The following is a 199,569-nucleotide window of genomic DNA, read 5'->3' as shown; positions in this document are numbered from 1 at the left end:
GCGGAGATACCTCGCTGGGCAACGGGGTTCTGCTGTGTCGGATGCACCACGTGCTCATCCATCACAGTGAGTGGGAGGTGTTCATCGGCGACGATGGCCACCCGTGGTTCCAACCGCCGGCCGACCCGGCTCGACCGCACCGCCGACCGGCACCGTTGCGGTCGCACGGCAGACGGACCATGACGGTCCACCCGACCGCAGCGTGATCCCCCGCGCATACTCAGAAGACCTCAACCGCGCTCGGTCGGCCGCACGTCGACGAGTCACGCGACACTAGGTCGAGGGTGCGTCGACGACCGTCGAGATGATCCCGGTCAGGTAGCCGAGGCGGGCGACCTCCGACGGGCGGAACTCGGGGCCGCCGGTGCGGCCCAACAGCAGCGCTTTGGCGCCGTCGCCCATGGGGGCGGCCGCCAACGTCGTGTCCATGTCGCGCCAGACGTCCGGCATCCACTCGCTGTCGGACCCGAACCCGGCGGCAGCGTCGAGCGGAAGCCAGTCGGCCTGCTCCAACGGGGTCTCGGGCGCGCCCGAACTCGCGAACAGGGTGAGCACGTCGATACCGGGTTTCGCGACGACCATCGCCCACGACGCGCGGAGCACGCGCGGCGAATGGTCGACGAGCACTTGCAGCCGGTCGGGGCCGCCGGTGGCGACGACGTCGATCAATTCCAGTTCCTGATGGGTGTCGAGCACATCGGAGAACGGGCGCAACGATTCGACGCGCACGTCGTGCACGTTCTGCGCGGCGGTGATGAGGGTGTCGGGCAGCGACGTCGGAGGCAGTTCGACGACGATGTCGTCGATCGCGTAGCCGTCACCGCGTTCGATCACTTCGAGCGACCTGATGTCTGCGCCGACCGCACCCAGCTCGACGGCGAGCATGCCGAGACTGCCGGGTCGGTCGGACAGGCGCAGACGGAGTAGGAACGACACCGCCGACTACTGCTGCGGCGGGAGCGGCGCGACCGGCTGGCTCGGCACCGGCGGACCGCCCGCCAACGCACTCACCCCGACCGCGGTTCCGTACGCGCAGACCTCGACGCCACCGCCGCCCGCGTACTCGGTGGTCTCGAACCGGAACGCGAGAACGGCGTTCGCGCCGCGGCCCTGCGCCTCGGCGGCCAACCTGCTCAACGCCTCCTGGCGGCACTCGTGAAGAAGCGTAGTGATGCCGCGCAACTCGCCGCCCGCCAAAGATTTCAGACCAGCACCGATGTTCGACCCGATGTGGCGGGACCGGACCGTGAGGCCGAAGCACTCGCCGAAGACGTGCTCGATCCGGTAACCGGGAAGTTCGTTGGTGGTGACGATGATCATGCCCATCACGCTACGTCGCCCGCGCCGCCGAGGCCACCGCAGATCCGTCCGGGGCTCTCCCATATCCTGGACGGTGCCCATCCCAGGGTCCACCCCGCAGGCGAGAAAGGTACGTCGCGATGCCAACCGAATCGGAGTCCGCACCCTCACCGGCGATCAGCCGAGACGAGGTCGCGCACCTTGCCCGGCTGTCGCGTCTCGCGTTGACCGACGCTGAACTCGATCAGTATGCAGACCAGCTCGACTCGATCCTGACCCACGTCGCGCAGGTCGCCGAGGTGGCCGCCGACGACGTGCCGCCGACAGCTCACCCGGCCGACCTGCAGAATGTGCTGCGGCCCGATGTCGTCGTCCCCGGTCTCACACCGGAGCAGGCGCTGTCGGGTGCGCCCGCCGTCGAACAGGACCGTTTCGCCGTACCGCAGATCCTCGGGGAGGACTAAGTGACCGAGACCAGCACCCGCGCCGCCGGTGAGATCACCGGGCTCTCGGCAGCCGACCTGGGCGCGAAGATCGCGTCCCGCGAGCTGTCGTCAGTCGAGGTGACCCAGGCACACCTGGACCGGATCGCCGAGATCGACGACCAGCTCGGAGCGTTCCTGCACGTCGGGGCGACCGAAGCGCTCGACGCGGCCCGCGCCGCTGACGAGGCGATCGCGGCCGGGCAGGCGCCGAGCGGGTTGACCGGTGTGCCGATCGCACTCAAGGACGTCTTCACGACGACAGACGCGCCGACCACGTGTGGTTCCAAGATCCTCGAAGGGTGGGTGTCGCCGTACGACGCGACCCTGACCCGTCGGCTCCGTGAGGCCGGCCTCCCGATCCTCGGCAAGACCAACATGGACGAGTTCGCGATGGGCAGTTCCACCGAGAACTCGGCCTACCAGGTGACCCGCAACCCGTGGGACGTCGACCGGATCCCGGGCGGTTCCGGCGGTGGTAGCGCGGCCGCGCTCGCGTCGCACCAGGCTCCGCTCGCGATCGGCACCGACACCGGTGGCTCGATCCGCCAGCCCGCCGCGGTCACCGCGACCGTCGGAGTGAAGCCGACGTACGGCACCGTCTCGCGCTACGGACTCGTCGCGTGCGCGTCGTCGCTCGATCAGGGCGGCCCGTGCGGTCGCACCGTGCTCGACACCGCGCTCCTGCACGAAGTGATCGCCGGACACGATCCGCGCGATTCGACGTCGATCGACGCGCCGATACCCGACGTCGTCGCGGCGGCCCGCGAAGGCGCGAACCGCGACCTGACGGGAGTCCGGGTCGGCGTCGTCAAACAGCTGCAGGGCGACGGCTATCAGGCGGGCGTCCTCGAATCGTTCCAGCAGGCGTGTGCGACGCTCACCTCGTTGGGCGCGACGATCGTCGAGGTCGACTGCCCGAGCTTCTCGTACGCGCTCGGCGCGTACTACCTGATCCTGCCGTCCGAGGTGTCGAGCAACCTCGCGCGCTTCGACGCGATGCGGTACGGCATGCGTGTCGGCGACGACGGCACGCACAGCGCCGACGAGGTCATGGCGCTCACCCGCGCCGCCGGATTCGGTCCGGAAGTCAAGCGCCGCATCATGATCGGCACTTACGCCTTGAGTTCGGGCTACTACGACGCCTACTACGGTCAGGCGCAGAAGGTGCGCACGCTGATCGCGCGGGACTTCCAGAAGGCGTACCAGGACGTGGACGTCCTGATCTCGCCGACCACGCCGACGACCGCGTTCAAACTGGGCGAGAAGGTCGACGACCCGCTGGCCATGTACCTGTTCGACCTGTGCACCCTGCCGGTGAATCTGGCTGGAACAGCCGCGATGTCGGTGCCGTCGGGCACCGCGAGCGACGGCGGTGCGGTGCTGCCCGTCGGTCTGCAGATCATGGCGCCCGCCCTCGCCGACGACCGGTTGTACCGGGTCGGCGCCGCCTACGAGGCGGCGCGCGGACCGGTTGCCTGACAGCCGCCGGGCATCTGCGTGACGGCGAGCCCCTGTTCGGCACCGTAGTGGTGCCCGCTGCCGACCGGTCCGTCCAACGAGACGGCCAGGTCGAGCGCAGTCCCGACGAACGACACGACGGGTGTCCACGGCGGCCGAGCGGACGGCGTCGTACCGATGGTGCGGGTGCCGCCCGCGTGGTGGGGCGCCCGCCACAGCAGGGACGCCTGGAAGTCGGCGACCGGGTCGGTGGCGTTCGCGATGCTGACTCGTCGGGCGCACTCCGGTAGCGATTCGACGCTGCCCGCGGGAGCCCCGGACAAGACAGTCCCGGCGACGTCGACGCCGGTGCGGTCGGCCCACGCGCGGGCGGCGTCCGCGCCGATGGCGCCCAGACTCTGTCCGTACAGGTACACGTGCGGAGGGTTCGGCAAGGTCGCCGACTGTTCGTCGAGTGCGCGCAGTACTGCGATCGCACTCGCGCCCGCGGTGTCGGGCGAGCGGAGGTACGCCTGCCAGGACGGAACGTTCGAGTACTGCATTGCCAGGAAGCGGACCGACCCGCCGAACCGGCTCACGAAACCGTCGACGGCGCTCGCGTCGATCCACCCGGAGCCGGTCGGCACGGCGACCACCACTGCCGTCTGATCGGGCCCGTCCGATGCGGCCCACGAGTCGACGAGTGCGCGAGCACGGTCGTCGAACGTGTCGTCGGACAGCATCGAGTACGTCAACCGCGGATCGTCGGGGATGTTCGGCGCGGCGGCGTTCGCCGTCGCGGCCGGTCCCGCGACGAGGGCGGTGAGGAGAGCTCCGATCGCCAACGCCCGCGCCGGAATCAGGACGACGGCGCCCGCGGCGAGCAGCGGAGCCCCCGCGACCGCCGCCGCCCACCCGAGCCCGGGACTCGGTGCGCCGAGGTCCTCGCACACCCGCGTCTGCCACCAGAGCGCCGCCACCAGGAGTCCACCCGTGACGACGGCCGTCCCGACCAGAAGTTCGCGGCTCGCCGTGCGCCCGCGGGTGAACATCGAGACGAGCGCGCCCACACCCATGCCGAGGAGCGCGAACACCGCGCCTGCGACGGCGAGAAGCAGTGCGGGGCGCGGCAACTGGCCAGGCGCCAACGCCAGGGCCCACCCGGCGACGCCGCCGACGACCACCGCGGGATGCACGCGGGCGATCATCGCCGCGTCCCGATCGCCTCGACGACGCGAAGTGTCGTCGTCGACATCATGTCGCCGGTCGACTCGGGCGTCGGCGTTCGCCAGTCCTGCCGCCACGAGTTGGCGGTGAGACCGCCGTCGGCGACGGCGGCTGCGACATCGCACAGCGGATTGGTGCACGAGTCGTGCATCGCGTCGACGAGCATCCCGTCGAGTGCGCGCCGTGCCCACTGTGCGACGGGCCTGCCGGTCTTTTCCCCGAAACGGAGCAGGTCGTAGCCGAAGTCGTGTGCGCGACATGCCGGTTCGAATCGTTCCGGCAGCGGAACCGGGGACGAGCACGAGCCGGTCGGGTTCACCGGCCGCGAGTCCTCCAGGACCGGGCGGTACCCCATCGTGGACTCGAACCCTGCGGGCAGGTGAGCCAGGGCGTCGGCCGGCGTCGATCCGACGAGGTCGGCGACAGCGCGGTCGACGTCGCTCACCACTGGGCCCACCCGAGGAGGGGATGCGGCGACCACTGCTGCGACGCCCGCCGCGCCGATGAAGAACAGCGCCAGAATGCTGGTCGCCAAGCCGAGGCATACACGCCGGACAGCACGCCGGACGGGACTTGCAGGAGTGGAGTTCACGGTCATGACATCACCGTCGCAACCTGCGGCGCCGACCCGAATCGCCCGCGAAAGTGATTGCGGCCCCGTACGTCTCGGTGACAGACGGGGCCGTTGTCACCCCGTGGTACGGGGCGGTATCGCTCCTGTGGGGGAGGCGCAGCCGCGTGCTCCGGCCTTACTGTCAAGGCGTGAAGAGACTGTTCGGTAAGAAGCGGGCCGGTAAGAGGCGGGCCGGTAAGAGGCGGGCCGGTAGGAGTTTGGACACCGTGCGACGCATCTCCTTCGACATGGTGCCCGACCCGACACTGCGTCGATACCTGGGCAGCGTGTGGAACTGGGTCGCAATGGTGGCGGCCGTGACCATGACGGCGGTCACCTGGCCGAACCTCGCGATGTCGAACCCGATGCCCGCGTACCTGCTGCCGCTGTTCGCAGTGGCCGCGTCCGTGCCGATGGCGTTGATCTTCGCCGGGCCGGTCGCAGTCCGGACCGGGTGGGCGATGGTGGTGATCACCGCTTCGGTCGCCAGCCTCGTCCCGCACCCGGACACCGACTTCCCGATGCCGATCCCGATGTTCCTCGTCCTGATCGCGATGACGGTGGCGGCGTTGATCACCCAGCCGTTGGTGAGGTTGCCGCTGGTCGCCGCGATCACCGCGGGCTCATTCGCGATCGGCGTCGGGCCGGGCGCGAAGCTCGGGTGGATCTTCGCGCTGGTAGTCGCGACGATCGGGGTCGCGTTCATCCGCTACCGGTTGTCCTCGCAGAAACAGATCGAAGAACAGGCGATCGAGACCGAGACCGCGCAGGCCAGGGAAGCAGTCCTCGCCGAGCGGACCCGGATCGCGCGGGAACTCCACGACGTCGTCGCCCATCGCATGTCCATGGTGGTCGTCATGTCCCAGACCGCGAAGTACCGACTCGCCGCAGCCGAGGAACCCGAGACCGTGGGGCCTGCGACGGAAGCCGAGTTCACGGCGATCGCCGACGCCGCCCGGCAGTCACTCGACGAAGTCCGGCAGCTTCTCGGTGTCCTGCGGCCCGCGGACTCGCCGTCGACTCGGCCGGTGCAGGGCGTCGGTGACCTGCCCGATCTCATCACTCAGGTCCGGGCGGCGGGCGTCACCGTCGAGTACGCCGACCGAGTGGCCGAGTGGGGCGAACCGGGTGCGGCGGGCGCCGCCGTCTACCGGATCGTGCAGGAGTCGCTCACCAACGCCGCCCGGCACGCACCCGGTTCGAGCATCGTCGTCCGCATGGTCGACGGTGACGGTGCCGCCGTCGTGTCGATCGTCAACGGTCCGCCTGCCGATCCGAATCACGTGTCGCAGCCGGGGGGCGGGCACGGTCTCATCGGAATGGCCGAACGTGCATCGGCCGTCGGCGGCGGACTGACGTCGCAGTCGACGGCCGACGGTGGGTTCGCGGTCACCGCGACGATTCCGTTGCGACGTCGATAAGGTGACTCGGGTGAGTGTGACCGTGGTGATCGCGGACGATCAAGCGATGGTGCGCGCCGGGTTCGCGGCGCTGCTCGGGGCAGCGGACGGTGTCTCCGTGCTCGGCGACGCCCAGGACGGGGTCGAAGCGGTCGACGTCTGCAAACGTCTACAGCCCGACGTCGTCCTGATGGACGTGCGGATGCCGCGCCGCGACGGGCTGTGGGCCGCGCAGCAGATCATCTCGAGTGGGTCGTCGACGCGTGTCCTCATGTTGACGACGTTCGACATCGACGACTACGTGTATTCGGCGTTGCGGATCGGTGCGTCGGGTTTCATGTTGAAGGACGCGCCCGCCGACGAACTGGTGCGCGCAGTCCGGGTGGTCGCCGCCGGTGACGCGCTCCTCGCGCCGTCGGTGACCAAACGGTTGATCGCCGATGTCACCTCACGCACGGTGAAGACCGCGTCGCCCGCGGTGAACGTATTGACGCCGCGCGAACGGGAAGTCCTGGAGACGATCGCGGACGGTAAGTCGAATGCTGAGATCGCTGCCGCGCTCTTCGTGTCCGAGCAAACCGTCAAGTCACACGTCAGCAATGTGCTGACCAAGTTGGGGCTTCGCGACCGGGCGCAGGCCGTCGTCTTCGCCTACGAGAACGGACTGAAGTAGCGTCACCGCGCTGCCGGGACGGTGTACTCGTGTTGTCATAGAGTCCGACGGACAGCGAGGGAGACGACTATGGCGAGATTCGGGATTCTGACGTCCGGCGGGGACTGCCCCGGCCTCAACGCGGTGATCCGCGGAACGGTCCTGCAGGGCGAGATGGTGCACGGTCAGGAGTTCGTCGGCTACCGGGGCGGTTTCCGTGGGCTGGTCTACGGCGACGTGATGCCTCTCGAACGCAGTGTCGTCCGCGGCATCTCACAGCAGGGCGGGACGATCCTGGGGACCAGCCGATTCGGTCCGTACACCGAACCGGACGGGACGCCGGACAACATCCTCGCGCACATGCGTCGCCTGGATGTCGACGCGGTGATCGCGATCGGCGGCGACGGCACGATGGCCGCGGCCAACCGGCTGCGCGAGGACGGGGTGCCGATCGTCGGCGTGCCCAAGACGATCGACAACGATCTCGTCGCCACCGATTACACGTTCGGTTTCAACACGGCCGTCGAGATCGCGACCGAGGCGGTCGACCGACTCCGCACCACCGGCAACTCTCATCAACGTTGCATGGTGTTGGAGGTGATGGGACGCCACGCAGGCTGGATCGCGATGTATGCGGGGACGGCGGGCGGCGCCCACGCCATCTTGATCCCCGAACAGTCGGAGAGCCTCGACCAGGTCTGCGAGTGGGTGGAGAGCGTCCGCGACCGCGGCCGCTCGCCGATGGTCGTCGTCGCCGAGGGGTTCACGCTGCCCGAGATGGGCGAGGCCTACTCGGACCGGGGACTCGACGGTTTCAATCGGCCCCGGCTGGGTGGGATCGGCGAGATCCTGGCACCGCTCATCGAGGAGCGGACGGGGATCGAGACGCGCGCGACCGTCCTCGGTCACATCCAGCGCGGCGGCGTCCCGTCCGCATGGGACCGTGTGCTCGGCACCAGGTTCGGCCAGGCCGTCAGCGATCTCGTCGCCGACGAGGCGTGGGGCCAGATGGTCGCGCTGCGCGGCATGGACATTGTCCGGGTCCCGTTCGCCGACGCTGTCGGCCACACCAAGACAGTCCCGCTCGACCACTACCGAGGTGCTCGCGCGATCTTCGGGTGATGTGGTCGTCCCACGGGTCGAGAACGTCAGTCCTGCGGGATCACCAGCCACAGGATCAGGTAGAGGAGCACTTGCGGACCCGGCAGGAGGATCGACGCGACGAACGCGATCCGCACCCAGGTCGAGTCGACGCCGAAGTAGTCGGCGAGACCGCCTGCGACGCCCGCGATCTTCCGGTCGGTGCGCGATCGGTGCAGTCGGCGCGGCTGTGCGGGGACGGTGGGGTCGGAGGTGTACGGGGGCAGGCTCATGGCGGGGCTTCTCCTCGTTGTTCGGGGCGGTCGTTTCGGGGCGCTTCGTGCGCTCCCGTATGCCGTCCACGCTACGAGCGGGACCGTGATCGGGGCATCGGTGCGATCCCCGATATCGACCCCCAGATACGATGGAGCGCATGAGTGCGGCTACCGACGATCTGATGGACTTCGACGACGTCATCGAGAATTTCGACCCGGTGATGGGCATGGAGGTTCACGTCGAACTCGGCACCGAGACCAAGATGTTCTGCGGGTGCCCGACGACGTTCGGCGGTGACCCGAACGCGCAGGTGTGTCCGTCGTGCCTGGCGCTGCCCGGCGCGCTGCCGGTCGCGAACGCCACGGCCATCGAGTCCGCGGTCAAGATCGGGCTCGCGTTGAACTGTTCGATCCGCGAGTCGAGCGTGTTCGCGCGGAAGAACTACTTCTACCCGGATCAGCCGAAGAACTACCAGATCAGCCAGTACGACGAGCCGATCGCGTACGACGGGCACCTCGACGTCGTCCTGAACGACGGCACCACGTGGCGGGTGGAGATCGAGCGCGCGCATATGGAGGAAGACACCGGTAAGTCGCTGCACATCGGCGGAAGCACGGGCCGCATCCATGGCGCCAGCCACTCGCTGCTCGACTACAACCGTGCGGGCGTTCCGCTCGTGGAGATCGTGACCCGCCCGATCGAGGGCGCAGGGGAGCGTGCTCCGGAAGTGGCGCGCGCCTACGTGACCGCGCTCCGCGACCTGCTGAAGTCACTCAACGTCTCGGACGTTCGGATGGACCAGGGGTCGATGCGGTGCGATGCGAACCTGTCGCTCATGCGCAAGGACGCGGCCGAGTTCGGCACGCGTACCGAGACGAAGAACGTGAACTCGCTGCGCAGCGTCGAGACGGCGGTCCGCTTCGAGATGCAGCGTCAGGGCGCCGTCCTGACGGCGGGCGGTGAAGTGATCCAGGAGACTCGCCACTTCCAGGAGGCGGACGGGACCACGTCCGCGGGCCGCCGCAAGGAGACGGCCGAAGACTACCGCTACTTCCCGGAGCCGGATCTGCCGCCGGTGGTCGCCGACCCGGCCTGGGTCGAGTCGATCCGTGCGACGCTTCCCGAACTCCCGTGGATCCGGCGCGCTCGCATCCAGGAGGACTGGGGCGTCTCCGATGAGGTGATGCGCGACCTGGTGAACGTCGGAGCCGTCGACCTGATCATCGAGACCGCGGAAGCCGGCGTGTCCGCGTCCGCCGCCCGCAGCTGGTGGGTGTCGTTCCTCGCGCAGCAGGCCAACACTCGCGGCGTCGAGTTGGCGGAACTGTCGATCACGCCGACGCAGGTCGCCGAGGTCATCGGCCTCGTCGAAGAGGGCAAACTCACCAACAAGCTGGCTCAGCAGGTCGTCACCGCGGTGCTCGACGGGGAAGGCGAGCCCGCGCAGATCGTCGCCGACCGCGGCCTGGAAGTGGTGCGCGACGACTCCGCACTGCAGAAGGCGGTCGACGACGCGCTCGCCGCTAACCCGGACATCGCGGACAAGATCCGTGGCGGCAAAGTGCAGGCCGCAGGCAAGATCGTCGGCGACGTCATGAAGGCGACCCGCGGCCAGGCCGACCCGGCCCGTGTCAAGGAACTCGTCCTCGCCGCCTGCGGCGCCCAGTAACTCCGCGTCAGACCGCCCCGGCCACGCAAGCTCCGAGCCACCGGCGGGGACGACCGGGCATGACGGAAGAGCGGTCCGCCTAGGTGCGGTCCTCGGCTCCGCCGCCCTTCGGGGTATAGATGGCGACCCGGTCGTCGTACGACTTCGTCGACATGCCGGGCACCGTCTTGTTGATCGTAGCCAGCTGAATCGAGCCGCCGAGGGTCGTCAAACGACCGATCGCACCGTAGGCCTTCGCCAGATCCTCTTCGGAGGGTTCGCCGAGGACGGGGTTCGCACCATCCGGTTTGGTGAACACGTCGATGCGCTTCTTGGCGCCGATGGCCACCGAGATCGTGTCAGTACCGGTGGCGCAGCCGGTCAGGCCGGGCCGGTCGGCCCACGTCCACAAGGTCTTCAACGAGTTCTGGGCGACGATCGACAGCCGGTCGCCGGACTGCCCGCTGTCGGCCACGTACAGTTGGCCGCCCTCCGGATCGGGGCACAGGGCGACATTGGAGCCCAGGCCGCTCGCGACGATCTTCGGCCGCGGGTCCGGCTGGTTCGGGTTGATCTCGAATACCTTGCCCGCCAACGACGAACGGTCCTGCGTCGCACCGGGGTCCCCGGCGTCGCCGGTGGCGACCGTCAACGTGTTCGGCCCGGTGAACGTGATCGACCCCATGTTGCCGGTCGCCCCCTTGGGGATGCCCGTCAACACGGGCTTGACCGAGCCGGTCGGTGCGATGCGGACGACACGGTTATCGGACGGTGTGGTGATGAGCGCGAAGATCATCTGGTCTTCGGTCCACGTCGGCGACAACTCGAAGTCGACGAGCCCGCCGTCGCCGGAACCGTCGACGTCGACCGTCGCCACCGCCCGCTGCGGACCGTACCGCTTGGACACGATGATCTTGCCGGTGGTGCGTTCGGCGACGTACGTGGTCTTTCCCTCGGCGTCTGCGGGTCGTACACCGGACGTCTGGTTCAGACATGTCGCGATGACCGACGGATTCGGGTCGACGCACGGGCCGGTCGGCGGGTCGACGGGCTCCTCCGGCGCAGGGCTCGGCGGCGCCACCTGTTGCGCGTCGTCCGGCACCTCGCTGAACGTGCCTTGGGCGGCAGTCTTCTGCTGGTCATCGAAGCTCGCGCACCCGCCGGATGCGACAACGGTGGCGAGGAGGACGGCCGCCGTGACGGCTCGCCGCGAGAGACTGGATGGCAGCGGCATCACTCCAGACTATGCGATCGTTACCAAATCGTCGGGTGGCGCTGCGCCTAGTGCCGGTGCCGGGAGCATAACCTCGGTGATGTGAGTGGTTCCAATGACAACGATCGCGACCCGGACGGCGGCGTGCCGCGGCAACGGCCGCGCCGCCCCCGGCCCGACCGTGACGACTTCATCGAACAACACGGGGTCGAGCGTCGGCGACGCCCGGCGCCCGACCCACAGCCCGCGGAGGACGCGGCTGAGGTCACCGACGCCATAGACGCGGGGGAGCCGACGTCGCTCATCGAGCACGCGTCGTCGCCCGCCGACGACAACGACACCGCCGTCATCGAGCGCGTGGACGACGACGAGGTCGAGCGGTTCGAGGAAGCGGGGGAGGTCGAGGAAGTGAGGGAGGTCGAGGAGTCGGAGACGACACGCCTGCCGCGCAGCGCCGTCCCGGTCCGGTCGTCCGACGAGCCGGTGACCACCGAACCGTTCGAGGACTTCGACGACGAAGTCGACCGCCCGCGCGGCGAGCGGCGCACCGCCGAACATCTCACGCAGGATCCGCTCCCGTACATCGAGCCGCAGCCGACCCTGCCGATCGAGGATCCCGCACCCGAGACCGAATCCTTCAGCGGCGAATCCTTAAGCGGCGAACCCTTAAGCGGCGAACCCTTCAGCGACGACCCCGTCGACGGACCGGTCGCCGAGCCCGTCGCGCCCGCCCGCCGCGGCACGGTCGATCTCGGTCTGCTGATCTTGCGTCTCGCGCTCGGCGGGGTCTTCCTCGTCCACGGTCTGCAGAAGTTGACCGGCTGGATGAACGGTCCAGGCCCCGACGGGTTCGCTGACTATCTCGCCCACTCGTCCGACCCGAGCCTCGGCTTCGACGAGAAGGTCACCAAAGCGTTATCGCTGGTGGCGGGCGTCAGCGAGACCGCGGGCGGCGTACTGCTGATCCTCGGTCTCCTCACGCCGATCGCGGGCGCCGCCGTCCTGTCGAGCATCCTCGTCGCGATGACGTACAAGGCGACTCTCGCCGGCGGGGTGTGGTTCTTCGCGTCCGACGGCGACCACAACGGCATCGAGTTCGAGGTGATGCTGGCGGCCGCGGCCGCCGCGGTCATCCTGACCGGGCCGGGCCTCTACTCGATGGACCGCAGGTGGGGGTGGGCGCGCCGCCCCGCGTGGGGGTCGGCCGTCTGGCTGATCATCGGCATCGGCGTGGCCGTCGCTGTCTGGATCGTGTTCAACGGCGCGAACCCGCTAGTCGACGACGCGGACGGCGCCCTTGTCAGCGGATGACGTGAGTTTCGCGTAGGCGCGCAGCGCCTTGCTGACGGTTCGCTCGCGGTCGCGCGGGGCCCACGGATGTTCGGAGGCCTCCATCTTGGCGCGACGGTCGGCGAGCGTCTCGTCGTCGACGAGCATCGTGAGAGTGCGCGTCTTGACGTCGATGAGGATCTCGTCACCGTTCTCGACCAGCCCGATGTCACCGCCTGCGGCGGCTTCGGGAGAGGCGTGACCGATGACGAGGCCCGACGATCCGCCGGAGAATCGTCCGTCAGTGACGAGCCCGCACTTCTTACCCATGCCGGTGCCCTTCATGAAGGCCGTCGGGTGCAGCATCTCCTGCATGCCCGGCCCGCCCGCGGGCCCCTCATAGCGGATGACGAGGACTTCACCGGCCTGGAGTTCCTTCGACAGAATGGCGTGGACGGCGTCCTCCTGGCTCTCGACGACACGCGCCGGGCCCTGGAAGTGCCACAGCGACTCGTCGACGCCCGCCGTCTTCAGGACGGCGCCGTTCTCCGCCAGATTCCCGCGCAGCACGCACAGGCCGCCCTCGGCGGTGTAGGCGTGCGCCACATCGCGGATGCAGCCGTCCGCGGCGTCGGTGTCGAGCGAGTCCCACCGGTTCGACGTGGAGAACGGCTCGGTGGTGCGGACACCGCCGGGCGCGGCGTGGAACAGTTCGATCGCCTGGGCCGTCGTCGTGCCGCTCCGGATGTCCCAGTCGGCGAGGAACGCGTCCAGCGACGCGGAATGCACCGGGCGGACGTTCGTGTTGAGCAGGCCGCCGCGGTTCAGTTCGCCGAGGATCGCGGGGATGCCGCCGGCGCGGTGCACGTGCTCCATGTAGTAGTTCGGTGAATTCGGTGCGACCTTCGCCAGACACGGCACATTGCGCGAGACACGATCGATGTCGGCGAGATCGAAGTCGATCTCGCCTTCCTGCGCGGCAGCCAGGATGTGCAGGACGGTGTTCGTGGATCCGCCCATGGCGACATCGAGGGCCATGGCGTTCTCGAACGCCTCGCGGGTGGCGACATTGCGCGGCAGCACCGACTCGTCGTCGTCGTGGTAGTACCGCTTGGCGATGTCGACGATCAACTCGCCAGCCCTGGTGAACAGGTCGCGGCGAGCCACCTGGGTGGCCAGGGTGGAGCCGTTGCCGGGCAAGGACAGCCCGAGCGCCTCAGTGAGGCAGTTCATCGAGTTGGCAGTGAACATGCCCGAACACGAACCGCAGGTGGGGCAGGCGGCCTGCTCGACTTTGAGGAGCTCCTCGTCGTTGACGTTGCTGTCAGCGGACGCGGAGATCGCGTCGATCAGGTCGGTCCCCGGATGGACGACGCCGTTGATGACGACCGACGTGCCAGCTTCCATCGGCCCGCCGGAGACGAAGACGGTCGGGATGTTCAGCCGCATGGCCGCGTTGAGCATGCCCGGCGTGATCTTGTCGCAGTTCGAAATGCAGACCAGCGCGTCGGCGGTGTGCGCGTTCACCATGTATTCGACCGAGTCGGCGATGATCTCGCGACTCGGCAACGAGTACAGCATGCCGCCGTGGCCCATCGCGATGCCGTCGTCGACGGCGATCGTGTTGAACTCCTTCGCCACACCGCCAGCAGCCTGCACGGCCTCGGCGACGATGTCACCGACGTCTTTGAGGTGCACGTGCCCCGGGACGAACTGGGTGTACGAGTTGGCGATAGCGACGATCGGCTTACCGAAGTCGTCGTCGGTCATTCCGGTGGCACGCCACAGGGCGCGTGCGCCGGATGCTTCGCGGCCGACCGTGGTGGTGCGAGACCGAAGGGCTGGCATGATAGATCCTCGCTAAAGACGTCGATTGCTGACCCGGTCAGGGGCTGTGATCAGGTGTGCGGCAAGTTTACGCGCCTGTGGGCGACCGGAACTTCAAGGGTGTGGCAGCCACGGCTCACGGCGACCCCGGTCAGATGCCGAGGACGGTCTTCGCGATGGTGAAGTAGATGAGCAGGCCGGTCGCGTCACAGAACGTGGAGATGAACGGCGTGGAGAAAACAGCGGGATCGACCCGGACCATCTTCGCGACCAGCGGCATCATGCCGCCGACGGTCGCGGCGACGACGCAGATCGACACGATGGTCGCGCCGATGACCGTGCCGATAGCGGTGTCGTAGACGACGGATGCGACGGCGAACCCCACCACGCCGAGAGCCGCGCCCATCATCACGCCGACACGTGCCTCCTTGCCTGCGACCCGCAACACATCACGCGCGCGGACCTCGTCCATCGCGAGCGCACGGGTCACCGTCGTCGCAGCCTGCGATCCGGTGTTGCCGCCGATACCCGTCAGGAGCGGGATGAACAGGGCCAGCGCCACCTTCTGCTCCAACGTCCCCTCGAACACCTCGAGGACGTTGACGGTCAGAATCGCGGAGATGGCGAGGACGAACAGCCACACCACGCGGGCCCGCGTGATCGTGAACACCGACGATTGCAGGTACGGCGTCTTCAACATCTCGTGCGCGCCTGCGCGGGCGGCGTCCTCGTCACGGGCGGCGGCGACCACGTCGGCCGCGTCGTCGAGGGTCAGCATGCCGATCAGACGATCTTCGTTGTCGACGACGGGCATCGCGGGCAGGCTGAGGTCGACGCATCGGTGCGCCGCGAGCTCCGCGGACGTCGTCGCATGGGTGTAGACGGGGGTGCGGCGGTACTCCTCGACGGATGCCTCAGGGTCGCCGAGCAGCAGATCGCGCAGGCTCACCACGCCGTGGAGGCGGCGTTCGTGGTCGACGACGGGGATCGTGTAGATCGTCTCCGCGTCGTGGCCTCGTTCGATGACACGGGCCATGCCCTGCGCGACCGTGTCATCGCGGTACACGTGAACGAACTCGGGACTCATCCGCCTGCCCACCGAGTTCTTGCCGAAGCCGAGGACGACCGACGTGGCCTCGCGCTCGACGTCCGACAGTGTGCGGATCAGGCGCTTGGCGACGGTGGCGGGAAGTTCGTCGAGGAGTTCGGCGCGGTCGTCGGGATCGAGGTTGTCGAATGCGTCGACCACTTCGGAGGTACCGAGCGACTCGATGAGCCGCGCCTGCGTGTTCGACGACATGTCGTCGAACACGTGGACCGCATCGTCTTTCGGCAGCAGTCGGAACGCGATGGTGCCGCGTCGAGTGTCGAGACCGTCGAGGACGGACGCGGCTTCCTGCGGCGCCATAGCGGCCAGCTGGCGGGCGGCGTCGGTGAGTCGTTCCGCGTCGATGAGTTCCGCGATGTCGCGCGTGGTCACTGGCATGTGCAGATTCCGTCAGGGCTTAATCGGAGACGTCAGGGCTTAATCGGGGACGTCAGGGCTTATCGGGGGCGGAGCGGCGGGCCTCGCGCTCGGCGGCGAACGGGTCGGGGACACGTCCACCGCTCGCGAGCGAGAGCTGCGGAACGTCGTCGAAGCCGACCGCGGGCAAACGGATGTCGTCGCCGTCGACAGTCACCGCGCGCACCGAACTCCACTTCGGGAAGCGCAGACCCGCGACGTCGTCCCACGACACCGACTGTTCGCTGAACGTGCCGACGGCGACGATGCCGTCGGCGTCCACATGCGTGTGCAGACGGTTGATCCACCACACGAGCGCGACCGGTACGACGGCCAGGAAACCGAACCAGAGCGAGCCGCCCATCATGATCACCACTAGGAGGACGGAGACGAGTACGCCAGCGTAGGCGAGTCGAGAGATCTTGAAGTCGAATACCGAGTCGGTCACGGCCACCATTGTTCCATGCGTGGCGTTCGGCGTCGCCCGCGGTGGATTTGACTCTCTCGGATCAGGGGCCTACCTTGTTCCTCGTGATGGATCAGAAGCTTCTCGTAGTAATCGGTCGGCGCGTCAACGCCTGATCGGTCACTTCGTAGACCCTTCCGAAACACCCACGACGCGCCCCTCGACCAGCACACGCTGTCGAGGGTTTTTTCTTGTCAGGACCCCGGCCGCCTCGGTGGCCGGACCGGCGGGGGACCGTCAGAACTTTTTTGCTGGCACTAGAGGATGAGGAACGTGCAGTGAGTACTCCAGCAGCACATGGACCCGGGGGTCGACCGCAGTCGCCGTCGACCGAGTCGATGCGGTCGGGCGACGCGGTAGTCGCACCCGAGCGGGTCACCGGCGCACAGTCGGTGGTCCGAACTCTCGAAGAGCTCGGCGTCGACACCGTGTTCGGCATTCCCGGCGGCGCCGTCCTCCCGGTGTACGACCCCCTCCTGGACTCCGAGAAGGTCCGGCACGTCCTGGTCCGCCACGAGCAGGGAGCGGGCCACGCCGCCACCGGCTACGCGCAGGTCGCCGGTCGGGCAGGCGTCATGATGGCCACGTCCGGTCCGGGCGCGACGAACCTCGTCACTCCGCTCGCCGACGCCCAGATGGACTCGGTCCCCGTCGTCGCGATCACGGGCCAGGTCGGCCGCGCGCTCATCGGCACCGACGGCTTCCAGGAAGCCGACATCTCCGGGATCACCATGCCGGTCACCAAGCACAACTTTCTGGTGAGCTCGGCCGCAGACATCCCGCGCGTCATCGCCGAGGCCTTCTACATCGCCGAGAGCGGCCGCCCCGGCGCCGTCCTCGTCGATATCCCGAAGGACATCCTGCAGGCGCAGACGACGTTCTCGTGGCCCCCGCAGTTCGACCTGCCCGGCTACCGTCCTGTCACCCGCCCGCACGGTAAGCAGATCCGCGAAGCGGCCCGCCTCATCCAGCAGGCCAAGCAGCCCGTGCTGTACGTCGGCGGTGGCGTCATCAAGGCCGAGGCCTCGCCGGAACTGCTCGAACTCGCTGAGCTGACCGGGATCCCCGTCGTCACCACTCTGATGGCGCGCGGCGCGTTCCCCGACAGCCACGAACTGCACATGGGCATGCCCGGCATGCACGGCGCGGTCGGCGCCGTCGCGGCGCTGCAGCGTGCCGACCTGCTGATCACGCTCGGTGCCCGCTTCGACGACCGGGTGACCGGCCGTCTCGACTCGTTCGCCCCCGACGCCAAGGTGATCCACGCCGACATCGATCCGGCGGAGATCGGCAAGAACCGCGACGTCGACGTTCCGATCGTCGGCGACGTCCAGGCCGTGCTCGTCGACCTGCTGGAGGCGCTGCGCGCCGAGCTCGCGACGGGTGGCACCAAGCCGAACCTGACCGCGTGGATGGCCTACCTGGACGATCTCCGTGCGACGTACCCGCTCAGCTACGACGGCCAGTCCGACGGTTCGCTCTCACCGGAGTTCGTCATCGAGGAGCTCGGCAAGGCCGCAGGTCCGGACGCCGTCTACGTCGCGGGCGTCGGCCAGCACCAGATGTGGGCGGCCCAGTTCGTCAAATACGAGAAGCCCCGCTCCTGGCTCAACTCGGGTGGCCTGGGCACCATGGGCTACTCCGTCCCGGCCGCGATGGGCGCCAAGGCCGCCGCTCCGGACAAGGAGGTCTGGGCGATCGACGGCGACGGCTGCTTCCAGATGACCAACCAGGAGTTGGCGACGTGTGCGATCGAGGGCATCCCGATCAAGGTCGCACTCATCAACAACGGCAATCTCGGGATGGTCCGCCAGTGGCAGACCCTGTTCTACGAGGAACGCTATTCGAGCACCGATCTGTCGACGCACAGCCGAATGATCCCGGACTTCGTCAAGCTCGGCGAGGCGCTCGGTTGCGTCGCTATCCGTGTCGACAAGGAAGAGGACGTTGCGCCGGCGATCGCCAAGGCGCGCGAGATCAACGACCGCCCGGTCCTCATCGACTTCATCGTCGGCAAGGACGCCCAGGTGTGGCCGATGGTCGCAGCGGGCACCGGCAACGACGAGATCATGGCCGCCCGGGACATCCGTCCGCTGTTCGACGACGACGAAGCGGCATCCGATCCGGTCGACATCCACGAGACGATGGATAGAGAACAAGCAGGGGATAGAGAACAACCAGGGGACCGGGAACAAGCAGGCACTGAAGGGAAGGATTCGCTGTGAGTACCACCCACACGCTGAGCGTTCTGGTCGAGGACCGGCCGGGTGTGCTCGCCCGCGTCTCCGGACTCTTCTCGCGCCGCGGATTCAACATCGCGTCGCTGGCCGTCGGCCCGACCGAACTCAAAGGGATCTCGCGCATGACCATCATGGTCACTGTCGACGACTTCCCCCTGGAACAGGTGACGAAGCAGCTCAACAAGTTGATCAACGTCATCAAGATCGTCGAGCAGGAACCGACGAACTCGGTCTCCCGTGAGCTCATGATGGTCAAGGTCCGCAGCGATGCGACCAGCCGCAGCGAGGTCATCGACGTGGTCAACCTCTTCCGCTCGAAAGTGATCGACGTGTCGCCCGAGTCGGTGACGATTGAGGCGACCGGCACGTCGGAGAAGCTCGAGGCCCTCCTTCGGATGCTGGACCCGTACGGCATCCGGGAGATCGCCCAATCCGGCGGAGTGACCCTCGGTCGTGGACCCAAGAGCATGTCGGCCAACCGCTAGCGGGACAATAGATAACCGACGCCCGACGGCGTGACGCGAGCGGCCGTCTGACCGGGCTGCGACAAACACAACACTTAAACACCATTCGAAGGGAATTGCTGTGGCAATCGAACTTTTCTACGACGCTGACGCCGATCTGTCGATCATCCAGGGTCGCAAGGTCGCCGTCATCGGGTACGGCAGCCAGGGGCACGCTCACTCACTGTCGCTGCGCGACTCGGGCGTCGACGTCGCGATCGGCCTGCGCGAAGGCTCAGCCTCGCGCGCCAAGGCCGAAGAGCAGGGACTCAAGGTCATGACCGCAGCCGAGGCGTCCGCCTGGGCCGACGTCATCATGGTCCTGGCTCCGGACACCAGCCAGGCCAAGATCTTCACCGAGGACATCGAGCCGAACCTCAAGGACGGCGACGCGCTGTTCTTCGGTCACGGTCTCAACATCCACTTCGACCTGATCAAGCCGCCGGCGAGCGTGACCGTCGCGATGGTCGCGCCGAAGGGGCCGGGCCACCTGGTTCGTCGCCAGTTCGTCGACGGCAAGGGCGTGCCCTGCCTGATCGCCGTCGAGCAGGACCCGAAGGGTGAGGGACAGGCTCTGGCCCTCAGCTACGCGAGCGCCATCGGCGGCGGTCGCGCGGGAATCATCAAGACCACGTTCAAGGAAGAGACCGAGACCGACCTTTTCGGTGAGCAGGCCGTGCTCTGCGGTGGCACCGAGGAACTGGTCAAGACCGGTTTCGAGGTCATGGTCGAAGCCGGTTACGCGCCGGAGATGGCCTACTTCGAGGTCCTGCACGAGCTGAAGCTCATCGTCGACCTCATGTACGAGGGCGGCATCGCCCGCATGAACTACTCGGTGTCCGACACCGCGGAGTTCGGCGGCTACCTCTCGGGTCCGCGCGTCATCGACGCCGACACCAAGGAGCGCATGAAGGCCATCCTGACCGACATCCAGTCCGGCGAGTTCACCCGCCGTCTGGTCGCGAACGTCGAGAACGGCAACACCGAGCTCGAGGGCCTGCGCAAGCAGAACGCCGAGCACCCGATCGAGGTCACCGGCAAGAAGTTGCGTGACCTGATGAGCTGGGTCGATCGTCCGATCACCGAGACCGCATAAGGCCTCAACCCGGTACCGCCTCAGGCCCCGCCCCCGAACTACTCGGGGGCGGGGCCTGACGCATGTGCGGGCCCGGTGCGCGCACCACGGGGCCATCGACAACCGTGACAGTGGCGCATGGCATGGTAGGCGTGGAACAGCTCACATCTGACAGGAGACCATGATGCCCGGAGTCCATCACACGGTTCGCACGCAGGTGCCACGCAGTGCGGTGTTCGCGTATGTCGACGACCCGAACACCGTCCCGCAGTGGATGTTCGGCGTCACCGCATTCGATCCGGTCGGGGACCGGAGTCGGGGGCTCGGCGCCGAGTACGACGCGGTGATGAAGGTCGGGCCGAAGGTGCTGTCCGCACGCCTGGAAGTCGCGGTGTGGACCGAGAACGAGGAGCTGGTCCTGTCCTCGGTCGCGGGATTCGACGTGACGACGCGCTGGCGGTTCACCGACGGCGACGACGGATGCACGGTCGTCGACGTCGACTTCGACTACAACCTGCCGGGCGGACTCGCCGGTCGAGCGTTGGGTGCACTCATCGAACCCGTCGTCGGTCAGGCTGTTCGACAGACTGAGCAGGCGTTGCGCGACGCGTTGGAGCAACCGGTCCGCACGTAACCGACCCCGCCCCGCATCCCGACCACGAAAGAAGCATCGATGACCGAGATTCGACACCAGACCACGATGGAGGGATCGCGCGAAGCCGCGTTCGCCTTCGTCAACGACTACCGCAACGTGCCGAAGTACATGTTCGGGGTGAGTGAGTTCCGCCCGATCACCGAGCAGACCAGCGGCAAGGGCTCGCAGTTCGTGACCGTCCTCAAAGTCGGACCGAAGACACTCGAATCAACGGTCGAGTGCACCGAATGGATCGAGAACGAACTCATCACGATGACGTCGATCAAAGGGTTCGGGGCTGGCACGCAGTGGCGCTTCGCCGACGGCGACGGGCCGGGCACGGTACGCGCCGACATCGCGTTCGACTACACGCTGCCCGGCGGTGTGGCCGGACGCGTCCTCGGCGGTCTCCTCGGCCAGTTCGTGACGCCCGCCGTCAAGCACACCGACTCCGTCATCCGCAAGCATCTCGCCGAACAGGGCTGACTCTCGACTCCCGCCAGGCGGCGGGAGAGCGGAAAGCGGCGGCCTCCCCACTGGGGAGGCCGCCGCTTTTGTCGAGCTGTCGAATCGCTCTCCGCTACACGGGCTTGAAGGCTCCGTAGCCGAGGCGGTTAAGGCGCTTCATGATCGCCTTGCTGCTGGTTCCGGTCTCGGGTCCGACGCACGACAGGAAGTAGTACGCGTTCACCATGCCGACGAGCCGGTCGCCGACGACCACGGGGCTGCCCGAATCACCTTCGATGACGCACATCTGGCTGATGTGGCGGTCGCCGATCGAGGTCCAGTTGACGCCGCAGGTCTTGCCCGTCGTACGGCCGGTCTTGCACAGCACTGTCGGGAATTGCGGTGCGCGCGTGTCGATTCGACGGATCGTCACACCGTTGACGGTTCGCACGGGCTTGACCTTCGACGCATCCAATTTGATGACCGCGATGTCGATGTCCGAGCTGCTGTACGCGAACGTGCCGATCTGGCCGCGCTGCTGGTAGCGCTCGGACAGCACCCGCTGTCCCGGCTTACCGCAGTGGCCCGCCGTCACGGCGATCAACTCGCCGCGATGCGAACCCGACGTCGGGCGTCCCACGGTGGTCACCGTGCACGCCGAAGCAGTGTTCCCGCCCTTGAGGACCAGAATCCCCGAGCCTCCGCCCAGCGGGACCTTGCCCGCGGCGTCGGCGGTACCGACCCCGATGCCGATGAGCGACGCCATCGCAGCCGTTACGACTGCGATGAGAATCGTCAGCTTCTTCATATTCACTCCACTCGCGTGTTGTCCTGGGGCCCGGCGCCGTAGCGCAGACCTCCCCACCTTAGATGCGCGATCCTGGGTCAACCCAGCCCCGAACGCGATCCTGCACAGGTCGTGATGCAATCGATACGACGCTCGCAATGTACCGCCCCTGCGTGTCGGACGCCACATTCGCTGGTGGGTCGATGGGTGGACCCCGTCTGAGGGCTCTAGAATCTCTAGGCGTGTGAATCGTCGTCCGGCGCAGCCTGACGGCGTCCGTCCCCGAGAGTTCTGGAGAAACCTGTGACCGATGCCGGCCGCCCAGTCGTCCTGATCGCCGACAAACTCGCGCCTTCGACCGTGGAAGCACTCGGCGGCGACGTCGAGGTCCGCTGGGTCGACGGCCCGGACCGCCCGAAGCTCCTCGAAGCCGTCGTCGACGCTGACGCCATCCTCGTCCGTTCGGCGACCACCGTCGACGCCGAGGTCCTCGATGCGGGCAAGAGGCTGAAGATCATCGCGCGCGCGGGCGTCGGCCTTGACAACGTCGACGTTCCGGCGGCGACCGAGCGCGGCGTCATGGTCGTCAACGCTCCGACGTCGAACATCCACTCGGCGGCCGAGCACGCGATCGCGCTGCTGATGTCGACCGCCCGCCAGATCCCCGCGGCAGACGCGACACTGCGTGAACACACCTGGAAGCGTTCGTCGTTCTCGGGCGTCGAGATCTTCGACAAGACTGTCGGCGTCATCGGCCTCGGCCGCATCGGTCAGCTCGTCGCAGCCCGCCTCGCCGCGTTCGAAGCCAAGATCGTCGCCTACGACCCCTACGTGTCGGCGGCCCGCGCAGCACAGCTCGGCATCGAACTGCTGCCTCTCGACGAACTCCTCGAGCGTGCCGACCTCATCACCATCCACCTGCCCAAGACGAAGGAGACCGCAGGTCTCATCGGCGAGGAGCAGCTCAAGAAGGTCCGCAAGGACCTCATCATCGTCAATGCCGCGCGTGGCGGCCTGATCGACGAGGCCGCGCTGGCCACCGCCATCACCGAGGGCCGCGTTCGTGGCGCGGGCCTGGACGTGTACGGCTCCGAACCCTGCACCGACTCGCCGCTGTTCGAGCTGCCGCAGGTCGTCGTCACGCCGCACCTCGGCGCGTCGACCGCTGAGGCGCAGGACCGCGCGGGCACCGACGTCGCGAAAAGCGTCAAGCTCGCGCTCGCCGGCCACTTCGTTCCCGACGCCGTCAACATCACCGGCGGTCCGGTCGACGACGAGGTCGCACCGTGGCTGGAGCTGTCCCGCAAGCTCGGTCTCCTCGCGGGTGTCGTCGCGGGCGGGATGCCGACCGGCCTGACCGTCGAGGTCCGCGGCGAACTGGCGTCCAGCCCCGTCGACGTCCTCGGGCTGTCCGCCGTCCGCGGTCTGTTCTCGGCCGTCGTCGACGAGCCGGTCACCTTCGTCAACGCGCCGGCCGTCGCATCCGAGCGCGGCGTCACCCACGAGGTCGTCACCGAATCGGAGAGCCCGAACCACCGCAGTCAGGTGGATGTGAAGGCCGTGTTCCCCGACGGCAGCGTCGTCAACGTCGCGGGCACCCTGACCGGTCCGCGGTACGTCGAGAAGATCGTCAACGTCAACGGACGCAACTTCGACCTGCGCGCGCAGGGTCGCAACCTCCTCGTCAGCTACGGCGATCAGCCGGGCACTCTCGGCAAGATCGGCTCGCTGCTCGGCGACGCCGGTGTGGACATCGAGGCCGCGGCGCTCGCGCAGGACGCCGACGGCGACGGTGCGACCATGCTGCTGCGTGTCGATCGTGAGCTCAGCGACGACCTGCTCGTGTCGATCGGCGACGCAGTCTCGGCCACCCTGATCAAGCAGGTCGATCTCGGATGAGCGGTATGAAGCTCGCCGTCATCGGCGGCGACGGGATCGGTCCCGAGGTCACCGCGGAAGCGTTGAAGGTCCTGCGCAAACTGCACCCCGAGGTCGAGACCACCGAGTTCGACTTCGGTGCCCGCCGCTACCATGCCACCGGCGACCTGCTCACCGACGAGGACCTCGCGTCGCTGCGCGAGCACGACGCGATCCTCCTCGGGGCGATCGGCGATCCGTCGGTGCCGTCGGGTGTCCTCGAGCGCGGCTTCCTGCTGAAGCTGCGATTCGCACTCGATCACCATGTGAACCTGCGGCCGTCGATCCTGTTCGACGGGGTAACGACCCCGCTGGCGGGCGATCCGGCGATCGACTTCGTCGTGGTCCGCGAGGGCACCGAGGGGCCGTACACCGGCAACGGCGGCGCCATCCGCGTCGGCACCCCGAACGAGGTCGCGACCGAGGTCAGCGTCAACACGCGCTTCGGTATCGAACGCGTCGTCCGTGACGCGTTCGTCCGTGCGCAGTCGCGCGGCAAGAAGCTGACGCTGGTCCACAAGACCAACGTGCTCACGTTCGCGGGCTCGATGTGGGCCCGGACCGTCGACGAGGTCGGCGCCGAGTTCCCGGAGGTCGCCACCGACTACCTCCACGTGGATGCCGCCACCATCTTCATGGTCACCGATCCCGGCCGCTTCGACGTGATCGTCACCGACAACCTGTTCGGCGACATCATCACCGACCTCGCAGCCGCGGTCTCCGGGGGCATCGGTCTGGCCGCGTCCGGCAACATCGACGCGACCCGCACCAACCCGTCGATGTTCGAGCCGGTCCACGGCAGCGCACCGGACATCGCAGGCCAGGGGCTCGCCGATCCGACCGCCGCGATCCTGTCCGTGGCTCTGCTGCTGCGTCATCTCGGCGATGACGAGGGCGCGGTCCGCGTCGAGAAGGCGGTCGCCGCCGACGTGGCGTCGCGCGGCGAGTCGCGCGGTTCGACGTCGCAGGTCGGCGACCGGATCCTGGCCGCGGTCTAAGGTCGCGTCGTCATACCAACGCGTATGGCGTGAGGACTCGCCTCAAACGGCCTGTTCCCGCGCGATACGCGTTGGTACGACGGTCGGCAACCGCCGCTGGTGGTCGCCGCGACGAATCATCTCCGCGAGCAGCGAACCGACGACGCTCCACTGGTGGACCACCTGCGTGTAGGTGAGCCGGATCGGGTCGTAGCCGAGTGCCCGTGCGTGCAGGTCGCGGAGCCGGTCGTTCTCGAAGGCGTGCGGGGCGGCGTGATACTCGAATCCGTCGACTTCGATGAGCATCGATCGCCCGACCACGAAGTCGACTTTGCCCACCCCCGGGATGTACACCTGCGGCCGGACTTTGAGGTTCGGTGCTCGCAGGCGAAGTCGTACCATGGACTCGGTTCCCGAGTCGGCACGCCCGTCACACAGTTCGAGGCTGTGGACGACGCACTTCGGATGCGTCGCGAAGAGGACGGCGAGACCTGTCGCCGACATCAACTGCCTGTTCAACACCGAGTCGCAGATGACGACGAAGTCCTCGGACGGCAGACAACGCGCCGCGTGTAGGAGCGCGGTGGGCAGATCGTCGACCGCTTCGCATTCCGCCGGTTGTCGACCGTGCTGCCTGCACCAGTCCGGGCGCAGGCGTGAAGTCGCGTCGTTGCCCCGGATGTGGAGTCGGTCGGTCGGTGGAACCCAGACCCCGTGAATAGACCCCCGTGTCCATGAACTGATCTTCTCGTCATACCAACGCGTATGCGGCGAGAACTACGCTGAAACTGCCGAATCGGCTGTTCTACTCGTTGGTACGACGAGCCGGGTCGCGCGGGACCAGCCCGACGGCGATCAGTGGCGCTATCGCAGCGATCCCAAACGCCGCCGGATAGCCTGCCGCGTCGATGAGCCGCCCGAATCCGGCGGTGCCCGCAGCAGTCGCGACGTACTGCGCGGTGTTCTGCACGCCCAGGCTTCGGCCACTCCACGACGGCCCGGCGAACTCGGCGATCGCGGTGAACGCGAGCCCATTGTCGGCGACGGCGCTCACGGTCGCGACCACCATGACGGCGGCCGCGACCGGACTGCCGATCGCGTCGGTGAGGGCGAGGACGGCGCTCGACGCGCCGGCGACGATCGCGATCACGCGGATCGGCTTCATCCGCGAGCCGATGACGTCGGATGCGCGGCCCGCGACGATTCGGCCGATCGCGCCGAGCACCTGCGTGCTAGTCACCAGTGCTCCCGCTGCGAGGGGTGTCCACTCGTGAGCGACGATCAGCCATGCGGGGACGAACGTCCACAGCATGGACTGCGGGATCACCAACAGGACACTCACCGTGTGCACCCGTTGCAGGAAGGTGTTGCGGCGATATGGGTTGGCATCGCGGACCGACCCGGTCACCGCGGGCAGTGGTGGGTCGACGATGGCGGCGGCGACCGCGACGAGGCCGAGCACGGTCACCGCGACCGGTACCGCGAACGCGGCAGACAGCCCCCACATCTGGGCGAACACCGGCATCGTCAGCGCGCACACGCCGATGCCCAGCGGCTGTGCCATCTGACGGATTCCCATCGCGGTGCCCCGCTGGTTCGCCGGGAACCATCCGACGACGATGCGTCCGCTCGCACCGTTGGCGGCGCCGGACCCCAGCCCGCCGAGCAGCAGAGGAGCGGCGAGTGCCGCGAAACCGCCGCCGGTCGCCGCGACGACGAGAGCGCCGACGGTGCCGACCAGCGTGACCAGCAGGGAGATCAGCAGTACGCGACGTTCGCCGAAACGGTCGAGAGCAGCGCCCCACACGATGATCGTCAGGGTGAGACCGACGGTCGGGATCGCGGCCAACGTCGCCGCATCCGAGAGTGACATCCCGTGTTCGCTGTGCAGTTCCGGGATGACGTATGCGACACCCGACGTCGCGCACGTCGTCGTCATCGCTGCGACGAGGGAACTCACCAGCATCGTCCATCGCTGCGCCGATGAGACCGAGTGCGGTTCGGGCATGGGGAGCCTCCCTGTGTTCACGGTTTCGCGGCACTGTCGAAGTAGAGATTCGCGTACCAAATAGTGGGATTGTAGTTTCAGAGTATAGAACACGATATTCGGTGCGATAGTCTTCGGGACATGAAACTCGGTCGAGTCGCAAGTCCGGACGGCGTCGCATTCGTCGCCGTCGAAGGCCCCGAAGGTCAGGAGACCGCCCGCGAGATCGCGGAGCACCCGTTCGGTGACCCGACGTTCACTGGGCGTGAATGGAAGCTGGCCGACACCCGTCTCCTCGCGCCGATCCTCGCGACCAAGATCATCGCGATCGGCAAGAATTATGCAGCTCACGCCGCAGAGATGGGCGGCGAGGCTCCGGCGGACCCGGTGATCTTCGCCAAGCCGAACACATCGATCGTCGGGCCGGGCGCACCGATCGTGCGGCCGCCGTCGTCCGAGCGCGTCGACTACGAGGGCGAGCTCGCGGTCGTGATCGGCCGTCCCTGCAAGGACGTGCCCGCGGCGAAGGCCGCCGACGTCATCCTCGGTTACACGGTCGCCAACGACGTCACCGCGCGCGACCAGCAGGCGTACGACGGCCAGTGGACCCGTGCCAAGGGATACGACACGTTCTGCCCGCTCGGTCCGTGGATCGTCACCGACTTCGACCCGTCCGACGCGGCCGTTCGCACCGACCTCGACGGAGTCGAGAAGCAGTCGAGTCGCACCTCGCTGATGCTGCACTCGGTCGGCGACATCATCGAATGGGTGTCACGGGTGATGACTCTGCTGCCCGGCGATGTGATCCTCACCGGCACTCCGGAGGGCGTCGGCCCGATGACCGCGGGACAGTCGGTGTCGGTCACCGTCGAAGGCATCGGGACGCTCACCAACCCCGTGATCGACAAGTGACTCGCCCCGGCCGCGCCGCGCCGACGGTCGTCCGCCGAGGGGACGTGGCGCTCTCGTGCACCGAAGTGGGCAGCGGACCGCTCGTCGTGATGGTGATGGGAACAGGCAGTCCGGGCCGCGTCTGGCACGCCCATCAGCAGCCCGCCCTGCTCAAGGCGGGCTTTCGTGTGGTCACCTTCGACAATCGGGGTATTGCGCCGTCGAGCGAATGCGGTGCGGGATTCACCCTCGCCGACATGGTGGCCGACACGGCGGCGGTGATCGAACACTTCGGTGCACCGGCGCTCGTCGTCGGGACGTCGATGGGCGCGCGCATCGCGCAGGAGCTGACGCTGAGTCACCCCGAGTTGGTCCGCGCCGCCGTCATGCTCGGCACGTACGGGCGCCCGACGCCGTTGATCACCGCGTACAACGAGGGGGAGAAGGCGCTCATCGACGCCGGGCAGACATTGCCAGATGATTTCCACGCGGCGCTCAGCGCCCATATGAATCTCTCGCCCGCGACGCTGGCCGACGACCGGTCGGCACGCGATTGGCTCGACATCATCGGATTCGGCGGGCAGTCGCACACGGCGGGTCTGCGCGCCCAACTCGATCTTCCTGAGCGCGACGAGAACCGGTTGGCGGCCTACCGCGGCGTCACACGCCCGTGCCTGGTGGTCGGGTTCGCCGACGACCGCACGCTCCCGGTGTTCCTGGCTCGTGAGGTCGCCGACGCCATTCCGGGTTCGCGCTACGAGGAGATCGCCGACGCCGGCCACTTCGGCTATCTGGAACGGCCTGACGAAGTCAACCGGTTGTTGATCGAGTTCCTGGCGGCGAGGCACTAGCGGCACAGTCCACCGTCACTGTTGGCGGGCACGCACCGAGACCGCTACCAGCAGTGCGGCTGCGGTGGGGGCGTCGTCGAGGGTGATGACGAGCGGTCGGCCGCTGGTGCGCGTGATGGAGACGGCGGAGCCGGAGCGCAGCACGATGCCCAGTCGGCCGCGTGCGAACCGGACGCCGTAACCGCCGAAGTCGCCGATCGCCCGGATATTGACCACGGATACGTCCTCGATGTCGTCTGCGGCCACGTGCCAGCGCGGCAGGCCCGCGATCGAGCGGACCGTCAAACCGGATGAGTCGACCCGGACGTGGTACGCCACGATGGTGGACGCTGCACCGATCGTGACCGCGACGATCGCGATCGCCGCCCAGAGCGCACTCGTCGAGCCGCCGTTCGTCCATGCGACCAGCACGCTGACCGAGGCGAAGACGAAGACGAGGCCGGTCACGATCAGGATGCCGCGGGAGGCTGTCTGGGTGTGCAGCCACACCGCGCGTCCGCCGGGGGCCAGGCCCATGGGTTCGGCGGGTCGCCCGGGGTTCGCGGGCGGATCGGCCGGCTGGACAGACCAGCCGACCGCACCGACGACGAACGCGGCGATCACGGATATGCCGATCAGTGCCACCGGCGACGCGGTGTCGCCGTCGGTCTGGGCGGCGAGGGTTCCGGCGAAGATCACCGCGCTCGCGGTAGCGAGGGCGGCGGACGCGGTCGACACCCAACGGAACGTCCCGCCGGGCGTGCCGTCGCGCACTTGGCGGTAGTTGACGGCGGAGATGCCGATCGCGACCAGTCCGACCACGATCGCGCCGATCACCATCGTCCACGGCGAGCCCCACCGGTCGGCGTCGCCCGAGGCGTTCCAGTGCACCGCGATCTCGTCGGGGAGGTCAGAGATCGACATGGCCTGAACGACCACGGCGATCAGCGTGACGAGTGCTGGCGTGACGAATCCGACGGCGACATAGGTGAGTCGACGGCGGGCGGCGAAGTTGTCAGTCGATGGCACGAGTTGCCTCCTTGACGAGTGCGGACAGAGTTTCCGGGCACAGTCCCGCGGCAGCGGCTTTGGCCGCGAGCGCTGTGATGTCGTCGTGGACGGCCGACAGGGTGTCGGAGGCGTCGGTGAGGACTGCACCCCGGCCACGGCGGAGTTCCACCAGACCCTCGTCGCGCAACTGCTGGTACGCGCGCAGGACGGTGTGGACGTTCACGTCGAGGGCCGCGGCGAGTTCACGGGCGGACGGGAGTCGGTCTCCTGCCCGCGAACGTCCGGCGGCCACGTCCGATCGGACGCTGTCTGCGATCTGAGCGAAGATCGGCGCGTCACTTGAGGGATCGATGCCAACGAGCACGTACTTAATCTAGTTGAACTAGAACAATTGAGTCAAGACCGTGGAGGCCTGCCCGACCTCGCGCTCGGCCGATGACATAGGCTGACCTGCATGACAAGTGCTGACAACGTTCGCGTCCGCTTCTGTCCGTCGCCCACCGGAACTCCGCACGTCGGCCTCGTGCGGACTGCTCTGTTCAACTACGCGCAAGCCCGCCACACGGGCGGAACCTTCGTGTTCCGTATCGAGGACACGGACGCCGCGCGCGATACCCAGGAATCGTACGACGCCATCGTCGACGTCCTGCAATGGCTCGGACTCGACTGGGATGAGGGCCCGGGCGTCGGCGGTCCGTACGGTCCGTACCGGCAGTCCGAGCGCAAGCAGCTCCACCTCGACGTCGTCGCGAAGCTCCTCGAGTCCGGCGACGCGTACGAGGCGTTCTCGACGCCGGACGAGGTCGAGGCGCGGCACAAGGCTGCCGGCCGCGATCCGAAGCTCGGGTACGACAACTTCGACCGCGACCTCACTGACGAGCAGCGCGCGGCGTACCGCGCGGAAGGCCGCAACCCGGTGGTGCGGCTGCGCATGCCCGACGACGACCTCGCGTGGGACGACATGGTGCGCGGCGCCACGACGATCAAGGCGGGCACGGTCCCGGACTTCGCGCTCACCCGTGCCAACGGTCAGCCGCTGTACACGCTGGTCAACCCGGTCGACGATGCGATGATGAAGATCACCCACGTCCTGCGCGGCGAGGATCTCCTGTCTTCCACACCGCGCCAGATCGCGCTGTACCGCGCGTTGATCCGGATCGGCGTCGCCGAGGCGGTCCCCGAGTTCGCGCATCTGCCGTTCGTCATGGGGGAGGGGAACAAGAAGCTCTCCAAGCGTGACCCGGAGTCGAGCGTGTTCCACCATCGCGACCGCGGCTTCGTGCCCGAAGGCCTCCTGAACTATCTCGCCCTGCTTGGCTGGGGCTTCTCCGGGGATGAGGACATCTTCAGTCTCGACGAGATGATCGCGGCGTTCGACGTTCACAATGTGAACTCGAATCCGGCGCGGTTCGATCAGAAGAAGGCCGACGCCATCAACGCCGAGCATCTGCGTCGGCTGGAGCCCGCGGACTTCGCCGGACGGCTACGGGCGTTTCTGGTGGCGCGAGGCGACCTCGCCGAGCCGATCGACGACGAGCAGTTCACCGTGGTGGCCGACCTCGTGCAGACGCGCATCCAGGTGCTCGGCGATGCGTGGGACCTCATCAAGTTCCTGTACATCGACGACGCCGACTTCGCTTTCGATGAGAAGTCCGCTGCCAAAAACCTCGGCGGCGACGCGGTGCCGGTCCTCGATGCCGCGATCGCCGCGTGCGAGGCGCTGGAGACCTGGGGCACCGACCGCCTGGAGGCGGCGCTCAAGGCAGCCCTCGTCGAGGGGTTGGAGCTCAAGCCGCGCAAGGCGTTCGGCCCGATCCGTGTCGGCGTCACCGGCGCCGCCGTCAGTCCTCCGCTCTTCGAGTCGATGGAACTCCTCGGTCGTGACAAGAGCCTCGCGCGTTTGCGGCTCGCCCGCGAAACGGCGCAGAAAGTGGTCTGACCTGTCGATTTGCACTTTGGGGTGGGGTTGTTGGTAATGTACTCCCCGGCCAGGAAAGCGCCGGTTCACTCATCGTGACTGACGCGGTTCGGGCCAAATCCCTTGGGGTATGGTGTAATTGGCAACACAGCGGTTTCTGGTACCGCCATTCTAGGTTCGAGTCCTGGTACCCCAGCGAAGTTCGCGGAGTGATGTGCGAGCTTTACAATTGAAGAGTTGTTCTAGGGCCCCGTCGTCTAGCGGCCTAGGACGCCGCCCTCTCAAGGCGGTAGCGCGGGTTCGAATCCCGTCGGGGCTACGCAGAACGAAGGCCCTCATCGACATCGGTGAGGGCCTTCGTCGTTGTGTTGGTCGGCGCATCCGTCGAGAACCTCAGCTCTGGTAGAACTGTGCGGTCGAACCGGCCAGCGGCATCGCGGGAAGGCCGAGCTTGCGATGGTCCCAGGACCGGACTCGATCGGCGACGACGCGGACGGCGACACGCTTGTGCATCATCGCGTCGACGGCGGGACGCAGGTCGTCGGTGTAGGGGCCGTTGTAGCGTTCCCAGACGCCGATTCCGACTTTCATGCAGGTCTCGGGGTCGTCGTGGATCTCGGCGTGCCCGGTAATGCTGATGCCGCGCAGCGTGTCGTAGGTGATCCCGTCCTCGATGGAGACGGTCACCCGGGAGTCACGGCCCAGATTGACGGCCTTCTGAGACTTCGCCTTGGTCTCGACCCAGATCTCGCCGTCGATCACGGCGTACCACATGGCGATCAGGTGGATTCCGTCCTTGCCGTAGGTGGCGAACGTCGCCGTTCGGTGTTCATCGATGAAAGCAGTGACCTCGTCATCGGACATGACGATCTGGCCGCGTTGGTTGATTCCCATGGATGAGAACGTAACTCACAAGCGTGCGCTGATACTTGCCGCCGCCGAGATCAGCTTCTCGGCATACTTCTCGCCGGGTTTGCGGCCGAGGCGACCGATTGGGCCGGAGATGGACACGGCGGCGATCACCTCGCCGGTCGAGTCGTAGACGGGAGCTGATGCGCTCGCGACGCCGTCGACGCGTTCGGAGACGCTGTGGGCCCACCCGCGTCGGCGGATCTCGGTGAGCGTCCGCTCGGTGTACGCGGCGTCGAGCAGGAGCATGGCGCGTGTGTCCGCGGCGGCCCACGCCGCGAGGACTTTGGCGGCCGAGCCCGCCGACATGGTGAGGCGGGTCCCGACGGGAACGGTGTCGCGCAGACCGGTCGGCGGCTCCGATGCCGCGATGCACACACGGACGGCGCCTTCGCGGCGATACAGTTGTACTGACTCGCCGGTGGTCTCCTGCAGCCCGGGAAGCACCAACAGAGCGGCTTCGCGCACCTGATCGTGCGCGGTCGCGGCGAGTCGAGTCAACGCCGGACCGGGAACCCAGCGTCCGGAGTCGTCTCGGGTGAGGAGCTCGTGGACTTCCAGTCCTACCGCGAGGCGGTGCGCGGTGGCGCGCGGCAGGCCGGTGGCCTCGCACAGTTCGTTGAGGTTGCGCGGTGCGGCCGCGACGGTGTGCAAGACCGCCACGGATTTGTCGAGCACGCCGATTCCGCTATCCTTTCCCATAGGACGATACTAGCTGTCCAAATACTGAGATCAAGTATCGGTGGGTCGACCGCCGAGGGAAAGAACCGAGTGGCTCATGAGTGAGAAGAACGCGAAGCCGCGCACCCTGGCCGAGAAGGTCTGGGACGACCACGTCGTCGTCCCGGGTGAAGTGGACGCGCACGGCAATGCGAATCCGGACCTGATCTACATCGATCTGCACCTCGTCCACGAGGTGACGAGTCCGCAGGCCTTCGACGGTCTCCGCATGGCCGGCCGCGAGCTCCGTCGCCCGGACCTCACCATTGCGACCGAGGATCACAACGTCCCGACCGTCGACATCTTCAGCCCGATCGCCGATCAGGTGTCCGCGCTCCAAGTGGAGACGTTGCGCCGCAACTGCGAGGAGTTCGGCGTCCGACTGCACCCGATGGGTGACGTCGAGCAGGGCATCGTGCACGTCGTCGGGCCACAGCTCGGATTGACGCAGCCCGGTATGACGGTCGTCTGCGGCGACAGCCACACCTCGACGCACGGTGCGTTCGGCGCGCTCGCGATGGGGATCGGCACGTCCGAGGTCGAACACGTGATGGCGACGCAGACTCTGTCGCTGCGGCCGTTCAAGACCATGGCGATCACCGTCGACGGCGAACTGCCGCCGGGCGTCACGAGCAAGGACCTGATCCTCGCCGTGATCGCCGAGATCGGTACAGGCGGCGGTCAGGGGCATGTCCTCGAGTACCGCGGCCCGGCCATCGAGAAGTTGTCGATGGAAGCGCGGATGACGATCTGCAACATGTCGATCGAGGCTGGTGCGCGCGCAGGCATGATCGCTCCCGACGCCACCACCTATGAGTACCTGAAGGGGCGCCCGAACGCGCCGGTCGGCGACGACTGGGATGCGGCGGTCGAGTACTGGGACGGCCTGCGTACCGACGACGGCGCCGTGTTCGACCGTGAAGTCCACATCGACGCCACCGCACTGACGCCATTCGTGACCTGGGGGACCAACCCGGGTCAAGGGCTGCCGTTGGGGGCGAGCATCCCGGACCCGTCGGAGATCGTCGACGAGACCGAAGCCACCGCCGCCGCCCGCGCCATCGAGTACATGGGGTTGACGCCGGGCACGCCGCTGCGCGAGGTCGAGGTCGACACCGTCTTCGTCGGCTCGTGCACCAACGGCCGCATCGAGGACCTGCGAGTGGTCGCCGAGATCCTGTCGGGTCGGAAGGTCGCCGACGGGATGCGGATGCTGATCGTGCCCGGGTCGATGAAGGTCCGCGCGCAGGCCGACGAGGAGGGTCTCGGCGAGATCTTCGCCGCCGCGGGTGCCGACTGGCGGATGGCCGGCTGCTCGATGTGTCTTGGCATGAACCCCGACCAGCTGTCGCCGGGGGAGCGGTGCGCGTCCACGTCCAACCGCAACTTCGAAGGCCGTCAGGGCAAGGGCGGACGCACCCACCTCGTGTCGCCCGCCGTCGCAGCGGCCACCGCCGTCCGCGGTCGCTTCGCCGCCCCCGCGGACCTGGTCTGAATCCGACGAGCTGAACAGGAAACTGAGATGGAAGCATTCACTACGCACACCGGAATCGGAGTTCCGTTGCAGCGCAGCAACGTCGATACCGATCAGATCATCCCCGCCGTCTACCTCAAGCGAGTGACGCGGACCGGCTTCGAAGACGGTCTGTTCTCGAGCTGGCGCACCGACCCTGGATTCATCCTCAACAACGAGCCATGGTCGAACGGGTCCGTCCTGGTCGCCGGGCCCGACTTCGGAACTGGATCGTCGCGCGAGCACGCCGTCTGGGCGCTCATGGACTTCGGATTCCGGGTCGTCCTCTCCTCGCGGTTCGCCGACATCTTCCGCGGCAACTCCGGGAAGGCTGGACTTCTGGCCGCGCAGGTCGAGCAGTCGGACATCGAGCTGCTGTGGAAGCGGCTCGACGCCGAACCCGGCCTGGAAGTGACCGTCAGTCTCGAGGAGATGACGGCCGCCGCGGGCGACCTAGTCGTCCCGATCCAGGTGGACGACTACACGCGCTGGCGTCTGATGGAAGGCCTCGACGACATCGGCTTGACCTTGCGTGAGGTGGACCGCATCACCGAGTACGAGCAGCGTCGTCCGTCGTTCAAACCGGTGACCCTCTGACCGCTGCCCCATCCGCCGACCCCCGTCGCGACGCCGAATGCGGTGTCGCGGCGGGGGTTCGGCGTCGAACAGTCTCCAGAACTTTTCGGAGAGTCTGTGTGATCCCCGACATATTTTCCTCTACCGTGTGACATAGCTGGCGAGCCGAGTCGGCGTGATCCGCGGAGGTTTGAATGAACAAGGCAGAACTCGTCGAGGAATTGGCAAAAAGCCTCGACGCTGATCGAAAGACGGCGAACGCCGCCGTCGAGCACATGATCGACGCCATCGTCCGCGCCGTGCACAAGGGCGAGAGCGTGACGATCACTGGCTTCGGGGTGTTCGAGAAACGCAAGCGCGCAGCTCGTGTCGCCCGGAATCCGCGCACCGGCGAGACCGTCAAGGTCGCCGCCACGCAGGTCCCGTCGTTCCGGCCGGGAGCGCAGTTCAAGGCCATCGTCTCCGGCGACCAGAAGCTGTCCGCAGGTCAGCCCGCTGTGAAACGTGCTGCCCCCGAAGCGGCGCCGGTCAAGGCCGCAGCGAAGAAGACGGCAGCAAAGAAGACAGCAGCGAAGAAGACAGCAGCGAAGAAGTCAGCGGCTAAGAAGACGACAGCCGCGAAGAAGGCCCCAGCCAAGACGGCCCCAGCGAAGAAGACCGCAGCCAAGACGACAGCCGCGAAGAAGACCCCAGCCAAGACAGCCCCAGCCAAGAAGACCGCAGCAAAGAAGAAGTGACCTCGCGCGAGCTCAGTCTGCGAGCGGACTCGGGATGTGGTCGGCCGCGACCAGCCGCTCGCCTCGCAACGTCAACACCCATACGCTGCCTTTCCGGTTCCGGGAGGCTGGCAGTGTGACGCCGTCCCGCTCAGCCCACCGGGACAGCACGGGCGGGATCACCTTCCCCTGACTGCAGACGACGCGTACTGCGCCCTTCTTTCCGGCGAGTGCGAGCAGTCGTCGGTACGCGGCCTCGGGGTCGGCCGCGTAGGCCTCTTCGGTGAGCGCCGACTCCACGCTGACGGGCCTGCGGAGCGCTTCGGCCAGCGGTTCAAGGGTTTGGACGCAGCGCAAGCGGTCGGCGGCGTGCAGGTGATGCGCGCCGAACAGTCCGAGGAGATCCGTCAGAGCCGCAGCCTGGCGACGGCCCTCGGCGTCGAGCGGACGGTCCCGATCGTCGCCGTGGAAAGCCGCGCGCCTGCCCGCTTTCGCGTGTCGCGCCAGTAGCATCGTGCGCAGTTCGTCGACCGGCTGGGATGCGAAGGCACGCAGTACTTTCCGGTCGGCGGCATAACTGACCAGGCCGATCGCGTCGGACACCGACAACCAGCGCAGCGCGTCGCACTCGTGATTGGCGACGAACTCGCCGCCGGTCGCGGCGACCGACCAGTAGCCGACCTTCTTGCGTGCACCCGACCCGAGCGTGTACTCGACGGTGATGAGGCGGTGGCCCATCCGGATCTCGTAACCGGTCTCCTCGACGAGTTCGCGCGCCGCGGTGGTCACGAGTAGCTCGCCCGGCTCGGCCTTGCCCTTCGGCAGCGACCAGTCGTCGTATCGGGGCCGGTGGACCAGCGCTACCTCGAGGTCGTCGCCGCGCCCGTGGTCGCAGTGGCGCCAGAGAACGCCACCGGCCGCCCACACGACCTTCTGCGAGGACGAGGACATCGGGCTACTTCGGCTCCACGTTGCGGCGGGTACGCCGAGCCATCCGACGCTGGTGGTCACGGACTTCCTCGCCTGCGGCCGGCCGCGCCTCCCACCGGCCCTCGGATCGCAGTTCCCAGCAGCGGGTACGCGAGTCCATCGCGGAGTCGAAGATGTCCTGCAGGTCAGCGACGAGACGATGATCGCGTACTTGGACCATCACCTCCACGCGTCGGTCGAGGTTGCGGTGCATCATGTCTGCGCTGCCGATCCAGTACTCGTCCTGTGCCCCGAAGTGCAGGATGCGCGAATGTTCGAGGAACTGGCCGAGGATCGACCGAACGACGATGTTCTCGCTGAGTCCGACGATTCCCGGTTTGAGCGCGCAGATGCCGCGGACCACGACGTCGACGGGCACGCCTGCACGCGACGCGCGATAGAGTGCGTCGATCACCTGCTCGTCGACGAGGGCGTTGGCCTTGAGTTGGATGCGGGCGCGTGCGTCCCCGTTCTCGAAGGCACGGATCTCACCGTCGATCCGGTCCACTATTCCCGTGCGGATACCGGCGGGCGCGACGAGGAGATTGCGATACTCCTGCTTGCGTGAGTATCCGGTCAACGTGTTGAACAGGTCGGTCAGGTCGGCTCCGACCTCCGGCGCCGCGGTGAACAGGCCGACGTCCTCGTAGAGGCGCGCCGTCTTCGGGTTGTAGTTGCCGGTGCCGATGTGGCAGTAGCGGCGGATCGTGGAACCCTCGCGCCGTACCACCAGGCACGTCTTGCAGTGCGTTTTGAGGCCGACGAGTCCGTAGACCACGTGGACGCCCGCCTGCTCCAGTTTGCGTGCCCACTTGATGTTGGCCTGCTCGTCGAATCGTGCCTTCAACTCGACGAGGGCGACAACCTGCTTGCCTGCTGCCGCCGCGTCGATCAACGCGTTGACGATCGGTGAGTCGCCCGACGTTCGGTACAGCGTCTGCTTGATAGCGAGGACGTGCGGGTCGGCGGCGGCCTGTTCGATGAAACGTTGGACGCTCGTCGAGAACGAGTCGTACGGGTGGTGGACGAGGACGTCGCCGTCACGCAGCGTCGAGAAGATGCTCTTGGGCGTCTCCCGCTCGCCGAACGCGGGATGCGTCTTCGGGACGAACGGTCGCTCCTTGAGGGCAGGCCGGTCGAGGCCGTACACCTGCCAGAGGGCGGTCAGGTCGAGGAGGCCGGGGATCTGGACGACGTCGACGGCGGCGACGTCGAGTTCACGCAACAGCATCTCGAGCATGTGCTCGGTCATGTCGTCGCCGACTTCGAGGCGGACCGGCGATCCGAAACGCCTGCGCGCCAACTCGCGTTCGAGCGCCTGCAGGAGGTCCTCGTCGCGATCCTCGTCGACCTCGAAGTCGGCGTTGCGGGTCACCCGGAACAGGTGGTGGTCGACGACGTCCATGCCGGGGAACAGTTCGGAGAGGTTCGCCGCGATCAGCTTCTCCAACGGCAAGAAGAGCACCGGGGCGGGAGTGTCCTCACGCCCGCGGTCGGAGTCGCCGGTCAATGTGTCGACCCGGATGAACCGGTTGACGTTGTCGGGCACCTTCACGCGCGCGAAGTGCTCGCTGCCCTCGATGCGATCGCGCACGGTGACGGCCAGGTTGAGACTCAGGCCGGAAATGTACGGGAACGGGTGTGCGGGGTCGACGGCCAGCGGTGTCAGCACCGGGAACAGTTCGTTGTGGAAGTGCTGTCGCAGCCGGGACTGCTGCTCCGGTGTCAGCTCGGTCCATTCGACGAGGCGGATGTTCTCGGCCTCCAACGCGGGCGCCACCGAGTCGATGAACACGCGCGCGTGCCGGTCGGCGATCTTCTGCGACCGGGACGCGATCATCTGCAGTTGCTCGCGCGGCGAACGGCCGTCCGCCGACCGCACGCTGAGGCCCGTCTCGTCGCGGCGTTTGAGCCCCGCGACGCGGACCATGAAGAACTCGTCGAGATTGGACGCGAAGATCGCCAGGAACTTGGCGCGTTCGAGGATCGGCATCGATTGGTCCTCGGCCAGCGCCAGGACTCGCGAGTTGAAGTCGAGCCAACTCAGTTCCCGGTTCAGGTAGCGGTCCACCGGAAGGTCTGCGTCGACCTCGGGTGTCGCCGTCTCGGCGGGCAGAGCAGACGGCAGCGCGGTCAGGGAAGCGGTCTCGATGTCGTCGGCGGTACTCACCGGTTCATTGTGCCGCATCCGTGGCGTGGTGTCCTGCCGAACAGATCGGTGTCAGCGGTGTGGCGGGCGAGGGCCGCCTGGGTACGCGGACCGAGCCCGAGACCGACTGCGACGGTGAGGTCGTCCGGGGTATCGATGTCGGTGCGGAGGTCGGCCCAGCGCCGTCGCTCCGGATCGAGTTCGACGGCGCCCGCATCGCGGTGGCGGCGCGCCGAATCGATCCCGAAGCGGGGCGTGAAACCCGATGTCGCGACGAGCAGGACGGTGCCGTTGCCCGACCGGTCGGCCACGAAGGCCGCCGGGGCGCCGGTCAGCGCGCGGGCCGCGTCGTCGAGCGCGGCGGCGAGCGAGTCGGGGCGCAGCGCGGGCAGGTCGGCCTGCAGATACGCGGTGCGACCGACCGGCGCCGCGCCGTGCACGAGCGCGGCGTTGAGCGGGGACAGTCCCGCGGTCGGCTCGGGCTCGTCGACGGGCCTCGCGCCGCGGGCGGCGACGAGCCGATGCACGTCCGGGTCGGGGCTGACGACCACGGCGTCGGCTCCGACGGTGGCGACAGCGTCGAGTGTGTCGACGAGCATGGCCGACACCAGTGCGGGACGGTCGGCGTCCTCGGGGAGCGGAGTCAGCCGCGACTTGGCGTCCGACAACGACTTCACCGCGAGGACCACCGTGCACCGGGGCGGCGTCGACGCTGGAATGGGCATGGCAACCATGGTGCAGCACCGGGGACGTCGACGGGTAGATCGGGTCGACGCGAACCGGGCACGAGTACGGCGGCATGGCTTACGCTGGACGCACTCTCGTGTGGACCGGTGGAGGAGTTGCGTGTGCGTGCAGTGGTGATGGGATCCGGCTCGTGGGGGACCGCGGTGGCGAAGGTGTTGGCGGATGCCGGGAACGACGTCGTGATGTGGGCTCGCCGACCCGAGCTGGCCGAGCAGATCAACACCGGTCACGTGAACGGCGACTATCTGCCGGGCATCGAACTGCCGCAGTCGTTGCGGGCAGTCAGTTCACCGAGGGAAGCACTCGCGGGGCGCGAACTCGTCGTGTGCGCCGTTCCGTCGCAGTCGTTGCGGGACAACCTGTCCCAGTGGCTCGACGACTTGCCGCCCGACGCGATCCTGCTGTCGCTGGCCAAAGGCGTCGAAGTCAGCAGCGGCAAACGGATGAGCGAGGTGATCGCCGAGGTGACCGAGTTCCCGGCCGAGCAGATCGCCGTCCTCTCCGGCCCGAACCTGGCGCGGGAAGTCGCGCAGGGGCAGCCCGCGGCGACCGTCATCGCGTGCGCCGACGAAGACCAGGCCAAGCGGGTGCAGGCGGCGTTCGCGACCGGCTACTTTCGGCCGTACACCAACACCGACGTCGTCGGATGCGAGATCGGCGGCGCGGCCAAGAACGTCATCGCGCTCGCGTGCGGTGTCGCGTCGGGCCTCGGATACGGCGAGAACACGTTGGCGACGATCATCACGCGCGGACTCGCCGAGACCATCCGGCTCGGTGTCGCGCTCGGCGCCGACATCACGACGCTCGCCGGCCTCGCGGGAGTCGGCGACCTCGTCGCGACCTGCTCGTCGCCGCTGTCGCGCAACCGCACATTCGGCGCGCGGCTCGGTGAGGGCGCGAACCTCGACCAAGCGCAGGCGGCGACCAACGGCCAGGTGGCCGAGGGGGTGAAGTCGTGCCGGTCGGTGCGGGCACTCGCGCAGACGCACGGTGTGGAGATGCCGCTCACCGAAGCGGTCTACCTGCTCTGCCACGAGGGGATGACCGTGCAGGACATGGTGACCAACCTATTGGGGCGGTCCACCAAACCTGAGGTGTACGGCCCCGTCTAGCCTGCGTCCAGCCTCGCCTACTTCCCGAAGTCGAGCGGCGCGCGGGTCAGCTTCTGGGCGATCAGCGTCGAGACATCGGTGATCGGAGCGTTGCCCGACCCGGAGGGCAGCCACATCGCGACGTACGGGCGGTGGTCGACGCTGACGTACGCCTGCCCCCGCCCGTCGACGGTGTCGGTCATGAACCACTGGATCGCGTCGATGACCTGCAGTCCGCTGGTGGGGGCCAGTCCCTCCGGGCGTGCCACACCGCAGCGGACGACGATCGGGTCGGAGCCGTCCATACTCCAGCGGACAGTGGTGCCGTCGACGGACTTCCCGCCGTAGTCGCCGAGGGTCTCGGGCAGCGCGTCGAGGAACGCAGGACACTTCTGTGCGCCCTCGCCCTGCGCCGTCGAATACTCGTCGACGGGGATCGGGCCGGAGTCGGGGCGAGTTGAGAACTTGAAGGCCGCGAAGGCGATGAACACGCCGATCACCACAACGGGAACGGCGACCAGGGTCGCGATGAGCGCGGGGCTCAGCGGTGAGCGCTGACCCTCGTCCGGAGTCTCGGCTTCTGGTGTGTCGGCCATGGGTGTCAGGATAGCCAGCGCCGCTGTGTGACCCCGCTCGCCAGTAGGATCGGGCTGGTGCAGACAGTCAGCGAGGTCGGCGAACGGCGATTGATCGCGATGTTCACCGAGGCGGCGGCATCGACCGACGACGATGTCGTGATCGGTTCGGGCGACGACGCCGCGGTGTTCACCGCGCAGGGGCCGGTGGTGGTCAGCACGGACACCGCAGTCGCGGGACGGCACTTCCGGTTCGACTGGTCGTCGCCGGAACAGATCGGCGCCCGCGCGGTGGTGCAGAGTGCCGCCGACATCGCGGCGATGGGCGGTCGCCTCACCGGGGTGACCGTCTCACTCGGCTGTCCGCCGGAGACGCCCGTCGACCGTCTGCTCGCCGTCAACTCCGGCATCGTCGACCAGACGCACGCCTACCGTGCACGTGTCCTCGGCGGCGACCTCGTGTCGGCGCCTGCCGTCGTCATCACCGTCACGTCGATCGGGGTGCTCGACGACGTCGCACCGGTCACGCTCTCCGGTGCCCGCGCAGGCGAGGTCTTGGCCGTCAGCGGACCGCTCGGCGGTGCGGCGGGCGGACTCGCGGTACTTTCGGCCGTCGAGCACGGGGCGGATCCCGCACTCATCGACCGACATCCGGTGGCATTGGCCGCCTACCGTCTGCCCCAACCGGATCTGGTCGCCGGGCCGCGAGCCGCGGCCGCGGGCGCGACGGCGATGACCGACGTGTCCGACGGCCTCGTCGAAGAACTCGTGACGTTGGCGGCGTCGTCGAGCGTACGGCTGGACGTCGAGTCGGCGCTGGTGCCCCGCGTCGCCGGTCTCGACGCGGTCGGCGAGGATCTCGCGGTCGACCCGGTGCGCTGGGCGCTCGGCGGCGGCGAAGACCACGTCCTGCTGGCGGCGTTCGCTTCGGGCACGGTGCCCGCAGACTGGACGCCCATCGGGGTCGCGTCGGCCGGTAGCGGCGCGTTCGTCGACGGCGAGCCAGTCGGATCGATCCGCGGCTGGCAGTCGTTCACCCAGACGTGATCGATGTGGCGTGCCAGTGATTAGATGCACTCATGGCTGTCTATGCGCTCGGCGATCGTGAGCCGACCCTCGGTGAAGACGTGTTCATCCATCCCGACGCGACGGTGATCGGCGCCGTCACGTTGGGTGACGGAGTCTCGGTGTGGCCGGGCGCGGTCCTGCGCGGCGACTACGGGACCATCACCGTCGGCGCGCGCACCAACATCCAGGACGGCACCGTCGTGCATTGCACGTTCACCGAGCCGACGGTGATCGGCGAAGGATGCGTCGTCGGCCACAACGCGCACGTCGAGGGCGCCGAGATCGGCGACGGCTGCCTGATCGCCTCCGGATCGGTGGTGTTGAACGGGTCGACGGTGGGTGCGGGTTCGATCATCGGCGCCGGCGCAGTCCTCGCGTACGGCGCGACGGTGCCCGAGCGGTCGATGGCGCTCGGCGTGCCCGCGAAGGTTCGCGAAGGCCACGTCGTTCCGGAGGGGCATCTGGCGGCGAACACCGAACTGTACTACCAGAACGCCCAGTTCTACCGGGCCAACCTGCGCCGGATCGACGGATGAGCCCCAAGCCGCTCGCTGAACTGCTCGATCCCGGCTGGGCGCAGGCGTTGACGCCGGTCGCCGAGCAGATCACCGCGATGGGCGAGTTCCTGCGTGCCGAGAACGAGGCGGGCCGCCGGTACCTGCCCGCGGGCGCGAACGTGTTGCGGGCGTTCACCCAGCCGTTCGACGAGGTCCGGGTGCTCATCGTCGGACAGGACCCGTATCCCACGCCGGGACACGCCGTCGGCCTGAGCTTCTCCGTGGCGCCTGACGTGCGACCGGTGCCGCGCTCGCTGCAGAACATCTACACCGAGTACTGCGACGATCTCGGTCACCCTCGACCGTCGACCGGTGACCTCACCCCGTGGGCGCAGCAGGGCGTCCTCCTGTTGAACCGGGTCCTCACGGTGATGCCCGGTGAGCCCGCATCGCACCGGAACCGAGGCTGGGAGATCGTCACCGAGTGCGCGATCAAGGCACTCGCCGCCCGCGACGAGCCGCTCGTCGCGATTCTGTGGGGCAACGATGCGCGCAAGCTCACTGCGTGGATGCCCGACGTGCCGACCATCGAGTCGGCGCACCCGTCGCCGCTGTCCGCGTCGCGCGGCTTCTTCGGTTCGAAGCCGTTCAGCCGTGCGAACGAGGAACTGCTCGACCTCGGCGGAGATCCGGTCGACTGGCTGCTGCCGTGAACCGGCGCTAGCGCACCGACCCGAAGTCGGGTGCGCGCTTCGCGATGAACGCGTCGACGCCCTCGATGCCTTCGGGCGTCGACGACAGTCGCGAGATCGACTGCGCTTCTGCGGTCAGGTGGTCGGTGAGCGTCCGGCCTGCGGAGTCGTGGACCAGACGGCGGATCGCGGTCATCGATCCGCGCGGCCCGGCGGCGAGCTGGACGGCGGTCGCGCGTGCGGTGTCGGTGACGGCGTCGTCGTCGACGACCTCGGCCAGCAGGCCCAAGTCGAGCGCGCGCTGGGCGTCGATGATCTGGTCGGTCATGATGATGTGCCGTGCACGAGCCGGGCCGACGGCGCGCGGGAGCGTCCACGACATGCCGCAGTCGGGAGACAGGCCGATGCCCGGGTATGCCGGACGCATCTTGGTCGTAGTCCCGCCGATCGCGATGTCGGCGTGCAGCGCCATGCTCATCCCTGCGCCTGCGGCCCACCCGTTGACGGCGGCCACGACGGGCAGCCCCGTCTCGTACAGCACGCCGATCAGGTGGTGAAGGTCGTCGGCGAGGCCGCGAAGGTATTCGGCGCGGTCGTCCGCCGCGGCGAACGCGCCGACGTTCCCGCCCGCGCAGAAGTTCTTGCCGGTCGATGCGAGCAGGATCGCGCCCGCGTCGACCTGGCCGCGCGTCACCCGGCCGAGTTCGGCGGCACCGGCGAGCGCCAGGTCATGGTCGAGTGCCGTCCCGTTGTCGGCGGTGGCGAGCGGGAGCGTCAGCACACCGTCGTCGAGGGTGATCACGTCACTGGGGGAGGAAGTCATGAGAAGACCTTATCGAGCGAGCGTTCGGCAGCCGATTCTGGTCCACTCGCTCGATCAGCGGATCGGGATCGATCAGCGTATGGCGGTCTGCGGGAGGGGTGCGAACACAGCGATCGCCGCCCGGTGAACCGGACGGCGATCGTGGAAAGCTGGGTAGCGCAGTGATCCTCAGACGGAGGCCTTGCCCGCCTTCAAGCAGGAGGTGCACACGTTCTTGCGCTTCTTGTTGCCCGGGGCGACCTCGACACGCACAGACTGGATGTTCGGGTTCCAGCGGCGGTTGGTGCGCCGGTGCGAGTGCGAGACCGACTTGCCGAATCCGGGGCCCTTGCCGCAAACGTCACAAACGGCAGCCATAGCGAACTCCCTTGGTAGAAAATGGTCTGGTCTCTTCGCCCACACGGCGCGTGAGCTATCACGCAGCCGCAATAGGCAACCCGACAAGAGTAACCCGCGATCGGGTCCGCGCCAAATCCTGGCCGTCCGGTCGAGTGAGCTGTATCGATGTCCGACGGCACCGGTAACCTCGGACACGACTCTACGTTTCGGGGGTGGACTAATGGCCTACGGCGGTACCGCGGTCAATCCGCAGTTCATCCGCGACTGGGCGCTCGCATGCGCGGACGGTCTCGCGGCCTCACGCGGCGAGATCAACGATCTGAACGTGTTCCCGATCCCCGACTCCGACACCGGCAGCAACATGGCGAACACCATGGCCGGAGCGGTCAGCGCGCTCGACGACGTCGCGGCGGACGCCGATCTGCAGACGGTCACCCGCGCGCTCGCCGACGCCGCGGTCATGAGCGCTCGAGGCAATTCCGGGATCATCCTCGCCCAGCTGTTCGTCGGGCTCGCCGACGCCGCAGATCTCGCCGTCGCCGAGAACGATCTCGGCTTCAACCGGCTGTGCATCAACGGACTCCGGCTCGCCGCGTTGTCGGCTCGACGCGCGGTCGCCGAACCCAAAGAGGGTACCGTCCTGACGCTGCTCACCGTGGCCGCACAGACGGCGTCGGACAGCGCCGCCCGCCCGCCGGCCGACCTCGTGCGCGCGGTCGCCGAGAACTCGGCCGAAGCGCTCGATCTCACGACCGATCAGTTGCCTGAACTGACGAAGGCCGGGGTCGTCGACGCGGGCGCCCGCGGCTTCCTGGTGCTCGCCGACGCGCTCGTGTCGGTCGTCACCGGCGTCGCCAACAAGCGCCGCGTCTACCGCGGTTCGCTGAGCGGTCCGGGCGGACTGCAGATCGGCGACTGTTCGGCCGACGGCGACACCGCTTTCGAGGTGATGTACCTCCTCGACGGGGCGGACGCCGCACTGATCGCCGGATTGCGCGACCGTCTCGGCGAGCTGGGGGACTCCGTCGTCATCGTCGGCGACAGTTCGACGGGGTCCGAACAGTTCTCCGTCCACGTCCACACTGACGAGCCAGGCGCCGCAGTAGAGGCGGGCCTCGCACTCGGCGCGGTCCGGGACATCCGGATCAGCTGTTTCATGCTCGACGCCTACCGCGCTGCGCCCGGCGCGAACGAGCCGCCGCCCCGGTTCAAACGAGCCGTCGTGGTCCTCGTGCGGGGCGACGGTGCGGAAGAGCTGTTCACCGCGGCGGGCGCATCCGTCGTGCGCGCCGACCACGGTGTCCACCCGTCGACGCTCGGTGAAGCGATCCGAGCCACCGACAGTGCGCACGTCGTCGTCATGGGCAACGGGATGATGTCGTCGCAGGACCTCGTCGCCGTCGGCGCGCACGCCCGGTCGACGCAGCGGTCGGTGGTGTTCCTGCCGACGATGTCGATGGTGCAGTGCCTGTCGGCGCTCGCCGTCCACGATCCCGGCGGAGAACCCGACGTCGACGCGTTCGCGATGGCCGAAGCCGCCGCGGCCACCCGGTGGGGTTCGCTCGTCCGGTCGACATCGAAGATCATGACCCTCGCGGGCACCGCCGAGATCGGCGACACGCTCGGACTCATCGGTTCCGACGTCCTCGTCATCGCGAAGGAGCAGTCGCAGGCGGCGACCGCGCTGCTGGACCTCATGCTCTCGACCGGCGGCGAGATGGTCACCGTCCTCGCGGGCTCCGATCTCGCCGACGAGGCGCGGACGGCGATCGTCGAGCACGTCCGCGCCCACTATCAGGGCATCGAGTTGGAGGTGCACGAGGCGGGCCAGACCTCCCATCTGCTGCAAGTGGGGGTCGAATGATGCTGACGACAGCGTCGCCGCTCACCGACTCGTCGATCGATCCGAAACTCATCACGAAACTCGCTGGGCTCGAGCTGACGACCGTCGGCGAGCTTCTCCGGTACGTCCCGCGCCGCTACATCCGGCGAGGCCAAGTGTCGGCGACTGAACGCCCGGAGCCCGATGAGTGGATCACCGTCATCGGGCGCATCGAGAAGTCGCAGATGATCGCGATGAAGCGGCGGTACGGCAAGTTCCTCAAGATCGTCGTCAACGACGGTCAGAACCGCTACGAGGCGAGCTTCTTCAACGCGAAGTACATCCAACGGGTACTGGTGTCCGGGGTGCGGGTGGCTCTCGCGGGCAAGGTCAAGTACTTCAACAACCAGATCCAGCTGTCGCACCCGGACTGGCTGGTGCTGCCCGACGACAAGATGGACGTGCACGGCACGTCGATGATGGCCGAGCTTCTCGCCGACGAGCGCGGCGGTGCAGCCGACGACGGTGCTGATGGTCCGGAGGCGTTGACTGGCACCGCCGACGACGTCGAACACTTCAGCCGCGCGATCATCCCGATGTACCCCGCCACCCGCGACGTCCAGACGTGGGAGATATGGCGCGCCGTCCGGCAGGTCGTCGCCGACACCGTGCCCGCCGCCGATCCGTTGACCGGCGAGCAGCGAAGCGCTCGTGGATTCATCACCAGCGATGAAGCGATCCGGCACATCCACCTGCCCGACACGATGGACCAGGTGGAGCAGGCCAGGGACCGACTCAAGTTCGATGAGGCGCTCGCGGTGCAGACCGCTCTTGCGCAGCGTCGCGCCGACCTCGGCGCCGAGGTGGCGATCGGTTGTCCGCACGTGCCGGGCGGGCTCGAAGACCAGCTCGCCGAACGACTCCCGTTCGAGCTGACCGGCGGCCAGAAGACGGTGCTGTCCGAGATCGGCGACGACCTCGCCGTCGACCACCCGATGAACCGTCTCCTGCAGGGCGAGGTGGGTTCCGGCAAGACCCTCGTCTCGCTGCTGGCGATGCTCCGCGTCGTCGACAACGGACACCAGTGCGCGATACTCGCACCAACCGAAGTCCTTGCCGCCCAGCACTATCGGACAGTCATGACGATGCTCGGCGACCTCGCGCGCGGCGGTGAACTCGGTGGCGCCGACGGGGCGACCCGCGTCGGCCTGCTCACCGGGTCGCTCGGGACCGCCGCGAAACGGCAGACGCTCCTGGACGCGGTGACCGGCGACTCCGGCATCATGATCGGCACTCATGCACTCCTGCAGGGGAACGTCGAGTTCTTCGACCTCGGCATGGTGGTCGTCGACGAACAGCATCGCTTCGGCGTCGAGCAGCGTGACGTGCTGCGCGGCAAAGGACGAGAGGACCGGCGCCCCCACTTCCTCGTCATGACGGCGACGCCGATCCCGCGAACCGTGGCGATGACGACGTTCGGCGACCTCGACACATCGGTGATGACCGAACTTCCGCGCGGGCGGCAGCCGATCAAGACGACCGTCGTCCCGATGAGCAAGCCCGCCTGGGTCGACCGGGTCTGGGAGCGGGCGAACGAGGAGATCGACGCCGGCCGACAGGTGTACGTGGTGTGCACCCGGATCGGCGACGAGGAGTCGAACAAGAAGACCTCTGGGAAGAAGGCCACCGGGAAGAGCACGCGGGCGAAGGCCGAGGAGAAGGAGGACGACACCGTCTCCGTCCTCCAACAGGCACAGATGCTCGAGACTGGTCCGCTCGCCGCACGTCGGATCGCGGTGCTGCACGGCCGGATGCACCCGGACGACAAGAACGACGTGATGGACGCGTTCACCCGCGGCGACGTGGACGTGCTCGTGGCCACCACCGTCATCGAAGTCGGCGTCGACGTGCCGAACGCGACGACCATGGCGATCGTCAACGCCGAACGCTTCGGGGTCAGTCAACTGCACCAGTTGCGCGGCCGCGTCGGCCGCGGCCGGCATGCCGGGCTGTGCCTGCTGATGACGGCGGCGCACGACCTGTCGGCGTCGATGGAACGGCTGAAGGCCGTCGAAGCGTCGAACGACGGGTTCGAGTTGGCGATGGTCGACCTACAGCAACGTCGTGAAGGCGACATCCTCGGTGCGCTCCAGTCGGGCGGTAAGTCGTCGCTCAGCTTCCTCTCGCTCATCGACGACGTCGACGTGATCGCCGACGCTCGCGACCTGTCCGAATCGATCGTCGACGCCGACCGTGACCTCACCGACCATCCGGCCCTGGCCGACCTGGTCCGCGCCGTGCTCCTGCCGTCCCGTGCGGAGTATCTCGAGAAGTCGTAGCCGGGCTCGGGAACCGCACGTCGGCCTCGCGCGTCTGACTCTAAGGGGAGGACGTGATGCGGTGGAGGGACTGGCGGGCACGCCGACGTGGCGGCGCGGCCCGGTTGACGGTCGGACAGTGGGGCGGGTTGGCGGTGTTCGCCCTGCTGGCGGTCCTCGTCGCGGTGGGTGTCGGTCCGCCGCGCGGCGACGGCCCGCGCGTGCCCGCCGCCCGTGTCTCGCAGGCGTCGACGGCGTTCGCGGCTCTGACCGTGGTCCCGGCCAGGCCGCCGCACGACTCTGCCTACGACCGCGGCGCGTTCGGAACGGCGTGGACCGACGCCTCTGCTGCACCGGGCGCGGGCAACGGCTGTGACACCCGCAACGACATCTTGGCCCGCGACCTGACGGTGTCCGGACGGGTGTCGATCGATTCGTGTCCACGCGCGGTGTCGTCGGGCGTGTTGACGAGTCCGTACACGGGTCGGTCGGTCGTCTTCGAGCGGGGACGTTCGTCGGCTGCGGTGCAGATCGACCACGTCGTTCCGCTCGCGTACGCGTGGGACATGGGCGCCAACGACTGGCCGCGCGAGCGGCGTACCGCATTCGCGAACGATCCGGCGAATCTCGTCGCCGTCGACGGGGGCAGTAATCAGGCCAAGTCGGACGCCGAGCCGGCCGTGTGGATGCCGCCGCTCGACGGCTTCCGCTGCCAGTACGCGGTGCAGTTCGTCACGGTGCTGGGCGAGTACCGTCTGCCGGTGGACGAGCCGTCACGTTCGGTCCTCGGCGCCGCCTTGGACACGTGTTGACGCCCGCAGACGCTAGCGCCGAGCGCCGAGCGCCGCTAGCCGAGCATCTTCTTCATCTCGTCGATCTCGGTCTTCTGGGTGTCGACGATGCTGCGGGCCATCGCGACGGCTTCCGGATTCTGCCCGTCGTCGATCTCGGTCTGAGCCATCGTCACTGCGCCCTCGTGGTGCCCGATCATCTGCTGCAGATACAGGCGGGCGGCGTCCTCACCGGGGGCTGACTTGAGCTTCGCGAGGTCGGCGTCGGACACCATTCCGTCCATGTGGTGTCCGCTCATGTCGGCGTCGACCGGGGCGCCCCAGTCGCCGAGCCATCCGGTGAGCTGCTGGACTTCGGGCGCCTGCGCGGACTTGATCGACTCGGCGAGCTCCCGGACGTCGTCGGGTACCCCGTCCTTGGCGAGAAGGATGTCGCTCATCTGCACCGCCTGCAGGTGGTGGGGGATCATCATCTGCGCGAACATCACGTCGGCATCGTTATGCGTGCCCTGCGCCTGCTCTCCGGAGGACGCGGGCATCGACATCGAGGTCATCGACCCGTGGCCCTCGTGACCGTTGTTCGCCGAATCGTTCGAGTCGGAGCAAGCTCCGAGGACGGCGACGGCCGCCGCCACCGCCACGCCGCAGACGATCGTGCGGGCGGTCATCGGCTGGGGCTTCTTCATCGGGGCCTTCGTCATCGGGGCATCCATCAGGCGGACCTCTTCTCTCGCGGCATCGGTTCCTCACCGAGTCTTCCCGAAGAACTGACGGATTCGGTGCGACGTCTCCTCAAGATCTCCTCAAGGCCGCCGACCGTCATGATGGATGTCATGAAACACACCGACGCCGCGGATCGTGCAGCCGGACCCGCGCGAGACTTACGGGCGATGGTCGTCGACGACGAGCCCGACCTCGCGCGACTCGTCGCGTCATACCTGGAACGCGACGGATTCGAGGTCGCGGTGACCGGGGACGGGGTGCAGGCCGTCGACCTCGCGCGCAGCGTCGATCCCGACCTGATGGTGCTCGACCTCGGTCTGCCCGGGCTCGACGGCGTCGAAGTGTGCAGGCGGCTGCGCGAGTTCTCCGACGCGTACGTGGTGATGTTGACCGCGCGTGCCGACGAAGTCGACACCCTCATCGGACTGTCGGTCGGCGCCGACGACTACCTGACGAAACCGTTCAGCCCGCGCGAATTGTCTGCCCGCGTCCAGGCGCGGATCCGTCGTCCCCGCGCAGGTCTCGGCGGGCCCCGGACGGTTCGGACAGACCGCGAGACACGGGTGTTCGGTGACCTCACGATCGACGTCGCCGCACGCGTGGTGACGGTGGCCGGTTCGCCGATCCACCTGACCCGGACGGAGTTCGACGTCCTCGCCGTCCTGTCCGCTGATCCCGGTGTGGTCGTCACACGCAGTGCGCTCATCGACGCCGTCTGGCGGACCGGGTGGGACGGAGCCGACCACCTCGTCGACGTCCACATCGGGCATCTGCGTCGCAAACTCGGCGACGACGCGGCACGCGGGCAGTATGTGACGACCGTTCGCGGCGTCGGCTACCGGATGGGCGCAGGCCGATGACCAGCCCGCAGCGGGCGAGATTCGGCACCAGGCTGTTCCTCGGGACGACTCTCGTCGTGCTCGTCTGCCTGGTGACCGCGACCGTGGTCGCGGTCGTCATTGCGCCGGGCATGTTCCACGAGCACCTCCATCAGGCGGGCATCTCGGGTGATGACGGACTGACCGACCACATCGAGATGGCTTTTCGCGGCACGCTCCTGCGTGCGTGGGCGCCCGCAGCGGCAGCCGCCGTCGTGGTGGCGATCGCCCTCAGCTGGTGGGTGGCCCGTCGCGTGGAGCGTGCGGTCGGGGAGTTGTCGACGTCGACGGGTCGGATCGCCGCAGGCCGCTACGAGACGCGCGTCGACGCGTCCGGACTCGGACGGGAGTTCGCCGAGCTCGCCGACGCCGTCAACGAACTCGCACGACGCCTCCACGAGACCGAGACGACGCGGCGCCGGATGGTCGCCGACCTCGGACACGAGATGCGGACCCCGATCGCGACCATCGAATCGCACTTGGAGGCCGTCGAGGACGGTGTCCGTGCCGCCGACGCGGACACGATCGGCGTCCTCCGGACGGGCACGCAGCGTCTGCGCCGTCTCGCCGAGGATTTGAGCGCGGTGTCCCGCGTCCAGGAGGGGATCGTCCAGGAGGGGATCGACCGGATCCGGCCCGAACCGACGGGTGCACGACGCCTCGTGGACGCGGCGGTGGCCGTCGCAACTCCCTCGTACGATGCCGCGGGGGTCGCGCTCGCCGCGACCGGAGACGACATCCCGCTGACCGTCGACCCCGCACGGGTGGGGCAGGTCCTCGGAAACCTGTTCGACAACGCCCGCAGGCACACGCCGCCCGGCGGCACCGTCACCGTCACCACGACTCACCACGGACCCGACGTCGTCTTCACCGTCGCCGACACCGGCTGCGGGATAGCAGCCGAGCACCTCTCGCACGTCTTCGACCGGTTCTACCGCGCCGACGACGCCCGCACGAGGCGCGACGGCGGCAGCGGGATCGGCCTGACCATCGTCCGTGTCCTCGTCGAGGCACACGGCGGATCGGTGACGGCCTCCAGCGCCGGACCTGGCGCCGGCGCGGTGTTCACGGTGACGCTCCCCGCCGCGGGACCGGCCAGCGCCGAACCGTCGGACCGCCCCGCTAACCTGGACTCATGAGTGCACCCACCGACACCGACGTCGTCGCCGTCGTCACCGGACTCGCGGCCGCAGCGCAGAAGGCTTCGCGAGGCCTCGCCACGCTGACCACCGCGCAGAAGGACGCTGTTCTCCTGGCCGCAGCCGACGCCATCGATGCGGCCGCGGACGTGATCCTCGCCGCCAACGCCGAGGACGTCGACCGTGCGGAGACGGCGGGGACCGAGGCCGCGCTGATCGATCGCCTCCGGCTCACCCCCGAACGCGTCGCGGGCATCACCGGCGGGCTCCGCCAGGTGGCCGCGCTGCCCGATCCGGTCGGGCAGGTCGTATCGGGCAAGACGCTCCCGAACGGTCTCGACCTCCGCCAGATCCGGGTGCCGTTGGGCGTCGTCGGCTTCGTCTACGAGGCGCGTCCCAACGTGACCGTCGACGGGTTCGGCATCGCGTTCAAGTCGGGCAACGCCGTGCTGCTCCGCGGGTCATCGTCGGCGGCCAGCTCGAACGCGGCACTCGTCGACGTTCTGCGCGGAGTGCTGTCCGACAACGCGGTCAGCGCCGACGCCGTCGCGCTGCTGCCCAGCGAGAGCCGCGGCAGCGTCACTGCGCTCATTCAGGCCCGCGGGCTGGTCGACGTGGTGATCCCGCGAGGCGGAGCCGGCCTGATCTCGGCTGTCGTCCGTGACGCCACCGTCCCGACCATCGAGACCGGCACCGGCAACTGCCACGTCTACGTGCACGCCGACGCCGACATCGACATCGCCACCCGCATCGTCCTCAACGCGAAGACCCGCCGACCCAGCGTGTGCAACACCGTGGAGTCGGTGCTCGTCGACAAGGCGATCGCCGCCGACGCGCTCGCGCCGTTGACGTCGGCGCTGCAGGCGCAGGGCGTCGTCATCCACGGCGACGAACCGGGCATGGAGCCCGCCACCGAAGAGGACTGGCACCGCGAATACCTGTCCCTCGACATCGCGGTGAAGGTCGTCGACGGACTCGACGAGGCGATCGACCACATCGACACCTACGGCACCGGCCACACCGAGGCGATCATCACCAGGTCGCTGCAAGCGGCGCAAGAGTTCACCGCGCGCGTCGACGCTGCCGCCGTCATGGTGAACGCGTCGACGGCTTTCACCGACGGTGAGCAGTTCGGTTTCGGCGCCGAGATCGGCATCTCGACGCAGAAACTACACGCCCGCGGGCCGATGGGCCTGACCGAGTTGACCTCCACGAAATGGCTTGTGTGGGGCGACGGACAGGTGCGTCCCGCATGAGCGGCGACGACATAGTTCCCGCGTTCACCGGCGCAGCCGACGTCACCGCGCGTCTCGCCGAGACCGGGTATCTCGCCGACGGTCCGACGTCGACCACGACGTTCCTCGCCGACCGACTCGGCAAGCCGCTCCTCGTCGAAGGCCCTGCGGGCGTCGGCAAGACCGAGCTCGCTCGCGCCATCGCGCAGGCGACCGGAGCCGAGCTGATCCGGCTGCAGTGCTACGAGGGCATCGACGAGGCGCGCGCCCTCTACGAGTGGAACCACGCCAAGCAGATCCTGGCGATTCAAGCCACGGACAACCGGGACTGGGACGCGACGAAGAACGACATCTTCTCCGAAGAGTTCCTCCTCGCGCGGCCACTGCTGACGGCGATCTCGCGCACCGAGCCGACCGTGCTGCTGATCGACGAGATCGACAAGGCCGACGTCGACATCGAAGGTCTGCTCCTGGAGGTGCTCAGCGACTTCGCGATCACCATCCCGGAGATGGGGACGGTGAGGGCCGCACGTCGGCCCATCGTGCTGCTCACCTCGAATGCGAACCGTGAACTGTCGGAGGCGTTGAAGCGGCGCTGCCTGTACCTGTACATCGACTTCCCGGACGCGAACCTCGAACGCGAGATCCTCGCCTCCCGTGTCCCGGACCTGCCGCAGAAGGTCGCCGAAGAACTCGTGCGCGTCGTCGGCGTGCTGCGCGGACTCGACATCAAGAAGAAGCCGTCCGTCGCCGAGACCATCGACTGGGGCAACACGCTCCTCGCGATGACCGCCGGGAGCGGCGCGGCAGGCGACGAGTCGGCCCTGGAGGCCATCAAGGGCGGACGACTCGACGAATCGCTGATCGCCAAGACCCTCGGCGTCGTCCTCAAGCACCGTCCCGACGTGACCACCGCGATCCGCGAACTGAAGCTGGGCTGAGGCGCATGGGCGCCGAGGCGGTCGTCGACACGCTGACGGGTTTCGTCGAGGATCTGCGCGGGCGAGGGATCACTGTCGGGCCGTCGAACCTGATCGACGCGGGGCAGGCCATGACTGTCCTCGACCTGCTCGACCGTGAGTCGCTGCGCGAAGGGCTCGCGGCGACCCTGCTGTCGGACCACAACCACCGCGACACGTTCGACCTGTGTTTCGAACTCTGGTTCCCGCTCGGCAACGCGGCGCGCCTTGAGGCGTTCGAGATGCCGAGCGACGAGGACGGCGACGTCGACGTCGAGGCACTGCGTGAGATGATCGTCGACGTCCTCGCCGATCCGGAGGCGACGGCCGATGGGCGTTTCGACCAGTTGGTCGCGTCGATCGTCGCCGAGATGGGGCGATACGAGTCGGCGCGCGGCGAATCGTATTCGGTGTACCAGGCTATGTCGCAGATCTCGCCGCAGACGTTGATCGCGCGGATCGCCGCCGCGATGGCCGGCGGCCAGGGCAGCGACGGCGAGCGGGCGGGCACCGACGCCCTCAACCGGCAGGCCGCCCGCGGTGCGACCGACCGGCTGCGCGAGGCCGTCACCACCGAGACGCAGCGCCGGATGGCGGAGGTCCGCGGACGGGACGCGGTGTCGTCGTACGCGGTGCCGAAACTGCCGGAGAACATCGACTTCTTCTCGGCGAACGCCCAGGACATGATCAAGATGCGGCGCACCATCGACCCGATCGCGCGTCTGCTCGCGGCGAAACTGGAGTTCCGACGTCGCCGCAACAAGCACGCCGCCGTCGACGTCCGCGCCACCCTCCGCGCGTCGATGTCGACCGGCGGGGTGCCGATCGACCTGCGGCGTCGCAAACCGCGGCCGGGCAAACCCGAACTGATCATCATCTGCGACGTCTCCGGGTCGGTCGCCGGATTCAGCCAGTTCACCCTCCAACTCGTGTATGCGCTGCGCCAACAGTTCTCCAACGTCCGGGTGTTCGCCTTTGTCGACACGGTCGACGAGGTCACCGACTTCTTCGCCCACGGGAACGACGACACGCAGTTCGGCACCCGCATGACGGAGATGCTGTCGACGGCGCGGATCAGCACCCGCGACGGACACTCCGACTACGGACACATGTTGAAGGGGTTCGCGCAGACGTATCTGGACTCGTTGACGCACCGCAGCGCGCTGCTCATCCTCGGCGACGCCCGCAACAACTTCCGGCCCGCGCACGCCGACTCGCTGGCGAAGATCCGCGAACGGGTCCGCAACGCGTACTGGCTCAACCCGGAACGCAAGCAGGCGTGGGATTCGGGCGACTCGTCGGCGAGCGTCTACGCCGCCGAAGTCGACATGTTCGAATGCCGCAACGCCGATCAACTCGGTCGTGTGATCGCCGATCTGCTGCCGGTGTGAGGCTGCTACCGGAATGACACTGGGGCGCACCGCGTAAACTCACCGTCCATGTCATCGGAGACCGCGCGACCGCGCCGGATCGGCGTCATGGGCGGCACATTCGACCCGATCCACAACGGCCACCTCGTCGCCGCGAGCGAAGTCGCCGACCGGGTGAAACTCGACCAGGTGATCTTCGTCCCGACCGGTCGACCGTGGCAGAAGGAGGGCGAGCACGCCTCCGACCCGTCCCGGATGGTCAGCCCGGCCGAACACCGGTACCTGATGACCGTCGTCGCGACCGCGTCCAACCCGCGGTTCACGGTGAGCCGCGTCGACATCGAACGCGAGGGCGTCACCTACACCGTCGACACGCTCCGTGACCTGCGTGACGCGTTCCCGGACGACGAGCTCTACTTCATCACCGGTGCCGATGCGCTCGAGACCATCCTGACCTGGCATGATTGGGAAGGACTTTTCGAGCTCGCGAACTTCATCGGCGTGTCGCGGCCCGGATACGAACTGAACGTCAAACATCTGACCGAACATCTGGCGACCAAACCCGCCCGGTCGTTGCAGCTTATCGAGATCCCCGCCCTGGCGATCTCGTCGACCGACTGCCGCGACCGCGCCGCTGCGGGACGACCCGTCTGGTACCTGGTGCCCGACGGCGTCGTGCAATACATCGCCAAGCACGGTCTGTACCGAAAGGAACCCAGTGAGCGCGTCTGAAGAATCCACCGCGATGGCGACCATCGCCGCCCATGCGGCCGTCGATCGACTGGCGACGAACGTCGCCGCAATCGACGTCTCCGAACAGCTCGTCATCACCGACATCTTCCTGATCGCGTCGGCCGACAACGAGCGCCAGGTCACCTCGATCGTCGAAGAGGTCGAAGACAAGTTGCGTGCGGCCGGCCACCAGCCGCTCCGCCGTGAGGGCACCCGCGAGGGCCGCTGGGCGCTCTTGGACTACGGCGAGCTCGTCGTGCACGTCCAACACGACGACGAACGTGACTTCTACGGTCTGGAACGGCTCTGGAAGGACTGCCCGCTGGTCGAGCTCGACGGTGTCGAGCCCGCCGCCCGGCCCGAAGGCGACCGCGACGACGACCTCGTGCCGGGCTCGGAGTGAGAGGCGACCCGGATCCGGGCGACTCCAGCGTCGAGCGACTGACGCCGCGCGTACGCCGCCTGATCCTGCTGCGCCACGGCCAGACGGTCTACAACGCGACGCAACGGATGCAGGGCCAGCTCGACACCGATCTGTCGGATCTGGGCGTCGAGCAAGCGCGGATCGCCGGGGAGTCGATGGCCACCAGGTCGCCGTTGGTGATCCTGGCGTCTGACCTGCGTCGTGCCCACGAGACCGCCACGGCCGTCGGTACGGTGACCGGTCAGGACGTCACCACCGATCAGCGTCTGCGCGAGACGCATCTCGGCGACTGGCAGGGAATGACGCATGCCGACGTCGACGCCGCGATGCCGGGCGCACGCCGGCACTGGCGCGACGACGCGACCTGGTCGCCGCCGGGCGGGGAGAGTCGGGTCGACGTCGCCGCGCGCATGGTCCCGGTGGTGGCCGAACTCGTCGCGGGCCTCGACGACTGGGGGAACGGCAACGATCCCGACGCCCCCGTGGTGCTGGTGGCGCACGGCGGGTGCATCGCCGCGTTGACGGCGAGCCTCCTCGGGCTGCCCGTCGCGAACTGGCCGATCCTCGGCGGTCTCGCCAACACTGCGTGGGTTCAGCTGTCGGGGCATTCGACGACCGACACAGACCCTCCCGTGTGGCGGCTGGACGTGTGGAACGCGTCGGCCGAATCAGCTGTCCAGTAACGTCAGAGCGGCCAACAGCTAGGAGCACGCGTGTCCGGTTCGGTTCTTGTCCTCGGGGACTCCCTGTCGTACTACGACGAGACGGGTGGTCTGGCCGCCGACGATCGGCGGATCTGGCCGAACATCGTCGGCGAGCGGGTCGGGCGGCGCGTCGAACTGTTCGCCCGCATCGGCTGGACGAGCCGCGACGTGTGGTGGGCGACGACCCAGGATCCGCGGATCTGGGCCGAACTTCCGCAGGCCGACGTCCTGGTCCTCGCGTACGGCGGGATGGACTCGCTGCCGTCACCGCTTCCGACGGCGTTGCGTGAACAGATCAGATACATCCGGCCCGCGGCGCTGCGTCAGCGTGTGCGCGACGCCTACGCATGGCTGCAGCCGCGACTGTCGCCGCTCGGCTGGCCGATGGCGCTACCGCCCCGGGTGACCGTCGACTACTACGAGAAGGTCCGCGGAGCCGTCGCGCACCTGCGGCCCGACCTGCCGATCGTCGTCTGTCTGCCGCCGACGCACGACAGCCCCTACTACGGCAACGCGCACCCCGGACGTATCGCGACGACCACCGCGATCGAACGGTGGGCGCGCGCACACGATCTGCCGACGGTGTCGTTCTACGAGACGACGGCGGCCGCGTTCGCCGATCCGGACACGACGATGAATCCCGACGGCATCCACTGGAGTGTCTCCACGCACGCTGCGATCGCCGAGGTGACCGCTCCCGTCGTCGAGGGGGCGCTCGCCACGGAACCGACACCGGTTAACGTGTAACCGTGCCTGTCGTCATCGTCACCGATTCATCATCGCGGTTGCCTGCGTCACTGACCGATGTCCACACGATCACCCAGGTCCCGCTGCATGTGACCCTCGACGACGGGACCGAGTACCTCGAAGGCCGCGACGATGTCCCGCCCGATGTCGTCGCAGCGTCGGGTGCCACCACGTCGGGCGCGAGCCTGGCGGATCTGCGCCGCGCGTACGAGGAAGCGGTCGCACGCAGTGACGGCGACGGCGTGGTCGCCGTCCACATGTCACGTCGACTGTCCGGAACGTGGAGCGCGGCGCGACTGGCCGCCGACGCCGTCGACGGTGAGGTCCGCGTGGTCGACTCGCGGTCGGTCGGTGTGTCCCTCGGATTGACGACGATGGCAGCCGTGCAGGCCGCGGAGGCCGGCGCGACCCGCGACGAGGTGTACGAGGCGGCGGTGCGTGCCGCGGCGACCGCGGAGTCGATGCTGTGCGTGCAGAGCCTCGACAACCTGCGCCACAGCGGCCGACTCAGCCTCACCGGCCGCCTGTTGGGTTCGGCGTTGTCGATCAAACCGATCCTGCACATGTCCGACGGACTCCTGGCTTTGCGGGAACGGCACCGGACCATGACGAAAGCGATCGCGAAGATGGTCGACGCCGCCGTCGAACTCGCCGACGGGGAACCGGTGACACTCGGTGTCCAGCACTGTCAGAACCCGGACCTCGCGTCGGAACTCCTCGACACGATGCTCGAACGCGTCGACGACGTCACGTCGTCCTTGATCGTCGATCTCGGTCCGGTACTCGGCACCCATGTCGGTCCCGGCGCCGTCGGGGTCGCTCTCGGCTTCGGGCTGAACCCGCTCGACTGACTCACTCGTCTGACTCACTCGCCTGGCTCACTCGACTGGGCTCTCGTGATGCGCCACAGCTGTGGACAACCAGCGGGCCATCCACAGTTGGGCGGTTTTACCGGTTCGAGCCTTTCGTGATGCGGTGTCGCGACCTACCGTCCACGCATGGGGATGGAACTGCGGGCGGGCCGGGACCGCGACTCTGGGCCGGATCGATTGTCACGACTGATCAGCGCGCGCGCCGACACGCCAGCCGACGAACGCGATGACGAGAGCAACGACGTCGTCGCCGACCGGTGGGGCGAGACGGCGATGCCGGACTGGCTTGACACTCGGCGGGGGAGGCAGACGTGGAACGCGCGCCGGTCGTCTGGGTTCGAGTGTCTCGACGAGGAGGACGCGGAAGCTGCGGTCCACGGTGAGACGGGCGACAACGAGACGGCCCACGATGAGACGGGCGACGACGAGTACGACGAGTGGGAGGCGCCCCGCAGACGTTGGACCATGCTGCCTCCGGCCGCCATCGGGTTGATCCTGGTCGGGTTGATCGGATGCGGTTTCGCAGGCTACTCGCTGCTGAAGCAGAACGAGCCGGCGACACCGTTGGTGGCATTCGACGCCACGGCCGGCTCGACGCCGCCGTCGACGCCCGATGTCCCGGCGGCCACGAGTGAAAAGAACACACCTGCGGAGGTCGTCGTCAGTGTGGTCGGTCTGGTGCGCCGGCCGGGCCTGGTGCGACTGGCGGCCGAGTCGCGCGTGGCCGACGCGCTGGCGCGGGCGGGCGGCACCCGTCCGAACGCCGACACGATGAGTCTGAACCTGGCGCAGATCGTGCACGACGGCGATCAGATCCTGGTCGGGCAGAAGGGCGACGGCCAGGTCCGCAGCGCGGTGGTTGGTTCCGGCGGGGCGGCGGGGTCTGGCGGGGCCTCGGGGTCTGGCGGGAAGTCGGGGTCGGGCGATTCCGCCGGCGCGGGCCAGTTGGTGAATCTGAACACGGCTACCGAGGCGGAACTCGATGCGCTGCCGGGGGTGGGACCGGTGACGGCGCAGTCGATCATCGCGTGGCGGGAGGCCAACGGTGCCTTCGCGTCAGTCGACCAGCTCGCGGAAGTCGACGGTATCGGTGAGGGGCGGCTGGCCAAGCTGCGCCCGCTGGTCGCCGTCGGCTGATGATCGACCTCCGGTTGGCCGCGCCCGCGGCAGCCTGCTGGGCGACGACCGTCGTGACACTTCTCGTGCCGACCGGCGGGTCGCGAGTCGTTGTCGGGCTGCTCGCCGTCGGCGCGGCCGCCGCCGGATGGTGGAGTCGTGATCCGCACCGTCGGCAGGCGGCGGTGACGGTGGCCGCAGTGTGCGGGATCGGCGCGGCGGCGGGCGCGGTGGCATTGCTGCGGATCGCCGCCGTCGATGCCGCACCGATAGCCGACACCGTCGGTAAGCCCGTCGTCGCGATGACCGTCGACGGCGACCCGATGTACTGGCCGGGGCAGCACCGATTCAGCGTCGCCGTCCAGGTGGACGCGGTGTCCGGGCGTACTCAACGTCCGGTGGCCGCGCGGCTGACCGCGTCGTCGGACGTCGGCGATCTGCTGCCGGGGGATCGGCTGTCGGCGCGGGTCCGCATCGCCGAGGCGGCCGCGCCCGGCCGAGATCGTCTCGTCGCCGCGGACCTCACCGCGGTCGGTGACGTGCGCAGACTCGGCGTCGCTCCGTGGTGGCAGCGCGCGGCAGGCGTCGTGCGGCTCCGGCTGCGCGAGATCGCAGCGGGCGCGCTCGGCGGTCGTGCCGGTGGTCTGCTGCCCGGCCTGATCCTGGGCGACACCAGCGGACTCGACCAGGCCACACGCGACAACTTCCGCGCGGCCGGCCTGTCGCACCTGTTGGCGGTGTCCGGCGCGAACCTCGTGCTCGTGGTCGGTGCGGTACTGCTGTGCGTTCGCGGCTTGGGTGCTCGGCCGCGCACGGTGTTCGTTGTCGGTGTGGTCGCCGTCGTCGGGTTCGTCATCGTGGTGCGGCCGACCGACAGTGTGTTGCGTGCGGCGGTCATGGGCGGTGTCGGATTGGCGGCAGTCCTGTCGTCCAGGCGGTCGCAGGCATTGCCCGCGCTCGGCGCAGCGGTGATCGTCGTGGTCCTGTGGTGGCCGGAGATGGCGTTGGCACCGGGGTTCGCGCTGTCCGTGGCGGCGACGCTCGGTCTGGTCCTGTGGTCGGTGCCGATCCGTTTCGCGATGACCAACCGTGGCGTGCCCGAGTGGGCTGCCGCCCTGTTGTCGATGACGGTGGCCGCGCAGATCTTGACGACGCCGCTGGTGATCGCGCTCAGCGGGCAGGTCAGTGTCTTCGCTGTACCTGCGAATCTACTTGCGGCACCGGTGGTCCCGCTCGTCGGCGTCGCCGGGACCCTCGCGGCGGCGGTCGGCGCGCTCGGGCCTCGGTACGGGGTGCAGATCGTGCCAGCCGAACTCCTGGTGCGTGCGACGGGACCGCCAGTCCGTTGGCTCGTCGTCGTCGCCGACCGTCTGGGCGGTCCCGGCTGGGTCTCGCCCCAGGTGCCCGGGGTGCTCGCGGCCGTGATTCTCGTTGTCGTCGGTGCCGGCACGGCGCATTTCATCCGGACGAGAATCAGGGCCCGCAATTGAGCGTTCGGTCGACGGGGCTGCTGACGTGAGTCACCACGCCGTGTGGGAAGGTCCGGGTGTGGCTGATCTCGGAGTGCTGACTGTGGCGGCCTTGATGATTCTCGGCCTGGTCGGCGGCATCGGCATCACCGCGCTCGGCCCTGGCGGAGTTCTGCCGACGATCGGTCTGTTCACCCTCACCGGGCTGTCGGCGCCTGTCGTCGCCGGAACGGCCATCGTCACGCATGTCGCGACAGGACTCGCCGGGTCGGCGGCGTTCGCCAAATCCGGGCAGCTTCGTGCGCCTGACACCCGCCGAACCGCGATAGTGCTCGCTGCGACAGGGGTGCTCGGGACGCCACTCGGCGTGCTCGTGAACTCCTCCGTATCCGAGCGCGTATTCGGAATCATGCTCGCGGTTCTCGTCACTGCAGCAGCCGTGCTCATCTGGGTCCGCGATCGTCAGGCCGACGCGGGAGAGTCTGGTAGACACCCGCGCGCGGCAGCCATCGTCGGGCTCGGCCTGGCCGTGTCCATCGTCAGCGGGATCATCGGAATCGGTGGGCCGATGCTGGCGGTCCCGGCTCTGATCGCGTGCGGAGTGCCGGTGTTGGAGTCGTTGGCCGCGAGCCAGGTGCAGTCAATCGTGATCGCTCTCGTCGGTTCGGTCGGCTACGCGACTCAAGGCAGCATCGACTGGCAGTTGGCCGCTCTGATCGGCATCCCCGAGTTGGCGGGCGTCATCATCGGCTGGCGGATCGCGCACGCGCTGCCGACCCACGTCTTGAAAAACATGCTGATCGTGGCGTTGCTGGCCCTCGCGCCGTATCTTGCGCTCGCCTGATCAGGGAGTGTGTTGGAGGATGCTCGACACCTTCGACAGGGCCATACCGACGCGTTTGCCGCCGTCTCTGGGTACCAACTCGACGAAGTCCACCGGATAGTGACGTACCGCTGCCACTCGGTAGGCGGCCGACCCGCCACCACTGCTCAGATACAGGACGGCACCCGGAACGATGTTCATGATTCTCTCCACAGCTTTGAGGTGGTTGCGGTCACCGGATGCTGTATCCCGGTCGGGGAGTGCCGAAACATTCCACTGGTTGGGGTCGCGTGGTCGGTCGTCCCGGCCTCGCCGCCGGAAACGTAACGATCTGGTGCCATTGTGGCTGGTGGGGTTGGTGGTTCGGACGCTTCTCGTCATGATTCAGCGATGGGAGATCTCGTTCGAGCCTCGTCGGTGGCGGCGGTGACGTTGCTCGCCATGGCGGGCCTGCTGTTCGCGACCCCCGGCGTCAGCGGTGCCGAACCACCGGAGCAGTGGCGGTACACGATGGTCGCGTTCAGCAATGCCAGCGCTCGTGACATGGACGTGTACGAGTCGGGCGACGGCACGCAGTTCCGACCCGTCGCGAAAGCAGCGTACCGGCCGTCGTCCGGATACATCCGCGATGCGAGCATCATGAGGCACACCGACGGTCTGTACTACGTCACCTATACGACTGCGGACGGCGCGAATATCGGCTTCGCCCGCAGCGCCGACCGCCTCACCTGGACGCAGATGCGAAACTGGCCCCTACCGCTCTGCTGCGCCTTCCTGCCGGGGACCGGCGACGGCAAGGGGCCCGTGAACCCGTTCGGATTCACCGGATCGGCCGGCTTCAAAGACGGGCCGTCGCTGTCGCCGTTCGTGACCAAGGCGTGGGCGCCCGAATGGTTCGCCGACGGCGATCGCGTCAGCATCATCGTCTCCCTCTCGACCGGAGGAGGCTTCATGCCGTACGTGATGACGGCACAGGACCGGTCGCTACGGACCTGGGGTCTGCCCGTTCCTCTCCTGAGCATCGGCGCCGACCACATCGACACCACGGTGGTCAAGATCGGGCCCACGTATCACGCCTTCACCAAGAACGAGACGAAGAAGGTCGTTGAACATGCCGTTGCATCCTCGCTGACCGGCCGCTATTCCTTTGCCCCGCCGGGGGATTGGGGATCGCTGGTGGAGGGGCCGGCAATTGTCAGGCTGCCCGACGGTGCGTGGCGGTTGTACCTGGACTCCTACCGGGACGGCAGATATCTCTACTCTGACAGCACCGACGGCCTGCGCACATGGTCCACGGCGAAGGAGCTGCCCGGACTGTCCGGGACAGTGCGACACATCGGCATCATGCGCGAACCGGCGTAGTGCCCGGTGTCGTGGTCGGGGCTGCCTGCCCGCGCTAATCATCAGACCAGGTACCGGTCGGCCATGCGGCGGATCTCGGCGTTGAACGGTCCGGCGGCCTCGACATTGCCGGTGTGTCCGGTGTCCAGTCGGACTACGCGATCGAGTCGACCTGCCACGTCGAGCTGGTCGGCGATCTTGAGACCCATGCTCGGCGGTGTGAGCCGGTCTGCGGTGCCGACTACGACCGTCGCCGGCACGTCGATCGGCGATTCGGGCGTAAGAACGTCGATGTCCGCAAGCATGAGCGCGGTCGCAGCACGGACGCGAGGCTTGCACGCGGCGGTCACGTCGATGACGAATCGTGCGTGTTCGCGCGTTGCGACACGCGGGTTCATGAGTGCACGACGGACCGCCCACCCCGAAGCACGTCCACGGGGAATCCGCACAGGCGCTCCGAACAAGCGACGTGCGATGGCCTGGTGGCTGCGGCGGCGGCCGTTCAAGATCGGGGCGCCGATGCGCGTGCCCGCAGCGATGTCGCCGTGGGTGGTGTTAGCCAGTATCGCGGCCGACGACAGAGTGCGTGCCTGGTCCGGGTGGTCTCTCCACCACGCCTGCAAGGTGATTCCGCCCATGCTGTGCCCGACCGTCAATGTGCGTCGTCCACCGGTGAGTTCGGCGACGTAGTCCATCACACACGCGAAATCGTCCGCGAGCGTGCCTGCGCTGATCTCGCGTGCTCCCGACGAACTCTGGCCGTGACCGCGCTGATCGTAGGCGACGACGTGATACCGGTCGGCGAGCTCCAACTGGGGTGCCCAGTATTCGACACTGCACGCCCAACCGTGCGACAGCACGACGACTGGCCCGTCAGACGGTCCGAATGAGCAGACCCGGAGATGAGCACCGTCTGCGGTGGTGATCCACGTCGTGTGTCGCTCGTGGCCGTTGATAAGGCGGCTTACGTCCATTTGCGTACAGTACGCGATGGCAGCGTTTGCCGGGAGTCCCCACGGCCAGTCGGCCAAGTCCCAGTCCGCTCATTCTCCGGCGTCCCTCCGCATCGGCGGACACACACCGTCGTCCGCCGTCAGCTCGTAATGCCACACCTCGTTCGCATAGACCTGACAGAGCCCGAACTCGGCGCCATGCCGACTCATCCAATACGCGGCGTCGGCAGGTCCGACGTCGACGGCGAGACCGCGCACATGCTCGGACTCGGTCGACGATTTCACATGGCTCGCCGCGTAGTCCTCGCCCTGCTCCCTGATGGCCTGACGAAGAAGTGTGCCCTGCAACGCCTCACTGCGCCACCCCGATGTGAGACGTACGTCTACACCGTCGCGTCGAGCACGCCGAGCAGCCGCGCGGACAGCCGCGCGTAGCTCGTCGTCCAACTTCTCGACCGCCGAGACCTCCGCGAACGGCGAGATCGGGTCGTCGTCCGGTATATACCCGTCCAAGTCACCGGTAGTCGACGGAGCGCTGACCGCGCTGGACGACACAGATTGTGTGTGGGCCACCACAGCCGCGACGATGAGCGCTACCAACACTGCGGCGGCGACGGTCCCTCCCAACAAGATCGGAGATCGGTCTCGGCTGTTGGCGTTCGTGGTGTCGATGTTCATGCCGATGATGCTCGACCTGCGGTGTCGCCGTTGCCCGGCGTCGATGTCGTAGGGATGTATCAGTGTCGTAGCAGTAGCTGCAGGAGGAGTCCTCGCCCGGCGTGGCCGTGCTCCGTCGGTGCCGGGATGACAGGATGGACGAGTGAGTGATCGACTGTTCCTTCTGCTCGGCGATGACGACTTCCTGACCGGTCGCGTGATCTCGCGAATCAGCGCGGAACGCTCGCGCGAGGCGGGGGTCGACGTCCCGGTGACTCGCGTGCGTGCGGGAGAAGTCACCGCACCCGAACTCGCCGAACTGTTGAGCCCGTCGTTGTTCGCGGACGAACGCGTCGTCGTCGTCGAAGCGGCCGACGCCGCGGGCAAAGAACCGGCCGGACTCATCGTCGGGACAGCCACGTCGGTGCCCGAAGGCATCACGATGGTCGTCATCCACTCCGGGGGTGGACGCCAGAAGTCGATGGTCGGCCTCCTCCGCAAGGAGGGCGCACAAGAGTTCGCGTGTGTCGCGCCCAAGTGGCCGAACGAACGGGTCGACTTCGTGCGCGCTGAGTTTCGCGAACTCGGCGTCAAAGTGAGTGCCGAAGTAGTCGAGCTCGTCACCGACATGGTCGGATCCGACCTGCGTGAACTGTCCGCCGCCTGCCATCAGTTGGTCGCCGACACCAACGGCAAGGTCGACGCCGCGGCCGTGCGCACCTACTACACCGGGCGTGCCGAGGTGACAGGCTTCGAGGTCGCCGACAAGGCCGTCACCGGCGACCTGGCAGGCGCGATGGAATCGCTCTCCTGGGCCCAGCATCGTGGAACCGCACGGGTGCTCCTCGCCGATGCCCTCGCCGAAGCCGTGTTCGGAATCGCCCGCGTCCGCTCATTGGGCGGTGCAGACAAGTACTCGATCGCATCCGAGCTCGGCATGCCGCCGGGACGGGTCGGCAAGATCCAAGGTCAGGCACGCGCCTGGGACTCCGACTCGATCGGGAAGGCGATGCTCGTCGTCGCCGACCTCAACGGTGATGTGAAAGGGCAAGCCGCAGACATGGATTACGCCGTCGAACGCGCCGTGTCACAGGTCGCGCAACTGCGGCCGAGGCGGGGGCGGTAGGGGCCAGCTCGACCGATACGAGAAGAACCCCGACGGCCGCGTGGACACCGTCGGGGTTCGTCCCGTACATGCGTGTGAAGAGCTGCGGACCGGGGCCCGCGAAGAGTCAGAGCTTGTTGACTGCCACAGCCATCGCCGACTTCTTGTTGGCGGCCTGGTTCTTGTGGATGACGCCCTTGGACGCAGCCTTGTCGAGCTGCTTGCTCGTGTCGAGGAGCATCTCCGCCGACTTGTCCTTGTCGCCGGTGGCGACGGTCTCGCGGAAGGTGCGAATCGAAGTACGCAGGGCCGACTTGATCGACTGGTTGCGCTGACGGCGCGCCTCGTTCGTCTTGTTCCGCTTGATCTGCGACTTGATGTTTGCCACGCGAATTCCTTCTCGTCGTTGTCAGCGGCCGTTCGGCCGTCCGTACTGTGTTCTGGGCAGCGCTCCGCGACCGAGAAGTCGGCGTCAAGCGCAACAGCGGTCAACGATACCAGCGCCGGGGGGAGCCGCCCAAATCGTGAGGCCGACCGAGTCGGCCCGATTGCGCTCACCGTGATCCTAATAGGGTGGGGGCCATGTCAGTCGTCTACGTCCACGTCGGTCTGCCGAAGACCGGCACCACGCACATTCAGGGTCGCCTCTGGCAGAACCGGGATCACGCGATGGCCGCAGGCCTGCTGTACCCGGGCGTCAACATGGACGACCATTTCCATGCGGCGACCCACCTGCAACCCGAGCGGTACCTCGACTGGGCACGGCCCGAGCACGCCGGGGCATGGGCCGCCATGGTCGAACAGATGCGCGCATGGCCGCGACGCTCACTCGTCTCGCACGAGTTGTTCGCCAACGCGGGCCCGGACCGGATCCGCAGCCTGGTCGACGACCTGTCGTTCGCCGACGAAGTCCATGCGATCCTCACCGTGCGCGACCTCGGACGGCAGGTCCCGTCGGTCTGGCAGGAGAACGTCAAGAATCAGCGTCGCACCACCCTTGACGAGTTCCTCTCGTCGATCAGCGGCGGACCCGAAGCTCCAGGTGACGAACCGTTCTGGGAGTTCCAGGACTGTCGGCGCGTCCTCGCGGACTGGTCGTCGGTCGTCGGCGCCGACCGCGTCCACGTGGTGACCGTCCCCGCGAAAGGTTCCGCCGCACCCGGTGACGGACTGTGGGAACGGTTCCTGCGCGTCGTCGACGTCGATCCGGCCGTCCTCCCGGAACCGCCGGTCCGGGACAACAGCTCGCTGTCGGCGTCCCAGACTGAGTTCCTGCGTCGCCTCAACATGCGACTGCAGCCGACCGACGTCGAATGGAGTCGGTACGAGCGGCTCGTCAAACAGGTCCTCATCCACGAGGTGATGGCCGAGGTCGACGGCGGAGCCCCCATCGGACTCGCTGCCGACCAACTCTCCTGGCTCGCCGAGTACTCCGAGGAACTCGTCACGGCCGTCGTCGACGGCGAATACCCGGTGTCGGGGACGGTCGACGACCTGCGCGTCGCCCCCAGCGGCACCGACTCCCCGCCGGTCACCGATCAGCAGGCGTTCGACGCGGCGCTCGACGCGCTCGCCCAATGGGTGAAAGCGTCGACGATCATCGATCCGCCGGTCCGCTTGAAGACGCGGGTCGGCAATGTGGTGCGCGCCGTTCGACGTCGAACGCAGGCGCTGCGACGCTGACTCAGCTCCAGCCGAACCGGCTCGCCGCGCACTCTCGCGCGGCCGGAAGCAGCCAACCGTCGACCGCGTCCGCTGTGGTCGGTCCGACGCCGCTGCGCTCGGGTTTGAGGCTGTGGTCAGCTTTCTCGATCTCGATGAGCCGCGTCGGCCCGCCGAATGCCGGGAGCACAGCAGCGAACTCGTCGGACGTGCCGAACGCGTCGGAGCGGCCGTGCACGACGAGCGTCGGGACCGTGATCCGCGGGAGATGCGCGGTCCGCGCCTTGTCTGGTTTGCCGGGCGGATGCAACGGATACGAGGTGAGGAGCAGTCCGTCGGCGAGCCCGGGGTCGTCGGCGACGGCCATCGACGCCTGCCGCCCGCCGTACGACTGTCCGCCGACGATCACCGGACCGTCGACGGCGACCTTCTCTCGGAGCAGGGCGACCGCGGACCTGATGCCGTCCCGATCGAGCGCGGCCTTCGATGGCGACGGCGGTCCCTTCGGTCGGAGCTGACGATAGGGGAGGTCGATCCGCGCGACCGCGAGCCCGCGGTCGACCAACGCGTCGCTGAGAGTCCGGAGAAGTACGGAGCGTCGATCGCTGCCCGCCCCGTGCGCGAGCACGATCAGACCGGACGGGTCGTCGGGCGAGTCGAGGTCGGCGGCGACGGATCCGGCGGTCACGGTGGTGGCGTTCGTCACGCGGGCGACACTACCGTCACGCCGGCTGGTCGGGGAATCGTCGCCCGCCGGGTCGACGTGCGAAACTGGAGGGTGATTTGTGTGCCGGACCCGGTCCGGCCCCGCCGCCCGAGGAGTGAGTTCGATTCCCAGCTTCGCAGACACGACGTTCACCGATCCTGCCAAGATCAGGAACTTCTGCATCATCGCGCACATCGACCACGGCAAGTCAACGCTTGCGGACCGCATGCTGCAGCTGACCGGTGTGGTCGAGGAGCGGGCGATGCGTGCGCAGTATCTCGACCGCATGGACATCGAACGCGAGCGCGGCATCACCATCAAGGCGCAGAACGTCCGCCTCCCGTGGACGCTGGACGGCGACGACTACGTCATCCACCTGATCGACACACCGGGCCACGTCGACTTCACCTACGAGGTCTCGCGTGCGCTCGAAGCGTGCGAGGGGGCGATCCTGCTGGTCGACGCCGCGCAGGGAATCGAAGCGCAGACGCTCGCCAACCTGTACCTGGCGATGGACAACGATCTGACGATCATCCCGGTCCTGAACAAGATCGACCTGCCCGCAGCGGACCCCGACCGGTACGCCGCTGAGATCGCGCACATCATCGGCTGCGAACCAGAAGACGTGCTGCGTGTATCCGGGAAGACGGGTGAGGGCGTTCCGGCGCTGCTCGACGAGGCGATCCGCCAGATCCCAGCGCCGGTCGGCGATGCGGACGCCCCTGCCCGTGCGATGATCTTCGACTCGGTCTACGACACTTACCGTGGCGTCGTCACCTACGTCCGCGTGGTGGACGGGAAGATCGTTCCGCGCGAGAAGGTCTCGATGATGTCGACGGGGGCAACGCACGAACTACTCGAAGTCGGCATCGTCTCACCCGAACCGAAGGCGACCAAGGGGCTCGGCGTCGGGGAGGTCGGCTATCTGATCACCGGTGTGAAGGACGTGCGGCAGTCGAAGGTCGGCGATACTGTGACCACCGCGCGCGGCGGTGCGGGAACGCCGTTGACCGGCTACCGCGAGCCGCGTCCGATGGTCTACTCGGGTCTGTATCCGATGGACGGCTCCGACTACCCGGTGCTCCGCGAAGCGCTGGAGAAGTTGCAGCTCAACGACGCGTCACTCACCTTCGAGCCGGAGACGTCGGTGGCGCTCGGGTTCGGTTTCCGCTGTGGTTTCCTCGGTCTGCTGCACATGGAGATCACCCGTGAACGGCTCGAGCGCGAGTTCGACCTGAACCTGATCTCGACGGCCCCCAACGTCGTCTATCGCGTGGTGATGGACGACGGCAGCGAGAAGGTCGTCACGAATCCGTCCGACTGGCCGACCGGCAAGACCCGCCACATCTACGAACCGGTGGTGAAGACGACGGTCATCGTGCCGAGCGAGTTCATCGGCTCGATCATGGAGTTGTGCCAGTCGCGGCGCGGCGAACTCGGCGGCATGGATTATCTGTCGGAGTCGCGTGTGGAGATGCGGTACACGCTGCCGATGGCCGAGATCATCTTCGACTTCTTCGACGCGCTCAAGTCGCGGACCCGTGGGTACGCGAGTCTCGACTACGAGGAGTCCGGCGAGCAGGAAGCCGACCTGGTGAAGGTCGACATCCTCCTGCAGGGCGAGGCTGTCGACGCGTTCAGCGCGATCGTCCACAAGGACTCCGCGTTCGCGTACGGCAACAAGATGACCAACAAGCTGAAGGCGTTGATCCCGCGGCAGCAGTTCGAAGTCCCCTTGCAAGCGGCCATCGGATCGAAGGTGATTGCGCGCGAGAACATTCGGGCGATCCGCAAGGACGTCCTCGCCAAGTGTTACGGCGGCGACATCAGCCGTAAGCGCAAGCTGCTCGAGAAGCAGAAGGAGGGCAAGAAGCGTATGAAGACGATCGGCCGTGTCGAGGTTCCGCAGGAGGCGTTCGTGGCTGCGCTGTCCACCGACGAGGCGGGCGACAAGCCGAAGGGCAAGTAGCGCGATGAATCCGGTCCTCGCCGACTCCGGTCTGCCGTACGGTCTGCCCGACTTCGCGTCCATCTCCGACGACGACTTCCTGCCCGCGTACGACGCCGCGTTGGCCGAGCATCTCGCCGAGGTCGGCGACATCGCGTCCGACCCGGATCCGGCGACATTCGTCAACACCGTGGAGGCGCTGGAGAACTCCGGTCGTGCCCTCGCGCGAGCTAACGGGATCTTCGTCAATCTCGAAGGGCCCGACAGCAATCCGGCGCGTCAGAAGATCGCGCAGACGCTCGCCGTCCGCCTCACCGAGCACGCCAACACGATCGCGATGAACCCGCGGCTGTTCGCGCGGATCGAAGCGGTGTACGCGACGCGCGAGGAGGTCGGACTCACCGAGCCGCAACGGCGACTCGTCGAGCAGCGATACCGGGACGCCGTCCGCGCGGGTGCCGCGCTCGACGAGACGGGCCAGACGCAGATGCGGGAGTGGTCGTCGCGGCTGGCGACGTTGACCACCGACTTCGGCCAGCGTCTCCTCGACGACACGAACGCGTCGGCAGTCCTGTTCGACGACGTCGCCGACCTCGACGGATTGTCGGACGGCGAGATCGCGGCCGCACGACGGGCCGCAACAGACGCCGGTCACGACGGCTACCTCATCGCGTTGGAGCTGCCGACGAGTCAGGGCAGCGTCGCCAAGCTGACCAGCGCCGACGCACGCCGACGGGTCTTCGAGGCGTCGATTCGTCGGTGCGCGCGCGGCAACGAGTACGACACGCGTGACACGGTGCGCGAGATCGTGGAACTGCGTGCCCGTCGCGCGCGGCTCCTCGGTTACGCCGACCACGCCGAATACGTGATCGCCGAACAGACTGCTCCGAGCCCGCAGGCCGCAGCCGATCTGCTCGCCGACCTCGGTGACGCGGCGATGGCTGCGGGCGGACGGGAACTCGACCGGATCGCCGACGGCGCGCAGTTGCAGCCGTGGGACGTCACGTACGCGCTCGCCGCGTCACAACGGTCGGGCGGCGGCATCGACATCGACGAGTTCGAGCAGTACTGCGAACTCGAATCGGTGCTGCGCGACGGTGTCTTCACCGCTGCGCACACGCTGTACGGGCTCACCATGACCGAGCGCCCCGACCTGCACGGCTACCATCCGGACGTCCGCGTGTGGGAGGCCGCCCGTGACGGCGAGGGTGTCGGCCTCTTCCTCGGCGACTTCTTCGCCCGCCCGTCCAAGCGGGGCGGCGCATGGATGAACAACATCGTCGACCAGTCCCGCAGTCTCGGGACGTCGCCGATCATCGTCAATGTGTCGAATCTGACCAAGCCCGACGACGGCGAGAAGTGCCTTCTCACACTCGACCAGGTGGTCACCGTGTTCCACGAGTTCGGGCACGCGATCCACGGACTGCTCTCGGACGTCGACTACGTGTCCCAGTCGGGGACGTCCGTCCCGCGCGACTTCGTAGAGTTCCCGTCGCAGGTCAACGAGATGTGGGCGCTTCACCGGGACGTCGTCGGCGGCTACGCCAAGCACTATCGGACCGGCGAGCCCGCGCCTGAGGCGCTGCTCGACGCGGTGCGCGCGGCGACGGCCACCGAGACGGCCCACTCGACCATCGAGTATCTGGCGGCCGCCGCCCTCGACCTGGCCTGGCATCGCCTCGGTCCGGACGAGATCCCCGTCGACGTCCTCGCCTTCGAGGAGCAGGCGTTGCGCGCGGCGGGGCTGTGGTCTGAGCTGATCGGGCCCCGCTACCGCACGACGTACTTCAACCACGTGTTCGCGGGCGGCTACTCATCCGGCTACTACTCGTACATCTGGTCGGAGGTGCTCGACGCCGAGACCGAGCAGTGGTTCCTCACCGGCGGCGGATTGGACCGCGAACTCGGCCGGGCGTTCGCCGACGCCGTCCTCTCCCGCGGCGACAGCGTGGACCCGGTGCAGGCGCACGCGGCGATGCTCGGTCGCGACGCCCAGATCGGACCGCTGCTGGCGCGGCGCGGTCTCGCCGCGCCCGGCGAGTAGGGTGACGGCATGAGCGGAGCGCTGGCGTGGTGGGACTCGGTGGAGGAGTGGCTCACCGGTCTCCCGTTCATCCCTCAGCTCATAGTGTTCCTGTTGGTCGCGATCCCGCTCGCGACGATCCTCGCCTTCGGGGTCAACTACCTCGTCGGCAAAGCGTTTTCAGTGCTCGCCCGACGTGACGTCGGCGACGATCACGGATTGGGTATCTAGATCTCATGTTCCGTTCCAAAGTCACCTTGGCGCTCGTCGCGCTGCTGATTCTCGTCATCATCGCCTGGCTCATCCTGCGCTGACGGGAGCGGGTGAAGACAGACCCGCCCACTGTCGACCCGAAAGCGAGAGTTCGAATCAGTGTGAGCGCAATGCCGATCTACGTTGAGGTGCAGATCGCAACGTTGTTAGCGTCATCGAGTGAACTCGGAGAAGACCTATCGGCGCGTGCGGCGTCCGCGCCGGATCATCGGCTGCCTCGCTGTCGTCGCAGCACTCGTCGTGTCGGTCGCCGCGTGCGGCGGCGGATCGACGGACGAGCCGGGCGGCATCGACATCTCGTCGGGCAGCAGGCATGTGAACCTCGCCGCCTACGCGGTCCCGAAGGTCGGCTTCGACATGGTGATCCCCGCGTTCCGGGAGACGCCGGAGGGCCACGACATCGGTTTCTCCCAGTCGTACGGCGCGTCTGGCGACCAGTCGCGTAAGGCTGCTCGCGGACTGCCCGTCGACGTCGTCAACTTTTCGGTGGCGCCCGATGTGACGCGCCTGGTCAAGGCGGGCGTCGTCGACGAGGACTGGGAGGACCAACACCCGAACAAGTCGGTTGCGTTCGGTTCGGTCGTCGCGCTGGTCGTCCGGGAGGGCAACCCGAAGAACATCCATACCTGGGACGATCTGCTCAAACCTGGAGTCGAGGTCGTCACCCCGAACCCGGGTAGCTCCGGTTCGGCGAAGTGGAACCTCCTCGCGCCGTACGCAGCGAAGAGCGACGCCGGGAAGAACCCGGACGCGGGTCTCGGGTACATCCGGGAACTGGTGCGCAACCACATCCACGTGCTCCCGAAGTCGGGTCGTGAAGCGACCACGACGTTCCAGCAGGGGCAGGGCGACGTGTTGATCAGTTACGAGAACGAAGCGATCATGCTCGAACGAGACAACGCCGGTGCGCCGGCGTCGCAGCGCGTCGAGTACATGGTCCCGTCGGACACTTTCCGCATCGACAACCCGGTCGCCGTCGTCAACACGAGCGACGACCTCGCTGCGGCCCGGACCTTCGTCGACCATCTGTTCACCCCGCCCGCCCAGCGGCTATGGGCGCAGGCCGGTTTCCGACCGACGGATCCGGCGGTCGCAGCTCAGACCCGAGGCGACTTCCCAGGCGACATCACGAAGCTGACGACGATCGAGGACCTCGGTGGCTGGAAGGATGTCGACAAGCAGCTGTTCGGGTCAGACGGCGCCATCACCGCCGTCTACGACGAGGAGGCGGGCAGTTGAGCACCGCAGAGACCACCGAAGCTCCCGCCGGGATCAGTAAGGCCCGTCGGTCGAGCACCGGCTTGACCGTCGGCGTCGCCGGCCTGTGGCTGAGCATCATCGTGCTGCTGCCGTTGGCGGCCATCGCCGCTCAGTCGTTCGACGACGGGCCTGCCGGATTCTGGGACGCGATCACCGCGAAACCTGCTCTGCAGTCGCTCGGCATCACCGTGGTGGTGTCGCTCGTCGTCGCGATCATCAACGTGGCCTTCGGCACGTTGATCGCGTGGGTCCTGGTGCGCGACGAGTTTCCCGGCAAGGGGTTCGTCAACGCGATCATCGACCTGCCGTTCGCGTTGCCGACGATCGTCGCGAGCCTCGTGCTGCTGTCGCTGTACGGGCCGAACAGCCCGATCGACGTCCACCTGTCGGCGACGCAGCCCGCGCTGGTCATCGCGTTGACGTTCGTGACGCTGCCGTTCGTCGTCCGACAAGTGCAGCCGGTGCTCATGGAACTCGACCACAGTGTCGAAGAGGCCGCATCGGTGCTCGGCGCCAGCAACCGGATCATCTGGACCAAGATCGTGCTTCCGGCCCTGCTGCCATCGATCCTGACCGGCGCGGGCCTGGCCTTCACTCGCGCGATCGGCGAGTTCGGATCCGTCGTCCTGATCGGCGGCAACATCCCGGGCAAGACGCAGGTGTCGTCGCAGTACATTCAGCAGCAGATCGAGGTCGACGAGCCCGTCAATGCGGCCGCCGTCTCGGTCGCACTGCTGGTGATCGCCTTCATCGTCCTGTTCGTCCTGCGCGTCATCTCGCGCATCCAGACTCGTCGAGAGGGCTCGGACTAATGATCGTGTCGAGGTGGACGCGGCTCGGGCTGCGCAGTATCGCGTTGATCTACCTGTTCGTTCTGCTGATCGTTCCGGTCGGCCTGATTTTCTGGCGGTCTTTCGAGCACGGTTTCGGCCAGTTCTGGGAGTGGATCACCACGCCTGCTGCGATCTCAGCGTTGCAGCTGTCGCTGCTGATCGTCGTGATCGTGGTCCCGCTCAATGTGATCTTCGGCGTGGTGACGGCGCTCGCGCTTGCTCGCGGACGTTTCCGCGGCAAGGGGATCCTGCAGGCGGTCGTCGACCTGCCGTTCGCCGTATCCCCGGTGGTCGTCGGCGTCGCGCTGATCGCACTGTGGGGCGCGGACGGCTGGTTCGGCGGTCTCGAGTCGCTCGGCATCCGCATCATCTTCGGACTGCCGGGCATGGTGCTGGCGACGATCTTTGTGACTCTGCCGTTCGTGGTGCGCGAAGTGGAACCGGTGCTCCGGGAGATCGGCACCGAGCAGGAAGAGGCCGCGGCGACGCTCGGGGCCACGGGATGGCAGACGTTCTGGCGGATCACGCTGCCAGCCATCCGCTGGGGTCTGACCTACGGTGTGGTCTTGACTGTGGCTCGCGCGCTCGGCGAGTACGGTGCCGTCACGATGGTGTCGTCGAACTTCCCGGGCGTCTCCCAGACCCTGACTCTGTTGGTGCACTCCCGGTACACCGACGACTACAACGAGTTCGGCGCGTACGCCGCCGCGACTCTGCTGATGCTGGTGGCGATCCTCGTGCTCGTCGTCATGACCATCGTCGAACGACGCGTACAAGGACGAGTGGCCGACGCGAGCGCGTCGATCGTCGAAGAGGAGAAGAACTGACATGTCCATCTCGGTGATCGGTGCCAACAAGAGGTACGGGGAGTTCGCGGCCCTCGACGACGTGTCGATCGACATCCCGGAGGGTTCGTTGACGTCGCTTCTCGGACCGTCGGGCTCCGGAAAGTCGACGCTGCTGCGGGCCATCGCGGGCCTGGACACGCTCGATTCGGGGACCGTCAAGATCAACGGCCGCGATGTGTCGAAGGCGTCGCCGCAGCAACGCGACATCGGTTTCGTATTCCAGCATTACGCGGCGTTCAAACACCTGACGGTGCGGGAGAACATCGCTTTCGGGCTCAAGATCCGCAAGCGGGGAAAGAACGAGATCGAGAACAAGGTCGACGAGCTCCTCGAGATCGTCGGGCTGACCGTCTTCCAGAAGCGGTACCCGGCACAGCTTTCAGGCGGTCAGCGGCAGCGTATGGCATTGGCGCGAGCACTGGCCGTCGACCCGCAGGTGCTGTTGCTCGATGAGCCCTTCGGTGCGCTCGACGCGAAGGTTCGCGAGGACCTGCGTCGATGGTTGCGGAAGCTGCACGACGAGGTCCATGTGACCACGGTGCTCGTCACGCACGACCAGCAGGAGGCGTTGGACGTCTCCGACCGGATCGCCGTCCTCAACAAGGGGCGCATCGAACAGGTCGGCGCACCGGACGAGCTGTACGACCACCCGGACAATGTGTTCGTCGCGTCGTTCCTCGGTTCGGTGTCCAAGTTGAACGGTGAGCTGGTCCGTCCCCATGACATCCGTCTGGGGCGCACACCCGAGATGGTGTTCCCCGGGCCGGACTCGTCGTTGGACACCGGAGTCGTCAAAGCCGAGATTCTCCGTGTGGTGAATCTCGGCTTCGAGACGCGCGTCGAGTTGAAGGCTGCGACGACGGGCGAAGAGTTTCTGGCTCAGATCACCCGCGGCGATCAGAACGCGTTGAATCTCGTCGCAGGCGAGGAGATCTTCGCGCGGGCCACCAAGGTGCCAGAACTCGATTGACGGACGATTAGCGTCCCGCGGTGCAGGCCCACGCCCGGATGTGGGAGCCGGGTCCGGCCTGACGCTTGGCCGCGCGCTGGGCGCCCGCACGGGTCGCATAGCCGCGTGCGGTGCCGACGCGAGTGCGAGTCGAGGTGAACTTGTAGGCTGCGGCGCCGCACGAGCGGTAGAAGGTGAACCAACCGCAGTTCGACCCGCAGCGTGCCTTGGCTGCGCGCTTCGCACTGTTCTGGGTGTGGTAGTTCACGGCGTAGGCGGTCCGACCGTTGTAGTTCCAGGCGATCGCACCCCAATAGTTGGATGCGGCGTCTGCGGTCGGCGTGGTGCCGGGAAGCATCGTCGCACCGGTGGCGAGCGATGCCGTGATTGCGAATGCTGCGAGGAACTGGCGAAGTTTCATGAGAAGACAGTACTCAGGCGATGCTCAGATTCCCCAAGCGGACACGGCACATGTCGGTTGTTCGATATACACCTCCGGAAACGCTCTCACGAGGGAGGACGCGCTCCGAGTCGGCGGTCTGCGCATCCGCGGGTCCCACCGACGTCCGCGGCCTTCCTGAGTGCCGCGTATGTCGTCGAAGCCCGCGGCTGTGTCGCCGAACTCTGCGGACGTCGCTGAAGCCCGCGGATGTCTGGCGCGGAACCGGTGGGGCAGACTGGGGATCGACCGCGCCCCAACTCCGCGACACCGCAACGCCGCAACACCTTGGAGGTTTCATGCCGATCGATCCGAACACGCAGGCTCTGCTCGACGCGATAGCGAGTGCGACGCCGATGCACGAGATGACCGTCGAGCAGGCGCGGCGTGCGTTCGACAAGATGAGCGTGCGGTCGGGTCTGCCGCCGGTCGAGGTCGGCGACGTCGTCGAGCGGACGATTCCGGGGCCTGCGGGCGACATCGCGGTCCGCGTCTACACCCCGAAGGGGGACGGGCCTTTCCCGGTGGTCGTCTATTTCCCCGGCGGCGGGTTCGTCGTCGGGTCGCCGGAGTCGGTGCACGGCCCGTGCACGGTGTGGTGCGCTCAGGTCGGCGCGGTCGTCGTCTCGGTCGACTATCGAAAAGGGCCGGAGAACGCGTTCCCGGCAGCGTCTGACGACGCGATCGCGGTGACCCGTTGGGTCGGCGACCACGCGGCCGAGTTGGGTGGCGATCCGTCACGCATCGCAGTGGCGGGCGACAGTGCAGGCGGCAACCTGGCCGCTGTCGTCGCGATCGACGCCCGAGACAGCGGATATCGGCTCGCGGGCCAGGTGCTGATCTATCCGGCGACGGACATCTCCAAGCCGTATCCGTCGCTCAAGGAGAACGGGGAGGGCAAGTTCCTCACGTTCGACCTGCTGCGCTGGTTCGGCAGGAACTATCCGTCCGACCCGAAGGACTGGCGGTCGTCGCCGATGCTCGTCGACGACCTGTCGGGAGTGGCCCCGGCCTTCGTCGTGACCGCCGAATACGATCCGATCCGCGACCAGGGCGAGGTGTACGCCCAGCGTCTCGCCGACGCGGGCGTCGCCGTCCAGGCTCGCCGCTACGACGGTCAGATCCACGCCTTCGTCGCCAATCTCGCCGGCGTCGCGAGCCTCGGCAAGACCGCCGTCGACGACATCGCGGAATACCTCGACGGGACCTTTCACGACCAGTGACGAATCAGCACGGTAGATCACTGTCATAGAGCGGCAGTGATCTACCGCCGCGATTCGCGCCTGTGGATAAGCTGCTTTACACGTTCTTCTCCAGCCGTGACGATCTACGTATGGGCGCATTGCCGCATTCCGTCGATTCGCAGGTCGCTGTGCTGCTGTACGAGCAGAACGGTGTGATCTCACGAAGACAAGCACTCGATTGCGGTTGCTCCGAAGCAGACATTCGACGGCGGCTTCGGCGTCGTGAGTGGGCCACGGTTCATCCGGGGGTCTATGTCGATCACACGGGACCGTTGACGTGGCGTCAACGTGCGTGGGCTGCGGTCCTCGACGCCTATCCGGCTGCCCTGTGCGACCGCTCGGTTCTGCCCGACCCCGGGGAGACGATCCACGTCGTGATCGAGTCGGACCGCAAGGTGACCAAGCATCCAGGCGTACGAGTTCATCGCCGGGTGGCGTTTGACCGTCACGTGGTGTGGAACATGAGTCCGCCGCGGCTTCGCGTGCACGAAGCAGTGCTCGACATCGCAGCCTCGGCTCGGACCGAGATGGAAGCTATCGCGATACTTGCCGATGCCGTCAACTCTCGGATCACTGCTGCGCCCCAGCTGAGGACGGCGCTGTCGGAGCGGGCCCGGATGCCGCGCCGCGCCCTTGTCCAGGCTGTTCTGACCGACATCGAGAATGGAACCTGCTCGATACTCGAGCATCGATATCTGACACATGTCGAACGTCGACATGCTCTGCCGACACCGATCCGGCAGGCACCGACGGCGTTCGGGCGTAAAGGTTTCCGTGACTTGGACTATCCGGAGTGGCAGACGGTCGTTGAACTCGACGGCTCGAAAGATCGCCACGGCGCTCGCCGCCAACGGCTGGCCCGGCCCTTTTGTCCGGTGCCCGAACTGCCCGCCGGAATCAGCACGGTAGATCACTGTCATAGAGCGGCAGTGATCTACCGCGTTGAGGGGAAATCTTCACACTGCGACGGTCGTCGCGTGCGGCGCGTACAGCGACGCGATGGCGTCGATCAATGTCGGGTGCGCGCCGACCGGGCCCGCGACGACGGCGGGGGAGTCGAGCGCGTCGAGGACACGCTCCACTCGTTCGGTGAGGAGCCCAGCCGACAGGAACAGCGGGCTCAACGCGATCCGTGCACAACCGCGGGCGAGTAGCGAGTCGGCGGCCTCACGCACCGCCGCCCCGTCGCGCCCGATCCGTGTCGCGAACACCAACTCGACGGGCCGCCCCAGTGTCGACGCGAGCTCGTCGGCGCGGGCCGATATCGACGCGTCCGACCCGGGATCGGAGGAGCCGACGGCGATCATCAGGACCCCGTCGTCACTGCGCAGACCCGCCTCCGCGAGACGGTCGACCAGCGCGGGCACCGGCGAGTGGACGCCGACCACGTCGGTCCGCCGCACCGACAGCGACGGGTTCGACGCGCAGGCGTCCGCCAGCATGTTCGGCAGGTCGATCTTGCCGTGGAAACCGTCGCCGAACAGCAGCGGGACGACGACAGCCGCACCGGAAAGGTCGGCTAGAACATCGCCGATCAGTGGCGCGTTCAAATCGAGATAAGCCGACTCGACGCGCACGCCGGGCAGTGCGACGCGGACCGCGTCGGCCACCCGGCGGGCGGTCGCATCGAATCGGGGGTCTCGGCTGCCGTGCGAGGCCAGCACGAGAGTGGGGGTCATCAGACTACTGCAGCCTCGGACAGGTGCAGCGGTGCGAGAGCGTCACCGATGAGCCCGGCGCCGAGAGTGTTGCCACCCTGCGGGTCGATGATCAGGAAGCTGCCCGACTCCCGGTCGACCTGGTAATCGTCGGCGGCGATCGGCTCGGCCGTCGTCAGCGAGATACGCCCGATCTGGTTGAGCTCCACCGTGTCCGGTGCATCGATCACCGTCAGGTTCTGCTCGTCGAACAGCGCGTCGAGCGAACCGATGATGACCTGCGTCGTCTTCGTACCGTGCTTGAGCAGCAGCCGTGCGCCGGGACGCAGCGCCTTCTCGGCCAACCAGCAGACCGTCGCGGTGAACTGCTGCGCAGGCTCGGGTGCGTCGTCCACCGACGCGATGAGGTCGCCGCGCGAGACGTCGATGTCGTCGGTCAGCAGCAGGGTGACGCTGCGGCCGGTGTGCGCGGTCTGCAGTTCACCGTCCGCCGTGTCGATCTTGGCGATCGTCGAACGCACGCCGGACGGCGCGACGACGATCTCGTCGCCGACCGACACCCGACCCGCCGCGATCTGACCGGCGTACCCGCGGTAGTCGAGGTACTCGGGGGTGCGCGGACGGATCACGTACTGAACGGGGAAACGCAGACCGACCGGGCTGCGATCGATCACGTTCGGAACCGTCTCCAAGTGCTCGATCAGGGTGGGTCCGTCGTAATACGGGGTGTTGCCCGACTTGATCGCCACATTGTCGCCGTGGAGCGCCGAGACCGGGATCTCCTGCACCTGCTCAGGCTTGTATCCGAGGGCCGCGGTGACCGAATTGAAGTCCGCGGAGATCTGCTCGAACACCTGCTCGGCATTGTCGACGAGATCGATCTTGTTGACCGCGAGCACCAGGCGTGGCACACCCAGCAGTGCCATGACCGCCGCGTGGCGACGCGTCTGGGCGACCACACCGCTACGGGCGTCGACCAGCAGGATGACGAGCTGCGCGGTGGACGCGCCGGACACGGTATTGCGGGTGTACTGGACGTGGCCCGGGGTGTCGGCGAGGACGAACGACCGGTTCGGCGTCGCGAAATAGCGGTAGGCGACATCGATCGTGATGCCCTGCTCACGCTCGGCGCGCAGGCCGTCGACCAGTAGGGACAGGTCGGGGGTGTCCATGCCGCGGTCGACGGACGCCTTGGTGACGGCGTCGATCTGGTCGGCGAGCACCGACTTAGTGTCGAACAGGAGACGGCCGACGAGAGTCGACTTGCCGTCGTCGACGCTGCCCGCAGTCGCGATGCGGAGTAGGTCGGGGGCCGCGACGCCCCCGGTGTTCGATGCAGTCATCAGAAATATCCTTCGCGCTTGCGGTCTTCCATGGCGGCCTCGGAGACGCGGTCGTCGCCACGGGTGGCGCCGCGCTCGGTGAGGCGCGACGCTGCGACCTCGGCCAGAACGGACTCGTTGTCGGCGGCCTCCGACAGCACGGCTCCGGTGGTGGAGCCGTCGCCGACGGTGCGGTAACGCACCATGCGCGTCTCGACGGACTCGCCCTCGCGGGGCCCGCCCCACGGGCCGGACGTCATCCACATGCCGTCGCGCTCGTACACCTCACGCTCGTGCGCGTAGTACAGCGGCGCAAGCAGGACCTGCTCGCGGGCGATGTACCGCCACACGTCCAGTTCGGTCCAGTTGCTCAACGGGAACACACGGACGTGTTCGCCCGGAGCGTGGCGACCGTTGTACAGGTTCCACAGTTCGGGACGTTGCCGCTTCGGGTCCCACTGGCCAAACGCGTTGCGCAACGAGAAGATTCGCTCCTTGGCGCGGGCGCGCTCCTCATCGCGGCGGGCGCCGCCGAACACCGCGTCGAAACGGTTCTCGGTGATGCCGTCGAGCAGCGGGATCGTCTGCAGCGGGTTGCGAATGCCGTCGGGCCGCTCGGTGAGGCGGCCGTCGGCGAGATAATCCTCGACCTTGGCGACATGCAGACGCAGGTTGTGGCGTTCGACGATCTCGTCGCGGAACTTGATGATCTCCGGCAGATTGTGGCCGGTGTCCACGTGCAGCAGTGAGAACGGCAGCGGCGCAGGCCAGAACGCTTTGAGCGCCAGATGCAGGAGGAGCGTCGAGTCCTTGCCGCCGGAGAACAGAATCACCGGGCGCTCGAACTCGCCCGCGACCTCGCGGAAGATGTGGATCGACTCCGACTCGAGTGCGTCGAGCGTGGTGAACTCGTCGGTCGACGAGTCGACGGACGCTGTCCGGTCCAGCGAAGCGAGGGGGGATTCATCGGAAATGGTCATGACGCGTGCAACCCGCATTCTGTCTTGGTGCGCCCGGCCCAACGGCCGCTGCGCGGATCTTCTCCGGCCTTCGGTTTGACGGTGCACGGCGCGCACCCGATGGAGGGGTAGCCCTCGTCGACCAACGGGTTGACGAGGACGCCGTTCGCGTCGATGTACTCCTGGAACTGTTCGTCCGTCCATGCGGCGAGCGGGTTGATCTTGACCAGCCCGAAGCCTTCGTCGAACGAGATGAGCGGCGCGTTGGCGCGGGTGGGCGCCTCGACGCGGCGGATGCCGGTGACCCAAGCGCTGAACGGAGCGAGCGACGCCTTGAGCGGCACCACCTTGCGCAATCGGCAGCACTCGCCGGGCTCGGACGCGAACAGGTTCTTTCCGAGGAGCTCGTCCTGCTCCTCCACGGTCTGCTCGGGGGTGACGTTGATGAGGTCGAGGTCGTACACGTCCGTCACCGCGTCGCGGGTGCCGAGGGTCTCGGCGAAGTGGTAACCGGTGTCGAGGAACAGCGCCTTGAGCTGCTGCCCCTCGATCGTCGCCGGGTCGATCGCCTTCTTCGCGACATCGATGAGAACCGCGTCCTGCATGTTCGCGGCGATCACGAAGTCGGCGCCGAAGGTTTCGGCGGTCCAACGGAGAAGTTCATCGGCGGACGCATCCGGTCCGAGCTGTTGCGCTCCTGCTTGCGCGATCGCACGCAACTCGTCGACCGATCGAGCGGAGTCCAGATCAATACTCACAGTTCCTCCTACCTGAGCTTCTCGTCGTCGGCGCGGACGGCCCACTCGGCGAAGCGCTCGCCGTCGTTGCGGTCGGTGACGAAGTTGCGGACGACGCGCTCGATGTAATCGGTCGCCTCGGACGCGTAGATCTTGTGTTGACGCAGCTTGCGGCCGAACCCGCTGTCGAACCCGAGGCTGCCACCCAGGTGCACCTGGAATCCTTCGACCGGGGTGCCGCCCTCGTCGATGAGCTGGCCCTTGAGACCGATGTCGGCCACCTGGACGCGGGCGCACGAGTTGGGGCACCCGTTGAAGTTGATGGTGATCGGGACGTCGAGGTCCTTGTTCAGCTCGGCGAGCCGGCTCTCCATCTCCGGGACGAGCGCCTGGGACCGGCTGCGGGTCTCGGTGAACGAGAGCTTGCAGTACTCCAGGCCCGTGCAAGCGATCAGGTTGCGGCGCCACACCGAGGGACGCGACTGCAGGCCGACTGCGGTGAGCGACTCGTCGAGACCGGCGATCTTGTCCTCGTCGACGTTGACGACGACGAGCTTCTGATACGGGGTGAGGCGGACGCTGTCGCTCCCAGCGGTCTCGGCGGAGTCGGCGATCGCGTCGAGCACGACGTCCGACAGTCGACCGGACACGGCTGAGAAGCCGACCGCGTACTGACCGTTCTTCTGCTTGGTGACGCCGACGTGGTCGATCGGCTGCGTCGGTGCCTCGGGCGCCGGCCCGTCGACGAGCTTGCGGTGCAGGTACTCGTCCTCGAGGACCTGTCGGAACTTCTCCGGGCCCCAATCCTTCATCAGGAACTTGAGGCGAGCCTTGGACCGCAGTCGGCGGTAGCCGTAGTCACGGAAGATGGCGACGACGCCCTCCCACACGTCCGGCACCTCGTCGAGCGGCACCCACACGCCCAGACGCTTGGCGAGCATCGGGTTGGTCGAGAGACCGCCGCCGACCCACAGATCCAGGCCGGGGCCGTGCTCCGGGTGCTCGACGCCGACGAAGCTGACGTCGTTGATCTCGTGGACGACGTCCTGCAGTCCCGAGATCGCGGTCTTGAACTTGCGGGGAAGGTTCGAGTACTCGGGGTTGCCGATGTAGCGACGTTTGATCTCGGCGAGCGCAGGGCTCGCATCAAGGACCTCGTCGACGGACAGTCCCGCAAGCGGCGAGCCGAGCATGCCGCGCGGGCAGTCGCCGCACGCTTCGGTGGTGTCGAGACCGACCTCGTCGAGGCGACGCCAAATCTCGGGGACGTTCTCGATCTCGATCCAGTGATACTGGATGTTCTGCCGGTCGGTGACGTCGGCGGTGCCGCGGGCGAAATCGCGGGAGATGCCTGCCAGTGCGCGGACCTGCGGGATGGACAACTGTCCGCCGTCAGTGCGCACCCGCATCATGAAGTACGGGGCCTCGAGGATGTCGATGTTGTCGTCGTGGGTATACGTGCCGTCGTAGCCGTCGGCGCGCTGCGTGTACAGCCCCATCCAGCGGAAGCGCCCACGGAGGTCGGCCTTGTCGATGCCGTCGAACCCGACGTGCTGATACGTGTCGAGGATGCGTCGTCGCACGTTGAGCGGGTTGTCGTCGCGCTTGGACTGCTCATTCGGGTTGAGCGGTGTGCGGTAGCCGAGGGCCCACTGGCCTTCAGACTTTCGCTTGGTGGGCCGGGCCCGCTTTCGCGGCGCAGCGGCCGAGGCCTGCGCGGCCTGGTCGGCCGACTCGGTTGACGTGAGCGTCATCGGATCTCCTGATGGCATGCTGCGGACAGGGCAGCACTGCTGGGGGCTGGTACTCAGGGGTGAAGTGACGTGAACTCGGCGTACCGCAAGAAGGCAGCGTAGCCGGAGTGGCCGTCGGTCAGAACCGACAGAATGCGCTGTTGACGCGCTTGAGATCGATGTGCCGCCGTTCGGCGAGCCACACTCCGGAGGAAGTCACGCCGTCCATCATGCCACGAGCCGATCCAGCGCGTCTACTTGGGCATATTTTCACTCACGGTGAGGATTAATCCCATCTGCTGGTGAGGCTCCACCGTGCGTCATCATGGAGGAGTGACGATCCGGCAGGCCCCCGAGGCGCTTTCAGACAAGGCTCTGGCAGCCCTTCATGCCGTCGACGATGCCCGCCCGCTCGGCCTTTACCTGCACGTCCCGTTCTGCGCGACGCGATGCGGCTACTGCGACTTCAACACGTATACGGCCGGCGAACTCGGTTCGTCGTCCTCGCCGCAGTCGTGGATGGAAGGGGTCCGTCGGGAGCTCGACGCTGCTGCGGAGCTGGTGTCGCCTGTGAGAAAGGTCTCGACCGTCTTCGTCGGCGGTGGCACGCCGTCGCTGCTCGGCGGGGACGGACTCGGCGACCTCCTCGACGCGGTCCGCGACTCGTTCGATGTCGCGGACGGCGCGGAAGTGACGACCGAATCGAACCCGGAATCGACGTCGCCGGAGTTCTTCGCGACGCTGCGCGAAGCCGGCTACACCCGAATCTCGCTGGGGATGCAGTCGGCGGCGCAGCACGTCCTGTCTGTTCTGGAACGCACGCATACCCCCGGGCGTGCCCTCGACGCGGCCCGCGAGGCGGCCGATGCGGGCTTCGAGCACCTCAACCTCGATCTGATCTACGGGACGCCGGGGGAGACCGATGACGATCTCGCCGCGTCCATCGACGCCGTGCTCTCGGTGCCGATCGACCACGTCTCGGCGTACGCGCTGATCGTCGAGGACGGTACGGCCTTCGCGCGGAAGGTGCGACGCGGCGAGGTGCCGATGCCCGACGACGACGTCCTCGCGGCCCGCTACGAGATGCTTGACGAGCGGCTCTCACAAGCCGGGCTCACCTGGTATGAGGTATCGAATTGGGCTCGCGCGCAAGAACACTCGGGGCTGCCAGCACCGGGTTCGGCGTGCAGGCACAACGAGATGTACTGGCGCAGCGACGACTGGTGGGGCGTCGGACCGGGTGCGCACTCGCATGTGAACGGGGTGCGCTGGTGGAACCAGAAACATCCGGCCACCTATTCGGCGTCGCTGGCGGGCGGGGCGCTGCCGGTCGCGGGGCAGGAGATCCTGACCGTCGAGGACGCGCACACCGAGAAGGTGATGCTCCGCCTGCGGATGCGTGACGGGTTGGCCGTCGACGTGCTCGACGACCGTGAGCGTATGCGGGCCGATGTCGCGGTGGCGGCGGGCCTGCTCGTGCGCCGCGGCGACGCCTACGTTCTCACCGATCGCGGGCGCCTGCTCGCCGACGGCGTGGTCCGCGACATCCTCGACTGATGCTCGCGTCGAGTCAGCCGACCTGGTAGACGCCGGCGCCGGTCGCTACGAGCTGATCGTCCGTTCGTGTGCGGATCTCGACGGCGCAGTGGGACAGTCGGCGGCCTCGGCGCAATCGGGTGGCGACGATGTCGATGTCGTCGTTCATCGCCGGTGCGATGAAGTTGACCGACATGGAGACGGTGACGCCGCGCAACTGCTCCGGGACTGGTCCGTCACCCGCCCATGCGGCCGCCATGATGCCGAGGTCGACGCATGCACCGATCGCGCCGCCGTGCACCATCGGGCCGACCGTGGTGTTGGCGTCACGGAACGGCAAGCGCAGGTGTGCGGTCCCTTCGCCGAGGTCGACGATCCTCACTCCGAGCGTCGAGATGAACGGCGACGTCGGGAAGAACGCGCGCATTGTCTCGGTGCCGGTGGTCAGGTCAGCCTCGGTGCTGGTGGTCGGTTCGGTCTCGGTTCCGGTGGTCGGTTCAGGCATCGCGATCTCCTAGAAAGTCGTAGTACAACTATGAAAACATAATTTGACTACGAAAACATAGGTGAATTACGGTTCGGGTATGACCGCTCCGCTCATCGAGCCTTCCGACCGACGACGCCGTCGAACCCACAACGCGGTGCTGGACGCCGCTGCCGACCTGTTCGCCGGCCGCGGGTTCCGGGAGACGTCGGTCGACGAACTCGCTTCGGCGGCCGATGTCGCACTCAGTTCCATCTACGCGAATTTCCCCGGCGGAAAAGCCGATGTCTACGCCGCACTGGCCTGCCGAATCGCGCGACAGCACGCCGACGAGATGGCTGCGGCCATCGCCGCCGCGCGCGAACCGGTGGAACTCGCTGTCTTCGACGCCTACCTCCGTTTCCACGCCGACGCTCCGGCGGCATTCCGCATCCTGGGCCTGTCAGATCTTGGGCGGGACGACTCCGAGCTCGTCACGCAGGCACGCCGGATCGTCCGCGACCTACTCGGCGGCGTCCTGGACAGCACGGTGGCCGCATCGACTCTCGACGCCCGGTCGGCACGCGGTGAAGCCCTCCGGCTGTGGGGGACGGTGAACGGGTTGATCGCGCTGCGAACGCAAGGGTTCGCGACAGCGAGCGAGGTCGAGGACCTTCTCGCGCCGGTGCGCGCCGAGTTGGCCGCGCGGATCGCCGAGTCACGAGAGGGCGCCCGGTCATGAGTGTCGGTCCAGTCATGAGAGTCGGCGAACTGACCGGTCGGGAACGGCTCGCCGCTGCCGCATCGGCGACCACCGCCGCGACCACGGCCATGCCCGGCTATCTCCGTCGGGTTCGCGTCGAATCCGGCGGGGAGCCGGTCCGACCGCCGGATTCTCGGTATGCGAGGGAGGTCGCGCGGCACCGGATCGAGACCCGCCTCCGGCCGCATTCGAGCGCGGCGGTGCTGTGGCGAGTCGGCGCTCGGCTGCCGATGGCATTGAATCCGCTGGCACGTTGACCGCGGACACCCCCTGCCGGCCTAGTCCAACCGGTGTGCTCCGGGTGTCCGCGGACGCCGCGGGTGAACAGGAAGCGGCGACGACACCGGCCGGAGGGGCGCCGTCGTCTCCACCCCGGACTCGTCGGCGCCGGGCACCGCACCGAAGCGCAACAGGTGCTCGTCGAGATCAAAAAGCCGGGCGTGAATGAGCGTCCGATTCCGCAACGCGGACCGAACCGCGCGGTGCAGTCCGTCCTCGAGATACATGACGTCTTCGTACTGGACGATGTGGGCGAACAGGTCGCCGTAGAACGTCGAGTCCTCGGCCAACAACTTGTCGAGTGCGAGCACCGTCGTCACGGTGGTCAGCTGGTCGAGGCGAAACTGGCGGGGCGGGATCTTGGCCCAATCACGCGGGGCGAGACCGTGATCGGGGTACGGCCTGCCCTCGTGTACCCCCTTGAAGATCATCGCCCGCCTGGTCTTTCCGTCAGTTTCGTAGAATGGTCGTAGTTCACTGTATGCACACTGTGTGAGGAGGTGCCTGTGTCGAGCACAGACGACCGTCGCTTTGAGATTCTCCACGCCATTGTCACCGATTTCGTGGGGACTCACGAACCGATCGGATCGAAAGCGCTTGTCGACCGGCACCATCTCGGCGTGTCCAGCGCCACCGTCCGCAACGACATGGCCGTGCTCGAAGAGCAGGGTTACATCACGCAGACACACACGAGTTCCGGACGCGTGCCCACCGACAAGGGATATCGACTCTTCGTCGACCGGATCAGTGAGATCAAACCCCTGTCGGCGGCCGAGCGGCGTGCCATCCTGTCGGTCCTCGACTCCGGTGTCGACCTCGACGACGTGCTCCGTCGCAGCGTGAAACTGCTGGCCCAGCTCACGCGACAGGTCGCAGTCATCCAGTATCCGGTGCTGTCGACAGCGCGCGTCCGGCACCTGGAAGTGGTCGCGCTCAGCCCGACTCGCCTCCTGCTGGTCGTCATCACCGACAACGGTCGGGTCGAACAGCGGATGGTGACCCTCCGTGAAGGGGCGGACGACGACACGCTGGTTCGACTGCGCACCATGTTCTCGCAGGCGCTCGACGGTCAACGCCTCGAAGACGCGTCCGTCGCCGTCGCCGACCTCGCCAGTCAGACTCCGCCGGAACTGCAGGAGCCCGTCGTCACGATCGCCACGGTTCTCGTCGAGACTCTCGTCGAACGCGGGGAGGACCGACTCGTGTTGGGTGGGACGTCGAACCTCGCACGATCGGCGGCCGACTTCACGCCGGCGACCGGCGGGATGGACACCGTGCTCGAAGCACTCGAAGAACAGGTCGTCGTACTCAAACTGCTCGCGCACACCCAACGCACCGGCCAGGTGACCGTCCAGATCGGTGAGGAGACCAACACCGAGAACCTGCGCAACACGTCGGTCGTCTCGACCGGGTACGGTGCTTCGGGCACTGTGTTCGGCAGCGTCGGTGTGGTGGGACCCACCCGGATGGACTATCCGGGAACAATCGCGTCGGTCGCAGCAGTTGCGAAATATGTCGGTGAAGTGCTCGCCGACCGATAGGACTATGTGAAGCGTAAGGACTGTATTCGCTGTGGCTCGTGATTACTACGGAACTCTCGGCGTCTCCCGGGGCGCGACAGATCAAGAGATCAAGCGTGCCTACCGGAAGCTCGCCCGCGAACTCCATCCAGACGTCAACCCCGACGAAGAAGACCGCTTCAAAGAGGTGACGACTGCGTACGAGGTGCTCTCCGATCCGGAGAAGCGTCGCGTGGTCGACGCGGGCGGCGACCCCCTCGCCGGGCCGGGCGCGGGCGGCTTCGGCGGCGACCCGTTCGGTTCGGGCGGACTCGGCGACATCTTCCAGACCTTCTTCGGCGGCGGCGGAGGCGGCGGTTTCGGTGGCGGACGCGGCCCCCGCGGACGCGTCCGACCCGGCGAAGCCGCACTCGTCGGCGTCACGCTCGACCTCGACGAGATCGCCGAAGGCGCTCGCAAGGAGATCACCGTCGACACCGCCGTCCTCTGTGATTCGTGCACCGGCTCCGGTACGCGCGGCGACTCCAAGCCCGTCACCTGCGGCACCTGTAAGGGTGCAGGCGAGATCCAGGCCGTGCAGCGGTCGTTCCTCGGCCAGGTGATGACGGTCCGGGAATGCCCCGAATGTCGCGGTGCGGGCGAGACCATCCCCGACCCGTGCCTCAAGTGCGGCGGCGACGGCCGCGTCCGCTCCCGCCGCACCCTGACCGTCAAGATTCCGGCGGGCGTCCAGGAGGGCATGCGTGTCCGACTCACCGGGCAAGGCGAGGTCGGCCCGGGCGGAGGGCCCGCAGGCGACTTGTACGTCGAGGTAAGCGAGGCGAGCGACGACGTGTTCGTGCGTGACGCCGACGACCTGCACTGCACGGTGCGCGTCCCGATGGTCGACGCCGCACTCGGCACCGAGATCGAGGTGCCGACCGTCCTCGGCAGCGTCGCCACGGTCACCGTCGCGCCCGGAACCCAGCCGGGAGCCGTCGTCAAGGTCCGTGGCCACGGCATGCCGCACCTGAATACCGGCATGCGGGGAGACCTGCACGCACACCTCGACGTCGTGGTGCCGCGCAGACTCGACGCCATCCAGACCGAACTGCTCACCGGCCTGCGCGAGGCGATCGACGACGACGTCGAGCTCGTCAGCGCGACGTCGAAGTCAGCCGGCTCGGGCGGACTGTTCTCCAAACTGCGCAACGCTTTCGCAGGCCGATGACCCCACCGCTCTTCTGGGTCGACGACGTCCCCGCCGCTGGCGAAGAGGCGACGGTGTCTGGCTCGGAAGGCCGACACGCGGTCACCGTGACACGCATCAGGCGCGGCGAGACGGTGGTCCTCGGTGACGGCCGGGGCACCCTCGCCGACTGTGAAGTGCTCGGAACGTCGGGCAAAGAGCGGTTGACGGTGCGTGCCGGACGCGTCGAGTTCGTGACGCGGCCCAAACCGCTCGTCACCGTCGTGCAGGCGCTGCCGAAATCCGAACGCGCCGAACTCGCCGTCGACCTGATGACCGAGGCAGGCGTCGACGTGATCGTTCCGTGGCAGGCGTCGAGGTGCGTCGCGCGGTGGGCGGGGTCGAAAGCCGAACGCGGCGTGGACAAGTGGCGGTCTGCCGCGGCGACCGCGGCCAAACAGGCACGACGTCCGTGGATCCCGGAAGTCACCGATCTGGCGACCACTATGGACGTGCGCGAACGGTGCGCGCGAGTCGTCGGCGACAGCGGCGTCGTCGCCTTGCTGCACGAGACGGGGTCGACGCCGTTCCGTTCGATCGACTTCTCGACGGCCTCGGAGATCGTTGTGGTGATCGGCCCCGAGGGCGGCCTCGACGACGCCGAGATCGCCGATCTGACGGCGCTCGGCGGACAGCCCGTCGTCCTCGGACCCGAAGTGCTGCGGACCGCGGCCGCAGGCGCGGTCGCGCTCGGCGCGCTCGGCGCGGTCACCGACCGTTGGAGTCGATAACCGGTGCGCCGCCTCAAGATCGCGTACGGCGACGCGCCGAGCACGTTCGGTCATCTCTACCTGCCGGGAGAAGCCGCGCGGGGCGCCGAAAGCGCCCCGCTCGTCGTCCTCGTCCACGGTGGCTACTGGTCGACCGAGTACTCGCTCGTCGTCTACACCGGCATTGCGCGAGCGTTGGCCGAACGCGGCGCCGTGGTGTGGAATGTCGAGTACCGCCGGGTCGGCGAGCCCGGCGGTGGCTGGCCGACCACCGGTCGTGACGTCGTCGACGCGATCAGCGCACTCGACGGTCCGGTCACCGATCAGCTGGCGACGACGCAGATCACCGTCGACCGGAAGCGCGCGTCGATCCTCGGGCATTCGGCAGGCGGCCAGCTCGCCGTTTATGCGGCGGCCCGTCTGGGTGCCGCCACCGAACGGTTCGCCTTCGGCACGGTCATCGCACAGTCGCCGGTGCTCGACTTCACTGAGACCGGCGCGTTCGACCGGCCGTCGGTCGTCGCACTCATGGGTGCGCCGTTCGCGCAGATCCCGGACCGTTATCGTGAGGCGTCGCCGTCGGAACAGGAGCCGTTCTCCTCGACGGTCGCGGTGGTCCACACCGTCGACGATCAGTCGGTGCCGATCGGGATGAGCAGGCGTTACGTCGCCGAGGCCGAGCGGCGAGGCCAGAGCGCCGTCCTCTACGAAGTTCCCGGCGAAGGCCACGACGCATTCGTCGACCCGCGGTCGGCGGCCAGCCGGCAGACGCTGCGTGTGCTGGGGATTTAACGCGATGCCCGCCGGGCGGCCCGGCGATAGAATGAGACAACCCCCGCATGTGCGGGATCAAACGACGAACGTAGGAGTGACGAACCCAGTGAGTGGCAGGCCGAATGAGTGAGACGGACGGCGATCCGGCCGACGCGGCGGCGACCTCGAGGATCGAGGTCCCGCAAGACCTCGCCGTAGGACTTCTCGGCGCGACGGACGTCAACCTGCGGACCCTGGAAGCACAACTGCCCGCCGACATCCACGTCCGCGGCAACCGGATCACACTCAAGGGCGCACCCGCCGACGTCGCCGCATCCGAGCGAGTAGTCGCCGAACTGGTCAAGGTGGTGCGCGGCGGTACGACGCTCACCCCCGACCTCGTCCGCCAAAGTCTGTCGATCCTGTCCGTGTCGAACGAGTCGCCCGCTGAAGTGCTCAGCCTCGACATCCTGTCGCGGCGCGGTAAGACGATCCGGCCCAAGACGCTCAACCAGAAGCACTACGTCGAGGCGATCGACAAGAACACGATCGTCTTCGGCCTGGGTCCCGCAGGCACCGGCAAGACGTATCTCGCGATGGCGAAGGCCGTCCAGGCGTTGCAGAACAAGGAGGTCACGCGGATCATCCTGACGCGTCCGGCCGTCGAAGCGGGGGAGCGGCTGGGCTTCCTGCCGGGCACTCTCAGCGAGAAGATCGACCCGTACCTGCGGCCCCTGTACGACGCGCTGCACGACATGATGGATCCCGAAGCGATCCCGAAGCTCATGGAGGCGGGGGTCATCGAAGTCGCGCCGCTGGCGTACATGCGTGGCCGCACCCTCAACGACGCCTTCATCATCCTCGACGAGGCCCAGAACACGACCGGCGAACAGATGAAGATGTTCCTCACCAGGCTCGGGTTCGGCGCCAAGATGGTCGTCACCGGCGACGTCACCCAGGTCGACCTGCCGGGCGGCGCGAAGAGCGGACTGCGAATCGCGGCCCGCATCCTCGACGGCATCGACGACATCCACTTCGCCGAGCTGACCAGTTCCGACGTCGTGCGTCACCGTCTCGTCGCCGACATCGTCGACGCATACGGTCGGGCCGAAGAAGCAGTGCGCGCAGCGGGTCCGCGTGATGTGGCGAGCGGCAACCGCGCCGCCAGGAGGGACGGCATGCGCCGAACCGACGGAGGACACCGCCGATGAGCATCGAACTCTTCAACGAGTCGGGAGTCGACGTGCCCGAACAGCTCGTCATCGAAGCCGCGCGTTTCGCGATGGCGCGGATGGAAGTCCATCGGGGCGCCGAGCTGTCGATCACCCTGGCCGACTCGGAGACGATGGCCGATCTGCACGTGCAGTGGATGGACCTGCCGGGGCCGACCGACGTGATGAGCTTCCCGATGGACGAACTGACGCCCGGTGGACGCCCCGACGCGTCCGACCCGGGGCCTGCGATGCTCGGCGACATCGTGATCTGCCCCGAGTTCGCGGCGCAGCAGGCCAAGAGTCAGCGGCACAGCTTCGAACACGAGCTCGCTGTCCTCACCGTCCACGGCGTCCTTCACCTTCTCGGATTCGACCACGCCGAGCCCGCAGACGAGAAGGAGATGTTCGGGCTGCAAGGTCAGATCATCGTCGACTGGTATTCGGCGCGCGACGATCGTGTTCGACTCCAGGCGCAGGCCGAACGCGATGCGAGACTCCTGCGCAACACCGGCTTCTCGGGTGACACAGGTGGACGCTGACCTCGTGATGCGTGATGTGATCTTCCTGATCGGAGCCGCAGCTCTGATCGCCGTTGCAGGACTATTCGCGGCCGTCGACATGGGGCTGCAGACGGTGTCTGCCGCACGCGTCGACGACATGGTCAAAGAGGGCCGCGGCGGCGCGAAACGACTCCGCACCGTTCTCGAGCGACGAGCGACCTACGTCGGTCTCGCCGTCCTGCTGCGCGTGTTCGGCGAAGTGGCAGCGATCGGCCTCGTCGCAGTGACCGCAGTCGACGGGCTCGGCACCGGCTGGGGCCTCGCCGTCACGATCCTCGTGATGACCGGCGTGTCGTATGTCGCGGTCGGTGTCGGACCGCGCACGCTCGGAAGGCAGCACGCCTACTCGATCACGCTGATCGCGGCGCCCGTCCTGACCGCGATCGGCGTGCTGCTGCGTCCGGTGACCCGCATGCTGATCCTCGTGGGCAACGCGCTCACTCCCGGCAAGGGCTTCCGCAACGGTCCGTTCGCCACGGAAGTGGAAGTCCGCGAGGTCGTCGACCTCGCGCAGGAGCAGGGCGTCGTCGACGACGACGAACGCCGCATGATCCAGTCGGTGTTCGAACTCGGCGACACGAACGCCCGTGAGGTGATGGTGCCGCGCCCGGAGATGGTGTGGATCGAGTCGGACAAGTCCGCGAACCAGGCGGTGAGCCTCGCGGTCCGGTCGGGCCATTCTCGGATCCCGGTGATCGGCGAGAACCCCGATGACGTCGTCGGCGTCGTCTACCTCAAGGACCTCGTCGAGAAGATGCTGCCGAAACTGCCCGTCGTCGGTTTCGACGTCGGCGCGGTGATGCGGCCGGCCGAGTTCATCCCCGACTCCAAACCGCTCGACGACGTGCTCGAAGACATGCAGGCCAAACGCAACCACATGGCGCTCCTCGCCGACGAGTACGGCGGGATCGCGGGCCTCGTCACGATCGAGGACGTGCTCGAGGAGATCGTCGGCGAGATCTCCGACGAGTACGACACGGACGAGGTCGCGCCGATCGAGAAACTGGGGGAGGACAAGTACCGCGTCTCCGCTCGACTCCCCGTAGAGGATCTCGGCGATCTGTTCGGCATCGAGATCGACGACGGCGAAGTGGAGACCGTCGGTGGTCTCCTCGGCCTGCGGCTCGGACGTGTGCCGCTGCCCGGCGCGAAAGTGAAGTCGCACGGGCTCAAGATGACGGCCGAAGGAGGCCCGACCAAGTCGGGCCGCCAACGGATAACGACCGTCGTCGTGCGACGTGCCAGGAAGAAGCCGACTGACGGTGTCCGCGAGGAGTGGGGCGAAGACGATACGCTGCACGAAACGCAAGACACATCGATCGGAGAGACCGCTTGAGCAACCCCACGTCGTCGCAACCCGAATTCCGTTCGGGCTTCGTCTGTTTCGTCGGCCGGCCGAACACTGGCAAGTCGACGTTGACGAACGCGCTCGTCGGCGACAAGGTCGCCATCACGTCGAACCGTCCGCAGACCACGCGGCACGCGATCCGTGGCATTGTGAATCGTCCGGACGCGCAGCTCGTCCTTGTCGACACCCCGGGGCTGCACCGGCCGCGGACCCTTCTCGGGCAGCGACTCAACGACCTGGTACGCGACACCTATTCCGAGGTCGACGTGGTCTGCGTGTGCATCCCGGCCGACGAGGCGATCGGTCCTGGCGATCGCCGGATCGTCGACCAGGTGCAGACCGTCGCGCCGAAGACCCGCAAAGTCGGAGTCGTCACCAAGATCGACCGAGTGGGGCCGGAGAAGGTCGCCAAACAGTTGATGGCGTTGTCGGCGCTGATGGGACCCGACGCCGAGGTGGTGCCCTGCTCGGCGAAGTCGGGCAAGCAGCTCGACACGCTGGCCGACGTGCTCGTCTCACTGTGCGAGGAGGGGCCGGCGTTCTACCCCGACGGTGAACTGACGGACGAGCCCGAGCAGGTGCTGATGGCCGAGTTCATCCGCGAGGCCGCGCTCGAGGGCGTCCGCGACGAACTGCCGCACTCGCTGGCCGTCGTCATCGAAGAAGTCGTCCCGCGCGACGGCTCGGACGTGGTTGACGTGTACGCGCATCTGTTCGTCGAACGGGACAGCCAGAAGGGTATCGTCATCGGCCACAAGGGCGCGCGTCTCAAGGAGGTCGGGACCGTCGCCCGCGGCCAGATCGAAAGGTTGCTCGGCACCAAGGTGTACCTCGACCTGCACGTGAAGGTAGCCAAGGACTGGCAGCGCGACCCGAAGCAGTTGGGCCGCCTCGGTTTCTGACCGGTCGGCGACCGGGTGGAATGTCACCCCCTGGACATCGCCGTCCCATGGGCGCACGGTGGACCCATGCCCTCGATCGATCTACCCGCAGGCCCGATCGACTACACGGACACCGGCGGCGACGGGCCGGTGCTGGTGTTCGGTCACGGGCTGTTGATGAACGAGACGCAGTGGCGCGCGGTGATCCCGCTACTCACCGGCTTCCGCTGTATCGCGCCGACGTGGCCGTTGGGTGCGCACCGACGTCCGATGAAGCCCGACGCCGATCTGTCCCAGGCGGGTGTCGCGAACGTGATCGCGGACTTCCTCGAAGCGCTCGATCTGGACGAGGTGACGCTGGTCTTGAACGATTGGGGCGGCGGGCAGTTCATCGTGTCCGAAGAGCGCGACCACCGTCTTGGCCGGCTGGTGCTGGCGTCGTGCGAAGCGTTCGACAATTTCCCGCCGAAACCGGCCCGTCCCGCGTCTGCGCTGTGCCGGGTGCCGGTCCGCCGCGATCTCGCGAAATTCGCTACCGGCGCACCGTCGAAGACCGTCTTGCGTGCTTGGCACGACGATGTGGTCTGCTTCGACCGGCCGGTCCTGCTGTTGTGGGCGGTGGAGGACACGATGATGCCGATCGGCCATGCGCGGCGGATGGTCGGCGAGTTCCCCAACGCGCGACTCGTGGAGGTCGCCGACTCCTGGACGTTACTTCCCGAGGACCAACCCGAGCGGGTTGCGGCAGAACTGGCGGACTTCGTCAGGACGACCTGAGTGAGTCGATCCCACGTTTGTCCGAGGCCGATGAGAGAATGTCTCAGTGAGGTTCTATTCCGATGAAGCGGTGGTGCTGCGTCAGCACAAGCTGGGCGAAGCCGACCGCATCATCACCTTCCTCACCGCCGAGCACGGACTGGTGCGGGCGGTGGCCAAGGGCGTCCGACGGACGAGGTCCAAGTTCGGTGCGCGTCTGGAGCCGTTCGCGCACGTCGACGTCCACTTCTATCCGGGACGCAACCTCGACATCGTCACCCAGGTGCACAGTCTGCACGCGTTCTCCGACGACATCGCCTCCGATTACGGTCGGTACACGACGGCGTGCGCGGTGTTGGAGACCGCCGAGCGGCTGGCGGGCGAGGAACGCGCTCCGGCGAGACAACTGCACCGGCTGACCGTCGGTGCATTGCAGGCTCTCGCCGAGAACCGTCGGGAACGGCAGTGGATCCTCGACGCGTTTCTGCTTCGCGCCATGTCTGCCGCCGGGTGGATGCCCGCGCTCGACGTGTGCGCGCGGTGCGCACAGCCGGGGCCGCACCGAGCCTTCCACGTGTCGGCTGGCGGGGCCGTGTGCGTGCACTGTCGCCCGGCGGGCGCGGCGACGCCGTCGGTCGGCGTCCTCGATCTGATGGAGGCGCTCGCACGCGGCGAATGGGATCACGTGTCCGAGGCCACCGACTCGCAGCGCCGCCAGGCGACGGGGCTGACCGCCGCTCATCTCCAATGGCACCTGGAGCGCCAGCTCCGGACGCTGCCGCTCATCGAACGACATGCGCCGCACCGATCGGTGGCGCAGGAAGACCAGGTTGTCTGATGGCCCGATTCTCCCGCGACTCGTCCGCTGTTCGCGCTCCGTCGACAGCTGTCCGTCCGCCGGATCCGCATCCGTCGGGGGCGACTCCGCCGAACATTCCGGCCGAGTTCGTGCCGCAGCATGTCGCGCTCGTCATGGACGGCAACGGTCGGTGGGCGCAGGAACGCGGGCTGCCGCGGACCGAGGGGCACAAGCGGGGCGAGGCCGTCCTCATGGACTCGGTGTGCGGTTCCATCGAGCTCGGCGTGAAGTGGCTGTCGGCGTACGCGTTCTCGACGGAGAACTGGTCGCGGAGTCCGGAGGAGGTCAAGTTCCTGATGGGCTTCAACCGGGACGTGATCCGTCGTCGTCGTGACGAGATGAACGAGATGGGCGTGCGGGTCCGCTGGGCCGGGCGCCGCCCACGCCTGTGGCGGAGTGTCATCAAAGAGCTCGAGGTGGCCGAGGAACTCACCAAGGACAACACGGTCATGACGCTCACGATGTGCGTCAACTACGGTGGGCGCGCCGAGATCGTCGACGCCGCCCGCGAACTCGCACGTCGAGCGGCGCGCGGCGAGATCGACCCGGACCGAATCACCGAGTCGAGTTTCGCCAGGCATCTCGACGAGCCGGACATGCCCGACGTCGACCTGTTCCTGCGCCCGTCGGGCGAACAGCGCTTGTCGAACTTCCTGCTGTGGCAGAGCGCCTACGCCGAGATGGTCTATCAACAGAAGCTGTTCCCCGACTTCGACCGCCGCGATCTCTGGGACGCGTGCCTCGAGTACGCCAAGCGTGACCGCCGCTTCGGTAGCGCCTGACAGACGTCAGTCGTCCCCGACTGCGGTGTCCCCGACTGCGGTGTCCGGGGAGTGTGTCGCGGACCGATTCTGCGAGCGTCGGCGTCGAGGCCAAGTCGGTTCAGCACGGCGATCGCGAGCGACTCACGGTCGGCGACCAGCCCGAGCACGAGGTGGGCGGACGTCACCGCGGGGTTTCCTGCGGCGCTCGCTGCATTGTGCGCGGCGGCCAGGAGGTTCCGGGCCCGAGTGTGTCCCGTGCGGAAAAGTGGGCGGCTCAGAGGGCTCCGAGGGAAATATGCCCTCGGAAGCGAGTGTGGCGGCCGGTTATTCGACGAAGGGTCCCTGGGCAGGTTATTCGGGTCGTGGAACCGCGTCGGGTGTCGGTGCGTCTGACCTTGTATGAAGGACTCTGTATGAAGGACTCTGGGGTCTACATCAAGAAGCAACTGGTCGAGATGGGTTTCGACGACGCAGTGATTGCGCGCATGCTCGCCAACGGCGACCTGACCCGGCTGCGACCTCGGTGGTATGCCACGCGATTGCACGACCGGGTCGTGGCGTCCGCAGTCCGCGACGGCGGGGTGCTGACATGTGTGGACGCGCTGGCGTTCCACGGCCTGTGGATTCCGCCGGGACATCACTCTATGCTGCACCTGCGGCGCAGTAAGCACCAGCGAGGAAAGAACGTGGCGTGCCGGCCGATCGCGGGTCCGGTGTACTCGGCTGACCGGGCCGTCGATCCCGTTCCGGTTGCGCTGAAGTATGCGAGTGGTTGCTTGGCGCAAGACGAGTGGATCGCTGTGGCTGACTCGTACTTGAACTCGTCCGGTGTCGGTGTCGGCGAACTGCGGTCGGAGATGGGCAGAATCGGAGCCACCGTCGGTCGATGGCTCGCTCGGGTGGAGCCCATGTCGCAGTCGGGCACCGAGAGTATCGCGCGCGTCAGGTTCCAATCGGTGGGCTACGACGTCGTAGTTCAACCGTTCATAAAAGGGGTCGGGCATGCAGACATGCGGATAGGCAGGCTGCTCATCGAATGCGACAGTATGCGTCACCACACGAGCAGGGAGGACTACGAGCGCGACCACCATCGCGACCGACGTGCGCTGATCGACGGGTGGCTCACCCTGCGCCTCACGTACGACGACGTCCTGTACGACTGGGGCGGTGTACTGGCGGACGTACGTGAGGTCACCAGGCGAGATCGGCACCGAATTCGGCGGTGAACGCTCAGCGGACTCCGCAGTCGGCGCAGGTGCCGAAGATCTCGACGGTGTGGGTGATGTCGGAGAAGCCGTTCTCGGATGCGATCTTCGACGCCCACCGTTCCACGGGGTCGGCCTGCACCTCGACCGTCGTGCCACACACCCTGCACACGAGATGGTGGTGGTGCTCGGACGAGCAGTGGCGGTAGCGGGTCTCGCCCGACCCGTCCCAGATCGCATCGATCTGTTCGGCCTCGGTCAGAGCCTGAAGGTTTCGGTACACGGTGGTCAGTCCGATGGACTCACCTCGGTCGCGCAGCTTGTCGTGAAGTTGCTGTGCGGAGAGGAAGTCGTCGGTGGCCGACAGGACGTCGGCGATCGCCGCGCGCTGCTTGGTGGAGCGCTGACCGGTCACCGGCTTCGCGGGCTTGGTGCTCACGACTGTCCTTCCCGACGTTCCGTGGCATGTACCAGAGCGTCTACGACGATGTGTGCGACGTGGTCGTCGGCGAGTGCGTACTCGATCTCGCGACCCCGGCGCGTCCCCACCACCACACCAGAACGCTTGAGAACACTCAAATGCTGGCTCACCTGCGGCTGATTGAGGTGCAACGCGTCGACGAGTTCGTGGACGCACATCGCGCGGTCTTGCAGGCTCAGCACGATAGCGACGCGCGCCGGAGCCGACAGTGCGCGCAGCAGATCGCTCGCGGCGGAGTGGGCGGAGTGGTCGTCGACGAGATCGGCGGGCGCGGTCGGGGAGGACATGCAGTCCATCTTAAAGGAAGTGGTTTTCATTTCGCAGCGGCGTGATCGGCGGTACCGTCGATGTCATGAGCGTGGGCGCGAGACTCTTGCGGACGCGATGGTTGGTGCGGTCGCCGATCCCGCTGTTCCGTGCCGGGCTGGGCTTTCTGTTCGGTACGCGAGTGCTGCTGCTCGAGCACATCGGTCGCGTATCGGGCGAGAGCCGATTCGTGGTCCTCGAATGCGTCGAACGACCCGATGACGATCACGTGATTCTTGCGTCCGGGTTCGGCGAGAAGTCGCAGTGGTACCGCAACCTCGTCGCCGAACCGCGGTGCGCGATCAGTATCGGATTCGCCCGCCGACGGCCGGGGACGGCCAGCGTTTTGTCGGCAGACGAGGGCCGGGCGGTGATCGAGCGATACCGTCAGCGGTCGCCGAAGGCCTACGACGAACTGTCAGGTGTCATCGAAGAAGCCACCGGTCTCGCCATCGACGCGATCCCTTACGTCGAAGTCGCCCTCGACGCGCGGTAGGCGTCTCAGCAGATCGCGACCGCGTATCGTCCACTGGCCGAATCGGAGGCGACGAGCGTGTCGTTCACGTAGACCCGGCACGCTGCGCGGTAGCCGCTCGTCTGGATGGAACTGCCGGCGAGCTGGTACGTGGAACGGGACGTGAGAGTGAGCGAGCCGTAGTGCCAACCCTTCTCGCTGGCGTCCGACGGCAGCGTCGGGTTCTCCATCGTCTGGATCTCGTTGTCGGCGTCAAAATAGGTGAGTGATTCGTTGGACTGGTAGTCGCTGTAGAACACATAGCGAACGGTGTCGCCGACAGTCGGGTCGCTCGGGCTCGCGGAAGCGAGAGCGGCGGCGGGCACCAGCGCCGCCGTAGCAGCAGTGACGGCGATGCAGACGCGGATGACGGGGCGGGTGAAGAGGTTCATGGGGGCTCCTTGGGAGTGTCCGGTCGGGCGGGCTGCTCGATCGAGTGAGATGAACCTACGACGCACCTACGACAAAACTTCTCTATTCGGACGTTCGGATGACACGGCGCATTCGGTCACTGAAGCATGCGATCGACGTGAAGACGCGACCAACGACTACCCTGTACAGGTACCCCTTACCCCCTACGTCGTGGAGATCAGTTAACCGTGGCTGTCCAGTCCAAAGTCGATGCTGTCGTCAACCTCGCCAAGCGGCGCGGTCTGGTTTACCCCTGCGGTGAGATCTACGGCGGAACCAGGTCCGCCTGGGACTACGGTCCGCTCGGTGTGGAGTTGAAGGACAACATCAAGCGCCAATGGTGGCGCACCATGGTCACCTCGCGCGAAGACGTCGTCGGTCTCGACTCGTCGGTCATCCTGCCGCGCCGCGTGTGGGAGGCGTCCGGCCACGTCGAAGTCTTCACAGACCCGCTGATCGAGTGCACCAACTGCCACAAGCGTCAGCGCCAAGATCATCTGCAGGAGGCGTATGCGCTGAAGAAGGGCATCGACGATCCCGACTCGGTTCCGATGTCGGAAATCGCTTGTCCCGAGTGCGGCGTCAAGGGGCAGTGGACCGAGCCGAAGGCGTTCTCCGGTCTACTCAAGACGTTCCTCGGGCCTGTCGACGACGCGGCAGGTCTGGCCTACCTTCGTCCGGAGACCGCGCAGGGCATCTTCGTGAACTTCAAGAACGTGATGACCACGTCGCGCCGCAAGCCGCCGTTCGGCATCGCGCAGATCGGCAAGAGCTTCCGCAACGAGATCACGCCGGGCAACTTCATCTTCCGTACTCGCGAGTTCGAGCAGATGGAGATGGAGTATTTCGTCAAGCCGGGCGAGGACGAACAGTGGCATCAGCAATGGATCGATGCCCGCTTCCAGTGGTACGTCGACTTGGGTATCGACCCCGAGAACCTGCGGTTGTTCGAGCATCCAGCCGAGAAGCTGTCGCACTACTCCAAGCGCACCGTCGACGTCGAGTACAAGTTCGGCTTCGGCGGCAACCCGTGGGGTGAGCTGGAGGGCGTCGCCAACCGGACCGATTACGACCTGTCGACGCACAGCGAGGCGTCCGGTGAAGACTTGTCGTTCTTCGATCAGGCGACCGGCGAGCGCTACACGCCGTTCGTGATCGAGCCTGCGGCGGGCCTCGGCCGTTCGATGATGGCGTTCCTCGTCGACGCCTACACCGACGAGGAGGTGCCGAACGCCAAGGGCGGCACCGATACTCGCACGGTCTTGAAGCTGGACCGTCGACTCGCGCCGGTGAAGGCCGCGGTCCTGCCGCTCTCGCGCAACGAGAAGCTGTCGCCGAAGGCACGCGATCTCGCCGCGGAACTGCGCAAGTACTGGAACATCGACTTCGATGATGCGCAGGGCATCGGCAAGCGCTACCGCCGCCAGGACGAGATCGGCACACCGTTCTGTGTGACCGTCGACTTCGACACCCTCGACGACCAGGCGGTGACCATCCGCGAGCGCGACACGATGAGTCAGGAGCGCGTCGCCCTGGACAAGGTAGTCGACTACCTCGGCGGCAAGCTCATCGGCGTCTGAGCGCTGCTCGAATCGTCGCGGAGGATGGCTATGAGCCCGAAGATCGTCATGCTCGTCAGTGGTGTGCTGATGCTCATCGCCGCAGGAATGATGGCTGGCCAGGGCGAGTGGCTGATGTTCGGCATCGTCGTGCCGATCTGGTTGGTCGTGCTCGGCGCATGGCTCTACCGGGAGCGGACTCGGTAGAGCCACTCGCCCCCGCACGCATCAGTCGAGGGCAGCCGCAGGACCGATTCGCGTCCCGCACCCCCGACCACGGTGAGCACCACCATCGTCGGCCGAGTACTGAGTGGTCCATGGTTCCGGACGGGGTTCACGCCGAGATCACCCCGTCGTCCACGTGACGCAGTCGTTCGAGGAGATGAGCGTCGTCCGAGACGACGGCGTGGCGATTGCCTCGAAAGTGCGCGAACGCGATTGTCTGGTAGCGGCTTGCCATACCCACCAGTGTTCTTGACCGTTTCCAGGTCAAGCGAGCGAACATGTTCTATTTCTGCGGTATCGTCCACGTCCATGGATCGTCTCAGTGGCCTCGACGCCAGCTTTCTGTATCTGGAGACCCCCGAGCAACTGATGCACGTGTGCGCGGTGATCGTCCTCGACACGTCGACGATGCCGAACGGTTACTCGTACAAGGAGTTTCGCGCGACGCTCGAGGAGCGTGTGAAGAAGCTGCCGCCATTCACGCGTCGCCTCCGCCGCGTCCCGCTCGATCTCGGACATCCGGTGTGGGTGCAGGACGACCACTTCGACATCGCCCACCACGTGCACCGGATGGCGCTGCCCGCACCGGCGGGCTACGACGAGCTGATGGAGATCGCCGGACACTTCGCCGGGCTGCCGATGGACCGTGGGCGGCCGCTGTGGGAGATGCTCGTGATCGAGGGCTACCACAACCGTGACGGCAGAGAAGAAGTCGTCGTCATCACCAAGATGCATCATTCGACGGTCGACGGTGCGTCCGGTGCCAACCTGATCTCATACCTGTGCAGCCTCGAACCGGATTCACCCGCGTTGGCCCCGGCCGACCTGGGCCGAAACGAGAAGGGGCCGGGCGGTTTGGAGTTGATGGGACGCAGCGTGCTTGACACGCTCGGTCGGCCGCTAGCGTTGCCGAAGCTGGTGCAGCCGTCCATCGACTTGATCTCCGACACGATCGGCCGGGCTCGCGCGGGTACGACGATGGCCCCGCCCTTCACTGCGCCTCGCACCTCGTTCAACGGGACGATCGACGGCCATCGGACGGTGGCGATCGCCGACCTGTCGCTCGACGACATCAAGGCGGTCCGGAAGGCGACGGGGGCCACCGTCAACGACATCGTGTTGAGCGTCGCGGGCGGCGCACTTCGCGAGTATCTGCGGGAGCGCGGTGAGTTGCCGGACACCACGCTCATGGCGTCGGTGCCGGTGTCGGTGCGCGAGGAGTCCAAAAGGGAGAACGGCGCGAACAAAGTGTCCGCGCTGTTCATGCGGTTGGGTACCGACATCGAAGATCCGATGGAGCGACTCGCGTCAATGGCTGAGTCGAACAAGAACGCCAAGAATCACCACAAGGCGATCGGGGCGGACACCCTGCAGGACTGGGCGGAGTTCGCCGCGCCGCGGACGTTCGGTCTCGCGATGCGCGCCTACGCGGGCATGCGGTTGGCGGAGAAGCATCCGGTGATCCACAACCTGGTGATCTCGAACGTGCCCGGCCCGCCGATGCCGCTGTACTTCGTCGGCGCGGAGATCGTCGGCATGTATCCGTTGGGTCCGGTCATGCACGGCGCTGGGCTCAACGTCACCGTGTTGTCGAAGAACGGCGTGGTCCACGTCGGCATCATCGCCGCCAAGCAGAGCGTGCGGAACCCGGAGAAGCTGGTGGTCCACTTCCCGGAGGAACTGCAGAAGTTGACGGATGCGGTTAGCCAGGGCGCTGGCTGACCCGATCTATTCGATGACGGCGTCGCTGAACGTCGGGGGGTCGCCGAGGAAGGGCCGGTGGGACGGCGGCTGATTGCCGTCCACATCGACGACGCCGAGCTCTTGCGCGAGTTCGGCTCCGACCAGGACGCGTCCGCTGCGGTCCATGCGCCCCTGGTCGCGGTGCAGGGCGTCGATGATGCGGCCGGGGAACTCGACCGACTCGGCTGTTGCCGCGAGGCCGGAGTACATCTCAGGGTTCGCGTCGAAAGCCGCCACCGTTCGCTCGGTCTTGAGCAAACCCATCCACAGGGAGACGACGGCGACGTCGAACGGCCGGAAGTCGACGGCCATGTCGTGCGCCATCTTGTCGACAGCGGCCTTGCCCGCACCGTATGCCGGTCCGTGCATGTAGGCGGTACCGCCGAACGACGACGTGTTCACGACCAGCCCGCCGGGAGCGAGTAGGGGAGCAGCGTAATACGTGGCGACGTACGCCGATCGCATCCCGACGTCGAACAGGTCGGTGAGGTCGAGCGGCTTGCGCCAGAACGGCCCCTTCTTCGTGAGGGCGGGCGGCAGCGTGATCGCATTGTTGACGAGGATGTCGACTCGTCCGTGGTCGGAGCGGATCTGCTCGAAGAGGGCGGCCACCTGTGCGTCGTCGGCGTGGTCGACGATCATCGGGACGCCTGTCCCGCCGCGGCGAGTCACCTCGGCCGCGGTGTCCGCGACGGTTCCGGGCAGGGCGGACTCGCCCGTCGTGGTGGTCCGACCGGTCACATAGACGGTGGCGCCGGTGGCGCCGAGGGCGAGTGCGATGCCTTTGCCCGCGCCTCGGGACGCTCCGGTGACGACGGCGATCCTTGGCGTGTTCACGGGGCTTCTCCTAGCGATCGGTTCTCAGTCCATCGGGCGAGAACGGTGGTGGTGGCCTCGGTCAGGACGGGTACAAACGCGTCGGCGTTCATCACGCAGCACGCGTGGCCCGCGTCTACTTCGTGGAGCGTCGCACCGGGTATCCGCGCGGCCATCTCCCTTTGACGTTTCGGCGGAATCGCCCTGTCGCGCAACGGGACGACGACGGCCGTCGGCACATCGATCTCGCCGATCCACGGCCTGCTGTGGTGGCGGCCGATCGCAGCGAGGGCGTGCGCCGCCGCGAGCGGCCGGGTGGAGCGGAACTCGGACAGTGCCCATCGGTGGATGTCGTTGCGCGGCTCGATCTGATCGAAGTCGCGGCGCCGTTCCAGACTGCGTCGGCGGGTGGCGAGCACCGATGCGCTGACGCTCTGGTGAACCAGGCGTTCGGTGAACTTCGACTGGAGCCGGTCCGCGCTCGCGCATAGGACGAGTCCGCCGACCCGGTTCGGATGCTCCCGCCAGACGAGTTGCGCGACCAGAGACCCCATGGAGAAGCCGGCGATCATCGCCGTGTCGATGCCGAGTTCGTCGAGGACGGCAGCAGCGTCGTCGGCGCAGTCTTGGAGGGTGAACGAGTCGGTGTGGATCCCGCGACCGTGCAGTCGCTGGTCCATGGTGATGACACGGAACCGCTGTGACAGTGCATCGATGCTGGGGAACCAGCTGAGGCGTCCCGTGGTCGACAGGGCGTGCAGCAGCAGGATCGCAGGCGCGTCGTCGGCGGGGCCCGGCGTGTCAGTGATGAAGGTGGTGCCGCGACCGGGCAGATGCAGCATTCGGCCGTCGGGCACGTCGATCGTCGGGATACGAACCGAAGCGGGCAGCCGAGTGCCCAGGTCGCGTCGCTGCTTCGCCATGGAGCCCCTTTGAACCATTGAACTGCAACAAGTTCTAGTCCGGGTCACTATGCCACAGATGGTCCGCTGTTTCAGCGGAGCCGCGTGTCCTCTAAACGGGCTAATCACCGCTATTGAGAGATACCTGAGAATGTGCGGGTGTTTAGTTGCAGGCGAGAGCTGCTCTCCCGCTCGCATTCCCATTCTCAGGAGCTCCCATGAAGATTCGTCTGGCACTCGCCGCTGTGGCGGCGAGCGCGGCCCTGCTCGCCGGTGCTGTCGGGGCGCCTGCCGCGCAGGCCGCACCCAGCACTGATGCCGTCGCCGCGAAGGCCGCGCTCGACTCGATTCAGCCCCAACCCCACGACGCCGCCAGCGTCATCAACGGCATCGCAGCCGCGAACGCTGTCCTCAAACAGCTCGGCATCACGCCGTTCACCCCGACCATCGGAGCCTGCACGGACTTCACGTTCCCGCTGGCGTTGGGCGGGGCAGTGGCCGGGCCGTACACCCCGGGCATCGGAGATTTGACTGTCGACCCAAGCCCGTTGCCTCTTCCGAAATATGACCTCAACGCTGTGAAGAAGGGTGAGGTTCTGTACGGATTCGTGCCGGTGGGTCTTATCAACGATTCCGGTGACAAGTCCGGGATGCGTGTGGCTTGGTTCAACGTCAACACGTTCAAGGGTGGACTCGGTGAACCCATGGGAGGCCTGTCAGACACCATCCTCGACGCGGTGGCGAAGCGAGTTGCGGCTAGCGGCGTGCCGAAGGCCCTCGCGGACGGTGCGGTTTCACCGTTGAAGGCCGCTTTGAACATCCTCCCGTCCAACGGTGTCCGCGGCGGTCTCGTCGACACCGGTGCGGGCACCGTCCTCTCCGCGATCTACGGAACGGTGAAGAAGGGCGACGCGACGTGCTTCTTCTTCCCGTCGCTGGGCATCGCGACCGCCAAATAGCGAGGACACCGATTCTGTGCCCGGGGCCACCGCCACGAAGGTCCCGGGCACGACTTGAACGTCGCCGCGATGTTCTGCGACCGCGGGCGGACTACGCTTGACCTCGATGCCGTCCGACACCCCGAATCCGCGTGCCGTGCAGGTGATCGGGCTACTCGGGCCGGTCACCGTCGACGGACGCGACGTGCCCGGAGTGCGGGCCAAGCGCCTGCTCGTCGCCTTGGCGGCGGCCGACCGGCCGATCTCGAGTGACCGACTGATCGACGACGTATGGGGCGAGCACGCACCGAAGTCGCCGCAGGCGGCTCTGCACACCCAGATATCCCGGTTACGGACGCTCGTCTCCATCAGTGGATCGGACGGACGGTACCGACTCGAGGGCGCGACCACCGACCTGGTCCTCGCCGAACAGGCTCTGGCGCAGGGCGATCCGAACGGGGCGGTGTCGTTCTTCCGCGGCGAGCCCGTCGACGAGGTGCGTCCGGACGCCGAGCGCCTACGCGCGCGAATCGACGACCGTCGCATGCACGACGCGCTCGCCTCAGGCGACTACTCGACGGCCGAACAGATCGCTGCGGCGCGCGCGGAAGCCGACCCGATCGACGAGGCGGCGCACGTCATGTGGATGCGTGCGCTCGCCGGCGGCGGACGGCCGTCGGAGGCGCTCGCCGTCTTCGCGCGGCTGCGGCGCGCGCTCGCCGAGGAACTCGGCGCCGACCCCGGAGTCGAGGCCACGGCGTTCAACGCCGAACTGCTCACCGGCATCACGAACTCCGGGCCGCGCACCCCGAAGTTGCGGACCGACTCGCTCATCGGCCGCGACGACGACCTCGCCGCGTTGACCCGGCTCGTCGCCGAGCACCGGGTCGTGACGGTGCAGGGCCATGGCGGGGTGGGCAAGACGTCGATCGCATCCGCGGTCGGCGACGTCTTCTCGGCGGGCGGGACGTCGGTGTACTTCGTGCCGCTCGCGGCGGTGCGGGACGCGGCCGACCTCGTCGGCGCTGTCGCGGCAGCACTGGGAGTGGGTGAATCGGATGTGCGGACCAGCGCGGTGCCGCGACTAGTCGGCGACCTGTTTCAGCGGCTCGGTGACGCGCTTCGCGGCAGCGACACCCTACTGATCCTCGACAACTGTGAGCAGGTGATCGACGGGGCCGCCGCGCTGGCGAGCGAGCTGATCGCGACACTGCCGGACCTGCGCGTCCTCGTGACGAGCCGGTCGCCGCTGCTCATCGCGGCCGAACAGGTTTATCAGCTTCCCGTACTGCAGACCGAGGGGGCGGCCTCGGCGGCTGTCGAACTGTTCACGGTGCGGGCCCGCTCGGTGCGCCCGGACATCGTCCTCGACCCGGACGCCGTTGCGATGCTGTGCGCCCAACTCGATGGACTGCCGCTGGCGATCGAACTCGCTGCCGCACGAATCCGGGTGATGGGTGTCGACGACATCGTCGCAGGACTCACCCAACGGTTCGCGCTGTTGCGGTCGGCCGACCGTACTGCCCCCGACCGCCACCGCACACTCGAGGCCGTCATCGAGTGGAGTTGGGACTTGCTCGACGATGAGGCTCGGGCAGTCCTGCGCCGGACGTGCCTGTTTCCGAACGGCTTCTCGACGGTCTCAGCCGAACATGCGGCCGGTATGTCGGGAGTGGCGTTGACCGACGCGTTGACCGCTCTCGTGGACCAGTCGTTGCTGCAGGTTCACGAAGGCGGCGGACGCACCCGATATCGGATGCTCGAGATGGTGCGCGAGTTCGGCGAAGAACGTCTCGACGATGCCAGGGAGACGGCGACCGTCGTCGCGGCGATGGCGGAGTGGGCGCGACTGGTCTGTGACGACCTGCGGCAACGGTACCGGCAGGAGCCCGATCGGGTACTCGTCTCCGAGACGGCGGCCGAAGCCGAGAACCTGGTGTGGGTGCTGCGCCGTGCGCTCGACACCTCGGACGCCGAGACGATCGTGACCGTCTTCCCGGTGATCGCCGCGTTCTGGGCGAGCCGCGGACTGCACGCCGAAGCAGCGTCGTGGGCGGTGCGTGTGGTCGAGGTGCTGCCGATCCCGGCCGGGGACGTCGGCGAACTCCACGAAGCGTGGGAGTTGACGGCTGTCGTGTCGGCGGTGCACCTGATGCCGATCGCTGCTCGGCGGACTCTCGGGCGGGCGATGTGCATTCTGCGCCGTCTGCACAGACCGGAGATGACGTACACCGACCCGACAGAGTTCGTCACCGCGGTCCTGTTGGCGCGGCGAATGTCCGCCGCCTACCGGATCATGTTGCGGGCCTTGGAGCCCGGACGTCCGGACCTGGTTCGTTGGGCGGCATTGAGCATCAGATTCAATGTGCGGGAGAACATCGGCGATCTCGACGGGGCGTTGCGCGACAGCCTCGAGGTGTCCGCGGCGGCCGGGGCGCCGGACTCGTTCGCTGCCGCGATGACCGACATGACGACGGCGAGCCTGTTCGGGCAGCAGGGGCAGTGGGCGAGGGCGCTGGAGCTGTATCAGCGGACCGCCGTGCATTTCGCCGAACTCGGAGCCGACGACGACGCACAGCAGGTCGGCGTCTACATCGTCGCGACTCTGTTGGCGCTCGGTGACGTCGACGGGGCGCGAGCGCGTCTCGATGAGCTGACCGACGGCTGGAAGCCGGACGACCCGACACCGCAGGGGAGCGCCGAGTCGGTCGCCGGGACGATGACGGTGCTCGCCGAATACCAGCGGATCAGCGGAACCGGGTCAGACGAAGCCGTCGCCGCGCTGCTGTGTCGTGCCGCAGATCTGTTAGTGGGCGGCCAGAGCACCGTGCACCTGGACCCGGGAGTCCTCAGCACCGTGACCGCGGCGATCGCCGGGCTGATCCGCGTCGGCGCCTGCGACCGTGCCGAGCAGTACGTCGACGGGCTCGCTGGAGCCCTCGCACCCGCCGACATCGGATGGATCGACGTTCCCCAGACGGCCGGAGTCGTATTCACGGTCGGCGTGCTCGCGTGCATCGCGTCGCCCGGCGACGCGGTCGGGGCACGCTGCATGGCGTTGGCGTTGCGCCTCGGCGCGCGGCACGACTATCCGGCGCTTCACGAACTGCTCGTCGACGCGCAGAACCTGTCCGGGTGCGACGCCGACGAATGGCAACGGGTCAGCTCGTCCGCGCACCGGTTGGCGCGCAGACGAGCTCTCGACGAAGCGCTCGGCTACTTGGCGTTGCGGATGTAGGCACGGACCGCGAGCGGCGCGAACACGGCGGTCAGGACTGCTGCGCCCACCAGGCTCCACACGACGTGTGTGCCGACGTGGCCGTCGTTGCACAGTTCGCGGATCGCGGTGATCAGATGGCTGATCGGGTTCGCGTTGACGAAGCTCTGCAGCCAGCCCGGCATGGTGTCGACGGGAACGAAAGCGTTGGACATGAACGTCAGTGGGAACATGATCAACATCGAGACGCCTTGCACGGCGGAGGCCTTCTTCACCAGGCAGCCCATGAGTGCGAAGATCCACGACACGGCGAAGCTGCAGATGAGGACGAGCACGACCGATCCGAGGACACCGAGCGGCTCGGGTCGCCAGCCCATCGCGAAACCGACCGCGAAGGTGATGACGGTGGCGATCAGGTAGCGGACGACGTCGGCCAGGAGAGCGCCGGCGAGCGGACTGATCCGAGCGATCGGCAGGGACCGGAACCGGTCGAACACCCCCTTGTTCATGTCTTCACGGAGTTGCGTTCCGGTGACGATGGACGTCGTGATGACCGTCTGGACGAGGATGCCGGGGATGATCACCGGCAGATAGCTCGCGATGTCGCCGCTGATCGCTCCGCCGAAGATGTAGGTGAACATCAGCGTGAAGATGATCGGTTGCAGCACGACGTCGAAGAGCTGTTCGGGGTTGCGGGCGATCTTGATGAGGCCGCGGTAGCCGAATGAGAACGATTGGCGGACGGTCTCGGTGAGAGTCACCGAACGTCGAGGTTCGCGGATCGTGTCGGTCGCGATGAGAGTGGTGGTCATGGTCAGTTCTTTCCGGTGATGGTCAGGAACACTTCGTCCAGACTCGGTTTGGAGACGGCGATCTCGTCGACGGTGATGCCGCGGTCGCGGAGCCCGACGAGGAGATCGGGCACGAGGTCCTGGCGGTGCAACGGTGCGGTGACGCGGGCGGCTTCGGCGCTGAGGACCGCGACCTCACCGAGTACCGCCTCGGCGAGTTCGGCTACCGCGGGTGCATGGTCGCGGTCGGTCGGCGTGATGGTCAGGGTGCTGGTTCCGACCGATTGTTTGAGTTGGTCGGCGGTGCCGTCGGCGATGACCCGGCCGCGGTCGATGACGGCGATCCGGTCGGCGAGCTGGTCGGCTTCGTCGAGGTACTGGGTGGTGAGCAGGACGGTGCAGCCGTCGGCGACGAGCGTGCGAATCGTCTCCCACATCTGGGCGCGGGTCCGCGGGTCGAGTCCGGTGGTCGGCTCGTCGAGGAACAGCAGTGGCGGCGTGTCGATGAGGCTCGCGGCCAGATCGAGGCGCCGTCGCATGCCGCCGGAGAACTCTTTCAACGGCCGGTCCGCGGCTTCCTCGAGCGCGAAGTTGGCCAGGAGTTCGTCTGCACGCGAACGGCATTGGGTGCGCGACTTACCGAGGAGGCGCCCGAAGAGCATGAGGTTCTGTCGAGCGCTGAGGTCTTCGTCGACCGACGCGTGCTGTCCGGTGACGCCGATCAGCGAACGCACGGACACGGCCTCGCGGACGACGTCGTGTCCGAAGATGCTCGCGCTGCCTGCGTCGGGGCGCAGGAGGGTGGCGAGCATGCTGACCGTCGTGGTCTTGCCCGCGCCGTTGGGGCCGAGGACGCCGTAGACCGAGCCTGGCGGGACGGCGAGGTCGACGCCGTCGACCGCTTTCGTGGAACCGAATCGCTTGACGAGGCCGCGTGCGTCGATCGCGAGATCCGCGGCCGGGCCCTGGTTGGCGGCGGCTGTCTGTGCCGAGAGTGTCGTAGTCATGCCGACGACGATGCGCCCCGGTTCTTACACGGCGCTGTCGTCGGACTGACGTGTGCTTACACGGATCTCGCTCGGCGTTCGGATCGCCAAACGTGATCCGCGTCTAGGCCATGTGTTTCGGCTACGAGCAGGAGCCAGGATGAGGCATAGTAGACGGCAGTGATCGTCGCACGGGCAAGGGGTCCGTGATGGAGACGTTCGACAGAGAGTGAGTTTGTGGTGGCTGTCAGCGGCAAGGTTGTGCATTTCGACTCGAATCGCGGGTTCGGGTTCCTGGCACCGGAAGAGGGCGGGGACGACGTGTTCCTGCACATCAACGACATCAGCATCGACGAGAACCTGCTGCGCCCGGGCGCGGTCGTGGAATTCGACGTCGAGAGCACCGACCGTGGCTCGAAGGCCACGAACGTCAAGGTGACCGAGGAGGCTCCGGCGGGCGACCCCGCTGCGGAGCGGGCTCATCGCCGCGACGACAACCGCGGCAAGTTCGGCGACCGGGATCGCGGCGATCGTCGCGACCGTTTCGACCGCAACGACCGCGGTGCCCGCGACGACCGTGCGCCGCGTCGTCCACGCCACGCGGGCGGCCCGCTGTCGAACGAGATCACCGAGCTGTTGCTCGACTCGTCGCCGGACCTGACGGCACGCCAGATCACCGCGATCCGCTCGCGGATCCTCGACTTGGCTGCTTCGCGCGGGTGGTCGAACGATTAATTCGGCCGCGTACGGCGCCCACGATGTGGAGCGGATGGTGGTCGAAGGGCGCAAGCTCGCCGACACCGATTCACCCGCCGAGCATCGGAGCGACTTCTCGCGCGACCGCGCCCGAGTGCTGCATTCGGCAGCGCTGCGGCGTCTCGCAGATAAGACGCAGGTCGTCGGTCCGCGTGAGGGTGACAACCCGCGCACGCGACTGACGCATTCGTTGGAAGTGGGCCAGATCGGCCGCGGTATCGCGGTCGGTCTGGGCTGCGACCCGGATCTCGTCGAATTGGCCGGGCTCGCCCACGACATCGGTCACCCGCCCTACGGGCACAACGGCGAACGTGCGCTCGAAGAGGTCGCGCGTGATCACGGCGGGTTCGAGGGCAACGCCCAGAACTTGCGGATCTTGACGGCACTGGAGCCGAAAGCGCTGCTGCCGGACGGCGAGAGTGCCGGCTTGAATCTGACGCGCGCATCACTCGATTCGACGTTGAAGTATCCGTGGTCGCGTCAGGCTCCCGGCAGCAAGTACGGTGCGTACGTCGAGGACGAGCCCGCACTCGCGTGGGTGCGCGACGGCGCCCCTGAGGGCCGCCGCTGCCTCGAGGCACAGGTCATGGACTGGTCCGACGACGTCGCCTACTCCGTTCACGACCTCGAGGACGGTGTGATCGGCGGACGGATCGATCTGCGCCAGTTGGGTTCTCGTGACGACCAGACCGAGCTCGCAGAGCTCGGCATGAAGTACTTCGGCGGCGACGATCCCGCCCCGCTCGTCGATGCCGCGCAACGCCTGTCGGAGATGGACATCTTCGTCGCGCTCGGCGAGTACGACGGCTCGCTCGACTCGTCCGTCCGACTGAAACGACTCACGTCGGAACTGATCGGTCGGTTCGCGACCACCACGATCGCGTCGACGCGCGCGGTGGTCGACGACCGGCCGGTATGCCGGTACGACGCCGACCTGTCTGTCCCCGACGATGTGGCCGCCGAGGTCGCGGTCCTCAAGACCGTCGCGCTGCGCTTCATCTTCTCCGATCCGCGTCACCGCGCACGGCAGGACCGTCAGCGCGAACGCATCCATCGGGTCGCCGAAATGCTGTTGGTGACGTCGCCGGGCGGTCTCGACCCGTTCTTCGTCGCCCGCTGGGAACGCTCGGAGAACGACGACGAGAAGGTGCGCGTCGTCGTCGATCAGATCGCGTCCATGACCGAAGGACGACTGGAACGCTTGGACAAATCGAGTGCCGAGGTGCAGGCACACCTGGGTTAGTGGAGGATCGCGTGTACGGACCACTGTTGGCGTCGCTCGCCGACGATCTCGATCGGGACGCAGTGCGCGTCGGCGAGGTCGCTCTGACTCGCCGGGAACTGCTCGGCGCGGCCTCGGTGGTCGCGGAGGCCGTCGCAGGCCGGGACGCCGTCGCGGTCAACGGTTCCGCGAGCATGGAGACCGTCGTCGCCGTGGTCGGGGCGCTCCTGGCCGGGGTGCCCGCTGTGCCGGTCCCGGCGGATTCCGGTGAGTCCGAACGTGCGTACATCCTGCGTGACAGCGGTGCCCAGATGTGGCTGTGCGCGGCCGACGTCGACGCCGACGGCGGCTCGGATTTGGCGCGCCACGACATCAATGTCGGGGCGCGCGGCGATGCTGTCTTCGACGAGCCGGACGAGGCGGCCGTCGGCCTGATCGTCTACACCTCGGGGACCACGGGGAAGCCGAAAGGTGTCCGACTCCCGCGTCGCGCGTTGGCGGCGTCCATCGACGGACTTGCCGACGCCTGGGAGTGGACCGCCGACGATACGCTGGTCCACGGGCTCCCGCTCTTCCACGTGCACGGTCTGGTCCTCGGGATGATCGGTGCGCTGCGCGTCGGCTCGCCGCTGATCCATACCGTGCGCCCGACACCAGCCGCTTACGCCGAAGCCGGCGGGAGCCTCTACTTCGGGGTGCCGACCGTGTGGAGCCGAATATGCGACGATCCGGCTGCGGCACGAGCACTCTCGTCTGCCCGGCTCCTGGTGTCCGGGAGCGCTCCACTGCCCGTCCCAGTGTTCGAGAAGCTCACCGCACTCACGGGCACGGCGCCCGTGGAACGGTACGGAATGACCGAGACGGTGATCACGCTGTCTATCCGCGCGGACGGTGAGCGACGCCCGGGGTGGGTCGGTGAGCCGATCGCCGGTGTGCAGACGCGGATCAGAGGTGAGGATGGACGGCTGGCTCCGCACGACGGCGAGACGCTCGGCGAACTCGAGGTGACCGGGCCGACCGTGTTCGACGGCTACCTCGGCAATGTGGAAGCGACCGCGAAGGTGACGACCGACGACGGCTGGTTCCGTACCGGCGACATCGCGGCGATCGACGCCGACGGATTCCATCGGATCGCGGGCCGAGAGTCGGTCGACATGATCAAGTCCGGCGGCTACCGGATCGGCGCGGGGGAGGTGGAGCACGTGCTGGTGTCGCAGCCCGGTGTTCGTGAGGCCGCGGTCGTCGGGGTGCCCGACCCGGACCTCGGACAACGCATCGTCGCGTTCGTCGTCGGCGACCTTGCTCGGCCCGACGACCTCATCGACGCGGTGGCTGCGGAACTCTCCGCCCACAAACGTCCCCGCGAAGTTCGCGTCGTCGATGAGCTCCCGCGCAACGCGATGGGAAAGGTCCAGAAGAAGGCACTGTTGAGCGAGTTGTAGGCGCGACTGGCTCAGAACAGACGCTTGAGCAGGTTGGTCTCGGCGAGGTCGAGGAGTTCGTCGCCGCGACCGGACATGACAGTTCGCAACGCGTAGAGGGCGAAGCCCTTCGCCTGGGCGGCGGAGATCGACGGCGGAATCGACAACTCCTGCCGGGCCGTTCGCACATCGAGGAGCGCGGGACCGTCGTAGGCGAGGAAGTCCTCGACGGTCTGCGCCAGATCTTGCGAGTCGATCGCGCGGAAGCCTCGGACCCCGATGGCGTCGGCGACGCGCGCGAAGTCGGGGTTCTCCAGATCGGTGCCGAATGTGAGGAAGCCCGCCGCCTTCATCTCGAGTTCGACGAAGTTCAGCGACGAGTTGTTGTACACGACCACTTTGACCGGTAGTTTCGCCTGGACGAGGGTCAAGAGCTCGCCGAACAGCATCGACAGCCCACCGTCGCCGGCCAGCGCGACAACCTGACGGTCGGGGCAGGCCGACGCCACACCGATCGCCTGCGACAGCGCATTCGCCATCGAGCCGTGGCTGAACGACCCGATCAACCGTCGCCGTCCGTTCATCTTCAGATAGCGGGATGCCCACACGACCGGCGAACCGACGTCCGGCACGAACACCGCGTCGGCGTCGGCGGCGTCGGAGACGAGTCTGGTCAGATACTGCGGGTGGACCGGGTCGCCGGGGTCGGACGGTGTGGCCAGGTCGTCGAGCGAGGCACGGGTGCGGCGGTAGTGGTCGAGCGACTTGGAGGCGTGCTTGCCATCGCGATCGGGGTTGATCAACGCGGTGAGTGCGGGCAGCGTGTCGTGAGCAGATCCGACGAGCGGAAGGTCGACGCGGGTACGTCGGCCGATCTGGTTGCCGCGGATGTCGAGTTGCATGACATACGCGTCCGACGGCAGGAACTGCGAGTACGGGAAGTCGGTGCCGACCATGACCAGCGTGTCGCAGTGCTCGACGGCCCGATAGCCGGAGGAGAAGCCCAGCAACCCGGTCATCCCGACGTCGTACGGGTTGTCGTACTCGACGAACTCCTTGCCGCGCAGGGCGTGGACGATCGGCGCCTGTAGCGCGTCGGCGAAAGCGACGAGCTCGTCGTGGGCGCCCTGCACGCCTGCGCCCGCGAGAATCGTGACACGGTCGCATTCGTTGAGTTGCGCGGCCGCGATCGCCAGCGACTCCTCGCTCGGCCGGACCACCGACTGGGCGGCACGGATCCGTGCGACACGGTCCGGTCGCTCGAACTCGGTGAGGAACAGTTCTCCGGGGATCACCAGGACCGATACGCCGCGCTGCTCGACGGCGGTGCGGATCGCGATATCGAGGACGTACGGCAGTTGGTCGACGGTGTTGACGGTCTCGCAGTACGCGCTGCATTCGGCGAAGATGCTCTCCGGGTGCGTCTCCTGGAAGTATCCGGTGCCGACCACCGCTCCGGGGACCTGCGCGGCGATCGCGAGTACCGGTACCCGGGAACGGTGTGCGTCGTACAGGCCGTTGATCAGGTGGAGGTTGCCGGGCCCGCAGCTGCCCGCGCACACTGCGAGCGAATCGGTCATCGAGGCTTCGGCCGACGCCGCGAACGCGGCCGCCTCCTCGTGGCGGACGTGCTGCCAGCCGACGCGCGGATGTTCGCGCAGTGAATCGGTGAACCCGTTGAGTGAGTCTCCGGGGATGCCGTAGACCCGTTGCACTCCGGCGGCTTCGATGGTCTCGACGATGAGGTCAGCGACGGTGTAGCTCATGGCATCCAAAGGTACGCCGCCTTCGCCGCGCCAACACGCGCTCGCTTGAACCGCCGGGTCACTCCAACAGGCCGCGCACGTCGGCGACGGTGATCTTTCCGGAGAAGGCCGCGCCGTCGTCGATTAGTGCATCGAACAGTTCGCGCTTGCGGTTCTGCAGGTCGACGACCTTCTCTTCGACGGTGCCGGTCGACACCATGCGGTAGACGGTCACGGCGCGCTGCTGGCCGATACGGTGGGCGCGGTCGACGGCCTGTGCTTCGGCCGCCGGATTCCACCACGGGTCGGTCATGAAGCAGTAGTCGGCTGCCGTCAGGTTGAGGCCGAAACCGCCCGCCTTCAGACTGATCAGGAACGCGCCGGTGTCACCGGCCATGAACTGCTCGATCTGTTCGGCGCGCTTGGTCGCGGACATGGTGCCGTCCAGGTAGCTGTACTCGATTCCGTCGCGCTGGAACCGAGCGGCGACGAGTCGCAGGAATCCGGTGAAGCTGGAGAAGATCAGTGCGCTGTGGCCTTCGGCGGTCAGGGTCGGTATCTGTTCGGCCAGATAGGTGATCTTCGTCGACTCGAGCGCCGCATGTTGTTCGTCGACCAACCCCGGGTGCAGGCTGAGTTGGCGGAGTTGGGTCAGCGCCCGCAGGATCCTGATCTGGTTGCCTTCCCAGTCGTCGAGGAGGCCGAGCATCTTTTGGCGTTCGCGGGCGAGGAATCGGTCGTAGACCTTGCGGTGTTCGGCGCCGAGGTCGAGGGGAAGCAACTGCTCCTGTTTTGCGGGCAGATCCGCGAGGACTTGTCCCTTGGTGCGGCGCAACATGATCGGACGCAGACGTCGTCGAAGGACATCAAGTCGTTCGGGTTCCTCGCCCTTCTCTATCGGGTCGGCGAAATGTTCTTTGAACGTTCTCGGCGAACTGTAGAGGCCCGGTGCGACGATCGACACCAGCGACCACAATTCCATCACCCGATTCTCCAGCGGCGTACCGGTGATCGCGAGTTTGAACCGTGCGGGCAGACGTCGCGCCGCCTGATGGGTTTTCGACGCGTGGTTCTTCACGAACTGCGCTTCGTCGAGCACCATCCCCGACCACGCCAGTTCGGCGAACACGCTGTAGTCGATCCGCAGCAGCGCATACGAGGTGACGACGATCTGCGCGTCGCCGACCTGCTCGGTGAGGGCGCGGCCTGCACGTTTCTCGGTGGACGGGACGGTCACGACCTGCAGTCCGGGAACGAAGCGCCGGACTTCGGCCGCCCAGTTCCCGACGACCGAGGTCGGCGCGACCACCAGGAAGCGGGCGTCCGGGTCGTCGTCGATGACGTGCTGGAACAGGGCGAGGGTCTGCAATGTCTTACCCAGACCCATGTCGTCGGCGAGGATGCCGCCGAGTCCGTTGTCCCACAAGAAGGTGAGCCAGTCGAGGCCGTCGCGCTGGTAGCCGCGCAGGTCGGCGTTCAGGTCGCTCGGCGGGGTGATCGGGGTGGGCGGTTTCGCGGTCGCGAGCGCGGTGAGACGAGACTTCCACTCGGCGAGCTGTTCGTCGACCACTCCGAGTTCGAGCAGCTCCTCCCACAACGTGACGTTGAGCGTCGACGACGAGACGCCGTCGCCGGTGAGATCCCCGAGTTCGCGGGCTTCGTCGAGACGTTCGCGCAGTGTCGTCAGTGCGGGGGTGGCGAGCGGGAAGTAGGTGTCGTCCGGCAGCAGCATGTGGGTGTCGCCGCGGGCGAGCGCGGCGATGACGTCGCCGATCGGCAGCTGCCGTCCGTCGACGTCGAGGGTGATCGACAGGTCGAACCAGTCGGTGGTCGCATCGCCGCTGAACCGCAGGGTCGGTTCCTCGTCGGGGCGCCGGTAGTCGGGCTGGTCGCCGAAGACGTCGACACTCACCTTGCCGCCCGCGACGAGCTCGGGAAGGACGTCGCCGGACAGGACTGCGGCCTCGATCGGATCGAGTGACCATTCGCGGACGAACTGGTCGACCGGGAGCAGACCGAATGCGGCTGCGACGGTCGGAGTTTCGGCGAGTCGTCGCTGAAGTTCCACGAGTTCGGTCGTCTCGTCTCGTCGCGGTGACTGATAGATGCGCCGCAGGAGATGTTCGGAGGCTTCGTCGAACCAGTCGCCGTACACCTCGGCGACCATCGCGAGTTCGGGGCCGAGTGCAGCCCACATCTTCTGTTCGTCTGTGCGGCGCCGCACCTGGCGCGGATTCGTGTGGTCGTCCGCGGCGGCACGTATCGACTCGCCGTCCGCGGTGTACTCGGCCTCCCACCGTGTGGTGGCGCCGTGCTCGGAGAAGTCGACGACGAGGACGGGGTGTGGACCGTCGACGTCGGTCGGCGGGAAAACATCGTCGCCGAAGGTGATCGCTCGACCTGCGGACGGGTGGTCGAGCGAGGCTCGGAACTCGTCGACCTCGTCAGCGGGGACGGTGACGGTGGTGCGGTCGGCGAGGAGCCTCGCCTCCGACGACGTCAGGGTCGCCACTGGGCCGAGGCTGAGATGGCGGTCGACGAGGACGGCGACACCGTGTGGTCGCGGGGAGCCGATCAGATGCACGTGCGGGGGTGCGGCGGCCCGACCTCCGACGAGTACTTCGACTCCGACGTTGAGGTGATTCTGCATCCGTTCGACGCGGAGCCCCGTCGTGATGCCTGCGTCGAACGCGACGGTCTGCGGTTGCCCCCAACCGCCTGTGCCGATGAATTCGATACCGGCATCGGCGGCTTGGGCGAGGACCGGCCAGATCCGCGATGGTGCTGACGACACCGGCAGCGTGTCCGGCGGGGTGGACCGTTGTGTGCGAGCGGCGAGGATCCCGCCGATGTCGACGAGGAGGGCGAGCGCTGCGGGGTCGTGGTTGTCGCCGGGGCGGCGCGTGGTCAGCAGCGACTTCCACGTGACCCGTGACGCGACCCATCTGCCACGTGCTCCGTGCGTCATCGGACGCACGTAGACGCGACGGTTGCCGCGAGCATCGAGGTCGAGCGAAAACTGGAGGGCGAGCGGCAGTTCCGGTCCACGGTCGACGGCCGACTCGGCGGTGTTCACCGGCGTGGTGATCTCGGTGACGAGGGTCCGCCAGCGGCTGAGCTCGAGAGCTCCGGCAGGCGGTCTCGGGGGCTGCGCCGGTGGCAGCGCTTCCGACTTGCTGGCGTCGGTCGCCGTCAGGATGAGGGCGACACAGTGTTTGCAGTAGATGCTGACCGGGCAGCTGCAGGTCGCGGTCACTTGTGCGCGTGCGCCGTCGAACACGGCGTTCACTCTGCACGCGTAGGTCTTTCCGCCGCTGCCTTCGGATCGGCCCGACAGGGTATTACCGGACCAGGCGATCGAGTGCACGAGCCCGGCCCGCGCGTAGCCGCGGCCGCGGGACAGGCTTCCCTTGTCGAAGAACGACAGGATCTGCGACGTCTGCTGCGGAGTCCAGTGGGCGGTGGCCATCGCTGTGCAGCCTATCCGGGGGTGGGGCGTGGCCGGTCAGCGCCCGGCCAGGAGGCCGGACCTGATCTGGCCTGTGCGGACCGCGGCGCAGGCGGCGGCGAGTGCGGCGATCACGACGAGCGGGGCGACAATGCCGACCGACGGCTCGATGGCGCGCATCAGGAGCGGCAAACCGAACCCGAGGTATGTGCCGACGTAGAAGACGCCGGTCGCGAGTCCACGTCGTGTGGCGGGAGCGTACGTCTCGACGTCGAGCAGGCCTTCGCGAAGGCAGAGGCCGTACGCACCGCCGAGGACGATCGACGCGACGAGGAACGCGGCAGGCGACGGGTTGGAGCCTCCGGCTGCGACGGTGAGAAATCCCGCCGCGGCCAGCAGTGCACCTGCGATGCCCGTGCGCGGACCCCATCCGGCGCGTCGCGCGAGGGTCTGGCTGACCACGCCTGATCCGAGCGCGAGAACTGCGGCGACGCCGGGAACCCACGGGCCGGAGAAGCCGCTCATCCGGCCGGCCATCGTCACCACCGACGCGGAGACTGCGGAGAACACCCACAGCGACATCGGGATTCCCGTGAGAAGCGCTCGGGCCAAGCTCTTCTGCTGGTGGTCGGGCGCAGCCGAGAGTGGCTTCTGCAGGTCGAGCGGAGCCGATGCCCCCGAGGTCCAGAACCCCGCACCGACTGCCGCCAGTGATGCGACGACGGTGACGACGAACGGAGCGACCAGTGCGGCGCCGTCGGTGAACTGGGCGATGAGCCCGGAGGCGAGCGGTCCGACCGCGAAACCGGATGTGAGGGTCATTCCCGCGAGGACGGTTCCACGGGTGCCTCCGACGTCGGCCGACCATGCGGTGCCTGCGCTGACAGCGAGTCCGACACCGAGACCGACGACGAAACGTCCGACGAAGACTCCGGGTTCGGTGTGCCACAGCAGCATCAACAGGTTGCCGAGAGCGGCGCCGGTCGCGCCGGGGAGGACGACCCGGCGGCGTCCGATGCGGTCGGAGAGCCCTCCGCCGGTGAGGAGGCCGGGCAGGAGTCCGACGGCGTAGATCGCGAAGGCTCCTTCGAGTGCCGCGTCGGAGATGTGCACATCGTCGTGGAGGACGGGCATCATCGAGACGAAATGGTTCGTCGCCCATCCGGTGGTGAACAGGAGTGCCAGGACGATGAGCAGGTCTCGTCTGGATGAGTTAGGCATTCTCGAGGGCGGCGAGGGCTTCCTTGGCGGCCGCCAGTTCACGGCTGAGTTCTTCGACGCGGCGTTGGGCCTCTTCGCGGGCTGCGTTCAACACTGATGTGACGGCGTCGCGGGCGGTGGCGTCACCGAGTTCGCGGATCGCCGCGTCGACCGACTCCGGGGTGACGGGGCGCGATCGCTGAGGCTTCTTCGCTCCGCGGGTCAATGCGACGGACCACTCGTTGTCGGCGTTGCCGTGGATCGTGACGGTCAACGATTGCGTCGCCTTCTTGGGGGTGCGCGGTCGCGGCTTCGCCGCCGGTTCGGCGGCTGCCGGGACTGGGCTCACCGGGGCTGGGCTCACCGAGGCTGGAGTGGTCGACGCCTTCCGACGTACGGGCTTCTTCGCCGGCTCCGGCCGCGGGGGAGCGGTCTTGGTGATCCGCAGTTCGTCTGCCTCATACGGGAGTTCGTCGTCGACACCGCGTGGACGGACGGTGACTGTGGTGCCCGCGATCGACACGACCTTCGCGGAGCTTCCGGCGTCGAGGCCGAGACTGGGAACCGCTTCACGGAGGTACACGGTGGCTCGTCGTCCGTCGGCCAACGCGGTGGCCAGCTTGGTCAGGTCGTCTGGGGTCAACGATTCTGGGGTCAACGATTCTGGGGTCAACGATTCGGGCCCGGGGGTCGAGCGGCGGCGCGGAGGCATGGGCTGGTCCTTCTCGTGGAGTTCCGGTGCGGCCCCATTTTCTCACACCACGACGACGGTTTCGCACAGGTGTGCGACTCGTGTCTCGTCTACGCGTTCATCACGAGGCGTTGTACATTTCCCAGAAGCGGGCCCGGAGTCGGAAGCGGACGCCGTCGTCGAGGTCGTACATGCCGAGGGCGTCGGATGCGTCGAGGAGCATCGCCCGATCGATATCGCGGGGTATCGACGGCTTGTCGCGTTCGAGCGCGAGAATCGTTTCGGGAGTTGCGCTTTCGCGGAAGGACGAGAGCACGCGAGCCACGATGCCGTCGACGATGTCGTCGTTCACGTCGGCTTCGTAACCGGGCATCACGAGGCCGGTGGAACCGGTGGACGAACTGTAGGCCAGCACTTCGGTCGGTTCGCGGCAGGGTTCGGGCTGGTGTCGGGCGGCCACCGCCACGTCGAGCGGCGTCTTCGTCGCAGGCGGGCCGGGCTTCGGGCCGGGTTTGGGAGCGAGGGCCGCAGGTTCGGGCCCGTCGTCCTCGGGTACGGGCGGTTGTTCGATCTTGACGACAGCGTCGTCGATCGTCGAACCGTCGATCGTGTGGATGTCGTCTGCTGCTCGGATCAGATGCCTGCTGACGCCGTGCGGTTTGCCGTCGCGAATCGGGACGGCGAGAAGGTTGACGAGGATGCCGTGGACCTGTGACTCTTCGACGGCTTCGGTGAGGTCGTCGTCGCCGGAGATGAGGAAGAAGACGTCGGAGGCGTCGTTGCGGGCATGTGTCACGAGGTCGAGTCCGATGCGGAGGTCGACGCCCTTCTGCTCGCCGTCCATGCCGAACCGACCGAGGCGGAGCTTGACGCGGGGGATCTCGCCGATCCGTTCCTGCCGTGCATCGGGGACGCCGTTGCGGGCCGAGTCGTACCAGTGGACACGGAGCAGCGGGAGGCCGGATTGCTTCTCTGCGGTGCGTACCAGGGACTCGATGAGTTTCACGTACTCGACGTGGATGCCGCTGCGAAGCGACGTCCCGGTGACTCTGGTCGCCGCAGCGGCGAGAAGATAACCGGCGTCGATGTACAGAGCACAAGTCGATCGCATGGCGTTCACTGTGTCACGGCCGAGGTGTCGAATCAGGGACTTCAGTGAGTCGGACATGTCTTTGTGACTGTCGCCCCGCGCCTACAGCGACCTCGCAGCGATTGTCGAACCTGCTCGGAGCCTGCTGCGACATTATCGACTCATGACTGACAAGACCTACCAAGGACGACCCCTGCACCGGCCAGACGAACCCGTCGTTGATCAGGGAGCCGCGTTCGACTTGCAGACTCTGTCGACCCGTCGAAAAGTGTTGGCGTTCATCGGCGCCGGTGGTGCGGCGGCGCTTCTGGCAGCTTGTTCGAGCGGGTCGAGCGACACCGGTGCGTCGACCTCGTCATCGGCCACGACCATAGGCGAGATCCCCGACGAGACGGCGGGGCCGTACCCAGGCGACGGCTCGAACGGGCCTGACGTGTTGAACCGAACGGGCATCGTGCGCAGCGACATTCGGTCCAGCCTGGGCGGCGGCACGAAAGTCGACGGCGTGCCTTTGCGGGTGACCCTCGACGTCACCGACATCGCGGGAGGGGACAAGCCGTTCACGGGCGCCGCGGTCTATGCCTGGCATTGCACCGCCCAAGGCGAATACTCGATGTACGGGGAAGGCATCGAGGACGAGACTTTCTTGCGCGGCGTGCAAGTGGTCGACGACAGCGGCTCGGTGACGTTCACGACGATCTTCCCAGGCTGTTATTCAGGCAGGTGGCCGCACATCCATTTTGAGGTGTACCCGGACGTCACCTCGATCACCGACCACACCAAGGCGATCGCGACATCGCAACTGGCGTTGCCTCAACAGGCCTGTGACGCCGCCTACTCGCGGTCGACCTACTCGGGGTCGGCGGAGAACCTCAGTCAGATCACTTTGGCGAGCGACAACGTGTTCGGTGACGACGGCGGCAAGTCGCAGCTCGCGTCGCTCACCGGCAATGCGGTGTCGGGTTACACCGCCACGCTCCCCGTCGGCGTCGACACCGGGACCGAGCCGAAGGCCGACGCAGCACCTGGTGGAGCGGACGGTCCCGGCGGTCCGCCGCCGAACGGGTCCGGTAAACCGGGCGGAGCGCCGCCGAGTCGCCCGTAGAGTAGGACGGTATGGGACGAACTGTCGCGACCGCATCCTCCGTCGATCTCGGCGAACTCTTGGACTTCGTCCGCAGGCGGCACCACCTGATTCTCCTCACATCGCGCCACGACGGCTCCCCGCAGATGTCGCCGGTCACGGCGGGGGTCGACCCGGATGGTCGAATCGTTGTCGCCACCTACCCGGGACGGGCCAAAGCCGTCAACGTGAAACGGAACCCACACGTCAGCGTGTGCGTTCTGTCGGACAAGTTCGGTGACGCGTGGGTGCAGGTGGACGGGACGGCTGAGGTGCTGGACATGCCGGAAGCAGAGGACGGTCTCGTCGACTACTTCCGTGCCATCGCGGGGGAGCATTCGGACTGGGACGAGTACCGCGCTGCGATGCGGCTCCAGAACAAGTCGCTGATCCGCATCACGCCGACTCGGTGGGGGCCGATCGCGACCGGAGGGTTTCCCGCGGAGGTCGCCGAGCGGCTGGACGCGGCCGAGTAGGTTCGCTACATTCCCAGAGACTTCGCGACGATCGACCGCATGACCTCGCTGGTTCCGCCGTAGATCCGGCTCACCCGGGCGTCGGCGTACAGGCGAGAGATCGGGTACTCGGACATGTAGCCGTATCCACCGTGCAATTGCAGGCAGTTGTCGACGACGCGGGCCTGCATCTCCGTCATCCACAGCTTCAACGCGGCGGCGTCGGAGCCGGTCAGTTCACCCGCATCGTGCGCTTCGAGTGCGTTGTCGAGGAAGGCTTGCCCGGCTGCGACGTCCGCAGCGCAGTCCGCGAGCACGAACTTCGTGTTCTGAAACGATGCGACGGGTTGACCGAACACGTTGCGCTCGGACGTGTAGTCCCTGGCCAGTTCGACGGCGTGCGACGCGGCGGCCCATGCGCCGACGGCGATCGTCAGACGTTCCTGCGGCAGATTGTGTCCGAGGTAGGCGAATGCCCGGCCTTCGTCGCCGAGGAGATCGGCGGCGGGCACGCGCACGTCCGAAAAGGACAGCTCGCAGGTGTCTTGGGCTTTGAGTCCCATCTTCTCGAGGATCCGCCCGACCTCGAACCCCGGGCTCGTTGTGTCGACGACGAGGATGCTCAAACCGGTTCGGCGGTTGTCCGGGTCGGCCGGAGAGGTGCGCGCGACCACCAGCACGCGATCGGCGTTGTAGCCACCGGTGATGAACGTCTTCGCGCCGTTGAGGATGTACTCGTCACCGTCGCGTCGCGCCGTCGTTCTGATGCCTGCAAGGTCTGAGCCGGTGCCCGGTTCGGTCATGGCGATCGCGGTGACGAGATCGCCGGTCACGAAGTCCGGCAGCCATCGCTGTTTCTGCTCGTCGGTTGCGTACTCGAGCAGGTACGGCAGAACGAGATCCATGTGGACGCGCAACGGTCCGAGGCTGATGTGCGCCCGGACGGCCTGTTCGGTGACGATAGCGTTGAACTTGTACGATTCGACGCCGGCTCCGCCGAACTGTTCAGGGACCTGGATCCCGATGATGCCGAGAGCGCCTGCCTCTCGGTAGAAGTCGCGAGGTGGATGCCCGGCGGCCTCCCAGTCCGGATACTGCGGCGTCACCTTCGTCTCGAAGAACTGGCGGACGGTATCGCGGAATGCTTCGTGCTCATCGCCGAAGATGGTGCGCTTCAAGGGGATTCCCTCCCAGTCGTGCTGGACGTCATTAGTAGCGATGGTCGCATGCGCGTGGCCGTGCAGACGGCGGAATCACAAGACTCACGCCGCCCGGAACGTGGTCGATAAAACGTTCGATACAGCTATTGAAACGGTCACACTTCTTACCTATACTTAGAACATCAGTTCGAGTCGAATCTGTTCGGGAGGGGTGATGACGATGTCGGAGAGCGTGTGGGCGAGGGTCGACCTGCGGCCGATCGGGATCGGCGGGAAGGCCGACGGTGCAGTGCTGCAGGCATTGCACGCGGGAGAAGGTCTCCTGATGTTTCTGCGGTTCGAGGCGATCTACGCGATGCTGTCTGCGGCAGCCGTCGAGGCCGAGGTCGGGTTGGACGCGGTGGACCGTCGGGTGGTCGACGTGTTCGCGAATGTCGCGCGGGAGGTGTCGACGGTGCTGTGTGTGGCGGCGTCGACGGCCGACCGCCAGGTCAACCTGGCGGTGGAGGCGGTCGAACGGTTGCCGCAGGTCGCGCGGTTGATGCGCGACGGCGTGATCAGTGTCGCGGCGTTCGGCGACATCGTCCTGCAGGCGACCGGTGTTGCCGACGCCGACCTGATCGCGGCCGTTGACACCGCGACCGCCGCGGATCTGCGGGAGATGGGCGGGGTGTCGCGTACCGATGCGGCGAACGCCGCGCGTCGCTCGGTCGCCGAGGTGGATCCGGACGGGGTGCGCGAGCGTCGCCAGATGCGCGGCAAAGCCGTGACCGTCTCGCACGATGTCGACGGCTCGGATGTGACGATCGCGACGACGCCCGAAGACGCTGCGGTGATCGACGCCTCGCTGAACGTCGTCGCGGACGCGGTGTGCGGGAACGACTCGCGTACACGCGGGGTGCGTCGCCACGATGCGGCCGTCGCGCTGTTGACCCGCGGAGAGTTCGTATGCGACTGCGGTGACGACGACTGCGCAGCGACGGCACCGGAGTCGGTGGTCTCAGACCGGTTCGCGAAGGTCGTGGTGCACGTGGTCGCCGACGCCGCCACGCTCGACGGCGACTCGGAGAAGGCCGGTTGGTTGGACGGCTACGGCGTCCTCGACGCCCACCATGTGCGGGAAGTCGCCGCACGATCGGACGCGGTGATGCGGCCGCTCGACCTAGCGGGGCTGGCCGACGGCACCGCACAGCCCGGGAACTCGTACCGCCCGACGGCGGCGTGTGACACCGCGGTGCGCGCAGTGTTCGGCACGTGCACGGACCCGGGCTGCGCTCGGCCGGCATGGCGGTGCGACCTGGACCACCAGATCGAGTTCAACCACGACGAACCGGCCGCCGGAGGTGCGACGTGCCCGTGCAATCTGAACCCAAAGTGCCGGTTCCATCATCTGCTGAAGACGTTCGGCACCGGCTGGGTCGACGATCAGGTGGTGGACGCGAACGGGGTGATCTGGACCGAGGTGACGACACCGACCGGATTCACCATGCGTTCACGTGCTCGGAACCAGTGGCTCCTACCGGATCTGGGGCTCGTGCCGTGCCGCCACGGCGAAACGGTTGCACCGGGTGTCGTCGACGACGAGACCCAACCGGAACGGGCTCGTACCCGCACGCAGGCCAAGCACGCGCACCGGATGCGGATCCGGTCTCGCCGGCGGTACGCCCGCGCATGCGCCGAAGCGGCGCGGCTCGTCACCGCCGAGGAAGACGGCGAGCCGCCGTTGTGAGGTCAGCTCTTCTTCGTTCCGGGTAGCAGGCCCGCGTCGATGACCTTCTTGACGAAGGGACGGGTCCGATCGACCAGATCGGCGAGGCTGTCGGGCAGCGCGGCACCCGAGACTGCGTCCGTACGATCCTCGATCTCCTGGTAGACGGCGAAACCGGTATCCGTCAGTCGGCTGCCGTCGCCCGCCAGCTCGATCAGGCCGCGTGCCGTGAGCCGCTCCACCGACTCCGACCACTCGTCATCGGACCATCCGCGAGTCAGCTGGAAGAGTTTCTTGCCCAAGACCCGACGACGAGTGGTCGGGTCGGGAAGGTCGGACTCATGGAAGACGCCCGCGTCGATGCCGTCGAGCCCGTGCGACACGAGTTCGGCGATGTGATTGTCACCGCGCCACTCACGGACGATTGTCCACGTCCGCCACAAGGCGAGATGGGGCTCGTCGGGGACGCCAGTCGACGCCCACGCCGCGGCCAGTGGGCGGCCGGAGAACGGCAAAGCGTCCACGATCGTCTGAAACTCGGGGACCAGGGGGGCGAGACGTTCACAGTCGTCGCCCAAGATCGCGCGGAACTGCTCGTCGAGCATCTCGTAGCGACTCGCGTCGACTGCGTCGAGGCCGCGGGCGCTCGCGGCAGTCCACGCCGACGCGATCAGCGTCGGCGAGAAGTTGTAGAAGGTCGCAGCGACCAGCGAAGCGGGAGCACCCGCGAGCGGCGCACCGCGCCCACCGACGTAGAAGGCGTGACCATCTAACCCGAGAGCGTCCTGAGCGCGCCCGACACCGGGATTGAAGTACGCGACGACGTGGAAGGGCTCGAGGCTCTCATAGGCTCGGCGGGCGACAGCAGCGGTATCAGAAGACATGTCCTCCACTGTGCCAGGTCACACAGTCTCGCGTGCTCGTCTCGTCTCGCGGTACTGCTCGATCGTCAGGCATTGCAACTGCGAGTAGCTGCCGCCGCGGTTCTCGACGTAGCCGACCGCCGACACGAACGGCTCGATCGTGTAAATCTTCGTCAACGGAGTGACGATGAGGAGTTGGAGCCCGAGCTTCGCGAACAACGAGAGCGCGTACCGGGCCGAATCGTCCGAGCCGCGGCCAAACGCCTCGTCGATGACGACGAAACGGAAGTCGCGGGACCTCGTCGCACCCCACTTCAGATCGAACTGGTACGCCAGTGACGCTGCGAGGATCGTGTAGGCGAGCTTCTCCTTCTGCCCGCCCGACTTGCCGTCGGAGTCGGTGTAGTTCTCGTACTCTTCGTCATCCTCCACATAGCGTTCCGACGCAGCGAAGGTCACCCAGTTTCGGACATCGGTGACCAGCTCGGTCCACCGCCGGTCGACGTCGGCGAAACCCTCCCGGCCGCGGAACCGTTCGACGATCGCCTTCACCAGGAGGAACTTCTCCTCCGAGTACTGCTCCTCTTCGGCACCGATCTCCATCTCGCCGTCGCTGCACCGCCGCAGGTCGGCGCGGAACTCCTTGATCTCCTGGGACGCGCTCGGGTTCACTTCCAGGCGAATGTACCGTCCGGGGTTGTACTCGATCCCCGACAGCGACTCGTTGATCGTGTCGATCTTCGATCCGATCAGATGCACTTCCTTGTTGAGCTTCGCCGCGAAGATCGCGATGTCGCGAATCGCATTCGTGTTCAAGTAGTTCTTGAAGTCGCTCTCGAACCGAGGCAGATCGTCGTGCGCCAGGCGACGGTGCAGCTCACGGTACTCGTCCGCCGACGCGATGTCCGGATCGAACTCGGTCGTCAGAATCGGATAGTTGCGGTTGAAATCCGACATCCGATTCACCACGCGCGTCGAGAACGTGCCCGCGCGAGACGTGTGCTGTTCGGCCGCATCCGTCAACGACTCCGTCAGCGAAGCCTCCAGTTCGGCGCACGTGTCGACGGTCAGATCGACGTCGCCGATCGACTCCGCGATGGCGTCGAAATGAGTCGTGGCCTCCTCCGAGCCCGGTTCGGCAGCCACGAGTCGCGCCGATTCTCGGATCTGTTCACCCTGGTTTCGGGACATCTCCAGCCGGGACACCTTGTCGCGAAGGCCATCACGTGTGGCATCGGCGACGGACAACTGATCCCGCGTCGACGCGACCGACTCGGTGACCGCCGCCAACTCGTCAGACGAATGCTCCAACTCGGTCTTGCGGTCCGTCAGCTCGGCGACGCGTGCGGCCGCCGACTCCCAGTCGAGCGCATCGAAACTCGGATACGCGTCAAGCCCGGTGAGCGCGTTACGACGATTCATCAGACGGCGACGCGAATCCTCCAGCTCCTCGATCTCCGAATCGATCCGATTCAGATCGTCCTGTACGCGCTGCCCGGCGGTGAACAGCGCGTTGACCTTCTGCTCGTTGCTCCAGCCGAGCACATAGTTGCGGCGGTCGTCGACGCGTTGCGAATCGTCCTTCTCATGTCGTCCGCCGCCCGACCGGACCTGACCGGCGACGGTTACCGCGTAGTCGGCGTTCCGGAACTCGTCGAGGGTCTCAGCACACTCGTGCCGGGCCCGTTCGAAGAGTCGACGCTCCACCCAGGTGTAAAACGGCCCGTCCTTGATGTCGAGCTTGTGGACGAGCGCGTTCGCCGGAGGCGTCGACACGGTCTTCGACGAGACACGCTCGGGCACTTTGAAGTACACGAGGCGACCGCCGAGGTGGTTGGCGTCGATCCACGCGGACACCTTGTCGTACCGGGCAGTCGGCACCAGAAGCGACAGGCCGAACCCGCGGAGTACGCGCTCGGCGGCGCCCTCCCAACGGCTCTCGTCGGGCCGGACACCGATCAGCTCACCGACGAATGGGAGCTCGTCGTGTGTCAGTCCGACCCCGCCACAGATCAGTTCGCGCATCCGCAGGTTACGTTCGGGAATATTGCTCGTCCGGCCACGCAGGCTCGCGATCTCGCCCGCGACACGTCGGCCTTCGCCGTCGATCTGACGTCGGTCGACGACGAGCTCGGTGATGCCGTTCGCGACGTCGGCGACTTCCGCGTCCAACGCCTCGACCGCGTCGGCGACCTCGGTGCGCCGCTGCTCGAACTGGCCGCGCTCGGCGACCGGCGCGAGCCCGGAATCGTCGAGGAGTCCCGTGTACCGCTCGTGGGCCGCCGCGCGCTCATCGCGTTGGCGCTGCGCCTCGACGATCTGGGCCTCCAACGCGGCGATGTCGTTGCCGCCCAGACCGGCCTGCCGAAGTTCCAACTCGCGCAGCGCGATCCGCAAGTCGGCGATATCGCGGTCGACCTCCTCCAACGCGGTGCGGGTGGCGACGATGTCACGGTTTGACTCGGCCAGACTGGATTCGAGGAGATCGCATCGGCGATCCGCGAAAAAGAACCGAAGGGCGCTGCGCCGTTCCCGCATCTCCGCAGACATCTCGATGTGGCTCGTGTACTTGTCGTAGTCGGCCAACAGCGGTTCGAGTTCGGCGAGTTGGCGCCGGGCCAAGACGACGGCGTCGTGCGCAGCCGTCAGATCCTCGAAGTGCGCCACCATCGTATCGACCCACCCGGTGGAGTCGAACGGTTCGAGCATGTGGTCTCGAACGAAGTCGTTGAGGTTGCCGACCGCCTTCATCGACACCGTCTGATGGAACAGCTCCATCGCCTGCTCGGACCGCACCGTGAGGCTGCGCCGATAGTCGCGCCCGTACTCGGGGAAGTGTTCGTGAATGCGGGTTCCGGTGTCCTTCAGACGTTTCCGCAGGGCACGGAGATCGGTACCGAAATCAGCGAAGTCGGCCGTGATGTCGAGCGCCCGGTCGGTGACGGTGAAGAACCGTTCCGGCTGCCCGCTATCGTGGCGCATCGAGAACACCTGTGCGAGCGTGACCGTCTCGTCGTACCCCTCATTGGCGAAGACGCCGAGGATCACCGAATAGTTCGACATGCCGCGCAACGCCACCGGGCGTGACGCGCCGGACGCGTCATTGCGTTCAGACTTGTAATGGCCCAACACATACGAGCGGAGATCGCGCTCACGCGACTCCGCCCCGGCCGCCTTGTTGTAGGCGACGCGGTGTGCAGGCATCAACAGCGTGGTCAGCGCGTCCACGAGAGTCGACTTGCCCGAGCCGATGTCGCCGGTCAACAATCCGTTCTCGCCCGCGAGATCGAGCGTCCACACACGTTGGTCGAACGTCCCCCAGTTGAACACCTGGAACTTCTGCAGCCGGAAACCCGACCCCGACGACTCCGTGCTCTCCAACTCTGTTGCGGCGAACAGTCCCGTCATCGCGTCTCCTCCCGTGCGATATCGGCGTACTCAGCCAGGTGGGCGTCGAAGTCGGCGAGCCACTGCGCGTCGACGAACGCCTTGATGACGCGTCGGACCTCGTACTCCCCGTCCTGCCCCGGCATCCGGCGCAGGAATCCCAGATCGGTGACACGGCGGATCGCGGTGTCGGTCTGATCGACCGTGCGCGCTTCATTCGTCGTCGTCGGATAGAACGGCGTGAGCAGCTCGCGCAGTTGGTCGCCGGTCAGGATCAGCCGGTTGCCCGCATCGGTCGTGTCGTGTTCGGCGAGCCGTTTGCGGAGCAGCGCGAGGAGCAGCGACGTGTGCAGCGGCAATTGGTGGCGGGCGACCAAACGAGGGATCCCCAGTTCGGCGAGCTCGTCGTCGTCCCGCGACCGCAGAAACGCATACCCTTCCGCCTCGTCGATGACCACGGCGAGACCGAGCGTCGCCACATAGTCGCTGACCTGCGCGGGCAGTCCGACGACATGCTGCCACGTAGTCTCCGCCGAATCGCGGTAGACGACGCCCTTCATCAGCGAGGTCACCGCCAACGACAGGTTCAGCTCGTCGCGGGGGACGGTGCGGCTCATGGTGTCTCCTCCGTTGGGGTCGACGGCCGTGGCCGTGTGTAGATGACGCGGGGGACGCGTGCGGTGCGACGGTCGCCGAACTCGTCGGTCCACCTGACGTGCTGGGTCGTGCCCTCGTCGAAGATCCTGGTGAAGCTCTCGTCGGCCAGCGACATGTACGTGATCAGCTCGGCGAGCCCTTGCGACAACGGCGACTCGGCGAGCACGTCCGCGAGGGTGACCTGGTCGTGGCGGCGCAGACGTCGTCGGACCTCGTCGATGAGCGGAGACGGATCGATGTGGATCTGTTCGAACAATGCGTCCGAATCGCCTTCTGGCTCGCCGTACTCGATGTCGTCGCTGTCGACGTCGACGGTCGCGGTCGGTCGGTACAGGGGGCGCTCCATCGGCAGGACGACGGTGGGGGATGGGGAATCGACCTCGTGCGAGAAGTCGTCGATCCGGTCCTCGCGGAGCCCGTACGCGGACGCCTCGATATTGCGCAGCAGATCCATGACGCGGCGGTTCTCCAACCACGCCTGGTCGTCGAGGAATCGCCGCAACTGCTCGGACAGCCGGCGGACCGTGTCCTGGGCGCGGGTGCCAGCGTCGAGCCAGTCGTGGTGGATGTTGGCCATTCGGTCGTCCGCGACCTCGGAGAACGACTGTGCGTCCCGGACGAGCTCGTCGAGCTCGTCGAGGCGGTCCGCCGACAGGAGCAGATCGTAGAAGGCTTGGAAGCTGCGGCCCTGATCGGAGTCGGCGATCATGCTGCGATTGTTGACGATCTCGTCGAGGAGCTCACCCTTGGTGCCGCGCCAGGTGGCGATGCGTTCACGCATCTGCCGGTCCAAAGCGCGGAAGTTGGCTTCGACCTCGCGGAAGTCCGAGAGCAGTGCGCGGGACACCTCGCTGAACTGCTGGTAGCGGTCGCGGCGACGTGTCGCGTCGAGGACACTCACCTCGCCGCGTTCGACGGCGTCGATCTCCGCGTCGATCTCGGCACGTCGTCGCCGCAGCTCGGTGAGCCTAACCTGGGGGTCGGTGTTGGTGCCGTACACCATCTGCCGGAGCAGATCGAAGACCGTGTTCAACCGGGACTCGGTGCCGACGAAGTCACGTTCGCGCAGCGACGCCAACCAGGCGACGGCGCGCTCGACGGCGGGCGTCGCATCGTAGTGCGGCTCGTCGCTGTCGATGACGTAGTACTTACGCAGCCAGCCCGCAGCAGGCGACGCCCACTCGTCGAGATACGCCTTCGGCGCTCGAGGATAGGTGTCCTCACCGAGTCGTCGGTTGAGCGCATACAGCTCGTCGTCGAGCAGGCTGATCAGGCCCGACTCGGAGATCTCGCGGATGTTGTCGTCGACGAACACGCGGCCGAGGAAGGACAGAACCAGCGGCGCGTTGTCCGCGCGCAGCAGCCTCCACGCCGCGCTGGATTTCCGCACGGCGACGATCTCGTCGAATTGCACTGGGTCAGGGTAGCGACTGCCCGACGCGACGGGTCAGTCGCGGTGCGCGCTTGAAGTGCAACTCAAGGCATCAGATGAGTCGGAAACCCGATCCGACCCTTGACGTCTTGTTGAGAGGCCCCAGGATGTCGGTCATCTTCGTCGCGATCATCGGGCTGTAGACCGGGAACGCGGGATCGACGCAGGGGATCGACGGGGTGCCCGCGCCCGCGACGCGCAGCGCGCCGTTCAGCATGCCGACGAGGCGACCGCCGACGATGATCGGACCACCCGAGTCGCCGTGGTCGGCGCACACGTAGTTGAGTGCGGCGTTACCGTCGTGGACGAGGGTCGGGCCACAGGTGAACCCGGTGGTGCGACCGGCTTTGCACACGTTCGAGAACGGTTTCGGGTAGGAGCCGATGCGGGAGATGCGCGCCTTGCCGACCTGGCGGACGGCCTTCACGCGCGACGAATTCAACGCGATGACCGCGACGTCGAGACTGCTGCTGCGGGTCACGATGGAGCCGATGACACCAGCCTTACGGTTGCGTTCGGCCTGGACGGTGTTGCCGATGCCGCCGCAATGAGCAGCGGTGAGCCCGACCAAACGACCCGTGCGGTCATGCCCGACCGCGGTCATGGTGCACAGTGCGTTGCCTGCGACGATGATTCCCGAACCACCGCCGACGGTGGCGCGCGGTGCGGCCTCAGCAGGTCCGCTGGGTACAAGCGCCACAGTGGCGGCGACCGCGGCGACCGCGACCAGGACACGTTTGATCATCTTCACGTTGACAGAACTCCATTCGGGTAGTGAGTTCCGACCCCCGGCCGGCTCGGTAACGATTCAAACACAGGCGACGGCGTCGCAAAGTGAGGCGAAGCAACGCGTCGCACAGACATGGCGAATACCGTTGGCGGCATGTTGTCGAGTTCAGACTTGTCGAGCCTGTCCGCTGCCCTCGCTCCCGGAATGGTGGTGACCGACCCCGACATCCTCGGGGCATACCGGTACGACAGAGCCAACGACCCCGACGCGGGCACCCCGCTCGCGCTGGTCCGGCCCGTCACCACCGAAGACGTCCAGACCACGGTCCGCTGGTGCGCCGAACACCGGGTGCCGATGATCACGCGCGGCGCAGGGACGAGCCTGTCGGGCGGGTCGACGGCGGTCGACGGCGCCGTGACGATCTCGACCGAGAAGATGCGGAACCTGACGATCGACACCGCGACGCGCACCGCAGTCTCGCAACCGGGCATGTTGAACGCCGAGGTCAAAGCCGCGGCTGCAGCGGAGGGCCTCTGGTATCCGCCGGACCCGTCGTCGTTCGAGATCTGCTCGATCGGCGGAAACGTCGCCACAAACGCGGGCGGGCTGTGCTGCGTGAAGTACGGCGTCACCACCGACTACGTCCTCGGCCTGCAAGTGGTCTTGGCAGACGGTCGCGCCGTCCGGCTCGGCGGTAAGCAACTCAAAGACTCGGCCGGGCTGCCGTTGACGAAACTGTTCGTCGGCAGCGAAGGTCTGCTCGGCGTCGTCACCGAAGTGACACTGCGTCTGCTGCCTCCACAGGCGTCGGCGTGCACCGTCGTCGGCTCGTTCGCAAGCGTCCACGCCGCATCAGAGGCCGTCCTCGCCGTGACCTCGCAGATCCGGCCCGCGATGCTCGAATTCATGGACTCCGTCTCGATCAACGCGGTCGAAGACATGCTCAAGATGGGGCTCGACCGGCACGCGGGCGCGATGCTCGTCGCACAGTCGGACGCGCCGGGACCTGCCGGGACCGCCGAGGTGGAACTCATCGAACGGGCCTTTTCCGCCTGCGGTGCGGGTGAAGTCTTCTCGACGTCCGATCCCGTCGAGTCCGAAGCGTTCACCCAGGCGCGCCGCATGGCCATTCCCGCCGTCGAACGGCTCGGTGCGCTCCTGCTCGAGGACGTCGGAGTGCCGCTCCCGTCACTGCCCGCTCTCATCGACGGAGTCGAGGCGATAGCCGCGGACAACCGTGTGGTGATCTCGGTGATCGCACACGCGGGCGACGGCAACACGCATCCGCTGATCGTCCACGATCCGACCGACGACGACGAGACCGCTCGTGCCAACACCGCGTTCGGCCAGATCATGAGCTTGGCGATCTCGTTGGGCGGCACCATAACCGGCGAACACGGTGTGGGGAGACTGAAGAAGGGCTACCTGCGCGACCAAGTCGGCGACGACGTCATAGAGCTCACCACCGTGCTCAAAGCCGCTCTCGACCCCGACGGGCTGCTGAACCCGGGCGTGCTGCTGTAGAGGTCAGCTGATCCGGTCGAGGATGATCGCCGCGAGGTCGGCGGGCCGCTGGTCGGGCAGCCAGTGGGACGCGCCGTCGATGATCTCGAGGCGAAAGTCGCCGGTCACGTACTCGTGCGCGAGTTCGGCGCCGCGGCGGGCGAGCGCCGAGTCGCCGGAACTCCACACGTGGGTGGTCGGCGCCGACACCGTGCGCGTGAGGCCGGTAGGCCCGTCGAGCAGCATGGCCCGGTACCAGTTGAGACCGCCCGTCAACGCCCCAGCCGTCAACTTTGGGTCGTCGATGATCTCGCGTTGGACGACGGCGACCTCGTCGAGCGACATGCCGGTCCGTCGCAGGGCCGTCGGCAGCACCGACCGAATTCGAGTGATCACGAGTTCCGGGAGCCACGGGACCTGGAAGAAGTACATGTACCAGGACATGAGTGCCTGGCGGCTCCGTGTCATCGACCGGAGGAACGCGCCGGGATGCGGCACGGACACCGAGGTCAGCGACCGCACCAGATCGGGGCGGTTCATGGCGAGCGACCAGGCGACGAGTGCACCCCAGTCGTGGCCGACGACATGGACGGGGCCACGACCGGTCTGCTCGATCAACGCCACGATGTCCGCGGTCAACTCGCTCGTGCGGTAATGCCACCGTCCACGCGGCCGCGCCCCCGGAGAGTAGCCGCGCTGTGTGGGGGCGATCGTGCGAAACCCTTGCGCCGTCAACAGTTCCGAGACCTGCGACCAGGACGACGCGGTCTGCGGGAAACCGTGCAGGAGGATGACCGGTTCGCCGTCGGCGGGCCCGGAGTCGGTGACGTCGAACGTGAGGCCGTTGCGCGTGAAGGTGTCCATGATGGTTCCGAGTCTGCCAGATCCGAGCATCCGGGTGAGCCTTCCCACAGCCCGCCGTCCGGGTTCGAGACCACGCGCGCACGACGGGTAACTTATGGCTTCACGACGCGCCGCGACTCCCGGCGGCGCGAGTAGCAAAAGGTGTGGTGAACAAGCGCGCATGACCGGTTCGGCGGCCCTTCAGGACAACGAATTCGAGAACTGTATTCGCGATCGATACGCCGACGTGGAGCTCGTCGTCGAAACCGATCCGACGGTCGACGAGATCGGACGCGTGCACTCCCAGCTCGGGAAGTTGATGTCGCAGATGCCCGCGGGCGCGCACTTCGCGCTCATCACCGGGTATCCGGCGCTCATCGCGACCGCACTCGTCGGCCACGCCGCACTCCGTGACGGTTCGACCGACTTCTGGGACGGATTCGCCGCCTGCCTCGGGGTCGACCGAGACCCGTCGTTCGAAGCCGCGCTCACCGGTTTCGCGGGCGACATGTTTCGTGCCGCCGGGCTGCGCGATATCGAAGCGCTTCGCGACCGCGACCCGGTGTGGCTGCTCGAACTGCACGCAGGCATCCCGGCCCATGCACTCGGCGCTCTCGTCGACGTCATCGAACAGCATGTGGCGGCCGGGCGTGCGCCACAGGGCACGGTGGTGCTCGACCACCTGACCGAACCCGGTTTCGGTCACCGCCGCAGGCAGCTGCCCGCCGAGTTCCGCGCGCTTCTCGACCATGCGCCCGACACGGCCGTCACATTCCTCGCGAGGATCTGCGCGGTGCTCGTCGCGAGTGTCGCCGAACCCGAGACCTGGGCCGCGTCCGAGTTGACCGCCGCCACCGTCGACCTGCCGCCGACGATCCTCGCGACATTGCGAGACCGGTTGGCGCGCAAGCCGTTCCTCGACGGCGATCCCGACGCGGCCGCGCTGTGCGTCGCTCGGTTTCCCGAACTGCGCTACGACGCGGCCGAAGGCACGCTCGACGTCGTCGTACCGCCCGGAGCGGAGCCGACGACGTGGCGAGCGTGGACCGGCGACGCCCCCGAACAGGTTCGAGTCGGAACCGACGAGGCCGCAGTGGTCCCGGTGACGTCCGCACTGCGCGAATGCGTGCTCGTCAACCTCGACAACGGCGCGAGGCGCGCCATCCCCGTCGTCTTGCCGGGCGACCCGATCGTGCTGTTCGCTCCCGATGGGCGCGTCATGTCACACCACCGCACCCTCCCCGCGGGGGAGGTCGTCGCGCTCGTCCCCAACGACGCCGACTTCGCGGGGACGGGGCGGAAGAAGATAGACGTCACCGACACCCGCAACGGCCCGTGGGACGGATGGCTCCTGCGGACCCTCGACCTCGCCGGACACCGCGAGCTGACCGTGGTCCGCGACGGACGCAGGGGAGCCACCCGGCGGGTACGGCCCACCGAGAGCCCGAGCATCGAACTGCCCGAGCCGCTGCCCGGAGTCACCACACGCGACGGCGACCCCGTATTCGGTGAGCGTCCGCTCGTCGACCTGCCCGCGCATGACGGCGACGCCGTCAAGGAATGGCGGGTCCGGGTACGCAGGGTCGGCGACCTGAACTGGCTCGTCGACTATCCGTGGGCCGCCGAAGACTTCATCACCTCCGCCGATCCGTTCGACGGCGTCGACGCGCCGCTCCTGGGTACCTACGAGATCGTCGTCAGTGACTCCTACGCGTTGGATCTGCGCCGTGTCGCCGTCATCGCCGAAGGGCTCGATGCCGTCAACGAACCCGCCGTGCGGCTGCCCGCCGCCGACGGGCTCGCCGAATCGACCACTGGACTCACCGCCGACCACGGACTCGCCGTCGACGACGCAGAACTGGTCTTCGGTCCGACCGACGTCGAACGGGTCACTCAAGTCTCGGTCGTTGGTGACGCACGGAGATCGGATGCACGGGAATCGGGTTCGCTGGAACTGGTCGTGCGTCCGCCGCACGCGCTGGTGCGGCTCGAACGGGCGGGCGTCCCCTCCGCGTGGCAGACCGCGTTGCCGGAGATCGACCTGGAAGCCACCGATCACCGTCGCCTCGCCGTGTACGTCCCCGGCGGCGTCGACGTCTCCTTCGCTCTCCTCGACGGCGACCTCGACATCGTTCGGGAATGGGAGTCCGACGGACACGCGGGAACTGAGTTCGCCTTGGCGACCAGACAGATCGTCGAAGCCGCGCGACGCCTGGTGCGCGGCACGCTCGTCGCCGTCATCGAAGCCGCGGACGGCAGCACCGACGAGGCCCCGATCGCCACTGTCGTCCGCGACGGGGGTGCCCCGGCCCCGGCCACGACGTCCTCGGCGCCCGCCGCAGACGAGTTGACCGCCGCATGGATGCTCCTCGACACCGAGCAGGCCGCGGACGCGGAGAGCCCCGCGCCGTCGGTCGATGTGCTGACCGCCGACCCGACCGCGTCGCTCGTCGCGCTCGGCGACAGTCCCGTCGCACCGCGCCGGATCCCGGCCCTGCTCATCCGTTCAGGTCTCGCCGAGCAACCGTTCGCGCCGAGTGACCGGGCGAGCGCCTCGCACCCGAACCCGTACGTCGGCTGCACCATCGCGATGTCGGCGATCGTCGACCCGGCCGCATCCGATCGCGACGAGATCCAGTCGTATCTGACCACGCGCGGCGGCGACGAACTGCTCCGCCTGCTCGCAACGGGTCGCATGAGCGACCCGCGGACCGGAGTCCTCGACCGCAACGTGATGGCCGTCGAATCCATGGGGCGCGAGCAAGTCGACATGCTGTTCGAGCACTTCCGTCTGGTGCCGGGGCCGGTCCTCGACCTCGACATGCGCACCAGCGCGACCATCGACGCATTCCACCACCGCATGGAGTGGATGGCCGATCCGATCAGTGTCGAGGCTCCGCGGCATGTGAACACGATGCTGCGCGACGTGCGTCGGTCGTCGCCCGAGATGTACGACCTCATCGCCGCACGTAACGAAGCGCTCGACGGCGTCGACACCGGAGCCAACCCGTGGATGCTCCTGTCGATGCAGTCGATGGCGTTCGCCGCCGTCGCGCGGCTCCAGGCCAACGACTGCCTCAAGAAGGGCGGCCTGACCGACGAGGGGCGAGCTATGTGGGCGGCCCTCGCCGACTACTTCCCCGGAATGGTGTCGGCCGACCTGCTCACGGCGAACGCGGTCGCCGTACGTGCCGCGGCGCTCGCTTCAGCCACGAAGAAGTAGGCCGGCAGAAGCAGATCTATCGGCGCAGCGCATCGGCGTCGATCCCGGCTTCGCGGAGCAGCGCCTTCCGCAGACCGGAACCGGTCTCGTAGCCCGCTGCGCGAGCGGCGTGGGTGACCGATGCGCCTTCGCGTAGGCGGCCGATCGCCACGTTCAGGCGCGCGCGGACCCGCCACTGCCGGAACGCGATACCGGTCTCGCTGACGAATATCCGCTGCAGGTGGCGCCCGCTGATCCCATGGCGTGCCGCGATCTGATCCAGCGACTCCGACGAGAACGGGAGTTCGCGGGCCACGGCGGCCGCCACCGGGTGCGTCGGTGCGGGCAGCGAGAACCACGGCCCGCGGAGCCGGGTCAGGACGTCGTCGAGTGCGGCGCGGAACACCTGCACCTCGGTGTCCGTCGTCGGCGCGGCACCGAGGATCGCGGTCATCACGGCGGTGACTGCCGGAATCGAGCCCAGGCGGTGCACGGGTTCGGGTGGGAGCGTCGACGGGGACAGGATCGGGCCGAGGACGAGGCTGCCGGGGGAGTAGCGAGCCGAGTGCGGCACGTTCGGCGCCAGCCAGACCGACTCGTGCACGCCGAGTATCACGTGTTCACCGTCGATCGCCAGGCGCGCCGATCCCGCTCCGACGTAAACGAGATGGGGTTCGCTGTGCGTGTGGGTGTCGTGGCCGAGGAACCGAATCGAGTTCTCGGGCACGATCGTCGCGAGACGCCCGGGCACCTGGTCCATGCGATCCCTTCCTCCAGCAGTGGGCTGCGCCGGCATCGTGTCGGGTTGGTTCGCGATTGGTGTCAGGTACGGACCGAAGAGACACGAATATACGATTAGCTTAGTCTAGCCTAATAGGCTTCGCCAGACAGACAACGAGAAGTAGGTTCACATGCGTTCCCTTCGTTCCTCCGGAGCCGCGATGTTCGCGCTCCTGACGGTCCTCGTCCTCGCCGTCGCCGGATGTTCGTCGGCTGACGACTCCGCCGAATCTGACGGCGGTGAACGGGTGGTGCCGACCATCAACGGTGACGTGGCGATCCCGGCGGACCCACAACGAGTCGTGGTGTTGAACTACGCCCTCGCCGGATATCTGTTCGACCTCGATGTCCCCGTCGTCGCCACCACGACCGAGTCGACCGACGAGAAGGGCGAGTTCGCCGAGCAGTGGGCCGACGACGCGAAGGAGCAGGGCACGGTCCTCCTCCCGTGGAGCGTCGACGGCTTCGACATGGAAGCGATTCTCGAGCAGGACCCCGATCTGATCGTCGCGGGTGGCATCGGCTTCCCGTTCAAACACGCGACCACCGCGTACGACGAACTGAGCAAGATCGCGCCGACCGTCGTCGTCGGTGACGACCTCACCGAATGGCAGACCCAGTACGAGTTCATCGCCGACCGAGTCGTCGGCAAGCCCGAGGTCTACCAGGACGCAGTCGCTGAGTACGATGCCCGCGTCGGTGAGGTCAAGAACAACATCACCGTGCCCGACGGCGATTCGGTGTTCCTGTCGATGCTCGCTGACGGTCGCGCCTACGTGCTCATCGAAGACCGGGGACTGCCCAAAGAGTTCGCCAAGGTCGGATTCCGTCCCGCGCCGCTGTTCGCGACCGGAAAGTACCAGCCGTACACCAAGGACGGCGACAGCTTCGAGTTGTCGACCGAGCAGGTCGGGCAGGTGCTGACGCAGCCGACCCTTTTCGCCGCGGGATTCAACGCCGACGTCACGTCGATCGACCAGATGCGTAAACAGCCGATCTGGGCGGCGCTCCCGTCGTTCCAGAAGAACCAGGCATACGATCTGCCGTACTGGACGCAGCGCAGCGACTACGACGAAGCGATGAAGACCCTCGACATCATCGAGGCGAAGTTCGGGAAGAAATAGCCTCATGACCCATCGCCGTATCGTCCCGCTCCCGCTCACCCTGCGGCGCCTCACCGTGTCGAGCACTGAGCGGATCACGCCGCGCATGCAGCGGGTGAGGTTGGGCGGACCGGAACTTGGGGAGTTCGAGCGGGACGGACTGACGTTGCCCGCGCTCGTCTGCCCGGGCTTCGACGACCACGTCAAACTGATCTTCGCATCGAGCGGCGACGTCGCCGACGTGCTGCCGAAGCAGGTGGAGCAGGGAATCGAATGGCGCGCGTCCGACGCCCTCGAGACTAGGGATTACACTCCCGTGCGACTCGACGTTCACGGTCATGAACTGGTTTTGGACTTCGTCGCCCACACCGTGGGCACAGGTCAGGAGTCCGGTCCGGCGGCGGGAATCGGCGAGGCGTGGGCGTGCGCGGCGCGACCGGGCGACGAGCTGTGGATCGTCGGCCCCAAGTCGTCGACCGACATACCCGACGACGTCGACTGGATCCTCCTGGCCGGAGACGAGACCGCGCAGCCCGCCGTCGAGCGGTTCCTGGCCGAGCGGCCCGTCGACGTGCCCGCGCGCATCGTGCTGGCGATCTGCGACGAGTCGGCCCGACGGGACTTCGCCCTCGGGCCCGACGACGAGATCACCTGGGTCCTGGCAGCGGCAGACGATCGCGAGACACTGGCCGCAGCCGTCGCCGACGTCGCTCCGCTCGCGGGCCGGCCGTACGTCTGGGCGGCAGCGGAGAGCCGGGCGCTCCTGCCGATTCGAAAGTTCGCGTCCCGTCGGCTCGGTGCGGCTAAGTCCCACACCGACATCACCGGTTACTGGCACCTGACGGCTGTCGAACAGCAGGCTGCGTCCGACGACCAGCCGCAGAATGCCCCCACGTTGCCGCTGGTCACATCTCCGGTCACCTGGTTCGCGGTGCGCGCGGCCCTGCGATCGGGACTGTTGGAAGCCGTAGACATCGACCACCCGCTCCGGTTGAGCCTTGTCGAGGAGGCGCCGCTCGTTGACGTGCTGCTCGCGTGCGACGTCCTCGTCGACCGCGACGGTGCACTGTGGTTGACCGACACCGGAGAGATGCTGCTCGTCGACGAGCATGTCGCCGAGGATTTCGACGGGGTGGCCGCCGATCAGGTGTTGGCGCTGGTCGACCTCGCCGATGCGCTCGACACGGGACGCCCAGCGTGGCAGGTGCGGACCGGACAGACGTTCGCCGAAGCCGCCGTCGCACACGACGACGTCAGAGACGAGCTGGTGGATCGCAGCGCCGGCCGCGTCTACCTGCTGCCGGCCATCACCACGCTGCCCGTCTTCAGCCGAGAACGGATCGGCTTCTGCGGGCCCGGCGCAGGCGTCGTAGCCGAGGGCGTCGGCCGCACTGTCGAGCCGCTCAGCGGGACGTACGACGCCGTCGTGGGCGCCGACGCGCTCGCGAGCCGCACCGACCACGAGGTCGTGGCGTTCCTTCGCGACCTGCGGGCCGCGACCGACGAGGCGGTGCTCATCGAGTCGACGTCGCCGGACGGTCTCGGCGGTGACCCGACCGAGCACGCACTCGTCCATCTCGCGACGGTCGGGTGCCCGCCGCGTGACGGCTCCCGCGTCGCGGACCTGGCGGCTGCGGCCGACTGGGTGGTGACCGACACTGTCTCCGTCGGGTGGGGGACCACTGCCACCACGCTGCGGAGGGACCCGAAGGTCTCGTGAGAGCCCGGCGATTCGCTGCGTTGGCTGCGGCGCTCGTCGTCCTCGCGGGACTGTGCGCTCTCAGCCTCGCGATCGGGTCGGCGCAGCTGCCGCTGTCGACGGTGTGGGACGCGTTGCGCGGAGCGGACGGGACGGGCTCAGACGGTGGGATCGATCACATCACCGTCGTCGATGTCCGGGTGCCCCGCACGCTCATCGGGATCATGGTCGGCGCGGGCCTCGGTGTCGCCGGCGCCCTCATGCAGGCGGTCACGCGGAATCCACTCGCCGACCCCGGCATCCTCGGCGTCAACGCCGGCGCCGGGCTGGCGGTCGCCGTCGGCGTCGCCTACCTGGGGTTGACCGAGATCGGACAGTTCATCTGGCTCGCCCTGATCGGAGCGGTCGTCGCCGCGCTCCTGGTGGCCGCGGTGTCCGCGCGAGGGGCAGGCGGGGCCACCCCGCTCCGGTTGACCCTCGTCGGTGTCGCGGTCACCGCGGTGTTCAACGGAATGAGTCAGAGCCTGTCGCTGGTGAACCCCGCACGCTTCGAACACGTCCGCTTCTGGGGGGTCGGAACCATCGCGGATCGGCCGACGGGGACGGTCGCGTTCATCGCGCCGTTCATCGTCGTCGGCTTGGTTCTGGCGATCGCGGGCGCGCGATCGTTGAACGCGCTCGCACTCGGTGACGACGTCGCCCGATCGATCGGAGCACGCGTGCACGCCACGAGGGTCGCCGGGCTCGTGTCCCTGGTTCTGCTGTGCGGTGCGGCGACAGCGGCAGCAGGCCCGATCGCCTTCGTCGGGCTCATGGTGCCCCACGCGGTCCGCCTCGTCGCAGGCGCCGATCAGCGGTGGGTGATCGTGTTCTCCGCAGTGGTCGGTCCGTCGCTCCTGCTCGCCGCGGACATCGTCGGCAGGCTGGTGGTGTGGCCGGCTGAACTGCAGGTCGGCGTGGTGATGCCGGTGATCGGCGCACCGATCCTGATCTGGTTGGTACGTCGGAGGGCGAAGCTGTGACGGCCCGGACAGCGGTGCGCTCGCGGATATGGACCGTCAATCTCCTGACCGTCGTCGTGATCGTCGTCTGCTTCGCGGTGTCGTTGATGGTTGGCCGGTCGGGCCTGACTGTCGCGGACATCGTCGAGCTGCTGACCGGGGACGGAAGTGCACGTGATCGACTCGTCTTCGACTGGCGCGCGCCGCGTGCGTTGGCGGCTCCAGTGTTCGGCGCGTGCCTCGGCGTCAGCGGCATGATCTTCCAGTCCCTCACCCGGAACGCGCTGGGCAGTCCGGATGTCATCGGACTCAACTCGGGCGCGTACACCGGCGTCATCATCGTCCTCATGGTCGGTGGTTCGGGGTTCGGTGAAGTCGCGGTCGGCGCGGTCGTCGGCAGCATCGTCGCCGCGTTCGCGGTGTTCGTGTTCGCCTACCGTGGCGGTCTCGCCGGCTTCCGGCTGATCATTGTCGGCATCGCCGTCAGCGCGGTGCTCTCGTCGTTCAACCAGTGGTTCGCGGTTCGCGCCGATCTGGACGAGTCGATGCGTGCCGCGATCTGGGGCGCGGGCAGCCTCAACGGAATGACGTGGACCCCGCTGGTCGCCGTCACCTGCATCGCGCTCGTCATGGCGTGCGTTCTCGGGCCGCTGTCGCACGTGATGCGAGCGTTCGAACTCGGGGAGGAGACGGCCGCGTCGCTCGGCGTCCGAGTGGAGCGGGCCAAGCTCGTGATGGTTCTCGTCGGTGTCGTGTTCACCGCGATCGTGACCGCGGTCGCCGGACCGATCGCGTTCGTCTCGCTGGCAGCTCCGCAGATCGCGAAGCGCTTGGTGCGCAGCCCGTCGTTGACCGTGACCGGGTCGGCCTTGGTCGGCGCGGCCGTCCTGGCTGTCGGCGACCTGACCGCGCAACACCTGCTCGGCGACGTGTCGCCGCCGGTCGGCGCCGTGACGGTGACCCTGGGCGGTCTCTACCTCATCTGGCTCCTGCTGAAGGAGTAGCGACACCGAGCAACGGCTGTTCGTCCGGGACGAGTGCGTAACCACGGTCCCACGGCAGGCGGCCGTCACGATCGGGCCAGACCAACTGCACGGCCTGGAACGACTGGCCGAACAGCAGCGACGTCACGCGCATAGGTGATGCGTCGATCACGTCGATCGCGGTCAATCGATAGCCGTTCGTGGATCGCATGCCGTCGATCGTCGTGCCCGCGCCGAACGCGGGCGTCAACACCACACGCGCGGCTGCCTCATTGAGCACCGGGCCCGCGTGTTCGGGATCGACGCCGGTGACGACGAGTTCGGGACGGCCGAGCTCGGTGAGACCCGAGGTGTAGGCGACGGGTGCGGACGACTCGTCGCCGTACACGCCGGTCACCGCCCACGAACCGGAGGCGATCAGCGACAGCGCATGACCGATCAGATCGTCGGACCCGCCGCAGCGGGGGTCGAATTCACACATGGTCAACTCCTTCATCCGGTCATGTGTTCGTTCATGTGTTCGATCTTGAGGGGAACTATAGGGGGCGGGTCCGACAGAACTGTGTCGCCAGGGGGACGCCCGACGTCAATGGCTACAGTGGTGGCGTGCCAGGACGTATTCCAGATAGCGACATCACGGCGATCCGTGAACAGACGCGTATCGAGGACGTCATCGGCGACTACGTCGCTCTGCGTAACGCGGGCGCCGACAGCATGAAGGGTCTGTGCCCCTTCCACGACGAGAAGAGTCCGTCGTTCCACGTGCGTCCCAATCACGGGCACTTCCACTGTTTCGGGTGCGGCGAGGGCGGGGACGTCTACTCGTTCCTGCAGAAGCAGGAGCACGTCGGTTTCGTCGAGGCCGTCGAACAGCTCGCCGACCGGATCGGGTACCGCATCAATTACGAGGGTGGCGGGACGGCGATCAACCGCGACCGCGGCACCCGCGCCCGGCTCGTCGCGGTGAACGCGGCCGCACAGAGGTACTACGCGGAACAGCTCCGCGGCCCCGACGCCCAGGTCGCCCGAGACTTTCTCGCCGGACGCGGATTCGATGAGGCGAGCGCGCAGACCTTCGGCTGCGGGTACGCTCCGGCCGGCTGGGACACCATGACCCGTGCGCTGCAGTCGCAGGGATTCACGTTCGCCGAACTGGAGGCCGCAGGCCTGGCGAAGATGGGGCGCAAAGGCCCCATCGACCGGTTCCACCGTCGACTCCTGTGGCCTATCCGCAACCTGGGGGGCGACGTCATTGGCTTCGGCGCCCGCAAGCTGTTCGACGACGATCAGCTCGGCAAGTACATGAACACGCCGGAGACCATGCTGTACAAGAAATCGCAGGTGCTCTTCGGGCTGGACCTCGCGAAGAAGTCCATCGCGAAGGGCCATCAGGTGGTCGTCGTCGAGGGATACACCGATGTCATGGCGATGCAGGCGGCAGGCGTGCACACCGCCGTCGCCTCGTGCGGCACCGCGTTCGGCGAGGACCACCTCGCGTTGATTCGCCGCCTGATGATGGACGACTCGTACTTCCGCGGCGAGGTGATCTACACCTTCGACGGAGACGAGGCGGGGCAGGCGGCCGCGCTGAAGGCGTTCGAAGGCGAACAGTCGATCGCGGGTCAGACGTTCGTCGCCGTCGCTCCCGACGGCATGGACCCGTGCGATCTGCGGCAGCGGTCGGGCGACGCCGCCGTCCGGGACCTCATCGCACGGCGCATCCCGATGTTCGAGTTCGCGATCAAGGCGCTGCTGCGCAAGCACGACCTCGACACCGCCGAGGGGCGAGTCGCCGCGCTGCGCGACACCGTCCCGGTGGTGTCCCGGATCCGCGACGTCGCACTCCGTGACGAGTACGCCCGCCAACTCGCCGGCTGGGTCGGTTGGGACGACGTCGGCCAGGTGCTCTCTCGCGTGCGCGGAATGGCCAAATCCGGTCGCGGCAGCCAGAACGGACGCGGCGGCCGTGGTCGGGTGCGCCCCGAGGCGATGTCGCCGCCGCCCACCGCGCGACCGCTGCCCAACGATCCGCGCCTGTGGGCCCAGCGCGAAGCACTCAAAGCGGCACTGCAGTACCCGTCGATCGCGGGCACCGTCTTCGATTCCCTGCCCGGCGAGTGCTTCTCGGATCCGGCGTATCTGCGGCTGCGTCGGGCGGTCGCCGCCGCAGGCGGCGCCGCGAGCGGACTCAGCGGTCCCACTTGGGTCGATGCGGTGATCCAGGCGGTCGACGATCAGGCGTTCACACCGCTCGTCACGGAGCTGGCGGTGGAGCCGATGCCGGTGGAGGAGGATAAGATCCCGCGGTACATCTCGAGCGTCCTCGCACGCTCGCAGGAGGTGTGGATCGGATCGCAGATCGCCGACATCAAGTCCAAGCTGCGTCGCATGTCCCCGGGGGGCGATGCGGACGGATACAACGCGCTGTTCGGGGACCTCGTCGCACTCGAGGCGTACCGGCGGAGCCTGCTCGAGCAGACGTTCGAGGCCGGCGCCTAGTATTCGGACAAAGCCTCCCGATTCGGAGAGGTCTTTCACGCGCCGACGGCACGGGAATTAACGTGTAACACCGTGTTTCGTTCAGCGCCGGCGACCTCGGCGCGGACGTGAAGTGCAACCCGTTGGGAGAAGAACTTGTCTGCACCTACTAAGGCGCGGTCGACTGCGCGCGAGCTGACCGGCCGCGCCGTCGTCCTCGGTGGACTCATCACACTGGTGTTCACCGCCGCCAACGTCTATCTCGGCTTGAAGGTCGGGCTGACGTTCGCCACCGCGATCCCCGCCGCCGTCATCTCGATGTCAGTGCTCCGGTACTTCCGTGATCATTCGATCGTCGAGAACAACATCGTCCAGACGATCGCTTCCGCTGCGGGCACCCTGTCGGCGATCGTGTTCGTGCTGCCCGGTCTCATCATGATCGGCTGGTGGAGCGGGTTCCCGTACTGGACGACCGTCGCGGTCTGTGCGATAGGCGGCATTCTCGGCGTCATGTACTCGATCCCCGTGCGGCGCGCGCTCGTCACCGGATCGGATCTGCCGTACCCCGAAGGCGTCGCCGCCGCGGAAGTCCTCAAAGTCGGTGAAGCGGCAACCGATCACGAATCGGGCAGCGACACGAACGGGGTCGACCAGAACCGCGGCGGCATGCGGGCGATCGTGGTCGGTTCGCTCGGCGCGGCGATTTTCTCCCTGCTGGGATCGTTGAAGCTGCTCGCGACCGAAGCGTCCGTCGCGTTCAAGGTGGGATCGGGCGCAACCATGCTCAGCGGCAGCCTGTCGCTCGCGCTCATCGGCGTCGGCCACCTCGTCGGCGTCGCCGTCGGCATCGCGATGCTCGTCGGCCTGGTGATCTCGTTCTTCGTCATGCTGCCGATCCGCACGTGGGGCGTGGGGCAGGGCGACGAGTCGCTACTCGACTTCGTCGACGGCGTCTTCTCCAACGAAGTCCGGATGGTCGGCGCGGGCGCGATCGCCGTTGCCGCGATCTGGACGCTCGCCACAGTCATCGGTCCCATCCTCAAGGGCATCATCGCCGCCATGGCCAGCTCCAAGGCCCGCAGAGGCGGCACCGAAGTCGACATCACCGAACGCGACATCCCGATCCAGTGGGTCGGTCTGACCGTGGTCGTCGCGATGATCCCGATCGGTTGGCTGTTGTGGGACTTCGCCGCCGACTCGCACATCTCCGACTCACTCGGCGGCATCGTCGCCGTCAGCATCGCCTTCGTCCTGCTCATCGGTCTCGTCGTCGCCGCCGTCTGCGGCTACATGGCCGGTCTGATCGGTTCGTCGAACAGCCCGATCTCCGGCGTCGGCATCCTCGTCGTCCTGTGCGCGGCGCTGTTGATCAAGGTGACGCACGGGTCGACGAGCGACCCGTCGGAGATCGAGGCGCTGGTGGCCTACACGCTGTTCACCGCGTCCGTCGTGTTCGGAGTCGCGACCATCTCGAACGACAACCTGCAGGATCTCAAGACCGGACAGCTCGTCGGCGCCACCCCGTGGAAACAGCAGGTGGCGCTGATCGTCGGGGTGCTCTTCGGTGCGGCGATCATTCCGCCGATTTTGAGCCTGATGAACAACGCGTTCGGGTTCGTCGGCAGCACCAACGCCAACGGCGCCGACGGCACACTGTCCGCGCCGCAAGCGAACCTGATGTCGACGCTCGCCAAGGGCGTGTTCGGCGGTGACCTCAACTGGGCGCTCGTCGGGCTCGGCGCGCTCATCGGCGTCGGCGTGATCATCGTCGACGAAGTGCTCAAACGCAGCACGTCGACTCTGCGCCTGCCGCCGCTGGCCGTCGGCATGGGCATGTACCTGCCGATGGCGTTGACGCTGGTGATCCCGATCGGCGCCTTCATCGGGCGCTACTACGACAAGTGGGCCGACCGGGACGCTGTCGACGGGACACGGAAGAAGCGGCTCGGCGTGCTCCTCGCGACTGGGCTAATCGTCGGCGAGAGCATCTACGGTGTGATCTTCGCCGGCGTCGTCGCGGCGACCGGTGACGACGCACCGATGTCGGTGCTCGGCGACGGCTACGGCGATTCGGCGCAGCTGGTCGGCATCGTCGTCTTCGTTCTGCTCGTCGGGGGTCTGTACCGGTACACGCAGAAGCGGGCCCAGCGCGACTTCGCGGAGATGTCCCGGTAATGTGGGACCGCCCCGTTAGCCAAGTTGGTTAAGGCCCCGCTCTCATAAAGCGGTCATTCGTCGGTTCGAGCCCGACACGGGGCACGTGAGAGATCCGTTGGCCGCGCCCGACTTGCGCCGGTCGTCGGTCGCGTTCGACGTCGTGGTCGCAGGGCTCGTCGGATTCGTCGTGGCGATGTCCGACGCGGGCACGGGTCCGCAGACCTACATCGCGGGTGGACTCATCACGGTCGCGCTCGCTGTCCGGCGTGTCGGGCCCAGCGCGATGATGGCCGCCGCGGTCGCGTCCGCGGTGGTGCAGGTCGCCATGCTCCAGGTCACCGCGCTGTCGGTGATGTACGCGCCGATGTTCTTCACCGCGGGCGGGCATCCCGATCGGCGCGTCCGGCGATGCTCGTTCGGTGTCGCGGTCGTCGGATCGATCGTCGCCGGAGCGATTCTCCCGCACGCGTACGGCGACTTCGCGCTCGGCGACGGCGACACTGTGTGGGGGACGGCCTTCGGGATCGTCGGCAGTGCAGTCTTCGTCGTCGGCGGGTGGACGGCGGGCTTCGTCGGATATCAGCGCCGCAGTGTGGCTGCGGCCGAGGTGAGCGAGACGATCGCCGAACTGGAACGGCGACGAATGCTCGATCTGTACGACGAGCAGTCCGAGCGGTCGCGGTTGGCGCGCGACATGCACGACGTGGTCGCGCATTCGCTCGCCGTCGTCATCGCGCAGGCCGAGGGCGCCAAATACACGCTCGCGGCCAACCCCGACGCGGCGCGAGACGCTCTGGGAGTCATCGCCGACACTGCGCGGGACGCACTCGCCGACGTGCGCACCGTCCTCGAGGAACTGCGCAGCACCGAGACGGTCGGTGAAGTCAGCCGCGCCGACCGCGACCAGCTGTTCGCGCGGATGCGGGCCGCCGGGATGACGATCGAGGCCACTGAGACGGGATCGGCCGACGACACCGACGCGGCGACCGTCCACGTCGCCCACGCGGTCCTCACCGAATCGCTGACCAACGCACTCAAATACGGCGATCTCGCACGGCCGGTCCGGGTCGCGCACGACTGGACCGACGGCTGTCGGCTCACCGTCGGCAACACGGTGGCCGTCGACCCGCTGGCCCCGGGCGGCGCGCGGCACGGCATCATCGGGATGACCGAGCGCGCCGCCCACGTCGGCGGCAGCCTGTCGAGCACTCGAACCGACGACGGCTGGCTCGTCGTCCTGACCATCCCCGCCTCGGAAGGACCCACACGATGATCCGTGTCGCCCTCGTCGACGACCAACCGTTGTTCCGCGGCGGCATCGCGATGATCCTGGAGAGCCAACCCGACATCGAGGTGGTCGCACAGGAGTCGTCTGCGCTCGCGGTGACGACGATGGTCGAGGCCGCGCGGCCCGACGTGATCCTGATGGACGTGCGGATGCCCGGTGTCGACGGCATCACCGCCACGTCAGCGCTGGTCCGAGAACTGGGTGAGGCCGCTCCACGCGTCCTCGTCCTCACGACGTTCGACGTCGACGAGGCCGCCGCGTCGGCGATCGAGGCGGGCGCCAGCGGGTTTGTCTTGAAGGACGCGCAGCCCGACTTCCTGCTCGCGGCCGTCCGGGCCGTCGCCGACGGAAGCCAGGTCGTCGCCGCGTCCGCCACCCGCCAACTGTTCGAACGGCATCGCACGCGCCGCGCCACCGATCCCGGGCCCGAGTACGAGGGGTTGACGCCGAGGGAACGCGAGATCCTCGTACGCGCCGCCCGAGGTCTGTCGAACGCCGAGATCGCGGCGGCCGAGTGGCTGTCCGAAGCGACCGTCAAGACTCACATCTCGCGGATCCTCGCCAAGCTGCGGCTCCGTGACCGCGTACAACTCGTGGTGTACGCGTACGAGCACGACCTGGTGTGAACCGCCTCCGGCGTACATCGTGAGATGTACGCCGGACCAGCCATCCGGCGGATGTTTTCGTGCAGGTCAGCGTCATATCGTTGGCCTCATGAACACCATCGAACGCATCGCCGCGGTCACGCTCCACAACGTGTCCCGCACATACGGCGACCCGGCCAACCCGATCCATGCGCTCCGCGACGTGAGCGTCGACATCAACCGGCGCGAGTTCACCGCCGTCATGGGCCCGTCCGGGTCCGGCAAGTCGACGCTCATGAACGTGATGGCCGGCCTCGACGAGGCGTCGGCCGGTCAGATCTGGTTGGGCGCCAACCCGATCGTCGGGCTCGGGGACACCGCGCGGACCATTCTGCGCCGCACCATGATCGGATTCGTCTTCCAGTCGTTCAACCTCGTGCCGACCTTGACCGCGGACGAGAACATCCGGCTGCCGTTCATCCTCGCGGGCCATCGGCCGACCGCCGAGCAGGAGTCGTGGATCACCCACCTGGTGACCTCCCTCGGCCTACGCGACCGGCTCGGTCATCTCCCGTCCGAACTGTCCGGCGGACAGCAGCAGCGCGTCGCCATCGTGCGTGCCCTCGCCGGACGTCCGACGATCATCCTGGCCGACGAGCCGACCGGGGCCCTCGACACCCGGACGAGCCGCGAAGTCCTCACCCTCCTGACGACGGCGGCCCGCGAATACGGGCAGGGGATTGCGATGGTCACCCACGACCCCGTCGCCGCGTCGTACGCCGACCGCATCCTGGTACTGGCCGACGGCGCCATCGTCGGCGAGTACCGAGGCCTGGATCCTCGGCAGATCTCCGACCTGCTCATCACTCTGCAGGGGGCGACGGCATGAGGGCGACCAGTGCGCGGCTGACGGTCGGCTCGCTCCGTGAGCTGACCGCGATCGGCGTCGTCTGCGGACTCAGCTCCCTGTACGCGACGACGCTGGTGTGCGCGTCCACGATCCTGAGCACCATGGCCAAAACCGAGGGCGGAAGCGTCGGTCTTCTCCTCGACGTGGTGGCGGGCGTATTCATCATGATCGCGTTGTTCGTCGCCGCGGTCGTCATCAGCAACGGTGTCGACACGGTGATCGCGGGACGGCGCACGGAACTCGGACTGCTCCGACTCGTCGGCGCCAGCAGCAGACAGTTGCGCGACTCACTCGTCTCCGCGGTCGGGAAGGTCGCGGTGATCGGCGCGGGAGTCGGCGTCGTCGTGGGCGTCGCCGGTGCGTGGATCGGTCGAGTGCTGCTCGTCCGCCGCGGCACTCTGCCACGCGTGCACTACGACGTCCTGCCGCCCCTCGTCCTACTCGGAGCGCTCGCGGTGGTCGCCACCGCCGTCGCCGCGACATTCATCGGATCGCGGGCGGCGCTGTCGAGCGTGACCGCCGTCCGGTCGACTCGCATCGTCCGGTCGTGGCTGCGCGACCTCGTCGGCGCCGTCCTCATCGCCGGGGGAGCGGTGCTGCTCGTCGGAGCCTGCTATCTCGGCGAGCAGGCGAGCACGGCCGGATTCGTCGTCGCCTTCATCGGGTCGGCCGTCCTCGCCGTCGGGATCATGCTCGGCGCCGGGCGTATCGTGCCTGCCCTCGTCGCCCTCGCCGGGAGGCTGGTCGGCAGTTCACCCGCCGCGGTCATCGCGCGAAAGAACGCGGTCAGCGATCCGCAGCGGACCACCCGGTCGACGATCGGACTGCTCATCGGCGTGACCCTCGTGACGACGATCGCGGGTGGGATGCGGGCGCTCACCGAGTCGGTGCACAGCTGGGAGGGGCTGTCACCCGACGAGGTCCGAGAGGCCGAACAGGTGCTCTCGGTGACGTCGAGCGTATTGATCGCCATGATCGCGATCTCGGCGGTCATCGCCGCGGTCGGATTCGTGTCCACCATGTCGTTGACCGTCATCAGCCGGACCCGCGAGATCGGCATGCTGCGCGCCATGGGGTTCACCAGCAGGCAGATCCGGTCGATGATCACCCTCGAATCGGTGGCGCTCAGCGGCACCGCCGTCGTGGTCGGCCTGCTGCTCGGGATCGTGCTCGGCGCCGTCGGTGCGCAGTCGCTCATCGGCGCGATGACCGACGGCTTCTCGATCGGCTTGCCGGTGCCCGCACTCCTGGCTGTGATCGCGTGCACCGTCGCGCTCGTCGCCGCCGCCTCGCTCCCGCCGAGCCGACGCGCCGTCGGGGTGTCACCCGTCGACGCGTTGGCCGTGGCCTAACGCGCTCGATCTGTTCAGTGCGCGCGATCCTTCGTCGCGCTCGCTGCGGCGGCCCGAACTCGGGTGGCGGACTCGTCACCGTCGACGTGGTCGGGGACGTCGAACGGCTCAGGGAGCACCTGTCCTTCGCCGAGGCCTTCGATCTCGGCTTCGCCACGCACCTTGGTCGACAGCGGACGCTCGTCGACGAAGAGCAGGGCGATGAAGGCGACGACGGCCAGCGGCACGAAGAACAGGAAGATCGGCAGCAGTGCGTCGTTGTACGACTCGACGATCGGTACCCGGAGTTGGTCGGGCAGCGAGTCGACCAGTGCAGGGGTCAGACTGTTCTGTCCGCCGCCCGAACTGCTGAGCTTGTCTGCGGAACCGCCGAGGTTCTCCTTCAACAGGTCGACCAGACGGGACGCGAAGATCGAACCGACGATCGCCGAACCCAGCGTCGCACCGACCTGACGGAAGTAGTTGTTCGAGGCGGTCGCGGTGCCGACGAACGCACCGGGGAACTCGTTCTGCACGATCAGGGTGAGGATCTGCATGATGAGGCCCAGTCCGATACCGAAGATCGCCAAGTAGATGCACATCTGCCAGTTGGGCGTCGACGGGTGCATGGTCGAGATGAGCGCGAGCGCGATCCCGATGACGACGGCGCCCGCGAGCGGGTAGAGCTTGTACTTTCCGAAGCGGGAGATCAGTTGGCCCGAGATGACCGAGGTGATCAGCAGACCGCCCATCATCGGCGTCATGTAGAGGCCGGCGACAGTCGCGTCGACGCCCGTCACCATCTGGATGTACGTCGGCATGTAGCCGAGCGCGCCGAACATCGCGATGCCGACCATCAGGGCGGCGATCGTGACGAGGGTGAAGTTGCGGTTGCTGAACAGCTGCATGGGGATCACCGGCATCGCGGCGCGCTTCTCCACGAACACGAAGATGACGGCGAGGACGATGGTCGCGACTCCGAGGCCGATGATCTGCGGGCTCGTCCAGTCGTAGGTGTGGCCGCCCCAGGTGCACATCAGGACCAGTGTCGTAGTCGCTGCGGCGATCAAAGTCATGCCCAGATAGTCGAGCTTCGGGCGCTGTGCGTGGTCGGGCTTGGGCAGACGCATGAACGCGAGCGTCGCGGCGATCGCGAGTGCACCGAGCGGGATGTTCATCCAGAACGCCCAGCGCCAGCCGGGGCCCTCGGTGAGCCATCCGCCCAGGAGCGGCCCGGCGACCGAGGCGACCGCGAAGACGGCGCCCATGAAGCCCATGTAGCGTCCGCGGTCACGCGGGGAGACGACGTCGGCGATCGCGGCCTGCGCCAGGATCATGAGTCCGCCGCCGCCCAGGCCCTGGACGATGCGGCCGACGATCAGCCACACGATGTTGCCGGCCAGTGCGCCGACGATCGAACCGGCCATGAAGACGCTGATCGCGAAGAGCAGCGCGGGTTTGCGGCCGATGAGGTCGCTGATACGACCGTAGACGGGCATCACGATCGTCATCGCGAGGATGTAGGCGGTGATCACCCACGTCATCTGGTCGACGCCGTTGAGTTCGCCGACGATGGTCGGCAGTGCCGTCGACAGAACCGTCTGGTTGAGTGCAGCGAGGAGCATCGTGATCATCAAGCCGATGAACAGCAGGATGATGTTCTTCTGTGACATCCCGGTCGGGGTGTCCGAGGCCTGCGGCGGGGTGGCCGCGGATGCGTCAGTCGAGGTCATGAAAGGTCCTTGATGGTAGTGCGGAAGACGTTGATCGCGGTGCCGACGGCCGGTGAGTCCGGGGTGTCGAGCACGTCTGGATCTCGGCTGTACGCGAAGCGCAGGACGGCTGTGGCGAGCAGGAGCAGAGCTAGGGATCGGTCGGCGTCGGCGCCGTCGTAGCGTTCGGCGAGTGCCTTCGCCAGGAGGTCGTGCGCGATGATCGCGTGGTGCTGTGTACGGGCTTTGAGCTCGGGATGCGCCATGATGAGGGCACGTCGCTCGGTCGGTCGGTTGCGGACGTGTCGGCCGCTCGACGCGACCGAGAAGACGATCCGCACCGCACGGTCGAACTGCTCGGGCCCGTCCAGGAGATGGTCGACGGCGTCGGCCGGGATCGTCGGTTCGCCTGCGCCGAGGACGGCGTCCTCCTTACTCGCGAAGTAGTTGAAGAACGTTCGGCGGGAGACGCCTGCGCGGTCGGCGATCTCGCTGACCGTCGTCTCGGTGAGGCCGTGCTCCTGTACGAGGTCGATGGCCGCATCATGCAGACGGAGCAGCGTCTCGGCGCGTTGCCGGTCCCGGAGTCCACCATGAGTTTCTTGCACTAGTGCATTATTGCACGAGTGCAATGTTTTTCCGCAAGTGAGTGTGATGGACCAGACGGGCGAGGAATGCAGTGGCGGAGAATTCGGTTGTCACCGACGTGAATCCATCAGCGGACGTCACTGTCCACCGACGCCGCGTCGTCGTCATCGGAGCGGGGCAGGCCGGTCTGTCGGCGGCCTACTTTCTGAAACGTGCCGGCCTGCGTCCGGGCGTCGACCTCGAAGTGCTCGATGCGAACCCGACAGCGGGCGGCGCATGGAGCCATCGGTGGGACGCGTTGACGTTCGACCATGTCAACGGCCTGCACGACCTGCCGGACTCACGGCTCGGTGCGGCCGACCCCGCAGAACCCGCCAGGGACGTGGTCACGCGCTACTACGGGCGTTATGAGCAGGAGAAGGGGCTCGGCGTCCAACGTCCGTGGCGGGTCCGCTCGGTGCGCGCCGTCGACGATCCCGGCGCGCGTTTTCGTGTCGTTGCCGAGCGTCCCGACGGTGCGCTCCGTGAGTACGCGGCCGGGGCCGTCGTCTCGGCGACCGGCACATGGGACCAGCCGTACGTGCCGTGGTACCGCGGTCGTTTCGGCGGCCGCCAGCTCACCACTCGGGACTTCACCGCGCCCGGCGACTTCGCCGGCCGACGCGTGCTGGTCGTGGGCGGCGGCATCTCGGCGATCCAGTTCGTGCAGTTGCTCGACGAGCACGGCGTCGACACCCTGTGGTCCACGCGCACACCGCCGCGTTGGCGCGACTGCCCGTTCGACACCGAGGCCGGGCTCGGCGTGGAGAACCGGGTGGCGGCACGGACGCGGGCCGGACTCCGGCCGCGCAGCGTCGTCGCCGAGACCGGGCTGCCCACCAGCCCGTCCGTCCTCGACGCGATCGATCGGGGAGTACTCGTCTCGCGCGGACCGATCCGTGCGCTGACCTCCGACGGCGTCGACTTCGCCGACGGCACACATGAGGCGGTCGACGTGATCCTGTGGGCCACCGGATTCCGTGCGTCCTTGAGTCACCTTGCGCCGTTGGGTATTCGAGAACGGACCGGCGGCGTGGTCATGGCCGACGACGACGTGAGCGTGGTGAAGGCTCCCGGCGTGTCCCTCGTCGGTTACGGACGCAGTGCGTCGACGCTCGGTGCGACTCGGGCGGGGCGGCGTGCCGCGCGTCGGGCCGTCGACTTCACCGCCGACCTCGGTTGACCGGCGGTTGTCGGGTCAGCCGTCGGTCGAGAGGGCCTCGGTGACGAATGCGTGTACGCGCCGCGACATCTCGTCGACCTGGCCTGCGCGGATCGCGTCGAGGTCGGTGTCCTTGTGGTAGGCGGGCGGCAGTTTCCGCGCGCGCTTCGGGCATGCGAAGTCTTCGCAGATGAGCGCAGCGATGGTGTCGCCGCGCCTTCCGCGCGGCCCGGCGCGTCGCGCCGCGTACAGCATCACGTCCTGGACGAGTTCGACGTCGCGGCACCATGAGCACATGGCCCGACGTCGAGGTTTGGCCTCGGACCGATTGAGTAGCAGTGAGACCAGTTCGCCGTCGTGCTCGATGACGAGATACGCGCGGCGCGGGATCTTGCGGTCGCGCCATCCGTAGAACTCGATCTTGTCGAAGTCGACGTCGTCGAACTCCTTGTCGAATGAGATCTTGGCGATCTCGCCTTTAGTGGCGCCGCGGAATGCGGACAGGATCTGCTGCTGGGTGGGAGTACGCATGTCAGAAGTGGCCTTCTCGTGTCAGAGGGGTGATGAGGGTATGCGGTAGCCGCCGATCACACGGATCGGCTGCGGGGCGCGGTCATCTGGAAGCGGCGCTGTGCGCGCCGTCAACTCCCTGAATGCGAAGGGACACGGGGACTAGCGTACCTCCGCGGATGTGCTTGAGGGCGGCCGGTAGAGGCGCCGGTAGAGGCGCGGCGAGGCGGTTCGCTGCGATCGATGTCTAGAACTGGCTCGCGGCACCCGTGGCGGCCTGCGCCTGCGTGAAGCCCTCGTAGACGAGTTGATCGACGAGACCTTGCTGGGAGAAGGCACTCATCTCCATGTACTCGGCTGCCTTCTTCGTTGCCTGGTCGGTCCAGTCGGGGTTGAGATAGTCGACTGCGAAACCCGCGTCGGCGCTGCTGAACCCCTCATGCGCGAGCTGATCGATCAAGCCCTGCCGCGAGAAGGCGGACATCGACAGGTACTCACGGCCCTTGTCGATCGCATTCCGTTGTGCGGCGGTCATCGAATCCGCAGTGGTCGTCGCCGTGGTCTGCGCGCGAGTCGCGGTGTGGGGCCGAGTCGTGGTAGCGCCGGCATCGGTCGCGGTGGTTGTGGGATCGTCGTCAGTCGACTGCGGATCCGGTGTGGCTGTGACCGTCTCGGTCGCGACGTCAGCGACGGTCACGGTCACCGTTGTCGGAGGAGCGGCTTCGGTGTCGGTCGATCCGCATGCTGCGAGAACGGACAGTGCAGCGGAGGCCAGGAACACGACAGTGGCTGTGCGAACGTGATCGGTTCTCATGGCGGTGCCAGCTTTCGGGAAAGGGGTCGTATACCTGGGAATACTATGCGTGGATAACTCCTCTCACCTGCGGGTTTAACTGTGATCACGTGGTTTCACCTGAACGAGGGACCAGTGTCGGAACAGGGTCGGCTCCGCTCAACGCATCCGCGGGGTTGGGCGACGTTCGCGGCATTCAGAGAGGCCGCGGATGTCAACGAGTACCGCGGATGTGCCTGAGGACGGCCGAAGCCGGGCAGAAAGCAGAAAACCCGCTGTCACCAGCGGGTTTTGTTGCTCCCCCAATTGGATTCGAACCAATAACCGCTCGATTAACAGTCGAGTGCTCTGCCGTTGAGCTATGGGGGATTGCTCTTTCGTGAACCGAGATGAAACTGTAGCGCACCGATCCCGCCGCGTGCAAAACGGCTGGTCGGGGTGGTTTTTGCGGACGGCGCGGCACCGTTGGGCGGGTGCAACCGGTGGTTACCGCTACATTGGGGCGCATGTCCTCAACTTCCGGCGGCGACCCGACCTCTCGCGGCGGCGGCGACTTCCTTGCCGCCAACCGAGCCAAGCGTGAACAGATCCGTGCGGAAGAGGCAGCGAAGGCGGAGCGGGCAGACGAGACCGGACCCGGAGAGCAGACCGCCGAGCCCCGTAGCGATGGGCCGAGCACGTCGAAGGCCCTGGTCGCGTCGCTCACCGCGGCCGTCGTCGTCCTCGCAGTCACCGCCGGGGTCTTCGCCTACCTGGCGTTCGGCTCAAGTTCCGACGACAGCGGCGACCTCGACCGGGCGGGCGCGTTGCGCGACGCGAAATCGCACGCCGCGCAGATGCTGACCTACGAGGCAGGCAAGTACGACGACCTCGACCGACGGATCCGGGAAATCGCCACTCCGGAGTTCGCCGACACCTATATCAAGTCGTCGCAGCAGGCGCGTACCGCGAACGACGCCGCGCAGGCGTCGTCGAAGGGGAGCGCCGAGAACGCCGGAATCATGTCGATCGACGACAGTGAGGCCGTCGTGCTCGTCGCGCTCGACAACACCGTGACCAGCCCGCAGGCACCCGCGCTCGGAGCGGGCAGCGGCGCGTACGAGTCGCGGGTGAAGGTCACGCTCACGCGCGACGACGGGACATGGCTCGTCTCCGACTTCGAGGTGGTTTGAGCGCAGGTCGTCGACGTCACCGACCGTGTGCGCCGTCGCCGAGCAGGACGGCGGCGGAGGCCGCGGCGACAGTCGGCGCATCGACTCCGGGCCTGCCGGTGACCAGGTCGCTGGCGAGGTTGAGGCTGGCGTGGACTAGGTAGCGCGCGGCCGCGTTCGAGCATTCCGGCCGCGCGCGCACCACCCAGGTGGCCCACTCGTCGACGGTCGTCCGCTGTTGGCGACGCAGGGCGTGCAGGTCGCCGTCGTCGAGGGCTCCCGTCCCCGACAGGTAGATCGCCATGATGTCCGGGTCGTCCACGCACAGTTCGCTGTAGCGAGCAGTCAGGGACACCAGTGCTTCGCGCGGCGTCTGCGCCTGCGACAGGCCGACGGCGACTGCGTCGGTCGCGCGGTCCGCGGTCCGCCAGAGGGCCGCGGCGAGGATCGCGACCTTCGACCCGAAGTGGCGGTACACGCCGGACGCCGGCAGTCCGACCGCTGCGCCGATGTCTTCCACCGTCACCTCGTGGAACCCTCGCTGCGCGAACAGGGTGACGGCGGCCGCGAGGATCGACTCCCGGCGACCGGCCGGCGCCAGGCCCGACGGTCGGCGGTCGGCGGTCGGCGGGGAATCGGGGAAGTCGACGTCGAGCAGGGTGACCGCAGCCGTCGACACGAGTTCGGTCGCGGCGCGGCGGCCCATCGCGATCCGGTGCGTCGCGGGGCTCGCTGCGACCGACAGGGTCGCGACCGCGAGAAGGTCGGTGACGGGCCTCGGCAGGTTGGGCCGGGCGGCCTCGATCAACAGGCGGAGCCGACGGTGCAATGCCACCCGGACATCGCGGGTGCGCGTGCGGTCGGCGTCGTGCAGGACCCGCCGCTCCCAGCGGTACAGATTGCCTGACCTGCGGTGCTCCATCACCGTGTCGGCGAACGCGGCAAGGACGGCGCGCAGTTCCTCACGCGGGTCATCGCGGTGGGCGACCCCGGAGACCGCCGCGTCCACCCCCTCCGAGAGCCGGTCGACCGCGGCGGCGAACAGGTCGTACTTGTTCGAGAAGTGGCGGTACAGGGCCGGAGCGGAGATGCCGACCTCCTCGGCGATGTCGGTCAGGCGTGTCGCGGCGTAACCCCGCGTGCCGAACACGTCCGACGCGGTCCGCAGCACGATCTCGCGCCGATCGGACGGACGGATGCGAGCATGCTGCGCAGCGGCGTCCGCGGGCGTTCGGGAGGTCATGGAGATCCATGCTATCGAATGACCGATGAACTTCTCGCCGGGAGCGAATATACGCAGTAAGTGCAGGTGAAGAAAACTTACGTGTGGAAAAAGTTAACGAGTAGTCGCATGACCTCGGTCACTGTCGGTGGTAGTGTGTGGGCAATTCGCGAACGGTACGTATCCGATACGAGGTGTGATGATCAGCGAGACCCGGTGTGTAGGCGGAGTATGGGACGGCATCGACGACGACGGCGTCGCACGCATCGAGATCGATCGGCAGGCGCAGATGAACGCGCTCGACGGTGCGGCGTCGGGCCGCCTCATCGAGTTGTGCCACGAGTGGGCCGAGCGCTCGGACGTCCGCGTCGTTGTGGTGTCCGGTCGCGGCGGGTCGTTCTGCGCCGGGGCCGACGTGGCGGGCATGGCCGCTGACTCCGCCACAGGTGGCGGCTTCGACGAGTCGCAGGCTCGCAGAATCATCGAGAATGGCTCGAACCTCATCGGTGCGCTCCGCTCGCTTCCCATGCCCGTGATCGCTGCCGTCGACGGCGCGGCCGTCGGCATCGGCGCCTCCCTGGCCGTCGCGGCAGATCTCGTCTACGCGACCACTCGCTCGTACTTCCTGCTGGCGTTCGTCAACATCGGTCTGATGCCCGACGGCGGCGCGAGCGCACTGTTCACGGCCTCACTCGGCCGAGCACGGGCGAACGCGATGGCGCTGCTGGGCGAGAAACTCCATGCGCCCGACGCGTACGGCGCTGGGCTGCTCACCGATGTGGCCGACGACGCCGACGCCCTCGACACGCTCGTCGCGCGGGCGACCACGCGCCTGCTCCGCAACCCGCCGAACGCCCTCGCCGTCACCAAGGCCGCCCTCGATGCGCATGCGTTGGCCGGCTATGACGCCGCCATCGACCGCGAGATCGCCGGCCAGACCCGACTTCTCCAATCGCCCGAGTTTCACCGTGTGCTCGCCGGCTTCGGCACGCACTGACCCGTCGCCGAGCACCGGCGCGTCGACCCGACCACGTCCAGAAGATCCCCGCGCGCAGCGCACAACACCGAGGAGTACCCCATGACCGATGCCCTGGGCTTCGCCCTGAATGCCGAGCCTCAGCGCTCGCGCCGCAATCACTGGAACAACCAGGTCCGTCGCCACTCGGCGATGAGTCCGGACAACGGCGCCCTCCGATTCCTCGGCAAGACCACCACGTGGCGTGAACTCGACGAGCGCACGCATGCGCTCGCGGCCGCACTCCGCCGCCGCGGCGTCGAGTTCGGCGATCGCATCCTCGTCGTCATGCTCAACCGCAGCGAGTACGTCGAGGTCACCCTCGCCGCGAACCTGATCGGCGCGATCCCCGTTCCGGTCAACATCCGCATGACGCCACCCGAGATCGGGTTCCTCGTCGCCGACTCGGGTGCCAAGGTGATCGCCACCGAGACGATGCTCGCGCCGTTGGCCGACGCCGTCTCCGCGTCGACCGGCGCCATCGACCACACGATCGTCGTCGGCGGTGCACAGAACGAAGGGCATCTCGACTACGAGGCGCTCATCGCTGAGGATTCGTCGGATCTCCCGGACATCGACATTCCGGAAGACACCGTCGCGCTGATCATGTACACCTCGGGCACCACCGGAAAACCCAAGGGCGCCATGCTTACCCATCAGAACCTGCAGGCTCAGGCGCTGAACACGCTACAAGCGCTGAGCACCAGCGCCGACGACATCGGCTCGTGCGTCGCGCCGATGTTTCACATCGCCGGGCTCGGGGCGATGACGCCGTTGTTCTACACCGGTGCGCTGTCGGTCATTCATCCGCTTGGCGCGTTCGACCCGAATGACATGCTCGACACCCTCGAGCGGGAGGGCACCACCTCGATCTTCCTGGTACCCGCTCAGTGGCAGGCCGTGTGCGCCGCACAGCAGGCCAAGCCGCGAGACCTCAAACTGCGGGTGATCTCCTGGGGCGCGGCGCCTGCGTCGGACACCGTGCTGAATGCGATGAACGAGACCTTCCCCGACGCGACGAACGTCGCGGTCTTCGGTCAGACCGAGATGTCGCCGATCACCTGCGTCCTCGAAGGCAAGGATGCGCTGCGGAAGATCGGTTCCATCGGCAAGGTGGTCCCGGGCGTCACCGCGCGCATCGTCGACCCGGAGATGAAGGACGTGAAGCAGGGCGACGTCGGCGAGATCGTCTACCGCGGTCCCAACATGATGGCCGGCTACTGGCGGAACCCGCAGGGGACCGCTGACGCGTTCCACGGCGGCTGGTTCCACTCCGGTGACCTCGTCCGCCAGGACGAAGAGGGCTTCATTTACGTCGTCGACCGAGCCAAGGACATGATCATCTCGGGCGGTGAGAACATCTACTGTGCCGAGGTGGAGAACGTCCTGTTCGGGCATCCGAGCATCAATGAGGCGGCGATCATCGGCCGCGCCCACGAGAAGTGGGGAGAGGTTCCGGTGGCCGTCGTCGTGCTCGCCGAGGGCGTCGAGGATCTGACGATCGACGATCTCGAGCCGTACCTCAACGACAACCTGGCGCGCTTCAAACATCCGAAGGACGTCGTCGTGGTGCCCGAACTGCCGCGCAATGCGGGCGGCAAGGTCGTCAAGCCGACGTTGCGCGCCGAGTTCGGCAGCAAGGACGAGGCACTGAAGAGCTAGCCGGTTCGCGACCGCGATCGAACCTAAATTGGAACACGTTGCAGAAATATTCTGTAACGTGTTCCAATTTCCGTCTCAGGTGACTACTGTCACAAGAGAGCGCGAATAGCTGCGCGTCCAAGTGATTCGACGTTGCCGACTCAGGCGAAGCGAGGTTGAGAGTGAAGACGAAGGGTGCGCTCCTGCGGGAGTTGAACCAGCCGTGGAAGATCGAAGAGATCGAGATCGGCGACCCGAAGGCCCATGAGGTCAAGATCCGGATGGAAGCCGCGGGCATGTGCCACTCGGACCACCATCTGATGACCGGTGGCATCCCGATGGCCGGGTTCCCGGTGCTCGGCGGCCACGAGGGTGCAGGCGTCGTCGAGGAGGTCGGCGAAGGCGTGACCGACCTCGAGCCAGGCGACCACGTCGTCCTCTCGTTCATCCCGTCCTGCGGCAAGTGCCCGTCGTGCAAGGAAGGCGTCGCGAACCTCTGCGACTTCGGCGCCATGCTGCTGCAGGGCGAAGCCGTCTCCGACCACACCTTCCGCATTCACACCGCGGCGGGCGAAGAGGTCTATCCGATGACGCTCCTCGGCACGTTCTCGCCGTACATGGTGGTGCACGAGGCGTCCGTGGTGAAGATCGACAAGGACATCCCGTTCGAGGTCGCCGCGCTATGCGGCTGCGGCATCCCGACCGGGTACGGATCGTCCACCCGTAGCGGCGACGTCCGCCCCGGCGAAGACGTCGCGATCGTCGGCGTCGGCGGGGTCGGTACTGCGGCCCTGCAGGGCGCCGTGATCGCGGGCGCTCGCAACGTGTTCGCGATCGACCCGATCGAATGGAAGCGCGAGCAGGCGCTCAAGTTCGGCGCCACGCACGTGTTCGCGTCCGTCGAGGAAGCGGCAGGCGAGATCGCGACGATCACGGCGGGCGGGATGTGCCGCAAGGTGATCGTCACGGTCGGTGAAGTACACGGCAAGGACGTCGACACGTGGATGGGTATCACCGCGAAGAACGGCACCTGCGTGCTGACCGGCATGGGCAACATGATGGAGAGCGACGTGACGCTCAACCTGGCGATGCTCACGCTGCTCCAGAAGAACCTGCAGGGCTCGATCTTCGGCGGTGCGAATCCCAAGATCGACATCCCGAACCTGCTGTCGATGTACAAGCTCGGCAAGCTCAACATCGCTGACATGATCACCCGCGAGTACACCCTCGACCAGATCAACGAGGGCTACACCGACATGTTGGAGGGACGGAACATCCGCGGCGTCATCCGCTACACCGACGCCGATCGCTGACCCACCTAGTAACGTCGGTGCGGTGAAAGCGCTGGCGCAGTTGGAGTCCTGGCCCGTCGACCACGCGGCCGGAGCAGTCGTCACCACGAGCGGTGTCGCCGACATGTTCGGCGACACCGCTCGTGTGTTCGAGCTGGCATCGGTGACCAAACTCCTCGTCGCACAGGCGGTGCTCGTCGCCGTCGAAGAGGGCGCCGTCGACCTGGCGACTCCCGCGGGGCCGAATGGCGCACGGGTGGAGCACCTGCTCTCGCACGCGTCGGGTCTGGCGTTCGACAGCGACGACGTCCAAGCGGCACCGGGGGAGCAGCGGATCTACTCGAGCCGCGGGTACGAATTGCTCGCCGATCTGGTGGCCACCGAGACGCAGATCGCGGCCGCCGAGTACCTGCACGAGGCGGTCTGCGAACCGCTCGGTATGACGTCGACGGCGTTGGTCGGTCCCGCCGGGCATGGGGCTCGATCGAACGTCGACGATCTGGCTCGGTTCGCCGCAGACCTCCTCGCCCCCACCCTGGTGTCGCCGCAGACGGCGGCGACGGCTCGTTCGGTCCACTTCCCGGGCATCGACGGCTTCGTGCCCGGATACGGCAGGTTCAGGCCGAACGACTGGGGGCTCGGGCCCGAGATCAAGGGCGCCAAGGACAAGCATTGGACGGCTCCGTCGCATTCGCCGTCCACGTTCGGTCACTTCGGGCAGTCGGGTACGTTCCTGTGGGTCGACCCGGCCCGCGGAGCGTCGTGCGTGGTGTTGACCGATCGCGCGTTCGGGCCGTGGGCGAAGCCGCTGTGGCGCGATTTCAATCACGGCATACTGGACGCACTTGATTCCTGACCGATGAGGGCGATGCCGTGCGGACACTGACGGCCGATGATCTCGGCCTACTCCTGTCACTGTTCGCGGTGCTACTGCTCGCGTTCGGCGCCAACTTCCACTTCTCCCGCAAATCCGTTCGGCGACACCGGAAGGCCGCGCTCGCCTTCGTCGGACTGTCGTTCCTCGGCGAACTGTCGACGGTGATCGCGCTGACGTTGACGTGGGTGGCGTTGTGGAGCCCGGCGGCGTGGGACAGGATCGACGACCTACTCGTCTTCGTTCCCGGCACGATCGCGATCGCGTGCGCCGTCCTGCTCACCGTCGAGTCGGTGGGTTCGCGGATACTGCACATCCTCAGTGCCGAACGTGAGGAGCCGCTCGTCGATCAGCGGGGATGACCGCCGTGGCTATCAGCCGACTCGCTGGTGTAGCCAGGTCACTTCGGCTCCGGCGCCGCCCATCCGGTAGTTCTCCAGGGCGTCGTCCCACGCGGTGCCGAGGACAGTGTCGAGTTCGGCTGCCAGTCCTGCGCTGTCGGGCTGGTTGTCCATCATGGCGCGCAACTGCATCTCGCCGATGATCACGTCGCCGTTGGCGCCCGTGGAGCCCCGCCAGAGTCCGAGGCCAGGGACGTGGCTGAATCGTTCGCCATCGACGCCTTCGCTGGCGTTCTCGGTCACCTCGAAGGTGAGTCCGGGCCATTCGCGCAGCGCAGACGCGAGCCGCGCGGCGGTGCCGACCGGACCGGTCCAGTCGACGGTCGCACGCATGCGACTCGGTTCGGCTGCATCCTGCGCAGACCACTTCAAGTCGGCGCGCGCATCCAACGTCGACGACAGCGCCCACTCCACATGCGGGCACAGCGCGACGGGAGAGGCGTGGATGTACACCACGCCTGTCGTCAGGTCCGCAAACTGATTGAGATTGCGCACTGGTCATTCACCTCCGGTTCGACGAGGAACGTCTTCCCCAAGGCACCGCGTCGAATCGGTAGCACACTGCTGTTAGAGATTATGCCTTGTGAGGTGCGTGTTGCGCTAGTTCTTTTTGTTGCGATGTGGTCGGGGAGTGCCCTTCGGGGAACGGCGGAGGCGTCGTTTGCGCCCTGGGCACCACCATTGCGCCCATGGTTCAACCCCGAGTGCTCAGGGCACAAGAGTTCGTGCCCTGAGCGACAACGCGGGGTCTACAGCGGGATGTTCTTATGGCGGCCGCGGCGGGCGGGAGCGACGGTGAGCGCCTCGGCGATACGGCTGCGCGTGACTGTCGGATCGATGATCTCGTCGACGACGCCGATCGACTGGGCGCGTCCCACCCCGCCCGCGATCTGCTCGTGCTCGACGGCCAGCCGCTCGTGCAGGGCGTCCCGCTCTTCGTCTGGAGCGGCGGCGAGCGCCTTCTTGTGCAGGATGCCGACCGCGGCCTTCGCGCCCATGACGGCGACCTCCGAGCCCGGCCACGCGAAGACGGCCGTCGCGCCGAGTGCGCGCGAGTTCATCGCGATGTAGGCGCCGCCGTAGATCTTGCGGGTCACCAGCGTGACCCGGGGGACCGTGCACTCGGCGAACGAGTGCAGAAGCTTCGCACCGCGTCGAACGACGCCGTTCCATTCCTGGCCGACGCCAGGCAGATACCCGGGGACATCGGTCAAGACGACGATCGGGACGCCGAACGCGTCGCACAGGCGCACGAAGCGCGACGCCTTCTCCGCCGCTTCGGAGTTCAGGCAGCCGCCCATGCGCAGCGGGTTGTTAGCGATGACGCCGACCGACCGGCCGGCGAGCCTGCCGAAACCGATCGTGATGTTGGGCGCCCACTTGGCCTGCAGCTCTTCGAACGTCGAGATCTCGGTGACGCAGTCCTCGGCCAACTGGGAGTCCAGGAGTGCCTCGACGATCGGGTGGACGTCGTAAGCCCGGCGGTTCGACTCGGGGAGCAGCGCGCGCAGGTCGGTGTCGCCTGCCGCAGCGCGGGCCCGATCGACCTGGCCCTGTTGGGAGAATGTGGAGACGAGGCGACGGGCGCGCCAATAGGCGTCCGTCTCCGATTGGGCGGTGATGTGGCTGACGCCCGAACGCTTGCCGTGCGTGTGCGGGCCGCCCAATTCCTCCATGCTCACGCTCTCGCCGGTCACCGACTTGACCACGTCGGGGCCCGTCACGAAGACGCGACCCTCGGGCGCCATGATGACGACGTCGGTCAGGGCTGGGCCGTATGCCGCTCCGCCCGCGGCGAAGCCGACGACGACGGAGATCTGCGGAACGTAGCCGGAGGCACGCACCATGGCCTCGAAGACGCCGCCTACGGCGTGCAGGGCTTGGACGCCCTCCGCCAGGCGTGCGCCGCCCGAGTGCCAGATGCCGATGACCGGAGTCTGCTCGGCGATGGCGGTGTCGATCGCGTTCACGATGTGTGCGCAACCGACCACCCCCATGGCACCGCCCATCACGGTGCCATCAGTGCAATAGGAGACGGTGCGGACACCGTCGACCTCACCGACGGCTGCTAGCACACCCGATCTGTCACGGGGGTGCAGCAGCTCGACAGTTCCCTCGTCGAAGAAGGTGGTCAACCGAAGCAGCGGGTCACGGGGATCCGTCGCTTCCTCACGGCCGGGGATGGGTGCCAGTGTGGTCATCGGTTTCTCCTATGCGGGGGAGTGAATCAGTAGCGACCGAACGTCAAAGCGACGTTGTGTCCTCCGAATCCGAACGAGTTGCTCAGCGCGTAGTCGACCTGGCCGCGTCGAGCCTCGCCGTGCACGACGTCGATGTCGCCGCACTCCGGGTCGAGCTCGTCGAGATTCAGCGTCGGCGGAATGATCGAGTCCTCCACCGACTTCACCGTGAGGACCGCTTCGAGAGCGCCGACGGCGCCGATCGAGTGGCCCAGCGCCGACTTCGGCGCGTAGATGGCCGCATGACTGCCCACGGCCGCCTGGATGCCCGCAGACTCTGCGGTGTCGCCGATCGGAGTAGACGTCGCATGTGCGTTCACATGTGTGATGTCCGACTTGGCGAGTCCGGCGGTCTGCAGTGCGCGGGTCATCGCACGTGCGTTGCCCTGACCGGACGGGTCCGGGGCCACCAGGTGGAAGCCGTCGGACGTGATGCCCGCGCCCAGAAGACGGGCGTGGATGTGCGCACCACGCGCTTTCGCGTGATCTTCGCGCTCGATGATGAGCATGGCCGCTGCTTCGCCGAAGACGAAACCGTCGCGTGCCTTGTCGAACGGACGCGAAGCCGCGGCCGGATCGTCGTTGCGCGTGCTCATCGCACGCATCATCGAGAACGCCGCGATCGGCACTGCGTCGATGTGTCCTTCGACGCCGCCGCACACCACCATGTCGGCGTCGCCGAAGACGATGTGCCGCCACGCGTGCGCGATGGCCTCGGCGCCCGACGAGCAGGCCGAGACCGGGGTGATGACGCCTGCGCGCGCGCCGACGTTGAGTCCGGCGACCGCGGCGGGACCGTTTGGCATCGTCATCGAGACGGCGAGCGGCGACACCTTGCGGTAGTTGCGCGTCTGCTTGATGGCGTTGTCAGCGTCGATCATCGCGTCCGCGCCGCCCATGCCGGTGCCGAGCACCACGCCGAGACGGTCGGGATCGACCTCCGGCTCGCCGGCCTGCGCCCACAGTCGCTTGCTCATGATGTGGGAGACACGCTCGACGTACGCCATGCGGCGCGCCTCGATACGGGTGACCTCCAGCGTCGGATCCTCGACGAGCTTCCCGCCGATACGGACCGGCAACTTGTAGTCGTCGATGTAGTCGTCGGTCAGCTCGCGGATGCCGGACTTGCCTGCGACGAGATTTTCCCAGGTCGTGTCCAGATCAGCACCCAAGGACGTCGTAGCGACCATCGAGGTCACCACGACGCTGGGAAAATCCCCACCGCGAGTGGAAAAGTCGCGCAGCTCGGTCATCAGGCCTGGCTCGCCTCGATCTGGGCGGCGATGGCGGCAGCGGTCTCGGGGTTCTCGGCCTCGAGCTTCTGGACGTATGCGACGGTGTCGCCGACGGTGCGCAGACCGGCGAGGTCCTCGTCGGGGACCTTGACGCCGTACTTGTCCTCGACCTGAACGGCGATCTCGACCATCGACAGCGAGTCGATGTCCAGGTCGTCGACGAACGACTTATCGAGGGTGACCTCCGACGGCTCGATGCCGGTGACCTCTTCGATGATCTCGGCGATGCCGGCGACGAGCTGTTCCTGAGTTGCAGCCACGATGTGGCTCCCTTCTAGTTCGTAATGCGTTACGTGTTTCCGGAGATCAGCGGGTTCGCTGCTGGACAAATCGATGATCGACTCTCCGGTGGCCGGGTGGTACCCGACCGCTATCCAAGTCCTGGGACGTCCTCCAGATCAGCGGGGACGTTGACGGCGCGCGACGGCACGCCTTTGAGTTCGCGCTTGGCGATTCCGACGAGAGTGCCTGCAGGCGTGAGTTCGACGATGGCGTCGGCGCCCGCAGCGAGCATAGTCTGCGAGCACAGATCCCATCGCACCGGACTGGTGACCTGAGTGATGAGCTTCTTGAGCGCGAGGGCGCCGTCGCCGACTGGCTGACCGTCGGAGTTCGACAACAGAGTGTGCGTCGGATCGTTCGGTGTGATCTCGGCGGCCGCTGCAGCGACGGCTTCCTGGGCGGGAGCCATGTACTCGGTGTGGAACGCACCCGCCACGGCGATCCTGCGGACGCGTGCCTTCTCCGGCGGGGCCGCCACGAGTTCGTCGACGGCCGTGACCGAGCCCGCGGCCACGATCTGCCCCTTGGCGTTGCGGTTGGCAGGCACCAGGTCGAGTTCGGCGAGGCGGTCGAGGACGGTGCTCTCGCCGCCGCCGAGGACCGCGGCCATGGTGGTGGGCTCGATCGCGCAGGCCTTGGCCATCTCGCGGCCGCGGATGCCTGCCAGGAGGACGGCCTCGTCGGCCGTGATCACGCCGGTGATGGCCGCTGCCGCGAGTTCGCCGACCGAGTGGCCCGCGACGACGGTGTCGGAGGGGAGCGCACCGTGACGGTCGACCAGTTCGTCGAACGCGAGGAGCGCGGCTGCGACGACGAGCGGCTGGGTCACCGCGGTGTCGGTGATCTCCTCGGCGGTCGCTGTGGTCCCCAGGCGTGCGAGGTCCAGTCCGATCGTCTCGGACCACGCCGCAACGCGGTCGCGGTTTCCCGGAAGCTCAAGCCATTCGGCGAGCATTCCGGGCTTCTGGGAGCCCTGGCCGGGCGCAAGCAACGAAAGCACGTGACTAGCGAACACCCTTCAGCGCCTCGGTGTGGGTGTCGAGTCGTATGAACCTCAACCGTGATCTTTGTGGGGTGTCTACAAAAGTGTTCTGAGTGGCACCTCCATCGTCATCGGCTCGTTATCCGTTACGTGTAAGCCGCACTCGTTCCTAGAAATGGACTTTCGTCCTTGGGATCCGTGACATGTGTGACTCAAGTGGCTTGTGACTGTGATTCTTGGTGGAAATGTGTCAACCGTCCAACGGTCAATGCCACCCGAAGGATGTAGGCGTCGCGCGGGTTGCTCGGGTCACGCCCAGTGATATCCGTCACTTTTTTTAGTCGATATCGAACAGTATTGGGGTGGATGTACATTTCGCGCGCACACGACTCGATGGAGCCGCCGCCGTCGAGGTACGCCTCGAGTGTCGTCATCAGCGTGTCGTTGGCGCCGCGCAGCGGCGTGACGGTCGAGTCGATGAGCATCCGGACCGCGTCCGTGTCGCCGGTGAGCGCACGCTCGGGAAGCAGATCCGAGCTGTGGACCGGACGCGGAGCGCTCGGCCATCCATTGACGGCGCGCACCCCTGCGAGGGCTTCGACAGCGGAGGCGTGCGCCGCCGTCAGATTAGGCGTCGTCGGACCGATGACGACGGGCCCCTCGGCGAAATGCTCCAAGAGGTCGGTGAGGAAACGGTCGGTCGGCCGCAGCGAGCCGCCGACGATGGCCACCAGCGTGCTGCCCTGAACGACGGACAGCGTCGCGCGGTCGTACTGCTTCGCGGTCGTGTGGACGGCGAGCGGAACCGAGACGTTCTGTTCCGGAGGAGGCGTCCCCACGATGACCGTCGCAGGCGAGTCGCTCGGCCAGTTCAATGCCGCTGCTCGGGAGAGGAGTTGTGCGTCGTCGTCGCCGCGGACCACGGCGTCCACGACGAGCGCCTCCATGCGCGAGTCCCAGGCGCCCCGCGACTCGGCAGCCGCCGCGTAGATCGCAGCCGCGGCGAATCCGATCTCGCGACCGTATCGGAGCACGGACTCGGTGAGCGCACGCAGCTGTGCGTCGTTGCGCGCCAGGAGCGGGAGCCACTTCTCGAAGAACTCCATCGCCACGCGAACCATCTCGACGGTCTGCAGCAGCGTGATGCGGCGGGCCAGATCCTGCGGGACCACTTGGAAGGCCTGCACCGTGAACTTCACGTTGCCCTCCGGGTCTTGGATCCACTCGACGAAGTTGACGACGGCCGTCTGCACGACGAGTTGGACGCTCGCGCGCTGCGCCGCATCCAACTCGCTGAAGTACGGGAGTTGGTCGGACATCGAGTGCACGGCCTCGGTCGCGAGTCGGCCGCTGTATTGCTTCATCCGGCGCAGCAGCGTGTCGGGCAGCGCATCGTGCACCGTCGCAGGAGCGGGCACATGCGCACCCTTGTCGGCGAAGACGTCGGTCGCGCGGGTGGACTTCAGTGGCTGGTCGGACACAGTGTCAATTTACTCTGGGCCAATCTAATTCAGGTCAATCTAGTGCGGGTACAGCCCCAATCTAGCCCGAAGGGCCGGTCGACGACGTCGACCGGCCCTTCGGAGGATTCTCATCTGCTCGTGGATTACGCCACGCCGGGGTCCGCAGTCGATACCGGGGCGGCCATCGGGTCGGTGATCTGATACTTCACGGCGGCGTCCGTGGCGACCGAACGGTCGATCTTGCCGTCGCGCGCGAGTGCGACGAGCACGCCGACGGCGATAGACGCCGCATCGATGTTGAAATACCGGCGAGCGGCCGAACGAGTGTCGGAGAATCCGAAACCGTCCGCGCCGAGCGTCAGGTAGGTGCCCGGCACGTACGCGCGGATCTGTTCCTGTACACCACGCATGTAGTCCGACGCCGCCACGAACGGGCCGGCGCGCTGACTCAGCACGTCGGTGACGTACGGGGTTCGAATCGTGCCTTCACGCAGTTCTTCACGGTCGCAAGCGATTCCGTCGCGCGCGAGCTCGTTCCACGACGTCACCGAGTAGACGTCGGCTGCGACGTTCCAGTCCTCGGCGAGAAGCTCCTGCGCTCGGATGGCGTCGTTCATCGTCACGCCGGACGCGAGTATCCCGGCGCGCAGCTCGCGTTCCTGCTCGGCCGGGCGGGAGAGATAGATCCCCTTCAAGACGCCAGCCACATCGAGATCGGCGGGCTCGGCGGGCTGGTGGATCGGCTCGTTGTAGACGGTGATGTAGTAGTACACCTTCTCCGGAGCGGGTCCGTACATGCGTCGCAGGCCGTCATCGACGATGTGAGCGAGCTCGTACGCGAACGCGGGGTCGTATGCGACGACGCCCGGGTTGGTCGCGGCGAGCAGATGTGAATGGCCGTCCGCGTGTTGCAGGCCCTCACCTGTCAGCGTCGTACGGCCGGCAGTCGCACCGATCACGAACCCGTTGGCCATCTGATCGGCGGCGGCCCACAGTCCGTCGCCGGTGCGTTGGAAGCCGAACATCGAATAGAAGATGTACAGCGGAATCATCGGCTCGTTGTGCGTCGCGTACGAGGTGCCGACGGCGGTGAAGCACGCGGTGGAACCCGCCTCGTTGATGCCCTCGTGCATGATCCGGCCGTTCTCGGCCTCCTTGTAGGCCAGCATGAGCTCCGCGTCGACCGACCGGTAGTGCTGGCCGTTCGGGTTGTAGATCTTCAGCGTCGGGAACCACGAGTCCATGCCAAACGTGCGAGCCTCGTCGGGGATGATCGGCACGATCCGCTTGCCGATCTCCTCGTCACGCATCAGTTCCTTGAAGATGCGGACGAGCGCCATCGTGGTGGCGACCTCCTGCTTGCCCGATCCGCCCGAGACGGCCTTGATCGCTCGCGACGTGTCGGGTTTCAGCGGCGCCGGAGTCAGGTGGCGACGAGGGAGGAACCCGCCGAGTTCGCGTCGGCGGTCCACCAGGTACTGGAGCTCCGGCGAGTCGGCACCCGGGTGGTAGTACGGCGGCAGGTACGGGTCGGCTTCGAGCTCTGCGTCCGAGATCGGGACGTGTGTCGTGTCGCGGAACGCCTTCAGGTCGTCGAGGGTCATCTTCTTCATCTGGTGGGTCGCGTTGCGCCCCTCGAAATGACCGCCGAGCGTGTAGCCCTTGATCGTGTGCGCCAAGATGACCGTCGGCTGGCCCTTGTGGTTCAGCGCGGCCTGGTAGGCGGCGAAGATCTTGCGGTAGTCGTGGCCGCCGCGCTTGAGGTTCCAGATGTCCTGGTCGCTGTAGTCCTTGACGAGCTCCTTGGTCTGGGGGTCCCGGCCGAAGAAGTTGTCACGGATGTAGCCGCCGTCGTTGGCGCGGTACGTCTGGTAGTCGCCGTCGGAGGTCCTGTTCATCAGGTTGACCAGCGCGCCGTCCTGGTCGGCGTTGAGCAGAGCGTCCCACTCTCGGCCCCAGACGACCTTGATGACGTTCCAGCCCGAACCGCGGAAGAACGACTCCAGTTCCTGGATGATCTTTCCGTTGCCGCGGACCGGGCCGTCGAGTCGCTGCAGGTTGCAGTTGACGACGAACGTCAGATTGTCGAGGTGGTCGGATGCGGCGACCTGCGCGAGGCCTCGCGACTCCGCTTCATCCATCTCGCCGTCGCCGAGGAACGCCCACACGTGCTGCTGCGAGGTGTCCTTGATCCCGTTGAGGTGCAGGTACTTGTTGAATCGTGCCTGGTAGATGGCGTTCATCGGGCCGAGGCCCATGGAGACCGTCGGGAACTGCCAGAACTCGGGCATCAGCCGTGGATGCGGATACGACGGCAGGCCGCCACCCATGCCCGCGTGGCTGTGCTCCTGACGGAAGCCGTCCATGCGGTGCTCGTCGATGCGTCCTTCGAGGAAGGCGCGAGCATAGATGCCGGGGGAGGCGTGTCCCTGGATGAACAGTTGGTCGCCGCCGCCGGGATGATCCAGTCCGCGGAAGAAATGGTTGAAACCGACCTCGTACAGCGACGCCGACGACGCGTAGGTCGAGATGTGGCCGCCGACTCCGATGCCGGGTCGCTGCGCGCGGTGCACCATGACCGCCGCGTTCCAGCGGATGTAGGCACGGAAACGTCGCTCCATGTCCTCGTCGCCGGGAAAGTCTGGTTCGAGATCGGTCGGAATCGTGTTGACGTAGTCCGTCGACGTCAACTGAGGGAGGGGGACACGTCTGTCGTCGGCACGCTCGAGCATGCGGAGCATGAGATAGCGGGCCCGTTCTGGGCCTGCATTGCTCAGCATCGAATCGAACGATTCGAGCCACTCGTCGGTCTCCGACGGGTCACTGTCAGCCAGATACGACGCCACACCGTCGCGGATCACCTTTACGCGGCTCGACCGCGTTCCGGCGTTCGGTGTGCTCGTGGTCAGGTCAGTCACTTATCCACCAATCTTCCTCTGGCGCACTGCAAGTGTCGGCGGCGCGCATGTACATGACCGTCGGGGTGGTGACGGTCCGATTCGTTTTCGAGTACGCAAGGATTCTGGCGTACTGTCGCCTCTATCGTGCCCCAAATCACGAGTCGAAGAAACGGATGTGCCGAGTCACACGTTCTACTCTGCGGTAACCTCAACGCATCCGTGTCCACGCGAGGGGGAGTCGCATGAACGGCGTTCGTTCAATAGTCGTCGGTCTTGCGTTGGTCGCTGCCGCAACACTTCTCGTCGGCTGCTCCGAATCGGGCTCCGACACGCAGGAGTCGTCCTCGGGATCCGCGTCGTCGAACGTGCCGTCCGCCGAGCGCCCGGAAGTGGAGAAGGTGGCCGCCATCCAGGTGTGTCGTCAGGTCATCACGTCGGCGGGCGTCATGGTCCGCGACTACAACACCTTCATGAAGGTGCTCAACAAGACGCAGTCGTACGCCGAGGTCGGGTCCGAGGACCGTTGGGCCGTCGAGACTCTCGATACGGGGGCCGGTGTGGTGCGTGAAACGATCTCGCCTGCGACGCCCGCGGACCTCGTCGAGGACGTGTCGGACTTCGTCGACACCTCGGAGCAACTCGCCGAACGCATCGAGCGGGAGCAACGCGCCGGGCTGAACCGCGCATCCAAGGAGTGGGACGACAAACGCACGGCCGCGCTCGACCGGTGCGCAGAGTATCTGCCGACCGCCTGACGGGTCCGGTCGGGTGCCTCGCGGCCGGGCGGTTGGTCCCGAACTTGTGTGTCTACTGTCGGTAAACGGCTGGACCCTCTACGCTTGACCTACGGTTCGCTTCGGCGGGACCTGGAATATTTCAGCGATCGGGAGGATGCACGCGGTGGTAGCCGCCACGGACGACAAGGCGAGCAAGCTTGGATTCACCAAAGAAATGGTGATCCAGGAACGGGGATGGGACGAAGACACCGACGACGACCTGCGGGCCGCCATCGAGGACGTGATCGACGCCGAGATGCTCGACGAGGATGCGATCGACGTCGTCGACGCGGTGATCCTCTGGTGGCGTGACGACGACGGTGACCTGGTGGACGCGCTGATGGACGCGATCGGACCTCTCGCCGAAGGCGGATTCATCTGGGTCCTCTCGCCGAAGACTGGTCTCGACGGGCACGTCGATCCGGCAGTCATCGCCGAAGCTGCCCCGACGGCAGGCCTCACTCAGACATCCGTCATCAACTTGGACGACTGGTCCGGTGCACGGTTGGTGACGCCGAAGGCCAGGCCGGGCAAGAAGGCATGACCAGTCCCGAGATCGCTGTCGCCGGTCCCGTACCGGTCGGCTCGGTCGCACCGGACTTCGATTTGCGCGACCAGAACAATCGTCGCGTGTCCCTGTCCGGGTTGCGGGAGAAGGGCGACGTGCTCGTCGTCTTCTTCCCGCTGGCGTTCACCGGAACCTGTGAGGGCGAACTCGGGCACATCCGCGACAATCTGCCGCGGTTCGCCGACGATGCTCTGACGACAGTCGCGGTCTCCGTCGGCCCGCCGCCCACCCACAAGGTCTGGTCGTCGGCGCAAGGCTACCTGTTCCCGATCCTGTCGGACTTCTGGCCGCACGGCGACATCGCCCGGAGTTTCGGCGTGCTCGACGAGCAGCGTGGCTACGCCAACCGGGGCACGTTCCTCGTCGATCGCGACGGACTCGTCCGCTATGCGGCGATGGTCGGTCCGGGCGAAGCTCGCACCGAAGAGACGTGGACGGCCGCCCTGGCCACCCGCAGCTGACTGTCCGCCCGGTGTCAGTGGTGCGGGGCGACAACCGCGTCCGTCGACCTGAGGACGCAGCCGGCGGGCGGCAGATCCGTCGCCGGATACACGGTGGCGAGCGCTACCGCGAAGCGGCGAGCGCGTTCGACGTAGCCGGCTCGGGTGTAGTGCACGCCGTCGAGGAACCAGTCCTGATGCAGTTCGCCCGCCCAGTCGTACACCCGCAGGTTCGGGTAGCGCTCGCATGCCCGGACGAGTGCGCGGTTGAAATTGCGCATGGCCTCGTTGTCGTAGGCGGGATTCTCGTTCAGCGCGTTGGTCGCGATGGTCGGCCACATCACGGGTTGGCCGGCCAGCGGTTTCATCAGATTGTCGATTCGCATGTCGACCGGCCCCTGGCCGCCGACTTCGACGTTGGCGGTGTCGTTGATACCCATCGCGACGACCCAGCAGCCGCGTAGGCCGCGGGCGAGGTCGCTGGCGATCGACTCGGTCGCATTCGGTTCGCCGTTGAGGCGCTCCATGCTGGAACGCCCGCCCACGACGTCGGAGACGTACCTGTCCGCGCCGTACTCGCGATACCGGCCGGACAGCCGCAACGCGGGGTTCGGCTGCATGCCGACGTCGTTCATGCCGATGGATGTCGAGTCGCCGACGTGGATGACGGTGGAGCACTTCGTGCGGCGTTGCGCCGCGGGCATCGTCGGACCGTACCGGTCGGGCTTGGGTGCGTCGTCGACCCCGTCGTCGACGCCGCTGCCTCCGGTGTCGGGTCGGTAGAGCGCTGACACGACGGGGAGATCGGGATTGAGGTAGGAGACGCCGACCATCGCGCCGATCGCGAGCCCCACCACCATGAGCGTCGCCATGACGGCGCGGGCAGGGGAGGCGCGTCGCGTGCGGCGGGTGGACTCGCCGACGGCAGGCACCTGCTCGAGGGCCGTGGCCGAGTCGGGTCCGATGGCGGAGTAGGCCTGGGGCGCGGGCGGAAGGTTCAGCACGCTCGGTGCGGACTGCAGGACGGTGATCTCCGTCGGTGCGGCGAAGCGGCGTGTGTCCGCAGCCGACGGTTCGATCGACCCGCCCGGGGCCGCGGGTTCGGCCGGGGACAGGTCGACAGGCTCTTCGACGATGCGGGTCGCGGCGACGTCGACCGGTTCCTCGCGCAAAGGAGCCGGTTCGAGCTGGGCGCGGTGGGGATCGTCCCAGGCGGTCGCGGGTTCGGCGAGCGGAGCCGGATCAGCGCCGGCCTCGAATTCGGGTGCAGGCTCGTCGGTGACGGGTTCTGGGTTAACCGGTTCTGGGGTGACCGGTTTTGGGGTGATGCGGCGGCGCAGCCCGTCCAGCACGCGGGCGATGCCAGTGAACATTGAGATCAGCGTTGTCAGGAGTGCAGCGCGCAAGGTGTCCTCCGGGAGTCGGGGAGTGGTGAGGGCGGCGCGGAAACCGTATCGGCGGATCGGGTCTTCGACGTACCGCCATGACAGCGACGCCAAGACCAGCGTCGCGGATACGACCACGATGGAACTGACCACTGCGGAGTCTCCCCGAATGACGCTGGGGAGGAACGCGACGAGCGGCATGTGCCAGAGGTAGATGCCGTACGAGCGTTCGCCTATCCACCGGAACGGCTGTGTCGACAGGAGGGTCGCGATGAACGTCGAGGGTGTGACTGCGGCTGTGAGAACGCCCATCGTCGCGCCGGTCAGGACGGCGATACCCCAGGAGTACAAGCTCTGCGAACTGTCGGTCGTCGTCGTGCTGAGATAGAGGATCGCGCCGAGTCCGGCGATGCCGAGGGCGTCTATCAAGCACCGTTGGTTGTGCGTCGCTCGGTGCGCGCGTGCGGGCCACCAGAAGGCGAGGACAGCACCCAACAGCAGTCCGCCCGCGCGGGTGTCGGTGCCCTCGTAGGCGCGCGTGTTGTCGAAGCCGGCCTCGGCGAGTGTGGCGAGCAGATAGAACGAACCGAGCGCGAGGAACAGCGTCACCAGGCTCATCAGCCAGCGGCGGCGCAGCGTGAGGTAGAACAGTGCCAGCACCAGCGGCCACACGATGTAGAACTGTTCCTCGATCGACAGCGACCACATGTGGCTCAGTGGACTGGGTCCGCCGAAGCGGTCGAAGTACGAGGTGTCGGATGCGATGGTCTGCCAGTTGTTCACGTAGAACAATGCCGAGAGCGCCTGCCCGGTGTACGTGCCGAGCTTGTCCGGAACGACGATGGCCGTCGTCGCGATGGTCGCCGCGAGCACGAGTGCGACGGCGGGGAACAGACGCCGTGCGCGCCTGATCCAGAAGGTCTTCAATCCGAGGCCGCCGGTTCGTTCGCGTGCCGCGATCAGCAGCGACGTGATGAGGAAGCCACTGAGGGTGAAGAAGACGCCGACGCCCAGGAGTCCGCCGCCGAAGCCCGGGACCTGCAGGTGATACAGCAGAACGAGGATGACGGCCACCGCGCGGATGCCGTCGAGGCCAGGCAGATACGTCGACTGACCGTGGGTAGGACGTGGCATTGGCGGAAGGTACCCCTTGTCGCTGCGGACCGTTGCGCGGTGCCGCCGACCACCGCTCGATGACGACGTCGGTACAGGTCTTCGACCGCGTCACCGCGACGGCACCGATCGTCCATCATAGGCACCGCTCAGAGTGCGTCCGACACGTCGTGCGTCCGTATGACACGGGCGCTCTGACTCGCGGGCTCTGGTTGCGGCGTGTTCGTGGCGACGTCAGTCGCCGAAGGCGGTCGCGAGTGCAGTCGCGAACAAGCGGTTCCGTTGAGCAGTCCCGGTCGCGTTGAAGTGGATCCCGTCGTCGGTGTGCCAGGACGGCTGCGATTCGGCGGCGAAATCGTAGATCTTGAGGTTTGGATACCTGGCGGCTGCTCGTTTGAGCGCGTCGTTGAACGCGGTCATGTTCTTGGGCGCATACGCGGCGTTGCTCGGATCGCTGGTCATGACGGTCGGCCACAGGACGTTTTGCCCGTCAAGCTTCTTCATGACGCGGTCGATGCGCTCGTCGGCTTTGACCTTCGATCCGACGGCGATGTTCGCGGCGTCGTTGACGCCCATCGCGATGACCCAGCAGCCTCGGTTACCGCGAGCGAGTTGGGAGTCGATGGCGTCGACCGCGTTGGGCTCGCCGTCGACCTTCTCGACGATGGAGCGGCCGCCCCCCGCGTCGAGCGTGACCCTCTCGACGCCGACGCGCTGATACTGCGGGGTCAACCGGTCGCCCTCGGCGGACACTTTGGACGCGCTGTCGATGCCGATGGACGTCGAGTCGCCGATCTGCACCACCTGGGTGCAGGAGGTGCGGCGCTCGCCGGTCGGAGTCTTCGGTGTGCCGGGGGCTCCGGGCGTCTGCGGGCCGAGCAGGTTGAACAGTGACGACAGGTCGCTCGAGCCGTTCGGATCGATCGGAAGCTCCTGCAGTACGGAACCTGCGCTGTCCATGAGTTCGCCGATCGTCGGCTCCGCGGCGGCCTGTCCGGTGCTCGCGGTGGCGAGCGCAGCGGCGACGCCGACAGTGCTCGCCGATGCGACGACGCGTCGACGCCAGGTCGAGTGGCGTCGGGCAGTGCGGTTCCCATTCCCAGTAGTCACAATATTCACAGTAGACAACAATAATCACTCCCGTTTCAACCGTCGGCAGGTTGCAGAACGGTCACGGGGCGCTCGAGTGGCGCGGTGATTTGCGCGACGCTGCGTCAAACCCTCGACGCGGCCAGCGGCGTCGAACAGAGTGGGAGCCGTCAACATGCGGGTGTGGCTGAGAGGCTAAGCAGCGGTCTGCAAAACCGTCTACGTGGGTTCGAATCCCGCCATCCGCTCGGAGTCCAGCGCGCCGCGAGTCCGCGCGGCGCGCCTGGTCGGCCGGTGGAATACCGGTAGCGGCGAAAGTGTGAGACCATATACGTGTGGGAGACAGGTTTTGTCCCCGCTCTCTGAAGGAAGCAGTAATCAGCATGGCACAAGGAACCGTCAAGTGGTTCAACAGCGAGAAGGGCTTCGGCTTCATCGCTCCCGACTCCGGTAGTGACGACGTGTTCGTCCACTACTCTTCGATCTCAGGTAACGGTTTCCGTAACCTGGAGGAGTCGCAGCGCGTCGAGTTCGACCTCGAGGCAGGGGCCAAGGGCCCCCAGGCGACGAACGTGAGCGCGCTCTAAACCCAAAGCTTACGCGTAGACCGCCCCCGATCCGTTCACGGATCGGGGGCGGTCTCGTTTATGTGCGCCGATGATCTCCCCAAAGGTCGAAGCCGCAGGGACCGAAGTCGCAAACCTACACCGCTCAGCGCCTACGACACCGTCACGGCGACGCCTCCGCTGAGCGGTGTAGGTTTGCGCTCCCAAGTCTCCGGACCGTGAGATCGGCGCTCGTTTGGCTCGAGTGGTCGAGGGGAGTCCGGCGGGAGGGACGATCACCAGCCCCACCGGCGAGACTGGCGTGGCGGTCGGCGATCGAAGTCCTCGTCGGCAACGGGATCTCCGCGTTCGGGTGAGACAGGCACCTGTCGTCCGTCGGTCGGTCCGTAATGCGTTGAGGCTAACTGTCGACCGTACGATCTGTTTACGCTTGATGTTGCGGCGTTCTTCATTATGTTCAGGTCGATCTGCATCGCGTTTCGGAGTGAAGCGACGTGGGCGGTTGCGATGTGTACCAGTACACGGTCCGGTTGCGGTGCTTGCGGTGCTTGCGACCGCGAGTTTGCGTAGTCGGCAGGTTTCGGTCTCATGAGGTTCAGCCTATTCGGCGTGGACGACAGTGTAGCTTTCCTGAGTGACGCTCCAGCCGATCCGGGGTGCGCCTTGCCAGACTTAAAGAACTGTCGGTAGAAATGACCGATGCGCATGCGTGTTGAGTGGGTCGTACCGATCGTGATCGGAGTTCTGGCGGTCATGGGTCTACTCTTCGGCGCTCGTGTGCTCCTGAGCGTCGGCACAGGCCAACCCGGGACAATCGACGCAGCCGAGGCAGAGTCTCAGCTCGACAGCGACGATGTACATATACCGTCGGGGTTCGAATTCGTTAGTGGCTGGCACGGCACACCCGCGTTCACCGGATCTACCGGATACGCGGTCCGGTACGACGGGCCGAGATCGGCGCGGGTGCAGGCGGAGGACATATCGCACCTGCTGACGGCGTGGGAGACAACCACCTGCGATCCGAAGACGGGTGAAGTCGCGAACTTCAGAGCACACTTTGCAGCAGAACTCGATGTGCGCTGCACCGGTCGCACGGTGGCGAGAATCAGCTATCCTCGGCACAACGCCGATCACCTGAGAAAGGTGACTGTCATTGATTTCACCGACGGCGACAGGACAACGCTGTACGTGCAGCACGACGCCACCTGATCGGTAGTGCTCGTGGGGTCTGCGATCAAGCGCCAGGCCCGCTGCTTTTTGTTGGACCTGTGCACTTCGTCTACTCAGGTGACAAAAGCAGTGTGTAGCAGACTAAACCGACGTTTCCGCTGGTCAAGTGGTGCGCGCAAAGGGATTTGAACCCCTGACCGCTGGTGTGTAAGACCAGAGCTCTACCGCTGAGCTATACGCGCCGGGCCGTCGTCGTGCGAGCAACGGCTCGGAGTGAATAATATCTTCTCGGCGGTGGCATGCCCAAACCGGTGTTCGTAGACTCAGTGGGTCGTGTACTAGCGAGAGGGAACCGTGTGAAGACTCGAGTCGAGAAGGCTCCGATCATCGACGCGCTAGCTGCGGAGTGGCGGGCGATCGATCATCTCGTCAGCGGGCTGTCGGACGCGGACTGGTCGGCGGAGTCGGGCCTACCGGGATGGACTGTCGGCGACGTCGTCGCACACATCGTCGGAACCGAGAACATGCTCGACGGCAAAGAACCCGATGCAGGCCGCGACGTCGCCGGACTCGATCACGTGAAGAACCCGATCGGCGAACTCAACGAACACTGGCTCGACCACTATCGAACCCGCACCCGGGCCGAAGTCATGGCCGACTACCGGGCGATGACCGCGAAACGCATCGCCGACCTGACGGCGATGGGCGACGACGAGTGGAACGCCGACGCCGTTACGCCGGTCGGGCCCGAAACATACGGGCGGTTCATGCGAGTGCGGACCTATGACAGCTGGGTGCACGAACTCGACCTCCGCGACGCGCTCGGCCTCGACGAACCGAGCGATCCGGTGCCTGCCGGCTTCGCATTGGACGAGATGGCTGCCGTGATGCCCTACCTGGTCGGGAAGAAGGCAGCAGCGCCGAAGGGGACCCGCGTCGCCTTCGAGTTCACCGGTCTCGTGCCGACACGGGTGCACGTCGCCGTTGACGACCGCGCTGCCCTCGTCCCGGCGCTGGACGGCCCCGCCGACGTCACGCTGCGGACCACCGTCGCCGACTACACGCGACTCGCCGGCGGCCGACCGCGAGCGGCGCAGGCCACCGTCTACATCGACGGTGACGTCGCGCTCGGCTCGGCGATCGTCGACAGCCTGCACTATATGATCTGAACGACCCGCCGCCTACGCGGGCGACTCATCGTGCCGGACTTTGCCGGATCCGAACGCGGAGGCGTCGCGACCGGCCATCAGCCTGGACGGCTCGGGATCCGATCGCAGAGCCCGCTCCAGGTCGGCTGAGTCGGGCAGCGCGCCGTCGCCTGCTACGACGACGACGTTCCCACTGCGCCGCCCCTTGAACATCGCCGGGTCGGAGATCAGCTCGACGTTCGCGAAGACATCCGCGATCGTCGACACCTCCGAACGCACCGACGCCAGATCTCGATGACCGCCGCAGTTCGCGATGTAGAGTCCGCCCGGCACCAGCACTCGCTGAACCGCACGGGTGAACTCGACCGTCGTCAGATGTTCCGGAGTCACGCTGCCGCTGAACGCGTCACGCATCACCACGTCGCGCGTCTGTTCGCGGAGACTCTCCGTGACCTCGCGTGCGTCGCCGACCCGGATGCGCAGTCGGGGAGCACGCGGCAGGTCGAACCATTCACGGGCGAGGCGGGCCAGTTCAGCGTCGATCTCCACGGCGACGTGCCGGGACTGCGGGTACACGTGCGACAGATACCGGGGGAGCGCACACGCGGCCGCCCCGAGATGCAGGACGCGCAGCGGCGTCGCGGGATCACGGTACTTGTCGGCGATGGCGGCCGACGCCTGCCGCATGTACTCGAAGTCGAGCTGGTCCGGCCGGTCCGGGTCGATGTGGCTGCTCTGCGCCCCGTTGATCGACAGCAGCCAGCCGCCGTCCACACTGTGCACTAGTTCGGCTGTGCCGGTTGAGATGTCGAAGACGCCGGGTTCGGGCGTCGGGCGGGAGGCGGCCATGAGGACCGATGATATCGGCGATCGATACGATCACCCGATGCGCCACCATGCCGACACCGGCGGGCTCGCTGCCGGAACTCTCTTCGACGCGCTGTTCGGCGACCCGCAGCGCGGTCATCCCGTCGCCGTGTTCGGGAGTGGCGTCGCAGCGTCGGAGAAGGTCCTCTACCGCGACGATCGAGTACGCGGCGCGGTGTTCGCGGGGTGGTGGATCGGCATCGGTGTGCTGGCAGGCGTACTCGCCCGTCGTCTCGGCTCCGCAGGGACGACGGCGGCGGCGTTCAGCGCGCTGGGCGGGACGTCCCTGTGCCGGATCGGCGACGAGATCGCCGACGCACTCGACGCAGGTGACGTCGACGGCGCCAGAACTCGGGTCGCAGGCCTCGTCGGACGGGACACGACACGACTCGACGAAGCCGGGATCTGCCGTGCCGCAGTGGAATCGATCGCCGAGAACACGTCCGACGCGGCCGTCGCACCGCTGTTCTGGGGCGCCATCGCCGGGGCGCCGGGGCTGCTCGGATACCGCGCGGCGAACACCCTCGACGCCATGGTCGGGTACCGGTCGGAGAAGTATCTGCGATTCGGGTGGGCGTCCGCGCGGCTCGACGACGCCGCGAACTACGCGCCGGCCCGCGCGACGGCCGCTCTGGTCGGTGCGCTCTCGGGCCGACCGCGTGAGGCGTGGATCGCCGTCCGCCGCGACGCCGGGCAGCACCCCAGCCCGAACGCGGGCGTCGTGGAGGCGGCGTTCGCCGGAGCGCTGGGGATCGGCCTCGGCGGGCGGACCGAGTACCCGCACGGCGTAGAGGACCGACCGCGACTCGGGGTCGGGCCCGAACCCCGCGCCGCCGACCTGCGGGCAGCGGTCACGCTGTCACGGCGCGTGCAACGGGCGAGCGCGTTGGCCGCGGTCGCCTTGCGAATCATCGTCGGCGAAGGACGACGTCACTTGCCGTAGCGCTGGGCCAGTTTCGTCCTGACGGCGTCGTCGGCAGCGGTGGGCGCGGAACCGTCGCCGATCTGACCGCCGGAGGTGATGTCGACGTCGTTACCCGACCGGGAGCCCGCTTCGCGGAGACTCTGCCGGACGCGTTCACGTTCGGACCGACTCGTCGCCGGAGGAGCCTCGACGACGGCGACCTCGCCCTGGTCCCCGTCACCGTTGTCCGCCCCGCGGCGAGCACGCCGGGCCTTGACCTCGCTGTAGATGAAGTAGGCGGCACCGAGCGGAACCATCACACCGAACGCCAGCCACTGCAGACCGTAGGAGAGGAACGGGCCCGACTCGAGTTGCGGCAGTTCGATCTCGCCCAGCGATCCCGGCTGGTTCGGCGACAACTGCAGGTAGTACGGATCCATCGTCAACCCGGTGAGACGCGACAGTTGCGCGGCGTCGATCGTGTACGCCGTCGACTGACCGCCTTCTGCTCGCGGCTCCTTGCCGGGACTGGTGCCCTCGGACTTGCGGAGCCGAGCCGCGATCGTCACCTCGTCCGACGGCGTCGCCGGGACATTGACCTGACCGTTCTCGCTGTTCGCAACGATGCCGCGGTTCACCAGGATCACCCGGTCCGAGCCGGAGATCCGGAACGGCGTCAACGCTTCCACCGCGGGCCGTTCCTGCGAGTAGCGGAAGCGCAGCATCACCTGATCGTCGGGCAGATACCGGCCGCGCAGCGTCACCTCGTGCCACTCGTTGTTCGGGTCGAGGGGCCGCCCCGGCGGAGCCAGCTGATCGATCGGGACCGCGTCGGTGTCGACTGCGGCGCGGATCAGGTCGTTCCGGTGTTCGGTGTCGCTGTTCTTCCCGAGCTGCCACGGCGCGAGGATCGCGAAACAGGCCGCCGCGAATGCCACTACGAACAGTACGAGCAGCAGCCATCCGGGCTTGAGGAACGAACGAAGGACGCGCACATACTCAGGATACGTCTCAGTCGCGAGTGGCCAGCGTCTCGCCGGTCCACGCGAGCAGACCGGGGATCGCCGCCTCCACCTGTTCGCGCACCAGCTCGAAGTCGTCCGGCGTCCCGTAGTACGGGTCGGGAACGTCCTCGCCGTCGGCGTCGGGATCGAAGCTGCGCAGGAGTCGGACCCGGTCGCCGAGACGTTTGCGCTCCAACTCCGCCACGTGCCCTCGGTCGGCGGCCACGAGCAGATCAGCCGACAGGTGGTCGGGTGTCAACCCGGACGCCACGTGCGCATCCGAGTAGCCGTGCGCCAACAGTTCGGTGCGGGCACGGTTGTCTGCGGGGTCGCCGACGTGCCAGCCGCCGGTTCCCGCACTCGTCACGCGGAGCCGGTCGGACAGTCCGGCCTGTTCGACGGCGTGCGTGAAGATCGACGCCGCCATCGGGGACCGGCAGATGTTGCCCGAGCAGACGAAACAGATGTGCAGGACGCGGCCTGCAGCCGAAGCTCCCGCGTTGTCAGACACCGAGTACCTTTCGCAGTTGCGGAACCGTCTCGACGATCCGCTCGTTCTGTCCCGGGGCGCCCGCACGATCGAGGGCGGCCTCCAACTCTCCTGCGTGAGCGTAACCCCACCGGACGCCGAGCGCGGGGACCCGGCATGCCGCCGCACCGTCGACGTCGTGCGACCGGTCGCCGATCATCAGCACCCGTTCGGTCTCGCCAGTGATGTCGAGGGCGCCGAGAACATACCGCACCACAGCCTCTTTGCCGATCCGACCCGCGCCATCGTCTGCGCCTCCGATGAACGTGAAATACGAGGTCAAACCGAAATGGTCGACGATGTTGCGGGCGATCTGTTCGTTCTTGCTCGTCGCGAGCGCCAACGTGCGACCGTCGTCCGCCAGGTCGGCCAGCAGTTCGGCCATCCCGTCGTACACCGAGTTCTCGAGCCAGCCGGTGACGTCGTAGCGGGCGCGATACGCGCGTACCCCGGCCGCCGACGTCGCCTCGTCGTATCCGAGCGCACGCAGTGACTCGACCAGCGGCGGACCGACGATCGTCTGCAGGAACTCGGTCGGCGGAGCGGGTTCGCCGAGGACGTCGAGCGCGTACAGGAACGAACGGCTGATCCCCGGGTAGCTGTCGGTGATGGTGCCGTCGAGGTCGAACAGCAGAACCGTGTCCGTCATCGTGGGGGTCGGGGCCGGAATCATGCTTCCATCGTGCACGTAGGCTGGACCATCATGACAGTCGACGTGCCCGCCCACCTGTACGACCGTGGTCGGCACGGTGACGCCGACGTACAGGCGGGGCTCGTCGACTTCGCGGTCAACGTCCGTCCGGGACCGCCCGAGTTCGTCGCGCGGGCGTTACACGGGCGGATCGCCGACCTTGCGGCGTACCCGTCCGCGGTGGAGACGCAAGACGTCGTCCGGCGGGCCGCCGACCTGCATCGGCGTCGCCCCGACGAGGTGCTGCTCCTCGGCGGTGCTGCGGAGGGGTTCGAACTGCTTGCCGGCCTGGCGCCCCGCCACGTCGCGTTGATCCAGCCCTCGTTCACCGAGCCCGAACGAGTGCTCGCAGCGTCGGGCGCGCGGATCAGCCACGTCACGCCGTCCGCGCCGTGGCTGCTCGCCGACGCGGCGGTGCCCGACGACGCCGACATGGTCGTGCTCGGCAATCCGACGAACCCGACCTCGGTGCTGCACCCGGCTGCGGACGTGCTCGCGCTGCGACGGCCGGGCCGGATCGTCGTCGTCGACGAGGCGTTCGCCGACCTCACCCTCGCCGGCGACCGCCTCGAGCCGGAGTCGGTCGCCCGAGTGCCTGCCGACGATGTGATCGTCGTGCGGTCGATCACCAAGACCTACGGGCTGGCCGGGCTGCGCGCCGGATACCTGTTGGCGGCACCGGAACTCATCGCCGCGATGACGGCTGGGCGGCGACACTGGGCGGTCGGGACATTGACGCTCGCCGCGCTCGGCGCGTGCCTCGGGCCCGACGGGCAGGAGTACGCCCGCGGTCAGGCGCACGCGGTGGCCGCCGAACGACTTCACCTCGTCGAACGGCTCGCGGCGATCGGGTTGACGCCGGAAGCCGATCCGCGCGCCCCGTACGTGCTGGTGCGGGTGCCGGACGGGTGGCGGTGGAAAGACGAGCTCGCCGCACGAGGATTCTCCGTGCGCAGCTGTGCCAACTTTCACGGGTTGACCGGCGACCACCTGCGGCTGGCGGTGCGTCCGCGTGAAGTGTGCGACGCGCTCGTCGACGCCATGCAAGATGTGAAGAACCGACTCGAGACAGGAGCCCCGACGAGATGACTCGTACGCTCGCGGACGTGATCGGCCGATTGGAGCACGCGTATCCGCCTCGGCTCGCCGAATCGTGGGACGCGGTCGGCCTGGTCTGCGGTGACCCTTCCGAAGCCGCAGACAAGGTGCTGGTGTGTGTCGACGTGACCGACGCCGTCGTCGACGAAGCCGTCGACACCGGGGCCCGGCTCGTGTTGGCGCACCACCCGCTGTTGATGCGCGGGGTGACCGGCGTCGGCGTCGACACGGCGAAGGGTCGGCTCGTGCACCGCCTGATCCGCGCGGGGTGCGGCTTGTACTCGGCGCACACGAACGCCGACAAGGCCCGCCCCGGCGTGTCGGACGCGCTCGCTGACGCGATCGGGCTCTCCGACACGGCCCCCCTCGATGCCGAACCGGCTCCGACCCTCGACAAGTGGGTCGTGATGGTTCCCGAAGCCAACGTCGACCAGGTGAGTGAAGCGATGTTCGCGGTCGGCGCGGGCGCGGTCGGCGACTACCGCGACTGCCGGTGGGGCGTGGTCGGCACCGGACAGTTCCTGCCGGTGGGGAACGCGTCCCCGGCGATCGGCGGTGTCGGCGAACTGACCCGCGTCGACGAGGAACGCGTCGAGATCGTCGCGCCGCGACGTGCGCGCTCAGCCGTCCTCGCCGCACTCCGTTCGTCGCACCCGTACGAGGAACCCGCCTTCGACGTCTTCGAGCAGGCGCCCGTCGACAGCGACCTCGGACTCGGCCGGATCGGACGGCTCCCGGCACCGATGCGGTTGGACGAGTTCGTCGCCCACGTCGACGCGTCGCTTCCGAAGTCGGCCTGGCCGGTGCGGGCCTCGGGCGACCCGTCAGCGATGATCGAGACCGTCGCCGTGTGCGGCGGCGCGGGCGACTCACTCGTATCGGCCGCGGCCCGCGCGGGCGTCGACGCCTACGTGACGGGCGACCTCCGCCACCACGTGGTGGACGAGGCACGACGTGACGGCGGCCCGGCCCTCGTCGATGCTGGCCACTGGTCGACCGAGTTTCCGTGGTGCGCCCAGGCCGCCGCACTGCTCAGCGATTTCGGCTGCGAGACGAGTGTCTTCGCGCCGCCTACCGACCCTTTCGGCGTCGTCGCCCGACGACCCGTGTGACAGGAGTGTGCCAATGAAAGCCTCTGCCGCCGCGCAGCGAATGCTGCTCGACCTCGCCGATCTCGACGCGGAGATCGCCAAGACCGCGCACGGCCGGAAGAACCTGCCCGAGGACGCCGAACTCGCCGACCTGGCGACCAGGCTCGACGCCGCTCGCGAGGACGTCGCGTCATCGCGGGTCGCAGTCGACGATCTCGCGACGGTCTACGAGAAGTTCGAGCGTGAACTCGCCGGCATGACCGAGCACGTCGCACGGGACAAGGCGTCCATCGACGCGGGCACGGTGGGGCACAAGGCGGTCGCCGAACTCCAGCGTGAACTCGAATCGCTCGAGCGCCGCCGCGACGACCTCGAAGGCGAGATGCTCGAACTGATGGAACAGCAGGAGGCGACGGCTACCGAGGCCGACCGCGCCGAGGCCACCCTGCTGACGTTGACCGAGAACGAACTCGAACTCGTCGCGAAACGCGACAAGAGCGCAGCGGCCGTCGATGCCCGAGCCACCGACCTCGCGGAGCGCCGCGCCGCGTTGACGGCGTCGATCGACGCCGATCTCGTCGGCATCTACGAAGGTCTCCGTGGCCGCGGCCAGGTCGGTGCGGGCCTCGTGCAGGCGCGCCGCTGCGGTGCGTGCCGCATGGAACTCGACCCGCGCACCCTGTCGCGGATCGCCGCAGCCGACGAGGACGAGGTACTTCGCTGCGAGGAGTGCGGCGCGATCATGGTGCGGACGAACCACTCCGGGCTCCCGGGACAGGGGCGCCCGGAGTGAGCAGATCAGCAGCCGGTGGCAGCCCGGATTGGCACGGCCAGACGGCACCGCCGACTCGCCTCGTGCTGCTGCGTCACGGGCAGACGCCGCTCTCGGTGGAACGTCGCTACTCCGGTCACGGCGACCCGGCCCTCAGCGACATCGGCCTCGAGCAGGCGGCTGCTGCCGCCACACGGCTCGCCGCCGCGCCGTTCGGGCAGATCGACGCCATCGTGTCGTCGCCGTTGACGCGAGCGCGTGCTACCGCCGAGTTCGCGGCCCGCGTCCTCGGGCTCGACGTGACCGTCCACGACGGTCTGATCGAGACCGACTTCGGCGACTGGGAGGGGTTGACGTTCTCCGAAGCCGCCGAGAACGACGGACGACTGCATCGTCGGTGGTTGAGCGACGTGAGCGTCACCCCGCCGAACGGGGAGAGTTTCGCGCAGGTCGGTGAGCGTATCGGACAGGTCCGCGACGACCTCGTCGACCAGTATGCCGGGCGGACGATCCTGGCCGTCAGCCATGTGACGCCGATCAAGACGTTTCTGCGCGGCGCGCTCGGCGTCGGCCCGGAACTGTTGTTTCGCCTGCATCTGGACCTCGCCTCGTACTCGATCGTCGAGTTCTACCCGGACGGCGGGTCCGTGGTTCGGCTGGTGAACGATACGGCGCACCTGCAGTAGCCGTCTCGACTTCGCTCGACGGACCCGAAGGCGGTATTCTCGAACGGCGAACGAGCCGACCGGGCGGCCGCGGCGACGGGACCACGCAGACCACTGCGCAGGCCGACAGCCGAGGAAAGTCCGGACTCCACAGCAGCAGGGTGGTTGCTAACGGCAACCCGGGGTGACCCGCGGGACAGTGCCACAGAGAACAGACCGCCGTCCCGTCCGCGGGACGGTAAGGGTGAAACGGTGCGGTAAGAGCGCACCAGCGACACGGGCGACCGTGACGGCTCGGTAAACCCCACCCGGAGCAAGGCCGAAGTCCGCACCGCGAGCCGGTGCGGGTGCGCGAGTGTTCGAGGACTGCTCGTCCGAACTCGCGGGTTGGCCGCTTGAGGCACCCGGCGACGGTGTGTCCAGATGGATGGTCGCCACCGGTCCTCGACGGACCGGGACAGGATCCGGCTTACACGTCGGCTCGTTCGCGCACACCGGGGGAGCGCTACATTCAGGGGCATGCAGCGCAGAGTGTTCGCCCCGACCATCGACTTCGACCGCATTCGCCGCGAACTCGATCTCACCGCCGACTTCCCGCCGGAGGCGACCGCGGAGGCCCAGAGCGCCGCGGACCGGTTCGGCGATGGACGTGTCGACCGCACCGCCATCGAGTTCGTCACCATCGACCCGCCCGGCTCCAAAGACTTGGACCAAGCACTCCACGTGGTGGCCGACGGCGACGGATTCCTCGTGCACTACGCGATCGCGGATGTCGCCGCGCTCGTCGAACCCGGCGGTGCGATCGACACCGAGAGTCACGAACGCGGCCAGACGATGTACTTTCCCGACGGCAGCGTCCCGCTCCATCCGCGGCCGCTGTCCGAAGGCATCGGATCCCTGCTGCCCGACCAGGTCCGTCCCGCGGTGCTGTGGACCGTCCGAGTCGACGGCTCCGGCGACGTGGTCGCCGTCGACGTCGAACGAGCGACCATCCGCTCCCGGGAACGGTTCGACTACGCGGACGTCATGACCGCCTACGACGCAGGCACCCTGCACCCGTCGATCGCCGCGCTACCCGCGTTCGGGCGGACCCGACGCGACTGGTCGCTGCAGCGCGGCGCCGTCCAACTCGACCTGCCCGATCAAGAGATCGTGCCGCACGAAGGCGGTCGCGCGTGGACGCTGCAGATGGCGCCGCGCACTCCAGCTGACGACTGGAACGCCCAGGTCTCCCTGCTCGTCGGCATGTGCGCAGGCGACATCCAGCGCAAAGCGGGGATCGGTCTGTTGCGGACGGTGCCACCGGCCTCCGATCAGGCGATCACTGAACTCCGTGCCGCCGCGCAGCATCTCGGCGTCACATGGGCGGACGGAGCGTCGCCGGGAGAGTTCCTTGCGGCCCTGCCTGCCGACGCGCCGACGACCCTCGCGTTGATGACGGTCGGCGCACGCCTCATGCGCGGATCCGGCTATCTGTCGCTCGAGCCGGGCACCGACTATCGGGACGCCGACGTCGTGCACGCCGGCGTGGGCGGCGTCTACGCGCACGCCACGGCGCCGTTGCGGCGGCTCGGTGACAGGTACGTGACCGAAGTGTGCCTCGCCGTCACAAGCGGCCGCGACGTCCCCGACTGGGTGGCGGCCGCGCTCGGCTCGCTGCGTAAGACGATGGCCTCGTCGGACCAGCGTGCGTCCACCGCTGAACGTCGCAGCGTCGACCTCACCGAGGCGGTCGTCCTCGCCGACCAGATCGGCGCCCGATTCGACGCTGTCGTCATGCGTGACCCGAACGGCGAACGGTCCGCCGAGGTGTTCGTCTCCGCGCCCGCGATCGTCGGTCCGTGCGCCGACGCTCCCGCAGCAGGCGCCGCCTGCACCGTCGAAGTGACCGTCGCTGACACCGAGAGCGCGGTGATCGGTTTCCGCGCAGTCGCGTCCGCCGCTCAGAGTTTGCGGTAGGTCTTGACCGCTTTGCGGCCGCGGGCCTCTTCGCGGGCGTCGAGGCGACCGAGTACGAAGACGGCGGCGGGGCTCAGCGGTGTGTGTTCGGCGACCTCGGCCAGCCGCGCCCGGTTGACGACGGTGTCGTGGAAGACACCGAGATGGGTCTGGACCGCCTTCGCGTACGAGCCGATCTCCTTGAACGACGATCGGCGCAAGGTGGACGCCGACTCGGCGGTGTAGCGGGCTGCCTTGGCGCGCTTGCGGATCGTGTGCAGTTGCTCCCCCCATTCCGGCGACCACGCGTCGAAGTCGCGCAGCGTCTTCTGGGCACGGCGGAGCCGTCGGTACGACGCGGCGATCGCTTCGGCCGCCACGTCGCGGGCCGGGCTGTCCGCATCGAGCCCGGGCGTCGGATCGGCGATCAGCGCGTCGAGATCGTCCAACAGGGTCAGGTACCGGTCGGTCGACAACGCGAAACGCATCGACCTGACTGCCCGCTCGCGGCGGATGCGCTCGTTTTCGATGAGTGCTTCCCGCAGATCGGCCGGAGCGTTCTCGCGCGCCAGCATCAGCTCGTTCGTCGCCAACGAGACCTCCAGGTCTCGGGCGTCGCCGAGAACCCCACCGAGAAGCTTGAGCTCAGTCGAGACCGGATCGGCCGCACCCTGCGCGAGGACCTGCGGATACGAGGTGAGGATCGACCGGAGTTTCCGTGCGGCCACCCGCATCTGATGCACCGCGTCCGGGGCGTCTTCGCGGACCAGCGGATCGTAGGCGACGAGAGTGTCGCGGTGCGTCGCCAGATCGAACACGACGAGGTCCAGAGCAGTCGACTTGCGGCCGACGCTGCGGGATTCGACCGCGCGGGACTCGGTGGCGGCGGGCAGCGGACCGATCGCCCGCGCGAGCTTCGACACGCTCGACGCCTTCCGCGCGCCCGCCTCCCGCAGGTACGCCTTCGCCCGGGCGAGGAGCGGTCCGTCGCCGTCGACCAGCTCGAACTCCCACTCGGCCCAGCGTTCGACGCCGCCGCCGGGCAGCAGCGACTCCGCGGAGACGAGGTCCTCACAGAACACTCCGAGTTCACGACCGTCGGCGTCGAACACGCTCGTCATCGTGCGGTCGGTGGTGATCGTCGCGATCGGGACGAGCTCACCGAGCCGGACGATCGACGCCACCTGATCGCGCAGCACCGTCGGAACACCGCCGTCGAATACTGCGTCGTCAAACGAGACACCGAGCTCTCGACGGGCCGATTTCACCGTCGACGGACGTTTGAGGTGCCATCCGTCGTCGACGCCTCCGGCCCGGCGCCGCAGAGTGGTGCGGTTGCGGGCGAGGACCGTGTCGGCGGTGTCGTAATAGGTGGCTTCGAGCAGGTACGTCTGCGGAGCTCCGACACTCCCGTCGGGGACGAGCCCCGCCAGTTCGGGCGCGGGCAGGCCCGCGTCCACGTCGAACTTCAACTCGATCTCGAGAGACTCGTGGGCGCTCATGGCGTCAATGCTCCTGTGCTCAGCCTGCGGGTTGTGCGAAACGGTCGGTCGCTGCCACCAGGTGGTGGACGATTCCGGGCTCGAACGACGCGTGACCGGCGTCGTCGACGATATGGAGGTCGGCGGACGGCCACGCGCGGTGTAGATCCCACGCGCTGCGCATCGGGCACACGACGTCGTAGCGGCCCTGCACGATCACCGCCGGAATGTGGTCGATGGCCGCGATGTCACGCAGGAGCTGTCCGTCGTCGAGAAATCCGTGGTGGGTGAAGTAGTGGTTCTCGATGGTGGCGAACGCCAGATCCCACGGTCCGCCGTCGCCCGACGCGGGGCGTGGTGCGAGGTGGCTCGTCCGTCCCTCCCAGTCGGCCCACGCGCTCGCCGCGCGCTGCGCGACCTGCCGGTCGTCGCCGTTCAACAGTCGGTGGTAGACGGCGACGAGGTCGCTGTCGCGTTCGTCGTCGGGGATCGGTTCGAGATAGCGTTCCCACACGTCGGGGAAGATGTTGGCGGCGCCGCCGTTGTAGTACCAGTCGATTTCGCTGCGCCGCAGCAGGAAGATGCCGCGTAGCACGAGTTCGGTGACACGGTCGGGGTGCCGTTGCGCGTACGCCAGACCGAGCGTCGACCCCCACGAGCCGCCGAACACCTGCCAGCGGTCGATACCGAGGTGCGTTCGCAACGACTCCATGTCGGCGATCAGATGGTCGGTCGTGTTGACTGACAGGTCGGCGCCGTCGCTGATGTGGGGGCGCGACTTCCCACACCCTCGCTGATCGAACAACACGATCCGGTACCGCGCCGGGTCGAAGAACCGGCGTTGATCCGCCGTTGTACCGCCGCCGGGACCGCCGTGCACGAAGACCACCGGCTTCCCGTCGGGGTTACCGGTGGTCTCCCAGTAGATCTCCTGTCCGTCCCCGACGGACAGATGGTCGGACGCATACGGCTCGATCGCTGGATACAACGTGCGCATGCGCCCAACCCCTAATCATCAGTGTGCGTGAGTCATCAGTGTGCGTGTGCCGTCAGTACGAGTGCTCGGGCCCGGGGAACGAGGACGACGCGACCTCGCTCGCGTACTGACGTGCTGCCGCGCCCAACTCGTCGCCGAGGGACGCGTACCGCTTGACGAACTTGGCGGTCTTGCCGTGCGTGTAACCCGCGGCGTCCTGCCAGACGAGGACTTGAGCGTCGGTCTCGTTGCCCGCGCCGATCCCGACAGTCGCGATGGTGAGCTTGCGGGTGATCTGTCCGGCGACGTCGGCTGGCACCATCTCCATGACGACAGAGAACGCGCCTGCCTCCTGGACGGCGATCGCGTCGGCGATCAACTGGTCGGCGGCGTCTCCGCGGCCCTGGACCCGGTAGCCGCCCAGACCGTTGACGCTCTGCGGTGTGAAACCGATGTGCGCCATTACCGGGATGCCTGCAGCGGTGAGCGCGGCGATCTGCGGCGCGATGCGTTCCCCGCCCTCGATCTTGATCGCGTGCGCGCCCGACTCCTTGAACATCCGCACCGCCGACTCGAGCGCCTGCTGCGGGCTCGCCTCGTATGTGCCGAACGGGAGATCGGCGACGACGAGTGCGTGCGGCGCGCCGCGGACCACCGCACGCGCGAGCGGGATGAGCTCGTCGAGGGTGATCGGGATCGTGGTGTCGTACCCGTAGACGACGTTGGCCGCAGAGTCGCCGATCAACAAGACGGGGATCTCGGCGTCGTCGAAGATGCGGGCGGTGGAGTAGTCGTACGCGGTGAGCATCGCCCACTTGTGGCCTTCGGTTTTCCACTTCGCGAGATGCTGAATGCGGACCGGACGGCGCGGCGACGACGGGGTGGAGCTGGATCCGTAGACGGAGTTTTCCGACACGACTTGATTCTCCGACATGACTTGCCTCATTTCTGCCTCGAGTCCCGCATGGCGCGGGTACCCGGGTTGGTGTGGACGACCTCGATTCTTCCACCGTCGCGGCAGGACCGGCAGGGGCTGGTCGGTGGCGTTAGTCACAGCGAGTGGCCTGACGGGCGCCGCGGCGACACGAACTGGACGGTGTAACACGGGCGTAACTGCGGAGCACTAAGGTTCGGGTATGGATCGCCAACAGGAATTCGTGCTGCGCACCCTCGAGGAGCGCGATATCCGCTTCGTCCGGCTGTGGTTCACCGACATTCTCGGTTATCTGAAGTCGGTGGCGATCGCGCCGGCCGAACTCGAAGGCGCGTTCGCCGAAGGCATCGGCTTC

General features: G+C 67.3%; 190 protein-coding genes, 6 tRNA genes, 1 other RNA gene and 1 pseudogene (1 of these 198 running past the window's edge). 116 read left to right on the top strand and 82 right to left on the bottom strand.

The genetic code is table 11. The features are described 5' to 3' along the window. Positions 1-206 (top strand): annotated as a pseudogene (locus L5G28_RS15275) (HNH endonuclease); the annotation flags it as partial. Positions 207-273: 67 nt separating this feature from the next. Here L5G28_RS15275 and L5G28_RS15270 read toward each other — a convergent pair. Continuing rightward, positions 274-936, bottom strand: coding sequence for an ACT domain-containing protein (locus L5G28_RS15270; RefSeq protein ID WP_237002242.1), 663 nt, complete (start codon positions 934-936; stop codon positions 274-276). 6 nt (positions 937-942) lie between these two features. Next, complete coding sequence (locus L5G28_RS15265; RefSeq protein WP_236998790.1) at positions 943-1,320, bottom strand: YbjQ family protein; 378 nt, start codon at positions 1,318-1,320, stop codon at positions 943-945. Positions 1,321-1,439: 119 nt separating this feature from the next. Between L5G28_RS15265 and gatC the strand changes: the two genes are divergently transcribed. Then, on the top strand, positions 1,440-1,763 hold the full coding sequence (gene gatC, locus L5G28_RS15260) for an Asp-tRNA(Asn)/Glu-tRNA(Gln) amidotransferase subunit GatC (RefSeq protein WP_237002241.1): 324 nt from the start codon (positions 1,440-1,442) through the stop codon (positions 1,761-1,763). Further along, complete coding sequence (gene gatA, locus L5G28_RS15255; protein WP_237002240.1) at positions 1,764-3,263, top strand: Asp-tRNA(Asn)/Glu-tRNA(Gln) amidotransferase subunit GatA; 1,500 nt, start codon at positions 1,764-1,766, stop codon at positions 3,261-3,263. Here the strand turns inward: gatA and L5G28_RS15250 are convergent. Continuing rightward, a complete protein-coding gene (locus L5G28_RS15250) occupies positions 3,233-4,429 on the bottom strand; it encodes an alpha/beta-hydrolase family protein (protein ID WP_237002239.1) in 1,197 nt (398 codons plus the stop codon). The two genes, gatA and L5G28_RS15250, sit on opposite strands and share 31 nt — an antisense overlap. Beyond that, positions 4,426-5,046 carry a hypothetical protein gene (locus L5G28_RS15245; RefSeq protein WP_237002238.1) on the bottom strand — a complete coding sequence of 207 codons (621 nt, stop codon included), beginning with the start codon at positions 5,044-5,046 and terminating at the stop codon, positions 4,426-4,428. Before L5G28_RS15245 ends, L5G28_RS15250 begins: the two co-directional genes overlap by 4 nt. A 242-nt stretch (positions 5,047-5,288) precedes the next feature. Between L5G28_RS15245 and L5G28_RS15240 the strand changes: the two genes are divergently transcribed. From L5G28_RS15240 to L5G28_RS15230, 3 genes are all read left to right on the top strand, one after another. Next, entirely contained in the window at positions 5,289-6,482 is a 1,194-nt protein-coding gene (locus tag L5G28_RS15240; protein ID WP_237002237.1) for a sensor histidine kinase, read from the top strand. Between the two features lie 10 nt (positions 6,483-6,492). Beyond that, entirely contained in the window at positions 6,493-7,134 is a 642-nt protein-coding gene (locus L5G28_RS15235; protein ID WP_237002236.1) for a response regulator, read from the top strand. 69 nt (positions 7,135-7,203) lie between these two features. Continuing rightward, positions 7,204-8,235 carry a 6-phosphofructokinase gene (locus L5G28_RS15230; protein ID WP_236998783.1) on the top strand — a complete coding sequence of 344 codons (1,032 nt, stop codon included), beginning with the start codon at positions 7,204-7,206 and terminating at the stop codon, positions 8,233-8,235. A gap of 26 nt (positions 8,236-8,261) precedes the next feature. Here L5G28_RS15230 and L5G28_RS15225 read toward each other — a convergent pair whose 3' ends face one another. Further along, positions 8,262-8,486, bottom strand: coding sequence for a PspC domain-containing protein (locus tag L5G28_RS15225; protein WP_236998782.1), 225 nt, complete (start codon positions 8,484-8,486; stop codon positions 8,262-8,264). A gap of 140 nt (positions 8,487-8,626) precedes the next feature. Between L5G28_RS15225 and gatB the strand changes: the two genes are divergently transcribed. Then, complete coding sequence (gene gatB / locus L5G28_RS15220) at positions 8,627-10,138, top strand: Asp-tRNA(Asn)/Glu-tRNA(Gln) amidotransferase subunit GatB (protein WP_237002235.1); 1,512 nt, start codon at positions 8,627-8,629, stop codon at positions 10,136-10,138. A gap of 79 nt (positions 10,139-10,217) precedes the next feature. Here the strand turns inward: gatB and L5G28_RS15215 are convergent, their stop codons facing one another. Next, on the bottom strand, positions 10,218-11,351 hold the full coding sequence (locus L5G28_RS15215; RefSeq protein ID WP_237002234.1) for a PQQ-dependent sugar dehydrogenase: 1,134 nt from the start codon (positions 11,349-11,351) through the stop codon (positions 10,218-10,220). Positions 11,352-11,432: 81 nt separating this feature from the next. On the opposite strand from L5G28_RS15215, the gene L5G28_RS19450 reads away from it, so the two are divergent. Further along, entirely contained in the window at positions 11,433-12,641 is a 1,209-nt protein-coding gene (locus L5G28_RS19450) for a DoxX family protein (protein WP_237002233.1), read from the top strand. On the opposite strand, the gene ilvD is transcribed toward L5G28_RS19450, so the two are convergent. From ilvD to L5G28_RS15195, 3 genes are all read right to left on the bottom strand, one after another. After that, on the bottom strand, positions 12,603-14,447 hold the full coding sequence (gene ilvD / locus L5G28_RS15205) for a dihydroxy-acid dehydratase (protein WP_237002232.1): 1,845 nt from the start codon (positions 14,445-14,447) through the stop codon (positions 12,603-12,605). The two genes, L5G28_RS19450 and ilvD, sit on opposite strands and share 39 nt — an antisense overlap. Before the next feature lie 130 nt (positions 14,448-14,577). Beyond that, entirely contained in the window at positions 14,578-15,912 is a 1,335-nt protein-coding gene (mgtE, locus tag L5G28_RS15200) for a magnesium transporter (protein ID WP_237002231.1), read from the bottom strand. A gap of 52 nt (positions 15,913-15,964) precedes the next feature. Then, the gene (locus tag L5G28_RS15195) at positions 15,965-16,387 is read right to left on the bottom strand and encodes a PH domain-containing protein (protein WP_236998776.1); all 423 of its coding nucleotides are present in this window, start codon (positions 16,385-16,387) and stop codon (positions 15,965-15,967) included. Positions 16,388-16,734: 347 nt separating this feature from the next. On the opposite strand from L5G28_RS15195, the gene L5G28_RS15190 reads away from it, so the two are divergent. The 5 genes from L5G28_RS15190 (at position 16,735) to L5G28_RS15170 (ending at position 21,334) form a co-directional block, all read left to right on the top strand. Further along, on the top strand, positions 16,735-18,621 hold the full coding sequence (locus L5G28_RS15190) for an acetolactate synthase large subunit (protein WP_237002272.1): 1,887 nt from the start codon (positions 16,735-16,737) through the stop codon (positions 18,619-18,621). Beyond that, positions 18,618-19,121: an acetolactate synthase small subunit gene (gene ilvN / locus L5G28_RS15185; RefSeq protein ID WP_237002230.1), complete on the top strand. Its 504-nt coding sequence runs from the start codon at positions 18,618-18,620 to the stop codon at positions 19,119-19,121. The genes L5G28_RS15190 and ilvN overlap by 4 nt, the downstream gene beginning before the upstream one ends. Before the next feature lie 100 nt (positions 19,122-19,221). After that, positions 19,222-20,235, top strand: a complete 1,014-nt coding sequence (ilvC, locus tag L5G28_RS15180; RefSeq protein WP_236998774.1) for a ketol-acid reductoisomerase — start codon at positions 19,222-19,224, stop codon at positions 20,233-20,235. A 163-nt stretch (positions 20,236-20,398) separates the two neighbouring features. Further along, positions 20,399-20,848, top strand: coding sequence for an SRPBCC family protein (locus L5G28_RS15175; RefSeq protein ID WP_237002229.1), 450 nt, complete (start codon positions 20,399-20,401; stop codon positions 20,846-20,848). 39 nt (positions 20,849-20,887) lie between these two features. Continuing rightward, the gene (locus L5G28_RS15170) at positions 20,888-21,334 is read left to right on the top strand and encodes an SRPBCC family protein (protein ID WP_237002228.1); all 447 of its coding nucleotides are present in this window, start codon (positions 20,888-20,890) and stop codon (positions 21,332-21,334) included. 94 nt (positions 21,335-21,428) lie between these two features. On the opposite strand, the gene L5G28_RS15165 is transcribed toward L5G28_RS15170, so the two are convergent. After that, positions 21,429-22,103: a trypsin-like serine protease gene (locus tag L5G28_RS15165; RefSeq protein ID WP_237002227.1), complete on the bottom strand. Its 675-nt coding sequence runs from the start codon at positions 22,101-22,103 to the stop codon at positions 21,429-21,431. 282 nt (positions 22,104-22,385) lie between these two features. Here L5G28_RS15165 and serA point away from each other — a divergent pair, with 282 nt between their 5' ends. Both serA and L5G28_RS15155 read left to right on the top strand, forming a co-directional pair. Beyond that, complete coding sequence (serA, locus tag L5G28_RS15160; protein WP_237002226.1) at positions 22,386-23,981, top strand: phosphoglycerate dehydrogenase; 1,596 nt, start codon at positions 22,386-22,388, stop codon at positions 23,979-23,981. A gap of 5 nt (positions 23,982-23,986) precedes the next feature. Further along, positions 23,987-24,997 (top strand): 3-isopropylmalate dehydrogenase, encoded by a 1,011-nt coding sequence (locus tag L5G28_RS15155; RefSeq protein ID WP_237002271.1) that lies wholly within the window; start codon positions 23,987-23,989, stop codon positions 24,995-24,997. A gap of 42 nt (positions 24,998-25,039) precedes the next feature. Here L5G28_RS15155 and L5G28_RS15150 read toward each other — a convergent pair whose 3' ends face one another. Both L5G28_RS15150 and L5G28_RS15145 read right to left on the bottom strand, forming a co-directional pair. Next, complete coding sequence (locus L5G28_RS15150) at positions 25,040-25,378, bottom strand: endonuclease domain-containing protein (protein WP_237002225.1); 339 nt, start codon at positions 25,376-25,378, stop codon at positions 25,040-25,042. Positions 25,379-25,781: 403 nt separating this feature from the next. Further along, positions 25,782-26,984 carry an MFS transporter gene (locus L5G28_RS15145; RefSeq protein ID WP_237002224.1) on the bottom strand — a complete coding sequence of 401 codons (1,203 nt, stop codon included), beginning with the start codon at positions 26,982-26,984 and terminating at the stop codon, positions 25,782-25,784. 120 nt (positions 26,985-27,104) lie between these two features. Here L5G28_RS15145 and L5G28_RS15140 point away from each other — a divergent pair, with 120 nt between their 5' ends. Both L5G28_RS15140 and L5G28_RS15135 read left to right on the top strand, forming a co-directional pair. Further along, positions 27,105-27,875 (top strand): fumarylacetoacetate hydrolase family protein, encoded by a 771-nt coding sequence (locus L5G28_RS15140; RefSeq protein ID WP_237002223.1) that lies wholly within the window; start codon positions 27,105-27,107, stop codon positions 27,873-27,875. After that, positions 27,872-28,705 (top strand): alpha/beta fold hydrolase, encoded by an 834-nt coding sequence (locus L5G28_RS15135; protein WP_372477238.1) that lies wholly within the window; start codon positions 27,872-27,874, stop codon positions 28,703-28,705. The genes L5G28_RS15140 and L5G28_RS15135 overlap by 4 nt, the downstream gene beginning before the upstream one ends. A gap of 15 nt (positions 28,706-28,720) precedes the next feature. On the opposite strand, the gene L5G28_RS15130 is transcribed toward L5G28_RS15135, so the two are convergent. Beyond that, the gene (locus L5G28_RS15130) at positions 28,721-29,713 is read right to left on the bottom strand and encodes a DUF1648 domain-containing protein (RefSeq protein WP_237002222.1); all 993 of its coding nucleotides are present in this window, start codon (positions 29,711-29,713) and stop codon (positions 28,721-28,723) included. Beyond that, the gene (locus L5G28_RS15125) at positions 29,700-30,059 is read right to left on the bottom strand and encodes a GntR family transcriptional regulator (RefSeq protein ID WP_237002221.1); all 360 of its coding nucleotides are present in this window, start codon (positions 30,057-30,059) and stop codon (positions 29,700-29,702) included. The genes L5G28_RS15130 and L5G28_RS15125 overlap by 14 nt, the downstream gene beginning before the upstream one ends. A gap of 90 nt (positions 30,060-30,149) precedes the next feature. Between L5G28_RS15125 and gltX the strand changes: the two genes are divergently transcribed. The 3 genes from gltX to L5G28_RS15110 all read left to right on the top strand — a co-directional run bounded on the left by gltX (position 30,150) and on the right by L5G28_RS15110 (position 31,932). Further along, positions 30,150-31,634, top strand: a complete 1,485-nt coding sequence (gene gltX, locus L5G28_RS15120) for a glutamate--tRNA ligase (RefSeq protein WP_237002220.1) — start codon at positions 30,150-30,152, stop codon at positions 31,632-31,634. 103 nt (positions 31,635-31,737) lie between these two features. After that, positions 31,738-31,809: transfer RNA gene (locus tag L5G28_RS15115), tRNA-Gln, on the top strand. 50 nt (positions 31,810-31,859) lie between these two features. Then, a tRNA-Glu gene (locus tag L5G28_RS15110) sits at positions 31,860-31,932 on the top strand. A 74-nt stretch (positions 31,933-32,006) separates the two neighbouring features. Here the strand turns inward: L5G28_RS15110 and L5G28_RS15105 are convergent. Both L5G28_RS15105 and L5G28_RS15100 read right to left on the bottom strand, forming a co-directional pair. Further along, on the bottom strand, positions 32,007-32,507 hold the full coding sequence (locus L5G28_RS15105) for a pyridoxamine 5'-phosphate oxidase family protein (protein WP_236998732.1): 501 nt from the start codon (positions 32,505-32,507) through the stop codon (positions 32,007-32,009). A 15-nt stretch (positions 32,508-32,522) separates the two neighbouring features. Next, on the bottom strand, positions 32,523-33,224 hold the full coding sequence (locus tag L5G28_RS15100; protein ID WP_236998731.1) for an IclR family transcriptional regulator: 702 nt from the start codon (positions 33,222-33,224) through the stop codon (positions 32,523-32,525). A gap of 76 nt (positions 33,225-33,300) precedes the next feature. Here L5G28_RS15100 and leuC point away from each other — a divergent pair, with 76 nt between their 5' ends. The 3 genes from leuC to L5G28_RS15085 all read left to right on the top strand — a co-directional run bounded on the left by leuC (position 33,301) and on the right by L5G28_RS15085 (position 36,068). Then, positions 33,301-34,737: a 3-isopropylmalate dehydratase large subunit gene (leuC, locus tag L5G28_RS15095; RefSeq protein ID WP_236998730.1), complete on the top strand. Its 1,437-nt coding sequence runs from the start codon at positions 33,301-33,303 to the stop codon at positions 34,735-34,737. 27 nt (positions 34,738-34,764) lie between these two features. Further along, entirely contained in the window at positions 34,765-35,352 is a 588-nt protein-coding gene (leuD, locus tag L5G28_RS15090) for a 3-isopropylmalate dehydratase small subunit (RefSeq protein WP_236998729.1), read from the top strand. A gap of 173 nt (positions 35,353-35,525) precedes the next feature. Next, entirely contained in the window at positions 35,526-36,068 is a 543-nt protein-coding gene (locus tag L5G28_RS15085; RefSeq protein WP_236998728.1) for an HU family DNA-binding protein, read from the top strand. A gap of 12 nt (positions 36,069-36,080) precedes the next feature. Here L5G28_RS15085 and L5G28_RS15080 read toward each other — a convergent pair whose 3' ends face one another. The 3 genes from L5G28_RS15080 to cofC are packed head-to-tail and all read right to left on the bottom strand — an operon-like array spanning position 36,081 to position 39,890. Continuing rightward, positions 36,081-36,998 (bottom strand): NUDIX hydrolase, encoded by a 918-nt coding sequence (locus L5G28_RS15080; protein ID WP_236998727.1) that lies wholly within the window; start codon positions 36,996-36,998, stop codon positions 36,081-36,083. 4 nt (positions 36,999-37,002) lie between these two features. Beyond that, positions 37,003-39,204: an RNA degradosome polyphosphate kinase gene (locus tag L5G28_RS15075; RefSeq protein WP_237002219.1), complete on the bottom strand. Its 2,202-nt coding sequence runs from the start codon at positions 39,202-39,204 to the stop codon at positions 37,003-37,005. After that, positions 39,183-39,890: a 2-phospho-L-lactate guanylyltransferase gene (gene cofC, locus L5G28_RS15070; protein ID WP_237002218.1), complete on the bottom strand. Its 708-nt coding sequence runs from the start codon at positions 39,888-39,890 to the stop codon at positions 39,183-39,185. The genes L5G28_RS15075 and cofC overlap by 22 nt, the downstream gene beginning before the upstream one ends. A 123-nt stretch (positions 39,891-40,013) precedes the next feature. On the opposite strand from cofC, the gene L5G28_RS15065 reads away from it, so the two are divergent. Continuing rightward, positions 40,014-41,024: an NAD(P)H-dependent glycerol-3-phosphate dehydrogenase gene (locus tag L5G28_RS15065; protein ID WP_237002217.1), complete on the top strand. Its 1,011-nt coding sequence runs from the start codon at positions 40,014-40,016 to the stop codon at positions 41,022-41,024. 17 nt (positions 41,025-41,041) lie between these two features. On the opposite strand, the gene L5G28_RS15060 is transcribed toward L5G28_RS15065, so the two are convergent. Further along, entirely contained in the window at positions 41,042-41,599 is a 558-nt protein-coding gene (locus tag L5G28_RS15060; RefSeq protein ID WP_237002216.1) for a DUF3515 domain-containing protein, read from the bottom strand. Positions 41,600-41,656: 57 nt separating this feature from the next. Between L5G28_RS15060 and thiL the strand changes: the two genes are divergently transcribed. From thiL to L5G28_RS15045, 3 genes are read left to right on the top strand one after another with little or no spacing between them, the layout of a single operon-like run. Then, complete coding sequence (gene thiL, locus L5G28_RS15055) at positions 41,657-42,625, top strand: thiamine-phosphate kinase (protein WP_237002215.1); 969 nt, start codon at positions 41,657-41,659, stop codon at positions 42,623-42,625. Positions 42,626-42,657: 32 nt separating this feature from the next. Beyond that, on the top strand, positions 42,658-43,182 hold the full coding sequence (locus tag L5G28_RS15050) for a gamma carbonic anhydrase family protein (RefSeq protein WP_237002214.1): 525 nt from the start codon (positions 42,658-42,660) through the stop codon (positions 43,180-43,182). Then, a complete protein-coding gene (locus L5G28_RS15045) occupies positions 43,179-43,856 on the top strand; it encodes a uracil-DNA glycosylase (RefSeq protein ID WP_237002213.1) in 678 nt (225 codons plus the stop codon). The genes L5G28_RS15050 and L5G28_RS15045 overlap by 4 nt, the downstream gene beginning before the upstream one ends. A gap of 7 nt (positions 43,857-43,863) precedes the next feature. Here L5G28_RS15045 and L5G28_RS15040 read toward each other — a convergent pair whose 3' ends face one another. Both L5G28_RS15040 and rpmB read right to left on the bottom strand, forming a co-directional pair. Beyond that, entirely contained in the window at positions 43,864-44,658 is a 795-nt protein-coding gene (locus tag L5G28_RS15040; protein WP_237002212.1) for an enoyl-CoA hydratase/isomerase family protein, read from the bottom strand. A 168-nt stretch (positions 44,659-44,826) separates the two neighbouring features. Beyond that, a complete protein-coding gene (rpmB, locus tag L5G28_RS15035) occupies positions 44,827-45,015 on the bottom strand; it encodes a 50S ribosomal protein L28 (RefSeq protein ID WP_236998718.1) in 189 nt (62 codons plus the stop codon). A 202-nt stretch (positions 45,016-45,217) separates the two neighbouring features. Here rpmB and L5G28_RS15030 point away from each other — a divergent pair, with 202 nt between their 5' ends. From L5G28_RS15030 to L5G28_RS15020, 3 genes are read left to right on the top strand one after another with little or no spacing between them, the layout of a single operon-like run. Further along, entirely contained in the window at positions 45,218-46,861 is a 1,644-nt protein-coding gene (locus L5G28_RS15030) for a DAK2 domain-containing protein (protein ID WP_237002211.1), read from the top strand. Continuing rightward, the gene (gene recG, locus L5G28_RS15025) at positions 46,858-49,158 is read left to right on the top strand and encodes an ATP-dependent DNA helicase RecG (protein ID WP_372477237.1); all 2,301 of its coding nucleotides are present in this window, start codon (positions 46,858-46,860) and stop codon (positions 49,156-49,158) included. Before L5G28_RS15030 ends, recG begins: the two co-directional genes overlap by 4 nt. A gap of 56 nt (positions 49,159-49,214) precedes the next feature. After that, the gene (locus L5G28_RS15020; protein WP_237002210.1) at positions 49,215-49,949 is read left to right on the top strand and encodes an HNH endonuclease family protein; all 735 of its coding nucleotides are present in this window, start codon (positions 49,215-49,217) and stop codon (positions 49,947-49,949) included. A 35-nt stretch (positions 49,950-49,984) separates the two neighbouring features. Here the strand turns inward: L5G28_RS15020 and L5G28_RS15015 are convergent, their stop codons facing one another. Continuing rightward, the gene (locus L5G28_RS15015; RefSeq protein WP_237002209.1) at positions 49,985-50,629 is read right to left on the bottom strand and encodes a DUF305 domain-containing protein; all 645 of its coding nucleotides are present in this window, start codon (positions 50,627-50,629) and stop codon (positions 49,985-49,987) included. 132 nt (positions 50,630-50,761) lie between these two features. On the opposite strand from L5G28_RS15015, the gene L5G28_RS15010 reads away from it, so the two are divergent. The 13 genes from L5G28_RS15010 (at position 50,762) to L5G28_RS14950 (ending at position 63,140) form a co-directional block, all read left to right on the top strand. Further along, positions 50,762-51,511, top strand: a complete 750-nt coding sequence (locus L5G28_RS15010) for a response regulator (protein WP_308191982.1) — start codon at positions 50,762-50,764, stop codon at positions 51,509-51,511. Beyond that, on the top strand, positions 51,508-52,668 hold the full coding sequence (locus L5G28_RS15005; protein ID WP_237002208.1) for a sensor histidine kinase: 1,161 nt from the start codon (positions 51,508-51,510) through the stop codon (positions 52,666-52,668). Before L5G28_RS15010 ends, L5G28_RS15005 begins: the two co-directional genes overlap by 4 nt. Continuing rightward, positions 52,665-53,924, top strand: a complete 1,260-nt coding sequence (locus L5G28_RS15000) for a glutamate-5-semialdehyde dehydrogenase (RefSeq protein ID WP_237002207.1) — start codon at positions 52,665-52,667, stop codon at positions 53,922-53,924. Before L5G28_RS15005 ends, L5G28_RS15000 begins: the two co-directional genes overlap by 4 nt. Beyond that, on the top strand, positions 53,921-54,844 hold the full coding sequence (locus L5G28_RS14995) for an AAA family ATPase (RefSeq protein ID WP_237002206.1): 924 nt from the start codon (positions 53,921-53,923) through the stop codon (positions 54,842-54,844). The genes L5G28_RS15000 and L5G28_RS14995 overlap by 4 nt, the downstream gene beginning before the upstream one ends. A 5-nt stretch (positions 54,845-54,849) precedes the next feature. After that, a complete protein-coding gene (locus L5G28_RS14990) occupies positions 54,850-56,253 on the top strand; it encodes a vWA domain-containing protein (RefSeq protein ID WP_237002205.1) in 1,404 nt (467 codons plus the stop codon). A 48-nt stretch (positions 56,254-56,301) separates the two neighbouring features. Beyond that, positions 56,302-56,964, top strand: a complete 663-nt coding sequence (gene nadD, locus L5G28_RS14985; protein ID WP_236998709.1) for a nicotinate-nucleotide adenylyltransferase — start codon at positions 56,302-56,304, stop codon at positions 56,962-56,964. Beyond that, the gene (gene rsfS, locus L5G28_RS14980; protein WP_237002204.1) at positions 56,951-57,367 is read left to right on the top strand and encodes a ribosome silencing factor; all 417 of its coding nucleotides are present in this window, start codon (positions 56,951-56,953) and stop codon (positions 57,365-57,367) included. The genes nadD and rsfS overlap by 14 nt, the downstream gene beginning before the upstream one ends. Then, a complete protein-coding gene (locus tag L5G28_RS14975; RefSeq protein WP_237002203.1) occupies positions 57,364-58,071 on the top strand; it encodes a histidine phosphatase family protein in 708 nt (235 codons plus the stop codon). The genes rsfS and L5G28_RS14975 overlap by 4 nt, the downstream gene beginning before the upstream one ends. Positions 58,072-58,101: 30 nt before the next feature. Next, positions 58,102-58,839 carry a diglucosylglycerate octanoyltransferase gene (octT, locus tag L5G28_RS14970; protein WP_236998706.1) on the top strand — a complete coding sequence of 246 codons (738 nt, stop codon included), beginning with the start codon at positions 58,102-58,104 and terminating at the stop codon, positions 58,837-58,839. Positions 58,840-58,841: 2 nt separating this feature from the next. Then, positions 58,842-59,690, top strand: coding sequence for a DegV family protein (locus L5G28_RS14965; protein WP_237002202.1), 849 nt, complete (start codon positions 58,842-58,844; stop codon positions 59,688-59,690). Positions 59,691-59,837: 147 nt separating this feature from the next. Next, positions 59,838-60,848, top strand: coding sequence for a helix-hairpin-helix domain-containing protein (locus L5G28_RS14960; RefSeq protein ID WP_236998704.1), 1,011 nt, complete (start codon positions 59,838-59,840; stop codon positions 60,846-60,848). After that, a complete protein-coding gene (locus L5G28_RS14955; protein WP_236998703.1) occupies positions 60,848-62,317 on the top strand; it encodes a ComEC/Rec2 family competence protein in 1,470 nt (489 codons plus the stop codon). The genes L5G28_RS14960 and L5G28_RS14955 overlap by 1 nt, the downstream gene beginning before the upstream one ends. A 58-nt stretch (positions 62,318-62,375) precedes the next feature. Continuing rightward, the gene (locus L5G28_RS14950; protein WP_236998702.1) at positions 62,376-63,140 is read left to right on the top strand and encodes a sulfite exporter TauE/SafE family protein; all 765 of its coding nucleotides are present in this window, start codon (positions 62,376-62,378) and stop codon (positions 63,138-63,140) included. Here L5G28_RS14950 and L5G28_RS14945 read toward each other — a convergent pair whose 3' ends face one another. Then, on the bottom strand, positions 63,141-63,320 hold the full coding sequence (locus L5G28_RS14945; protein WP_236998701.1) for a hypothetical protein: 180 nt from the start codon (positions 63,318-63,320) through the stop codon (positions 63,141-63,143). It abuts the gene before it with no gap. A gap of 189 nt (positions 63,321-63,509) precedes the next feature. Between L5G28_RS14945 and L5G28_RS14940 the strand changes: the two genes are divergently transcribed. Next, positions 63,510-64,481 (top strand): glycoside hydrolase family protein, encoded by a 972-nt coding sequence (locus tag L5G28_RS14940; protein WP_237002201.1) that lies wholly within the window; start codon positions 63,510-63,512, stop codon positions 64,479-64,481. A gap of 41 nt (positions 64,482-64,522) precedes the next feature. Here L5G28_RS14940 and L5G28_RS14935 read toward each other — a convergent pair whose 3' ends face one another. Next, positions 64,523-65,434 carry an alpha/beta fold hydrolase gene (locus L5G28_RS14935; protein ID WP_237002200.1) on the bottom strand — a complete coding sequence of 304 codons (912 nt, stop codon included), beginning with the start codon at positions 65,432-65,434 and terminating at the stop codon, positions 64,523-64,525. A 69-nt stretch (positions 65,435-65,503) separates the two neighbouring features. After that, complete coding sequence (locus tag L5G28_RS14930) at positions 65,504-66,091, bottom strand: D-alanyl-D-alanine carboxypeptidase family protein (RefSeq protein WP_237002199.1); 588 nt, start codon at positions 66,089-66,091, stop codon at positions 65,504-65,506. A gap of 142 nt (positions 66,092-66,233) precedes the next feature. Between L5G28_RS14930 and holA the strand changes: the two genes are divergently transcribed. After that, entirely contained in the window at positions 66,234-67,196 is a 963-nt protein-coding gene (gene holA, locus L5G28_RS14925; protein ID WP_237002198.1) for a DNA polymerase III subunit delta, read from the top strand. A gap of 106 nt (positions 67,197-67,302) precedes the next feature. Here the strand turns inward: holA and rpsT are convergent, their stop codons facing one another. Beyond that, a complete protein-coding gene (rpsT, locus tag L5G28_RS14920; RefSeq protein WP_236998696.1) occupies positions 67,303-67,563 on the bottom strand; it encodes a 30S ribosomal protein S20 in 261 nt (86 codons plus the stop codon). Between the two features lie 194 nt (positions 67,564-67,757). On the opposite strand from rpsT, the gene L5G28_RS14915 reads away from it, so the two are divergent. Next, positions 67,758-68,858 (top strand): sulfotransferase family protein, encoded by a 1,101-nt coding sequence (locus L5G28_RS14915; RefSeq protein ID WP_237002197.1) that lies wholly within the window; start codon positions 67,758-67,760, stop codon positions 68,856-68,858. A gap of 1 nt (position 68,859) precedes the next feature. Here L5G28_RS14915 and L5G28_RS14910 read toward each other — a convergent pair whose 3' ends face one another. After that, positions 68,860-69,543, bottom strand: a complete 684-nt coding sequence (locus L5G28_RS14910) for an alpha/beta hydrolase family protein (RefSeq protein WP_237002196.1) — start codon at positions 69,541-69,543, stop codon at positions 68,860-68,862. Positions 69,544-69,658: 115 nt separating this feature from the next. Here L5G28_RS14910 and lepA point away from each other — a divergent pair, with 115 nt between their 5' ends. From lepA to L5G28_RS14875, 7 genes are all read left to right on the top strand, one after another. Next, positions 69,659-71,512 (top strand): translation elongation factor 4, encoded by a 1,854-nt coding sequence (gene lepA / locus L5G28_RS14905; RefSeq protein WP_237002195.1) that lies wholly within the window; start codon positions 69,659-69,661, stop codon positions 71,510-71,512. Between the two features lie 4 nt (positions 71,513-71,516). Continuing rightward, positions 71,517-73,535, top strand: a complete 2,019-nt coding sequence (locus L5G28_RS14900) for a M3 family metallopeptidase (RefSeq protein ID WP_237002194.1) — start codon at positions 71,517-71,519, stop codon at positions 73,533-73,535. Positions 73,536-73,544: 9 nt separating this feature from the next. Continuing rightward, the gene (locus tag L5G28_RS14895; RefSeq protein WP_236998691.1) at positions 73,545-73,745 is read left to right on the top strand and encodes a hypothetical protein; all 201 of its coding nucleotides are present in this window, start codon (positions 73,545-73,547) and stop codon (positions 73,743-73,745) included. 201 nt (positions 73,746-73,946) lie between these two features. Next, positions 73,947-75,026, top strand: coding sequence for a sulfate ABC transporter substrate-binding protein (locus L5G28_RS14890; RefSeq protein ID WP_237002193.1), 1,080 nt, complete (start codon positions 73,947-73,949; stop codon positions 75,024-75,026). A 32-nt stretch (positions 75,027-75,058) separates the two neighbouring features. Next, complete coding sequence (gene cysT / locus L5G28_RS14885) at positions 75,059-75,859, top strand: sulfate ABC transporter permease subunit CysT (RefSeq protein WP_236998767.1); 801 nt, start codon at positions 75,059-75,061, stop codon at positions 75,857-75,859. After that, positions 75,859-76,707 carry a sulfate ABC transporter permease subunit CysW gene (gene cysW, locus L5G28_RS14880; RefSeq protein WP_236998689.1) on the top strand — a complete coding sequence of 283 codons (849 nt, stop codon included), beginning with the start codon at positions 75,859-75,861 and terminating at the stop codon, positions 76,705-76,707. Before cysT ends, cysW begins: the two co-directional genes overlap by 1 nt. A 1-nt stretch (position 76,708) precedes the next feature. After that, positions 76,709-77,698 (top strand): sulfate/molybdate ABC transporter ATP-binding protein, encoded by a 990-nt coding sequence (locus tag L5G28_RS14875; protein WP_236998688.1) that lies wholly within the window; start codon positions 76,709-76,711, stop codon positions 77,696-77,698. Between the two features lie 7 nt (positions 77,699-77,705). Here L5G28_RS14875 and L5G28_RS14870 read toward each other — a convergent pair whose 3' ends face one another. Beyond that, the gene (locus L5G28_RS14870; RefSeq protein WP_236998687.1) at positions 77,706-78,098 is read right to left on the bottom strand and encodes a DUF4189 domain-containing protein; all 393 of its coding nucleotides are present in this window, start codon (positions 78,096-78,098) and stop codon (positions 77,706-77,708) included. Positions 78,099-78,415: 317 nt separating this feature from the next. Here L5G28_RS14870 and L5G28_RS14865 point away from each other — a divergent pair, with 317 nt between their 5' ends. Continuing rightward, complete coding sequence (locus tag L5G28_RS14865) at positions 78,416-79,339, top strand: alpha/beta hydrolase (protein ID WP_237002192.1); 924 nt, start codon at positions 78,416-78,418, stop codon at positions 79,337-79,339. Between the two features lie 977 nt (positions 79,340-80,316). On the opposite strand, the gene L5G28_RS14860 is transcribed toward L5G28_RS14865, so the two are convergent. The 5 genes from L5G28_RS14860 to L5G28_RS14840 are packed head-to-tail and all read right to left on the bottom strand — an operon-like array spanning position 80,317 to position 85,790. Then, positions 80,317-81,039 carry a sirohydrochlorin chelatase gene (locus L5G28_RS14860; protein ID WP_237002191.1) on the bottom strand — a complete coding sequence of 241 codons (723 nt, stop codon included), beginning with the start codon at positions 81,037-81,039 and terminating at the stop codon, positions 80,317-80,319. Then, a complete protein-coding gene (locus L5G28_RS14855; RefSeq protein ID WP_237002190.1) occupies positions 81,039-82,361 on the bottom strand; it encodes a sulfate adenylyltransferase subunit 1 in 1,323 nt (440 codons plus the stop codon). Before L5G28_RS14855 ends, L5G28_RS14860 begins: the two co-directional genes overlap by 1 nt. After that, a complete protein-coding gene (cysD, locus tag L5G28_RS14850) occupies positions 82,361-83,320 on the bottom strand; it encodes a sulfate adenylyltransferase subunit CysD (RefSeq protein WP_236998682.1) in 960 nt (319 codons plus the stop codon). Before cysD ends, L5G28_RS14855 begins: the two co-directional genes overlap by 1 nt. Then, positions 83,317-84,057 carry a phosphoadenylyl-sulfate reductase gene (locus L5G28_RS14845; protein WP_236998681.1) on the bottom strand — a complete coding sequence of 247 codons (741 nt, stop codon included), beginning with the start codon at positions 84,055-84,057 and terminating at the stop codon, positions 83,317-83,319. Before L5G28_RS14845 ends, cysD begins: the two co-directional genes overlap by 4 nt. 8 nt (positions 84,058-84,065) lie before the next feature. Continuing rightward, positions 84,066-85,790 (bottom strand): nitrite/sulfite reductase, encoded by a 1,725-nt coding sequence (locus L5G28_RS14840; protein ID WP_236998680.1) that lies wholly within the window; start codon positions 85,788-85,790, stop codon positions 84,066-84,068. A 312-nt stretch (positions 85,791-86,102) separates the two neighbouring features. Here L5G28_RS14840 and hemW point away from each other — a divergent pair, with 312 nt between their 5' ends. Further along, positions 86,103-87,326 carry a radical SAM family heme chaperone HemW gene (gene hemW, locus L5G28_RS14835; protein ID WP_372477236.1) on the top strand — a complete coding sequence of 408 codons (1,224 nt, stop codon included), beginning with the start codon at positions 86,103-86,105 and terminating at the stop codon, positions 87,324-87,326. Between the two features lie 13 nt (positions 87,327-87,339). Here hemW and L5G28_RS14830 read toward each other — a convergent pair whose 3' ends face one another. Beyond that, the gene (locus L5G28_RS14830) at positions 87,340-87,810 is read right to left on the bottom strand and encodes a PaaI family thioesterase (RefSeq protein ID WP_236998679.1); all 471 of its coding nucleotides are present in this window, start codon (positions 87,808-87,810) and stop codon (positions 87,340-87,342) included. Between the two features lie 79 nt (positions 87,811-87,889). Here L5G28_RS14830 and L5G28_RS14825 point away from each other — a divergent pair, with 79 nt between their 5' ends. Both L5G28_RS14825 and L5G28_RS14820 read left to right on the top strand, forming a co-directional pair. Continuing rightward, complete coding sequence (locus tag L5G28_RS14825) at positions 87,890-88,510, top strand: TetR/AcrR family transcriptional regulator (protein ID WP_237002189.1); 621 nt, start codon at positions 87,890-87,892, stop codon at positions 88,508-88,510. Further along, positions 88,507-88,788: a hypothetical protein gene (locus L5G28_RS14820; RefSeq protein ID WP_237002188.1), complete on the top strand. Its 282-nt coding sequence runs from the start codon at positions 88,507-88,509 to the stop codon at positions 88,786-88,788. The genes L5G28_RS14825 and L5G28_RS14820 overlap by 4 nt, the downstream gene beginning before the upstream one ends. Positions 88,789-88,809: 21 nt before the next feature. Here L5G28_RS14820 and L5G28_RS14815 read toward each other — a convergent pair whose 3' ends face one another. After that, positions 88,810-89,241 carry a type II toxin-antitoxin system VapB family antitoxin gene (locus tag L5G28_RS14815; RefSeq protein WP_237002187.1) on the bottom strand — a complete coding sequence of 144 codons (432 nt, stop codon included), beginning with the start codon at positions 89,239-89,241 and terminating at the stop codon, positions 88,810-88,812. Between the two features lie 75 nt (positions 89,242-89,316). Here L5G28_RS14815 and hrcA point away from each other — a divergent pair, with 75 nt between their 5' ends. The 11 genes from hrcA (at position 89,317) to L5G28_RS14760 (ending at position 99,421) form a co-directional block, all read left to right on the top strand. Beyond that, a complete protein-coding gene (gene hrcA / locus L5G28_RS14810; RefSeq protein ID WP_237002186.1) occupies positions 89,317-90,351 on the top strand; it encodes a heat-inducible transcriptional repressor HrcA in 1,035 nt (344 codons plus the stop codon). A gap of 31 nt (positions 90,352-90,382) precedes the next feature. Further along, positions 90,383-91,540 (top strand): molecular chaperone DnaJ, encoded by a 1,158-nt coding sequence (gene dnaJ, locus L5G28_RS14805; protein WP_237002185.1) that lies wholly within the window; start codon positions 90,383-90,385, stop codon positions 91,538-91,540. Next, on the top strand, positions 91,537-92,289 hold the full coding sequence (locus L5G28_RS14800) for a 16S rRNA (uracil(1498)-N(3))-methyltransferase (RefSeq protein ID WP_236998673.1): 753 nt from the start codon (positions 91,537-91,539) through the stop codon (positions 92,287-92,289). Before dnaJ ends, L5G28_RS14800 begins: the two co-directional genes overlap by 4 nt. A 3-nt stretch (positions 92,290-92,292) precedes the next feature. Continuing rightward, a complete protein-coding gene (locus L5G28_RS14795) occupies positions 92,293-93,060 on the top strand; it encodes an alpha/beta hydrolase family protein (protein WP_237002184.1) in 768 nt (255 codons plus the stop codon). A 104-nt stretch (positions 93,061-93,164) separates the two neighbouring features. Further along, complete coding sequence (locus L5G28_RS14790; protein WP_237002183.1) at positions 93,165-94,232, top strand: PhoH family protein; 1,068 nt, start codon at positions 93,165-93,167, stop codon at positions 94,230-94,232. Further along, entirely contained in the window at positions 94,229-94,774 is a 546-nt protein-coding gene (ybeY, locus tag L5G28_RS14785) for an rRNA maturation RNase YbeY (protein ID WP_236998670.1), read from the top strand. Before L5G28_RS14790 ends, ybeY begins: the two co-directional genes overlap by 4 nt. A gap of 7 nt (positions 94,775-94,781) precedes the next feature. Further along, on the top strand, positions 94,782-96,131 hold the full coding sequence (locus L5G28_RS14780) for a hemolysin family protein (RefSeq protein ID WP_237002266.1): 1,350 nt from the start codon (positions 94,782-94,784) through the stop codon (positions 96,129-96,131). Next, positions 96,128-97,045, top strand: a complete 918-nt coding sequence (gene era, locus L5G28_RS14775) for a GTPase Era (protein WP_236998669.1) — start codon at positions 96,128-96,130, stop codon at positions 97,043-97,045. Before L5G28_RS14780 ends, era begins: the two co-directional genes overlap by 4 nt. Positions 97,046-97,111: 66 nt before the next feature. After that, positions 97,112-97,801, top strand: a complete 690-nt coding sequence (locus tag L5G28_RS14770) for an alpha/beta fold hydrolase (RefSeq protein ID WP_237002182.1) — start codon at positions 97,112-97,114, stop codon at positions 97,799-97,801. A gap of 46 nt (positions 97,802-97,847) precedes the next feature. After that, positions 97,848-98,618 (top strand): DNA repair protein RecO, encoded by a 771-nt coding sequence (recO, locus tag L5G28_RS14765; RefSeq protein ID WP_236998667.1) that lies wholly within the window; start codon positions 97,848-97,850, stop codon positions 98,616-98,618. Next, positions 98,618-99,421 carry an isoprenyl transferase gene (locus tag L5G28_RS14760; RefSeq protein ID WP_237002181.1) on the top strand — a complete coding sequence of 268 codons (804 nt, stop codon included), beginning with the start codon at positions 98,618-98,620 and terminating at the stop codon, positions 99,419-99,421. The genes recO and L5G28_RS14760 overlap by 1 nt, the downstream gene beginning before the upstream one ends. Here the strand turns inward: L5G28_RS14760 and L5G28_RS19335 are convergent. Then, positions 99,328-99,849, bottom strand: coding sequence for a Clp protease N-terminal domain-containing protein (locus L5G28_RS19335; protein WP_265744326.1), 522 nt, complete (start codon positions 99,847-99,849; stop codon positions 99,328-99,330). The genes L5G28_RS14760 and L5G28_RS19335 overlap by 94 nt on opposite strands. Between L5G28_RS19335 and L5G28_RS14750 the strand changes: the two genes are divergently transcribed. Further along, positions 99,817-100,629, top strand: a complete 813-nt coding sequence (locus tag L5G28_RS14750) for a PDDEXK family nuclease (RefSeq protein ID WP_237002180.1) — start codon at positions 99,817-99,819, stop codon at positions 100,627-100,629. The genes L5G28_RS19335 and L5G28_RS14750 overlap by 33 nt on opposite strands. 4 nt (positions 100,630-100,633) lie before the next feature. Here the strand turns inward: L5G28_RS14750 and L5G28_RS14745 are convergent, their stop codons facing one another. Both L5G28_RS14745 and L5G28_RS14740 read right to left on the bottom strand, forming a co-directional pair. After that, entirely contained in the window at positions 100,634-101,047 is a 414-nt protein-coding gene (locus tag L5G28_RS14745; protein WP_236998661.1) for a Fur family transcriptional regulator, read from the bottom strand. Then, positions 101,044-101,376, bottom strand: a complete 333-nt coding sequence (locus L5G28_RS14740; protein WP_236998660.1) for an ArsR/SmtB family transcription factor — start codon at positions 101,374-101,376, stop codon at positions 101,044-101,046. The genes L5G28_RS14745 and L5G28_RS14740 overlap by 4 nt, the downstream gene beginning before the upstream one ends. 65 nt (positions 101,377-101,441) lie before the next feature. Here L5G28_RS14740 and L5G28_RS14735 point away from each other — a divergent pair, with 65 nt between their 5' ends. Next, on the top strand, positions 101,442-101,891 hold the full coding sequence (locus tag L5G28_RS14735; RefSeq protein ID WP_237002179.1) for a nitroreductase family deazaflavin-dependent oxidoreductase: 450 nt from the start codon (positions 101,442-101,444) through the stop codon (positions 101,889-101,891). A 5-nt stretch (positions 101,892-101,896) separates the two neighbouring features. Here L5G28_RS14735 and L5G28_RS14730 read toward each other — a convergent pair whose 3' ends face one another. Then, positions 101,897-102,301 carry a hypothetical protein gene (locus L5G28_RS14730; RefSeq protein WP_237002178.1) on the bottom strand — a complete coding sequence of 135 codons (405 nt, stop codon included), beginning with the start codon at positions 102,299-102,301 and terminating at the stop codon, positions 101,897-101,899. Positions 102,302-102,508: 207 nt separating this feature from the next. On the opposite strand from L5G28_RS14730, the gene L5G28_RS14725 reads away from it, so the two are divergent. Together L5G28_RS14725 and L5G28_RS14720 are read left to right on the top strand one after the other, a co-directional pair. Then, entirely contained in the window at positions 102,509-103,900 is a 1,392-nt protein-coding gene (locus L5G28_RS14725) for a glycine--tRNA ligase (protein WP_237002177.1), read from the top strand. Between the two features lie 30 nt (positions 103,901-103,930). Beyond that, positions 103,931-104,086 (top strand): hypothetical protein, encoded by a 156-nt coding sequence (locus L5G28_RS14720; protein ID WP_236998657.1) that lies wholly within the window; start codon positions 103,931-103,933, stop codon positions 104,084-104,086. A 127-nt stretch (positions 104,087-104,213) separates the two neighbouring features. Here the strand turns inward: L5G28_RS14720 and L5G28_RS19330 are convergent, their stop codons facing one another. After that, the gene (locus tag L5G28_RS19330; protein WP_265744324.1) at positions 104,214-104,339 is read right to left on the bottom strand and encodes a hypothetical protein; all 126 of its coding nucleotides are present in this window, start codon (positions 104,337-104,339) and stop codon (positions 104,214-104,216) included. A 74-nt stretch (positions 104,340-104,413) separates the two neighbouring features. Here L5G28_RS19330 and L5G28_RS14715 point away from each other — a divergent pair, with 74 nt between their 5' ends. Beyond that, positions 104,414-105,826: a WS/DGAT/MGAT family O-acyltransferase gene (locus L5G28_RS14715; RefSeq protein ID WP_237002176.1), complete on the top strand. Its 1,413-nt coding sequence runs from the start codon at positions 104,414-104,416 to the stop codon at positions 105,824-105,826. Between the two features lie 6 nt (positions 105,827-105,832). On the opposite strand, the gene L5G28_RS14710 is transcribed toward L5G28_RS14715, so the two are convergent. Together L5G28_RS14710 and L5G28_RS14705 are read right to left on the bottom strand one after the other, a co-directional pair. Then, positions 105,833-106,684, bottom strand: a complete 852-nt coding sequence (locus tag L5G28_RS14710) for an SDR family NAD(P)-dependent oxidoreductase (protein ID WP_237002175.1) — start codon at positions 106,682-106,684, stop codon at positions 105,833-105,835. Next, entirely contained in the window at positions 106,681-107,586 is a 906-nt protein-coding gene (locus tag L5G28_RS14705; RefSeq protein WP_237002174.1) for an alpha/beta fold hydrolase, read from the bottom strand. Before L5G28_RS14705 ends, L5G28_RS14710 begins: the two co-directional genes overlap by 4 nt. Positions 107,587-107,783: 197 nt before the next feature. Between L5G28_RS14705 and L5G28_RS14700 the strand changes: the two genes are divergently transcribed. Then, positions 107,784-108,524 carry a hypothetical protein gene (locus tag L5G28_RS14700; RefSeq protein ID WP_237002173.1) on the top strand — a complete coding sequence of 247 codons (741 nt, stop codon included), beginning with the start codon at positions 107,784-107,786 and terminating at the stop codon, positions 108,522-108,524. A gap of 106 nt (positions 108,525-108,630) precedes the next feature. Then, positions 108,631-111,741: an ATP-binding protein gene (locus L5G28_RS14695; RefSeq protein ID WP_237002172.1), complete on the top strand. Its 3,111-nt coding sequence runs from the start codon at positions 108,631-108,633 to the stop codon at positions 111,739-111,741. Here L5G28_RS14695 and L5G28_RS14690 read toward each other — a convergent pair. Together L5G28_RS14690 and L5G28_RS14685 are read right to left on the bottom strand one after the other, a co-directional pair. Then, a complete protein-coding gene (locus L5G28_RS14690) occupies positions 111,720-112,532 on the bottom strand; it encodes an ABC transporter permease (protein ID WP_237002171.1) in 813 nt (270 codons plus the stop codon). The two genes, L5G28_RS14695 and L5G28_RS14690, sit on opposite strands and share 22 nt — an antisense overlap. A 2-nt stretch (positions 112,533-112,534) precedes the next feature. Beyond that, positions 112,535-113,518, bottom strand: coding sequence for an ATP-binding cassette domain-containing protein (locus L5G28_RS14685; protein ID WP_237002170.1), 984 nt, complete (start codon positions 113,516-113,518; stop codon positions 112,535-112,537). Positions 113,519-113,737: 219 nt separating this feature from the next. Between L5G28_RS14685 and L5G28_RS14680 the strand changes: the two genes are divergently transcribed. From L5G28_RS14680 to L5G28_RS14670, 3 genes are read left to right on the top strand one after another with little or no spacing between them, the layout of a single operon-like run. Further along, positions 113,738-114,232, top strand: coding sequence for a cold-shock protein (locus L5G28_RS14680; protein WP_237002264.1), 495 nt, complete (start codon positions 113,738-113,740; stop codon positions 114,230-114,232). Beyond that, on the top strand, positions 114,228-115,496 hold the full coding sequence (locus tag L5G28_RS14675; protein WP_372477240.1) for a deoxyguanosinetriphosphate triphosphohydrolase: 1,269 nt from the start codon (positions 114,228-114,230) through the stop codon (positions 115,494-115,496). Before L5G28_RS14680 ends, L5G28_RS14675 begins: the two co-directional genes overlap by 5 nt. Before the next feature lie 11 nt (positions 115,497-115,507). After that, the gene (locus L5G28_RS14670) at positions 115,508-116,917 is read left to right on the top strand and encodes an acyl-CoA synthetase (protein ID WP_237002168.1); all 1,410 of its coding nucleotides are present in this window, start codon (positions 115,508-115,510) and stop codon (positions 116,915-116,917) included. An 11-nt stretch (positions 116,918-116,928) separates the two neighbouring features. Here the strand turns inward: L5G28_RS14670 and poxB are convergent, their stop codons facing one another. From poxB to L5G28_RS14645, 5 genes are all read right to left on the bottom strand, one after another. Then, positions 116,929-118,662, bottom strand: coding sequence for a ubiquinone-dependent pyruvate dehydrogenase (gene poxB, locus L5G28_RS14665; protein WP_237002167.1), 1,734 nt, complete (start codon positions 118,660-118,662; stop codon positions 116,929-116,931). A 58-nt stretch (positions 118,663-118,720) separates the two neighbouring features. Next, positions 118,721-122,110, bottom strand: coding sequence for a DEAD/DEAH box helicase (locus L5G28_RS14660; RefSeq protein ID WP_237002166.1), 3,390 nt, complete (start codon positions 122,108-122,110; stop codon positions 118,721-118,723). Between the two features lie 36 nt (positions 122,111-122,146). Beyond that, positions 122,147-123,310 (bottom strand): MFS transporter, encoded by a 1,164-nt coding sequence (locus L5G28_RS14655; RefSeq protein WP_237002165.1) that lies wholly within the window; start codon positions 123,308-123,310, stop codon positions 122,147-122,149. Continuing rightward, a complete protein-coding gene (locus tag L5G28_RS14650; RefSeq protein ID WP_237002164.1) occupies positions 123,303-124,001 on the bottom strand; it encodes a DUF6319 family protein in 699 nt (232 codons plus the stop codon). The genes L5G28_RS14655 and L5G28_RS14650 overlap by 8 nt, the downstream gene beginning before the upstream one ends. 100 nt (positions 124,002-124,101) lie before the next feature. Beyond that, positions 124,102-125,091, bottom strand: coding sequence for an NYN domain-containing protein (locus L5G28_RS14645; RefSeq protein WP_237002163.1), 990 nt, complete (start codon positions 125,089-125,091; stop codon positions 124,102-124,104). Between the two features lie 142 nt (positions 125,092-125,233). Between L5G28_RS14645 and L5G28_RS14640 the strand changes: the two genes are divergently transcribed. Together L5G28_RS14640 and L5G28_RS14635 are read left to right on the top strand one after the other, a co-directional pair. Then, positions 125,234-126,175: an intradiol ring-cleavage dioxygenase gene (locus L5G28_RS14640; RefSeq protein ID WP_237002162.1), complete on the top strand. Its 942-nt coding sequence runs from the start codon at positions 125,234-125,236 to the stop codon at positions 126,173-126,175. A gap of 11 nt (positions 126,176-126,186) precedes the next feature. Beyond that, positions 126,187-126,669, top strand: a complete 483-nt coding sequence (locus L5G28_RS14635; RefSeq protein WP_237002161.1) for a PPOX class F420-dependent oxidoreductase — start codon at positions 126,187-126,189, stop codon at positions 126,667-126,669. A 5-nt stretch (positions 126,670-126,674) separates the two neighbouring features. Here L5G28_RS14635 and L5G28_RS14630 read toward each other — a convergent pair whose 3' ends face one another. Continuing rightward, positions 126,675-127,826 (bottom strand): acyl-CoA dehydrogenase family protein, encoded by a 1,152-nt coding sequence (locus L5G28_RS14630; RefSeq protein WP_237002160.1) that lies wholly within the window; start codon positions 127,824-127,826, stop codon positions 126,675-126,677. 196 nt (positions 127,827-128,022) lie between these two features. Here L5G28_RS14630 and L5G28_RS14625 point away from each other — a divergent pair, with 196 nt between their 5' ends. Next, the gene (locus tag L5G28_RS14625; RefSeq protein ID WP_237002159.1) at positions 128,023-129,537 is read left to right on the top strand and encodes a DUF222 domain-containing protein; all 1,515 of its coding nucleotides are present in this window, start codon (positions 128,023-128,025) and stop codon (positions 129,535-129,537) included. Positions 129,538-129,539: 2 nt separating this feature from the next. On the opposite strand, the gene L5G28_RS14620 is transcribed toward L5G28_RS14625, so the two are convergent. The 5 genes from L5G28_RS14620 to L5G28_RS14600 form a co-directional block, all read right to left on the bottom strand. Next, on the bottom strand, positions 129,540-130,400 hold the full coding sequence (locus L5G28_RS14620) for an SCO6745 family protein (RefSeq protein ID WP_237002158.1): 861 nt from the start codon (positions 130,398-130,400) through the stop codon (positions 129,540-129,542). Between the two features lie 18 nt (positions 130,401-130,418). Beyond that, positions 130,419-133,787, bottom strand: a complete 3,369-nt coding sequence (locus tag L5G28_RS14615) for an ATP-binding protein (RefSeq protein ID WP_237002157.1) — start codon at positions 133,785-133,787, stop codon at positions 130,419-130,421. Continuing rightward, positions 133,784-134,383, bottom strand: coding sequence for a DUF4194 domain-containing protein (locus L5G28_RS14610; protein ID WP_237002156.1), 600 nt, complete (start codon positions 134,381-134,383; stop codon positions 133,784-133,786). Before L5G28_RS14610 ends, L5G28_RS14615 begins: the two co-directional genes overlap by 4 nt. Continuing rightward, the gene (locus L5G28_RS14605) at positions 134,380-135,837 is read right to left on the bottom strand and encodes a DUF3375 domain-containing protein (RefSeq protein WP_236998630.1); all 1,458 of its coding nucleotides are present in this window, start codon (positions 135,835-135,837) and stop codon (positions 134,380-134,382) included. Before L5G28_RS14605 ends, L5G28_RS14610 begins: the two co-directional genes overlap by 4 nt. A 70-nt stretch (positions 135,838-135,907) precedes the next feature. Continuing rightward, positions 135,908-136,600 (bottom strand): trypsin-like serine protease, encoded by a 693-nt coding sequence (locus L5G28_RS14600; protein WP_236998763.1) that lies wholly within the window; start codon positions 136,598-136,600, stop codon positions 135,908-135,910. Positions 136,601-136,738: 138 nt separating this feature from the next. Between L5G28_RS14600 and L5G28_RS14595 the strand changes: the two genes are divergently transcribed. Beyond that, positions 136,739-138,109: an FAD-binding oxidoreductase gene (locus tag L5G28_RS14595; RefSeq protein ID WP_236998629.1), complete on the top strand. Its 1,371-nt coding sequence runs from the start codon at positions 136,739-136,741 to the stop codon at positions 138,107-138,109. Positions 138,110-138,112: 3 nt separating this feature from the next. Here the strand turns inward: L5G28_RS14595 and L5G28_RS14590 are convergent, their stop codons facing one another. Next, on the bottom strand, positions 138,113-138,952 hold the full coding sequence (locus L5G28_RS14590; RefSeq protein ID WP_236998628.1) for an alpha/beta fold hydrolase: 840 nt from the start codon (positions 138,950-138,952) through the stop codon (positions 138,113-138,115). A gap of 160 nt (positions 138,953-139,112) precedes the next feature. Between L5G28_RS14590 and L5G28_RS14585 the strand changes: the two genes are divergently transcribed. Next, positions 139,113-142,154, top strand: coding sequence for a hypothetical protein (locus tag L5G28_RS14585; RefSeq protein ID WP_236998627.1), 3,042 nt, complete (start codon positions 139,113-139,115; stop codon positions 142,152-142,154). A 16-nt stretch (positions 142,155-142,170) separates the two neighbouring features. Here the strand turns inward: L5G28_RS14585 and L5G28_RS14580 are convergent, their stop codons facing one another. Further along, the gene (locus L5G28_RS14580; protein WP_237002155.1) at positions 142,171-142,893 is read right to left on the bottom strand and encodes an AraC family transcriptional regulator; all 723 of its coding nucleotides are present in this window, start codon (positions 142,891-142,893) and stop codon (positions 142,171-142,173) included. 151 nt (positions 142,894-143,044) lie between these two features. Here L5G28_RS14580 and L5G28_RS14575 point away from each other — a divergent pair, with 151 nt between their 5' ends. The 4 genes from L5G28_RS14575 to L5G28_RS14560 are packed head-to-tail and all read left to right on the top strand — an operon-like array spanning position 143,045 to position 147,720. Then, positions 143,045-144,037 carry an ABC transporter substrate-binding protein gene (locus L5G28_RS14575; RefSeq protein WP_237002154.1) on the top strand — a complete coding sequence of 331 codons (993 nt, stop codon included), beginning with the start codon at positions 143,045-143,047 and terminating at the stop codon, positions 144,035-144,037. A gap of 4 nt (positions 144,038-144,041) precedes the next feature. Then, positions 144,042-145,736 carry a siderophore-interacting protein gene (locus tag L5G28_RS14570; protein ID WP_237002153.1) on the top strand — a complete coding sequence of 565 codons (1,695 nt, stop codon included), beginning with the start codon at positions 144,042-144,044 and terminating at the stop codon, positions 145,734-145,736. Then, complete coding sequence (locus L5G28_RS14565) at positions 145,733-146,737, top strand: FecCD family ABC transporter permease (protein WP_237002152.1); 1,005 nt, start codon at positions 145,733-145,735, stop codon at positions 146,735-146,737. The genes L5G28_RS14570 and L5G28_RS14565 overlap by 4 nt, the downstream gene beginning before the upstream one ends. Further along, positions 146,734-147,720: a FecCD family ABC transporter permease gene (locus tag L5G28_RS14560; RefSeq protein WP_237002151.1), complete on the top strand. Its 987-nt coding sequence runs from the start codon at positions 146,734-146,736 to the stop codon at positions 147,718-147,720. The genes L5G28_RS14565 and L5G28_RS14560 overlap by 4 nt, the downstream gene beginning before the upstream one ends. Here L5G28_RS14560 and L5G28_RS14555 read toward each other — a convergent pair. Then, the gene (locus L5G28_RS14555; RefSeq protein WP_237002150.1) at positions 147,695-148,180 is read right to left on the bottom strand and encodes a DUF4262 domain-containing protein; all 486 of its coding nucleotides are present in this window, start codon (positions 148,178-148,180) and stop codon (positions 147,695-147,697) included. The genes L5G28_RS14560 and L5G28_RS14555 overlap by 26 nt on opposite strands. A gap of 125 nt (positions 148,181-148,305) precedes the next feature. Between L5G28_RS14555 and dnaG the strand changes: the two genes are divergently transcribed. The 7 genes from dnaG (at position 148,306) to L5G28_RS14520 (ending at position 156,468) form a co-directional block, all read left to right on the top strand. Continuing rightward, positions 148,306-150,198 (top strand): DNA primase, encoded by a 1,893-nt coding sequence (dnaG, locus tag L5G28_RS14550; RefSeq protein WP_237002149.1) that lies wholly within the window; start codon positions 148,306-148,308, stop codon positions 150,196-150,198. Positions 150,199-150,333: 135 nt separating this feature from the next. Then, positions 150,334-152,352: an OPT family oligopeptide transporter gene (locus L5G28_RS14545; protein ID WP_237002148.1), complete on the top strand. Its 2,019-nt coding sequence runs from the start codon at positions 150,334-150,336 to the stop codon at positions 152,350-152,352. Between the two features lie 9 nt (positions 152,353-152,361). After that, positions 152,362-152,436 (top strand) — tRNA-Ile (locus L5G28_RS14540). Position 152,437: 1 nt separating this feature from the next. Continuing rightward, entirely contained in the window at positions 152,438-153,607 is a 1,170-nt protein-coding gene (locus L5G28_RS14535; RefSeq protein ID WP_237002147.1) for a sensor histidine kinase, read from the top strand. Then, positions 153,604-154,248 carry a response regulator transcription factor gene (locus L5G28_RS14530; RefSeq protein WP_236998618.1) on the top strand — a complete coding sequence of 215 codons (645 nt, stop codon included), beginning with the start codon at positions 153,604-153,606 and terminating at the stop codon, positions 154,246-154,248. The genes L5G28_RS14535 and L5G28_RS14530 overlap by 4 nt, the downstream gene beginning before the upstream one ends. A gap of 88 nt (positions 154,249-154,336) precedes the next feature. Beyond that, positions 154,337-155,095, top strand: a complete 759-nt coding sequence (locus tag L5G28_RS14525) for an ABC transporter ATP-binding protein (protein ID WP_237002146.1) — start codon at positions 154,337-154,339, stop codon at positions 155,093-155,095. Beyond that, a complete protein-coding gene (locus L5G28_RS14520; protein ID WP_237002145.1) occupies positions 155,092-156,468 on the top strand; it encodes an ABC transporter permease in 1,377 nt (458 codons plus the stop codon). The genes L5G28_RS14525 and L5G28_RS14520 overlap by 4 nt, the downstream gene beginning before the upstream one ends. 14 nt (positions 156,469-156,482) lie before the next feature. Here L5G28_RS14520 and L5G28_RS14515 read toward each other — a convergent pair whose 3' ends face one another. Both L5G28_RS14515 and L5G28_RS14510 read right to left on the bottom strand, forming a co-directional pair. Next, positions 156,483-158,180 (bottom strand): MDR family MFS transporter, encoded by a 1,698-nt coding sequence (locus L5G28_RS14515; protein ID WP_237002144.1) that lies wholly within the window; start codon positions 158,178-158,180, stop codon positions 156,483-156,485. Then, complete coding sequence (locus tag L5G28_RS14510; RefSeq protein ID WP_237002143.1) at positions 158,177-158,767, bottom strand: TetR/AcrR family transcriptional regulator; 591 nt, start codon at positions 158,765-158,767, stop codon at positions 158,177-158,179. Before L5G28_RS14510 ends, L5G28_RS14515 begins: the two co-directional genes overlap by 4 nt. 71 nt (positions 158,768-158,838) lie before the next feature. On the opposite strand from L5G28_RS14510, the gene L5G28_RS14505 reads away from it, so the two are divergent. Beyond that, positions 158,839-159,969, top strand: a complete 1,131-nt coding sequence (locus tag L5G28_RS14505) for a flavin-containing monooxygenase (RefSeq protein ID WP_236998613.1) — start codon at positions 158,839-158,841, stop codon at positions 159,967-159,969. 15 nt (positions 159,970-159,984) lie between these two features. Here the strand turns inward: L5G28_RS14505 and L5G28_RS14500 are convergent, their stop codons facing one another. The 3 genes from L5G28_RS14500 to L5G28_RS14490 form a co-directional block, all read right to left on the bottom strand. Continuing rightward, on the bottom strand, positions 159,985-160,479 hold the full coding sequence (locus L5G28_RS14500; RefSeq protein ID WP_237002142.1) for an FBP domain-containing protein: 495 nt from the start codon (positions 160,477-160,479) through the stop codon (positions 159,985-159,987). A gap of 226 nt (positions 160,480-160,705) precedes the next feature. Continuing rightward, positions 160,706-161,272: an Ltp family lipoprotein gene (locus L5G28_RS14495; RefSeq protein WP_237002141.1), complete on the bottom strand. Its 567-nt coding sequence runs from the start codon at positions 161,270-161,272 to the stop codon at positions 160,706-160,708. 276 nt (positions 161,273-161,548) lie between these two features. Beyond that, positions 161,549-161,620, bottom strand: a tRNA-Asn gene (locus tag L5G28_RS14490). Between the two features lie 137 nt (positions 161,621-161,757). Between L5G28_RS14490 and L5G28_RS14485 the strand changes: the two genes are divergently transcribed. Then, positions 161,758-162,423, top strand: coding sequence for an Rv1363c family protein (locus tag L5G28_RS14485; RefSeq protein ID WP_237002140.1), 666 nt, complete (start codon positions 161,758-161,760; stop codon positions 162,421-162,423). Positions 162,424-162,439: 16 nt separating this feature from the next. Here the strand turns inward: L5G28_RS14485 and L5G28_RS14480 are convergent, their stop codons facing one another. Beyond that, positions 162,440-163,645 carry a TetR/AcrR family transcriptional regulator gene (locus tag L5G28_RS14480; protein ID WP_237002139.1) on the bottom strand — a complete coding sequence of 402 codons (1,206 nt, stop codon included), beginning with the start codon at positions 163,643-163,645 and terminating at the stop codon, positions 162,440-162,442. Positions 163,646-163,823: 178 nt separating this feature from the next. Between L5G28_RS14480 and L5G28_RS14475 the strand changes: the two genes are divergently transcribed. From L5G28_RS14475 to L5G28_RS14455, 5 genes are all read left to right on the top strand, one after another. Continuing rightward, on the top strand, positions 163,824-164,621 hold the full coding sequence (locus tag L5G28_RS14475; protein WP_237002138.1) for an enoyl-CoA hydratase-related protein: 798 nt from the start codon (positions 163,824-163,826) through the stop codon (positions 164,619-164,621). 81 nt (positions 164,622-164,702) lie between these two features. Further along, positions 164,703-166,301, top strand: coding sequence for a fatty-acid--CoA ligase FadD5 (gene fadD5, locus L5G28_RS14470; RefSeq protein WP_237002137.1), 1,599 nt, complete (start codon positions 164,703-164,705; stop codon positions 166,299-166,301). A 161-nt stretch (positions 166,302-166,462) separates the two neighbouring features. Continuing rightward, the gene (locus L5G28_RS14465) at positions 166,463-167,593 is read left to right on the top strand and encodes an NDMA-dependent alcohol dehydrogenase (protein WP_237002136.1); all 1,131 of its coding nucleotides are present in this window, start codon (positions 166,463-166,465) and stop codon (positions 167,591-167,593) included. A 22-nt stretch (positions 167,594-167,615) separates the two neighbouring features. Beyond that, entirely contained in the window at positions 167,616-168,428 is an 813-nt protein-coding gene (locus L5G28_RS14460) for a serine hydrolase domain-containing protein (protein WP_237002135.1), read from the top strand. Between the two features lie 17 nt (positions 168,429-168,445). After that, complete coding sequence (locus tag L5G28_RS14455) at positions 168,446-168,808, top strand: hypothetical protein (protein WP_237002134.1); 363 nt, start codon at positions 168,446-168,448, stop codon at positions 168,806-168,808. Between the two features lie 12 nt (positions 168,809-168,820). Here the strand turns inward: L5G28_RS14455 and L5G28_RS14450 are convergent, their stop codons facing one another. The 7 genes from L5G28_RS14450 to aceE form a co-directional block, all read right to left on the bottom strand. Next, a complete protein-coding gene (locus L5G28_RS14450; protein ID WP_237002133.1) occupies positions 168,821-169,342 on the bottom strand; it encodes a DUF3145 domain-containing protein in 522 nt (173 codons plus the stop codon). A gap of 254 nt (positions 169,343-169,596) precedes the next feature. Beyond that, the gene (locus L5G28_RS14445) at positions 169,597-171,048 is read right to left on the bottom strand and encodes an acyl-CoA carboxylase subunit beta (protein ID WP_237002132.1); all 1,452 of its coding nucleotides are present in this window, start codon (positions 171,046-171,048) and stop codon (positions 169,597-169,599) included. A 26-nt stretch (positions 171,049-171,074) separates the two neighbouring features. After that, the gene (locus tag L5G28_RS14440; protein ID WP_236998601.1) at positions 171,075-172,340 is read right to left on the bottom strand and encodes a KasA/KasB family beta-ketoacyl-ACP synthase; all 1,266 of its coding nucleotides are present in this window, start codon (positions 172,338-172,340) and stop codon (positions 171,075-171,077) included. Further along, a complete protein-coding gene (gene acpM / locus L5G28_RS14435; RefSeq protein ID WP_236998600.1) occupies positions 172,340-172,642 on the bottom strand; it encodes a meromycolate extension acyl carrier protein AcpM in 303 nt (100 codons plus the stop codon). Before acpM ends, L5G28_RS14440 begins: the two co-directional genes overlap by 1 nt. 110 nt (positions 172,643-172,752) lie before the next feature. Next, positions 172,753-173,664, bottom strand: coding sequence for an ACP S-malonyltransferase (locus L5G28_RS14430; protein ID WP_237002131.1), 912 nt, complete (start codon positions 173,662-173,664; stop codon positions 172,753-172,755). A gap of 194 nt (positions 173,665-173,858) precedes the next feature. Next, the gene (locus L5G28_RS14425; protein ID WP_237002130.1) at positions 173,859-175,127 is read right to left on the bottom strand and encodes a PucR family transcriptional regulator; all 1,269 of its coding nucleotides are present in this window, start codon (positions 175,125-175,127) and stop codon (positions 173,859-173,861) included. 125 nt (positions 175,128-175,252) lie between these two features. Further along, complete coding sequence (gene aceE / locus L5G28_RS14420; RefSeq protein ID WP_237002129.1) at positions 175,253-178,027, bottom strand: pyruvate dehydrogenase (acetyl-transferring), homodimeric type; 2,775 nt, start codon at positions 178,025-178,027, stop codon at positions 175,253-175,255. 224 nt (positions 178,028-178,251) lie between these two features. Between aceE and L5G28_RS14415 the strand changes: the two genes are divergently transcribed. From L5G28_RS14415 to L5G28_RS14405, 3 genes are all read left to right on the top strand, one after another. After that, entirely contained in the window at positions 178,252-178,764 is a 513-nt protein-coding gene (locus tag L5G28_RS14415) for an Rv2240c family protein (protein WP_237002128.1), read from the top strand. Between the two features lie 145 nt (positions 178,765-178,909). Continuing rightward, on the top strand, positions 178,910-179,329 hold the full coding sequence (locus tag L5G28_RS14410; RefSeq protein WP_236998595.1) for a DUF3052 domain-containing protein: 420 nt from the start codon (positions 178,910-178,912) through the stop codon (positions 179,327-179,329). Then, positions 179,326-179,814 (top strand): peroxiredoxin, encoded by a 489-nt coding sequence (locus L5G28_RS14405; protein ID WP_237002127.1) that lies wholly within the window; start codon positions 179,326-179,328, stop codon positions 179,812-179,814. The genes L5G28_RS14410 and L5G28_RS14405 overlap by 4 nt, the downstream gene beginning before the upstream one ends. A gap of 14 nt (positions 179,815-179,828) precedes the next feature. On the opposite strand, the gene L5G28_RS14400 is transcribed toward L5G28_RS14405, so the two are convergent. Together L5G28_RS14400 and L5G28_RS14395 are read right to left on the bottom strand one after the other, a co-directional pair. Then, complete coding sequence (locus tag L5G28_RS14400; protein ID WP_237002126.1) at positions 179,829-182,312, bottom strand: acyltransferase family protein; 2,484 nt, start codon at positions 182,310-182,312, stop codon at positions 179,829-179,831. A gap of 213 nt (positions 182,313-182,525) precedes the next feature. After that, positions 182,526-183,401 (bottom strand): GDSL-type esterase/lipase family protein, encoded by an 876-nt coding sequence (locus tag L5G28_RS14395; protein ID WP_237002125.1) that lies wholly within the window; start codon positions 183,399-183,401, stop codon positions 182,526-182,528. A 156-nt stretch (positions 183,402-183,557) separates the two neighbouring features. On the opposite strand from L5G28_RS14395, the gene L5G28_RS14390 reads away from it, so the two are divergent. From L5G28_RS14390 to L5G28_RS14380, 3 genes are all read left to right on the top strand, one after another. After that, positions 183,558-183,628: transfer RNA gene (locus L5G28_RS14390), tRNA-Cys, on the top strand. Positions 183,629-183,763: 135 nt separating this feature from the next. Continuing rightward, positions 183,764-183,967: a cold-shock protein gene (locus L5G28_RS14385; protein ID WP_236998591.1), complete on the top strand. Its 204-nt coding sequence runs from the start codon at positions 183,764-183,766 to the stop codon at positions 183,965-183,967. Between the two features lie 678 nt (positions 183,968-184,645). After that, positions 184,646-185,155 (top strand): hypothetical protein, encoded by a 510-nt coding sequence (locus L5G28_RS14380; RefSeq protein WP_237002124.1) that lies wholly within the window; start codon positions 184,646-184,648, stop codon positions 185,153-185,155. 128 nt (positions 185,156-185,283) lie between these two features. Here the strand turns inward: L5G28_RS14380 and L5G28_RS14375 are convergent. Further along, positions 185,284-185,358 (bottom strand) — tRNA-Val (locus tag L5G28_RS14375). 114 nt (positions 185,359-185,472) lie between these two features. Between L5G28_RS14375 and L5G28_RS14370 the strand changes: the two genes are divergently transcribed. Continuing rightward, positions 185,473-186,285 (top strand): maleylpyruvate isomerase family mycothiol-dependent enzyme, encoded by an 813-nt coding sequence (locus tag L5G28_RS14370; RefSeq protein ID WP_237002123.1) that lies wholly within the window; start codon positions 185,473-185,475, stop codon positions 186,283-186,285. Between the two features lie 12 nt (positions 186,286-186,297). Here L5G28_RS14370 and L5G28_RS14365 read toward each other — a convergent pair whose 3' ends face one another. Then, positions 186,298-187,113 carry a spermidine synthase gene (locus L5G28_RS14365; protein ID WP_237002122.1) on the bottom strand — a complete coding sequence of 272 codons (816 nt, stop codon included), beginning with the start codon at positions 187,111-187,113 and terminating at the stop codon, positions 186,298-186,300. Here L5G28_RS14365 and L5G28_RS14360 point away from each other — a divergent pair. Next, entirely contained in the window at positions 187,112-188,074 is a 963-nt protein-coding gene (locus tag L5G28_RS14360; protein ID WP_372477235.1) for a cobalamin biosynthesis protein, read from the top strand. The two genes, L5G28_RS14365 and L5G28_RS14360, sit on opposite strands and share 2 nt — an antisense overlap. Here the strand turns inward: L5G28_RS14360 and L5G28_RS14355 are convergent. The 3 genes from L5G28_RS14355 to L5G28_RS14345 are packed head-to-tail and all read right to left on the bottom strand — an operon-like array spanning position 188,062 to position 190,241. After that, positions 188,062-189,030: an SURF1 family cytochrome oxidase biogenesis protein gene (locus L5G28_RS14355; RefSeq protein WP_237002121.1), complete on the bottom strand. Its 969-nt coding sequence runs from the start codon at positions 189,028-189,030 to the stop codon at positions 188,062-188,064. The genes L5G28_RS14360 and L5G28_RS14355 overlap by 13 nt on opposite strands. A gap of 16 nt (positions 189,031-189,046) precedes the next feature. Continuing rightward, positions 189,047-189,550: a low molecular weight protein-tyrosine-phosphatase gene (locus L5G28_RS14350; protein ID WP_308191981.1), complete on the bottom strand. Its 504-nt coding sequence runs from the start codon at positions 189,548-189,550 to the stop codon at positions 189,047-189,049. After that, positions 189,543-190,241, bottom strand: coding sequence for an HAD hydrolase-like protein (locus L5G28_RS14345; protein WP_237002120.1), 699 nt, complete (start codon positions 190,239-190,241; stop codon positions 189,543-189,545). The genes L5G28_RS14350 and L5G28_RS14345 overlap by 8 nt, the downstream gene beginning before the upstream one ends. A 30-nt stretch (positions 190,242-190,271) precedes the next feature. Here L5G28_RS14345 and cobC point away from each other — a divergent pair, with 30 nt between their 5' ends. The 6 genes from cobC to L5G28_RS14315 all read left to right on the top strand — a co-directional run bounded on the left by cobC (position 190,272) and on the right by L5G28_RS14315 (position 195,844). Next, positions 190,272-191,348, top strand: coding sequence for an Rv2231c family histidinol phosphate aminotransferase CobC (gene cobC / locus L5G28_RS14340; protein WP_237002119.1), 1,077 nt, complete (start codon positions 190,272-190,274; stop codon positions 191,346-191,348). Next, complete coding sequence (locus L5G28_RS14335; RefSeq protein ID WP_237002118.1) at positions 191,345-192,469, top strand: Nif3-like dinuclear metal center hexameric protein; 1,125 nt, start codon at positions 191,345-191,347, stop codon at positions 192,467-192,469. Before cobC ends, L5G28_RS14335 begins: the two co-directional genes overlap by 4 nt. A 13-nt stretch (positions 192,470-192,482) precedes the next feature. After that, entirely contained in the window at positions 192,483-193,241 is a 759-nt protein-coding gene (locus tag L5G28_RS14330; RefSeq protein ID WP_237002117.1) for a zinc ribbon domain-containing protein, read from the top strand. Then, positions 193,238-193,906: a histidine phosphatase family protein gene (locus tag L5G28_RS14325; protein ID WP_236998581.1), complete on the top strand. Its 669-nt coding sequence runs from the start codon at positions 193,238-193,240 to the stop codon at positions 193,904-193,906. The genes L5G28_RS14330 and L5G28_RS14325 overlap by 4 nt, the downstream gene beginning before the upstream one ends. A gap of 51 nt (positions 193,907-193,957) precedes the next feature. Beyond that, positions 193,958-194,373, top strand: an RNA gene (gene rnpB, locus L5G28_RS14320) — RNase P RNA component class A. A gap of 31 nt (positions 194,374-194,404) precedes the next feature. Next, positions 194,405-195,844, top strand: coding sequence for a ribonuclease catalytic domain-containing protein (locus tag L5G28_RS14315; RefSeq protein WP_237002116.1), 1,440 nt, complete (start codon positions 194,405-194,407; stop codon positions 195,842-195,844). On the opposite strand, the gene L5G28_RS14310 is transcribed toward L5G28_RS14315, so the two are convergent. The 3 genes from L5G28_RS14310 to panB are packed head-to-tail and all read right to left on the bottom strand — an operon-like array spanning position 195,829 to position 199,196. Continuing rightward, positions 195,829-197,325, bottom strand: a complete 1,497-nt coding sequence (locus L5G28_RS14310; protein ID WP_237002115.1) for a CYTH and CHAD domain-containing protein — start codon at positions 197,323-197,325, stop codon at positions 195,829-195,831. The genes L5G28_RS14315 and L5G28_RS14310 overlap by 16 nt on opposite strands. A gap of 19 nt (positions 197,326-197,344) precedes the next feature. Further along, positions 197,345-198,301: a prolyl aminopeptidase gene (gene pip / locus L5G28_RS14305; protein ID WP_237002114.1), complete on the bottom strand. Its 957-nt coding sequence runs from the start codon at positions 198,299-198,301 to the stop codon at positions 197,345-197,347. A gap of 52 nt (positions 198,302-198,353) precedes the next feature. Then, positions 198,354-199,196, bottom strand: a complete 843-nt coding sequence (gene panB, locus L5G28_RS14300) for a 3-methyl-2-oxobutanoate hydroxymethyltransferase (protein WP_237002113.1) — start codon at positions 199,194-199,196, stop codon at positions 198,354-198,356. Positions 199,197-199,416: 220 nt separating this feature from the next. Here panB and L5G28_RS14295 point away from each other — a divergent pair, with 220 nt between their 5' ends. Next, positions 199,417-199,569: the start of a glutamine synthetase family protein gene (locus L5G28_RS14295; RefSeq protein ID WP_236998576.1), read on the top strand. 1,185 nt of this gene lie beyond the right edge of the window; only the first 153 of its 1,338 coding nucleotides appear in the window; its start codon is at positions 199,417-199,419; the stop codon falls past the right edge of the window.

This window comes from Gordonia liuliyuniae (assembly GCF_021739025.1).
Taxonomy (GTDB): domain Bacteria; phylum Actinomycetota; class Actinomycetes; order Mycobacteriales; family Mycobacteriaceae; genus Gordonia; species Gordonia liuliyuniae.
The sequence above is the reverse complement of the archived record's forward strand: the minus strand, read 5'-3'. Positions and strand labels throughout refer to the sequence as shown.

Bases quoted from the DNA above. Each gene is read 5' to 3' on its own strand.
- L5G28_RS14730 (WP_237002178.1), bottom strand. From the start codon at position 102,301: ATGAACCTCTTCACCCGCCCCGTCATCCGCGTCTGCATCGCCGTCACT.
- L5G28_RS14485 (WP_237002140.1), top strand. From the start codon at position 161,758: ATGTCCTCAACTTCCGGCGGCGACCCGACCTCTCGCGGCGGCGGCGAC.
- L5G28_RS14310 (WP_237002115.1), bottom strand. From the start codon at position 197,325: ATGAGCGCCCACGAGTCTCTCGAGATCGAGTTGAAGTTCGACGTGGAC.
- L5G28_RS14345 (WP_237002120.1), bottom strand. From the start codon at position 190,241: ATGATTCCGGCCCCGACCCCCACGATGACGGACACGGTTCTGCTGTTC.
- L5G28_RS14800 (WP_236998673.1), top strand. From the start codon at position 91,537: ATGACCCCACCGCTCTTCTGGGTCGACGACGTCCCCGCCGCTGGCGAA.
- L5G28_RS14530 (WP_236998618.1), top strand. From the start codon at position 153,604: ATGATCCGTGTCGCCCTCGTCGACGACCAACCGTTGTTCCGCGGCGGC.
- L5G28_RS14720 (WP_236998657.1), top strand. From the start codon at position 103,931: ATGAGCCCGAAGATCGTCATGCTCGTCAGTGGTGTGCTGATGCTCATC.
- L5G28_RS14620 (WP_237002158.1), bottom strand. From the start codon at position 130,400: ATGTCTTCTGATACCGCTGCTGTCGCCCGCCGAGCCTATGAGAGCCTC.
- L5G28_RS15230 (WP_236998783.1), top strand. From the start codon at position 7,204: ATGGCGAGATTCGGGATTCTGACGTCCGGCGGGGACTGCCCCGGCCTC.
- L5G28_RS14625 (WP_237002159.1), top strand. From the start codon at position 128,023: ATGACGATGTCGGAGAGCGTGTGGGCGAGGGTCGACCTGCGGCCGATC.
- ilvD (WP_237002232.1), bottom strand. From the start codon at position 14,447: ATGCCAGCCCTTCGGTCTCGCACCACCACGGTCGGCCGCGAAGCATCC.
- L5G28_RS15175 (WP_237002229.1), top strand. From the start codon at position 20,399: ATGCCCGGAGTCCATCACACGGTTCGCACGCAGGTGCCACGCAGTGCG.
- L5G28_RS14945 (WP_236998701.1), bottom strand. From the start codon at position 63,320: ATGAACATCGTTCCGGGTGCCGTCCTGTATCTGAGCAGTGGTGGCGGG.
- L5G28_RS14640 (WP_237002162.1), top strand. From the start codon at position 125,234: ATGACTGACAAGACCTACCAAGGACGACCCCTGCACCGGCCAGACGAA.
- L5G28_RS14960 (WP_236998704.1), top strand. From the start codon at position 59,838: ATGGGGATGGAACTGCGGGCGGGCCGGGACCGCGACTCTGGGCCGGAT.
- cofC (WP_237002218.1), bottom strand. From the start codon at position 39,890: ATGCCCATTCCAGCGTCGACGCCGCCCCGGTGCACGGTGGTCCTCGCG.
- L5G28_RS14750 (WP_237002180.1), top strand. From the start codon at position 99,817: ATGAAGGACTCTGGGGTCTACATCAAGAAGCAACTGGTCGAGATGGGT.
- fadD5 (WP_237002137.1), top strand. From the start codon at position 164,703: ATGACCGATGCCCTGGGCTTCGCCCTGAATGCCGAGCCTCAGCGCTCG.
- cysW (WP_236998689.1), top strand. From the start codon at position 75,859: ATGATCGTGTCGAGGTGGACGCGGCTCGGGCTGCGCAGTATCGCGTTG.
- L5G28_RS14860 (WP_237002191.1), bottom strand. From the start codon at position 81,039: ATGACCCCCACTCTCGTGCTGGCCTCGCACGGCAGCCGAGACCCCCGA.
- L5G28_RS14735 (WP_237002179.1), top strand. From the start codon at position 101,442: ATGAGCGTGGGCGCGAGACTCTTGCGGACGCGATGGTTGGTGCGGTCG.
- L5G28_RS15060 (WP_237002216.1), bottom strand. From the start codon at position 41,599: ATGGCCGACACACCAGAAGCCGAGACTCCGGACGAGGGTCAGCGCTCA.
- L5G28_RS14740 (WP_236998660.1), bottom strand. From the start codon at position 101,376: ATGTCCTCCCCGACCGCGCCCGCCGATCTCGTCGACGACCACTCCGCC.
- L5G28_RS14700 (WP_237002173.1), top strand. From the start codon at position 107,784: ATGAAGATTCGTCTGGCACTCGCCGCTGTGGCGGCGAGCGCGGCCCTG.
- L5G28_RS14590 (WP_236998628.1), bottom strand. From the start codon at position 138,952: ATGGACACCTTCACGCGCAACGGCCTCACGTTCGACGTCACCGACTCC.
- L5G28_RS15100 (WP_236998731.1), bottom strand. From the start codon at position 33,224: ATGGGAAAGGATAGCGGAATCGGCGTGCTCGACAAATCCGTGGCGGTC.
- rpmB (WP_236998718.1), bottom strand. From the start codon at position 45,015: ATGGCTGCCGTTTGTGACGTTTGCGGCAAGGGCCCCGGATTCGGCAAG.
- L5G28_RS15250 (WP_237002239.1), bottom strand. From the start codon at position 4,429: ATGATCGCCCGCGTGCATCCCGCGGTGGTCGTCGGCGGCGTCGCCGGG.
- L5G28_RS14790 (WP_237002183.1), top strand. From the start codon at position 93,165: ATGAGTGAGACGGACGGCGATCCGGCCGACGCGGCGGCGACCTCGAGG.
- L5G28_RS14335 (WP_237002118.1), top strand. From the start codon at position 191,345: ATGACTCGTACGCTCGCGGACGTGATCGGCCGATTGGAGCACGCGTAT.
- L5G28_RS14825 (WP_237002189.1), top strand. From the start codon at position 87,890: ATGACCGCTCCGCTCATCGAGCCTTCCGACCGACGACGCCGTCGAACC.
- L5G28_RS15040 (WP_237002212.1), bottom strand. From the start codon at position 44,658: ATGACTTCCTCCCCCAGTGACGTGATCACCCTCGACGACGGTGTGCTG.
- ybeY (WP_236998670.1), top strand. From the start codon at position 94,229: ATGAGCATCGAACTCTTCAACGAGTCGGGAGTCGACGTGCCCGAACAG.
- L5G28_RS14580 (WP_237002155.1), bottom strand. From the start codon at position 142,893: ATGGACCAGGTGCCCGGGCGTCTCGCGACGATCGTGCCCGAGAACTCG.
- L5G28_RS14875 (WP_236998688.1), top strand. From the start codon at position 76,709: ATGTCCATCTCGGTGATCGGTGCCAACAAGAGGTACGGGGAGTTCGCG.
- L5G28_RS14525 (WP_237002146.1), top strand. From the start codon at position 154,337: ATGAACACCATCGAACGCATCGCCGCGGTCACGCTCCACAACGTGTCC.
- L5G28_RS14315 (WP_237002116.1), top strand. From the start codon at position 194,405: ATGCAGCGCAGAGTGTTCGCCCCGACCATCGACTTCGACCGCATTCGC.
- L5G28_RS14840 (WP_236998680.1), bottom strand. From the start codon at position 85,790: ATGACGCTCACGTCAACCGAGTCGGCCGACCAGGCCGCGCAGGCCTCG.
- L5G28_RS14935 (WP_237002200.1), bottom strand. From the start codon at position 65,434: ATGGACGTAAGCCGCCTTATCAACGGCCACGAGCGACACACGACGTGG.
- L5G28_RS15080 (WP_236998727.1), bottom strand. From the start codon at position 36,998: ATGTCCTCGTCCTCGCAGAAGGTCGTGTGGGCGGCCGGTGGCGTTCTC.
- L5G28_RS14405 (WP_237002127.1), top strand. From the start codon at position 179,326: ATGACCAGTCCCGAGATCGCTGTCGCCGGTCCCGTACCGGTCGGCTCG.
- pip (WP_237002114.1), bottom strand. From the start codon at position 198,301: ATGCGCACGTTGTATCCAGCGATCGAGCCGTATGCGTCCGACCATCTG.
- L5G28_RS15010 (WP_308191982.1), top strand. From the start codon at position 50,762: ATGAAACACACCGACGCCGCGGATCGTGCAGCCGGACCCGCGCGAGAC.
- recG (WP_372477237.1), top strand. From the start codon at position 46,858: ATGATGCTGACGACAGCGTCGCCGCTCACCGACTCGTCGATCGATCCG.
- L5G28_RS14475 (WP_237002138.1), top strand. From the start codon at position 163,824: ATGATCAGCGAGACCCGGTGTGTAGGCGGAGTATGGGACGGCATCGAC.
- leuD (WP_236998729.1), top strand. From the start codon at position 34,765: ATGGAAGCATTCACTACGCACACCGGAATCGGAGTTCCGTTGCAGCGC.
- L5G28_RS15145 (WP_237002224.1), bottom strand. From the start codon at position 26,984: ATGCCCGAACCGCACTCGGTCTCATCGGCGCAGCGATGGACGATGCTG.
- L5G28_RS14385 (WP_236998591.1), top strand. From the start codon at position 183,764: ATGGCACAAGGAACCGTCAAGTGGTTCAACAGCGAGAAGGGCTTCGGC.
- L5G28_RS14705 (WP_237002174.1), bottom strand. From the start codon at position 107,586: ATGGCGAAGCAGCGACGCGACCTGGGCACTCGGCTGCCCGCTTCGGTT.
- L5G28_RS14870 (WP_236998687.1), bottom strand. From the start codon at position 78,098: ATGAAACTTCGCCAGTTCCTCGCAGCATTCGCAATCACGGCATCGCTC.
- L5G28_RS15030 (WP_237002211.1), top strand. From the start codon at position 45,218: ATGGCCTACGGCGGTACCGCGGTCAATCCGCAGTTCATCCGCGACTGG.
- L5G28_RS14635 (WP_237002161.1), top strand. From the start codon at position 126,187: ATGGGACGAACTGTCGCGACCGCATCCTCCGTCGATCTCGGCGAACTC.
- L5G28_RS14930 (WP_237002199.1), bottom strand. From the start codon at position 66,091: ATGAACATCGACACCACGAACGCCAACAGCCGAGACCGATCTCCGATC.
- L5G28_RS15105 (WP_236998732.1), bottom strand. From the start codon at position 32,507: ATGGGAATCAACCAACGCGGCCAGATCGTCATGTCCGATGACGAGGTC.
- L5G28_RS15150 (WP_237002225.1), bottom strand. From the start codon at position 25,378: ATGGTACGACTTCGCCTGCGAGCACCGAACCTCAAAGTCCGGCCGCAG.
- L5G28_RS14655 (WP_237002165.1), bottom strand. From the start codon at position 123,310: ATGCCTAACTCATCCAGACGAGACCTGCTCATCGTCCTGGCACTCCTG.
- L5G28_RS15045 (WP_237002213.1), top strand. From the start codon at position 43,179: ATGAGCCCCAAGCCGCTCGCTGAACTGCTCGATCCCGGCTGGGCGCAG.
- L5G28_RS14955 (WP_236998703.1), top strand. From the start codon at position 60,848: ATGATCGACCTCCGGTTGGCCGCGCCCGCGGCAGCCTGCTGGGCGACG.
- L5G28_RS14690 (WP_237002171.1), bottom strand. From the start codon at position 112,532: ATGACCACCACTCTCATCGCGACCGACACGATCCGCGAACCTCGACGT.
- L5G28_RS14695 (WP_237002172.1), top strand. From the start codon at position 108,631: ATGCCGTCCGACACCCCGAATCCGCGTGCCGTGCAGGTGATCGGGCTA.
- L5G28_RS15075 (WP_237002219.1), bottom strand. From the start codon at position 39,204: ATGCGGCACAATGAACCGGTGAGTACCGCCGACGACATCGAGACCGCT.
- L5G28_RS15265 (WP_236998790.1), bottom strand. From the start codon at position 1,320: ATGATCATCGTCACCACCAACGAACTTCCCGGTTACCGGATCGAGCAC.
- L5G28_RS14855 (WP_237002190.1), bottom strand. From the start codon at position 82,361: ATGACTGCATCGAACACCGGGGGCGTCGCGGCCCCCGACCTACTCCGC.
- poxB (WP_237002167.1), bottom strand. From the start codon at position 118,662: ATGAGCTACACCGTCGCTGACCTCATCGTCGAGACCATCGAAGCCGCC.
- L5G28_RS15005 (WP_237002208.1), top strand. From the start codon at position 51,508: ATGACCAGCCCGCAGCGGGCGAGATTCGGCACCAGGCTGTTCCTCGGG.
- L5G28_RS15225 (WP_236998782.1), bottom strand. From the start codon at position 8,486: ATGAGCCTGCCCCCGTACACCTCCGACCCCACCGTCCCCGCACAGCCG.
- L5G28_RS15215 (WP_237002234.1), bottom strand. From the start codon at position 11,351: ATGCCGCTGCCATCCAGTCTCTCGCGGCGAGCCGTCACGGCGGCCGTC.
- L5G28_RS14595 (WP_236998629.1), top strand. From the start codon at position 136,739: ATGTTGTCGAGTTCAGACTTGTCGAGCCTGTCCGCTGCCCTCGCTCCC.
- L5G28_RS14570 (WP_237002153.1), top strand. From the start codon at position 144,042: ATGACCCATCGCCGTATCGTCCCGCTCCCGCTCACCCTGCGGCGCCTC.
- leuC (WP_236998730.1), top strand. From the start codon at position 33,301: ATGAGTGAGAAGAACGCGAAGCCGCGCACCCTGGCCGAGAAGGTCTGG.
- L5G28_RS14865 (WP_237002192.1), top strand. From the start codon at position 78,416: ATGCCGATCGATCCGAACACGCAGGCTCTGCTCGACGCGATAGCGAGT.
- L5G28_RS14515 (WP_237002144.1), bottom strand. From the start codon at position 158,180: ATGACCTCGACTGACGCATCCGCGGCCACCCCGCCGCAGGCCTCGGAC.
- gatB (WP_237002235.1), top strand. From the start codon at position 8,627: ATGAGTGCGGCTACCGACGATCTGATGGACTTCGACGACGTCATCGAG.
- L5G28_RS14360 (WP_372477235.1), top strand. From the start codon at position 187,112: ATGAGGACCGATGATATCGGCGATCGATACGATCACCCGATGCGCCAC.
- L5G28_RS14415 (WP_237002128.1), top strand. From the start codon at position 178,252: ATGAACGGCGTTCGTTCAATAGTCGTCGGTCTTGCGTTGGTCGCTGCC.
- L5G28_RS14330 (WP_237002117.1), top strand. From the start codon at position 192,483: ATGAAAGCCTCTGCCGCCGCGCAGCGAATGCTGCTCGACCTCGCCGAT.
- L5G28_RS14585 (WP_236998627.1), top strand. From the start codon at position 139,113: ATGACCGGTTCGGCGGCCCTTCAGGACAACGAATTCGAGAACTGTATT.
- L5G28_RS15050 (WP_237002214.1), top strand. From the start codon at position 42,658: ATGGCTGTCTATGCGCTCGGCGATCGTGAGCCGACCCTCGGTGAAGAC.
- L5G28_RS15085 (WP_236998728.1), top strand. From the start codon at position 35,526: ATGAACAAGGCAGAACTCGTCGAGGAATTGGCAAAAAGCCTCGACGCT.
- L5G28_RS14520 (WP_237002145.1), top strand. From the start codon at position 155,092: ATGAGGGCGACCAGTGCGCGGCTGACGGTCGGCTCGCTCCGTGAGCTG.
- L5G28_RS15195 (WP_236998776.1), bottom strand. From the start codon at position 16,387: ATGGTGGCCGTGACCGACTCGGTATTCGACTTCAAGATCTCTCGACTC.
- L5G28_RS14445 (WP_237002132.1), bottom strand. From the start codon at position 171,048: ATGACCACACTGGCACCCATCCCCGGCCGTGAGGAAGCGACGGATCCC.
- L5G28_RS15155 (WP_237002271.1), top strand. From the start codon at position 23,987: ATGAAGCTCGCCGTCATCGGCGGCGACGGGATCGGTCCCGAGGTCACC.
- L5G28_RS15140 (WP_237002223.1), top strand. From the start codon at position 27,105: ATGAAACTCGGTCGAGTCGCAAGTCCGGACGGCGTCGCATTCGTCGCC.
- L5G28_RS15000 (WP_237002207.1), top strand. From the start codon at position 52,665: ATGAGTGCACCCACCGACACCGACGTCGTCGCCGTCGTCACCGGACTC.
- L5G28_RS14780 (WP_237002266.1), top strand. From the start codon at position 94,782: ATGCGTGATGTGATCTTCCTGATCGGAGCCGCAGCTCTGATCGCCGTT.
- cobC (WP_237002119.1), top strand. From the start codon at position 190,272: ATGACAGTCGACGTGCCCGCCCACCTGTACGACCGTGGTCGGCACGGT.
- L5G28_RS14650 (WP_237002164.1), bottom strand. From the start codon at position 124,001: ATGCCTCCGCGCCGCCGCTCGACCCCCGGGCCCGAATCGTTGACCCCA.
- L5G28_RS14610 (WP_237002156.1), bottom strand. From the start codon at position 134,383: ATGAGCCGCACCGTCCCCCGCGACGAGCTGAACCTGTCGTTGGCGGTG.
- L5G28_RS14600 (WP_236998763.1), bottom strand. From the start codon at position 136,600: ATGATCAAACGTGTCCTGGTCGCGGTCGCCGCGGTCGCCGCCACTGTG.
- L5G28_RS15015 (WP_237002209.1), bottom strand. From the start codon at position 50,629: ATGACGAAGGCCCCGATGAAGAAGCCCCAGCCGATGACCGCCCGCACG.
- L5G28_RS14995 (WP_237002206.1), top strand. From the start codon at position 53,921: ATGAGCGGCGACGACATAGTTCCCGCGTTCACCGGCGCAGCCGACGTC.
- L5G28_RS14645 (WP_237002163.1), bottom strand. From the start codon at position 125,091: ATGCGATCGACTTGTGCTCTGTACATCGACGCCGGTTATCTTCTCGCC.
- gltX (WP_237002220.1), top strand. From the start codon at position 30,150: ATGACAAGTGCTGACAACGTTCGCGTCCGCTTCTGTCCGTCGCCCACC.
- nadD (WP_236998709.1), top strand. From the start codon at position 56,302: ATGTCATCGGAGACCGCGCGACCGCGCCGGATCGGCGTCATGGGCGGC.
- L5G28_RS14380 (WP_237002124.1), top strand. From the start codon at position 184,646: ATGCGCATGCGTGTTGAGTGGGTCGTACCGATCGTGATCGGAGTTCTG.
- L5G28_RS15165 (WP_237002227.1), bottom strand. From the start codon at position 22,103: ATGAAGAAGCTGACGATTCTCATCGCAGTCGTAACGGCTGCGATGGCG.
- L5G28_RS15170 (WP_237002228.1), top strand. From the start codon at position 20,888: ATGACCGAGATTCGACACCAGACCACGATGGAGGGATCGCGCGAAGCC.
- L5G28_RS14895 (WP_236998691.1), top strand. From the start codon at position 73,545: ATGAGCGGAGCGCTGGCGTGGTGGGACTCGGTGGAGGAGTGGCTCACC.
- L5G28_RS14760 (WP_237002181.1), top strand. From the start codon at position 98,618: ATGGCCCGATTCTCCCGCGACTCGTCCGCTGTTCGCGCTCCGTCGACA.
- L5G28_RS14940 (WP_237002201.1), top strand. From the start codon at position 63,510: ATGGGAGATCTCGTTCGAGCCTCGTCGGTGGCGGCGGTGACGTTGCTC.
- L5G28_RS14575 (WP_237002154.1), top strand. From the start codon at position 143,045: ATGCGTTCCCTTCGTTCCTCCGGAGCCGCGATGTTCGCGCTCCTGACG.
- L5G28_RS14480 (WP_237002139.1), bottom strand. From the start codon at position 163,645: ATGACCTCCCGAACGCCCGCGGACGCCGCTGCGCAGCATGCTCGCATC.
- L5G28_RS14660 (WP_237002166.1), bottom strand. From the start codon at position 122,110: ATGGCCACCGCCCACTGGACTCCGCAGCAGACGTCGCAGATCCTGTCG.
- L5G28_RS14820 (WP_237002188.1), top strand. From the start codon at position 88,507: ATGAGTGTCGGTCCAGTCATGAGAGTCGGCGAACTGACCGGTCGGGAA.
- mgtE (WP_237002231.1), bottom strand. From the start codon at position 15,912: ATGCCAGTGACCACGCGCGACATCGCGGAACTCATCGACGCGGAACGA.
- L5G28_RS14915 (WP_237002197.1), top strand. From the start codon at position 67,758: ATGTCAGTCGTCTACGTCCACGTCGGTCTGCCGAAGACCGGCACCACG.
- L5G28_RS14715 (WP_237002176.1), top strand. From the start codon at position 104,414: ATGGATCGTCTCAGTGGCCTCGACGCCAGCTTTCTGTATCTGGAGACC.
- L5G28_RS14685 (WP_237002170.1), bottom strand. From the start codon at position 113,518: ATGACTACGACACTCTCGGCACAGACAGCCGCCGCCAACCAGGGCCCG.
- gatC (WP_237002241.1), top strand. From the start codon at position 1,440: ATGCCAACCGAATCGGAGTCCGCACCCTCACCGGCGATCAGCCGAGAC.
- cysD (WP_236998682.1), bottom strand. From the start codon at position 83,320: ATGACCATTTCCGATGAATCCCCCCTCGCTTCGCTGGACCGGACAGCG.
- L5G28_RS14555 (WP_237002150.1), bottom strand. From the start codon at position 148,180: ATGTGTGAATTCGACCCCCGCTGCGGCGGGTCCGACGATCTGATCGGT.
- L5G28_RS14770 (WP_237002182.1), top strand. From the start codon at position 97,112: ATGCCCTCGATCGATCTACCCGCAGGCCCGATCGACTACACGGACACC.
- L5G28_RS15190 (WP_237002272.1), top strand. From the start codon at position 16,735: ATGCGGTCGGGCGACGCGGTAGTCGCACCCGAGCGGGTCACCGGCGCA.
- L5G28_RS14815 (WP_237002187.1), bottom strand. From the start codon at position 89,241: ATGATCTTCAAGGGGGTACACGAGGGCAGGCCGTACCCCGATCACGGT.
- L5G28_RS14830 (WP_236998679.1), bottom strand. From the start codon at position 87,810: ATGCCTGAACCGACCACCGGAACCGAGACCGAACCGACCACCAGCACC.
- L5G28_RS19330 (WP_265744324.1), bottom strand. From the start codon at position 104,339: ATGGCAAGCCGCTACCAGACAATCGCGTTCGCGCACTTTCGAGGCAAT.
- L5G28_RS14615 (WP_237002157.1), bottom strand. From the start codon at position 133,787: ATGACGGGACTGTTCGCCGCAACAGAGTTGGAGAGCACGGAGTCGTCG.
- L5G28_RS14900 (WP_237002194.1), top strand. From the start codon at position 71,517: ATGAATCCGGTCCTCGCCGACTCCGGTCTGCCGTACGGTCTGCCCGAC.
- L5G28_RS14990 (WP_237002205.1), top strand. From the start codon at position 54,850: ATGGGCGCCGAGGCGGTCGTCGACACGCTGACGGGTTTCGTCGAGGAT.
- L5G28_RS14400 (WP_237002126.1), bottom strand. From the start codon at position 182,312: ATGCCACGTCCTACCCACGGTCAGTCGACGTATCTGCCTGGCCTCGAC.
- L5G28_RS15245 (WP_237002238.1), bottom strand. From the start codon at position 5,046: ATGACCGTGAACTCCACTCCTGCAAGTCCCGTCCGGCGTGCTGTCCGG.
- L5G28_RS14440 (WP_236998601.1), bottom strand. From the start codon at position 172,340: ATGACCGAGCTGCGCGACTTTTCCACTCGCGGTGGGGATTTTCCCAGC.
- L5G28_RS14495 (WP_237002141.1), bottom strand. From the start codon at position 161,272: ATGAGAACCGATCACGTTCGCACAGCCACTGTCGTGTTCCTGGCCTCC.
- L5G28_RS15020 (WP_237002210.1), top strand. From the start codon at position 49,215: ATGCGGTGGAGGGACTGGCGGGCACGCCGACGTGGCGGCGCGGCCCGG.
- L5G28_RS14365 (WP_237002122.1), bottom strand. From the start codon at position 187,113: ATGGCCGCCTCCCGCCCGACGCCCGAACCCGGCGTCTTCGACATCTCA.
- L5G28_RS14500 (WP_237002142.1), bottom strand. From the start codon at position 160,479: ATGCGTACTCCCACCCAGCAGCAGATCCTGTCCGCATTCCGCGGCGCC.